Origin of the sequence: Paramicrobacterium fandaimingii, assembly GCF_011751745.2 — a bacterium.
GTDB lineage: Bacteria > Actinomycetota > Actinomycetes > Actinomycetales > Microbacteriaceae > Paramicrobacterium > Paramicrobacterium fandaimingii.
This window is the reverse complement of the sequence record NZ_CP061170.1, coordinates 3,247,407-3,473,991: the sequence shown is the minus strand read 5'-3', so window position 1 is coordinate 3,473,991 and position 226,585 is coordinate 3,247,407. Positions and strand designations below refer to the sequence as shown.

At 63.0% G+C, this 226,585-nt stretch carries 221 protein-coding genes (2 of these 221 only partly in view); 155 read left to right on the top strand and 66 right to left on the bottom strand.

Features of this window, described 5'->3' with window-relative positions:
• Together HCR84_RS16775 and HCR84_RS16770 are read right to left on the bottom strand one after the other, a co-directional pair.
• Nucleotides 1-2,186, bottom strand: partial view of a GH92 family glycosyl hydrolase gene (locus HCR84_RS16775; RefSeq protein ID WP_166979033.1) — the 5' portion only. It extends 946 nt beyond the left edge of the window; only the first 2,186 of its 3,132 coding nucleotides appear in the window; its start codon is at nt 2,184-2,186; the stop codon falls past the left edge of the window.
• A gap of 168 nt (nt 2,187-2,354) precedes the next feature.
• Nucleotides 2,355-2,588: an ATP-binding protein gene (locus HCR84_RS16770; RefSeq protein WP_244972524.1), complete on the bottom strand. Its 234-nt coding sequence runs from the start codon at nt 2,586-2,588 to the stop codon at nt 2,355-2,357.
• Between the two features lie 96 nt (nt 2,589-2,684).
• Between HCR84_RS16770 and HCR84_RS16765 the strand changes: the two genes are divergently transcribed.
• From HCR84_RS16765 to HCR84_RS16745, 5 genes are all read left to right on the top strand, one after another.
• The gene (locus HCR84_RS16765; protein WP_166981676.1) at nt 2,685-3,011 is read left to right on the top strand and encodes a DoxX family membrane protein; all 327 of its coding nucleotides are present in this window, start codon (nt 2,685-2,687) and stop codon (nt 3,009-3,011) included.
• Nucleotides 3,012-3,042: 31 nt separating this feature from the next.
• Nucleotides 3,043-3,447 (top strand): (deoxy)nucleoside triphosphate pyrophosphohydrolase, encoded by a 405-nt coding sequence (locus HCR84_RS16760; RefSeq protein WP_166979039.1) that lies wholly within the window; start codon nt 3,043-3,045, stop codon nt 3,445-3,447.
• Nucleotides 3,448-3,588: 141 nt separating this feature from the next.
• Complete coding sequence (locus HCR84_RS16755) at nt 3,589-4,368, top strand: head GIN domain-containing protein (protein WP_166979042.1); 780 nt, start codon at nt 3,589-3,591, stop codon at nt 4,366-4,368.
• A gap of 125 nt (nt 4,369-4,493) precedes the next feature.
• Nucleotides 4,494-4,847, top strand: a complete 354-nt coding sequence (locus HCR84_RS16750; protein WP_166979045.1) for a hypothetical protein — start codon at nt 4,494-4,496, stop codon at nt 4,845-4,847.
• Nucleotides 4,848-4,885: 38 nt separating this feature from the next.
• Entirely contained in the window at nt 4,886-6,007 is a 1,122-nt protein-coding gene (locus tag HCR84_RS16745; protein WP_166979047.1) for a baeRF2 domain-containing protein, read from the top strand.
• A gap of 64 nt (nt 6,008-6,071) precedes the next feature.
• On the opposite strand, the gene HCR84_RS16740 is transcribed toward HCR84_RS16745, so the two are convergent.
• Entirely contained in the window at nt 6,072-6,611 is a 540-nt protein-coding gene (locus HCR84_RS16740) for an NADPH-dependent F420 reductase (RefSeq protein WP_166979050.1), read from the bottom strand.
• The gene (locus HCR84_RS16735) at nt 6,608-7,462 is read right to left on the bottom strand and encodes a helix-turn-helix transcriptional regulator (protein ID WP_166979052.1); all 855 of its coding nucleotides are present in this window, start codon (nt 7,460-7,462) and stop codon (nt 6,608-6,610) included. Before HCR84_RS16735 ends, HCR84_RS16740 begins: the two co-directional genes overlap by 4 nt.
• A gap of 139 nt (nt 7,463-7,601) precedes the next feature.
• On the opposite strand from HCR84_RS16735, the gene HCR84_RS16730 reads away from it, so the two are divergent.
• Complete coding sequence (locus HCR84_RS16730; protein WP_166979056.1) at nt 7,602-8,288, top strand: SDR family NAD(P)-dependent oxidoreductase; 687 nt, start codon at nt 7,602-7,604, stop codon at nt 8,286-8,288.
• Between the two features lie 33 nt (nt 8,289-8,321).
• On the opposite strand, the gene HCR84_RS16725 is transcribed toward HCR84_RS16730, so the two are convergent.
• Entirely contained in the window at nt 8,322-9,053 is a 732-nt protein-coding gene (locus HCR84_RS16725; RefSeq protein ID WP_166979059.1) for a helix-turn-helix transcriptional regulator, read from the bottom strand.
• A gap of 216 nt (nt 9,054-9,269) precedes the next feature.
• Here HCR84_RS16725 and HCR84_RS16720 point away from each other — a divergent pair, with 216 nt between their 5' ends.
• From HCR84_RS16720 to HCR84_RS16705, 4 genes are all read left to right on the top strand, one after another.
• Entirely contained in the window at nt 9,270-10,610 is a 1,341-nt protein-coding gene (locus tag HCR84_RS16720; protein WP_235940753.1) for an MFS transporter, read from the top strand.
• 49 nt (nt 10,611-10,659) lie between these two features.
• Complete coding sequence (locus HCR84_RS16715; RefSeq protein WP_166979062.1) at nt 10,660-11,046, top strand: RidA family protein; 387 nt, start codon at nt 10,660-10,662, stop codon at nt 11,044-11,046.
• Between the two features lie 218 nt (nt 11,047-11,264).
• The gene (locus tag HCR84_RS16710) at nt 11,265-11,891 is read left to right on the top strand and encodes a TetR/AcrR family transcriptional regulator (protein ID WP_244972523.1); all 627 of its coding nucleotides are present in this window, start codon (nt 11,265-11,267) and stop codon (nt 11,889-11,891) included.
• Nucleotides 11,892-11,948: 57 nt separating this feature from the next.
• Nucleotides 11,949-13,619 carry an MDR family MFS transporter gene (locus tag HCR84_RS16705; protein WP_166979065.1) on the top strand — a complete coding sequence of 557 codons (1,671 nt, stop codon included), beginning with the start codon at nt 11,949-11,951 and terminating at the stop codon, nt 13,617-13,619.
• Between the two features lie 189 nt (nt 13,620-13,808).
• Here HCR84_RS16705 and HCR84_RS16700 read toward each other — a convergent pair whose 3' ends face one another.
• Entirely contained in the window at nt 13,809-14,663 is an 855-nt protein-coding gene (locus tag HCR84_RS16700) for an NmrA/HSCARG family protein (protein WP_166979068.1), read from the bottom strand.
• Nucleotides 14,664-14,744: 81 nt separating this feature from the next.
• Here HCR84_RS16700 and HCR84_RS16695 point away from each other — a divergent pair, with 81 nt between their 5' ends.
• Nucleotides 14,745-15,200, top strand: a complete 456-nt coding sequence (locus HCR84_RS16695; RefSeq protein WP_166979071.1) for a MarR family winged helix-turn-helix transcriptional regulator — start codon at nt 14,745-14,747, stop codon at nt 15,198-15,200.
• A 57-nt stretch (nt 15,201-15,257) separates the two neighbouring features.
• Nucleotides 15,258-17,792, top strand: a complete 2,535-nt coding sequence (locus HCR84_RS16690) for a LuxR C-terminal-related transcriptional regulator (protein WP_166979074.1) — start codon at nt 15,258-15,260, stop codon at nt 17,790-17,792.
• Here the strand turns inward: HCR84_RS16690 and HCR84_RS16685 are convergent.
• The 3 genes from HCR84_RS16685 to HCR84_RS16675 all read right to left on the bottom strand — a co-directional run bounded on the left by HCR84_RS16685 (nt 17,755) and on the right by HCR84_RS16675 (nt 20,661).
• Nucleotides 17,755-18,333: a signal peptidase I gene (locus HCR84_RS16685; RefSeq protein ID WP_166979077.1), complete on the bottom strand. Its 579-nt coding sequence runs from the start codon at nt 18,331-18,333 to the stop codon at nt 17,755-17,757. The two genes, HCR84_RS16690 and HCR84_RS16685, sit on opposite strands and share 38 nt — an antisense overlap.
• A complete protein-coding gene (locus HCR84_RS16680) occupies nt 18,330-19,991 on the bottom strand; it encodes a BspA family leucine-rich repeat surface protein (RefSeq protein ID WP_166979080.1) in 1,662 nt (553 codons plus the stop codon). Before HCR84_RS16680 ends, HCR84_RS16685 begins: the two co-directional genes overlap by 4 nt.
• A 100-nt stretch (nt 19,992-20,091) precedes the next feature.
• On the bottom strand, nt 20,092-20,661 hold the full coding sequence (locus HCR84_RS16675; RefSeq protein WP_166979083.1) for an alternate-type signal peptide domain-containing protein: 570 nt from the start codon (nt 20,659-20,661) through the stop codon (nt 20,092-20,094).
• Between the two features lie 302 nt (nt 20,662-20,963).
• Between HCR84_RS16675 and HCR84_RS16670 the strand changes: the two genes are divergently transcribed.
• Nucleotides 20,964-21,122 carry a hypothetical protein gene (locus HCR84_RS16670; RefSeq protein ID WP_166979086.1) on the top strand — a complete coding sequence of 53 codons (159 nt, stop codon included), beginning with the start codon at nt 20,964-20,966 and terminating at the stop codon, nt 21,120-21,122.
• Between the two features lie 42 nt (nt 21,123-21,164).
• Here HCR84_RS16670 and HCR84_RS16665 read toward each other — a convergent pair whose 3' ends face one another.
• Entirely contained in the window at nt 21,165-21,896 is a 732-nt protein-coding gene (locus HCR84_RS16665; RefSeq protein WP_434063544.1) for a GTP pyrophosphokinase, read from the bottom strand.
• A gap of 37 nt (nt 21,897-21,933) precedes the next feature.
• The gene (locus HCR84_RS16660) at nt 21,934-22,104 is read right to left on the bottom strand and encodes a type II toxin-antitoxin system HicA family toxin (protein ID WP_166981688.1); all 171 of its coding nucleotides are present in this window, start codon (nt 22,102-22,104) and stop codon (nt 21,934-21,936) included.
• Between the two features lie 141 nt (nt 22,105-22,245).
• Here HCR84_RS16660 and HCR84_RS16655 point away from each other — a divergent pair, with 141 nt between their 5' ends.
• Nucleotides 22,246-23,562: an enolase C-terminal domain-like protein gene (locus tag HCR84_RS16655; RefSeq protein WP_166979089.1), complete on the top strand. Its 1,317-nt coding sequence runs from the start codon at nt 22,246-22,248 to the stop codon at nt 23,560-23,562.
• On the opposite strand, the gene HCR84_RS16650 is transcribed toward HCR84_RS16655, so the two are convergent.
• Nucleotides 23,559-24,332 (bottom strand): FadR/GntR family transcriptional regulator, encoded by a 774-nt coding sequence (locus HCR84_RS16650; protein WP_244972521.1) that lies wholly within the window; start codon nt 24,330-24,332, stop codon nt 23,559-23,561. The genes HCR84_RS16655 and HCR84_RS16650 overlap by 4 nt on opposite strands.
• Before the next feature lie 412 nt (nt 24,333-24,744).
• On the opposite strand from HCR84_RS16650, the gene HCR84_RS16645 reads away from it, so the two are divergent.
• The 6 genes from HCR84_RS16645 to HCR84_RS16620 all read left to right on the top strand — a co-directional run bounded on the left by HCR84_RS16645 (nt 24,745) and on the right by HCR84_RS16620 (nt 34,951).
• Nucleotides 24,745-25,728: an ABC transporter permease gene (locus HCR84_RS16645; protein WP_166981692.1), complete on the top strand. Its 984-nt coding sequence runs from the start codon at nt 24,745-24,747 to the stop codon at nt 25,726-25,728.
• A gap of 50 nt (nt 25,729-25,778) precedes the next feature.
• Complete coding sequence (locus tag HCR84_RS16640) at nt 25,779-26,714, top strand: carbohydrate ABC transporter permease (protein WP_244972520.1); 936 nt, start codon at nt 25,779-25,781, stop codon at nt 26,712-26,714.
• Nucleotides 26,715-26,843: 129 nt separating this feature from the next.
• Nucleotides 26,844-28,475: a type 2 periplasmic-binding domain-containing protein gene (locus tag HCR84_RS16635; RefSeq protein WP_166979095.1), complete on the top strand. Its 1,632-nt coding sequence runs from the start codon at nt 26,844-26,846 to the stop codon at nt 28,473-28,475.
• Nucleotides 28,476-28,572: 97 nt separating this feature from the next.
• Nucleotides 28,573-30,969, top strand: a complete 2,397-nt coding sequence (locus HCR84_RS16630) for a glycosyl hydrolase family 95 catalytic domain-containing protein (protein ID WP_166979098.1) — start codon at nt 28,573-28,575, stop codon at nt 30,967-30,969.
• Entirely contained in the window at nt 30,966-32,855 is a 1,890-nt protein-coding gene (locus HCR84_RS16625; RefSeq protein ID WP_166979101.1) for a beta-L-arabinofuranosidase domain-containing protein, read from the top strand. Before HCR84_RS16630 ends, HCR84_RS16625 begins: the two co-directional genes overlap by 4 nt.
• Entirely contained in the window at nt 32,852-34,951 is a 2,100-nt protein-coding gene (locus HCR84_RS16620) for an alpha-galactosidase (protein WP_166979104.1), read from the top strand. Before HCR84_RS16625 ends, HCR84_RS16620 begins: the two co-directional genes overlap by 4 nt.
• Here the strand turns inward: HCR84_RS16620 and HCR84_RS16615 are convergent.
• Complete coding sequence (locus tag HCR84_RS16615) at nt 34,946-35,959, bottom strand: LacI family DNA-binding transcriptional regulator (protein WP_244972623.1); 1,014 nt, start codon at nt 35,957-35,959, stop codon at nt 34,946-34,948. The two genes, HCR84_RS16620 and HCR84_RS16615, sit on opposite strands and share 6 nt — an antisense overlap.
• A 179-nt stretch (nt 35,960-36,138) precedes the next feature.
• Here HCR84_RS16615 and HCR84_RS16610 point away from each other — a divergent pair, with 179 nt between their 5' ends.
• From HCR84_RS16610 to HCR84_RS16590, 5 genes are all read left to right on the top strand, one after another.
• Entirely contained in the window at nt 36,139-37,353 is a 1,215-nt protein-coding gene (locus HCR84_RS16610) for a sugar ABC transporter substrate-binding protein (protein ID WP_166979110.1), read from the top strand.
• 73 nt (nt 37,354-37,426) lie between these two features.
• Nucleotides 37,427-38,398, top strand: a complete 972-nt coding sequence (locus HCR84_RS16605; RefSeq protein ID WP_166979113.1) for a carbohydrate ABC transporter permease — start codon at nt 37,427-37,429, stop codon at nt 38,396-38,398.
• 11 nt (nt 38,399-38,409) lie between these two features.
• Nucleotides 38,410-39,270: a carbohydrate ABC transporter permease gene (locus tag HCR84_RS16600; RefSeq protein WP_166979116.1), complete on the top strand. Its 861-nt coding sequence runs from the start codon at nt 38,410-38,412 to the stop codon at nt 39,268-39,270.
• Between the two features lie 42 nt (nt 39,271-39,312).
• Entirely contained in the window at nt 39,313-40,101 is a 789-nt protein-coding gene (locus tag HCR84_RS16595) for a ThuA domain-containing protein (protein WP_166979120.1), read from the top strand.
• Nucleotides 40,098-41,210, top strand: coding sequence for a Gfo/Idh/MocA family protein (locus tag HCR84_RS16590; protein WP_235940747.1), 1,113 nt, complete (start codon nt 40,098-40,100; stop codon nt 41,208-41,210). Before HCR84_RS16595 ends, HCR84_RS16590 begins: the two co-directional genes overlap by 4 nt.
• Before the next feature lie 23 nt (nt 41,211-41,233).
• Here the strand turns inward: HCR84_RS16590 and HCR84_RS16585 are convergent, their stop codons facing one another.
• Nucleotides 41,234-42,253: a class I mannose-6-phosphate isomerase gene (locus tag HCR84_RS16585; protein WP_166979123.1), complete on the bottom strand. Its 1,020-nt coding sequence runs from the start codon at nt 42,251-42,253 to the stop codon at nt 41,234-41,236.
• On the bottom strand, nt 42,250-43,212 hold the full coding sequence (locus HCR84_RS16580; protein WP_166979126.1) for a LacI family DNA-binding transcriptional regulator: 963 nt from the start codon (nt 43,210-43,212) through the stop codon (nt 42,250-42,252). The genes HCR84_RS16585 and HCR84_RS16580 overlap by 4 nt, the downstream gene beginning before the upstream one ends.
• Before the next feature lie 169 nt (nt 43,213-43,381).
• On the opposite strand from HCR84_RS16580, the gene HCR84_RS16575 reads away from it, so the two are divergent.
• From HCR84_RS16575 to HCR84_RS16560, 4 genes are all read left to right on the top strand, one after another.
• Nucleotides 43,382-44,335, top strand: coding sequence for an ABC transporter substrate-binding protein (locus HCR84_RS16575; protein ID WP_166979129.1), 954 nt, complete (start codon nt 43,382-43,384; stop codon nt 44,333-44,335).
• A gap of 66 nt (nt 44,336-44,401) precedes the next feature.
• Nucleotides 44,402-45,940 carry a sugar ABC transporter ATP-binding protein gene (locus HCR84_RS16570; protein WP_166979132.1) on the top strand — a complete coding sequence of 513 codons (1,539 nt, stop codon included), beginning with the start codon at nt 44,402-44,404 and terminating at the stop codon, nt 45,938-45,940.
• The gene (locus HCR84_RS16565; protein WP_208322090.1) at nt 45,937-46,926 is read left to right on the top strand and encodes an ABC transporter permease subunit; all 990 of its coding nucleotides are present in this window, start codon (nt 45,937-45,939) and stop codon (nt 46,924-46,926) included. Before HCR84_RS16570 ends, HCR84_RS16565 begins: the two co-directional genes overlap by 4 nt.
• A 142-nt stretch (nt 46,927-47,068) precedes the next feature.
• Nucleotides 47,069-47,209 (top strand): hypothetical protein, encoded by a 141-nt coding sequence (locus HCR84_RS16560; protein ID WP_166979135.1) that lies wholly within the window; start codon nt 47,069-47,071, stop codon nt 47,207-47,209.
• 17 nt (nt 47,210-47,226) lie between these two features.
• Here the strand turns inward: HCR84_RS16560 and HCR84_RS16555 are convergent, their stop codons facing one another.
• The 3 genes from HCR84_RS16555 to HCR84_RS16545 all read right to left on the bottom strand — a co-directional run bounded on the left by HCR84_RS16555 (nt 47,227) and on the right by HCR84_RS16545 (nt 49,837).
• Nucleotides 47,227-47,520 (bottom strand): hypothetical protein, encoded by a 294-nt coding sequence (locus HCR84_RS16555; RefSeq protein WP_166979138.1) that lies wholly within the window; start codon nt 47,518-47,520, stop codon nt 47,227-47,229.
• Nucleotides 47,521-48,202: 682 nt separating this feature from the next.
• Nucleotides 48,203-49,039 (bottom strand): PfkB family carbohydrate kinase, encoded by an 837-nt coding sequence (locus HCR84_RS16550; RefSeq protein ID WP_166979141.1) that lies wholly within the window; start codon nt 49,037-49,039, stop codon nt 48,203-48,205.
• A 12-nt stretch (nt 49,040-49,051) separates the two neighbouring features.
• Nucleotides 49,052-49,837, bottom strand: coding sequence for a GntR family transcriptional regulator (locus HCR84_RS16545; RefSeq protein ID WP_166979144.1), 786 nt, complete (start codon nt 49,835-49,837; stop codon nt 49,052-49,054).
• A 161-nt stretch (nt 49,838-49,998) separates the two neighbouring features.
• Here HCR84_RS16545 and HCR84_RS16540 point away from each other — a divergent pair, with 161 nt between their 5' ends.
• The 3 genes from HCR84_RS16540 to HCR84_RS16530 all read left to right on the top strand — a co-directional run bounded on the left by HCR84_RS16540 (nt 49,999) and on the right by HCR84_RS16530 (nt 53,790).
• Nucleotides 49,999-51,426 carry an MFS transporter gene (locus tag HCR84_RS16540; RefSeq protein ID WP_166979147.1) on the top strand — a complete coding sequence of 476 codons (1,428 nt, stop codon included), beginning with the start codon at nt 49,999-50,001 and terminating at the stop codon, nt 51,424-51,426.
• Between the two features lie 72 nt (nt 51,427-51,498).
• A complete protein-coding gene (locus HCR84_RS16535) occupies nt 51,499-52,479 on the top strand; it encodes a nucleoside hydrolase (protein WP_166979150.1) in 981 nt (326 codons plus the stop codon).
• A 147-nt stretch (nt 52,480-52,626) separates the two neighbouring features.
• Nucleotides 52,627-53,790, top strand: a complete 1,164-nt coding sequence (locus HCR84_RS16530; RefSeq protein WP_166979153.1) for a Fic family protein — start codon at nt 52,627-52,629, stop codon at nt 53,788-53,790.
• Nucleotides 53,791-53,945: 155 nt separating this feature from the next.
• Here HCR84_RS16530 and HCR84_RS16525 read toward each other — a convergent pair whose 3' ends face one another.
• From HCR84_RS16525 to HCR84_RS16515, 3 genes are all read right to left on the bottom strand, one after another.
• Nucleotides 53,946-54,422 carry a PIN domain-containing protein gene (locus HCR84_RS16525; RefSeq protein WP_268921444.1) on the bottom strand — a complete coding sequence of 159 codons (477 nt, stop codon included), beginning with the start codon at nt 54,420-54,422 and terminating at the stop codon, nt 53,946-53,948.
• Nucleotides 54,422-54,640 (bottom strand): type II toxin-antitoxin system VapB family antitoxin, encoded by a 219-nt coding sequence (locus tag HCR84_RS16520; RefSeq protein WP_166979158.1) that lies wholly within the window; start codon nt 54,638-54,640, stop codon nt 54,422-54,424. Before HCR84_RS16520 ends, HCR84_RS16525 begins: the two co-directional genes overlap by 1 nt.
• A gap of 142 nt (nt 54,641-54,782) precedes the next feature.
• Complete coding sequence (locus HCR84_RS16515) at nt 54,783-55,760, bottom strand: helix-turn-helix transcriptional regulator (RefSeq protein WP_166979161.1); 978 nt, start codon at nt 55,758-55,760, stop codon at nt 54,783-54,785.
• Between the two features lie 109 nt (nt 55,761-55,869).
• Between HCR84_RS16515 and HCR84_RS16510 the strand changes: the two genes are divergently transcribed.
• Nucleotides 55,870-56,295 (top strand): VOC family protein, encoded by a 426-nt coding sequence (locus tag HCR84_RS16510; protein WP_166979164.1) that lies wholly within the window; start codon nt 55,870-55,872, stop codon nt 56,293-56,295.
• Nucleotides 56,296-56,298: 3 nt separating this feature from the next.
• On the opposite strand, the gene HCR84_RS17535 is transcribed toward HCR84_RS16510, so the two are convergent.
• Both HCR84_RS17535 and HCR84_RS16500 read right to left on the bottom strand, forming a co-directional pair.
• Nucleotides 56,299-56,544: a hypothetical protein gene (locus HCR84_RS17535; RefSeq protein WP_208322089.1), complete on the bottom strand. Its 246-nt coding sequence runs from the start codon at nt 56,542-56,544 to the stop codon at nt 56,299-56,301.
• A 312-nt stretch (nt 56,545-56,856) separates the two neighbouring features.
• Nucleotides 56,857-57,903, bottom strand: a complete 1,047-nt coding sequence (locus HCR84_RS16500) for a sugar-binding transcriptional regulator (RefSeq protein WP_166979167.1) — start codon at nt 57,901-57,903, stop codon at nt 56,857-56,859.
• A 154-nt stretch (nt 57,904-58,057) separates the two neighbouring features.
• On the opposite strand from HCR84_RS16500, the gene HCR84_RS16495 reads away from it, so the two are divergent.
• The 13 genes from HCR84_RS16495 to HCR84_RS16435 all read left to right on the top strand — a co-directional run bounded on the left by HCR84_RS16495 (nt 58,058) and on the right by HCR84_RS16435 (nt 71,641).
• The gene (locus HCR84_RS16495; protein WP_166979170.1) at nt 58,058-59,464 is read left to right on the top strand and encodes an MFS transporter; all 1,407 of its coding nucleotides are present in this window, start codon (nt 58,058-58,060) and stop codon (nt 59,462-59,464) included.
• 38 nt (nt 59,465-59,502) lie between these two features.
• Entirely contained in the window at nt 59,503-60,438 is a 936-nt protein-coding gene (locus HCR84_RS16490) for a phosphotriesterase family protein (protein WP_166979173.1), read from the top strand.
• Entirely contained in the window at nt 60,438-61,112 is a 675-nt protein-coding gene (locus tag HCR84_RS16485) for an orotidine 5'-phosphate decarboxylase / HUMPS family protein (protein ID WP_166979176.1), read from the top strand. The genes HCR84_RS16490 and HCR84_RS16485 overlap by 1 nt, the downstream gene beginning before the upstream one ends.
• The gene (locus HCR84_RS16480; RefSeq protein WP_166979179.1) at nt 61,094-62,053 is read left to right on the top strand and encodes a sugar kinase; all 960 of its coding nucleotides are present in this window, start codon (nt 61,094-61,096) and stop codon (nt 62,051-62,053) included. The genes HCR84_RS16485 and HCR84_RS16480 overlap by 19 nt, the downstream gene beginning before the upstream one ends.
• A 41-nt stretch (nt 62,054-62,094) precedes the next feature.
• Nucleotides 62,095-63,060, top strand: coding sequence for a transketolase (locus HCR84_RS16475; RefSeq protein ID WP_166979182.1), 966 nt, complete (start codon nt 62,095-62,097; stop codon nt 63,058-63,060).
• Nucleotides 63,057-64,052: a transketolase family protein gene (locus HCR84_RS16470; RefSeq protein WP_166979185.1), complete on the top strand. Its 996-nt coding sequence runs from the start codon at nt 63,057-63,059 to the stop codon at nt 64,050-64,052. Before HCR84_RS16475 ends, HCR84_RS16470 begins: the two co-directional genes overlap by 4 nt.
• Nucleotides 64,053-64,060: 8 nt before the next feature.
• The gene (locus HCR84_RS16465) at nt 64,061-64,723 is read left to right on the top strand and encodes an L-ribulose-5-phosphate 4-epimerase (protein ID WP_166979188.1); all 663 of its coding nucleotides are present in this window, start codon (nt 64,061-64,063) and stop codon (nt 64,721-64,723) included.
• Nucleotides 64,720-65,574 (top strand): L-ribulose-5-phosphate 3-epimerase, encoded by an 855-nt coding sequence (locus HCR84_RS16460; RefSeq protein ID WP_166979191.1) that lies wholly within the window; start codon nt 64,720-64,722, stop codon nt 65,572-65,574. The genes HCR84_RS16465 and HCR84_RS16460 overlap by 4 nt, the downstream gene beginning before the upstream one ends.
• A 78-nt stretch (nt 65,575-65,652) precedes the next feature.
• Nucleotides 65,653-66,375 carry a GntR family transcriptional regulator gene (locus HCR84_RS16455; protein ID WP_166979193.1) on the top strand — a complete coding sequence of 241 codons (723 nt, stop codon included), beginning with the start codon at nt 65,653-65,655 and terminating at the stop codon, nt 66,373-66,375.
• Nucleotides 66,372-67,403 carry an ADP-ribosylglycohydrolase family protein gene (locus HCR84_RS16450; RefSeq protein WP_166979196.1) on the top strand — a complete coding sequence of 344 codons (1,032 nt, stop codon included), beginning with the start codon at nt 66,372-66,374 and terminating at the stop codon, nt 67,401-67,403. The genes HCR84_RS16455 and HCR84_RS16450 overlap by 4 nt, the downstream gene beginning before the upstream one ends.
• A gap of 46 nt (nt 67,404-67,449) precedes the next feature.
• The gene (locus HCR84_RS16445) at nt 67,450-68,922 is read left to right on the top strand and encodes a purine-cytosine permease family protein (RefSeq protein WP_166979199.1); all 1,473 of its coding nucleotides are present in this window, start codon (nt 67,450-67,452) and stop codon (nt 68,920-68,922) included.
• Complete coding sequence (locus HCR84_RS16440; protein WP_235940746.1) at nt 68,915-69,877, top strand: PfkB family carbohydrate kinase; 963 nt, start codon at nt 68,915-68,917, stop codon at nt 69,875-69,877. The genes HCR84_RS16445 and HCR84_RS16440 overlap by 8 nt, the downstream gene beginning before the upstream one ends.
• Before the next feature lie 600 nt (nt 69,878-70,477).
• Complete coding sequence (locus tag HCR84_RS16435; RefSeq protein WP_166979202.1) at nt 70,478-71,641, top strand: SIR2 family protein; 1,164 nt, start codon at nt 70,478-70,480, stop codon at nt 71,639-71,641.
• Between the two features lie 33 nt (nt 71,642-71,674).
• Here the strand turns inward: HCR84_RS16435 and HCR84_RS16430 are convergent, their stop codons facing one another.
• The 3 genes from HCR84_RS16430 to HCR84_RS16420 are packed head-to-tail and all read right to left on the bottom strand — an operon-like array spanning nt 71,675 to nt 74,941.
• Nucleotides 71,675-72,295 carry an NADPH-dependent F420 reductase gene (locus tag HCR84_RS16430; RefSeq protein WP_166979205.1) on the bottom strand — a complete coding sequence of 207 codons (621 nt, stop codon included), beginning with the start codon at nt 72,293-72,295 and terminating at the stop codon, nt 71,675-71,677.
• The gene (locus tag HCR84_RS16425; protein WP_166979207.1) at nt 72,292-73,515 is read right to left on the bottom strand and encodes an FAD-dependent monooxygenase; all 1,224 of its coding nucleotides are present in this window, start codon (nt 73,513-73,515) and stop codon (nt 72,292-72,294) included. Before HCR84_RS16425 ends, HCR84_RS16430 begins: the two co-directional genes overlap by 4 nt.
• Before the next feature lie 46 nt (nt 73,516-73,561).
• Entirely contained in the window at nt 73,562-74,941 is a 1,380-nt protein-coding gene (locus HCR84_RS16420) for an MFS transporter (protein WP_166979210.1), read from the bottom strand.
• A 150-nt stretch (nt 74,942-75,091) separates the two neighbouring features.
• Here HCR84_RS16420 and HCR84_RS16415 point away from each other — a divergent pair, with 150 nt between their 5' ends.
• The gene (locus tag HCR84_RS16415; protein WP_166979213.1) at nt 75,092-76,060 is read left to right on the top strand and encodes a LysR substrate-binding domain-containing protein; all 969 of its coding nucleotides are present in this window, start codon (nt 75,092-75,094) and stop codon (nt 76,058-76,060) included.
• A 223-nt stretch (nt 76,061-76,283) separates the two neighbouring features.
• On the opposite strand, the gene HCR84_RS16410 is transcribed toward HCR84_RS16415, so the two are convergent.
• Entirely contained in the window at nt 76,284-76,763 is a 480-nt protein-coding gene (locus HCR84_RS16410; RefSeq protein ID WP_166979216.1) for an Lrp/AsnC family transcriptional regulator, read from the bottom strand.
• A gap of 136 nt (nt 76,764-76,899) precedes the next feature.
• Here HCR84_RS16410 and ald point away from each other — a divergent pair, with 136 nt between their 5' ends.
• From ald to HCR84_RS16375, 7 genes are all read left to right on the top strand, one after another.
• Nucleotides 76,900-78,006: an alanine dehydrogenase gene (gene ald / locus HCR84_RS16405; RefSeq protein ID WP_166981706.1), complete on the top strand. Its 1,107-nt coding sequence runs from the start codon at nt 76,900-76,902 to the stop codon at nt 78,004-78,006.
• A 94-nt stretch (nt 78,007-78,100) separates the two neighbouring features.
• Nucleotides 78,101-78,811 carry a GntR family transcriptional regulator gene (locus HCR84_RS16400; RefSeq protein WP_166979219.1) on the top strand — a complete coding sequence of 237 codons (711 nt, stop codon included), beginning with the start codon at nt 78,101-78,103 and terminating at the stop codon, nt 78,809-78,811.
• 110 nt (nt 78,812-78,921) lie between these two features.
• Nucleotides 78,922-79,833 carry an ABC transporter substrate-binding protein gene (locus tag HCR84_RS16395; protein ID WP_166979223.1) on the top strand — a complete coding sequence of 304 codons (912 nt, stop codon included), beginning with the start codon at nt 78,922-78,924 and terminating at the stop codon, nt 79,831-79,833.
• Nucleotide 79,834: 1 nt separating this feature from the next.
• Nucleotides 79,835-80,791 (top strand): amino acid ABC transporter permease, encoded by a 957-nt coding sequence (locus tag HCR84_RS16390; RefSeq protein WP_166979226.1) that lies wholly within the window; start codon nt 79,835-79,837, stop codon nt 80,789-80,791.
• Complete coding sequence (locus HCR84_RS16385; protein WP_166979229.1) at nt 80,788-81,570, top strand: amino acid ABC transporter ATP-binding protein; 783 nt, start codon at nt 80,788-80,790, stop codon at nt 81,568-81,570. The genes HCR84_RS16390 and HCR84_RS16385 overlap by 4 nt, the downstream gene beginning before the upstream one ends.
• A 21-nt stretch (nt 81,571-81,591) precedes the next feature.
• On the top strand, nt 81,592-82,734 hold the full coding sequence (locus tag HCR84_RS16380; protein WP_166979231.1) for an NAD(P)/FAD-dependent oxidoreductase: 1,143 nt from the start codon (nt 81,592-81,594) through the stop codon (nt 82,732-82,734).
• A gap of 62 nt (nt 82,735-82,796) precedes the next feature.
• Entirely contained in the window at nt 82,797-83,879 is a 1,083-nt protein-coding gene (locus HCR84_RS16375) for an NAD/NADP octopine/nopaline dehydrogenase family protein (protein ID WP_166979234.1), read from the top strand.
• Nucleotides 83,880-83,884: 5 nt separating this feature from the next.
• On the opposite strand, the gene HCR84_RS16370 is transcribed toward HCR84_RS16375, so the two are convergent.
• Complete coding sequence (locus HCR84_RS16370) at nt 83,885-84,607, bottom strand: sulfite exporter TauE/SafE family protein (protein WP_166979237.1); 723 nt, start codon at nt 84,605-84,607, stop codon at nt 83,885-83,887.
• Between the two features lie 17 nt (nt 84,608-84,624).
• Nucleotides 84,625-85,488, bottom strand: a complete 864-nt coding sequence (locus HCR84_RS16365) for an aldolase (RefSeq protein WP_166979240.1) — start codon at nt 85,486-85,488, stop codon at nt 84,625-84,627.
• Nucleotides 85,489-85,565: 77 nt separating this feature from the next.
• On the opposite strand from HCR84_RS16365, the gene HCR84_RS16360 reads away from it, so the two are divergent.
• The 12 genes from HCR84_RS16360 to HCR84_RS17845 all read left to right on the top strand — a co-directional run bounded on the left by HCR84_RS16360 (nt 85,566) and on the right by HCR84_RS17845 (nt 97,298).
• Nucleotides 85,566-86,354, top strand: coding sequence for a DeoR/GlpR family DNA-binding transcription regulator (locus HCR84_RS16360; protein WP_166979243.1), 789 nt, complete (start codon nt 85,566-85,568; stop codon nt 86,352-86,354).
• Nucleotides 86,355-86,467: 113 nt separating this feature from the next.
• Nucleotides 86,468-87,604 carry a mandelate racemase/muconate lactonizing enzyme family protein gene (locus HCR84_RS16355; protein ID WP_218043591.1) on the top strand — a complete coding sequence of 379 codons (1,137 nt, stop codon included), beginning with the start codon at nt 86,468-86,470 and terminating at the stop codon, nt 87,602-87,604.
• Nucleotides 87,601-89,052 (top strand): aldehyde dehydrogenase family protein, encoded by a 1,452-nt coding sequence (locus tag HCR84_RS16350; RefSeq protein WP_166979249.1) that lies wholly within the window; start codon nt 87,601-87,603, stop codon nt 89,050-89,052. Before HCR84_RS16355 ends, HCR84_RS16350 begins: the two co-directional genes overlap by 4 nt.
• Nucleotides 89,049-90,140 (top strand): 6-phosphofructokinase, encoded by a 1,092-nt coding sequence (locus HCR84_RS16345; protein ID WP_166979252.1) that lies wholly within the window; start codon nt 89,049-89,051, stop codon nt 90,138-90,140. Before HCR84_RS16350 ends, HCR84_RS16345 begins: the two co-directional genes overlap by 4 nt.
• 57 nt (nt 90,141-90,197) lie before the next feature.
• Entirely contained in the window at nt 90,198-91,496 is a 1,299-nt protein-coding gene (locus tag HCR84_RS16340) for an ABC transporter substrate-binding protein (RefSeq protein WP_166979255.1), read from the top strand.
• Nucleotides 91,497-91,501: 5 nt separating this feature from the next.
• Nucleotides 91,502-92,440 carry a carbohydrate ABC transporter permease gene (locus HCR84_RS16335; protein ID WP_166979258.1) on the top strand — a complete coding sequence of 313 codons (939 nt, stop codon included), beginning with the start codon at nt 91,502-91,504 and terminating at the stop codon, nt 92,438-92,440.
• On the top strand, nt 92,430-93,266 hold the full coding sequence (locus tag HCR84_RS16330) for a carbohydrate ABC transporter permease (protein ID WP_166979261.1): 837 nt from the start codon (nt 92,430-92,432) through the stop codon (nt 93,264-93,266). The genes HCR84_RS16335 and HCR84_RS16330 overlap by 11 nt, the downstream gene beginning before the upstream one ends.
• Entirely contained in the window at nt 93,263-94,264 is a 1,002-nt protein-coding gene (locus tag HCR84_RS16325; RefSeq protein WP_166979264.1) for an alcohol dehydrogenase catalytic domain-containing protein, read from the top strand. Before HCR84_RS16330 ends, HCR84_RS16325 begins: the two co-directional genes overlap by 4 nt.
• Entirely contained in the window at nt 94,264-95,148 is an 885-nt protein-coding gene (locus HCR84_RS16320; protein ID WP_166979267.1) for a 2-deoxy-5-keto-D-gluconate 6-phosphate aldolase domain-containing protein, read from the top strand. The genes HCR84_RS16325 and HCR84_RS16320 overlap by 1 nt, the downstream gene beginning before the upstream one ends.
• Nucleotides 95,149-95,166: 18 nt before the next feature.
• Nucleotides 95,167-95,817 carry a GntR family transcriptional regulator gene (locus HCR84_RS16315; protein ID WP_166979270.1) on the top strand — a complete coding sequence of 217 codons (651 nt, stop codon included), beginning with the start codon at nt 95,167-95,169 and terminating at the stop codon, nt 95,815-95,817.
• Nucleotides 95,814-96,851, top strand: coding sequence for an alcohol dehydrogenase catalytic domain-containing protein (locus HCR84_RS16310; RefSeq protein ID WP_166979273.1), 1,038 nt, complete (start codon nt 95,814-95,816; stop codon nt 96,849-96,851). The genes HCR84_RS16315 and HCR84_RS16310 overlap by 4 nt, the downstream gene beginning before the upstream one ends.
• Before the next feature lie 156 nt (nt 96,852-97,007).
• A complete protein-coding gene (locus HCR84_RS17845; protein WP_350339807.1) occupies nt 97,008-97,298 on the top strand; it encodes an FAD-dependent oxidoreductase in 291 nt (96 codons plus the stop codon).
• Nucleotides 97,299-97,468: 170 nt separating this feature from the next.
• Here the strand turns inward: HCR84_RS17845 and HCR84_RS16300 are convergent, their stop codons facing one another.
• The gene (locus tag HCR84_RS16300) at nt 97,469-98,230 is read right to left on the bottom strand and encodes an IclR family transcriptional regulator (protein WP_166979279.1); all 762 of its coding nucleotides are present in this window, start codon (nt 98,228-98,230) and stop codon (nt 97,469-97,471) included.
• Nucleotides 98,231-98,323: 93 nt separating this feature from the next.
• On the opposite strand from HCR84_RS16300, the gene HCR84_RS16295 reads away from it, so the two are divergent.
• Nucleotides 98,324-98,692: an NIPSNAP family protein gene (locus HCR84_RS16295; RefSeq protein ID WP_166979282.1), complete on the top strand. Its 369-nt coding sequence runs from the start codon at nt 98,324-98,326 to the stop codon at nt 98,690-98,692.
• A complete protein-coding gene (locus HCR84_RS16290; protein ID WP_166979285.1) occupies nt 98,680-99,408 on the top strand; it encodes an SDR family NAD(P)-dependent oxidoreductase in 729 nt (242 codons plus the stop codon). The genes HCR84_RS16295 and HCR84_RS16290 overlap by 13 nt, the downstream gene beginning before the upstream one ends.
• Nucleotide 99,409: 1 nt before the next feature.
• Here HCR84_RS16290 and HCR84_RS16285 read toward each other — a convergent pair whose 3' ends face one another.
• Genes HCR84_RS16285 through HCR84_RS16270 form a run of 4 tightly spaced genes read right to left on the bottom strand, consistent with a single transcriptional unit; the run spans nt 99,410 to nt 102,271 of the window.
• Complete coding sequence (locus HCR84_RS16285) at nt 99,410-100,201, bottom strand: NAD(P)-binding domain-containing protein (RefSeq protein WP_166979288.1); 792 nt, start codon at nt 100,199-100,201, stop codon at nt 99,410-99,412.
• Complete coding sequence (locus HCR84_RS16280) at nt 100,201-100,977, bottom strand: SDR family NAD(P)-dependent oxidoreductase (protein WP_166979291.1); 777 nt, start codon at nt 100,975-100,977, stop codon at nt 100,201-100,203. Before HCR84_RS16280 ends, HCR84_RS16285 begins: the two co-directional genes overlap by 1 nt.
• A 4-nt stretch (nt 100,978-100,981) precedes the next feature.
• Entirely contained in the window at nt 100,982-101,416 is a 435-nt protein-coding gene (locus HCR84_RS16275; RefSeq protein WP_166979294.1) for a cupin domain-containing protein, read from the bottom strand.
• Nucleotides 101,417-101,428: 12 nt separating this feature from the next.
• Entirely contained in the window at nt 101,429-102,271 is an 843-nt protein-coding gene (locus HCR84_RS16270) for a fumarylacetoacetate hydrolase family protein (RefSeq protein WP_166979297.1), read from the bottom strand.
• 214 nt (nt 102,272-102,485) lie between these two features.
• On the opposite strand from HCR84_RS16270, the gene HCR84_RS16265 reads away from it, so the two are divergent.
• The 9 genes from HCR84_RS16265 (at nt 102,486) to HCR84_RS16225 (ending at nt 110,610) form a co-directional block, all read left to right on the top strand.
• Nucleotides 102,486-103,844, top strand: a complete 1,359-nt coding sequence (locus HCR84_RS16265) for an MFS transporter (protein ID WP_166979300.1) — start codon at nt 102,486-102,488, stop codon at nt 103,842-103,844.
• A 7-nt stretch (nt 103,845-103,851) separates the two neighbouring features.
• Nucleotides 103,852-104,664, top strand: coding sequence for an IclR family transcriptional regulator (locus HCR84_RS16260; protein WP_166979303.1), 813 nt, complete (start codon nt 103,852-103,854; stop codon nt 104,662-104,664).
• Nucleotides 104,655-105,452 carry an SDR family NAD(P)-dependent oxidoreductase gene (locus HCR84_RS16255; RefSeq protein ID WP_166979306.1) on the top strand — a complete coding sequence of 266 codons (798 nt, stop codon included), beginning with the start codon at nt 104,655-104,657 and terminating at the stop codon, nt 105,450-105,452. The genes HCR84_RS16260 and HCR84_RS16255 overlap by 10 nt, the downstream gene beginning before the upstream one ends.
• Before the next feature lie 266 nt (nt 105,453-105,718).
• Nucleotides 105,719-106,450 (top strand): amino acid ABC transporter ATP-binding protein, encoded by a 732-nt coding sequence (locus HCR84_RS16250; RefSeq protein WP_195706664.1) that lies wholly within the window; start codon nt 105,719-105,721, stop codon nt 106,448-106,450.
• Nucleotides 106,451-106,461: 11 nt separating this feature from the next.
• Entirely contained in the window at nt 106,462-107,337 is an 876-nt protein-coding gene (locus tag HCR84_RS16245) for a transporter substrate-binding domain-containing protein (protein WP_195706663.1), read from the top strand.
• A 15-nt stretch (nt 107,338-107,352) separates the two neighbouring features.
• Nucleotides 107,353-108,105, top strand: a complete 753-nt coding sequence (locus HCR84_RS16240; RefSeq protein WP_166979310.1) for an amino acid ABC transporter permease — start codon at nt 107,353-107,355, stop codon at nt 108,103-108,105.
• The gene (locus HCR84_RS16235; RefSeq protein ID WP_166979312.1) at nt 108,102-108,749 is read left to right on the top strand and encodes an amino acid ABC transporter permease; all 648 of its coding nucleotides are present in this window, start codon (nt 108,102-108,104) and stop codon (nt 108,747-108,749) included. Before HCR84_RS16240 ends, HCR84_RS16235 begins: the two co-directional genes overlap by 4 nt.
• A 29-nt stretch (nt 108,750-108,778) precedes the next feature.
• Nucleotides 108,779-109,561 carry a FadR/GntR family transcriptional regulator gene (locus HCR84_RS16230; protein WP_166979314.1) on the top strand — a complete coding sequence of 261 codons (783 nt, stop codon included), beginning with the start codon at nt 108,779-108,781 and terminating at the stop codon, nt 109,559-109,561.
• Between the two features lie 50 nt (nt 109,562-109,611).
• Entirely contained in the window at nt 109,612-110,610 is a 999-nt protein-coding gene (locus HCR84_RS16225; RefSeq protein WP_166979316.1) for an arginase family protein, read from the top strand.
• A gap of 205 nt (nt 110,611-110,815) precedes the next feature.
• Here the strand turns inward: HCR84_RS16225 and HCR84_RS16220 are convergent, their stop codons facing one another.
• Entirely contained in the window at nt 110,816-111,712 is an 897-nt protein-coding gene (locus HCR84_RS16220) for an HNH endonuclease (RefSeq protein ID WP_166979318.1), read from the bottom strand.
• Between the two features lie 462 nt (nt 111,713-112,174).
• On the opposite strand from HCR84_RS16220, the gene HCR84_RS16215 reads away from it, so the two are divergent.
• From HCR84_RS16215 to HCR84_RS16195, 5 genes are all read left to right on the top strand, one after another.
• Nucleotides 112,175-113,026 (top strand): G5 domain-containing protein, encoded by an 852-nt coding sequence (locus tag HCR84_RS16215; RefSeq protein ID WP_338040109.1) that lies wholly within the window; start codon nt 112,175-112,177, stop codon nt 113,024-113,026.
• A gap of 373 nt (nt 113,027-113,399) precedes the next feature.
• The gene (locus HCR84_RS16210) at nt 113,400-114,677 is read left to right on the top strand and encodes an exonuclease domain-containing protein (protein WP_166979320.1); all 1,278 of its coding nucleotides are present in this window, start codon (nt 113,400-113,402) and stop codon (nt 114,675-114,677) included.
• A gap of 145 nt (nt 114,678-114,822) precedes the next feature.
• Entirely contained in the window at nt 114,823-115,125 is a 303-nt protein-coding gene (locus HCR84_RS16205) for a nucleotide pyrophosphohydrolase (protein WP_195706739.1), read from the top strand.
• Complete coding sequence (locus tag HCR84_RS16200) at nt 115,112-116,866, top strand: DUF2075 domain-containing protein (RefSeq protein ID WP_166979324.1); 1,755 nt, start codon at nt 115,112-115,114, stop codon at nt 116,864-116,866. The genes HCR84_RS16205 and HCR84_RS16200 overlap by 14 nt, the downstream gene beginning before the upstream one ends.
• Before the next feature lie 317 nt (nt 116,867-117,183).
• Nucleotides 117,184-117,378 (top strand): hypothetical protein, encoded by a 195-nt coding sequence (locus HCR84_RS16195; protein ID WP_166979326.1) that lies wholly within the window; start codon nt 117,184-117,186, stop codon nt 117,376-117,378.
• 809 nt (nt 117,379-118,187) lie between these two features.
• Here the strand turns inward: HCR84_RS16195 and HCR84_RS16190 are convergent.
• Together HCR84_RS16190 and HCR84_RS16185 are read right to left on the bottom strand one after the other, a co-directional pair.
• A complete protein-coding gene (locus HCR84_RS16190; protein ID WP_166979328.1) occupies nt 118,188-118,844 on the bottom strand; it encodes an HAD family hydrolase in 657 nt (218 codons plus the stop codon).
• Between the two features lie 197 nt (nt 118,845-119,041).
• Nucleotides 119,042-119,608 (bottom strand): TetR/AcrR family transcriptional regulator, encoded by a 567-nt coding sequence (locus tag HCR84_RS16185; protein WP_166979330.1) that lies wholly within the window; start codon nt 119,606-119,608, stop codon nt 119,042-119,044.
• A 95-nt stretch (nt 119,609-119,703) separates the two neighbouring features.
• Here HCR84_RS16185 and HCR84_RS16180 point away from each other — a divergent pair, with 95 nt between their 5' ends.
• Nucleotides 119,704-120,693: an NAD(P)-dependent alcohol dehydrogenase gene (locus HCR84_RS16180; RefSeq protein ID WP_244972519.1), complete on the top strand. Its 990-nt coding sequence runs from the start codon at nt 119,704-119,706 to the stop codon at nt 120,691-120,693.
• Here the strand turns inward: HCR84_RS16180 and HCR84_RS16175 are convergent.
• Genes HCR84_RS16175 through HCR84_RS16160 form a run of 4 tightly spaced genes read right to left on the bottom strand, consistent with a single transcriptional unit; the run spans nt 120,668 to nt 124,496 of the window.
• Nucleotides 120,668-121,360, bottom strand: a complete 693-nt coding sequence (locus HCR84_RS16175; RefSeq protein ID WP_166979332.1) for an N-acetylmannosamine-6-phosphate 2-epimerase — start codon at nt 121,358-121,360, stop codon at nt 120,668-120,670. The two genes, HCR84_RS16180 and HCR84_RS16175, sit on opposite strands and share 26 nt — an antisense overlap.
• Entirely contained in the window at nt 121,357-122,247 is an 891-nt protein-coding gene (locus HCR84_RS16170) for a carbohydrate ABC transporter permease (protein ID WP_166979334.1), read from the bottom strand. The genes HCR84_RS16175 and HCR84_RS16170 overlap by 4 nt, the downstream gene beginning before the upstream one ends.
• Nucleotides 122,234-123,199, bottom strand: a complete 966-nt coding sequence (locus HCR84_RS16165; RefSeq protein WP_244972518.1) for a carbohydrate ABC transporter permease — start codon at nt 123,197-123,199, stop codon at nt 122,234-122,236. Before HCR84_RS16165 ends, HCR84_RS16170 begins: the two co-directional genes overlap by 14 nt.
• 7 nt (nt 123,200-123,206) lie before the next feature.
• On the bottom strand, nt 123,207-124,496 hold the full coding sequence (locus HCR84_RS16160; protein WP_166979336.1) for an ABC transporter substrate-binding protein: 1,290 nt from the start codon (nt 124,494-124,496) through the stop codon (nt 123,207-123,209).
• Between the two features lie 132 nt (nt 124,497-124,628).
• Between HCR84_RS16160 and HCR84_RS16155 the strand changes: the two genes are divergently transcribed.
• The gene (locus HCR84_RS16155; protein ID WP_166979338.1) at nt 124,629-125,351 is read left to right on the top strand and encodes a GntR family transcriptional regulator; all 723 of its coding nucleotides are present in this window, start codon (nt 124,629-124,631) and stop codon (nt 125,349-125,351) included.
• A 14-nt stretch (nt 125,352-125,365) separates the two neighbouring features.
• Nucleotides 125,366-126,874, top strand: a complete 1,509-nt coding sequence (locus tag HCR84_RS16150) for a DUF4127 family protein (protein ID WP_166979340.1) — start codon at nt 125,366-125,368, stop codon at nt 126,872-126,874.
• A gap of 40 nt (nt 126,875-126,914) precedes the next feature.
• On the opposite strand, the gene HCR84_RS16145 is transcribed toward HCR84_RS16150, so the two are convergent.
• From HCR84_RS16145 to HCR84_RS16135, 3 genes are read right to left on the bottom strand one after another with little or no spacing between them, the layout of a single operon-like run.
• Nucleotides 126,915-127,466: a PIN domain-containing protein gene (locus tag HCR84_RS16145; RefSeq protein WP_166979342.1), complete on the bottom strand. Its 552-nt coding sequence runs from the start codon at nt 127,464-127,466 to the stop codon at nt 126,915-126,917.
• A gap of 1 nt (nt 127,467) precedes the next feature.
• Entirely contained in the window at nt 127,468-127,983 is a 516-nt protein-coding gene (locus HCR84_RS16140) for a helix-turn-helix domain-containing protein (protein WP_166979344.1), read from the bottom strand.
• A 44-nt stretch (nt 127,984-128,027) separates the two neighbouring features.
• Nucleotides 128,028-128,411: a MerR family transcriptional regulator gene (locus HCR84_RS16135; RefSeq protein ID WP_166979346.1), complete on the bottom strand. Its 384-nt coding sequence runs from the start codon at nt 128,409-128,411 to the stop codon at nt 128,028-128,030.
• Nucleotides 128,412-128,626: 215 nt separating this feature from the next.
• On the opposite strand from HCR84_RS16135, the gene HCR84_RS16130 reads away from it, so the two are divergent.
• The 3 genes from HCR84_RS16130 to HCR84_RS16120 all read left to right on the top strand — a co-directional run bounded on the left by HCR84_RS16130 (nt 128,627) and on the right by HCR84_RS16120 (nt 130,976).
• Entirely contained in the window at nt 128,627-129,064 is a 438-nt protein-coding gene (locus HCR84_RS16130) for an HIT family protein (protein ID WP_166979348.1), read from the top strand.
• Between the two features lie 115 nt (nt 129,065-129,179).
• Nucleotides 129,180-129,872 carry an SDR family oxidoreductase gene (locus HCR84_RS16125; RefSeq protein ID WP_218043589.1) on the top strand — a complete coding sequence of 231 codons (693 nt, stop codon included), beginning with the start codon at nt 129,180-129,182 and terminating at the stop codon, nt 129,870-129,872.
• 189 nt (nt 129,873-130,061) lie between these two features.
• Nucleotides 130,062-130,976, top strand: a complete 915-nt coding sequence (locus tag HCR84_RS16120) for a CPBP family intramembrane glutamic endopeptidase (RefSeq protein WP_244972517.1) — start codon at nt 130,062-130,064, stop codon at nt 130,974-130,976.
• A gap of 21 nt (nt 130,977-130,997) precedes the next feature.
• Here the strand turns inward: HCR84_RS16120 and HCR84_RS16115 are convergent, their stop codons facing one another.
• Nucleotides 130,998-131,774 carry an inositol monophosphatase family protein gene (locus HCR84_RS16115; protein ID WP_166979349.1) on the bottom strand — a complete coding sequence of 259 codons (777 nt, stop codon included), beginning with the start codon at nt 131,772-131,774 and terminating at the stop codon, nt 130,998-131,000.
• A gap of 107 nt (nt 131,775-131,881) precedes the next feature.
• Here HCR84_RS16115 and HCR84_RS16110 point away from each other — a divergent pair, with 107 nt between their 5' ends.
• On the top strand, nt 131,882-132,778 hold the full coding sequence (locus tag HCR84_RS16110; protein WP_166979351.1) for a TIM barrel protein: 897 nt from the start codon (nt 131,882-131,884) through the stop codon (nt 132,776-132,778).
• A gap of 52 nt (nt 132,779-132,830) precedes the next feature.
• Here HCR84_RS16110 and HCR84_RS16105 read toward each other — a convergent pair whose 3' ends face one another.
• The gene (locus tag HCR84_RS16105) at nt 132,831-133,652 is read right to left on the bottom strand and encodes a BtpA/SgcQ family protein (RefSeq protein WP_166979353.1); all 822 of its coding nucleotides are present in this window, start codon (nt 133,650-133,652) and stop codon (nt 132,831-132,833) included.
• 117 nt (nt 133,653-133,769) lie between these two features.
• Here HCR84_RS16105 and HCR84_RS16100 point away from each other — a divergent pair, with 117 nt between their 5' ends.
• From HCR84_RS16100 to HCR84_RS16065, 8 genes are all read left to right on the top strand, one after another.
• On the top strand, nt 133,770-134,549 hold the full coding sequence (locus tag HCR84_RS16100) for a DeoR/GlpR family DNA-binding transcription regulator (RefSeq protein WP_166979355.1): 780 nt from the start codon (nt 133,770-133,772) through the stop codon (nt 134,547-134,549).
• Between the two features lie 149 nt (nt 134,550-134,698).
• Nucleotides 134,699-135,736, top strand: coding sequence for an autoinducer 2 ABC transporter substrate-binding protein (locus tag HCR84_RS16095; RefSeq protein WP_166979357.1), 1,038 nt, complete (start codon nt 134,699-134,701; stop codon nt 135,734-135,736).
• A gap of 61 nt (nt 135,737-135,797) precedes the next feature.
• Entirely contained in the window at nt 135,798-137,300 is a 1,503-nt protein-coding gene (locus tag HCR84_RS16090) for a sugar ABC transporter ATP-binding protein (protein WP_166979359.1), read from the top strand.
• Entirely contained in the window at nt 137,297-138,328 is a 1,032-nt protein-coding gene (locus HCR84_RS16085) for an ABC transporter permease (protein ID WP_235940740.1), read from the top strand. Before HCR84_RS16090 ends, HCR84_RS16085 begins: the two co-directional genes overlap by 4 nt.
• A 3-nt stretch (nt 138,329-138,331) precedes the next feature.
• A complete protein-coding gene (locus HCR84_RS16080; RefSeq protein WP_244972516.1) occupies nt 138,332-139,465 on the top strand; it encodes an ABC transporter permease in 1,134 nt (377 codons plus the stop codon).
• Nucleotides 139,462-140,982 carry an FGGY-family carbohydrate kinase gene (locus HCR84_RS16075; RefSeq protein ID WP_166979361.1) on the top strand — a complete coding sequence of 507 codons (1,521 nt, stop codon included), beginning with the start codon at nt 139,462-139,464 and terminating at the stop codon, nt 140,980-140,982. The genes HCR84_RS16080 and HCR84_RS16075 overlap by 4 nt, the downstream gene beginning before the upstream one ends.
• Complete coding sequence (locus HCR84_RS16070; RefSeq protein WP_166979363.1) at nt 140,979-142,058, top strand: aminopeptidase; 1,080 nt, start codon at nt 140,979-140,981, stop codon at nt 142,056-142,058. The genes HCR84_RS16075 and HCR84_RS16070 overlap by 4 nt, the downstream gene beginning before the upstream one ends.
• 1 nt (nt 142,059) lies before the next feature.
• Nucleotides 142,060-143,745, top strand: coding sequence for a dihydroxyacetone kinase family protein (locus HCR84_RS16065; protein ID WP_166979365.1), 1,686 nt, complete (start codon nt 142,060-142,062; stop codon nt 143,743-143,745).
• A gap of 40 nt (nt 143,746-143,785) precedes the next feature.
• On the opposite strand, the gene HCR84_RS16060 is transcribed toward HCR84_RS16065, so the two are convergent.
• Nucleotides 143,786-144,397, bottom strand: coding sequence for a TetR/AcrR family transcriptional regulator (locus tag HCR84_RS16060; RefSeq protein WP_166979367.1), 612 nt, complete (start codon nt 144,395-144,397; stop codon nt 143,786-143,788).
• 143 nt (nt 144,398-144,540) lie between these two features.
• Here HCR84_RS16060 and HCR84_RS16055 point away from each other — a divergent pair, with 143 nt between their 5' ends.
• The 9 genes from HCR84_RS16055 (at nt 144,541) to HCR84_RS16015 (ending at nt 152,741) form a co-directional block, all read left to right on the top strand.
• Nucleotides 144,541-145,275 (top strand): SDR family NAD(P)-dependent oxidoreductase, encoded by a 735-nt coding sequence (locus HCR84_RS16055; RefSeq protein ID WP_166979369.1) that lies wholly within the window; start codon nt 144,541-144,543, stop codon nt 145,273-145,275.
• 33 nt (nt 145,276-145,308) lie between these two features.
• Nucleotides 145,309-145,932: an NADPH-dependent F420 reductase gene (locus HCR84_RS16050; protein WP_166979371.1), complete on the top strand. Its 624-nt coding sequence runs from the start codon at nt 145,309-145,311 to the stop codon at nt 145,930-145,932.
• Nucleotides 145,933-146,163: 231 nt separating this feature from the next.
• Complete coding sequence (locus HCR84_RS16045) at nt 146,164-147,081, top strand: ribokinase (RefSeq protein ID WP_166979373.1); 918 nt, start codon at nt 146,164-146,166, stop codon at nt 147,079-147,081.
• Nucleotides 147,078-148,082, top strand: a complete 1,005-nt coding sequence (locus tag HCR84_RS16040) for an ABC transporter permease (RefSeq protein WP_166979375.1) — start codon at nt 147,078-147,080, stop codon at nt 148,080-148,082. The genes HCR84_RS16045 and HCR84_RS16040 overlap by 4 nt, the downstream gene beginning before the upstream one ends.
• Before the next feature lie 72 nt (nt 148,083-148,154).
• On the top strand, nt 148,155-149,180 hold the full coding sequence (locus HCR84_RS16035) for a sugar ABC transporter substrate-binding protein (RefSeq protein WP_166979376.1): 1,026 nt from the start codon (nt 148,155-148,157) through the stop codon (nt 149,178-149,180).
• Nucleotides 149,180-150,712: a sugar ABC transporter ATP-binding protein gene (locus tag HCR84_RS16030; protein ID WP_166979377.1), complete on the top strand. Its 1,533-nt coding sequence runs from the start codon at nt 149,180-149,182 to the stop codon at nt 150,710-150,712. Before HCR84_RS16035 ends, HCR84_RS16030 begins: the two co-directional genes overlap by 1 nt.
• Entirely contained in the window at nt 150,709-151,164 is a 456-nt protein-coding gene (rbsD, locus tag HCR84_RS16025; RefSeq protein WP_166979379.1) for a D-ribose pyranase, read from the top strand. Before HCR84_RS16030 ends, rbsD begins: the two co-directional genes overlap by 4 nt.
• A gap of 25 nt (nt 151,165-151,189) precedes the next feature.
• Nucleotides 151,190-151,900, top strand: coding sequence for a deoxyribose-phosphate aldolase (deoC, locus tag HCR84_RS16020; RefSeq protein WP_166979380.1), 711 nt, complete (start codon nt 151,190-151,192; stop codon nt 151,898-151,900).
• Nucleotides 151,901-151,979: 79 nt separating this feature from the next.
• The gene (locus tag HCR84_RS16015) at nt 151,980-152,741 is read left to right on the top strand and encodes a GntR family transcriptional regulator (protein WP_244972515.1); all 762 of its coding nucleotides are present in this window, start codon (nt 151,980-151,982) and stop codon (nt 152,739-152,741) included.
• 6 nt (nt 152,742-152,747) lie between these two features.
• Here HCR84_RS16015 and HCR84_RS16010 read toward each other — a convergent pair whose 3' ends face one another.
• Both HCR84_RS16010 and HCR84_RS16005 read right to left on the bottom strand, forming a co-directional pair.
• Nucleotides 152,748-153,188: a VOC family protein gene (locus HCR84_RS16010; protein WP_166979382.1), complete on the bottom strand. Its 441-nt coding sequence runs from the start codon at nt 153,186-153,188 to the stop codon at nt 152,748-152,750.
• 147 nt (nt 153,189-153,335) lie between these two features.
• Nucleotides 153,336-154,349: a LacI family DNA-binding transcriptional regulator gene (locus tag HCR84_RS16005; protein WP_166979383.1), complete on the bottom strand. Its 1,014-nt coding sequence runs from the start codon at nt 154,347-154,349 to the stop codon at nt 153,336-153,338.
• Nucleotides 154,350-154,428: 79 nt separating this feature from the next.
• Between HCR84_RS16005 and HCR84_RS16000 the strand changes: the two genes are divergently transcribed.
• The 4 genes from HCR84_RS16000 to HCR84_RS15985 are packed head-to-tail and all read left to right on the top strand — an operon-like array spanning nt 154,429 to nt 159,776.
• Nucleotides 154,429-155,793, top strand: coding sequence for an ABC transporter substrate-binding protein (locus tag HCR84_RS16000; RefSeq protein WP_166979384.1), 1,365 nt, complete (start codon nt 154,429-154,431; stop codon nt 155,791-155,793).
• Nucleotides 155,794-155,806: 13 nt separating this feature from the next.
• Nucleotides 155,807-156,724 (top strand): carbohydrate ABC transporter permease, encoded by a 918-nt coding sequence (locus HCR84_RS15995; protein WP_166979386.1) that lies wholly within the window; start codon nt 155,807-155,809, stop codon nt 156,722-156,724.
• 2 nt (nt 156,725-156,726) lie between these two features.
• Nucleotides 156,727-157,656, top strand: coding sequence for a carbohydrate ABC transporter permease (locus HCR84_RS15990; protein WP_218043588.1), 930 nt, complete (start codon nt 156,727-156,729; stop codon nt 157,654-157,656).
• A gap of 2 nt (nt 157,657-157,658) precedes the next feature.
• Nucleotides 157,659-159,776, top strand: a complete 2,118-nt coding sequence (locus HCR84_RS15985) for a glycoside hydrolase family 2 protein (protein ID WP_166979387.1) — start codon at nt 157,659-157,661, stop codon at nt 159,774-159,776.
• A 32-nt stretch (nt 159,777-159,808) separates the two neighbouring features.
• Here HCR84_RS15985 and HCR84_RS15980 read toward each other — a convergent pair whose 3' ends face one another.
• On the bottom strand, nt 159,809-161,746 hold the full coding sequence (locus tag HCR84_RS15980) for an AfsR/SARP family transcriptional regulator (RefSeq protein ID WP_166979389.1): 1,938 nt from the start codon (nt 161,744-161,746) through the stop codon (nt 159,809-159,811).
• Nucleotides 161,747-161,851: 105 nt separating this feature from the next.
• Between HCR84_RS15980 and HCR84_RS15975 the strand changes: the two genes are divergently transcribed.
• Nucleotides 161,852-162,727 (top strand): alpha/beta fold hydrolase, encoded by an 876-nt coding sequence (locus HCR84_RS15975; protein WP_166979390.1) that lies wholly within the window; start codon nt 161,852-161,854, stop codon nt 162,725-162,727.
• Between the two features lie 17 nt (nt 162,728-162,744).
• On the opposite strand, the gene HCR84_RS15970 is transcribed toward HCR84_RS15975, so the two are convergent.
• Nucleotides 162,745-163,584, bottom strand: coding sequence for a helix-turn-helix transcriptional regulator (locus HCR84_RS15970; protein WP_166979392.1), 840 nt, complete (start codon nt 163,582-163,584; stop codon nt 162,745-162,747).
• Between the two features lie 101 nt (nt 163,585-163,685).
• On the opposite strand from HCR84_RS15970, the gene HCR84_RS15965 reads away from it, so the two are divergent.
• Both HCR84_RS15965 and HCR84_RS15960 read left to right on the top strand, forming a co-directional pair.
• Complete coding sequence (locus HCR84_RS15965) at nt 163,686-164,393, top strand: SDR family NAD(P)-dependent oxidoreductase (RefSeq protein ID WP_166979393.1); 708 nt, start codon at nt 163,686-163,688, stop codon at nt 164,391-164,393.
• Nucleotides 164,390-165,331, top strand: a complete 942-nt coding sequence (locus HCR84_RS15960) for an SDR family NAD(P)-dependent oxidoreductase (RefSeq protein ID WP_244972514.1) — start codon at nt 164,390-164,392, stop codon at nt 165,329-165,331. The genes HCR84_RS15965 and HCR84_RS15960 overlap by 4 nt, the downstream gene beginning before the upstream one ends.
• On the opposite strand, the gene fdxA is transcribed toward HCR84_RS15960, so the two are convergent.
• The 5 genes from fdxA to HCR84_RS15935 all read right to left on the bottom strand — a co-directional run bounded on the left by fdxA (nt 165,309) and on the right by HCR84_RS15935 (nt 169,660).
• Nucleotides 165,309-165,620, bottom strand: a complete 312-nt coding sequence (gene fdxA, locus HCR84_RS15955; protein WP_166979395.1) for a ferredoxin — start codon at nt 165,618-165,620, stop codon at nt 165,309-165,311. The genes HCR84_RS15960 and fdxA overlap by 23 nt on opposite strands.
• Before the next feature lie 111 nt (nt 165,621-165,731).
• The gene (locus HCR84_RS15950) at nt 165,732-166,910 is read right to left on the bottom strand and encodes a CaiB/BaiF CoA transferase family protein (protein ID WP_166979396.1); all 1,179 of its coding nucleotides are present in this window, start codon (nt 166,908-166,910) and stop codon (nt 165,732-165,734) included.
• 104 nt (nt 166,911-167,014) lie between these two features.
• A complete protein-coding gene (locus tag HCR84_RS15945) occupies nt 167,015-167,842 on the bottom strand; it encodes an ABC transporter permease (protein ID WP_166979398.1) in 828 nt (275 codons plus the stop codon).
• 6 nt (nt 167,843-167,848) lie between these two features.
• On the bottom strand, nt 167,849-168,613 hold the full coding sequence (locus HCR84_RS15940) for an ABC transporter ATP-binding protein (RefSeq protein WP_218043587.1): 765 nt from the start codon (nt 168,611-168,613) through the stop codon (nt 167,849-167,851).
• Nucleotides 168,614-168,646: 33 nt separating this feature from the next.
• Entirely contained in the window at nt 168,647-169,660 is a 1,014-nt protein-coding gene (locus tag HCR84_RS15935) for an ABC transporter substrate-binding protein (protein WP_166979400.1), read from the bottom strand.
• Between the two features lie 470 nt (nt 169,661-170,130).
• Here HCR84_RS15935 and HCR84_RS15930 point away from each other — a divergent pair, with 470 nt between their 5' ends.
• From HCR84_RS15930 to HCR84_RS15880, 11 genes are all read left to right on the top strand, one after another.
• The gene (locus tag HCR84_RS15930) at nt 170,131-170,895 is read left to right on the top strand and encodes a CPBP family intramembrane glutamic endopeptidase (RefSeq protein WP_166979402.1); all 765 of its coding nucleotides are present in this window, start codon (nt 170,131-170,133) and stop codon (nt 170,893-170,895) included.
• Nucleotides 170,896-170,897: 2 nt separating this feature from the next.
• Nucleotides 170,898-171,470, top strand: coding sequence for a TetR/AcrR family transcriptional regulator (locus HCR84_RS15925; protein WP_166979403.1), 573 nt, complete (start codon nt 170,898-170,900; stop codon nt 171,468-171,470).
• An 84-nt stretch (nt 171,471-171,554) separates the two neighbouring features.
• Nucleotides 171,555-172,163, top strand: coding sequence for a helix-turn-helix domain-containing protein (locus HCR84_RS15920; RefSeq protein ID WP_166979405.1), 609 nt, complete (start codon nt 171,555-171,557; stop codon nt 172,161-172,163).
• Nucleotides 172,164-172,281: 118 nt separating this feature from the next.
• Nucleotides 172,282-173,580 (top strand): MFS transporter, encoded by a 1,299-nt coding sequence (locus HCR84_RS15915; protein ID WP_166979407.1) that lies wholly within the window; start codon nt 172,282-172,284, stop codon nt 173,578-173,580.
• Nucleotides 173,581-173,588: 8 nt separating this feature from the next.
• A complete protein-coding gene (locus HCR84_RS15910; RefSeq protein WP_166979409.1) occupies nt 173,589-174,953 on the top strand; it encodes an FAD-dependent oxidoreductase in 1,365 nt (454 codons plus the stop codon).
• Nucleotides 174,950-176,182: a CaiB/BaiF CoA transferase family protein gene (locus HCR84_RS15905; RefSeq protein WP_166979411.1), complete on the top strand. Its 1,233-nt coding sequence runs from the start codon at nt 174,950-174,952 to the stop codon at nt 176,180-176,182. Before HCR84_RS15910 ends, HCR84_RS15905 begins: the two co-directional genes overlap by 4 nt.
• The gene (locus HCR84_RS15900) at nt 176,179-176,982 is read left to right on the top strand and encodes an enoyl-CoA hydratase-related protein (RefSeq protein WP_166979413.1); all 804 of its coding nucleotides are present in this window, start codon (nt 176,179-176,181) and stop codon (nt 176,980-176,982) included. Before HCR84_RS15905 ends, HCR84_RS15900 begins: the two co-directional genes overlap by 4 nt.
• A gap of 4 nt (nt 176,983-176,986) precedes the next feature.
• Nucleotides 176,987-177,904: a dihydrodipicolinate synthase family protein gene (locus tag HCR84_RS15895; protein ID WP_166979415.1), complete on the top strand. Its 918-nt coding sequence runs from the start codon at nt 176,987-176,989 to the stop codon at nt 177,902-177,904.
• Nucleotides 177,904-178,677: an SDR family oxidoreductase gene (locus HCR84_RS15890; protein WP_166979417.1), complete on the top strand. Its 774-nt coding sequence runs from the start codon at nt 177,904-177,906 to the stop codon at nt 178,675-178,677. Before HCR84_RS15895 ends, HCR84_RS15890 begins: the two co-directional genes overlap by 1 nt.
• Before the next feature lie 32 nt (nt 178,678-178,709).
• Complete coding sequence (locus HCR84_RS15885) at nt 178,710-180,146, top strand: aldehyde dehydrogenase family protein (protein WP_166979419.1); 1,437 nt, start codon at nt 178,710-178,712, stop codon at nt 180,144-180,146.
• A 17-nt stretch (nt 180,147-180,163) separates the two neighbouring features.
• The gene (locus tag HCR84_RS15880) at nt 180,164-180,574 is read left to right on the top strand and encodes a cytidine/deoxycytidylate deaminase family protein (RefSeq protein ID WP_166979421.1); all 411 of its coding nucleotides are present in this window, start codon (nt 180,164-180,166) and stop codon (nt 180,572-180,574) included.
• A gap of 15 nt (nt 180,575-180,589) precedes the next feature.
• Here HCR84_RS15880 and HCR84_RS15875 read toward each other — a convergent pair whose 3' ends face one another.
• Complete coding sequence (locus tag HCR84_RS15875; RefSeq protein ID WP_166979423.1) at nt 180,590-181,606, bottom strand: YdcF family protein; 1,017 nt, start codon at nt 181,604-181,606, stop codon at nt 180,590-180,592.
• Nucleotides 181,607-181,754: 148 nt separating this feature from the next.
• Here HCR84_RS15875 and HCR84_RS15870 point away from each other — a divergent pair, with 148 nt between their 5' ends.
• The 6 genes from HCR84_RS15870 (at nt 181,755) to HCR84_RS15845 (ending at nt 187,682) form a co-directional block, all read left to right on the top strand.
• A complete protein-coding gene (locus HCR84_RS15870) occupies nt 181,755-182,534 on the top strand; it encodes a DeoR/GlpR family DNA-binding transcription regulator (protein WP_166979425.1) in 780 nt (259 codons plus the stop codon).
• Complete coding sequence (locus HCR84_RS15865; RefSeq protein WP_166979427.1) at nt 182,531-183,481, top strand: 1-phosphofructokinase family hexose kinase; 951 nt, start codon at nt 182,531-182,533, stop codon at nt 183,479-183,481. Before HCR84_RS15870 ends, HCR84_RS15865 begins: the two co-directional genes overlap by 4 nt.
• A gap of 28 nt (nt 183,482-183,509) precedes the next feature.
• Complete coding sequence (locus HCR84_RS15860; RefSeq protein ID WP_166979429.1) at nt 183,510-185,558, top strand: PTS fructose transporter subunit IIABC; 2,049 nt, start codon at nt 183,510-183,512, stop codon at nt 185,556-185,558.
• A 36-nt stretch (nt 185,559-185,594) separates the two neighbouring features.
• Nucleotides 185,595-185,864: an HPr family phosphocarrier protein gene (locus HCR84_RS15855; RefSeq protein ID WP_166979431.1), complete on the top strand. Its 270-nt coding sequence runs from the start codon at nt 185,595-185,597 to the stop codon at nt 185,862-185,864.
• 254 nt (nt 185,865-186,118) lie between these two features.
• Nucleotides 186,119-186,298 carry a hypothetical protein gene (locus HCR84_RS15850; RefSeq protein ID WP_166979433.1) on the top strand — a complete coding sequence of 60 codons (180 nt, stop codon included), beginning with the start codon at nt 186,119-186,121 and terminating at the stop codon, nt 186,296-186,298.
• A gap of 142 nt (nt 186,299-186,440) precedes the next feature.
• Entirely contained in the window at nt 186,441-187,682 is a 1,242-nt protein-coding gene (locus tag HCR84_RS15845; RefSeq protein WP_166979435.1) for a multidrug effflux MFS transporter, read from the top strand.
• 209 nt (nt 187,683-187,891) lie between these two features.
• Here HCR84_RS15845 and HCR84_RS15840 read toward each other — a convergent pair whose 3' ends face one another.
• Together HCR84_RS15840 and HCR84_RS15835 are read right to left on the bottom strand one after the other, a co-directional pair.
• On the bottom strand, nt 187,892-188,266 hold the full coding sequence (locus tag HCR84_RS15840; protein ID WP_166979437.1) for a VOC family protein: 375 nt from the start codon (nt 188,264-188,266) through the stop codon (nt 187,892-187,894).
• Between the two features lie 88 nt (nt 188,267-188,354).
• Complete coding sequence (locus HCR84_RS15835) at nt 188,355-188,597, bottom strand: hypothetical protein (protein WP_166979438.1); 243 nt, start codon at nt 188,595-188,597, stop codon at nt 188,355-188,357.
• A 147-nt stretch (nt 188,598-188,744) separates the two neighbouring features.
• On the opposite strand from HCR84_RS15835, the gene HCR84_RS15830 reads away from it, so the two are divergent.
• The 6 genes from HCR84_RS15830 to HCR84_RS15805 all read left to right on the top strand — a co-directional run bounded on the left by HCR84_RS15830 (nt 188,745) and on the right by HCR84_RS15805 (nt 196,339).
• Complete coding sequence (locus tag HCR84_RS15830) at nt 188,745-189,863, top strand: LacI family DNA-binding transcriptional regulator (RefSeq protein WP_166979440.1); 1,119 nt, start codon at nt 188,745-188,747, stop codon at nt 189,861-189,863.
• Nucleotides 189,850-191,475, top strand: a complete 1,626-nt coding sequence (locus tag HCR84_RS15825; protein WP_218043586.1) for an FAD-dependent oxidoreductase — start codon at nt 189,850-189,852, stop codon at nt 191,473-191,475. The genes HCR84_RS15830 and HCR84_RS15825 overlap by 14 nt, the downstream gene beginning before the upstream one ends.
• Nucleotides 191,476-191,514: 39 nt before the next feature.
• The gene (locus tag HCR84_RS15820) at nt 191,515-192,822 is read left to right on the top strand and encodes an ABC transporter substrate-binding protein (RefSeq protein WP_166979442.1); all 1,308 of its coding nucleotides are present in this window, start codon (nt 191,515-191,517) and stop codon (nt 192,820-192,822) included.
• Nucleotides 192,823-192,828: 6 nt separating this feature from the next.
• A complete protein-coding gene (locus HCR84_RS15815) occupies nt 192,829-193,782 on the top strand; it encodes a carbohydrate ABC transporter permease (protein ID WP_166979444.1) in 954 nt (317 codons plus the stop codon).
• Complete coding sequence (locus HCR84_RS15810; protein WP_208322084.1) at nt 193,772-194,695, top strand: carbohydrate ABC transporter permease; 924 nt, start codon at nt 193,772-193,774, stop codon at nt 194,693-194,695. Before HCR84_RS15815 ends, HCR84_RS15810 begins: the two co-directional genes overlap by 11 nt.
• Nucleotides 194,696-194,863: 168 nt before the next feature.
• Nucleotides 194,864-196,339: an HNH endonuclease gene (locus HCR84_RS15805; RefSeq protein ID WP_166979446.1), complete on the top strand. Its 1,476-nt coding sequence runs from the start codon at nt 194,864-194,866 to the stop codon at nt 196,337-196,339.
• A 237-nt stretch (nt 196,340-196,576) separates the two neighbouring features.
• On the opposite strand, the gene HCR84_RS15800 is transcribed toward HCR84_RS15805, so the two are convergent.
• Entirely contained in the window at nt 196,577-198,259 is a 1,683-nt protein-coding gene (locus HCR84_RS15800; protein ID WP_166979448.1) for a beta-xylosidase family glycoside hydrolase, read from the bottom strand.
• Nucleotides 198,260-198,448: 189 nt separating this feature from the next.
• On the opposite strand from HCR84_RS15800, the gene HCR84_RS15795 reads away from it, so the two are divergent.
• Nucleotides 198,449-199,444, top strand: a complete 996-nt coding sequence (locus HCR84_RS15795; RefSeq protein ID WP_166979450.1) for a LacI family DNA-binding transcriptional regulator — start codon at nt 198,449-198,451, stop codon at nt 199,442-199,444.
• Nucleotides 199,445-199,532: 88 nt separating this feature from the next.
• On the top strand, nt 199,533-200,027 hold the full coding sequence (locus HCR84_RS15790) for a nucleotidyltransferase domain-containing protein (protein WP_166979452.1): 495 nt from the start codon (nt 199,533-199,535) through the stop codon (nt 200,025-200,027).
• A gap of 121 nt (nt 200,028-200,148) precedes the next feature.
• Here the strand turns inward: HCR84_RS15790 and HCR84_RS15785 are convergent, their stop codons facing one another.
• From HCR84_RS15785 to HCR84_RS15775, 3 genes are read right to left on the bottom strand one after another with little or no spacing between them, the layout of a single operon-like run.
• On the bottom strand, nt 200,149-201,072 hold the full coding sequence (locus HCR84_RS15785; RefSeq protein WP_166979454.1) for an ornithine cyclodeaminase family protein: 924 nt from the start codon (nt 201,070-201,072) through the stop codon (nt 200,149-200,151).
• A 26-nt stretch (nt 201,073-201,098) separates the two neighbouring features.
• Nucleotides 201,099-202,148 carry a proline racemase family protein gene (locus HCR84_RS15780; RefSeq protein WP_166979456.1) on the bottom strand — a complete coding sequence of 350 codons (1,050 nt, stop codon included), beginning with the start codon at nt 202,146-202,148 and terminating at the stop codon, nt 201,099-201,101.
• 40 nt (nt 202,149-202,188) lie between these two features.
• On the bottom strand, nt 202,189-203,664 hold the full coding sequence (locus HCR84_RS15775; protein WP_166979458.1) for an alanine/glycine:cation symporter family protein: 1,476 nt from the start codon (nt 203,662-203,664) through the stop codon (nt 202,189-202,191).
• A 229-nt stretch (nt 203,665-203,893) separates the two neighbouring features.
• Here HCR84_RS15775 and HCR84_RS15770 point away from each other — a divergent pair, with 229 nt between their 5' ends.
• Nucleotides 203,894-204,772 (top strand): SMP-30/gluconolactonase/LRE family protein, encoded by an 879-nt coding sequence (locus HCR84_RS15770; RefSeq protein ID WP_166979460.1) that lies wholly within the window; start codon nt 203,894-203,896, stop codon nt 204,770-204,772.
• A gap of 56 nt (nt 204,773-204,828) precedes the next feature.
• Here the strand turns inward: HCR84_RS15770 and HCR84_RS17685 are convergent, their stop codons facing one another.
• Entirely contained in the window at nt 204,829-207,135 is a 2,307-nt protein-coding gene (locus tag HCR84_RS17685; protein WP_166979462.1) for an LPXTG cell wall anchor domain-containing protein, read from the bottom strand.
• 455 nt (nt 207,136-207,590) lie between these two features.
• Here HCR84_RS17685 and HCR84_RS15760 point away from each other — a divergent pair, with 455 nt between their 5' ends.
• From HCR84_RS15760 to HCR84_RS15690, 15 genes are all read left to right on the top strand, one after another.
• Nucleotides 207,591-209,606, top strand: coding sequence for a glycoside hydrolase family 127 protein (locus HCR84_RS15760; RefSeq protein ID WP_166979464.1), 2,016 nt, complete (start codon nt 207,591-207,593; stop codon nt 209,604-209,606).
• Between the two features lie 57 nt (nt 209,607-209,663).
• Entirely contained in the window at nt 209,664-211,355 is a 1,692-nt protein-coding gene (locus HCR84_RS15755; RefSeq protein ID WP_166979466.1) for an ABC transporter substrate-binding protein, read from the top strand.
• A gap of 3 nt (nt 211,356-211,358) precedes the next feature.
• On the top strand, nt 211,359-212,324 hold the full coding sequence (locus HCR84_RS15750; RefSeq protein WP_166979468.1) for an ABC transporter permease: 966 nt from the start codon (nt 211,359-211,361) through the stop codon (nt 212,322-212,324).
• On the top strand, nt 212,324-213,319 hold the full coding sequence (locus HCR84_RS15745) for an ABC transporter permease (RefSeq protein WP_166979470.1): 996 nt from the start codon (nt 212,324-212,326) through the stop codon (nt 213,317-213,319). Before HCR84_RS15750 ends, HCR84_RS15745 begins: the two co-directional genes overlap by 1 nt.
• Entirely contained in the window at nt 213,316-214,227 is a 912-nt protein-coding gene (locus HCR84_RS15740; protein WP_166979472.1) for an ABC transporter ATP-binding protein, read from the top strand. Before HCR84_RS15745 ends, HCR84_RS15740 begins: the two co-directional genes overlap by 4 nt.
• Entirely contained in the window at nt 214,220-215,071 is an 852-nt protein-coding gene (locus HCR84_RS15735) for an ATP-binding cassette domain-containing protein (RefSeq protein ID WP_166979474.1), read from the top strand. Before HCR84_RS15740 ends, HCR84_RS15735 begins: the two co-directional genes overlap by 8 nt.
• Nucleotides 215,068-216,384, top strand: coding sequence for an alpha/beta fold hydrolase (locus tag HCR84_RS15730; RefSeq protein WP_166979476.1), 1,317 nt, complete (start codon nt 215,068-215,070; stop codon nt 216,382-216,384). The genes HCR84_RS15735 and HCR84_RS15730 overlap by 4 nt, the downstream gene beginning before the upstream one ends.
• A complete protein-coding gene (locus tag HCR84_RS15725) occupies nt 216,381-217,826 on the top strand; it encodes an aminopeptidase P family protein (RefSeq protein ID WP_166979478.1) in 1,446 nt (481 codons plus the stop codon). The genes HCR84_RS15730 and HCR84_RS15725 overlap by 4 nt, the downstream gene beginning before the upstream one ends.
• A 15-nt stretch (nt 217,827-217,841) precedes the next feature.
• Nucleotides 217,842-218,513, top strand: a complete 672-nt coding sequence (locus tag HCR84_RS15720; protein ID WP_166979480.1) for a GntR family transcriptional regulator — start codon at nt 217,842-217,844, stop codon at nt 218,511-218,513.
• Between the two features lie 200 nt (nt 218,514-218,713).
• On the top strand, nt 218,714-219,931 hold the full coding sequence (locus HCR84_RS15715; RefSeq protein ID WP_166979482.1) for an NAD(P)/FAD-dependent oxidoreductase: 1,218 nt from the start codon (nt 218,714-218,716) through the stop codon (nt 219,929-219,931).
• The gene (locus HCR84_RS15710) at nt 219,928-220,344 is read left to right on the top strand and encodes a (2Fe-2S)-binding protein (protein WP_166979484.1); all 417 of its coding nucleotides are present in this window, start codon (nt 219,928-219,930) and stop codon (nt 220,342-220,344) included. The genes HCR84_RS15715 and HCR84_RS15710 overlap by 4 nt, the downstream gene beginning before the upstream one ends.
• Nucleotides 220,341-221,768 (top strand): FAD-dependent oxidoreductase, encoded by a 1,428-nt coding sequence (locus HCR84_RS15705; RefSeq protein ID WP_166979486.1) that lies wholly within the window; start codon nt 220,341-220,343, stop codon nt 221,766-221,768. Before HCR84_RS15710 ends, HCR84_RS15705 begins: the two co-directional genes overlap by 4 nt.
• A 10-nt stretch (nt 221,769-221,778) precedes the next feature.
• The gene (locus tag HCR84_RS15700; RefSeq protein WP_166979488.1) at nt 221,779-222,693 is read left to right on the top strand and encodes a dihydrodipicolinate synthase family protein; all 915 of its coding nucleotides are present in this window, start codon (nt 221,779-221,781) and stop codon (nt 222,691-222,693) included.
• Between the two features lie 9 nt (nt 222,694-222,702).
• Nucleotides 222,703-223,704 (top strand): proline racemase family protein, encoded by a 1,002-nt coding sequence (locus HCR84_RS15695; protein WP_166979490.1) that lies wholly within the window; start codon nt 222,703-222,705, stop codon nt 223,702-223,704.
• A gap of 11 nt (nt 223,705-223,715) precedes the next feature.
• The gene (locus HCR84_RS15690) at nt 223,716-225,209 is read left to right on the top strand and encodes an aldehyde dehydrogenase (NADP(+)) (RefSeq protein ID WP_166979492.1); all 1,494 of its coding nucleotides are present in this window, start codon (nt 223,716-223,718) and stop codon (nt 225,207-225,209) included.
• A gap of 54 nt (nt 225,210-225,263) precedes the next feature.
• Here HCR84_RS15690 and HCR84_RS15685 read toward each other — a convergent pair whose 3' ends face one another.
• Together HCR84_RS15685 and HCR84_RS15680 are read right to left on the bottom strand one after the other, a co-directional pair.
• Nucleotides 225,264-225,482, bottom strand: a complete 219-nt coding sequence (locus HCR84_RS15685) for a PLDc N-terminal domain-containing protein (RefSeq protein ID WP_166979493.1) — start codon at nt 225,480-225,482, stop codon at nt 225,264-225,266.
• A gap of 24 nt (nt 225,483-225,506) precedes the next feature.
• A complete protein-coding gene (locus tag HCR84_RS15680; RefSeq protein ID WP_166979495.1) occupies nt 225,507-226,199 on the bottom strand; it encodes an SDR family NAD(P)-dependent oxidoreductase in 693 nt (230 codons plus the stop codon).
• Between the two features lie 102 nt (nt 226,200-226,301).
• Here HCR84_RS15680 and HCR84_RS15675 point away from each other — a divergent pair, with 102 nt between their 5' ends.
• On the top strand, nt 226,302-226,585 hold the 5' portion of the coding sequence (locus HCR84_RS15675; RefSeq protein ID WP_166979497.1) for a helix-turn-helix transcriptional regulator. It continues 586 nt past the right edge of the window; the window shows 284 of its 870 coding nt (coding positions 1-284); its start codon is at nt 226,302-226,304; its stop codon lies beyond the right edge, outside the window.

Below are 226,585 nucleotides of genomic sequence, written 5' to 3'. Positions count from 1 at the left end.
GCTGCGCCGTCCACGGCGAGGCCCGTCGTGTACTTCGCTCCGTCGCTCACGCCGGGCGCCGTGATCTCGATGGTGCGGTCGCTGCCGACGCTCGAGATCGTGATGGCGTCGAACATGGGCGCCGAGACGACGAGGTTCGCTGTGCCGTAGATCGCAGGCATGATGCCAAGGTTCGACCACACGTACCACGAGCTCAGCGACCCGAGATCGTCATTGCCCGGCAGGCCGTACGGTGTTGCGTCGTACATGACGTCATGGGCGCGATACAGGGTGTCTGTCGTCGACGCCGGGTCCTGCAGCCAGTTGTACGCCCAGGGCAGGCCGAAGCTCGGCTGATTGCTCAGGTAGGCGTAGTCACTAAATGCGCCGGCATCCAGCTCGGTGAGCACATCGTCAAGCGCTGCCTTCCCCGCGTCTACGCCGCCTCGGGCCTCAACGAGCGCAGACATGTTGAACGGAACGGACCAGCCGTACTGCTTGCCTGTGGACTGCTCAAACTGGTCTCCCTGTCTGGTGAGATCGGTGTTGGTGAAGCCGTGTCGATCGCGCGCGTCGATCGCCTGCGTCTGCGGGTTGACCAGGTTGCGCCAGCTCTGCGAGCGCACAGAGAACGCGTTGTACGCGTCGTCGTATCCGAGTCGCTGCGCTAACTGCGCGATGGCGAAGTCGTCGACAGCATACTCGAGCACGCGCGATGTCGCTGCACCGTTCTTCGAGCTCTCGATCCAGCCGAGGCTCGCGTACTGGTAGCCATCGCTGCGGTTCGACGTGCTCATTGGAAGAGACTGCGAGGCGATCATCGACTCGACGGCGGCCGTGCGATCGTAGTCGGTGCTTCCAAAGGCATCCGTTGCCGCAATCACCACCTGCAGTGAGTCGCCCGTCATCTTCGTCTGCGTCTGGTTGTAACTGGGCCAACTCGTCCACACGCCGGTCTGCTCGACCATGTCGACGATCGACTGATTGATGTCGCTCGCAACGTCGGGGTAGAGCAGCGCGATCAGCTGGGCCTGGCTGCGGTAGGTGTCCCAACTCGAGAAGTTGACGTAGAAGTGCCGGCCATCGTCGACCTGGTGCACGTCGCCGTCATACCCGGTGTATCTGCCATCGGCATCCTCGAACACATTCGGGTGCAGAAGCGAGTGGTAGAGCCCCGTGTAGAACTCGGTGCGATGCCCGTCTGTGCCGCCGGCGACGTCGATCGTGCCGAGTGCTTCTCGCCAGGTATCGGCGGCGCGCTCGCGCACCGTGTCGAAGTCGGCGTCGCCCACCTCGGTTTCGGCATTGTTCGCCGCGCCCTCCACACTGACAAAACTGAGACCAATGGATGCCGTCACGTCAGCGCCAGGCTCGAAGCTCACCCATGCGCCCGAGCCGTGCTTCGTTGTGGTGGAGGATGCTGCGGTTGTGCCCTCGTGCAGGCCGTCGCCGTCCCAGGTTCCGTAGTCGACGAAGTCGGCGTCGAAGTTCGCCGACATATGCGCGGTGTATGACGGGCCCTGCGCGCACACGATCTTCGCCGTGACGCTGGCGGTGACCGTGTTCGTCTCGGGGTCGATGCCGATGGCGGCATCTGATACATCGTTGTTGCTGCCGGCGGCGTCGATCAGCAGTGTTGACTGACCGTCGGGGAAGTCGAAGCTGCTGACGGCTGTGCGTGTTGTGGCTGTGAGCTCCACGCCGACGCCGTTGTCGAGCTCGACGGAGTACCAGCCGGGGTCGGAGTCTTCGTTCGCATGGTCGAACGGGAGGTAGTAGTCGGTGATGTCGTCGCGCGGCGACAGTGGTGGAGCTGTCGCGTTTGATGTGTCGCTCGAATACGGCATGATCGGAAAGTCGTAGCCGCCGAAGCGGCCGCGGCAACCCGTTCCCGAGAGGCGTGTCATGCCGAAGCCGCGAATCTCGTCTGCGCCGTACTCGTAGCCGCCGAAGTTCTCGCCAGACGCAGAGTCGTATGTCGTGGGGCTCGATTGCACCATGCCGAACGGTACGGTTCCGCCGGGAAACGTGTTGCCGTACGCGTCGTTTCCCTTGCCTCCGTCCGCCGTGTCGAAGCCGGTGCCGATGAACTGATCGACGGCCTCGAATGCCGAGATCTGCGTATCGGCAAATGCCGGTGCCGTGGGTGCGAGTAGGCCGATTCCAACGGCTGCCGCGATGCCAAGGGTCGTCGCTCTGCTGCGCAATTTTCTCCTTATGAATGCGTTCCGAACACCGCAAACACTCCCGGGCGCTCACGGTTGTGGAAACGTTACCAATACTGCAACCACGGGGGAAGAGCTCCGTCGATATCGCTCACTAACGTTCGTCGTTTGGTCGCGCTGCGTTCACGGAGGCTCGGGTCGCGGCTGCGGTCAGGGCGCCGTCATTGGCAGCACAAGGTCAACACGAAAACCGTCGTTGAGGGTGAGGGCACGCACGTCGCCACCGTGCGCTTCGGCAATGCCGCGAACGATGGCGAGGCCGAGCCCTGCTCCCGTCGTTCCCGGCACATGTACGTCTGCGCTGCGGGCCGCGCTGGCTCGCCACCCGACGTCGAACAGGTGGCCGAGGTCTTCGCTCGAGACGCCGCTGCCGTGATCAAGCACGCCGAGCACTGGCCCCGACTTGCATCTCTACCTGACGAACGGAACAGACGAGGATGCCGTCGCCTCTGGTGTCGAGCTGGGGCACCGTTGCGTTCGATGAAGTTCGCCGAGAGCGTGCTCGGCGGCTTTCCGGGCTTCTTCGGCGTTGTCGTTCCGTTTCTGGAGGTCGGCCTCGGCGTCGCGCTCGTCGTCGGTGTGCTCACGCTTCCCGCTGCGCTCGGGGGCGTTGGAACGCTCGTCATGTACTGGCTGTCAGACCAACTCATTGCTCAGTATCCGATCATGACCGCGCTCGCGGGCGTGCTTCTTGTCTGGCCGCTGGAGGCCAGACGGTATGGGCTGGTGACGCTGCTCGCCCACCACGTGCCTTTGAGCACCTCTGCGGCACGGGTTCTGCGCGGAAGACTGTCGCGGTGGACGTAACGGTGCGCCGGGAGCTGCTACTGTTCACGCCATGAGCAGCACCCGAGCCCATGTCGCCGTCGTCGGCGCTGTGATCGTGCGCGACGGTTTCGTGCTGGCGGCCAAGCGCGGCGAGCAGAAGGTGCAGGCCGGTCTGTGGGAGTTTCCCGGCGGCAAGATCGAGGCGGGCGAGACCCCCGACGCCGCGTTGCGACGCGAGATTCGAGAAGAGCTGCGGTGCGGAATCGTCGTCGGCGAGCGCATCGAGACGACAACGTACGCGTACGAGAACGTCACGGTCGCGCTCACGACGTATTTCTGCACGCTCGACGGGGGCGAGCCCGAGGCGACGGAGCACGCCGAGCTGCGCTGGGTCGCGGCATCCGGTCTCGACGAACTCGAGTGGGCGCCCGCCGACATCCCGACGGTGACGCAGCTCAGAGCGGCCATGGCCTGAGTCGGGCGGCATCTCATACCTGGGTATGTCTCCGCTCGACGAAGATCACCCGAGCGGACGTGTCGCGCGAGCATCCGCCGTGCTTACTCTGAGTAGCGTGCGGCACGACGGCCGCGCCCAGCAATGAAAGCGAGTCACGACATGCGGTTCCGCACACTCAGCGCGGCAGCATCCCTTCTGATCCTCGGCGGCGCACTCACCGGGTGCTCAGTTTTCAACCCCGGTGAGCCGACGAGTCACGAGCGAGAGATCAGCGAGGTGACGGCGGTCGATCTGGAGACAGCGGGCAACGTCGTCGTCACGAAGGGCGACGACGTCTCACTCACCATCACGGCGGGCGAGAACGTCATCGACTCGCTCACGTCTGAGGTGACCGATGGCGTTCTCGAGCTGGGCACGAGGAACGGCTCGTTCAGTTTCTTCACCAACCCGGGCCCCATCACGTATGAGCTCACGGTTCCCTCGCTCGACACGGCCACGGTGTCGGGATCAGGCGATCTCACGGCAGATTTTTCCGGAGCGGATGCTGTCGAACTCACGATCAGCGGATCGGGCGACATCGACGCGTCGGGCGTCGACGCTGACACTGTTGAGGCGGTTATCGAGGGCAGCGGCAATCTGCGGGTGAGTGACATCGACGCCGAGTCGGTGACGGCGCGCATCGAGGGGTCGGGCGACATCACGCTGGCCGGCACGGCGGCCGACCAGTCCCTCACCATCGAGGGCTCAGGCGATCTCGACGCGTCAGACGTGACGGCGACAGATGCTGTCGCACTCATCGAGGGCACGGGAAGCATCGCGGTTCACGCCACGGCGACGCTCGCGGCGACGATCGAAGGCAGCGGAACGATCCGGCACGCGGGCAGCGCCACCGTCGAGAAGAACATCTCGGGCACCGGCGACATCGTCAGGGCGGACTGAGCAGCTACAGCAAACGACTCCGTCGGCCTGGCCTCCGCCACGCTCGGCCGACGGCGAACGCGCCTGGCTGAGTGAACCCTGATCCGCCTCTTACATCGATCACCGCGGCGAGATATGGTGCCCATATGGGGGCGGCACAGAACGAAGACGACCGCCGTGAGTTTCGTGACGGCGAGGATCCGACGAGGATGGCGAACCAGCCAGCGTTGCGCACATCGTCAGGAGCGATCTGGCTCGTCGTCGGCGCCGTTTTTGTGGTGATCTGCCTCGTCGTGCTCATTCCGCTTGTGCCGCTTGGCAATCCGGCCCCGCTTGTCGGCGCCGTGCTCATCGTGCTGCTCTACGCGGCGATGATCGTCGTGCGGTTTGCCGTTCACAGCCGAATTGCGCGTCTGCGCGCACTCGCCGTGCTGCTCGGCCTCATCGCGGTCATCGGACTTCTCGCTGTGCTGATTCCCACATACGCGAGCACGCCGTAGTCATGTCGTAGTCAACCTGTATGAGAAAGAGAGTGATCATGCCCCTCGATAAAGAACTCATTGCCCAGTTGCTGCGCGACACCGCGCCGAAGTCGATGGTGTTCATCGACTCCACCGCGGGGACCAGCGATCCGGAGGGCATGGCGATTGCCCGGCGAACGCACGTCAGAGACGGCTTGAGCGCGGCGGGGGCTCCGGATGCCGACATCGAGGCGATCCTCGAGGCGATGGCCGACCCGACGGGCGTCGCTGACCCGTCAGTGCGCTTCGCGATCGCGCAAGACGGCGAACTGCGGTTTCACACGGTCATGGGTGGAAGCATGCAGAGCGACGAGTGCATCCGATACGGGTCCATTGTCGACGTGACGCCGCTGCGACTGCAGATTCCCGATGACGAGCTGTTCTTCACCGTGAGTGCGTGGCGCGGGGGTGGCGACATCAACGTCTTCGCGGAGGGTGACCGTGACCCGATCGTCACGAAGCATATCGAGTCGGACTCTCCGTATATCAACAAGGTCAGCGCGGGTCGCACGTCTGAGGCCAACCTGCAGCGCCACAGCGAAGAGACGTGGAAGCAGACTCAGAGTGACGTGGCCGAGCAGATCACCGCGTTGATCGCCGAGCACCACCCGCGAGTGATCTTTCTCTCGGGCGACGTGCGCGCGGTGCAGCTGCTGAGCGGTCAGCTGAGCGACCAGGCCACGCATCTGCTGCACGTGATTCCCGGTGAGGTCAACACCGAGGGAGCGTCGGAGGATCGCGTGCGCCACGCGCTCGAGGTGCAGCTTGATGCCGCACGGCGTCGGCGTAACCGCACGATCCTCGACGAGGCTGCGGCCGACAACGGCAGGCTGCAGGCGACGGGATTCGGCGACGTCGTGCACGCGCTCGCGCAAGGCCAGGCCGACTACGTGTTCATCGACCACCACGCGCTGCTTCAGCACTCGGCGCTCGCGCTTGAGGGCGAGCCGTGGGTGGCCACGGCGCCCGAGGATGCTCTGGGATCGCCGGTGCTCGAGGAGATCGTGGCGACTGCCGCCATTGTGCGGGCCGCTGTGCTCACCGATGCAAAGGTGCGCATCGTTGATCCCGATGAGATCGGCGAGGGAACGGGCGTCGTCGCCTCACTCCGGTGGCCGGCCGGCCCTGAGCGCCCCTGAATCGCGCTCGGCAAGACGTTCAAGAGACGTGCAGCAGCGGCGGAGTTTGTGAGCCCGCAGAAGTCTATTCATCCCATGCCGCGGATGCTGCGGCCAGACCGGCGATGAGCGTCTCTCGGTTCTGGCCGCCCCGGAGTGAACGGTTCCACGCGAGGGTGCCGGGCCCGACGCGCCAAGACTGGCTCACGGGACTGTTGTCGACGGTGTCGTAGCCGAGCCTGTCGTACAGCTCGGTGACGAGTTCGACGGCGTCGGGATGGTTGCTCGACGTGGCCAAGGCGAGGCGCTCCGGGGAACCGGCATGCCGTGCGAAACGCAGCAGCGTCGGCGCTTGGATGTGCGTGAAGGCCGATGCGACCTTCGAGGTGGGCAGCTGCTGCTGCCGCAGTTCGTGAATGGTCTTCTCTCCAGAGGCGACGACGGAAAAATGGCCGTCGCGCCACCGCATGTAGTTGTTCGTGTCGAGCACGATCTTTCCCGCGAGCTCGGCCAGGGTCTCCGGACCGCGCGAATTGGCGATGACGACGGTGTACCCGTTGGCGATCGCCGCACGGGCGAGCTGAGAACCCACGTCACCCGCGCCGATGATTCCCATGGTCGTCATGCGCGTCTCAGTTCTCCACGCACGTGCGACGACGGGGTTGATGACGACGCGAGCAGCGCCAGCTTCTCGGCGTCGTGCGAACCGGCATCCGGGTGAAAGACGACGAGCATGAGACCGTCTGGACCATCGATGCTCATGCGCTCGCGATTGAGCGTGAGGTCGCCGACCTCCGGGTGGTCGAACCGCATTTCGCCACCGGACTGGCGACGCACCTCGTGTCGCGCCCACAGCTCGCGAAACCGCGGACTCGCGAGAGTGAGCTCTCCCGTCAGCTCGATGAACCGTGGGTCGTCGACGTCATTCCCAACGGTGTGACGCAGGTTGGCGACGAGGCATTCGGTTGCGTTCTGCCACTCGGGATACAGCGACTGACCGCCTGAGTCGAGAAACAGATCTCTGAGCTGGTTGCGTCCGACCGTGAGCTGGGGGTCGACCGCGCGCATCAGGGGATTGGACGCCAGAACATCGAAGTAGCGGTTTTCGATGAACGCCGGCTGCACGATGGAATCGAGAAGCTTCAGTGCGCCGGTCGGCGGAGCCTGCGTGCGGGGCAGCGGGCGGCGCTGCCGCGGCGTCTCGGCGACAAGCGAGAGCAGGTGGGCGCGGTGGTCGTCATCGAGCTGAAGAACGCGGGCGATCGAGTCGAGCACCTGACGTGAGGGGTTGCGGTCGCGGCCGCGTTCCAGCCGCAGGTAATAGTCCGCGCTGATGCCGGCGAGCATCGCAACTTCTTCACGCCGCAGCCCGGGCACACGCCGCACCCCGCCATCGGGTATGCCGACGTGGCCTGGTGTCACCAGTTCACGTCGTGCGCGCAGAAACTCGCCAAGGGCGTTTGTCGACTCGTGCATGCAGCAACCTTAAACCTCGGGGGAGGGAACAGAGGAGGCCCTGTCAGGCCCCGGTCTCCCCGGGGCTCTGGGCGTGCGCGGCCGTCGCTCCTACCGTTATGAACGGCCTGTTTGGGCCGATAATTCCGGAAGGACACAGATGACCGTCACACTCATCACCGGGGCCAACAAAGGCATCGGTTACGAGACCGCAAGACAACTCACCATGCTGGGCCACACCGTCTACATCGGCGCGCGTGATCTCGAGCGAGGCGAGCGTGCCGCAGCCGAGCTCGGAGCGCGCGCCGTGCAGCTCGACGTGACTGACGACGATTCCGTCTCTACCGCGCTGGCCGCGATCGAGGAGGCCGAAGATCACCTTGACGTTGTCGTGCACAACGCCGGGGTTCTCGACCCGTCGCGCGATGGGCCCGCTGCCCTGCGGTCGTTCGACACAAACGCCGTCGGCATCGTTCGCGTCATGGAAGCGGCGCTTCCGCTGCTTCAGCGCTCATCGAACCCCAACGTCGTCACCATTTCGAGCAGCGCCGGATCGTTTGGGGCAGTGAACAACCCGGAGCGGCCGGAGTACGGGCTGACCGTCGCGCTGTACGCGTCGTCGAAGGCCGCGGCCAGCATGCTGACTGTGCAGTACGCGAAGCTGCACCCCGGCATCAAGTTCAACGCCATCGAGCCCGGAACGACGACCACAGATATGACCGAAGCCGTGGGAGTTACCGGGCGATCGGTCGAAGACACTGCTCGGTTCGTCGTGTCGTGGGCGACGCTCGGGGCGGACGGGCCGACGGGAACGTTCAACGACGATGCCGGGGTGCTTCCCTGGTGAGTGCCAGAGCGAGGCGCGTCCGGGCTGCAGGAATTACGCGGACTCGGACGTGCCCTGGTCGGCGCGCGCCTCATCGAGGTAGGAGTACGCGGTGACACGAGAGACGCCGAGGCGCGAGGCGATGTGCTCCATTCCCTTGCGCATCTGCAGCGCGCCTTGCTGGTCGAGCGTCCGCACAACGGCGACGCGGTCATTGCGCGACATCTGGGCGACGGGCTTGCCGATCGCCTGAATCGCGTCGGTCACCATGGCGTCCATGACAGAGACGAGGTCTTGGCCGAAGAACTCGCTCGGTGCATCGGGAGAATCGGATGCTGTCTGGGGAACGAGGCTGTCAAGAAGGGTGCGCGCCTGCTGCAGCGCGCTGACATCAACGTTGATGCACAGTGCCGCCATGATCTTGCCCGCGCGGTTGCGAAAGTAGATCGACGAGCATCGCAGCTGTCGACCATCGCTCGTGAAGCCGCGGTACCCGAATGCATCGTGGTCGGCGCCCTGGTTGTGAATGACGCTGGCACCGAGGCTCGTTGAGGGTCCGCCCACCGTGCGGCCGGTGACGTGGCCATTCTCGATCGCGATGATCGTGTGATCGAGATCTGGGTTGTCTGCGGAGAGGTCATGAAGCACGACCTCGCAGCCCGGTCCGGCTGCCGCGGCCATTGCGTGCATCGCGGGGCGATAGACGGCGCAGATCTCGTCGACGGTCTCGTAGATTCTCGCGTCTGCGGCGTCGGGCTCCAACGCGAGGACGGCGTCTGACGGCATCCGATTCTCCTTGCACTTGACGACTGCGTCACCTAACAAAAAGTCTAAGTGGTAGACATACTGTTTATATTGATGCTAACTTAACGTTTTGTCTACGTGACTACCTTACTCCACACCGGCTGATAGCCCCCTGGAGTCGCGGGTTCCCCACAGAGACGCCAGTTCTTCAGATGCGATAGATCCACGTCGATCTATACAAAGAGTAAGGAGGCTCTTATGGCCAACTCAGCGATGCAGCCCAAGACGGGGCTGCGGGCGATTCCGCGAAAGGATCGCCGCACGATCGCCGGCGGTGCTATCGGCACCATGATGGAGTACTACGACTACTACCTCTTCGGCCTGGCCGCGGCCGTCGTCTTCCCCCACGTGTTCTTCCCCGGCGACGACCCCGTCACCGGAATGCTCCAGTCGTTCGCCACCTTCGCCGTCGGCTTTCTGCTTCGCCCGCTCGGTGGCGTCGTCTTCGGCTTCGTCGGTGACCGCTTCGGGCGCAAGCAATCGCTCATGATCACCGTGATCGGCATGGGAATCTGTACGACTCTCATGGGGCTGATTCCCTCGACGGAATCGATCGGGCTTCTCGCGCCGATTCTTCTCGTGTTCCTGCGCATGTGCCAGGGGCTCTTCGTTGGTGGAGAGATGGGACCGGCCGCCACGATCGTCGTCGAGTACGCGCCTCCCGGCCGTCGCGGGCTCTTCGGCGCGCTGCTGATCACGGGCGCCGGTGTCGCGAACGTCTTCTCAGCCGGCCTGATGGCGATTCTCGGCGCGGGCGATGACACGTTCTTCTTGACCTGGGGCTGGCGCATTCCGTTCTTGTTCGCCGCCGTGCTCACCATCGTCGCCGTCATTCTGCGCAGCAAGCTCGAAGAGTCCGACGAGTTCAAGACCTACACGAAGACAATCGAGACCGGTGCGGTCAAGCGCAAGAACCCGCTCCTCGAGGCAATTCGTCACCCGAAGAACCTCATTCTCGGCATCTTCATTGGTCTGCCGCAGAGCATCGCGGGCTACATCGTGCTGACGTTCGGACTCGCCTACATGGTGAATCAGCAGGACGTCGATCCCCAGGTGGGCTTCATCGGCACAATGATCGTGGGACTCCTGCAGATCGTGATGGCGCCGTTCTGGGGCCACATTTCAGACAAGATCGGGCGTCGCCGGTTCTACATTCTTGCCTGCATCGGCTTCGCCGTGCTGATCTACCCCGCCTTCGCGCTCTTCAGCGGCGGAACGGCCGTCTTGATCTGGCTCGGCATGATCGTCGGTTTCGTGATCCCGGGCGTTGCCATGCAGGGAACTCTGCAGACGCTGCTCACCGAGATGTTCGACGTCGAGGCGCGCACCACGGGCGTCAACGTCGGCTACCAGTTCTCGAACACCCTCGGTGGCGGCTTCGCCCCGCTCATCTGCGCGGCGCTCTTCGCCTGGGCCGGACACATCTGGCCTGTGATCGTCTACGCGAGCGTGATTGCTCTCGCGGGTATCATCGCGACAGCGTATGCCAAGGTGCGGCCAGACGTCGAGGACGCCGGTCGTCTGCACGAGCTCGACTGAGCATCCTGAATCCACTGACAGACATATCGATACATCAAGGAGCATCCGTATGACAAAGAAGGCATTCCACACCACGAACGCACCGCAGCCGGCGGGGCCCTACAGCCAGGCGGTCGAAGCGAACGGGTTCGTGTACACGGCCGGGTTCGGGCCACAGGATGCCGCCAACGGCAACGCAGTTCCCGAGAGCGTCGGCGACCAGACGCGCCAGGTGCTGCGCAACGTACAGTCGGCGCTCGCCGAGCGGGGACTCACGCTGAACGACTGCGTGAAGACAACGGTGCACCTCGCCGACCTGGCGGACTTCGCCGAGTTCAACGAGGCCTACAAGGAGTTCTTCGCCGAGCCGTTCCCGGTGCGCACCACTGTGGGCTCGCAGCTGGCGAACATCCTCGTCGAGATCGACGCCGTCGCGGCGATCCCCGAGGGCAAGTAGTACTCGACGTTCACCGGTTCGGGTCGTCGCGCGCTGCGCGGCGGCCCGAATCGTGTTTCGCATCACCAATCGGGGACCAAGTTTTGATATTCGGTGCGCCGCGGCGATAGCAAAAGTTGGTCCCCGACTAACGCGGCATTGTGTTGTGCGCCGCTTGGCAGGCGAGAACAATATTCTCAGTGCACTCATAGGGTAAAAGTGCAAGAATGCACGTTGTGATGGAAAGTGCAACGAATCTGCGAGAGCGTCGCCGTCAGGAGTCTGCAGAGCGGCTCATTGAGCTCGCACGCGAGTGGACCGCCCGCGACGGCTTCACCGGCTACACGGTCGAAGAGCTGTGCGAGGCAGCCGGGGTGTCGAGGCGCACGTTCTTCAACTACTTCGCATCGAAGGAGGATGCTGTTCTCGGCATCCTCGCCCCGCACGGTGATGACGAGCTCACGCAGACGTTCCTCGACGGGGGCAGCCCGGCGGGGGATTCGATCTCAGACACGCTCGTCGACGACTTCGTTGCGCTGCACCTGGCCCGGTGGGAGATCGTGGCTCCTTCGGCATCCGATGTTCGGGCAATGAAAGCCGCAATTGAGCGCGAACCGCGGCTGCACACGCGCGTCTTCGAGATGATCCAGGCGAATGAGCAACGTGACATTGCGCTCATCGAGCAGCGTGAGCGCATGGATGCGGGCGACCTGCGAGCCTCGACCCTCGTGCACATCGTCGGCGCGTTCAGCCGGGCCGCCGCCCAGGAGTACTTCGCTGATCATGGCGATGCCCCGCCGAGCATCGAGCACTTCTCGCGCATTTTCGAGCGGCGGATCGCTGCTGCCCGAGACCTCCTCAACTGACAACCAGCATCTTTTCCGAGTCGCACAGGCTCACTTGATTTCGAGAGAACGGCAACAATGACCACAACGGAAACGGCGCCCTTTCTGCTGACAAAGCGGCGTATTTGGACGATTTTCGGAGCCCTCATCGCGGGGATGCTGCTCGCCAGCCTTGACCAGACCATCGTGTCGACAGCCATGCCGACGATCGTCGGCGAACTCGGCGGCGTTGAGCACCAGGTGTGGATCGTCACCGCGTACCTGCTCGCCACAACGATCGTGATGCCGATTTACGGCAAATTCGGCGACGTGCTCGGGCGGCGCAATCTGTTCTTGATCGCGATCGCGCTGTTCACGCTCGCCTCGGTCGGCTGTGCCTTTGCCGGGAGCTTCTGGGCGTTCGTCGTGTTCCGCGCCCTGCAGGGGCTCGGCGGCGGCGGGCTCATGATCCTGTCGCAGGCGATCATCGCCGACATCGTGCCCGCTCGTGAGCGCGGCAAATACATGGGTCCGCTTGGCGCCGTGTTCGGCCTTTCGGCTGTGGCCGGCCCACTGCTCGGCGGCTACTTCGTCGACCACCTCACCTGGCAGTGGGGCTTCTACATCAACATTCCCATCGGCATCGCCGCGTTCATCATCGCCCTAGTCACGCTGAAGCTGCCGAGTAAGCGAGCCGACAAGCCGATCGACATTCTGGGCGTCGTGTTTCTCTCGATCGCGACGACGTGTCTCATCTTCTTCACCGACTTCGGCGGCGACGCCAACTTCGGCTGGGGCTCGGTCGCGACCTGGGCGTGGGGCGCAGGCATGCTCGCCGCGGCGGCAGCGTTCATCATTACCGAGGCGCGCGCGGCCGACCCGATCATTCCGCTCAGCCTGTTCCGCAACCCCATCTTCATCAACGCGTCGGCCATCGGCATGGTGCTCGGAATCGGCATGTTCGCCGCAATCGGCTTCCTCCCGACATTCCTGCAGATGGCGTCGGGCACGTCTGCGGCAGCATCCGGTCTGCTCTTGATTCCCATGATGGTCGGCATGATCGGCACGTCGATCTGGTCGGGGCTTGCGATCACCAAGACCGGCAAATACAAGATGTACCCGATCATCGGCACCGTCGTGATGGGCGCGGCGATGCTCGCGTTCACAACCCTGGCGGCATCCACTCCGATCTGGCTCATCTGTGTGTTCCTGTTTGTGTTCGGCGTCGGGCTCGGCCTGATCATGCAGGTTGTCGTTCTGGTGGTGCAGAACGCCGTGCCGGCCGCTCAGATCGGCACCGCGACAAGTACGAACAACTATTTCAGGGAGGTGGGCGCATCGCTGGGAACCGCCGTGTTCGGCACCCTCTTCACGACGCGTCTGACTGAGAACCTTACGTCGGTGTTCACGGATGCTGGCGCCAGCGCCTCTGATGCGGCGAATGCGACAGCCACCATCGATCCGTCGGTGCTGAACGATCTGCCCGAGGCCGTGCGCGATGGCATCGTCGGTGCATACGCGGATGCTCTTGCGCCGGTGTTCTGGTACATCTTGCCGTTCATCGCTGTGGCGTTCCTGCTGGCGCTGCTGCTGAAGCAGATTCCACTGCAGACCGAATCGGGGCTCGTCGCCCGCGGTGAGGCGATTGGCGGCGAGGAGGCCGAGCGACTCGAGGCTGAGCAGCGTGCCGAGCAGCGTGCGGTCAAGAACGGCGATCGCGTCGGTGCCTCGAGCCCATCAGGTTCTTCGTCACCGAGGGACGCCGAGTAGCAGCATCCTGACGTCGGGCCGCTTCGCGCATCGCGAGGCGGCCCGACGTGTATGCGGATCGGATGCTGTCGTTCGCTGAACTCGACAGATCACCGATTGGTGCCGACGGCACCAATCGAGGACCAACTTTTGCTATGCCAAGACCCGTGGCGATAGCGAAAGTTGGTCCCCGATCTGCGCGGTCAGTGCCTACCAGCTTTGTTCGCGCGCCCAGCTCTCGACGGTGTGCCAGCCGATTTCGGGGTACGCGGCGTGCAGTGCCTCGATGTCGACCGTGTAGCCATGGCCCCGGAGGAATCGCATCATCGACGCGAGGTCCTCGTTGCCGCTGGCCTCGACCGCCTCGAGAGGGACCTCGCTGTACTCGATCTCCCGCCCGAGCACGCGGGTGAGCGCCGTGGCCACCCCGGCCCCCGTTTCGTCAGACGAGGCAAGCTCAATGCGCTGGCCGGTGAATCGCTGCGGGTCATCGAAGACGAGCGCCGTGAACTCGGCAAGGTCTGAGATCGCCACCTTCTGAACGCGGACGTCGGCAGGAACCGGGAACGCATAACGCCCAGCGGCAAGCGATTCTGCGTTGTTCGGGGCGAGGATGTTGTCGGTGAACATCGCGGGAGCAACCACCGTATTCGCAACGGCCAGCGTCTCGAGGTGCTGCTCGACGCGTGCCTTGCTCTCGAAATGCGGCACCTTCGAGTCGTCCAGCGCGCTCGCGACGGACGAGTAGACGATGAACTCCACGCCTGCCGCGACGGCGGCGTCGAGCAGAGCGTTCGCCTGGCGCTCTTCCGTCTCGGCATCCGATTCGTACGGAGTGCCCATCGCGTACACGGCATCAACACCGGATGCTGCCGCGCGCAGAGTTGCCGGGTCGTTGAAGTCGGCCGCCACGATCTCTGCTCCGAGAGCACTCAACGCACGCGCGGCGTCGCCGTCGGGTTTGCGTGTCATTGCCCGCACGCTGTGACCGTGTTCGAGCAGCACTCGGGCGACCGCGCCGCCCTGGGTTCCGGTTGCGCCGCTGACGAGAATTGTTGAGCTCATACTGCACACCTTTCATTTGTTTGACTGTGCAAGTGTTGCTAACGCAAAGATTGCGCGCGCAATTCCCGATATCCTGAACTCGTGAAAGATCGCGATCGAGACCTGGCGTGGGTAGACCTGCAGAAGGCTGCCGCGTTTCTCGATTCAGAATTGAGCATGCGGCTCACCGAGCGCGTCGGAATGTCGTCGTCTGAGTTTCAAGCGCTCTGGTACCTCGCGAACGCGATCGACCGCAGTCTCACGATGTCGGAGGCGGCAGCGCGCCTGTCCATGAGCCCGAGCGGCATGACGCGGCTGGCAGATCGCCTCGTGCGCCGCGGGTGGGTAGCACGCAGAGCGGATGCCGCGAATCGCCGCATTGCCATCATCGCGCTCACGGATGACGGCGTAGCGGCTACTCGTCAGGGGTATCACGTCGCACGGGAAGCTCGTCGTGAGCTCGTGGATGCGCGCCTGACCGAAGAAGAGGTCAACACGCTAGGCGAGATTGCGGGCAAGATTCTCGGGCGCATTGACATCACGGATGTGAGTCTTTAGCGCGCATCTCTGCCCGAACGTGCCATGCTGGAGGAGTTCCGGCTGGAGGGGGTCGGCATGGAGATGTTCACACACGCGCGCTTGCGTGAAAGAACGATGCTGCGCGTGCAGCGGGGGCAGCATGTTCTGCTTTCAGGTGATGTCGGCTCGGGCAAATCGACGGTGCTGCGTTCGCTGCGTGAGCCGCTGCGTGCTGCGGGTAGATCAGTCGTCGAACTCTCGGGGGTCGGCGATGCCGTTGCCCTCGGCGCGTTCTTGAAGCACACCGCGCTTGCGCCAGGCAGCACGTCGCGCTTTGGGCCGTCTGAAGCGACAGAGTCGCTTCTCGACCTGGTGGGCGGCAGCCGTGCCACGATTCTGATCGACGACGTGCATCGTCTCGACGCGGCATCGATGACGGTCATCGACACGGTGCTGCGACAGCATCCTGACCGCCTGAGCATCGTCGCCACTGTTCCCTACGCAGCAGGTTCAGATGACCGGTGGGCCAGTGTGCTGTGCGGCGCGGCGACGGATCAGATTCCGGCGCTGGGCGTCGCAGACGTGGTCGAATACATGGGCGAGCTGCTCGGCGGACAGGTCGAAGGAGGCCTTGCCGCGGCGATTGCTGGGCGATCAGGCGGCATTCCGCGTGTGGTGCAGAAGCTCACGTTCGCCGCTTTCGACAACCACGCGATCACGAACGTGCACGGGCGGTGGGCTCAAACGGGGGTGCTCGACAACGTGCCGACACGGTCGCTGATGGACGGTCTGATGGCCCAGCTCGACGACCAACTCCGAGAGGGCCTCGAGCTCATCGCCTGGTTCGGGCTGATGAACGTGACCCACGCCCGGCGCATTCTGGGAGACGACTGCATCACCGGGCTTGACCGCGCTGGGCGCCTTGCCGTGTTCGAGCGGCCGGCCGAGAACGCTATCGCTGTGAGCCCGCCCGTGCTGGCCAACTCGCTGAGACTGCACCTGTCGCCCACGAGGCGGGCGGTGTTTCGCGCGCGCTTGGATGAATCGCTTGGGGTGGGCGAGCTTCGAACGCCCGAGCGTACGTTGCCTGCCGCGGTCGAGCCGGTGGGCGGATACCCCGAAGACGCTCCAGCGCACCAGCAGGTGACCGTGCTCGCCGAGTCGGTGCGCACCAAGGCCTCCCTCTGGCAGAAGACGTGGGATGAGCGGCGCGACGTCGCAAGCGCGCTTCCGCTTCTGCGGCTCAGGCTGCTCGACGGACTCGACACCATTGACGTCGATCGTGTGTTCGCGGAGACCGCCGCCAGTACATCAGACCGAAGCGAGCACGTCGGTTCGTACGCTCTGCTGCGCGGCCAGTGGCAGGCATATTGCGGCGGCAGCTTCGTCGACGGATTGCGCTCCGATTCCGGCCCGTCGGGCACGCTCGTGGCACCAGAGATGGGGCAAGCATTTCTCCACCGTCTTGTTCAGCAGTTTGACCCGGAAGCGACCACGACGACTCTGAGCATGGCCGATGTCGACGACGCCCAGGATGTGCCGCCGGCGCTGCGCGGCATCGCAGCGATCGTGCGCGTGGAGGAGGCTCTCGAGGCGGGCGCTCCTGACCAGGCACTCGACGTGTTGGATCAGTGGCAGGGGGCGCGCATGCAGATGCCCATTGCTCACCAGCTGAATGCGCTGCGCGGCGACGCGCTTCTTATGGTGGGCCAGGTGGATGATTCGATTGCGTGGTCGCGACGGCGATTGAGCGACGCCTACGACGAGTTGAGCCCATTTTCCGTGCGGGTCGCCGCGCGCGGGCTTGCGACGGCCCTCTTCATCGCCGGGGAAAGCGACCGCGCGCTTCGGGCGCTGAGCGTTGTGCTGCGCATCGGCCGCTGTGGCCCGGTGCAGAGCCCCTTCGACGAACGGGTCTTCGCTCTCGCCGCGGTTCTGCACGCGCGCGACGGGCACCATGGTCTCGCGCAGACGCTTCTTGATGAGCTCGACGCAACGCCGCGCACGTCCGTGCCGCCACTGGATTTCGTGCGCCCGTGGGCTCATGCCGAGGTCGCCTCCGCTCTCACCGGGGCAGCAGATGCCGAGCCTCTGTGGCGTCACGGAGAAGAGCTGTGGGCGACGGGACGCCGGGCGTCCGCCGCGTTCAGCTGGGCGATGACGCCGACAACCCTGAGCGACGCCAGGCTCAATCGTCTCACCGCGGCCTTCGCGACGATGCGCATTCCGCTGCTTGCCCCCGTCGTGCGCCTGCACGAGACGATTGCGCACGGCACGACCACCGAGATCGCGGATGCTGCGCAATCGATGGTGATGGGTGGAGCGATTCGCACCGCCGCGGCTGAGGCCGCGCAGCAGCGGGCGACGGCCGACGGTGCTGCGTACTCCGATGCCGCGTACACGGAGATCGCGGGCAGAGACGTGCGGGCATCGGTTCCGCAGAAGACCTCGTCTGCCAACGTGACGGCACGCGAACAGGAGATCATCGATCTCGTGCGCGAAGGGCTCTCAAACCGCGAGATTGCGGGCAGGCTGTTTCTGTCGGTGCGCACAATCGAGAGTCACGTGTACCGCGCCATGCAGAAGCTGGCCGTCAACGATCGGAGTCAGCTGGCACGAGCCGGTTCCTGATTCGGGTGCGCGCCGCCTTGACCCACAGCACGATCGCCCAGAGAAAGAACGCCCCGGCGGCGGCATAGACAACCCAGCCGGTGTCGTCGCCGTTGACGGCCGAGTTCACATAGCCGAGACCGGGGATGGCGTACCAAACTTCTGCGCGCACCTGCTGCTCGCGAACCGGAGCATCGGCCGTGGCGTTCGCATCGCCGGTGAACGTGAACACGCGGGAGCCGTCGCCGTTGTGATTGATGGCGGTCACGCGGTGCGTGATCGCTGTGGGATCGTCGGGGTTCGGCAGATAGGTGACGATGTCGCCGACCCGCACGTCGTCGGGAGCAACGGGGCGCACAACGACGAGCGAGCCGACGGGCAGCGTTGGCTCCATTGATCCGGAGAGCACCGTCAACGGCACGCCGCCGACCAGCTTCGGCACCGCGATGACGAGAATTCCCAGCAGAAGGGTGAGCCCGAGGATTCCCCATGAGAGACCCATCAGGATGCCGCGGAGCACCGGGTTCTCGGGGCGAGTGCGGTCAGCGTGCGTGCGTGTCATGATGTGGCCTCAGCATCGTCGTTCGAGGCGGGAGGTGACGGATTGGTCGACTCCCCAGCATCCGGATCGATCGGCTCGTCTGCGTCGGGGTCGGTCGACTCCCCGGCATCCGGGTCACTGCCGTCATCGTCTTTCGGCGCCTCGATGGGGTCTGTCGTGGATTCTGCCGGAGGGACAGTCGGAGCCGGATCCGCCCGGGGCTGCGACCTGCGCGATCTGTCGCTTTCGGTTGCGTCGTTCCACACTGGGGTGTGCTCCGGGGCGAGCGCGGCCCCCGTGGCGAAGTCGACGTGGCTGGTGACCGCAGACACGTTCCAGCCGGAGAGGTCTGCGTTGAAGACGGCTGCACCGGTGAACATGCGGTCCATGTTGGTGACGGCCGAGACGTTCCACAACCCGATCGAGTTGCCCCACCAGTCACCGGTGAACGCGGTGGCACCGGCGAACATGCCCTCCATCGTCGTGACCCGCGACGTGTCCCAGCTGTAGAGAGGAGTCGAGTACGACGTGGCACCGGCGAACATGTACGACATGTCGGTGACATTCGCGGTCTTCCACGACCCGATATCCCAGGAGTTGAAGCTCGTGGCCCCGTCGAACATGTGCGCCATCGTCGTCACGTTCGCGGTGTCCCAGTTCTGAATCGCGAGAGCATAAGTGGCCTTGCTCCCCGCATTGTGAAATGCATAGGATGCGTCGGTGATGCCGCTGGGCATGCTGCTCACCGACACGAGGTGCGTGGCGTTCGCGAACGCGTACGCGGCTGATGTCGAGCCGATATCGTCGGTCCAGCCTTCGACGTGCGTGAGGGAGCCGATGAGGCTCTCGGTCTGCTCGGCAGACCCGAAGCCGTCGAACGCTCCGGTGATCTTCACATCGCGATTCGCTCCAGGTGACGCGCTGAAGTCCATCGAGTTGAGGCCGTCGACGGCCTTCGTCTCGAGCTCGGTGCCTGCCGTATTCCAAATGCCCCACGCGATTGTCGTTCCAGGGCGTGGGTTATCGAGGTAGAAGCCGACAATGTCGTCGTCTTCAACGGCGGGGTCGAACCGCAGAATAACTGTGCCGCCCGGCGCGAGAGGAGCGGTCGTGAGCGTGCCCGCGTTCAGCGCCGCCGTGTCGGTCCAGCTCGCCCCGTTGGTAAGGGTGACGGCGAGGTGGCTGAGGTCGATCGTTCCCGCTGCGTTCAGCCCATCGTCGGCGGTCAGCGTCACCGTGAGGTCGACGGATTGCGTGCCGCTGCTGTCTGCCGAGGCCCCCGCGATCGTTGTGGGGTCGGTGGTGATGGCGAGCGAAATGTGATCGCGAATGCCTTCGGGAACGACGGCGCCAGACGCATACTCGATGTGAGCCGAGAGGTTGTCTCCAACCGCGACAACCCCCACGTCGCTGACCGTATAGCTGAGCGCCTGGCCGGCGGTGAGGGTGTCGGAAGCTGAATCAAATGCGGCGCCGTCAGTGTCCGTCCACTCGCCGCCGGTGATGCTGTCGTCTGCAAAGCGCAGCTGGCCCGTGCTCGCCTGGCCCCCGAAGGGCGACGAGTCTTCCCAGCTGGCGTGAGCTGAGGCGGCCGGCGCCGAGAGAACGAAGGCGGCGGCCGCGGCGAGAACGAGAGGTGTTCCGGCGGCGATGCGTCGCACCAGCGTTCGTGTGTGCATGTCGCCTCCTCCTTCTCGACGGATGATCAGATGATGAGTGAAGCCTCGGACGGCGTGAGTAGGGGGCTCACCGCCGCCCGAGGCGGGGGTGCCGCGGAGCCTAGCCGGCCGTCGGGGCGATCTGTTGCAGGGTGACGTCGATGTCCTGCAGGTTGATGGGCGTGTTCATGCTGGTGTTGCCGCTGTCGACGGCGTACGACAGCGTGACCGTTACCGTGACGGTGCTGGTTCCCTCACTCAGCGTTGTCACAGTCTCACCGTCGGCGTTCGTGGCGGTGACCTGGGTGTCGAGCGAGACGCCCTCGGGGAGGCTTGCTCCGATGGGTGCGCCATCGGGCCCGGTCACTTCTGCGTTGACCGCGATGTTGTTGCCGACAGCATCCACGGTGATTATCGACGTGCCCTCGAGCACGTCACCGGGAACCAGGTGGAAGGTGTCAATCGCAACCGACTCCTTCTCGTGACCCGGCGTGAGGTCATTCCACGTGGGGTCGGCGAACGTGGCGGTGAGGTGGCCGGTGCTGGTGTTCTCTGAGCCAAGACCGCCCTGTGCATTCCACAGCGCGAACGAGCCGGCGCCTCCGAGTAGTACGACGACTCCTGCTGCCGCGGCGACGATTCCGGTGAGCGTGCCCTTTGTGCTCGTGCGGTCGGTGGTCTTGGTGGTCATTCCTGTCTCCCCTGTGTGGTTGATCAGAACCGGTGTGATTCCGATATGACCACAGTGGCCGACACCGAACTACGCACGCCCTCGCGCGGGCGCCTGCGTAAGTAGGGCGAAGTCTGAGATCCCCGACAACACGTGGAAGACGCGCCAGGGGCAGCCGCACAATGCAGTAGTCACGGCGTTGCAGACTCCACTACTGAGACGCGACTTCGCGCGACTCGCTCTCGCGTCACGAGGGTGGGTCTGGCATACCCGGGAACGCCAGGGTGTTCCCTCTCGACGGCAGGTGGCGGATGCTGGGGAGCATGACGAACGACGAACAGAATGAGCGCCCCGTTACGACGATCATCGTGGGTGCGGCTGCCGCAGTCGGGCCGGGTAAGAGGCACGAGCCGGATGCCGTCGCCGACGCACTGTGGTTGATGCACACGGTACGCAGCGGTCCGGTCGCCGTGCTCGAATAGCCGCACAGCTCACGGTGCGTGCGACGCACGACGCGCCTGAGATCAGCTTTCGCGCGAGGCCAGCTCCCACAGGCGGCGCAGAATGTCGTCGTCGACGCCCGGCGCATCGTCCGCCAGGTCGTCCCCGTGCACTTCAGCGTGCAGGCGTTCCATCTGGCGGTCGAGCTGCCCGGCAGCATCCGCCGCTTGCTTTAACTCGTCAACGAGCCGGTCGGGCACCTGGCCGCGGTACTTGTAGTTGATCTTGTGCTGGGTGCTCGCCCAAAAATCCATCGCGATCGTGCGAATCTGCACCTCGCAAATCACGGGAACGGCGCCGTTTGAGAGAAAAACGGGAATCTCGAGAATCGCGTGCAGGCTCTTGTACCCGCTGGGTTTGGGGTTTTTGATGTAGTCCTTGATCTGCAGCACGCGCACATCGTCTTGCGAGGTGAGCGTCTCAAGCACGCGATACGTGTCGGCAATGAAACTGCAGGAGATGCGGATGCCGGCGATGTCGGTGATCTGCTGGCGGATCTGCTCGATCTCGGGCGTGACGCCGCGCCGCGCCATTTTATTCAGCAGGCTCTGCGGCGACTTCACCCGGGAGCTGACGTGCTCAATGGGGTTGTAGCGGTGCAAGTGCAGAAACTCTTCGCGCAGGATCGACACCTTAGTGAGCATCTCGTCGACGGCGAAGCGGTATTGCATGAGAAAGCGGGGAAACTCAACGCGCATGCGGTGCGCGAAGGCCCGCATCTCTGCGTCGGAGATCTCGGATGCTGGGGAGCTCACGCATCCTCCTTTATTGCGCTCGTCGGGTACCGCGATTCTACGCGCGGGCAGTCGCACGCTTCTCGAGCTGACGCAGAACTCCTGCAGAAACCTGTCGGTGTCCGACTGGAATCGTTGCCTTCACAGACTCGTCGGGCAACCCCCATATCTCGTGACTACCTTTGTCGTTTCTCACGTAGATCCAGCCAAGGCCCTTGAGGTGCTTAATGACCTTTCGTGCGACAGCGGCATACGCGACGTTAACGTCAGATCTATCTTACGTAGCGCGCGATGTTCACTGCCATACTATGCGAATATGGTGTTATTGATCTAATGTATTCTCGCATTGGAGAAGAAAGAAGGCCGATTGATGGCGATCGTCACTCATGTTCGTGTCCACGACATCCGATTTCCCACCTCGCTGAGAGCAGACGGCTCAGACGCGATGAATAAAGACGGCGACTATTCCGCCGCGTACGTCGTGATCGAGACGGACTCGGGGCTCACGGGCTACGGCTTCACCTTCACGATCGGGCGGGGAAACGACCTGTGCGCCGAGGCTGCCAGGCAACGCGGCACGCCGCTTGTCGGCCGAGATGTCGACGAACTGCTCGATGATCTCGGCGGTACGTACCGCGAACTCGCGTCGGACTCGCAGCTCCGGTGGCTCGGGCCCGAGAAGGGGGTGGTGCACCTCGCGATGGCCGCGCTCATGAACGCGTTCTGGGACATGGCCGCTCGCCGCGCCGGCGTGCCGCTCTGGCAGCTGCTCGCCGAGATGAGCCCTGAAGAGCTTGTCGACGTCGCAGACCTCCGCTATCTCTCCGACGTTCTCCCCAGGGAAGAAGCGCTCGAAATGCTCCAGTCGCAAAGCGGATCAAAACAGGCGCGCATCGCCGACCTCGCCGAGCGCGGGGGCTACCCGTGCTATACGACGAGTGCGGGTTGGCTCGGCTACTCAGACGACAAGATTCGTCACCTTCTCGAAGAAGCCGTCGCCGAGGGCTACAGTCATCTCAAACTCAAGGTCGGTGCGGACGTCGAGGACGACGTACGACGACTCAGAATCGCACGCGACGTGGTGGGCTGGGACGTCGAGCTCATGATCGATGCAAACCAGATGTGGGATGTTCCGCAGGCAATCGACTGGGTTGGCCAGCTTGCTGAGTTCAAACCCCTGTGGGTCGAAGAGCCCACGAGCCCCGACGACATTCTGGGTCACGCCGCGATCCGTCGAGCCGTTGCGCCAATTGGCGTTGCGACCGGTGAACACGGAATGAATCGTGTGCTGTTCAAGCAGATGTTCCAGGCCGAGGCCATCGACTTCTGCCAGCTCGACTCTGCCCGTCTGGCGAGTGTCAACGAGATCATCGCCGTGTATCTCATGGCCCACAAGTTCAACGTGCCTGTGTGCGCTCACGCTGGCGGCGTTGGGCTCTGCGAGCTGGTGCAGCATCTGGCGATCTTCGACTATGTCGCCGTATCCGGTTCGTTGGAAGGGCGTGTCACGGAGTACGTCGACCACCTCCACGAGCATTTCGTTGACCCCTGCCTTGTGGAGAACGGGCACTACATTATGCCGAGCCAGCCCGGCTATAGCGCGGAGATCAAGCAGGAGACAATCGCGATGTACAGCCACCCGAACGGAACATACTGGGCGGAGCTGGCACTCGCGGCAGCGGTCTAGTCGTCGGTGCCCTCGGAGTCGCCGGTACCCTCAATACCGTCGGGCCCCGAGGGGTGGGCCGCGGCAAACTCTTCCACGCCGAGCAGGTGCGAGGCCATGCGAATTCGGGATCGTTCCGGGTCACGCGTGCGAAGCGCGTCGAGAATCGCGCGGTGCTCAGAGTGGGCGACTCCGAGCGAATCGCGTTCGGTGATTGCGCGCCACAGTCTGGCACGCAGCGTGCGCGTCATCAGGCTGCCGATCATTGCCGCGAGCGCTGGATTCGCGCTCGCATTCGCGATCCTGCGGTGAAACTCGGCATCCGCGTCGATGAAGGCCTCGGGGTCGACGTCGTCAGATTCCAACACCTGGTCAATGCCCGAGAGGATGCTCTCGAGGCTCTCGATCTCGATCTCGGTCATGCGCGTCGCCGCGAGGCTGGCCGATTCGCTTTCCAGAACGCGGCGAACCGCGAGCAGGTCCGTTGACTGGTCGCTGTTGCGAAGCTCTGCGTAGAAGCCCAAAGGGCTGAGCAGCGAGTCGGGGTCGAGTTGGGTGACGTAGGTGCCGTCGCCTTGACGCGTCTCAAGCACCCCGAGCGTGGCGAGCGCGCGAACGCCCTCGCGCAGTGAACCGCGAGAAACGCCCCAGCGAGCGGAAAGCTCCTTCTCAATGGGCAGGCGATCGCCAGCGCGAAGTTCCCCTGTCGCAATCATCTGCTTGACGTTGCTGATGACCAAGTCGGTACGCGACCCGCCCTCGGCTGGAATTCTTGCGCCGTCATCTACCACGAGGTCAAGCATACTGCGTTTGGGCAGTTGTTCGACAAATTAGAGAAATTCGTGAGCTGTCGTCGGCGACGTTTTGTGCGGGTGCATCAGTTGCGTGCTCGGGGTCCACAGCGTCTCTCGAGGGCGCGGAGGGAAAATATTTCGCATAAAATGGCCGATGTAGCGCGTTCACCGTGCTCAGCGGCGCGTGCCCTACTGCCGTCGCGGGAGTCGGTCTTCGGGGTGGAAAGTGAGTTTTGAACCGTTTTCGAAAGAAGCATTGACACGAAATGATCTGACGTTTATTGTCGTTTTCGTCCCGGTTCGACGACGATTGGATGGTCTCAACGATGATTCCCCGCTCTCTGCAGGTTGCGAATAGCGCCGCTGAGGCACGCGTTGTCGGTCTGAGCGAGCGTGGTCGCCCGTGGTGATGCCTGTGCAGGGCGCCGCAGGTCCGAGCGTCGACGGCGCCGCCCGGCAGGTGCGGCAGCCGTCGAATGCGAAGGGGTGGCGGTCCGCAAAGCGCAGCTTCCGGAGGCATTGGCAGCTCTACCTGCTGATCATTCCGCCTGTCGCCTACTTCATCATCTTCAAGTACATTCCGATGACCAACGCAGTCATTGCGTTCAAGGACTACAACGTTGTCGACGGCGTATGGGGAAGCCCGTGGGCAGGGTTCGAGCAGTTCGCGCGATTCTTCGACAATCCCATCTTCTGGACGTTGCTTCGCAACACGTTCATTCTTTCGACGTACGTGGTGCTCGTGAGTTTTCCGATGCCGATCATCCTTGCGCTCGCACTCAACGAGGTGCGCAGTCGCTTCTTCCAGCGCACCGTGCAGATGGTTACGTACGCGCCCTACTTCATCTCCACAGTTGTCGTCGTCTCGATGACAATCCTGTTTCTTTCGCCGAAGCTCGGCCTGGCGGGAGACGTCACGTCGTTCTTCGGAATGCACGCCATCGACTTTCTCGGCGATCCTGACTTCTTCCGCCATATCTACGTTGCGACAGACGTCTGGCAGACGACGGGGTATTCCGCTGTGATCTACCTCGCAGCGCTGTCAGCGATCGATGTGTCGCTGTACGAGGCGGCGAAAGTGGATGGCGCCAGCAGGTTCCAGAGAATCATGAACGTCGACCTTCCCGGCATCATGCCGACGGCAATGACCATCCTCATTCTGAGCGTTGGGAATGTGATGGCCATCGGCTTCGAGAAGGCTTTCCTCTTTCAGAACTCGCTGAACCTGTCTCAGTCGGAGATTATTCCAACGTATACGTACAAAGTCGGGCTTCTGAACGCCGACTTTAGCCAAGCAGCAGCGATCGGGCTCTTCAACGGCGTCATCAACCTGGTGCTGCTCCTCGGAGTCAACGCTGTATCGAAACGTGTGACGGGAACGGGATTGTGGTGATGACGAAGTTGGGTAAGACGGGGCCTGTGACGACTCGGAGTCTGATTGCTGTGACAGGCAAGAAGGGCATGCGCGCGGGAGGAAACCGTCTCGGTGATCACCAGACACAAATCAAGGATCCGCTTGTCGATCGCTTCTTCATGATCGGCGTGTACATCCTGCTGACGACCTTTTTGCTTGCCGTTCTCTTGCCACTGCTCTATATCGTGGCGAGCTCGTTCAGCTCGCCGCTAGCCGTGTCAGCTGGACGGGTCACGTTCTGGCCGGTTGATTTCACTCTTGAAGGGTACGAACGAGCTCTCGGCGACTCTCAGATCATGACGGGGTTCCTCAACTCGCTGATCTACACGACGGTGGGCACTCTGATCAGCCTGACTCTCACGGTTGCCATTGCATATCCGCTTTCGCGGAAAGATCTGTGGGGGCGCGGTGGACTGAGCCTCGGTGTCATCTTCACGATGCTCTTCGCGGGAGGCATCATCCCGACGTACATCGTTGTGCAGCAGCTTGGCCTTCTCGACACACGTTGGGCGTTGCTTCTTCCTCAGGCGGTCGGAGTGTGGCAGGTCATCATCGCTGTCGTTTTCTTTCGGTCGTCGATTCCGGATGAGCTGTACGAGGCGGCCCAGCTTGACGGAGCCAGTGACCTGCGCTTTCTGTGGACGATTGTGCTTCCGCTGTCGAAGCCGCTGCTGGCTGTGATCGCGCTCATGTACGCGATCTTCCAGTGGAACTCCTACTTCGACGCTCTGATGTACCTCAGGGATCCCAGCTTGTACCCGCTGCAAATCGTTCTGCGCAATGTGCTGATCCTCAATCAGGCTACCCCTGGAATGGACGCTGCGGCGCAGATCGAGCGCCAGCAGCTGGCCGACTTGCTGAAGTACTCGCTGATTGTCATCTCGACTGTTCCGGTGATGCTGATCTATCCCTTTGTGGCGCGGTACTTCAACAAAGGAATCATGCTCGGCTCTGTCAAGGGCTGAGAAGCGACGGACTGCGAAGCCACCCTTTGGTTTCGCACCTCAGAGCCCCGGGGCATCCGGGTTCAATAACCACGAGAGAAAGGTAAGACAGTGTTCTTACGATCACACCACGGCAAAGGAGCCGAACGCGTGAATCCGATCGCGGTCGGTGCTGTGCTCGCCATTTCGGGACTCGCACTTGCGGGTTGCACGGGGCAGAGCGCAGAAGAAGACCAAAAGGTCATCACCATCTTCGGTGAGCAAGGCGCACAGATCGATCTCAACACAAACTCCTTCACGAAGCTGATCGAAGAGAAGTTTGACGTCAACATCAAGTTTCAGACCACGGGATATGGGGCCTCAGAGGCAACGGAAGCGCGTCAGATCTCGCTTGCGGGCGGCGAACTACCCGAGGCATACATGCTTGTGCCCTGGGCATCGCAGTTCAGCCAGGCCGAATTGCAGAGATACGGCGACCAGGGAGTCATCCTCCCCCTGAACGACCTCATCGACGACTACGGCCCCAATATTGCGAAGGCACTCGATGCAGAGCCCGGCTTCAAAGAATTGACGGAGACCCCGGATGGCAAAATTTGGGGTCTCCCCCAATGGAACGACTGCTATCACTGCTCGTATCCGTACAAGTTCTGGATCAACACCCAATGGCTAGACAATCTCGGGATGGACATGCCGAGCACGCCAGACGAACTCTTCGATGTCATGACAGCGTTCAAGAACGAAGACCCGAATGGCAACGGCAGGGCTGACGAGATTCCGCTGACGGGAAGTACGCAGCAGTCACTCGTTCCGTTCATCATGAACGCCTTCATTTACAACGCGTTCAACACGGGGTCTGGGGCTACCGGACAACCCGTCTCGCTTGGGCTTGACGGCGACACTGTGCAGATGCAGACAGCACAGGACGGTTGGCGCGAAGGGTTGCAGTTTATGAGCAAGCTGTGGAAGGCAGGGCTCATTGATCCGTCGGCCTTCTCCCAAGGCGGAGATGCGATGACGGCCACCGGAAACTCGGCTGAAGGCGTGCTCGTCGGCGGCTTCACCGCCATGCACCCCGGGTTCGCCGTCACCTTCGGGCGGGAAGATCATCGTGTCAATCAGTACAATCCGATGCCCCCGCTGACCGGGGCAGCAGGTGACCTCGCGACCTATGTGCTGCCCAGCGTTCCGGGAGCAACCTTCGTCATCACAAAGGAAGCCGATGACGTTGAGCAGAAGGTGATCATGGAAATCATGAACTACATGTTCTCTGACGAAGGGCACATTCGAGGCGAGTTTGGCGAAGAGGGCATCGGCTGGCGCGCGCCGGAAGAGGGCGATATAGCGCTGGACACGGAGCTCGAGCCCAGTCTCGTCGATATTCCGATGGACGAGGAGAACGAAGCAGATTACAACGGCAACTGGGGGCCGATGGCACAGGTATTCGAAACGAACGACTTCCGCAACGCGCAGGTGCAGCCCATGGATATCTATACCGAAGAGGGCGCCGAACGCCGGTTCTACCAAGCGACAGAGCTCTACGAGGGGAAGGAGTCTGATGCGATGTTCCCCTACTGGAACGTCTGGGTTCCCGACGATGATTCAAACGAGCTGTCGACGTTGACGACGAACGTTGAGAACTATGTGGCGACAGCGACGGCGGAATTCATCACCGGCGTGCGCGATCCCAACAGCGACGCGGACTGGTCGGCATACGTCGACGGTTTGGCTGGGCTGGGAGCTGACCGCTATGTGGAGATCTGGCAGAACGCCTACGACAAGTGAGGACGTGAGCGGGGCCGGCGCTCAGGCGCCCGCCCCGCTCACGCCACTGTGCGGCTGATGCCGCGCACGTCACCGTGAGGAAAGGATGCTCGACGCCATGCATTCAACGCGTTCATCTGACGCGAGAACAAGAGCGGCTCGCTTCGAGAGCCGGACCGCCGCACTGAAATGGGAAGACGGGTTGATCGCGGGCAGCGGAACTGTTGGCGCGCTGCTCTTTGGTGAACCAGGCGAGCAAACGATATCGCTGTCTCACGAACAGTTCTTCCTCCCGGCGAACCCCACGCCCGAGGCGCCTGACCTCTCTGCGGCCGTCGCCAGCATCAGAGACGCGGTGAACCACGGCGACAGCGGGCTCGCGACGGAACTGATGATGGCGGCAGCGACGGAACCGTCCTATGGGAACGGCTTGGTGTGGACGAACCCTCTGGGCATATGTGCGACGCTGCTCGTACGGATCCCCGGGCGCGAAGACGAGCCGATGCGACGGTTCGTTGATCTCGAGCACGGAGAGGTGGCTGCACAGTGGCAGGATGCTGCTGCCGGGACTGTGCGGGTGAGTGTCATCGCCCCGCGTGGCGGTGAGACCGTGTGGGTGTCGATCGAGTCAGAGCGGCAGCTTTCGGCGCACGTCGACCTTGGCCTCTCGTTCGAAGCCGCGGCGAGTGCCGTCACCGGTGCCCCCAACTACTCCGAGCATGTGCGCAGCGAGCTGATTGCCGGACCCTCCGCTCGCATCGTCGCCTCGGCTGTGAACGGCGGGTCGGCGATCTCGGCGACCACGAGGGTTCACGCCCCCAACCCGTGGGCGTTCGACGACACGGGCACCCAACTCACGACGGTCGTTGATGTGCCCGAAAACGGGCGGGCGCTTCTTGCGGCGACCGTCGCGGTAGGTGACGACGCGGGGGCGCTTGCCGAATTGGTCGATGTTCGCGATTGGGCGTCGCTGCGGCAGGCGCAGTCAGAGACGCACGGTGAACTGGTGCGGCAATCAGTCCTCGACCTCGGTGGTGAATACCCTGCAGAACTGACCGAGCTGACGTGGCGCCGGGCGAGGGAGGGGGATGCTGCTGCACGGCGACGCGTCGTCGAGATCGCGTACCTCTCGGGGCGAGCGAACGTCATCGGTGCCACGGGACTTCTGCCACCAACTCTTCAGGGCGTGTGGCAGGGCACCTGGACGCCAGCCTGGTCTGCCGACTACACGATGAACGGCAACGTGCAGAATGGCGGCGCAGCCAGTCTGATCCCGACAGGGACTCCTGAGCTTGCGACCTCGCTTCTGAGACTGGTGCTTCCGCACTTGCAAGACTATCGAACGAATGCCCGTAAGATCTTCGGTGCGAACGGCATGCTGTTGCCCGCGAGAATGTCGGATACGGGGCGAGCCAACCACTTCGGGGCGGAGTTTCCGCACGTCTTCTGGGTGGGCGGCGGAGGCTGGATTTTGCGTTTCGCCGCCGACATTGTGTCGACGACAGGTGATCGTTCGATTGTCGACGATGATCTCTGGGCTCTCGTGACGGGCGTGCTCGAGTTCGCCGAGTCGGCGTCGATCGTCACGGATGGGGTACGTCACCTCGTGCCTGGCTATTCGCCCGAGAACACGCCCGGTTCGAGCGATTTTCCTCTCGCCGCCGATCCGACGATGGACATCGCGATTCTGCGAGATGCCGCACGCTGCGCGCGGGTACTCGCCGAGGCACGGGGCGACGATTCTCTCGACGAACGGTGGTCGCGCGTTGTCTCTGATCTGCCTGACTATCGCGTTGCGGCGGATGGCACCCTGGCCGAGTGGATCGACGACGCCTGGTCCGAGAACATCGCACACCGTCACACGTCACAGCTGTACCCGCTCTGGTACGAGCCAGACGAGGCATTCGTCGGCGACACCGAGTCGGCGCGAGCGCTGAGAAACGCGGCGGCCACGACGATCCGGCGAAAGATTGCGTGGCGCGCAGAAGACCAGGCGGCGCCTCCAGGGCGCATGGAGATGGCGTTCGGCCTTGTGCAGCTGAGCCTCGCCGCCGCGACGCTCGGCGATGCGGAGTCGGCGCTCACCTGCGTTGAGTGGCTTTCTCTCGAGCACTGGACGCCGGCGCTCACCACGACGCACGATGCCGGTCGGATCTTCAACCTCGATCCCAGCGGTGGACTGCCCGCGCTCGTCTCGGCGATGCTCGTCTCCTCTGATCGTGAATCGCTCAGGGTGTTCCCCGCTCTGCCCGACGAGTGGAGCGAGCAGGGTGTGATAACGGGGCTCACCGCACGCGGCGGCATCATCGTTGACCGCCTCGAGTGGAACGAAAGCGGGGCTCGCGTTCACGTGCGGCGGCGCACTGACGCGGAATGGCTTCGCCCAGATGGCTCGTTACGTCTGACGGCAGGGTCATCCTTCCTCTTTGCCGGATCAGGCACGAACGAGCTGCTCATCGCTGTTAGCGAGAACCCCGTCATCGTCGACCTCCACCGAGTACGGCACCGCGCATGATCACGAACCTTCCGCTGTCGGCCGTTGCCCTGCGTCCGGGTGAGTTCGAGCGACGTCGCCGCCTGAATCGCGAATATCTTCTCTCGCTGACCGACGACAACCTGCTTCAGAACCACTACATCGAAGCGGGGATATCGAATCGCCTCTGGCAGTTCAAACCGAGCTCTGAGGACCCCACCGACAGAGGCGTCGGTCGACACTGGGGGTGGGAATCGCCATCGGGAGAGCTGCGGGGTCATTTTCTCGGACACTGGATGTCGGCTGCGGCACGGGAGGTGGCCGCGACGGGAGATGCACTGCTGGCCGCGCGGGTGAGCTCCATCGTCGCGGAGCTCGAACGCTGCCAACGTGAGAACGGCGGTGAGTGGGTGTTCGGCATCCCTCAGTCGTTCATGCATCGGCTTGCACAAGGCCGCGCCGTGTGGGCCCCGCAGTACAACGTGCACAAGACGCTGATGGGCCTTGTCGACGTGGCGAGGGAATGCGGTGACTCTCGTGCGCTCGCCGTAGCCCATCGAGCTGCAACATGGTTTGATCGGTGGGCCGCGTCATTCGATGACGAGACATTCGACGAGATTCTCGACGTTGAGACCGGCGGAATGCTCGAAATCTGGGCTGACCTGCTCTCGCTCACAGGCGACGAGATGTATCGCCGGCTGCTGAACCGCTATGACCGGCGCCGCTTGTTCGACCCGCTGATCGCTGGCGCTGATGTGCTGACCAACAAGCACGCGAACACGACGATCCCCGAGGTGCTGGGCGCCGCTCGAGCCTACGAGGTGACGGGCGAACAGCGATGGGCAGATATCGTCACGTCGTACTGGGAGATGGCAGTGACAACGCGAGGCACCTACTGCACGGGAGGCCAGACAGCGGGTGAAATCTGGACGCCGCCGTTTGAGTTCGCTGCGCGACGAGGAGACAAGAACCAAGAGCTCTGCACTGTCTACAACATGATTCGTCTGGCCGATGTTCTGTTTCGCTGGACAGGAGAGCGCGACTACCTCGACTACATCGAACGGAATCTCTACAACGGCATACTCGCACAACAGAATAATGCGACAGGAATGGTGTCGTACTTCCTGCCGCTCGAGTCGGGCGCACGCAAGCTCTGGGGAACGCCGACCGAGGATTTCTGGTGCTGCCACGGAACACTGGTGCAGGCGCACACCCGGCACCAGGCATCCATCGCGTATCTCGACGAGGGAACGCTCATCGTCGCGCAGTACATTCCGTCGACCCTCACGCTTGAGCTCGACGGGAGGCACGTCGTTGTCCGCATCGAGCGGAGCGAGACTGCAGACAGAGTCGGCCCGGAAGCCAACGCGGGACGGTCGGGGTCTCGGCACCGCCCAGAATCATGGCAATTCGACATCACAATCGAATCGGATGCTGCAGCGGTAGTTCCTGTGCGTCTGCGCATTCCCGGCTGGGTGCAGGGGGAGCCGTCATTCGATGTCGACGGCGGTGAATCAGAAGTATGTATTGCCGACGGATTCGCCACATTAAGTCACCTGAGTGGGCGCACACGGGTTCGAGTGTCTCTCCCGTGCTCGCTTCAGAGTGAGCCGATACCGGATGAGCCCGAGACCGTTGCATTTGTGCATGGCCCGGTCGTGCTTGCTGGCCTGACGGATCGAGAGCTTCGCCTTCACGGCAATCCCAATGACCCGACGACGATTCTTGCACCAGACAATGAACGGCAGTGGGCACAGTGGCTGCCCGGCTTTCGCAGTATCGGGCAACAAGAGGCGATTCGGTTCGCGCCGCTGTACCTGGTGCGCGATGAGACGTACACCGTCTACTTTCCCGTCACGAATCGTGTTTCAGAAGACATCGACGCGCGCAATCGCGCTGCGCACAACGGCGAAGGGGAGCGCGCATGACCGGTCTCATCACCTGGAGGCCAGGGAGCCTTGAGGTTGTCATCGATTGCGAAGCGACGCCGCCGCGGGTGGCGTACATCGGTGCCCCGGGGGAGCCGGGATGGACTGCGGGTTCCGCCGGTCTTCCCCTCGCCGAAGTGCGCGTTGCGGGGGAGGGGAACGCCATCGCCTCCTCGGAGCGGCTGATGGGCAGCGCACTGAGCCGACGGATGCGCTACGTGTCGCACGACGAGATGACGGAGGGTGACAGCAGCACGCTCGAGGTGACCATGCGTGACCCCGGCAGCTCGCTCACCGTTGTGACGCGGCTTCGCAGCTGGCGCGACATCGCGGTGGCACGGTGGCAGACCGACGTGATCAACGACGGTGACGCCCCCGCCGACGTGCAGCTGCTCTCGTCGTTTGCGCTGGGAGGGCTCACCGCTCCTGGCAGTGCGTGGTGGAACGATCAGAGAGTCGCGTTCGCCGACAACAGCTGGTTTCGCGAGGCATCCTGGCAGCACAGCCCTCCCGGCGACCTGGGTCTCGACGATGTCGGCCTCGCCCAGTGGAGGTATGCGGGCTCGCGCGCGTCGTTCTCGCTGACGGGCCGAGGAAGCTGGTCGAGTGGCGGCCACCTTCCGCTCGGAATGCTGAGCGCTAACGACGGTTCTCGCTCGACGCTCTGGCAGATCGAGAACAACGGCGGCTGGCGGTGGGAGATCGGCGACTGGGAAGGCGCGCTCTACGTCGTGGGAACGGGGCCGACCGACCAGGCGCACGCGTGGACGCGTCGGCTTGCGCCGGGCGAGCGATGTCGCGGGGTTGCCGCTGCCGTCGCCGTCGCGCGCGGAGACGACGCGGCGTTTGCCGCCATGAACGCGTATCGGCGGCGCATTCGTCGGCCGCACCCGGACAATGAGCGGCTCCCGGTGATCTTCAACGACTTCATGAATGCGCTCATGGGCGACCCGACAACCGAGAAGCTGCGTCCGCTCATCGACGCGGCGGCGGCTGCGGGCGCCGAGTACTTCTGCATCGACGCGGGATGGCACGCCGATGATCGTGCCTGGTGGGACGCCGTGGGCGAATGGCGGGAGGCCCCATGGCGCTTCCCCGGAGGGCTCGCTGAGGTGACTGAGCGTATTCGCGCGGCGGGCATGATTGCCGGGCTCTGGCTCGAACCCGAATCGATCGGCGTGCGAAGCGCGGCGGCAGATGAGCTGCCACACGAGGCGTTCTTTCAGCGCGACGGAGTTCGCGTTATCGAGGCGGGTCGCTACCAACTCGACTTTCGCCACCCCGCCGTGATCGACCGGTTGAACGGGGTCGTCGAGCGACTCATCACCGATTACGGCGTCGGCTATCTGAAGTTTGATTACAACGTGGATGTGACGCAGGGCACCGATGTGTTGGGCAGCAGCCCGGGCGATGGTCAGCTCGAACATGGGCGCGCCTACCTTGAATGGGTCTCGAGTCTGTTCGATCGGCATCCGACCCTTGTGATTGAGAACTGCGCGAGCGGAGGGCAGCGCATGGACTACGCGTCGCTTGCGCTGCATCCGGTTCAGTCGACGAGCGACAACCAAGACCCGCTTCACTACGCGCCCATCGCCGCGTCGGCACCGACCGCCGTGACGCCAGAGCAAGGTGCCGTCTGGGCGTATCCAAACGCCGACTGGGGCAGCGAGCGACTCGCCTTCTCGATGGTCAACAGCCTGCTCGGGCGTGTGCACCTCGGAGGGCGCCTCGACCTGCTCGACCGGCAGCAGGCGGAGCAGGTGCGCGAGGCGATCGCGGTCTACACGGAAATACGCGCCGATCTTGCGGTCTCAGCACCGTTCTGGCCGCACGGTCTGCCCGGCTGGCACGACGACGTTCTGTCGCTTGGCCTCACGGCAGCCAACCGCACCTACCTCTCGGTGTGGAGGCGAAGCGGCCCGACGAGCGTCGAGATTCCGCTGCAAGAATTCACAGGATCGGCGATCAAGGTGTCGTGCCTGTACCCGACGGCGCTGCCAACGCAGACGGAGTGGAACGGTGCCTCGGGTGTGCTGACCGTCACGCTTCCCGACGAACCGGCCGCCCGACTGCTCATGCTTCGGCAGCTGTCATGACGAGCCGCGAACGCGCGCCACCGATCTGCCCGCGGTGAAGGTGCAGGGAATCAGCGACTGGGGCAGCGGGTTCTCTGGATTCTCGATGCGGTCGATCACGGCATCGACTCCCGAGCTGCCCAGTTCGACTGACGGCGACGTCATGAGCGTCAGCTGCGGGTCGGCCATTGATGCCATGTCAGCCGACGATCCGACGGAGATGATCGATACGTCGTCGGGAATGCGGGTACCGGAGTGCTTCATGCCGGCGACAAAACCCGGTGCGGCAAGCTCGTTCATCACGAGCACCGCCGTCGTGTCTGGATGCGTTTCAGAAAAGGATGCCGCGAGTTCGCGACCGGCGTCTGGATTCTCGTCGCACGTGAGCATCACGCCGCTCAGCCCGCGCTGTGTCGTCACGTCGCCGAACGTGGATCGCGAGCGTGCAACGGGGCCGTAGCCGCTCAGGGCGTCACTGCCGTAGCCGCCGTCGACGAGCGCCAAGTTTGTGTGGCCGAGCTTCATGAGGTGGTCGATTGCCGATTCGATCGTCGATTCGAAGTCGATGTCGACGAACGCGATGCCCGATGTGTCTTGTGTGCGGCCGATGAGCGCGAAGGGCGTCGTGCCTCGCTCCAACTCACCGACGCGGGAATCATCGAGCTGCACCTCCATGAGTAGCACGCCGTCGACGAGTCCCGTCGACGTGAGCTCGGTGACCTGCTCTGCCTCGTTGCTGATGGGCCAGAGCACGAGGTTGTAACCGCGTGCGCGTGCTTGCGCGGCGGCGCTCGTGAAGAAGCGCACCGCTGTTCTGCTGAAGCTGTGCTGCAGGGCGGGATAGAGCAGAGCGATGATGTATGTTCTGCCCCGTGCGAGAGCGCGGCCGACCGAGTTGCGGTGGTACCCGAGGTCTTTCATCGCCGTCTCGACGCGGGCGCGTGTTGCCGGGGCGACAGGCTTCGAATCGTTGACGACGAACGAAACGGTGGCAATTGAGACGCCCGCGCGCTGCGCAACATCGTGCATTGTGGCCACGGGCTCGCCCTTTCTTTGTGTGAACGCTTGCAGTCTTTCACGCGTGTCGATACGCCGAGCATAACAACCAGATAAACGCTTAACTATTTTCTTGACAGAGTCGATCTGTCGACTGATACTCGGTTACGGACGAAGAGTTAAGCGCTTTACTTTAGGCAAAGGAGCCAACAATGCGTCATCGCCGGTATCTCACCGTTCTGGCAGCCGCCGCGGTCGTGCCGATCGCGCTCAGCGGATGCAGCGGCGGATCGTCGGGCAGCTCGGGTGATCCAGACACCCTGACGATTCTCGATTACTACAACAACGAACCAGACAAGACCCTCGTGCAAGAGACGCTCGACACCTGCGCTGCCGACCTCGGGGTCACTATCGACCGCGAGTCGGTTCCGGGAAAGGACCTCATTCAGAAGGTTCTGCAGCGCTCATCGTCGAAGACGCTTCCCGACGTGCTCATGCTCGACAACCCCGATGTGCAAGAAATCGCCGCGACGGGCGGGCTCTCGCCTCTGAGTAACTACGACGTCGACACCGAGGGGTTCGCCGACGGAATCATCGAGGCTGCAACGTACGAGGGCGAGCTCTACGGGCTCGCTCCTGCCGTCAACACGCTCGGGCTGTTCTACAACGTCGACCTTCTCGAGGAGGCCGGCATCGATCCGCCCGAAACCTGGGCCGAGCTGAAGGATGCCGCGGCAGCACTGACCGACGGCGACCAGTACGGAATCGCGTTCTCGGCGATCGCCACATACGAGGGAGCCTGGCAGTTCCTGCCCTTTATGTGGACGAACGGCGGAGACGAGACAGACCTCGACACGCCTGAGGTGCAGGAGGCGCTGCAGCTGTGGGTCGACCTCGTCGACGACGGCTCGGCATCGAACAGCGTTCTCAACTGGTCGCAGGCCGATGTGAAAGACCAGTTCGCGGCGGGCAAGGCGGCGATGATGGTGAACGGCCCGTGGCAGATTCCCGCGCTGAACGAGACGGATATCAACTGGGATTCGGTGCAGGTTCCCGTGAACGAGGTCGGTCAGACTCCCGTTGCCCCGCTGGGTGGCGAAGTGTGGACGGTGCCTGAGACGGGCGATAGAGACAAGCAGGCAAAAGCCGCCGAGTTCGTCGAGTGCATCTCGAGCGACGACAACCAGCTGGCCCTCGCCGAGTCTCGCTACCTGGTGCCGACGCGCACGGCTCTCTCAGAGGAGTTCGTCGAGAAGATGCCCGAGATGAAGTCATTCACCGAACAGGTTGCCAACGCACGGTCGCGTACCGGGAAGCTCGGCGAAGACTGGCCCGAGGCGGCGACGGTGATCTACAACGCCATTCAGCTCGCCATCACAGGCAAGGCTCCGGTCGACGAAGCCTTCTCACAGGCATCCGAGGGCTAGCGCGATCCGCCCCCAGACATTCACCGAACGGATGCCCCGCCCACCGGGGCGGGGCATCTCGAAAGGGTCGATGATGACACCAGTGACACGCGAGTCGCGGCAGGCGGCACATGAGTCAGAGGCGGATGCCACGCGCGCGGCCCCGGTTGCCCCGCGCCGTCGCCGCAGGTTCACGAAAGACAACATCGTCAAGGCGATGTTCATCGTGCCCGCGGCGATCTACATCGTGCTCTTCTTCGGCTACCCCGTGGTGAAGAACCTCCTCATGAGCCTGCAGGAGTACACGACGAAGACCTTCTTCACGGGCGAGGCGCCGTTTGTCGGAATCGAGAACTACCTCACCGTCGTTGACAGCAATCTCTTCTGGCCGTCGATGACCAACACCGCACTGTTCACCATCGGGTCGATCGCCGGCCAGTTCACCATCGGCCTTGCGCTGGCCGTCTTCTTTAAGCGACGGTTTCCGCTCAGTGGGTTCTTGCGGGCAATGCTCCTGCTGCCGTGGCTGCTTCCGCTCATCGTCGCCAGCGCCACATGGCGCTCAATCATGGACAAAGACAGCGGCATCCTGAATCAATTTCTCACCGGCGTCGGGCTTGATGCCGTTCCTTGGCTGACAAGCCCGTCTGTCGCGCTGACCGCTGTGATCATCGTGAACATCTGGATCGGCATCCCGTTTAACCTCACGATTCTCTATGGCGGGCTGCAGGACATTCCCGGCGAGCTCTACGAAGCCGGAGCGCTGGACGGGGCGACGGGATGGAAGGCGTTCTGGCACATCACCGTGCCAAACCTGCGCCCAGTCGTGAGCGTCGTTCTGGTGCTCGGCGTCGTCTACACTCTCAAGGTTCTCGACATCATTCTCGGTATGACGAATGGCGGCCCGGCGAATGCAACGCAGACGCTGGCGATTCGTTCGTATCAGGAGTCGTTCGTGAACTTCGAGTTCGGGGTGGGTGCGGCCTTCAGCAACATCCTCATTGTGATCTCGCTCGTGTTCGCCGTGATCTACCTGCGGGCAAATCGCCGCGCGGTTGACGAGTAAGGGGCGCCGTCATGACAACAGTTCTTCTCACCGTCGATGCGGCGGCCGCCCGCCGTGCTCGCGCCCGTTCGACGCGTTCTGTCAGCTACACCGTGCTCGGTGTGGTGTTTCTCGCGATCATGCTGTTTCCCGTCTACTGGATGATCAACGCGTCGCTGCAGCCCTCGGGCAACACGCTCACGGCCGATTTCTTTCCCCTCAACCCCAGCTTCGCCGGCTACGAGAAGGCGATTGCCGACCAGGGCGGAAACCTTGTGACGAGCCTCATCGTCTCGCTCGGCACTGTCGTGCTGAGTCTGGCGATCGCCGCGCCGGCGGCGTATGCGCTTGCGCAGTTTCGCTACCGCTGGATCAATGTTGCGCTTCTCGCGATTCTCATTTCGCAGATGATTCCGGGAATTGTGATCGCCAATGCGCTCTACGCTGCGTACAACGATATTGGTCTGCTCAACTCGTATGCTGGCCTCATTCTTGCCGACGCCACGCAGGCAATTCCATTTGCCATTCTGATTCTTCGCGCGTTCATGCTGGGGGTGCCGCCCTCGATCGTCGAAGCAGCGCGCGTCGATGGCGCGGGCCAGGTGAGGGCGTTTGTGTCGATCGTGCTGCCGATCGCGAAGAATTCGCTCATCACGGCAGGGCTTTTCGCGTTTCTCTTCTCGTGGAGCGACTTCTTGTTCGCCCTCACGCTCACGACGACAGAAGACATCCGCCCGGTCACGCTCGGCATCTACCAATACCTCGGCACGCAGGTCTCCAACTGGAGCGCCGTCATGGCGACGGCCGTGCTGTCGTCGATCCCAGCGATTGTGCTGCTTGTGCTCGCGCAGAAGTTCATCGCGGCCGGGGCGACGGGCGGCGCCCTCAAGTAACCACGACCCACGAGAGACTGACTCACAAGAGAAAGGCCAGCCATGTCTGGAATCACCACGCCCGAATACCCGATCCGCGTTGTCGTCTGGGGTGAGAACCGCCACGAGCAGGTGCAGCAGAACGTGCGAGACATCTACCCCCACGGCATGCACACGACGATCAAGGAGGGAATCGACGAGCACCTCGGCGAGCGGGCGTCCGTCACGACGGCGACGCTCGATGACCCCGAGCATGGCCTCACCGAGGAGGTGCTTCAGAATACAGACGTGCTCGTGTGGTGGGGGCACGCGGCCCACGCCGAGGTTGCAGACGAGATCGTCGAACGCGTTCACCGTCACGTGCTCGCGGGCATGGGGCTGCTCGTGCTGCATTCGGGGCACTGGTCGAAGATCTTCGGCAAGCTCATGGGCACCTCGTGCACCCTGCGCTGGCGGTCAGAAGAAGATCGCGAGATCGTGTGGACGGTCAGCCCCTCGCACCCGATTGCTCGGGGCATCCCTCACCCGTTCATCATTCCGCAGCAAGAGATGTACGGCGAGTTCTTCGACGTTCCGGCGCCAGACGAGCTCGTGTTTCTCTCGACATTTTCGGGCGGCGAGGTGTTTCGCAGCGGCATGACGTATCGGCGCGGCTATGGCAAGATCTTCTTCTTCAGCCCGGGCGACCAGGACTTTCCGGTGTACCACCAGAAAGAGGTGCGTCAGGTGATCGCGAACGGCATCGAGTGGGCCAAGACCCTGAGGCCCGAGCGCACCGACCCTGTGCTGCTGCGATACGAGACCGAAGACTTCTACAACGGCCGGGGTTACCAGGGAGCGATGCACAGTTGAGCGAGTTCAGAACGATCACGGATGCTGCGCCGCTGCGCCTCGTGCAGGTCGGCGCGGGCGGCATGGGGCGGGCGTGGATTCGAACGATCACCGCGAACCCCGACGTCGAGCTTGTCGGTCTCGTCGATATCAACACGGATGCCGCACACGCCGCTCTTGAGCAGGCCGGACTGTCGGGCATCGTCGTGGGAACGAGCACCGCAGAGGTTGCCGCGCAGTCCGGAGCGCACGCTGTTGTGAACGTCACGGTTCCTGCAGCGCACCATCCGGTGAACGTCGAGGCGCTGTTTGTCGGTCTTCCCGTGCTGTGCGAGAAGCCCGCCGCGCCCACCGTCGCGCAAGCGCTCTCGCTTGCGGCAGCCGCATCCGTCAGCGGCGAGCTGCTCATGATCAGCCAGTCGCGCCGCTACTACCCCGAGCTTGCCCAGCTGCGCGCCATCGCCGGCGAGCTCGGCGAGATCGGCGCGGTCACAACCGAGTTCTTCAAGGCGCCGCACTTCGGCGGGTTCCGCGAGCAGATGCCCCACGTGCTGCTCGTCGATATGGCGATTCACGCCTTCGACGCCGCGCGCTACGTTCTCGACGCCGACCCGGTGGCGGTGTACTGCGAAGAGTGGAACCCCGGTTTCAGCTGGTTCGACGGTGCGGCGAATGCCACGGCGACGTTCGAGTTCGAGGGAGGCACGCGCTACGTGTATACGGGCAGCTGGTGCGCCGACGGCATCGAGACGTCGTGGAACGGCACCTGGCGCATCACGGGTGCGGGCGGATCCGCGACGTGGGATGGTGAGGGGATGCCGCGGCTGCAGCGCCTCGACGAGCCGACGGTGACAACACCGGATGCCGCCGATTCCGGCGCCGCGCGGGAGATCGCTGGCTCGCTCGCCGAGTTCGTCTCGGTGCTGCGCTCGGGGCAGACGCCCTCGGGGGAGATCCACTCAAACGTCTACAGTCTGGCGATGGTCGAAGCGGCGGTGCGGTCAGCAGAGACGGGCGCTCGGGTGCGGCTCGCCGCCGTGCTTGACGAGGCGCACCGAGAGGCGCTCGCCGCGGAGCGCCGTGACGACGTGCGTGCCGATCTCGAGAGGAGTTCGGTGCTCACGAGCTGACGGCTGCGCTGCCTGCGCCCCGGTCACCGGGGCGCGGGCGGCCTGCAGTGAAGAATCGTGGATGCTCCAGAAAGCGTGACGGCCCCGCATCCGTGGGGAATCACAACCGTGTCGCCGCGCGCAATGGGGGCGTGAAATCCGGTGGCTGTGGTGATCGTTCCGGCGCCCTCGAGAGAGATGAGAATGCCGAAGCCGGCATCCACACGCTGAGGTTGCTCAACGCGCAGGGTCTCCGCGCGAAAGTAGCTGTCCGCCGAGGCCGGGAGCGTGTTTCCGGCATCCGCTCGTGTGACGAGCTGGTTGATCTCGCCCATGGTGAACGCCTCTGCGGCGACGGCTTCCAGCGCACGATCGAACCCGAGCCCGAGATGCCCGTCCCGGGGCCCGTCGAGATCGTAACCGTCCCACTCCAGCAGAATCGACATGTCTGCGGGCTCCTGGACTTCGACGAGAAAGACACCCTTGCCGATCGCGTGCGGCACCCCGGCAGGAACGAAGATGAAATCGCCGACGTTCACCTGAACGCGGTGCATGGCATCGAGCATCGCCGCCACGTCTTGTCTGTCGACCCAGTCCCGAATCTCGTCGGGGCGAACGCTGCGGCGAAATCCCAGGTGAATCTCGCCCGCGTCGAGGATGTGCCAGGCCTCTGCTTTGCCATGCCGGGCGCCAAGGTGCGCCCGCGCGAACACCCCGCCGGGGTGGATGTGCACGGGAAGTCGCTCTCCGGCGTCGAGAAGCTTGACGAGCAGCATGGAGTCGGGACCGTAGCTGCGCACATGCTCGTCGCCCAACCATGCAACGGGGTTGGTGCTGATTGCGTCGCGCAGCAGCTGCCCGTTTGGCAGCACCGTGAGCCCGAGATCGTGCTCGCCGAAGAGCGATGTCGTCGATGCCACCCAGTCTTCCGGGGTGAATGGAGCTGACGCCTCCGTCGACCGAAACCGGGAGATCTTGGCGCCCCCGTCATAGAACCGCGCAGCAGGCTGATTCGCCCCGAGAAAGACGGGGGTGAATGTCGACGCATCGCCTTCGGCGGTCATGCCACTCCTCGCTTCTCTCGGTGGGTCGGCAGCACGATCGATTGCGGTTCGAACTGCTCGCCGTCGATTCGGCGAAAGAGCAGCTCGGCGCCCAAACGCCCGATCGAATGCTTGTCATAGCTCACGACGGAGAAATCACGGGGCATCAGGTCTGAGAGCTCGAAGTCGTCGAACGTGACAAGCGGCTCTGAGCGTCCGTTCGCCCACAGAGCGCGGAGCGCCCCGATGCCTGAGCGATTGTTTCCGCAGAAGAAGGCGGTGGGAGGGTCGTCTCGCTCGAGCATCGTCGAGGTGGCGGCGAACGCGGCATCCGGTGTTGCCAGATCCGTCGCGATGAGACCGTCATCGTGCTGCAGTCCGGCAGCGACGAAGGCGTCCTTGAGTCCGCGCAATCTCTCGTGCATCGTCGGCATGTTCAGAGTGTCGAAGAGGCCCGCGATTCGGGTGTGGCCGTCATTGATGAGGGCGAAGACCGCCTCACGTGCACCGTTCACGTTGTCGAGCACGACGCTGTCTGCCTCGATGCCTTCCGGGCGCCGATCGAGATAGACGACGGGAATATGGGGATCGATTTCCTGCGCCAGGGCGGATTGATCGCCGCTGGTGGGAACGATAAGCAGTCCATCGAGTCGACGGCGCACCAGATCTCGAACAACCACCCGTTCATCGGTGACATCCTCGCCAGACGGAGCTGTGATCAGCTGAGCTCCGTTCGCACGGGCGACGTCGGCGATCGCCGAGGCGATCGCCGCGTAGAAGTCATTGTTGAGGTCTTTGATGAGCAGTCCGATTGTGCGAGACGGCGCGCCCGTTCTCAGAGCGGATGCTGCGGGGTTGGCGCGGTACGAGAGCGCTGCCGCAGCGGCCCGAACGCGCTCGGCAAGCTCCGGATTCACGGTCGTCACCCCATTGACGACCCGCGAGACTGTCTTGATGCTCACGCCTGCGCGGGCAGCCACATCTCCGATGGTTGCGCGCCTGCGCGAATGTTTCGACTCCATAAACTTCCTCTAGACAACGATGTCTCACCGACTATAGTTTGTTCGAACGGCAACGTTCGGTGGTTTGGATTCTATCCAGACAACGTTGTCTCGCGAAGTGCCAGTTTTGCTTGACGAGGGAGTGAGCATGAAGACAACGAAGTCGCTGTTTCTTATCGGAGCAGTCTCAATCGCGGCGGTGTCCTTGACCGGCTGCACGAGCGACTTGGAAGCGGGAGGGGACACCGACGGCAAGGTCGAGTCTGTCGCGCTGATGGTGCAAGACCTCAGCAACCCGTTTTTCGCCTCGATGAACAATGGCGTGAAAGCCGCCGCAGAAGAGCTGGGAGCGACATACACAGCTCAAGACGGACGCCAGGATCTTGCAGCGCAAAACGACCAGATCGACGCGTTCATTCAGCAAGGTCTCGATGTCTTGCTTCTGAACGCCGTCGATTCCGAGGGCATCGGACCCGCTGTTGACCGCGCTATTGACGCGGGAATCACTGTCGTGGCTGTCGACGTTGGCGCGAAAGGCGCTCAGGCCACCGTGACGACAGACAACGTACAGGCCGGCGAGATCTCGTGCCAGGCACTCGTCGATGACATCGGCGGTGCGGGCAACATTCTGATCGTCGACGGAACGCCCATCACATCGATCCAAGATCGAATGGAAGGGTGCCAGAACGTTCTTGACGAGAACCCAGACGTGAAGGTCGTCGCGACGCAGAACGGGGACAACGGCAGAGAGAAAGCTCTGACGCTGACCACAGACATGCTGACGGCGCACCCAGACGTTGTGGGTATCTTCGGCGTGAACGACCCCACAGCTCTGGGAGCCGTACTCGCGGCTCAGCAGGCGGGGAAGACCGATATCGCGGTCACCGGCGTCGACGGATCCCCTGAGGCCGTCGCCGAGATGGGCAAAGACGACAGCCAGTTCATTGCAACGGCTGCTCAAGACCCGTACCTGTTGGGAACGACGGGGCTTGAGATGGCCGTGAAGCTACGAAAGGGCGAGACGCTCGATGACGACCTCGTGCTCGTTCCGAGTTCGATCGTCACACGCGAGAAGCTCGACGAGTACGACGGCTGGAAGTAGAGACGCAGTGGCCCCGGCCACGCGCCGGGGTCGTCACGCGGTCGGACTATGACAATGGAGCAGAACATGAGTCAACCGCTCTTGACGATGTCAGGCATATCCAAACGGTTTGGAGGTGCCGTCGCCCTCGATGACGTGCACCTTGACCTGCACGCTGGCGAAGTTCACGCGGTGATGGGAGAGAACGGCGCGGGTAAATCCACGTTGATGAAGATTCTGTCGGGTGTCTACACGCCTGACTCTGGGAGCATCAGCCTCAACGGGGACGCCGTGACCTTCCAGAATCCACGTGATGCGTTGACCAAAGGCATCGCGATAATTCACCAGGAGCTCAACACGGTCGGCGACATGACCGTTGCAGAGAATCTTGCGCTTGGTCAAGAGCCGAAAAAGTTCGGTGCGGTGCTCGATCGAAAGTCGCTGCGCAGTTCCGCTCGCGAGAAGCTGAACCGAATCGGTGTCGACATTTCGGTGGACCAGCCGTTGAATCGGCTGACCATCGGAATGCAGCAGATGGTCGAGATTGCGCGCGCCATTGCCGAAGACGCAAAGGTGCTCGTTCTCGACGAGCCGACGGCCGCGTTGTCGCAAAGCGAGGCCAAACGCCTGTTCGCCCTCGTTGACGAGATGCGTTCAGAGGGAATGGCGTTGGCATACATCAGCCATCGCATGGAGGAGGTCTGGCAGCTGTCCGATCGCATCACCGTTCTTCGCGATGGCAAGTGGGTGAGTTCCACGATGCGGGGCGAGATCACCCCAGAGCACGTCGTGCAGCGCATGGTCGGCAGGGATGTGGACAACCTCTACGTCCATGAGGATCGCGCGCCAGCTCAGGTGGTCTTGGACGTCGAGGGGCTTACGAACGGTGCGGGAATCGGCCCTGTCGACCTGAGTGTCCGCGCGGGCGAAGTCGTTGGGCTCGTCGGGCTGATTGGTGCGGGCAGAACCGAGTTGTGTCGCATGATCTTCGGAGCCGATCGCAGTTCCAGCGGCCGAATCTCGGTAAATGGGCACCGCGTCGTGATCCGCAAACCGAGTGATGCAATTCGACAGCGAATCGGGATGCTGCCAGAGAGCCGTAAGGAGCAGGCTCTCTTTCTCGATCTCTCCATCAGAGATAACACAGCGATGAGCAGTCTGAAGCTGTTCACCCTTGGTGGTGTGCTGAAGTTGCGAGCGTTACGCAAGGCCGCGCAGAACGAGGTGAAGACCTTGCGCATCCGCAGCACATCGATCAGTCAACTCGTCTCGGGGCTCTCGGGTGGAAACCAGCAGAAGGTCGCCCTGTCGCGGTGGCTTCTCGTGAAGCCCAAGGTGCTCATCCTCGATGAGCCGACGCGAGGCGTCGACATCGGCGCCAAGCAAGAGATCTACCGCATTATCAACGATCTCACGCACGAGGGCGTTGCCGTGCTGATGGTCTCGTCAGATCTCCCAGAGGCGCTGGGAATCAGCGATCGCGTGCTCGTCTTTCGAGCCGGAAAGATCGTCGACGAGATGTCACGCGAAGAAGCAACAGAAGAGGCAGTGATGATGGCTGCCACCGGACTTTCGGACAACGGTCCCAGTACGTTGTCCAGCAAACAGCTCGAGGGAGACGAATGATGTCGACACCCACTCAAATGGAGAAGACTGCGCAGCACGAGCCTCGCAGGTTCGACGTAGCACTGGCGTGGGAGCGTTTCGGCATTCTCGCTGTGCTCGTGATCCTCGTCATCTTGATGAGCGTGATCGCCCCCAACTTCCTCAGCCTGACGAATGGTCTGAACGTCGCGCGGGCCGTATCGATCAACGCGATCCTCGCCGCAGGTATGACCGTCGTCATCCTCACGGGAGGCATCGATCTCTCCGTTGGTTCGGCGATCGCGCTCACGGGAGTGAGCGCCGTGCTCTTGTGGACCGCGGGCGCACCGGCAATTGTCGCGGTGCTCGGCGGAATCATCGTCGGTGCACTCACGGGGCTCGTGAACGGCACGCTCATCGCGTATCTCGGGCTGCCAGCGTTCATCATCACGCTGGGTGCGTTGACGTACATTCGAGGAATCTCGTACTCGCTGACGAACGGGCGGCCGCTGATCGCCAGTGACCTCGGCTTCCGCGGCCTCGGCAACGGTGGAATTGCGGGGATCCCCACGCCTGTCGTGATCATGCTTCTTGTCTACATTGTGCTCTGGTTCGTGCTTGAACGCACCGCATTCGGCCGTCACGTCTATGCAATCGGAGGCAATGCAGAAGCTGCTCGCCTCGCCGGAATCAACGTGAAGTGGACGCTCGTTCGGGTGTATCTCATCATGGGTGCGTGTGCGGGTCTCGCCGGCGTTATCTTCGCTGCCCGCGTGGAGAGCGGGCAGCCGAAGGCAGGCGAAGGCTACGAGCTCGACGCCATCGCCGCCGTGGTGCTTGGCGGAACGAGTCTCATGGGCGGGCGCGGCAGAATCGTCGGAACGCTCATTGGTGCGCTCATCATCGGGGTGCTGAGCAATGGTTTGGTGCTCATGAATGTGCCATTTTTCTACCAGCTCATCGTCAAGGGCGCCGTGATCGTGCTTGCTGTCGGAATTGATGGCCTGAAGAACCTCAAACGCCTGTAGCGGTGCAGGGGGGGGTGACATCGCGCGACACTGTGCGCACACGCCTGCGTGAGGGAACGCCCTCGGCATTCCCGTTCTCGCTCAGGCAACGTCTGGCGTCGCCGACTACCTCGCGCGCGAACAGACTGCGGGTCGCATTGCAATGAATGCTGACGTCAACGTCCTCGCTCTCTCACTGGTGGGGACAGGGCATCTGCTGTTCGCGGGAGAGCTCGGAGCGACGCCCGATCGCAGCGCTGTCGACGAGATCGTCGAGTCGATCATGGTCGGCGCGCTCGCGTGAACGCGTGCTGAGGGAATCTAGATGAACGCCTTCAGCGCCTCACGTGCCATGGTGATGGTGCCTGCGCTCGCGGCATCGAGGAGCGGGCCGAGAATGTCGAGGATGCTGCCCAGAAGCACGTCGACAAGCTCGAGTGACTTCTTGAGCCTCCGAGTCCGCCGCTGTCGCGCCTGTGTCGGGGCATCTTCGCGCGCCGAGACTGCAGGTGCACGAGTGTCTTCTCGAAGCGTCTCGTCGTGAAAGGCTCGGATCGCACGGACTTCGCTGTGCAGAAGTTCGGCGAGTTTCTTGGTTCGAGTGTCAGCGCGCAATAGACGATGCGCCCGATTGATCGCCGCGGCGCCCGGGTCGCGGAGCGTCTCGAAAACCTCGCCCTGCGCAACGGTAGCGCCGACTACAACGAGCTCTCACGCGGTCGGCCGCTGCGCAACGCGATCGCCGACAATGCCGCTACTGCGCTGTGTACGAGGCAGATGTGCCGTAGGGGTGCTCTATGTGATCTCTTTACTGCTGTTCTTCACCACCCGGATTGACCTCCTTCTCGGAATAGTTGAGCTTGACCTGCGAGACCACGCGATCGTGGTCGTTTCAGTCAGTTTCTACGGCAGACTTTTGAGAAGCCGAGTTCGTTCTTCTGGGCTCAGCCCATAGTGCCGCCGAGGGGAAGGGCGCGGCGGAGGCAACGATTTTCGACTGCCGGATGCTGGCACCGCGGCGTGACAGGCTCCGGCATTCCGCAGCCTCCGTCAGCCGGACAGCCCGGACCGGAGGCGAACTCGTTCCACTGGTGCCAGATGAGCGTTCGCCCAACAAGCTGTGCGGCGGGGCGCAGTGACCCCGCGAGTCACGCTTGTGGCGTTGCCGGTATTAATTGGGGGCCAACTTTTGCTATGCAAAGCCCCCACGTGTATAGCAAAAGTTGGTTCTTGATTTGCGCGAGCAGTGAGGCCAGCTTGGGAGTTCAGCCAGGTCAGCCAGAGGATGCCGCGCTGACTACGTCGTGTAGTGCTCGAGGCGCTCGAGGTCGGGCTGCGACGCCGGGTCGACGACGGCCGCCGCCCCGACCGCGTTCGCGGTGCGCAGCGCAGCCTCATAAGGGAGGCCCGCGCGAAGGGCGATCGTGAGCGCCGCGCAGAATGCGTCGCCCGCACCGACGGTGTTGACGGGCCTCGTCTTGACAGCATCCGCGAACGCCACCTGCTGCCCACGCTCCAGCATCGCAGAGCCCTTCGCCCCGTAGGTGACGGCGACCAGCGCAGCATCCGCCAACTCGGGGATCAGCTCGTACTCCGTCTCGTTGACGATGATCAGGTCAGCGCGCTCGATGAGTTCGGCGGGCAGCGGCATAGCGGGCGCCGCGTTCAGCGCGACGTAGCCGCGGCAGCGTCGAGCCGCTTCAGTGACGGTGTCGAGCGAGATTTCCAATTGCGCCAGAACTGTGTCGGCTTCGGAAAACTCGACGCCGTCGATCGAGACGTGGGCATTCGCCCCCTCGCACACGGCGATCTGGTTCTCCCCGGCAGCATCAACAACGATCAGCGCCGTGCCCGTCTCGGTGTCGACCGTGGCCACGTGCGTGAGATCGACTCCCGCGGATTCGAGGGCCCGGCGCATTGCTGCTCCATCGGCATCCGACCCGACGGCTCCGACCATGCGCGTGCGTGCGCCAAGCCGCGCCGCCGCTGCCGCCTGGTTGGCACCCTTGCCGCCGGCCTCGCGTGCGAGGCGTCCGCCGCCGACGGTCTCGCCCGGGCCAGGCAGCCGCTCGGTGATCGCGGAGATGTCGGCGTTGATGCTGCCGACGACGGTGAGCTCGATGTCGAATTCCATGGGGTCCTCGGGTCAGTTTGACGGGGTTTGAATGACGGTCAGGTGCCCGACGCGCGACGAGACGATGCACTTGGCCAGGTAGACGGGCGTCGCGTTGTGCTCGACCACCTGCGTCAGGATGATGACAGGATCGGATGCCGCAAGCCCCAGCTGCTTGCCTCGGGAGGCACCGACGACGCTTGGCGTGATCTGGCACGAGCTTGCCGAGAAGATTGATCCGCAGGCTTCGAGCAACCCGGCGAACAACGTCGCATTCTGCTCGGCCGCCTGCTGGAACGACGCCGCGATTGCCGGACTGATGTCGCTGAGATACCGGCCGGCGGGAAGATGCTCCTGCACGATTGCTATCGGCTCGTCTGCGCGAGACAGCACGCTCTCGCGAAACCAGGTGTTCGCCTCGGGGTCGAGGCCCAGGTTGCTCGACACGAATTCGGTGTTCGGCTGCATCACGAAGGTGGTCGGTTTCACGGTGACGGGATGCTCGGCATTCGCGAGTGCCACTTCGAACGGGCGTAGGTCTTCGAGCCCGACTTTGGGAGCGGATGCTGCGACAAATCGGCCGACTCCGCGTCGGGTGGTGATGAGGCCGTCTTCCTCAAGCAGCATGAGCGCTTCGCGAATCACCGTGCGGCTCACTCCGAGTGACGTGCCGAGTTCGGTCTCGCGGGGGAGTGCGGAGCCGAGGGGAAAGACGCCGTCGCGGATTCCCTGCGTGATGCGCGTGTAGGCGGCGACCCGCAGCGGTTGACCCACGGTCGTCGTGAGTGGTTCCGCGAGGAACTCGTCAATGAGGGCCATCGTGCTCCTTGCATCCGGTCGCGCTTCTGCGTCGGCTCCATTCAATCAGAACAACATCCTCGCTTTGCACATGTTGTACCCGAGAGGTATAACATCGTACTAGTTGCACACGAGATCCTCCCCGGCATCCGCCCCCTACCCTCAGACAAAGGAGTCTTTTCATGTCATCAACTCGAGTCACTTCCTCGGGAGCGGCATCCATTGGCCCGAGCCCGAGCGGTGATGGAAAGCTCCACGGGCGCCGCGCGATCGGGCTCGTCGCGACGCTGATTCTCGCGGTCGTGGCGTTTCAGCTGAATGCCAGCATGATCACGCCTGCGCTGCCCGACATGGCGCGCACCCTCGGCGTCGACATCGACTCGGTGTCGCAGGTATCATCGCTGTTCTTCCTCGCCGGAGCCGTCGGTGGCGTGCTGCTCGCGCGGTGGAGCGACTTCATCGGTCGCAAGCGCGGACTGCTGATCGTGCTCGGCATCCTCTCGGTCGGCACTCTGCTGTGCCTGTTCGCGCCGAACCTGCAGATTCTGCTCGTCGGCCGCGTGCTACAGGGCGCCTCAAGCGCGGCGTTCCAGCTTTCCTACGTGATTCTCAACGAGTCGCTGACGAAGAAGATGTTCGGCACGATGCTCGGTGTGCTCACCGCGATCAATGGCGGTGTGGGCGGCATCGACGGCTGGGTCGGAGGGCTGCTGACCGACGCGTTCGGATTCCGCTCGCTCTTCGTCGTGATCTTCATCGTCGGCATCCTCGCTCTCGTGTGCGTGTGGTTGACCGCGCCGAAAGACACGGGCGCAGCATCCACAGGAAAGATGGACTGGTGGGGCGCCGCCGCTCTCTCGTTCGGGCTCATCGGCATCACCTACTTCGTGTCGATCGGTGGCGCGCAAGGCTGGTTCGCGCCGCTCAGCATCGCATTTCTGATCGGAACGATCCTCGCGTTCGCCGCGTTCGTCTTCATCGAGAAGCGTCGCACGACGCCGCTCATCGCTGTGGAACACCTGAAATCCCGCCAGGTATGGCCGGTCATCGCAACAACAGTTCTGACGCTCTCGAGCGTGTTCGCCGTGATCAACTTCACTGTCGTGATGCTGAGTCAGGATGTTGAGATCGGGTTCGGCATGAACGCGGCGACAAGCGCCCTGATGTTCCTCGCCCCGCCCGCGCTGATCGGGCTGGCGGCGGCTCCGTTCGCCGGGTGGCTTGCCGGGAAGGTCGGCTGGGTCAGCATCCTTCGAATCGGTCTGGTGATCTGCCTTGCCGCGCTCGTCGTGATCACGATGTTCCCGCAGAGCCAGTGGGTCGTCTTTGCCATGATCGCCATCCTCGGCGTCGCCTACAATGGATTGGTTCTCACCACGTCGAACGGGCTCGGCGTCATCCAGTCGCCGATCGAAGCGCCGTCTGCGCTGCCGAGCATGAACAGTGCCGCGTTCGGCATCGGTGCGAGCCTCGGCATCGCGATTGTCGCGCCGTTCGTCGGATCGGGTGGCATCGGCGGTTACACGACGGCGCTCGTGATCTCTGTCGTGATCACTGTGCTCGCGCTTGGTGCGAGCCTTGTGCTGAAAGCGGCTCCCGCCCGCGAGTGACCCCGCAGATTCTCCGCCGGCACCCGCCGCACTCATCACGACGATCTCCAACCCTCACCGTAAGGAACTTCTATGACCCGCCCCGTCTACTTCGACTGCGACACCGGCGTTGACGACTCCATGGCTCTCGCCTATCTGCTGGCCTCGCCCGAGATTGACCTCGTGGGCATTGGCGGTGTGCACGGCAACGTGAGCGCTGCGCAGGGTGTGACGAACACACTGCGGCTGCTGGCGCTCGCCGATCGCGGTGATGTGCCGGTGGCGGTTGGGCGTAACGATCCGCTCGTCGGGGAGTTCGCTGGCGGAGCTCCGCACGTGCACGGCGTGAACGGTATCGGCAACATTGAGATCCCCGCGACCAGCGCAATGCCGATCGGTGAGGATGCCGCAGACCTGCTGCTCCGGCTGTCACACGAGTACGACGGCAACCTTGAGGTTGTCGCCGTCGGGCCGCTCACGAACCTTGCCGTTGCGCTCCACCGCGATCCGTCGCTCGCTGAGCGTGTTGTGCGGGTGACGGCGATGGGGGGTGCCGCCCTGGTGCCCGGCAACATCACGCCGCTCGCCGAGGCGAACATCGCCCACGATCCGGAGGCGGCGCAGGCTGTGATGGCAGCATCCTGGCCTGTCACGCTCGTGCCGCTCGACACGACGCTCGCCAATGTGCTCGACGAGGATGATCGCGAACGCTTGTGCACAGCCGAGGCTCCGATCGTGCGTGCGGTGGGCGCTGCCCTCGATTACTACTTCGACTTCTATGTTGACGAGTACGGTCGGCGCTGCAGCGCTCTGCACGACCCTCTGGCCGCTGCGATCGCCGTGGGTGGGATGCTGCCGCGCGTCGCGCCGGCCGTGCCCGTCGAGGTGGATGTCACTGACGGTCCCGGCCGTGGCCAAACCGTCTGCGACCTGCGGGGGCAGCGCCTGGGGCCCGTCGATCACCCGGGCGCGAACGTGCGCTTGGTTCTCGAGACGGAAGGCCCTCTGGCGCCGCACATGGTGGAGCGGCTGCTTAGTCTGACAGCTCCGGTGGCGACAGTCGCCATCGCTTAACCAGCGTCGTTCGACTGTGGTCGTGGTGCCGTAGCCGACTGACCGTGCAGGATGGGAGCAGAGCGAACCACGGTGAAGTTATAAGAATGTTTACACTTTGCAGCAAAAGTTATTGAAGAATACGTTCTTATCTTATAACTTAGGGAAATGAAGGCAAACGACTTCAGCTCGAGCCGCTTCGGTGAAGTGACTCGGAACCCGATCAGTTCGTGGACCTACCCGTACTTTCTCCCCACGGAGATACCTCGCACGTTGGAATTCAGCTCAGTGACCGCGCAAGCGTTGTCACGAGCGGATATCGCTCTTGGACGGCTCGACGGTTTGGGGCAGCTTGTCGACGACCCCGATCTCCTCTTGGGCCCTTCGATGCTTCAAGAGGCGGTTTCAAGTTCGCGCATAGAGGGTACGCAAGCCTCGCTTAGCGATGTTCTCGCTGCCGAGAGCTCGGGTGAAGAGATTCATGATGATGACGTTCTTGAGGTTCTTAACTATTTGAATGCGGCGCGGCAGGGCGTAGAGCTGCTGCAAACCCTGCCTCTCACGCAACGCTTGTTCTGCGCGGTGCATGCGACGTTGATGACAGGAGTGCGTGGCGATGAGAAGCGCCCGGGCGAGTTGCGGGCGTCGCCGGTGTGGATCGGCGGCGCGGGCGCAGGCCCGCAAAACGCAGCATTCGTTCCTCCGATCCAGGAGCACATTGGCTCGCTGCTCACCGATTGGGAACGGTTCGCCAACGAGGAGCCCACAACGACGCCTGTTGCTCGAAGTGCACTTCTTCACTACCAGTTCGAGACCATCCACCCGTTCCTCGACGGTAACGGGCGGGTTGGGCGACTGCTTATCGGCTTTGGTCTCATTCACGACCGAGTTCTTGCATCACCAATTCTTCATATCGCCGGGTACTTCGAGCGTCACCGTGACGAGTACTATGCCCGGTTGATGGGCGTGAGACAGCGCGGTGAAATCGAGGAATGGGTGTCCTTCTTCGCTGAAGGGGTTGCGACTCAAGCGGATGAGAGTGCACAGCGGATCCGCACCCTTGTCACAGCGCGTGAGCGGTACCGCCGGCAAGCATATGGCGATCGATCCACGCTACCTGGTCTCATCGATGTCATATTCGTCAATCCGCTCGTTACAACTTCGGCTGTCATGCGTGCCCTTGAGGTAAGCCAGCCGACAGCTTCGGCGCTTCTGCGAAAGGCCGAGGAACGTGGTTGGGTCGAAAGCCTTGGCCGACGGGGCCGGGGCGGACGAGGCGAGTGGATCGCTCGTGAAATCTGGGACGCAGTCGCTAGTCCGCTTGATCGTTAGATCATCGCAGGCGTTCGGCGTTCGGCGTTCGGCGTTCGATGACGAACCGCGTGTAGTGAGTGTTTCGCGTAGGGGGCATTCTGGGGTTATTCCTCACGTGTGCGCGATTTCGCTCTTCTGTCCGTGTGAGGTGTCGGTTCTACATTGCCTCGCCGTTAGTTCGGCAGCGAACCGCGCTCGGCAATCCAGCGCTGTGAGAACGCGGGTTCGACGTGCTGAATCAGCTCGAAGTCATGATCGTAGTGAACAACTGTGCAGTCATGTTGGAGCGCGGTCATCGCGATCTGAATGTCGGTGTTGCCGACGGCGCGGACCATGCCGTGTGACCAGAGGTTCCCTTGTAAGCGGGAGCAGCCTCGAGCAAATCCCGGCTGGGGATCAACGGTCTGAAAGCGACCGAAGGTGGCCGCGATCCGCGCATGGTCGGCTCTGCTGCGTGCGCTCCAGAGAGCCTCGAGAAGCTGAGGGGCGCAGGTTACGACCTCATAGCCCGCGCGAAAAAGCTCCGTGAGGGCACCCCGAACGTCCTCCACATGAGCACGCTGCCAGACGCTATTGTCAACGATAGCTCGAGGTGGAACCGATCCCGTGAGCGTTGGTGTGGTGCCCAGGGCGATGCCTTGCGACCGCATCATGATTGCGGAGGTGACCCGTTGGCGGGTTCGTGCATGCGCGAAAGGATCTCTTGAAACTCGGGATCAGCGATTGCGTCCAGTGCGTCCAGTTGGCGCTGCATCATGACGGTGCGTTGGAGTGCCGCGGTGACGGCTTCCTTCTTCGTTCGTGATCCGGTGATGCGCTTGACCTCATCGAGAAGCTCATCATCAATGTCGATGCTCGTGATGGGCATAATGCCTCCCATATATAAATCCCCTCTAGTTTATATATGGCCAATGATGATGTCACGCGTCGGGTACGGCTCTCTCATTGAACGTGATCACGAACCGTGCGAAACCTGTTCGTGGCGCACATGTGGAGAACTCACGCAACCGTCAGCATGTGGACGGTGACTGTTTTCCCGAACGCGAGAAGCGGTCTGCAAGCGTGGCGAACGCCTGTGCGAGTTCCGCGGGTTGCGCTGACTCGATGCCGGCGTCGAAGCGGCCGATGGATGCTGCGAGCGCAATCCATGACCACGATCCCGCGGCGAGGCGGCAGCTGTCAGCGGCGAGAACTTCGACGGTGCCGTCCCCGACGAACGGCGCGATCTCGCGTGCGGGCACAGCCAGTTCGACTGTACCGATGCACGGCCACGCGTCTGCTCGCTCGGAGCCCTTCAGCCGGGCGGCCACGAACGTCGCAGCATCCCCACCGGGAATCGCACGGGGCGTGAACGGGAGGTGTGTGGCAAGCCGTGGCCGTATGCGATCGATGCGGAACAGTCGCCACGCGTCCCTGTCGAGATCCCAGGCCACGAGGTACCAGCGGCCGGCTTGCGTGACAATGCCGTGCGGCTCCACGCGTCGGGCCGGAGCATCCGGAGCATTCGTGTAGTCAAAGCGCAGCACCTCCGTGTTGTGCGTCGCGGAGCCGACGGCGGCGAGCACCTTCGGGTCGACCAGTGGTGCTGGCGCATCGCCCGATCGCGGAATCGAATCTGCAGCTGCCGCGTCAATGCGATGCCGCAGGCGCGACGGCAGAACCTGTCGCACCGTGGCGAGGGCACGCGCCGACGCGTCACCCATGCCCGAGCCTCCTGTAGCTGCGACCTGAAGCGCCGCGGCCAACGCCACAATCTGCTCGTCATCGAACAGCAGGGGCGGTAACTCCGAACCAGCATCCAGCCGATACCCGCCGTCTGGCCCCATGACTGTGCTGACGCGATAGCCCAGCTGCCGCAGATGGTCGACGTCTCGACGTAGTGTGCGATGGCTGATGCCGAGCCGTTCGACGAGGGCGGCGCCTGGCCACGTTCCGCCGGTCTGCATGATCGACAGCAGAGACAGTATTCGCGGTGTCGGTGACGGCATGACGACAATCTACGCGAAGTAGCGGACGTGATCTGACCGCTACTGATGACATGCTCTCCGGGTACTCGCGACCGCAGGGTCGCACGTCACTTCATCGTCAAGGAGCATCATGACTGTCAATGTCACCCCTCACCTGAACTTTCGCGGCCAGGCCCGCGCAGCACTCGAGTTCTATCAGTCCGTTTTCGGCGGCAGCCTCGCCGTCATCACCTATGCCGATGCGCAGAGCGTCACAGCAGTCGACGAAGCGAATCAGATCATGTGGGGCCAGGTCGAATCCGATGCTGGCTTCCGTGTCATGGCATATGACGTTCCCGGGCACACGCAGTATGAGCCGGGCACGATCCCCGTCTTCGTGTCGGTGCGTGGAACGGATGCTGACGAGATCACGCGCTACTGGAATGCTCTCGCCGAGGGCGCAACGGTCATTGCGCCGCTCGCCGCGTCGCAATGGGCACTGCTCTACGGCATGCTCACCGATACCTACGGCGTCACATGGGTGCTCGACGTGCAGGCCAAGTGGGATGCTGCGTAGCGGCTACGCCTTTTCGAGCTGGTAGACGCGCTGCTTGCTGATTCCGAGCACAGTGCCGACGTCCGCCGCGCTGTCGTTCTGGGTTCGTAATTCCCGCACTACTGCGCGGCGACGTTCGGCGGCTCGGGCTTGCGCGGCACGGGCTTCCAACTCGTCGTGCTCGGCAGCTGTCCACTCGGCTACCTCGTTCTCGGGACCCTTCACCGTCACAGCTACCGTGACGGTGAAGGGTGTGACGTTGAGCCACATGGCAGCGACGCCCCTGCGCTTCGAAATCAACCTCCGCAAGGCTGTGCGCCCGCCCGCCAGTACCGAGCTTGGCTATTTCGAACACCCCCTATTTGCCGTCGCGCTCCGGGATGACGTCGTACGTGTAGCCCCCAAATCTCATGGCTGCCTCGCCCGTCTCGCAGATAGATCCAGCCGAGGCTCTTGAAGCATCTGAAGTGAGATCGCCGACGTGACCGAATGAAGCTGGTGAAAACCGCACCAATCTCGAATTGGCACGTCGATTCACAACTTGTTCGCAGTGATGGCGCGTGTGACGTTCGTTCTCGCTAGTTACCGCTGCGGGGTTCGGGTCGGAGATTCTGGCAGGTGTGCGAGTTCCTGCGCTGCTGTGACGTCAACGAGAAGCACATCGATAAGCCCGGCACGCAGTGCTGCCGCAATCGCGGGAGCCTTCTCAGTTCCCGCGGCGACGGCGACGACGAAGGGGATGTTTCGCAGCGACTCGAGCGTCGTTCCGATGACCCTCCTATCAAGGTTCGTCGCGACGGGCCGGCCGCTCGAGTCAACGAATCGCCCCAGAATATGGCCGACAGCGCCATGCTTGTGCAACGTGCGCACCGTATCGCCCGTGAGTGTGCCGCTAAAGACGCTGGCCGGATGGCGAAATCCGGCCCCGATTCCGATGACCGCGACATCGACGCCCTCGGCCAGTTCGAGGGTTCGTGCCACGTCCGGTGATGCGGCGAGAGCCTGCGCAGCGTTCGCATCCCGCGCGAGAAGCGGTGCGCGAAGGCTGTGCGACGTTCCCCCCAATGCTTCTGCAGCGCGTCGGCACAGCTCATCGCCATCAAGAAGTCGAGTGCTGCGGGAGAGCCCTCCGACCATCTGCACCACTGTCACGCCGCGGCCTTTCATATGGTGCAACTCAGAGACCATCTGGTTGTGAATGCGCCCATTGGACAGCCCGAGAGACATCCCTGGTTGCAGTACCGATTCCAAAAGCGAAGCGCAAGACTTACCGACTTCGACAATGCCGTCGCTCACCGCCGAGCGCGGAGCCACGCGCACGTGTTGGATCCCGTAGCGCAACCGAATGGTCTGCTCAAGTGAGACGCTGCGTTCCAGGGGATGCATGATTTGAATGTTGACGATTCCGACCTCGCGCGCCTCTGCGAGCATGCGTCCAACGGTGGGGCGTGAGTAACCGGTCGCCTGGGCGATTTCGGCCTGCCCCATTCCGTACTCGTAGTACTGACGAGCGACGTCGAGAAGCAGCATCGCACGTTGGCGCTCGGGTTCTTCCGCCCAAAGACTTTGCACGAGCTGTGAGCGGATGCTCAACTTGCGATGTGATCTTGTCGCTTCGTTCGGCACCATTGCGCCAATCTAGCTAGTGGTCAGACATAGTACAAGAGCGGATGCTCATGCTGAGCTTATCGATACGGCGGCCACCTGCCTACAGTGGCTCAATCGTTCGGGCGAACTTCGCCCACAACATTCCTTATCCCACCTCACTCAAGGGAGAGCGAGCATGACACAACCGGGAACAGCTCCGACTGCGATTGCGGCAATCGAGCAGAGCCCACTTACTCGACGGCAGCGCCTGCTTGTCGGCGCGGCCGTGGTAAGCAACACTGTCGAGTTTTTTGACTTCTTCATTATCGGTTTCATCATCTCGATCATCGCCGGGCCCTGGCAGCTGACGTTCGGTGAGAGCGCCGCGATTCTTCTCGCCGGTGGCGTCGGCACGACCCTGGGCGCCCTGTTCTGGGGCCGCATCGCTGACAAGATCGGCCGCCGCCCCACGTTCCTGTGGACGGTTATCGTGTTCTCCGTCGGAACCGGCGTGTGTGCGGCTATCCCCGATGGCGCATGGATTCTTTTCGCACTTCTTCGCGTCGTCGTCGGATTCGGCGTCGGTGGTCTTCCAGTTGTCGACATTCCGCTGATCTCGGAGTTTGTTCCCTCGAAGCATCGTGGTCGCATTGCCGGACTCGCTGTCGTCTTCATTCCCGTCGGGCTGTTTCTCGGCGCCCAGGCGTCCGCCCTGTGGGGCGATACTCTTGGCTGGCGCGGGCTGCTCCTTCTCGGTCTGATCCCTGTCATTCTTGTCTTCCCCATCCGCGTCATCGTGAGAGAGTCGCCGCGTTGGCTGATTCAGCAGGGACGCATCGAAGAGGCGCGCACGAACGTCGCTTGGTACCGCCACATGGATCCAGCAGACGTCGTGCTTCCCCCGTCAGAAGCATTCACACAGTCGGCCGTGGGTTTCGGCGAGGTCTGGCGCAACCACCGCAAGCCGCTGATGATCGCGACGATCGGTTCGTTCTGCTTCATCACCGCTTCGGCGTCTGTTCAGGCGTGGGGTCCGACGCTTCTCACGCAGCTCATGAGCATCGATCCGGCGCAGGCCGCGGAGTTGTTTGTGCTGGTGAGCCTCGCCTCGCTCATCGGTCGGCTCTTCTCGTCGCGCATCGCCGATGTCATCGGCCGCCGGTCGACTATGTTCATCAGCGGCATCGTCGGTGCCGGTTTCGTCACAATGTCGGCTCTCTCGGGCGACGCCATGTGGTTTGGCATCTCTGTCTTCTACATCGGCGTTCTCGGCGCCTTCCTCTTCGGCGACGGCTCATTCGGCATCATCAACACGTTCACATCTGAGATGTTTCCGTCGAACGTTCGAGCGACAGGGCTCGGCATGGCCTATGGCCTCGGTGCACTCGGCAAGGTGTTCGGCCCCGCGCTGCTTGCGATCGTGTCTGGCAGTGGAAACCTCATTTCTCCAGAAGCGACTCAGGATGCTGTCGTGCCGGCGTTCCTCATCATGGCTGGACTCCTCGTCGTCGGCGGCATCCTCTATCTGTTCGCGACTGAGACAAAGGGCCGCAGCTTCGAAGACATCGACACCGCGAGTATGAACCGCATCAAGTTGAAATGACCCACACGTCCACCAGTATCGAGCAAAGGAAACAGACAATGACTGACACTTTTCGTACAGTCCTCGGCGACGTCGACTCGTCTGAGATGGGCTACACAATGCCCCACGAGCACATCTTCACCCACCCTCAGGGGCACGGGAGTAAGAACGAGCAGGATCACATGCTCGACGACTACGCCAAAGGCGTGCAGATGCTCTCCGAGTACAAGGGGATCGGCGGCGGCACGATCATCGAGGCAACGCCGAAGACCTGGGGCCGCGACCCGCAAGGAATGGTCGATGCCTCGAAGGAGGCCGGCGTTCACGTTATCGCGTGCACAGGCTACATCTGCCAAGAGCACGGCATGGAGCCCAACATCACCGACCGCGGCGTCGACAACATCGCTCAGGAGATGGTCGACGATATCGAAACCGGCATGGGTGGTACGACGGGCAAGGCTGGCTGGATCAAGGTCGGCACCGCGTACATGTACGTGACGCCAGGCGAAGACATGGTCATTCGCGCCGCCGTGCAGGCGGCAAAGCGCACGGGCGCGCCCATCAGCACGCACACAACGGGCGGCACGATGGGCATTGAGCAGCTGGAGATCGCCGCGTCTGAAGGGTTCGATCTCAGCCGCATGACCGTTGCGCACGTCGACCGCAACCCCGACCTCTGGTACCACCGCAAGATGCTCGAAACCGGCGCTTCGCTCATTTACGACGGCCCGGGCAAGGCAAAGTACTACCCGGACAGCGTGCGCATCGACCTGCTGCGCCAGCTCGTGAAGGACGGCTTCGGCGACCAGCTGATGCTCTGCAACGACATGGGTCGCCGCTCCCACCACACGGTGTACGGCTTCGGGCCCGGATGGCAGTGGATCAAGCAGCGCTTCATTCCGCGTCTTCTCGAAGAGGGCTTCTCTGAAGAGCAGATCCACAAGTTCATGTACGACAACCCCCGTCGTCAGTTCAGCCTGGCGAAGCCTGAATAATGTCTGCCGTTCAGGTTCAGCTCGCGCTTGACACGCTTACGACAGCGGAAGCGCTCGCCGCAGCCACAGCTGCCGCCGCGTCGGTCGATGTGATCGAAGCGGGCACGGTGCTCTGCCTCAGCGAGGGTCTTCACGCGGTTCGAGCACTTCGTGCTGAGTTCCCGCATGCTCCGATCGTCGCCGACATTCGAATCGCCCGTGCCGGCGGAAAGTTCGCTGACCTCGCGTTCTCTGCCGGCGCGAGCCGGGTGACTGTGGTCGGCGAATCCGGTATGACCGTCATCTCCGGTGCGCTGGCATCGGCCCAGTCGCATGGCGGCGAGGTCGAGGTTGAGTTGGGAGAGAATTGGACCGAAGACGAGGTGCAGCAGTGGGTTGACTCTGGAGTCAGCCACATCATCGCGCACCGCTCGGGCAGATTTCGAGCCGAAGACGACGGCGAGATTCGCACAACGCTGGAGCGGCTCGAGAGCGTGGACCGGGGAAATGCGCGAGTCACCCTCGCCGGGGGACTCGCGCTCGGTGACCTTGCCTACTTCCCGCGGGGCAACTTCGACGTTGTCGCCGTCGGCTCCACCATTGTGAAAGCTGACGATCCTCGAGCGGCGGCGCAATCGCTCCGCACCGAGCTTCAGCAGGCTGAGAGGAGCTCACAATGGCAACCTACGACGTAACGGCATTCGGCGAGGGCGGCATTCGCCTGAGCGTTCCCGTTGGTGACCGAATCGACAGGGTATCGAGCTTCGAGGTTGGCATTGCGGGTACCGAGGCAAACGTCCTCGCGGGATTGTCGTCGCTCGGTTGGTCGACCAGCTGGATCAGCTCCCTGCCCGACTCGGCTCTCGGCCGTCGGGTCGAGACGCAGCTGCGGTCATACGGGGTCGATCTTGGCGGCGTTCACCGTGTCCCCGGAGCACGCCTCGGCACCTACTACGTCGAATACTCCGGCGCTCCGCGTCCGACGCAGGTCACGTTTGATCGTGCCGACACCGCATTCACTCGAATGCAGAGCGCGGACGTCGATTGGGACCGCATGCTCGACACGCGTGTGCTGCATCTCACGGGACTGACTGCGGCGCTCTCGGACTCTGCCTTGGCGATCACGGCCGAGGCGTTCACACGGGCGAAAGCCGCTGGCGTCACCGTGTCGTTTGACGTCAACTATCGCAAGAACCTGTGGTCGTGCGCGGCCGCAGCGCAGGCACTTCGTCCATTCATCGAAGACGCCGACATTCTCTTCTGCCGCTATGACGATGCGCGCGACCTCTATGGTCTGCAGGGCGGGTCTGACTCGGTCGTCGCTCAGCTCAGCGAGATGTCGAACGCCGGCACCGTGCTCATGAGCAGATCGGGCACGGGTGCGTGGGCGTCTGTCGATGGAGTCGTCGGCCACACTCCGGCGTTTCCTGTCGACATCGTTGACAGGCTCGGCGCCGGTGACGGGTTCGCCGCCGGCTACCTGCACTCTTGGCTCGACGGAGACCGTGACAACGCCGTCGTGTCGGGGTGTGCCGTGGCTGCACTCGCGCTCTCGCAATACGGAGAGCAGGTCGTTACGACTCGCGACGAGCTTCGCAATCTCATCACAGACCCCGGCCGCAGCTTGTCTCGCTGACGGCCGCACACACAAATTCTCACCATTACACAAGGAGAGACATGTCTACAGTCACTCAATCTTCACCAGGCGGTTTGCCCGCCGCATGCGACGGCGGTGCCTGGCAGAAAGAAGCCGAGCGCGTCGCCCGGCGCATCCGGGCACGCGTGCTCGAACTCACCATTCTGAAAAATGGATGCTATTTGAGCCAAGCGCTGTCATCCGCCGAAGTTCTTGCAACGCTCTACACGAAGGTTCTCAAACTCGAGCACCTCGACGAGGCTCTGCCGTCGCCCCCGTTCACCGGCGTTCCGGGAAGCAAACAGCAGTCGCCCTCTGGTGGTCGGTTTCACGGTGAGCAGACTGAAAACTGCGATCGTTTTCTCATTTCCCCCGCTCACTATGCCGTTGCCATCTACGCAGCACTCGAGTCCGTCGGCCGTCTGGCCGAGGGAGAGCTCGAGAGCTTCAACACAGACGGCAGCACGCTCGAGATGATCGGCGCCGAGCACTCGCCTGGATTCGAACTGACGACGGGCTCATTCGGTCAAGCGCTCAGCCAGTCCGGTGGCATCGCATTCGCTCGACGTCTGCGTGGCGACACCGGCCGCACCGTCGTCTTCCTGTCTGATGGAGAGCTCGAAGAGGGCCAGACCTGGGAGGGTGTGCAGGCAGCGGCTTTCTTCGAGCTCGACAAGCTCATGCTCTTCGTCGACGTCAACGGTCAGCAGGTCGATGGTCTCACGAAAGACATTATGAACGTCGAGCCGATCAACTCGCGCTTCGAAGCCTTCGGTTGGGACGTCGCCGTCGTCGACGGTCACGATATCGCAGCCATCGACGCTGCCGTCGAGGCGAAAGAAGCTAACGGCAAGCCACTCGTTGTGCTCGCGTACACCGACACAGCGAAGGGCGTGCCGTACCTCAACGACCGCAAGCCCAACCTTCACTATGTGCGCCCGAAGTCGGAAGAAGACACGAAAGCGTTCGCGGCTGCACTCGCAGAGCTTCAGGAGGAAGACTCATGATCGAGACACAGGTTCACTCCCGAAACATCGTGACGTGGGCGAAAGACAAGCCGGAGGTGTTCGTGCTCTCTGGTGACCTCACGGGGTCGACCGAGATCGCGGCGTTCAAATCTGAGCTCCCCGAGCAGTTCTACAGTCTGGGAATGGCCGAGCAGAACATGCTCAGCTGGGCCGGTGGAATGGCGCGCGAGGGGCTCGTTCCCTACCTGCACACCTTCGCGGTATTCCTCGTTCGCAGGCCGTATGACCAGCTGGCGATGTCGATCTGCTACCCGAACCTGCCTGTCAAGCTCGTCGGCTTTCTTCCGGGCATCATGACGCCGGGCGGCGTTTCGCACCAGGCGATCGAAGACATCAGTCTGATGCGCGGGCTTCCCAACATGACGGTGCTCGAGGTTGGCGATGCCGCAGACATCGAGTCTGTTCTCGATGTGGCACACGCCGTGAACGGCCCGGTTTACATTCGGATGCTGCGCGGTGCCATTCCGCGTCTGTTCGATGAGCCGATGCAGCTCGACCGCATCCGCCATGTCTCAGAGGGCGAAGACGTCACGATTTTCTCGAGCGGCATCTGCACAGAAGAAGTGATTCGCGCTCGCCGCGTGCTCGAGGAGCACGGGGTGTCGATCACGCACAGGCACGTCACAACCCACAAGCCGTTCAACGACCCGGCGATCGCCGATTCGATCCGCGCAGCGAAGAAGGCCGTATTTACCGTCGAGAACCACACGGTGATTGGCGGTCTTGGGTCTGAAGTCGCCGAGACCATGGCGGAAATCGGTGCGGGGGTTCCCCTTGTGCGCATCGGCATTGACGACACGTTCGCCCATGGAGCATCCGCTCGCTATCTCATGGACGAGCACGGTCTCACGGCGCGCCGCATTGTCGAGAAGGTCGCTGACCACCTCGGCATCCATGTGCAGATTCCCGACGAGATCGACGACATCGACGTGACTGTCGACGTGGGCGAAGAACAACTTGAGGCGTTGTAGGAGGAATCATGCTCGAAGAACTCAAGCACTATGTCTGGAAGGCGAATCTCGACCTGCAGGCGAATGGTCTCGTCGTTGGAACATCCGGCAACGTCAGTGCGCGTGATGTGGATTCGGGGCTCGTCGTCATCAAACCGAGTGGCGTGAGCTTCAATGAACTCACCGCTGACGATATGAGTGTTGTCGACCTGCATGGTGCTGTGGTTGAGGGGCCGTACAAGCCCTCGGTCGATACGGCATCGCACGTGTATGTCTATCGCCACCGCGACGACATTCACGGGGTCGTGCACACGCACTCGCCGTATGCCACAACGTTCGCGATGCGTGGCGAGGAGATTCCTGTCTTCACAACGACGCACGCGGCGCTTTTCGGTGCTCCGATTCCGGTGTCCGACTACGCCGTGATCGGCGAGGAAGAGATCGGCAAGGAGATCGTTGCGCACGTGGGCGACAGCACTGCCGTGCTGATCAAGTCGCACGGCGTATTCACCATCGGATCCGACGCGCAGCGGGCGCTGCGGTCCGCGCAGTACACCGAAGAGTGCGCCGAGGTCGCGCACCTCGCAATGCTGCGCGGTGAGATCGAGCCGCTCGACGACGAGACGATCGCGGCCTCGCGTTCGTGGTACTTGAAGGACTACGGGCAGGTGCCTATCGGCTCAGGGTCATGACCTGGGGGGACTCTCGGTTGCCGGCGATACGTCGCGTATCGTCGGCGATCGGGGTGTACGAGAAGGCGCTGTCGGGCACCACGTGGTCTGAGCGATTTCGCCAGGCGACGAACGCGGGTTACGACTTCGTCGAGCTCTCCGTTGACAGCAGCCCGAGCAAGCTGGAGCGACTCTCGTGGTCAGAAGGCGAGCGCACCGAATTGCGTCAGTGTGCGGCGGACGCTGGCAGTCGTATAGGCACCATTGTGCTGAGTGCGCATCGCGATTTTCCATGGGGGAGCCCAGAAGCATCCATTCGCCGTCGTGCCGACGACATAGCGCGCGGTGCCCTCGGGCTCGCTCGCGATCTCGGCGCGGAGTGCGTGCAGATCGCCGGATACTTCGTGTTCGATGGGCCGCGAGACGACAATGTGCGCGGCCGATTTACTGATGGGATGCGTGCGGCGGCCTCGATCGCAGACGAACTGGGCATCACTCTCGCGATTGAGAACGTCGATGGGCAGGATGTTCTGTCGGCGGCTGACGGAATTGCTCTTCTGGCCGACATCGATAAGCCCGACGTGAAGCTCTACATCGACGTCGGCAATTACGCGGGGAACTCGCTCGACGTTGTTGAGGAGCTGACCGTGGCGCTGCCATATGCTTACGCGGTGCAATTCAAGGATGCTCGGCCCGGTGCCTTTCGGCGGGTTTCGTTTGGCGACGGCGTGGTGCCGTGGCGCGAGGTGCTGGCTGCTCTTGAAGCATGCGAGTTTCGTGGGTCTGTCTCCATCGAGATGTGGAACGACGACGAAGACCCAACGATGGCGGCAGACGCGCTGCGTTGGTTTGAGGGTGTGACTCTTCCGTAGTGACAGGTGCCGCAATTGGGACCTCGATAAATCTTGCACACTTGTGTGGACAGCAAGTAAACAGGTACAGTACATGTCATGACGGTGCATGAACCCCGGAGCCTCAAACAAGATCTGGTGTCGACGAAGATTCGGCAGGCGATCCACGAGGGACGCTACGGCCGCGGGTCGATGCTGCCCGGCGAAGTGGAGCTTGCCCAGCAGTTCGACGTGAGCCGCGGCACCGTGCGCAAGGCACTGCAAGAGCTGTCGAACCAGAACCTCATCGAGACACGCAGCGGCGTCGGCTCCTTCGTCATGTTCGACGACCACGAGTTCAGCGATTCGACGAGCTGGGGCCAGCCGCTGGTCGGCAGCGACGTGACCATCGAGTCGAAGGTGCTCCGCATGGAGCGCATCGTCGACCACGAGCTCGCCGCGACAGTCGGCCTCGCGAGCGTCGACTTTCTCGCCCTCGATCGCACACGCCACGTTGTCAACGGCAAGGCAGTTTCACTCGAGCGCAGCCGGGTTCCCGCCATCGGCGCGCTGGCCCACACTCCCGAAGATGGCCTCGTCGACGGCTCCCTCGCATCGACGATGGCGGCATCCGGCCTCGTTCCCGCCCGGATCGAGCAGTGGATCGGCATCGCACCGCTGAGCGCAGCCGACGCGGCCATTCTCAGCCGCGAGCCCGGCGACCTCTTTCTGCACCTCGTGCGCATTGCACGCGCAGCCGACGGCGCATTCGTCGAGCGCGTCGTCAGCCTGCTCGACCCCACACGATTCCGCGTGCACGTTGTATCTGGAGACCTGAAATGACCGCGACGGCCCCGCGTCAAGAGCAGCAGGCCGCGGCATCCCGACTCGACAGAGCCCACGGTGCATTGCTGGGCCTCGCACTTGGCGATGCTCTGGGCATGCCGACGCAGTCGATGTCGCCCGTCGAGATCGCCGAGGATTACGGTTCGATTGATTCTCTTGTGGACGCCGGTCCGCGCCAGCGCATCGCACACGGCATGCAGGCAGGAAGCATCACAGACGACACCGAGCAGGCTCTGCTTCTCGCCCGACTTCTCATTGAGGGTGACGGGCATGTTGACGAACGGGCATTCGCCTCGGCTCTCATCGATTGGGAGCAGGAGATGCAGGCAAAAGGCTCTCTCGATCTGCTCGGTCCGTCGACAAAGCAGGCCGTGCAGCGCATTCTCGAGGGCGTTCCCGCAAGCGAGTCAGGCCGCTTCGGCTCGACGAACGGCGCGGCCATGCGCGTGGCACCCATCGGCATCGCTGTATCGCCAGACAACCTCGACGCCTTCGTCGACGCCGTCGTCGAAGCCAGCGCTGTCACGCACAACACATCACTCGGCATCGCCAGCGCATCCGCCATCGGCGCCGCTGTGAGCGTCGGCGTTCACGGCGGCAGCATTCAGGATGCTGTTGACACAGCTCTTGCCGCAGCCCACATCGGCGAGCGGCGTGGCCACTGGGTGGCCGGCGGCTCGATCGCGTCACGCGGCGCGTGGGCGCGCGACCTTCTCGGTGCCACTCCGGTTTCCGAGCATCCCACCGTGTTGCGCGAGGTCATCGGCACGTCCGTGGCGTCGCAGGAGTCCGTCGTCGCGACGATCGCCCTCGTCTCTGTGTCGAGCGACCCCTGGCAGACGCTGTGCACCGCCGCAAGCCTCGGCGGTGACACCGACACGATCGCCGCGATGGCCGGTGCGGTTCTCGGTGCGTGTGGCGGCACCGAACTGTGGCCGCGCGACGCCGTCGAGCACGTGACCTCCATCAACTCTCTCGAACTCGAACCCATCGCACGGCAGCTTCTCGAGCTGCGCGTGCGCTGAGCAGCATCCCACCCTCTCTTTTTCACTACGACCGACAAGGACGTCCATGAGCGACAACATCCCTTCACGAATTGAACAGCGCGGCATCGAGCCCGTGCCCGACTCCGAGCGCAACGGAAACCCGCTGCAGCTCTTCTGGGTGTGGTTCGCCGCGAACATCTCCATTCTCGGCCTGCCGCTCGGGGCGTCGCTCGTGGCGTTCCAACTGCTCAATTTCTGGCAATCCGTGATCGTCGCCGTGATCGGCGCGGCGGGTGCGTTCGCGCTCGTTGGCGTCGTCTCGATCGCCGGCCGGCGCGGTGGAGCACCGAGCATGACGCTCTCCCGCGCCATCTTCGGCGTGCGCGGCAACATCGGGCCCACACTCGTCTCGCTGCTGTCGCGGCTCGGCTGGGAGACCGTGAACACGACGACCGGCGCATTCGTGCTGCTGTCTCTGTTCACGATCCTGTTCGGTGTGTCGGGCGACGCGAAGGCCGTTCCCCTGCTCGCGATCGTGGCCATCGTGATCTTCGAGGTATGCACGCTGCTCGTCTCCGGCCTCGGGCACGCGGCGATTCTGGTCATCCAGAAGTGGTCGACGTGGATCTTCGGTGCGCTCAACCTCGTCGTTGCGGCATTCATCGTCGCAACGGTCAACTGGGAGGCCGTCTTCGCCGCAGCGCCCGGCCCGGTCAGCGCAATGCTCGTCGGCATCAGCGTCATCGCCGCGGGCACCGGAATCGGGTGGGCGAACGCGGGAGCCGACATGTCGCGCTACCAGCGGAAGTCAGTGCGCGCCGGACACCTTGTGGCATCCGCGGCGGCGGGCGCCGGCATCCCTCTTATTGTGCTGATCGGAATCGGTTCGCTCGTGACCATCGGCGACCCGTCGCTGGCCGAAGCATCCGACCCGGTCGCGGCGATCCGCGAACTTCTGCCCTCGTGGATGGCTGTTCCCTACCTCATTGCTGCGTTTGGCGGGCTGCTGCTCTCGAACCACCTGTCCGTATACTCGGCGGGGCTCACAACGCTGACGCTCGGAATCAAGGTGAAGCGCATCTACGCCGTCACCCTCGATGTACTCGTGACATTCATCGGAGCGCTCTACTTCATGCTCGTCGCCGACAGCTTCTATGGCCCGTTCATCACGATCATCTCGGTGCTCGCCATCCCCATTACCGCCTGGCTTGCCGTGTTCCTCGTCGACATGATCAAGCGTCATAACTACGACCCGGATGCCCTGCTCAATCTGCGTTCCGACAGCGGGTACTGGTATCGCGGCGGCATCGAGTGGCGTGCTTTCGGGTCGTGGGCCATCGCAATCGTCGTGGGGCTCTTGTTCTCGAAGGTGGGTCCGGCGGATGCTCCGTGGTTCACGGGCGCGTTCTCGCACACCTGGGTCGCAACGAACGGCCTGGCCTGGATTGCCACGTTCGTCATCGCCGGTGGGCTCTACTTCGTGCTCGGCGGGGCGCGCGCTGGTGCGATTCCGCTAACGTCGGGCGACGCTCGCGAAACGGTGACCGACAGTGTCTGAGTCGAGCAAGTCGGATCAAGGCATGCCTGCCCGCGGCCGACTCGTTTACGTCGGCAATGTGATCGTCGATCTTGTCATGCAGATCGACGCGATTCCCGAGCCGGGTGGCGACACGCTCGCGCACTCATCGCTGCACACGGCGGGCGGCGGCTTCAACACGATGATCGCCGCCGCACGCGATGGTGCCGGAGTTGTCTTCACGGGGCAATACGGCACAGGCCCGTTCGGGTCGACGGTGCGTGCAGCCTTGGCCGACAGTGGATTCGACGTTGTGCAGACGGGCATTGCGGATGTCGACAGCGGATACTGCGTTGCCCTCGTCGACGCCACGACCGAGCGCACGTTCGTGACATCCGTCGGTGCCGAGGGGATGCTGACGGCAGACGATCTTGCGCGCGTCGCGCTGCACGAGAACGACATCATCTTCGTCTCCGGGTACAGCCTCGCTCACCCGAGAAATGCGGCGGTCATCCCCGGATGGCTCGAGAGTATTCCGGGCAACATACGGGTGGTGCTCGATCCGAGTCCACTCATCGGCGAACTCGATGCCGACGTGCGCGATCGTGTGCTGCGTCGCACCGACATCTTGACGTTGAATGCGCGAGAGGCGCAGATTCTGAGCGGTGGTCGTGAGAAATCCGCCGCCGCGGAACGACTGAGCAGCATGATTCGTGTCGGTGGCGCGGTCATTGTTCGTGACGGCGAGAACGGCGCTTTCCTCGCTCGAGCAGGAGCTGCCGCCGAGACGATCCCGGCGATTGAGGTGACTGCCGTCGACTCGAACGGCGCCGGTGATGCCCATGGCGGTGTGCTCACGGCAGCGCTGCTGCGTGGAATGCCGCTGCCCGAAGCAGTGCGCCGTGCCAATGTCGCGGCGGCTCTGGCGGTGACGAAGGCCGGCCCCTCTACGTCTCCCACCGCCGCGGAGATCGACGCCGCTCTCGCTAGCGCCTGACCGGTAGCGCGTTCTACTTGATCTGGTTGCCTTACGCTGAGGCGGGAGAGACGCTCGATAGACGTACCGCGAGTACCGCGCACGTGTCCGCGAGCACGCTGGTCGGTCGTATGGATCGGCACAAAGAAATGGCTCATGGATGTTGCAAGGGAAACTCATGACCACGACCCGGAGGTAAGCCGGTAGCGGCGTGGCCCGAGTTGTTCAAGCGTGCCGTCGCCATCGCTGAAGGAGCCGACGTGGTCCCGTCGCTCGCTTCATCGCGGTGCGCCCTCCTTTATGGCATGCGATCACCGATCGCTTCGGCGTCACGTGGGTGCTTGATGTGCAGGTCTATCGGGATGCCGCCCGTCGGCGGATGGTCGTGGCGGGCGGCCGCTGTAGATACTGTAGCGACCGCGCTGCGCACCGCCCTAACGGCGAAGAATGCGGTGAGGGGCTGGAATGAAGATTGACCAGGCCACGGCGACTACGAGTGCAGAGACCGGTTCAGCCCGCGCAGGCGCCTCATCCAGACATGCGGGTCAGCGTTGATCCAGAGGTCAACACCAGCGCTGATGTACTCCGGGCCAGACGAGACAGATCATAGACAATGAGTTCGTGACGAAAGTGATTCTACTCGGGGCAGGGTTCTCCCGAGCAATAAACCAGCAAATGCCTTTAATGGCGGATCTTGCGTCCGCTGTTCTCGAAAGATTGGGGTTGCCAGCATCGACACTTGCGCCATCTGGACAGGATTTGGAGGCCTGGCTTGCGCACCTTGCGTCTGACGAACCTTGGCTAATGGACAGCGATAATCTTCGAAATCACGCTTGCTTTCTAGAGGGCGTCCGGGCCATATATGACTCGATAGTGGAAGCGGAATCGAAGTCGACTGACCACTTTCCTAGTTGGCTCGACAGGTTGGCTTGGCAATGGTCGCACGAGGGTGCCACGATTCTAACCTTCAATTACGACACCCTACTTGAGATAGCTTTGGTTCAGACGCGATGGACACACAACCTTGTCCATTACTACTCTGTGCCGCTCGTGGAGCGCCAGCTCCCCGGCACGGGCGGTATTTTCGCGGAAACTCCTCCGACGCGTGCGCTTCCTACACTTCTGAAACTGCATGGATCAATCAACTGGATGCACGCAGGAGATAAAGCACCAAGCACCGAACAACTCGTCTATAGGCCGAGATTTCAGAAGGCTGAAAATGATTCCGCTCGTTACACAGACCTGGAACCCTTTCTCGTACCACCGACAAGTGCGAAAAATACCTATTACGGCAAAACGGCACTAACAGCGCAATGGCGTGAGGCAGCGACCGCGCTTCGTGCTGCAGACGAACTAGACGTAATTGGCTACTCGTTCCCTGCAAGCGACTTAGCTACGCGAACCTTCCTTGCAACCAACTTGTCGGCGACTGCCAATGTGACGGTCGTGGACCCCGGAGAAAGTGCACTGCAGTCTGCTTCGAGAGCATTGCCTGAACACACTCTCGATTCTCATATGCACAGCGTGGAAGCGTATGCGGACCTTCGTGCGGGCACAAGAATCAGCGCTTGGTATGACCGCTTGAATCCTGACTTACCGCTGAATTGGGAGATTGATGGGGTGGTATCAAGTGAACCGCTGAATGACAGTTACTCTTCTGACATAGTGGAGAGAATAGTCCGACAGCGTTATGGTTCGGCAAGGTACATTGTCGGTGGTGGACGCAGTCTAAACGAGGATCGCATTAGGACGATTGAGGCGTTCGCCCCGTATCCAGGGACCTAACCTGCTCATCGGAATTGTGCTATGGCCTTCAAATCACGGCAGCAAGGTGAACCCTGATTCATAGTGCGTTTTCCCGAGCGCCGCCATGATGATCTGAAGGAAGCCCATCGCTTCGAGCTCCCGCGCGCGGGTCAAAGGGCCGACGTCGACCGCCCGCATGCCCGCTGCTTCGATGAGCGCGGCGACGGTCATCTTCGCGTCTGCATAGTCTCCGGCATACAGCACGGTCGTGCGCGTTGTGCCGTTCGTGCCGCTGGTGAGCGTATCGCCGAGATTGACGTTAAACGCCTTCACGACGGCGGCTCCTTCGGGGAGCAGTTTGGTGAGCTCGGCGGCAGTCGAGGAGTCTGCGGGTGACGTCAACTCGTCGTACGTGGAAAAATCGATGGGGTTGCTGATATCGATGACCACCTTCTCGCTGAGCTGATCCCGGTAGTGCTCGAGGATGCTCGGGTACGCGCCATAAGGAACGGCGAGCACGACGAGATCGCCGGTGAGCTCGTCGCCCATGATCCCGTATTCAAGCCCCGGGTGAGCTTCAGTCGTGCTTGCCACACTGCGTTTGATGATCTGAATGGCGGCGCCCGCCCGCGTTGCGACCGTTGCGATCGCTCCGCTCATCTTGCCGCTGCCGATGATGCTGATCGTTGTCATGTGAACTGGACCACCTTCCTGAATCGATTGAGAGCGTGCTCGGCGACCTTCTGCGCGTCGTAGTCGAACACCGCGCTGCGACGAAAATCCCGGCCGACGCGAATGTCGGCGTCGCGCTTTGTCAGGTCGGCGAATTCGTACTGCGCATCGAACATGGCGCCGGCTCTGCGGGATCCGTTCTGCAGAATCGCTGTGCGCTGCATGCGCACAGCGGTGTACCGCCTGAATGCTTCGGGGATGTCGGTGACGTCGTCGGCCTCCGCGAGGAACGTGGCGAGGGCCATGCTGTCTTCGATCGCCTGGTTCACGCCCTGACCCTGATGGGGGAGCATCGTGTGCGCGGCATCACCGAGCAGCGTGATCGGTCCACGTGACCAGTTGGTGAGGGGTTCGTGGTCGAAGAGCCCCCACCAGAACGTCTTGTCGATGAGATCGATGAAGTGCTGCAACCGCGGGTCCCAATCCGGCCCAGCGAATTCTGCGGCAAGCTCGCTGACGTCTGCCGGGCCAGACCACGGTCCATTCAGGGGCCTGTCGCTCGGGATGCCGGCAACGAAGTTGAACAGCTTGCGCTGTTGCAGCGGATAGCACATGAAATGCCGCCTGTTGCCCATCCACACTTGGCTGATCATCGGCCAGTCAGCGGGCAGACGAGACGCGTCGACGACTCCACGGTAGACGATGTACCCCGAGTACACGGGTTCAGGATGCTGATCCACAGCGTTCCGCACCACTGAGTGAATGCCGTCTGCACCAATGACTGCGTCGAACACGTCGTCCACGCCGTTCGCGAACCTCACGCGAACGCCAGTGTCCACTGTCTCAACTGAGCTCAAGCGGTGGCCGAGGCGCACCGTATCGGGGTCGACGGCCTGAGCGAGGGCGCTGATGAGGTCGGGCCGGTACATTCCGATGTTCTGGTATTGCTTTGCTGAATCCTCCCATGCCGCGTCGGTGACCATGCCGCCCATGGCGTCGAGGTAAACACCATGTCCGTCGGGAACAGCCCCCAGCTGCTTGATCCGATCGAGCACACCGAGTCTGTCGAGAACGCGCGCGGCGTTCGGCGCGACCGTGACGCCGGCGCCGACCTCGCCCAATTGGTCGGCTTGCTCGAACACGGTGACCTGGACTCCGGCGATCTTCGTCAACGCGATCGCAGCGGTGAGCCCGCCCATCCCTCCGCCGATGACCGCGATTCTGGTGGTTGTATCTACCATTGCTTCTCCTTAACTGGTGAGCGGTGTACGCATCTCGTGCGCTTGCCTAGCGGTTTTCTGCCGGCTCGCGGGCAGCAGTGATCGGCGTGAACATCGTGGCTCCGGTCGCTTGCTCGGCCTCGTGGTCTGGCCCGAGCGGAATGCCCGGGCGGTCGCGCAGACACAGTGCTGCTCCTGCTCCAAGAAGTGTCGCGACGAGCAGGTACCCCGAGACCGCGACCGTTGTTCCCGTGGCCTCCAGCAGCGCTTGCGAGATCATGGGCGCGAACGCCCCACCGAGAACAGCTCCAATGGCGTAGGTGATCGACACACCCGTGAACCGAATGGATGCCGGGAAGATCTCTGCGTACCACGTGGCCAGTGGCCCGTACGTGAGGCCGAGCCCTGTCGAGATCAGCACCAATGCGGCGTAGAGCCCGAACAGCGTGCCCGTATCGATCAACCAGAAGATGGGGAAGACCACGACGGCCTGCAGGCCAAAGCCGATCAGGAAGGTGTTCCGCCGACCGATTGAATCGGACAGGTAGCCCGCGGCAAGGGTTGAGAAGAACCAGATTGCCGCCGCAACGACCGCCGCGATGAGCACCGATGTGGTGTCGATGTTCTGCACGTTGATGGCGTAGTTGTTGAGGAAACCGCCCGTGGTCATGTAACCGGGAACGCCGTTTCCGACGAACACGAGCGCCGCAAGAATGACGAGATACCAGTGGCGTTTGAACAGCGCGACGATCGGAACCTTTGTCTGCTTGCCGCGCTGGGCGATCTCGGTGAACACCGGGCTCTCTTCCACCGCACGACGGATCAGGAAACCCACGCCGATGAGAACGACGCTCACCAGAAACGGCACACGCCAGCCCCACTGAAGATATGCCTCACCCGGGGAGATGACGCCCGTCATGAGGGCAGTCATGCCCGAGGCGAGAAGAAAGCCGAGCGGGACGCCGAGCTGGGGCCAGGAGCCGGCGCGGCCTCGGCGATTCGCCGGCGCGTGCTCGACGGCCATCAGGACCGCTCCGCCCCATTCGCCGCCGGCCGAGAGGCCCTGAAGAATGCGCAGAACGAGGAGGGCGATCGGCGCGGCGACGCCGATTTGCGCGTAGGTGGGAAGCGTGCCGACGAGGGTCGTCGCTCCACCCATCAGCAGGAGCGTGATGACGAGCATCGCGCGCCGTCCGATCAGGTCACCGAAGTGCCCTGCGAGAACCGCGCCGAGCGGGCGAAACAGAAACGAGATGCCCACGGTGGCGAGGGAGAGTAGGAGCCCGATGTCCTCGCCCGCGGGTTTGAAGAACAGCTGTGCAAACACGAGTCCGGCACTCGTGGCATAGATGAAGAAGTCGTACCACTCAATGGTGGTGCCGATGATCGTCGCAAAGGCGATCCGTCGCTGAGAAGTGGGATTGCCGGCGGCAAGAGTAGAGCTCATCGTTGTCCCTCACGTCATTGTTGCCCCTCATGGGATGGGGCTCGGGATTGTGGTGCTCCCATAGTGCGACGTCGATCTCTACATGTAAATCACAGTAATATGAGGATATAGTTCGGGTTACCTTAAGTAGCAAGAACGAGAAGAGGCGACATGGCCGACGTGAGCATCCGGCAACTCGAACTGTTCTCGGCCCTGCCGAACTTCACAACACTGAGTGCGGCCGCTGCTCATCTGCACATTTCAGAGTCTGCGCTGTCGCAGGCCATCACCGGGCTCGAGACCGCGGTGGGCGAGCAATTGTGCGTTCGTCGAAAGGCGCGTGGCCTTACCCTGACGCCGGCAGGTCAGCAGTTTGCGAAACAGGCTCGCCAGATCGTCGCCGACACGCACGAGCTCGTTCTGGATGCTCGTCGAGGCGAGGAACTTCGAGGGCCCGTCAAGCTCGGCTGCTATTCGAGCTTCGCCACGAGCGTGCTTCCAGAGCTTCTCGAAGGGTTTCCGAAGCGGCATCCGGGAGTGCACATTGAGGTGATGGTGGGCACCTATGAGGAGCTGCTTGCGGCACTCGACGCCGGTCGGCTCGACGTGGTTCTCGTGTACAACGTGAACCTGCCTGTCGGATATCGCCGGCGCAACATTTACGCGACGCGGCTGGAGGCTCACTTGCACCCCAGCCATGCGCTCTCGTCGGCCGACACGGTCGACCTCGCGGATCTCGTCAGTGAACCTCTCGTACTGTTCCACGCGACACCGGGCACCATCAACGTCGCCGATGCGTTCACCGCGCGCGGCCTTGAGCCCCGCGTCGAAACCCGGGTCACCGAGACCAGCCTCGTTGAGGCTCTCGTCGGTCGCGGTGTGGGCTACGGACTTCTCATGTCACGACCCAACGCGCTCCCGATGAGCGTCGAGGGGCGTCCGGTCGTCATCCGCCCCCTTGACCCTCCTGCCACGGTCTCGCATGTAGTGGGGATCTGGCCCGATGACATGAATCTCACGCCGCGCGCTTCGGCCTTGCTCGATTTCGCGGCGGAACGATTTGGCGGCGATGGCCGCGCAGACGCCGTAGCGGTTCCGCCGGCGTCCGGTGGCGTCGCGGACCCCACTCACCCTCGGTAACGCTGATGACGGTGCCGATCGGCGACCGACGATCGACGATCGTCGCGAGTCGCTCGAGACGCGAAATGGATGTTGCGCGAAGCTCGTCATCGACGTTATCTGCTCCGAGCACGGACGCCCAGACGGCACGGTCGGCGAGGAAGACACTTGAGATAGTGGAGGCATTCACAGTGTTGTTGTTCACTTGTTGAGAAGCTGCGGCTTTGCGAGAGCACTCAGGACATCAGCCGAACGATGCCGTCGAGGTGTTTCGGTTGTACTCGATGATGATGCTTGTGCGCGTCGAGGCGACAGTCGGATTCCCCGATAGGTTCTCGACGACGAATGTCCGCAGAGCACTCGAGTCGCCAACCGCGACGTGGACGAGAAAGTCCTCGCTGCTCCCAAGAAAGAACATCTGCGTGACCTCGGGAAGTGCTCGCACCTTCGTCGAGAACCCGGTAATGCTCGCCTGTCGCGCGCCGGGACGAAGCGTCACCCCGATGATGGCCTGCAGGCCCGCACCGAGTTCGCGCTGGCGCACCACCGCCTCGTAGCCCGCGATAACTCCGCGTTCCTCGAGCCGCTGCACCCTCGCATGCGATGTCGACTCCGCGATTCCCGCAGCAATTGCGAGTTGTCGGTTCGTCGCGCGCGCGTTGGCCCTGAGCACTGAGAGCAGTGCCAGATCGACCTCATCGAGCTCGTCAGTTGCGTGAAACATCTGCGGTCCTTCCGCCCGTGAAGTGGGCCACGTCGAATATATCTTCCGATACCAAGATTCCGTCAAGCAGAGATTCGCTCACCAATACTGCGCCCCGAACATCTTTCAGGATGGTGGAACGAGAAGAGGAGGCATGATGAGAATCGGTATTCCTACCGAGATCAAGAACAACGAAGGCCGCGTGGCGATCACTCCCGCTGGCGTCGATACCCTCGTGCGCCACGGTCACGATGTATGGGTGCAGTCGAGCGCGGGTGAAGGTTCGGGCATCCGCGATGAAGATTTCGCCGCTGCCGGGGCGCACATCGCCGAGAACGCTGACGAAACATGGGCGCGCGGCGACCTGTTGCTGAAAGTCAAGGAGCCCATCGAACCGGAATACAGCAGGATGCGGTCGGGACAGGTTTTGTTCACATACCTGCACCTCGCTGCATCCCGGGCATGCACGAAAGCGCTCATCGATGCGGGAACCACCGCGATCGCGTATGAGACCGTCCAGCGAGACGACGGGTCGTTGCCCCTCCTCGCACCGATGAGCGAGGTGGCAGGGCGTCTTTCTGTCACCATGGGTTCGTACCAGCTCACCGCGCCGAGCGGTGGTCGGGGGATGCTGCTCGGCGGTATTCCGGGAACACCACGCGCGCATGTCGTCGTGATCGGCGGCGGAGTCGCCGGGGAGCACGCGGTGCGCAACGCTATAGGGCTCGGTGCGCGCGTGACGGTCATAGACCTCTCCCTTCCGCGCCTGCGGCAGCTCGAAGCTCAGTTTGGCTCTCAAATTCAGACGCGGCATTCTTCGCGATTGGCGATTGCCGAGCAAGTGTCTGATGCCGACCTGGTCATCGGTTCGGTGCTCGTCCCCGGCGCCGCGGCACCGAAGCTCGTCACAGAGGAGATGGTGGCGGGCATGCGCAAGGGTTCGGTGCTGGTCGATATTGCGATTGACCAAGGAGGATGCTTCGAGAGATCGCACCCCACGACGCACGAGGACCCGACTTTCTCTGTGCACAACTCGCTTTACTACTGCGTCGCGAACATTCCCGGGGCGGTACCGGCAACGTCGACCAGTGCACTTACAAATGTCACGCTCCCTTATATCGTCAACATCGCGGACAACGGATGGGAAGTAGCTGCGCAGAATGATCATTCGCTGGCTCGCGGTGTGAATGTGCGCGAAGGGCGACTGGTCAACCGCGACGTCGCGGAGACGTTGGAGATGGGCACCGAACTGATGGGAGCGTGAGTCCACGGAGCCGATGGCGCTGCACCCTGATAAAAACTCAAAAAGATCATCCAATACTATTGACCGGTCATTTATTTAATTGTACGGTCATTGCATGTCAATGCCGCTATACCAGAAGATCCGAACCGAAATTGAGGAACGGATTCAGTCGGGTGATCTCGTTCCCGGGTCGAAAGTTCCTACGGAAGCAGAGTTGCAGTCGGCGCATGGAGTGAGCAGGTCAGTTGCGCAACGAGCGCTGAATGATCTTGCCCAGGCCGGTCTGGTTGTGCGGCACAAACGACTCGGAACTCACGTGGCCGAGGGGGCCCGCCAGGTGAACCTGCTGCGTTCCGTCGGTCCAAAGGTGGGAAGCGCGGGAATTCCCGGTCGGCTCTCTGTTGTATCTGCCGAGGTCGTGCCAGCGCATGCAGCTGAGGTGGAACTTCCCGGCATCGACGAAGACGAACCAGTCATTCAATTGGTTCGCGTCAGACACGACCTTGATGAGACCCCGGCTGTCGTGGAGGTCGCCGCCGTACCGTTCCATCTCTCACCGCAGCTGCTGAGTGAGAATCTGGAGACCTTCGCCGTCCTCGAGCATTTCGCCGCTATTGGGGTCTCCGTCGCTCGATCCCGCATGTACTTCGACGCGTTGCTTCTCGAGAAAACACACGCCGAGCTTCTGGGGATCGAGCCGGGGGCTGCGATCTTGCGTCGGCGTCGGCACATGTGGCAGCCAAACGGACAGATCGCCGAATCAACCGCCTACTACCTACGTCCCGGTTTCATCGACCTCTATTTGGAGTACACAGACCAAGGCTGACAAACGTTCAGATACGACGAAAGATCACCGGTCGACACCACCGTGACCGAACCGCAGCACATTACCGCATCATCTCGATGCACCAACCACACAACACAGGAGGTATCGCAATGAAGCGATCATTGGCAATTGCCCTCTCTGCAGCGGCAGTCCTGATGGGGCTGACCGCATGCGCGAACCCCGAGCTCGACGATACGGAGCAGCAGTCTGGGAGCCAGGATGTCGTGACGACCGTCGAGAAAGACGACGAGATCGCGGCAATGCTGCCCGATTCGTACAAGGATGAGGGCTTTACCGCGGCCATCAACGCGAACATTCCACCGGTGAAGTTCGTCGACGACTCCGGCGACATCACGGGACTAAATCCGGAGTTGCTGCGCGCGGCGGCGCGTGTCCTCGGGATTGATGTCTCGTTCAAAGAGGTAACTTTCGACGCTCTTGTTCCTGGTCTGGAATCAAAGCGATATGACGTTATCGCCTCGGTGGGTGACTATGTCGAACGGCAGGCGCACATCGACTTCATCGACTATTTGCAGAACGGCACGGCGATCATCGCTCCGAAGGACTTCGAGAAAGATGAGGTTGAGCCCGCTGACCTGTGCGGACTGAGTATCGGCTATACCCGCGGGACGTCTCAGCAGGGGAACCTCGAGGCAGCGAACAAGGAGTGCTCGGCTGCGGGTGAGCCGCCCATCAAGATAAACGCATATCAGGATGGCGGTGCCGGAGTGTTGTCCGTCAAGAGCGGTGAGGCCGACGGGTTCTGGGGCGATCTTCCGCCCATGGCTTACAACGTGCGCACGGACTCTGACATGTTCAAGCTGATCTACACCGAGCAAGACAGCGTCGTCGGGATCGGCGTTCATAAAGACAACGCCGAGTTCCGGGATGCTCTGCGCGCAGCACTCCTGAAACTCGTTGACAACGGCGTGTACGACAAGCTCCTCGATCAGTGGGGTCTTTCCGACTTCGGCGTGCCGACGATGGACATCAACAGCAAGAACAGTATCGGCGAGGGCTAACATGTCACAGATTCGACGTAGAAAGCGCGAGATCAAGTCGACCACGGTACAGGATGCCGAGTACACGGCGAGCCTTCCAATCCGCGCCCGTGTGGGCGTCGGACAGTGGGTGACGTACGTGCTCGGCGCCTACCTACTACTCGTTCTAGTTCAATTTTTCGTATTCAACGAGAACTGGAAGTGGGAGACGATATTTTCCTACCTCTTCAGCAAGGTCATCATCGAAGGGCTGCTGAATACGATCAGCCTGACCGTTCTCACCACGGTCTTGGGGCTCATCATCGGTGTCTTCACGGCATGGTGCCGGCTCTCGCCGTATATCGTTCTCCGGACGGCTGCGGTGCTGTACATCTGGGTGATGCGAGCGATGCCCCCGTTGGTCATGCTCCTCGTCGTGTTCTTCTTCGGGGCGCTCGTCCCGACGCTGAACCTCGGCGTTCCCTTCCTTTTCAGCATCGCAGAGGTACCGACGAACCAGGTGATCAGTCGTTTCAGCGCCGCCGTCATCGGGCTGGCGATCTACCTTGGTGCATACGCGGCCGAGATCTTTCGCGGCGGCGTCCTGTCTCTCCCGGCTGGGCAGTTCGAGGCATGCAGGTCTCTGGGCATCGCACCGATCAGGGCCTACCAGAAGATTCTCGGTCCGCAGCTCATTCGGGTGATTACACCATCGCTCGCGAACGAGGTCATCACCATCTTCAAGAACACGTCGCTGGTTTCGGTCATCGGTTATGCAGAGCTCCTTACGACGGTACAGACGATCTACGCACGCAACTTCGAGACGATCCCGTTACTGATGGTGGCCGTCATCTGGTACCTCGTGCTGACGAGTATCGCGATGTTCGGGCAGTCGCGGCTTGAGAAGAGATTTGGCCGAGGTTTCGCACGACGCAAGGTCGCCCCCAAAACGGGAGAGGTCCCCACAGCATCCGGATCGTTGACGGGAGCAAGAAAATGACAACCGAAGCGATAACTTCTCTGCTGCGGCTCGTTAACGTGAGCAAGCACTTTGGCGATCTTCGAGCCGTCGATGAGGTCAGCCTCGAGATCAATCAGGGAACTGTGACGTGCATCGTCGGTCCATCGGGCTCGGGCAAGAGCACACTGCTGCGCACTGTGAACATGCTCGAGAGCATCGACGGTGGGGCGGTCTACTTCGACGGTGAGATGATCGGCCATCAGGTGCGCGACGGTCACCGCGTTCCGGTGTCGGCGTCGGTGGCTCGGCGTCAGACTCTGAATTTCGGGATGGTGTTTCAGCACTTCAACCTGTTTCCGAACTATACGGCACTCGAGAACGTCACGATCGCACCGATGCTGGTCAAGGGAGTTAAGCGAAAGGCTGCGGAGGCGACGGGTGCTCGTGTGCTTGCGCAGGTGGGTTTGCTCGATCGGAAGGACCACTACCCCAACGAGCTTTCTGGTGGTCAGCAGCAGCGCGTTGCTATAGCGCGCGCCCTGGCGATGGAGCCCAAACTGCTCCTGTTCGACGAACCCACGAGCGCGCTTGATCCGGAACTGGTGAATGAGGTGCTCGCCGTGATGCGCGGTCTCGCGGAGGAAGGCGCGACCATGCTCATCGTGACGCATGAGATGCGCTTTGCAGAAGAAGTCGCGGACGAAGTCATCATGATGGATGCTGGCCGCATCATCGAGCGTGGTGCCCCGCGTGACGTCATTCATAACCCCGCAGCGGCGCGAGCGCAGAAGTTCTTCGCATCCGTCGGGATTAGCTAGCTCGAGAAAGTGAATTCAATCGTGAATCAGAGAATCATTGTCGTCGGAGCCGGCGTCATCGGATGCAGCCTGGCCGACGAGCTGACTCGGCGAGGGGCATCGGTCACCGTGATCGACGCTGCGGCTCCAGGATCAGGAACGAGCTCAGCCACGTTCGCGTGGGTCAACGCGAACAGCAAGACGCCAGCAGAATACTACGAGCTCAACTACCTGGGGCTGCGTGCGCATGAGCGGGTGGACCGTTCTTTGCCGCGCAACGGAGCGCGCTGGTTCCATCAGACAGGGACCGTCCAGGTGGCCCACTCAGACGAGGGGATGAACGCGATCGAGGCTCAGGTCTCTAGGCTTTGTGCGGAAGGTTACCAGGCTCGCTTACTGAGCGGTTCGGACGTCGCGGATGTCGAGCCGAATCTCAACTCGGCGAAGGTCTGCGGCGGCGCGCTTTACGCTCAAGAGGGATGGATCGACGTGCAGACCATGTGCGTGAGTCTTCTCGACCGTGCTGTGGAGCGCGGCGCAGAGTTCTTCCCCTACCAGACTGTCACGCGGCTGAGGGAGCGCCACGTCACGACCACTTCGGCAGATGGGGGAACACACGAGCACGAAGCCGACGTCGTGATACTAGCCGCCGGAAATGGCACCCGGCGTATCCTCGCGAACGAGGGCATTGAGTTCCCGACGATTGACCCAGTCGGAGACGTCGGTCCGGGCGGAACCGGTCACCCGAAGGTGGGTATCATCAGCACGACGAGCATGGTCGATTCCGGCATCCGGCACCTGATTCGTTCCGAGGGGATCGCGCTCCGTCCAGCGCGAAACGGCGGGATCACGTTCGCTGACAACCCCACGGGTGGAAAATGGGAGATGTCCGACCCGGGGATCTGGACGGTTCCCGCGCTTCTTCTCGATCGTGCTCGCGAACTGTACCCTGCTCTCAACCAGACCACGACCGAGTCGGTGTTGCTCGGAACCCGAGTTCTGCCCGACGATGGCCTCACGATCGCCGACTGGGTAGATGAGAACCGCTCCGTGTACGCGGTTGCCACTCACAGCGGCGTCACGCTCTCTGCCCACCTGGCCGATGCGATCTCCGGCGAGGTGCTCGACGGAGATCGCCACGCCTCGCTCGAATCGTTCGGGTTGTCCCGGTTCATCGCGGCGTAGTAGCCGACGCGCGGAACTCTTGCGCTTCTGTCGTTCTCATCAATGTTGAAAGGAGCAGCACTGTGCTGTCTGTCATCGGGGGCCCACAAGCCCTCCCTGCCGCCGTCTACGCATCGGCGAACACCGGCGAAGAGGTCGGCGTCCTCTCGTCAGCATTGTCGCACGAGGATCTACCGGGAATGGGCGTCGATAACCTCGCCGAGCCCGTTCGGCTGCGCCACGGGCTTCTTCCCGGGACAACGCATTTCGTTGTCATCTCTGACAGCACGAAGCTCAAGGAGGTGCTCTATGCCCATCGTCAGCAGATTGCGGGTATGAACCTCTTGCTGGCCCCGGGTGGCTTCGCTGGGGTGTTGCGTGTGCGAGCCTGGTTCAACGAGTGGGGTCTGACGGCCCCCGATTCCGCCGAGGTGACGGCGTTCATCGCTGGCGGTCGACGAGACGCGGCAGGGAATAAGTTCCGCCTGGGAGCTGTCAAACGCGATCTTCCTCTCGCCTCTGTGACGCCGACTGCGACGCGCGCACTGCACGAGGCATTCGGGTGGTATTTCCCGAACCTAGCGTCGAGCGACCTCGTCACGACCACGCTCTCGAACGCCAACCATATGATCCACCCCGCGGTCGTACTGCTAAACGCGGCGCGGATCGACAACGGCGAGCCGTTCCTCTTCTATAGGGAGGGTCTGTCGCCAGCAGCGGCGCGGTACATGGAAGCGATCGATGGGGAACGACTGGAACTAGTCAGATCGCTGGGAGGTGACCCCTTCACTCTTCATGAATGGATGCTGCGGTACTACGCAGCGGAGGGAATGCGTGGGGATACTCTCCTTGAGAGCTTGCAGACGTTCTCTGGATTCGCTGGGTCCGCGGCACCGACAACCCTGAGGTACCGGTATTTGGAAGACGACGTGTGGTTTGGGCTCGCGCAGTATCTCGCACTCGCGAGGCAGCGTGGAACCAGGTTCGCGCATCTGCAGAGTGCGGTGACCGCGACAACAGTCTTGTGCCCGAGAACTGACTCTGCGGATGATGACGAGCCGTGGCAATTGCTCAGCGATTACTTGAGTGCACAAGAGCGTAATCGGCGTCTGAATTCGCCTCGATCTCCCGGTGCGCAGTCTGATGTCTGCAATACAAAGGAGTAGGGAACCTAGCCAAATAGGGCGAAGACACCACGGATCGTTGCGGCGAGGGAGCCGAGGAGTGCGAGCGTGAGGGCGAGCGTTTGGGCGCGGGTTGGCGTGATGACGCGCTGCAGGAACGAGCCCGCCACGAGGCCGAGCAGCACGCAACACACCGCGGCGAGCACGAGGGGGAGCGGCAGCGACATGTTCGGCTTTGCCGCCACCGACAGCGCATTCGTGAGCAGCGCCACGACCTGCATCGTCGGGACGAACGCCGCCATGGGCATCTTCGTCGCCGAACCGAACATCGCCAGTGCCGGGCCGCCCACGCCGGCGGTGACGTTGCTGAACCCCGAGAGCGAGCCGGCGAAGATCGCCCCGGGCGTGCCGCGAAAGACCGGCATGGGGCGCCTCGTCAGCGCGAGCACGACAGCGATTGTCGTGAGCGCGCCGACGAAGATGAGCAGCATGTCGGCATCCAGCGCATAGACAACAAGCGCTCCGAGCGGCACACCGACGACGATGCCGATCGACAGCTTTGCCGCCGTCTTCCACTGAGCGTGGCGAAACGTGGGGATAAGCACGATCGCGGCGATGAGAAACGACAGGATGTTGGCAAGAACGATGCCGTCGAACGGATTCAAAACCAGCACAAGCAGCGGGCCCGAGATGAGGGTGAACCCCAGCCCGGTCACGCGTTGCAGAGCTGCCCCGAGCGTGACCGCACACAGAGCGAGAAGCCAGGTCACGGTCGTAAGGCCTACTATCAGTTGCGGATGTTGTCGTCGACGATCGTCGCGAGTCGCTCGAGACGCGGAATGGATGTTGCGCGAAGCTCGTCATCGACGTTATCTGCTCCGAGCACGGATGCCCAGACGGCACGGCCGGCGAGGAAGCCGGAGGCTCCGGCGCGGCACGCGATCCCCACAGCATCGGGGAACCTGTCGGCGTCGACGCCGGACGAGAGCACGACCCACGGGCCGTTGATGGTGTCGGTCAGCTCGCGGCAGGCGTCGAAGACGCGCTCGTCGCTCTCGGTTGCCTTGAACGGAACCTCGGCCTTGTAGATGTCGGCGCCGAGATCGCCGAGTTCGCGTGCCGCAGCGAGAACGCCGGCCTCGACGTCGCTCGGGGCGCCATCCCAGCGTCCCCGCGCGACGGGTTCGATGACGGAGACGAGGTCGAGCTCGCGGCAGGCCGTGACGAACGCCGTGACCTCGTCGATGCGCTGCTGCGGGTCTTGGTCTTCGCGCCACAGCACGAGCAGCTTGAGCGCCGTTGCGCCCTGCTTTTTGATCGCCTCGTAGTCGAGGGTTGTGTCGAAGGATGCTTCGCGCACGAACTCGCCCGCACCGGCGACGAAATGGTCGGCGGCGGCAATACGTGCGCACGTCGGGGCGACAGCATCCTGATCGACGATGGCGTCCCACGCGAACTCGGGATCGATCAGCACGGCAGACGCAGAGGGGGTGAGGGCGCGCGCGGCGGCGACCTTGAACTCTGTCATGTCTGCGTCGCTGATCTGCACACCGCGGGCGCGCAGCATCATGTCGCGCAGCGCTTCGCGCTGGTCGACAGCGAGCATGGCGAATCCGCCGGACGGCCGGGCGAGGGTTGTCGGGTCAGACATGAGAATCCTTTGGCTCAAAATGTGAGAAATCGAACATTGTGTTCGCACTCTATCAGAGCCTTGCTAGCATGCAGAGTGTGAGCACACTGGGAGAATCACTGCGTCATGGCGGTGCGGAACGGCGCAGAATTCTCATTCTCGAATCGCTTTTTCGCGATGGCCACGTTGCCGTACACCCGTTGAGCGAAGAGTTTGCCGTTGCCGAGATGACGGTGCGGCGCGACCTCAAGCAGCTGGCAGACGAGGGTGAGCTGGAGCTTGTGCATGGCGGAGCGCGGCTACCCGCTGGGCGTCAATCGCCGGCCGGATTCTCGAGCCGAACGCAGAGCAACTCCCGCGCAAAGCTGCGCGTTGCCGACGCCGTGAAGTCCATCGTCCCGCGAGCGGGCGTGCTGGGCGTTGATGCGGGAACGACGACGCACGTCTGCGCGATGGAACTGGCGCCGGAGCTCACCGGATGCGTCATCTCGCACTCGGTTCCCGTGCTCGCGAGCATGCTGGAATGGCCGGATCTGCGCGTGATCGGCGTCGGCGGCGACCTGCTGCACGAAAATCAGGCGATGGTCGGCCCCGGAGCCGTCGCAGCGCTGAGAGATCTGCGCATCGATGTGCTGCTGCTCGGCGCAAGCGCCGTGAACGCCGATGGTCTGTATGTGCACAGTTCGGTGGAGCTGGCCACGAAGCGCGCCATGATCGACGCGGCAAGCGACGTGATTCTCGCCGTCGATGCCACAAAGGCGAATGCCAGCGGCGCCGTGCGCGTGTGTGGGCTCGACCGGGTATCGCGCATTGCAACGGACACGGAGTGGGAGCCCGAGATCGCCGCGAAGATCGCCGCGGCTGGCGTGGATTTCGTGCTTCCATAACTTTTCCCGATGCAGGGTTGACGGCGATGCAACCACGTGCAACACTGCATGCAATGTTAGAAAACGATCAACTCTGTGCGAATGCCTCACATGTGCCTGCCACGACGGTGACGATGTCGGGCAGTGCTGTGACGGGCGTCACCTGCCGCGTCTACCGTGCGCCGGTGACGACGGGCGTCGCCATGTCGTTCGGCGCCCTCGGATTCAGAGTGATGTTTCTCGTCGACGTCGCGTTTGACGACGGCACGGTCTCGACGGGCGAGACCTGGGTGAACTACCCCTCGTGGGGTTGGCGCGAGCGCATCGCGACAGTTGCGGAAGGCATCGCCCCGCTTCTGGTCGGACGCATCTTCACCGACACAGCCGACGTGAGAGAGCTGCTTCTGTCAGAACTCACCGGCGTTGCGCGCCAATGGGGAGCGATCGGCCCGGTTTACCAGGCGATCAGCGCCATCGATCAGGCGTTCTGGCTGCGTGCAGCCACCGAGCGCGGCGTCTCGCTCTCCGCACTTCTGAGCGGCAGCCCGCGTGCGGAGATTGCCGTGTACGGATCGAGCCTCGGCCCCAGCGGCGTCGTCGAATCGGCCGAGCGCTGCCTCGAGCTCGGGCTCACGGCGGCCAAGGTGAAGCTGGGCTTCGGGCGCGAACGCGACGACGAGAACCTTGCCAATGCTCGGCGGGTGCTGGGTGACGAGTTTCGCCTGTTCGGCGACGCAAATCAAGGCTGGTCGTCGAGCGAGGCCATCGAGCTGGCCCCCATGCTTCGCGAGTACGGAATCGAGTGGATCGAAGAGCCGCTTGCGGGCGACGAGCCTGACGCGCTCGGCCACGTCTACAGTGAAACCGGCATCCCCATCGCCACGGGTGAGAACCTCTATGGTGCCGACGCATTCGAGCCCTATCTCGCACTGCCCGGTGTCACGATCGTGCAGCCCGACGTGGGCAAGGTCGGCGGCGTCACGGAGTACCAGCGCGTCGTGGCTGCTGCCGCGGCATCCGGAACCCTCGTTGCGCCGCACCTCTACAACGGGGCGTACTCGACGGCCATCTCGATTCAGCTCGCAGCCGCGAACCCGACAACCCCGTGGCTCGAGTGGGACATCAGGCAGAACCCGGTGCGCGAGCCGGTCGACCATCTGCTGACCGCACACGGAACCGTCTCGGTGCCGCAGGCGGCCGGCATCGGCGTCGACATCGAGCTCAGTCACCTGTCAGCACATCTTGTACATCTCTCGGAGGAGGCACAGTGAATCAGTTGTCCGCAAGCGGAATTCGAATCGGCGGCGAGGTCGTCACCGACTCCACCGGGCGTCGTCGCGTTGACGCGATCAGCCCCATCGACGGAAATGCCTTTGGCGACGTGCTGCAGGGCACGGCAGACGACGCACTCCGCGCCGTCGATGTTGCGCAGAGTTCCTTTCGCCCCTGGGCCGCAACGAGCGTCGACGAGCGGGCGGCCGTTCTGCGTGCGATCGCGGCAGCGTTGCGCGACGAGGCAGCGGCGACAGACGAGAACAGTTGGGCCTGGCTGCTCAGCACCGAGACGGGCAAGCGGCTCGCTGAGGCGCAGGGCGAGATCACCTTCTCTGCCGTGTACTTCGAGGCCTTCGCCGATCTGCTCCTTGCCCAGCGCGACGAGCACTTCGCCGTGATCCCCGGCATCCAGCATCGCGTGCAGCCGCAGCCCATGGGCATCGTCGCTGTCGTCACCCCGTGGAACTTCCCGATCTCGATCCCCGCGCGCAAGATCGCTGCAGCGCTCGCCGCCGGGTGCACTGTCGTCTTTCGTGCCGCCGAGCTTGCAGCTCTCTCGTCACTGCGGCTCTCTGACCTGCTCGACCGATTCGTTCCGGCCGGAGTCGTCAACACGGTTCTCGGCTCCCCAAGCGACGTCGTCACCCCCTGGCTCGACCGGGTTGACTGCGTCTCGTTCACGGGTTCTACGCGCGTCGGCCGCATCATCAACGAGCAGATCGCTCCTCGGTTCACGCCCGCGGTGATGGAGTTGGGTGGCAACGCCTCGTTCGTCGTTCTCGACGACGCGAACGTGCAGCACGCCGTCGACACTCTGATGATCGGCAAGTTCCGCAACAACGGCCAGTCGTGCATCGGCGCGAACAACGTGCTCATTCCGCGGTCGCTCGAGGGCGACTTCCGTGATGCGCTCGTCGCTGCCGCGTCAACGCTCGTCGTCGGGGACCCGCGCAACGCGGCGACAGACCTCGGCCCGCTCGCCCCGGCGAACGACCCGGCGCGCGTTGCGTCCCTGGTCGACCAGGCCACCGCGGCGGGCGGCGAAGCGCTACTTCCGCAGGCCGAACTCCCCAGCGCAGGCCACTACGCCGCACCGCAGTTCGTCATGAACGCATCGCCGACGTCCGCGCTCGTCGCCGACGAAGTGTTCGGCCCCGCGGCCGGCGTCATCGTGTATGACGACCTCGACGAGGCGATGGCGCTGCAGCGCTCCAGCGGCTACGGCCTCGCCAGCTACGTCTGCACCGAAGACCTCGAGAAGGCGGATGCCGTTGCTGCCGAGTTCCGCGCCGGAATCATCGGCATCAACACGGCGACGCCCAACTACCCCGGTGCGCCCTTCGGCGGCATCGGCCTCTCGGGCGTCGGCTATGAGGGCGGCCGGCAGGGTCTCGAAGCCCACCAGCACTTCCGCACAATCGCAACGCGAACGGCAACACCGTGACCATAGCCATTGCGCAGACGGGCGCCCCGACGGCCGTCGTGAACCGCAGTCTTGCGGGGTTCATCCGTGCCGTCGGAGAGACGCCCGTGCTGTTCGCGCGCGGAGGCCCTAACGCTCTCGTCGATGGAACCCTCACGAACGAGGGACCCACGAATGCTGACATGCAGCGCACCGGGTCGTGGCTGCGGGGAGGACGCCGGGCCGTGACGAGCGACGACCTCGACGCGATCGTCGAGAACCTCGATCGGGCCGGGGTCACGGGGCTCGCGCTCATCGGCGGCAACGGCACGATGGCCTTTCTCGATGCGATCTCCACGCGGGCACGCAAGCGCGGCACGAGCTTGCGCGTTGTCGGCATCCCGAAAACGATCGACAACGACATCGTCGCTGTCGACCATACCCCGGGCTTCCCCTCCGCCGCACGGTACCTTGCGGCAACCGCCACCGATATGTCGCGCGATCACGAGGCGATGGCGGGAATCGAGAAGGTGCGCATCGTCGAGGTGATGGGGCGCGACACCGGGTGGCTCGCCCTCGCGGCGAGCTTTCACGATCACGACCCGGAGCACGCCGCCGATCTTGTGCTCACGCCCGAAGAGTCGTTCGACCTCGACCGGGCGCTCGCGCACATTGACAGCGCGCTCACCGCGAAGGGTCGCGCGTTCGTGATCGTCAGCGAGGGTGTCGCTCCCGAGCTGACGCAGCAGCCCGTGAAGGCGCAGAACCACACGCGGCTCATCCAGGGCGGAGTAGCGCGGGTGCTCGCGCAAGCGGCATCCGATTCACTCGGCGTCACGGCTCGCGGCGAAGTGCTGGGCACGGCACAGCGTTGCAACTCGGCACTCATCAGTCCCGTCGACGCGCGTGAGGCGCACCAGCTCGGCGAACTCGCAGGTAACTGGCTCGTCGACCCCGCGGGGCCGACCGGCGTCATGGCCGCCCTCGACCGAAACGGCGACGCCACCGCCATTCCCCTCACCGACGTGGGCGGTCGCGTGCGCCATGTTCCTGTCGCCTGGCGCGGCACCGACCCCCGCGACCTGCGCGCGTTTCACACCTGGCTTTCCCCCCTCGTCGCGCTTCCCTAGCGCGTCGCAACACACAACACACGCAATACACCAAGAGAAATCGATCAAGGAGGAACGATGTCCAAGATTGTTCGGAGGGTAGGCGCCATAGCGGCGGCTACCGTCATCGCCGCAACGGCGACAGCATGTGGATCCCCGGGAGAGGGCTCCTCAGACGGCGACGCCATCAACGTTGTCTTGTCGAACCACCCCTGGCAGAGAGGCCTCGAGCCGCTCATCAGCCAGTTCGAAGAAGAGAGCGGCATTAAGGTCAACGTTCAGACGTTTGCCGAGCAGCAGGCGCGCGACCGCATTCTGCTCAACCTGCAGTCGAAGAGCTCGTCGATGGATGTCTTCATGACGCTGCCGTCGCGCGAGGGCCCGCAGTTCTCGGACGCCGGGTACTACCAGCCGCTCGATGACTACATGGCGAAGGCGCCCGACTCGTACAAGGTCGACGACTTCTCGCCCTCGGCAATCGACGGCATGAAGGATGCCGACGGCAACGTCATCGCGGTTCCGATCAACATCGAGGGACCCGTGCTGTACTACCGCACAGACGTCTTCGAAGACCTGGGCATTGAGGTACCGACGACAATCGACGAGGTGAAGGCGGCAGCGCAGACCATCAAGGATGCCGGTGAGATCACGCCCATCACCTTGCGTGGTGCCGCGGCCGCAATCGCCTTCGACTTCGGCCCCTTCTTCCACGGTGAAGGCCTCGAGTGGACGAAAGAAGACGGTACTGCCAACTTCGATCAGCCCGGCGCTGTGACGGCCATCGACAATTACGCAACGCTCGCCAGGGACTTCGGCCCCAAGGGCGTCATCAACTACAGCTTCACGGAGTCATCGAACCTGTTTGCGCAGGGCAAGGTCGCCATGGAGCTGGAGTCGAGCAACGAGCTCAACTCGGTGTTCGATCCCGAGAACAGCACGGTGAGCGAGAACGTTGGTGTCGCGAAGATGCCCGCGGGCTCGGTTGAGGCCGCACCGACCGCTCTGTCGTGGGGCGTGACGATGTCGCCATTCTCAGAGAAGAAGGATGCCGCGTGGGAGTTCCTGCAGTGGGCCACGTCTCCCGAGATTCAGCTTGAGTTGACGAAGGCAGAGATCGCTCCGCCGCGTGACTCCGTCGCGACCGACCCGAGTTATGTCGAGAACTTCTCGGCGCCAACGCAGAAGCAGTGGCTCGAAGCCGTCGCCGACATTCAGGAGAACGGCAACACCGAGGTGGGCCCCGTCGGCACCAAGGCACCGAGCATGCGCGAGACCTTGGGCAATGCCATCGGCAAGGTGATCCTCGGCGACGCCACGGCAGAAGAAGCCGCGAAAGAGATCCAAACCACGCTGAACGAACAGTTGGATAAGAAATAACGCATATGTCTACGACGCGGACCATTCTCACCGAAGGGAACAAGCGCAGCCCGGCGGCACGGGGTCGAAAGAGTTTCGACCCCGTGTCCCACGGGACGTTCCCGTTCATCATCCCTGCGCTCATCGTGACGGTGGGGCTCGTTCTCATCCCGGTGCTCTACACCGTCTGGCTCTCCGTCACCGATCAAGACATCGCGGGGAACAACAGCGGGTTTGTCGGGTTCGATAACTTCATTGAGATGTTCCAGAACTCCGAGTTCTGGTATTCGCTCTTCGTCACACTGCAGCTGTTCATCGTGTGCCTTGTCGTCGAGACGGTTCTCGGTCTTGCTCTCGGTTACCTGCTCAGTCGCGATGTTCCCGGGCGCGCCATCTTTCAGGGGCTTCTGCTCATTCCAGCGATCACCGCTTCGGTGGCAGTCGCCCTCGTATGGATGCTCATCTACGATCCGACGCTGGGAGCGGCGAATCAGATTCTGCAGGCGATCGGCCTCGACCCCGTCGTGTGGCTGGGCAGCCGCGAAATGGCACCGTGGTCCATTGCGATCGTCGATATCTGGCAGTGGACGCCGTTCATGGCGCTCATTATCTCGGCCGGCATCCGGTCGCTGCCGAGCGAACCGTTTGAGGCGGCATCCATTGATGGCGCCGGGCCCATCAAGAAGGCGTTCTTCGTCGGCCTGCCGCTGCTGCGCTCGGTGCTGATTGTCGCCATGCTGCTGCGCACCGTCGACCTGATCCGCTTCTTCGACACCATCTACATCATGACCCAGGGTGGCCCTGTCAATGCGACGAACACCCTCAACGTGTACGGGTATCGCGCGGCGTTCATCGATCAGGAGCCCAGCTACGCTGCCGCTCTTCAGCTGAGCCTGTTCGTGCTGGTCATCCTGGTCGCCGCCATCTTCACCTACGTGCGAAAGAGGAGTACCGATGTCGAGTAGTACGAGAAATCGTCGGCGCACCTACGCGCTGACCTACGCCGCGTATATCGTCGCTGCGCTCATCTTCTTCGTGCCCGTGCTGTTCATGCTGTGGTCGGCGTTCCGCAGCAACGTCGACATCACCGGCAGCATCTTCAACATCGGCACGCCGCTCACTCTCGAAAATTTCACGAACCTGTTCGAGCGATTCGACTTCATCTATTACGTTCGCAACAGCTTCATCATCGCGGGCGGCTCCACCATCCTCGGGCTGCTGTTCGGTATTCCCGCCGCGTACGTCATCGCCCGGCGCACCATTCCGGGCATCGGGTTCAGCACGCTTCTGGCGCGCATGGCCCCCGGCGTGCTCTTCGTCGTTCCCTTCTTCATCATGTCGATGAAGATCGGCGCAACGTCGAACGATGTGCTCAATTTCGTCGTGTTGATCGCCGCACACCTCATCATCACGTTGCCGCTGTGCATCTGGCTGCTCATTCCCTTCTACGAAGAGATTCCGCGCAGCCTTGAAGAGGCAGCGCTGATCGACGGGTGCAGCCCGGGGCAACGGTTTATGCAGGTGGTGCTTCCGCTCGTGACGCCCGGCATTTCCGTCGCCATCACGCTGAGCTTCATCTTCTCGTGGAACTACTTTCTGTTTGCCCTCGCGCTCGCGAGCTCGAACACCATGCCGTTGCCGGTCATCGCGTTCAACTTCATCGGGCAGGGCTCGAGCGACTACGGCGGGCTCATGGCCGCGAGCACGCTCATCTCTCTTCCGGCAATCATTCTCACCATCGTCGCGCAGCGCTGGCTTGTGCGCGGTCTGACAGGAGGCGCGGTCAAATGACGGATGCCATCAGCAACACGAGTGCTCATTTCGAGGGCAACGGCGTCGTGTCGTTCTCGACGGAAACGCTGCGCGCGATTCGCCCCGGGCACGTGCGCATTCGCGTCGACGTGTGCGCGCTCTGCGGCTCAGACAAACGGCTGCTCGCAAGTGGCGCCGCCGTTGTTCCCGGGCACGAGGTGGTCGGCACGATCGTGGAGTCGGCACCGGATGCCCCGAGCGAGGGAACCCGGGTGGTCGTGTACATTCCCGTGAGCTGCGGGGAGTGCAAGGCGTGTCTCGAGCAGCAGAACAACCGCTGTTACAACCTCGAAGGCCTCATGGGGTGGCAGTTCGACGGCGGCTTCGCCGAGTACATGGATGTTCCTGTGCGGTGCGTCATCCCCGTGCCAGACGACATCCCGTCCGACGTCGCGGTTCTCGCACTCGACACGTTTGGCACCGCTGCCCACGCGCTTCGCCTCGGTGAGCGCACGCAGCCCGGCGGCATCCAGAATCTGCTGGTGATCGGCTGCGGCCCGCTCGGGCTCGGCGTGGTCGCGGTGGCGTTGGCCATGGGCATCCCCACCGTGCACGCGTGGGACCCGAACGAGGCCCGTCTCGGTCTTGCCGAGAAGCTTGGCGCAACGCGCGCCACCGACCTCGAGACGGTTAATCAGTACCAGGTGATCGCCGAGGCGAGCGGGGCCGACCCCGCCCGTGCGGCCGCGCAGAACGTGGTCGAGCCGGGCGGTGCGATTCTCGCCCTCGGCGAGTCGAACGAGCCGTACCTCATGCCCGCGACGCCTCGCTGGCGCCGCACCGACTGCTTCACCGTGCGGTCGTTCTACTTTCCCAAAACCGAGGTCGCCGACAACTGGGGTCTGCTTCGCTCGCACGGAGCAACGCTTCGCGACACGATCATGACGCCAACGAGGTTGGAAGATCTCGAAGAGACGTTCACGAAATTTCTTGACGGAGACTTCGTCAAGCCCTACATCACGCACGAGGAGAATTGATGACCCACGACAACCTGCTTATTCTTGCGGCCGACCAGCGCCCGTGGCTGACGAACGCTCTGTTCGGCCACACGGATGCCGCGACCGCGGAACAGCGTGCGGTCACAACCGAGGCGAAGCATCTCATCTTCGAGGGCCTGCTCAAGGCAACAGAATCGGATGCCGTGACCGGCGCCGCCATTCTCGTTGACCCCGAGCTAGGCCCCGGCGTTCCCGAGCGGGCCCTCGCTCATGGCGTCCCTCTCGCGCTGCCCATCGAACGCGCAGGTCAGCGCCTCTACGAAACCGAGCCCGAGAACCTGCGCGACTACCTGAAGGCGTTTGCGCCGCGCTACTCAAAGGTGCTCGTGCGCTACAACCCCGCAGATTCAGACGAGCGTGCGCTGCAGCGCGAGAGGCTGGCCGAAGCATCCGCCATCTCGCGTGATGAAGGCTGCGAGTTTCTGTTCGAACTTCTCGTGCCGCCGACCGATGAGCAGCTTGCCCAGGTTGACGGCGACGCCGAGCGCTACGCCTGGGAACTGCGGCCGGAGCTCACCCGCCAGGCCATGGCCGAGATCGCTGAGCAGGTGGGCGTGGACATTTGGAAGCTGGAGCACCAGGGCGACGTCGACTCGTCACGCACGACGGTAAAGCTCGCGCGAAGCCACGGGGCAGAGTGCATTCTTCTCGGGGCAGGCGGCGACACCGACACCGTCAACTCGTGGCTGCAGATCGCCGCACAGGCGGGTTTCGTCGGGTTCGCCATCGGCCGTAGTATCTGGTGGAAAGCGGTGCAGCAGCTCGCTGCCGCTCCGACGGACAGGGACGTTCGCGCACGCTCGCTCGAGACCATCGCAGCGACGTACTCCGGGTTCGTCACCGCGTTTACGCGGGCACAGTAGGCGAAGGCGGGAGTCGACGTGGAGTGGGAGCCTCCCGTGCGGGTGGGTACGAGCGTTCACGAGTTCTTGCGCGCAAAGATTCTCACGGGGGAGCTCCCACCGGGGTCGCGCCTTGCGGTTCCGTCGCTCGCGAAAGAGCTCGGCGTCAGCCGCAGCCCCGTGCGCGACGCCGTGCTGCAGCTCGTGCGCGAAGGCCTTGCGATTGAGGAGTTCAATCGCGGCGCCGTCGTCTACCTGCCGCCCACGTCGGCTCTCGTGAGCCTGTACCACGCACGTGAAGCGCTCGAGGGCATGGCCGCGCGACTCGCGGCGAGCACCATCAGCGACGCCACGCTGGCCGACCTCGACGCGGTGCTCGCAGAGCACGAGTCGATCGACCCCGACGACTTCCATCGGCACATCGAACTCGACTCGCGCTTCCATCGTCAGATTCGGGATGCCGCGGCAAGCCCGGTTCTCATCCGGATGTTGGAAGAGATCCAAGGTCAGGTGATCGTGGCGATGCGCTCCACGAACCTCAGCGGCGGCGTGTACAGCGCGACGGCCGACCATCGGGCGATCCTCGATGCGCTCACCCGGCACGACCCGGATGCCGCAGAGACCGCGGCGCGAAACCACATCTCCCGGCTGACGGGAATTCTTGAAGAAGGCGGCGAGGCAGCACAATGAACCGAACGGCACTCCGGCACAGCACAGCCGATGGTCTGCGCTTGGCAGAAGAACCGGTGCCCGAGCTTGCTCCGGGCGAAGCCTCGATCGACGTTCTCGCCGTGGGGCTCTGCGGCACAGACACGCACATCCTTGAAGGCACGTTCCCGTCCGCAGACAACGTGATCATGGGCCACGAGGTGTGCGGCGTCGTGCGCGAGCTCGCCGACGACTCCTCCGATCTCGCCGTCGGCGACCTGGTCACCGTCGAGCCGCACAAGTACTGCACCGAGTGCACATACTGCCGCTCGGGCGACGAGCACCTGTGCATTAACAAGAAGGGGTACGGGGTCAAGCTCGACGGCGGCATGACCACCACGATGGTCGCGCCGGCGCGCATCCTGTACCGGCTCGACCCGCAGACCGATCCGAAAATTGGTGCGATGGCGGAGCCTCTCGCGTGCTGCATCCACTCGATGGATCGCCTCAACCCGCAGTCGGGTACGTCGATCCTCATCGCTGGCTGCGGCCCGGCCGGCGCGATGCTCGTCGCGCTCTCGAAGGCACGCGGGCTGACGCCGATCGTGGTGTCCGAGCCGTCCGAATCCCGCCGAGAACTTGCGCTCGCGATGGGCGCCGATCTCGCGGTGCACCCCGACGATCTGGACTCGCCCGAGGCCTCTGCGCTGGCGGGTGAGCAGGGCTTCCATTCGGTGGTAGATGCTGTCGGGCGCGCCACGATCGCGCGCGACCTGCTGAACCGCATCCGCAAGGGCGGCACGTTCCTGGTCTTCGGCGTCGCCGCGCCCGACGACACCCTCGCGCTCACCCCGCGCGAGGTCTACGACAAGGAGCTCACGATCGTGGGCTCCATCATCAACCCATACACGCACGAGCGAGCGGTCGCGATGCTGCAGACCCTCCCGCTTGACGCGATCCCGACGCGCACCTTCCCGCTCTCTGAGTATGAGGCCGCCTTCGCCGCGCAGCGTGAGGGCCGCGAGAAGATCTACATCTCACCACTTCCAAAGCTCCTCCATGAGGAAATCCTGTAGGTCTTTGTTCAGCTAGAACCTTTTACTTGGATTCGACGACGTCATTGTTCCAAAGGCCTCTCCCGACACGATTGCGAAGGGCGGACATGTCATCGACATTCATGAGACGGACAGCAATGACAACGCGAATTTGTGACCCCCAAACAGCAGTAAAACATCCCATTTCGTGCACTTGTGCCGGTCGGCAGCGAGAATGTGGTGACTGCGGGGCGTTGCTTGAGCGCCGACGGCCCAGGGTTCGCATCAGTGCGCACGATGGCGACGTGCATCGCAATGGGGCAGGGCGCCGGTACCGCAGCGGCCCTGAACGCGCAGTACGGATACAGTATGTCGGAGATGAACTTCGGGGAACTGCGTTCGCGCCTGATCGCGCAGGAAGCCGTGGTCGACATAGACAACTGCGTCTCACCGATGTCTGGTGCGATGTTGACTGGGAGCGAGAAATGACCGCGACTACTATGCCGTCAAGGAGGAACTTGCCTAACTTTCCACGGATGATTTCAGCGCCGGTGTGCGGAAGAGACGAGCTTCGGGAAGGGTATGGATGCCAAACGAAGTATCCTACTTTTTCAAAGTGGCATTCACGGTTCGACTGACGAAATCGAATATCTCGTTGGTCAATACGCCAGGAGTTCTTCGATTTTTGCGGCGGAGGCTCGGAGATACTCAAGCAACCGCGCCTCATCGTCAGTGACATTCTCCTGGCGAGTCGGGTTTATTCGCGAGAGCGGCGCAGCAAGCGAAAGTGCGCAGACGGGGTTCCCTTCTGGTCGGCGGAGCGCGACCGCGATCGCGCACATATCAATCTCTGATTCGGCTCGGTTCGTGGCGAAACCAGATTCGGCGACGTGCTGTAGCTCCCTCCAGAGCACAGCACGGTCTTCGATTGTGTGCTCTGTCTTCCGAGCCAGGTTCGGTGCAGAATAGAGTTCCTCGAAGTGTGAACGGCTCAGGCTTGCGAGCAGCACCTTGCCCGCTGCGGTCGAGTGCGCTGGCGGCTTCTCGCCCACACGTGTCATGACGCGCACTGCTGCATTCGACTCGACGGCGCTGAGGAAGAAGGTCTCGGTGCCGCGCACAATCGACAGGTGCACCGTCTCTCCTGAGGCATCCCTCAGTCGCCGCATGACCGGAGCGGAAACCTCGGCGCAGTGCTCGATCGCAGAAGACGTGCCGAGCATCTCGCTACCCAGTTCGTACTTGCGGCCCAAGCTCTGACGCACGAATCCCTCGTTCACGAGGGTGGCGAGCAAGCGGTGCGCCGTTGATACGCCGACTCCAAGTTCGGACGCCAAATCGCTCACTCCCATCGATGGGTTGCGCCGCAGCAGTTTGAGTGCGCGCAGCGCGTGTGTGACCGATTGCAGCGTTTCTGCCATTCGTTACCTTTCCGCTAATAGGAATCTTACATTGAAGTTTTCCTGTGTACGAAACTATGCTCGGTGTTGATAAACAATACTGGGAGACAATCTATGTTCATTGAGCAGCGCACGTACATACTCCACACCGGCGTTAAGCTCGCCGATTTCCTCGATGCCTACGAGAACATCGGTTTGCCCGTTCAGCGTCGCATCCAACGAGGTTTTTTGGGCTACTTCGTCAGTGAAATAGGAACACTCAACCAAATGATGCATCTGTGGGCGTATGACAGCCTCGACGACCGTGACCGGCGGCGCGACGAGGTGGCTGCCGAACCTGAATGGCAACGGTGCCTCGAAATTATTAGACCGATGATCAAATCGATGGAGAACACCATCTATAAGCCGACCGGCTTCTCACCAATTCGTAGTCTCCCTGTTGAGTGCGATGACTTTGGCACGGCGTTCACATGGCAGCGATGAAACATGTCATCGTCACCGGGGCCGGAGGCGGCATTGGTTCCGCTCTTGTTGGTGATCTGCTTGAGGATGGATACGTCGTCACAGGAATCGATGCGTCCGTTGAGTCCAGCGAACGGCTGCAGGATCGCTTCCCGGGAGTGACCGCGTTTCAGGCCGATGTCACGCACAGCAGCGAAGTCGACCGAGCCGTCGAGCAGGCCATGGATGCGCACGGAGTTCCCCACGGACTAGTGAACCTCGCCGGGGATAACCGTCTCAAGCCCCTAGAAGACATCACCGACAGCGATTGGCGACACCTCGTCGACGCGAACCTCTCATCGGCCTTCTACCTGTGTCGAGCGGTGATGCCTCGGATGCGTGAGGCCGGCGGAGGGCGGGTCATCAATACCAGCTCGATTTTCGGCGTGCGAGGCGTGAATAACGACGCTGCGTACGCAGCCGCAAAGGCGGGAGTCGTTGGCTTGACTCGGGCACTAGCCACTGAGTTTGGCCCTGCACGAGTGACGGTAAATGCGATCGCGCCCGTCGTTGTTCTCACTGAACGAGTGAAGAAGATGCCCAAAGAGCATCTCGACAAGCAACTCTCGACGATTCCGCTCGGGCGATTCAGTACGGAGCGAGACGTCAATGCGACCATCCAGTTTCTGCTGAGCGATGGTGGCAGCTTTTACACGGGGCAGACGTTCTCACCCAACGGTGGAGATACGATGCCCTGATCTAGCGGCTTCCGAAAGCGGTAAGACGTGCGTGCTCGATGGTGGCTTCGTGTGCTGGACGATCACCAAGTGCGATTGTGGGTGTCTTCCCGATGTCGCCGATCAACAGCCCGGCGTCCTTGAACAGCATTGGGTAGTGGAAATTGTCGAAATTCGTGCTCATCCAACTCTGTCCGCTCGAGGCGTTCACAACGTCGAGGAACTGCTGCGCAGAGACATCATGCTCGACCGCCAGATCTAGCATCGCCGCTGTTGCCAGAGCGTTATATGCGCCAAGCGTATTGTTCAAGAGCTTGAGCAGCGATGGCTGTCCGTAGCGTGAAGTCCAAAAGAGCCGTTCGGCCATGTCATCAAACCGAGAGAGGTCGGTGTCCGACGGCTCGGGCCCTGCAAGCATGAGTGACATTGACCCGTCGCGTGCCCCCTGAGGCCCTCCAGAGAGTGGTGCTTCGAACACGCGCCATGATGTGGGTGTTGACGAGAGAATTCTGGCGGCATCGCTTGGAGCAAGTGTTGTGAGCACGACGATCGTTAGTCGTTCCATCGCGTGCTCCCGGAGCATCGTGAGTGCCTTCTCAAGCTGATCCGCCATACGCACAGCGATGTACACTGCATCGACTGTTCTCCATGGCACATCGTGGGGTTGGGATGCGACGGCCACTCCGGTCTCGTCGGCCAAAGCTTGCGCACGGTTGTTGTCAATCTCAAAGCCTGCCACGTCTCGGTGTCGCGCGAGCAATCGTTCGCCGACTGCGGCACCAATCGGGCCGAGGCCGATGATGAGCTCTGTCATCAGTATCCTTTCGATTGGCCGCCATCGACGGGGATGGCGGCTCCCATAATGTGACCCGCCTCAGGCGAGAGAAGGAAAGCGATAAGAGCAGCGACCTCGTCGGGATCGGTTGGTCGCTTCGTGGGCATCCCGGAACGCAGCTTCTCGTCGGCCTCGGCCACAGTGAGATGGTCACGCTCGCCGGTAGCTGCGACGAGCGAGTCCCAGCGACCTGTCTGCGTCGGCCCCGGCGCGACCGCGTTGACGGTGATTCCCTCCGGAGCCAGTTGAGTTGCCGCGGCTCGCGTCAGAGCGAGCATGGCGCTGTTTGCTGCGCCCGCTACAGCCATAGCTGCTCCGGGTTCTTTACCCGCCGTGCCCGCGACGTTCACGATGCGTCCCGCCGACGAGGCACGCAGGTGAGGCAACGCAGCTTGCATCACGCGCACAGCGCCGATGGCCTTCGAATCTATGGCGGAAGCCCACTCAGCGGTGCTGATCTGGTCAAAGGTGCCGGATGGCGCTGCCCCGACACAATTCACGACTGCGTCGAGCGCACCGTATCTGGCAATGACGTCAGCCACAGCGGAGGAAACAGATTCATCGTCTCGAGTGTCGAGTGAAACTGCTAATAGTGCTGAATCCGCCGATACCGCTTCGACTTCGGAGACGACGGAGCGGCCACGATCATGGTCTCTTCCTCCGATCGCGACCGCCCAGCCGTCTCGAACGAGCCGCTCAGCGGTCGCGCGCCCGATGCCGCTTGTGCCTCCAGCGATGAAGGCTATGCGTGGCATGTGCTCAGTCCCGGTAATCAATGGTGATATCGGCAATGTCCTCGTTCTCGAGATTCACGACGATATTTTCCGGCGTGCGCGTAGTGAGCCAGACGAGTTCCTGTGTCTTCGACGCGTTGCCCTCTATGTGTGGCACGAAAGGCGGCACGTACACGAAGTCACCTTCCTCCAGGTAGACGATAGTCTCGTAGCGTTCGCCGTATCGGATGAACCCTCGGCCCTTCAGCACGTGTCCGCCAGTTTCTGCTTCACCGTGGTGATGGGCCGCTGAGATCTCCCCAGGTCCCGTGTGAACGCGACCAAACCAGAGGTTCTCCACCTCGGAGTTCTCAACGCTCACCCCCGAAATGCGGATGGCCTTTGGTGTCTGGCCTGGTGCTTCGACAAGGTCCGCCTTGCGGTTCACCTTGAGAGTCTTGAGATTAGTCTGATCTGTCATTGTTCGCTCCTTTCACACAGCGATCTGGTCGTCGTCTTCGACGACGGGGTTCGATAAGGTGCCGATGCCATCGATCGACACTTCGATCCGATCTCCCGGAAACATCCATAGTTGAGGGTCGCGGGCAGCGCCAATGCCGCCCGGTGTGCCCGTGGCGATGACGTCACCCGGCCGAAGGGTTGTCCATGTAGAGATGCGGGCGATGAGTTCGGGAACGTCGAAGCAAAGCTGACCAAGATCGGATTGCTGCACCACGTCATCGTTGAGAGTTGTGGTGATGCGGTGACCCGCGAGCTCTCCAATCTCGTCTGGCGTGACGATAACGGGTCCGAACGCCCCGGACGCATCGAAGTTTTTACCGGGTGTGTACTGGTGTGTCTGTTTCTGGAAATCGCGAATCGACCCATCATTAAGGATGCTGTATCCGAGAATGTAGTCGTGCGCTCGTTCTGCGGCGATTCGCCTGCCCGTGCGCCCGATCACGACGGCGAGTTCGCCTTCAAAATCGAAACTGACGCTCTCGCGAGGCGCGATGAGTGACGCGTGGTTTCCCACAAGTGAATCAGCGAACCGGGCGAACACGACGGGGTGGGCCGGCGTCTCACGTCCCGTCTCGGCAATGTGGTCGAGGTAGTTGAGGCCGACGCAAAGAATCTTGTCGGCGTCAGGCACGGGTGTAAGGATTGTCACCGCCGTCGTTGGATAGGGCTCGACAGCCTGTCTCAGCACGTCGAGACCGTGTTCGCGAAGCGCCCGTTTGAGCGACGGCATCGACGCAGGCGCAGCCAGCACGCGATCACCGTCTACGACTCCCCAGCGCGGTGAGCCGTCAAGGGTGAATGAGACGATTCTCATGGAGGCTCCTTCAATGTGGCCAGAATGATGTGCCACCAGTCTGGTGTGAGGCGAACTGTCTGACGCTCGATTTCAGCTTGCCGTCCCGCGTAGCGGTACACAAGCTTTCCGGTTACCGGAAGCTCTTGCAGTATTTTCCCGCTGTCCGGTATTGTCGCATCGACTCAACGGCGAGTTTCTGAGCCTCGCCCCTTTATGCCTGTGGAGGCCAACTATGTCCAATCGAACTACGTCGCCCGAGACGGAAGAGCTGAAGGCGCTCAATGAGAGCCTGGTCTCGAAACGGCAAGAGCGACGCGCCGTCGCATCTGGTGCGCTCGGCTCGGCACTCGAATGGTTTGACTTCGCCATCTACGGCGCCTTGTCGGCCACGATCTTCCCCTCATTGTTCTTCTCCGGGCTCGGTGAAAGTGGTGCACTTCTAGCGTCGTTCGCTACGTTCTTCGTCGGCTTCCTTGCACGTCCTCTCGGAGCGGTGGTTTGCGGATTCTTGGGCGACCGCTTCGGCCGACGACCTGTGTTGCTCGGCTCATTCGTCGCTATGGGCATCGCATCGCTGCTCATTGGCCTGTTGCCGACAGGTCAGGGCATCTTCATTGCCACAGTGCTCGTTGTTCTGCGCTTCATCCAAGGATTCTCTCTCGGTGGTGAGGCAACGGGGGCGCAGCTCATGACCATGGAGCACGCGGTTGGATCGCGACGCGGCATCCTTGGCTCGTTCATGAATATCGGATCGCCCATTAGCCAGGTGCTGGCGAATGTTCTGCTCGCGGTGCTCTCCGCAACGCTCACGCAAGAGGCGTTCGAATCCTGGGGCTGGCGTCTTCCGTTCATTGCGGCAATCTTTCTCGCGCTGATTGGCCTCTACATTCGCATTCAGTTGGAAGAGACACGCGCGTTCAAGGTGCAGCAGGAGGCTGCTGCAACACAGAAGAAGGTCAACGGCCTGACCGTTCTGAAGACGCAGCCGTTCACGGTCATCCGCATGATTCTGCAGTGGGCGCCGTTCGCGCAGACGTTCTACATTATTGCCATCTACGGACTGTCGTTCATGACCAATCAAGGTGGATTCACCGAGGCAGACAGCTTTACCACGCTGATGATCGCCAACTTCGTGTCAATCTTCTGCGGTGTCTTCGGTGGCTGGACAAGCGACCGCATTGGACGTAAGCCGGTGATGTGGATTGGCTGTGCTGCCATGTTTGTCGGGTCACTCGGGTTCTTCCCCGCCGTGAACTCCGGTTCGCTTGTGCTGAGCATCATGGCGGCGACGATTGCACTTGGCGGTGTGCAGCTCGGATTCGGAGCACAGCCGGCACTCTTCGCCGAGCAGTTCCCAACCGCAACTCGCTTCACCGGCTCGGCACTGTCACTCAACTTTGCAACACTCATCTTTGCCGCGCCGGCTCCGTACATCGCCGCCTGGCTTGCTCAGCTGGGTGGCGAGCACTCGTATTGGCTGGTCATGGGCGTCAACCTGGGAGTCATCATCATGTCGGCCATTGTGACTATCTTCATCTCCGATAAGAACCGTCACCGTGACCTGGCCGCGTTCCTCTCACATCGCGATTGACTTTCCAATGGTCGTAGATTCACTGGGCGTCGAGACTAGCGATGATTACACCATCGCTAGTCTCGACGTCGGGTTGCGAGCGCTCGACTTCGTGCTCATCCGCGATCGCACGACAGTTGGAGAGCTTGCGGCCCACATGGGTATCGGTCGCTCGCGTGCGCACCGGATCCTGCGCACACTCGAATTGCGCGGATACGTCTCTCCGTCCTCGTCGGGTCGAGGCTTCGTTGCCGGGCCAGCGATTATGCGCATGGGAATGCCGGGCGCGACGTCCCCGAGCGAGCGATACGCGCATCGCCCAGTTCTTGAGTGCGTGCGAGAAAAAACTGGTGAAGACGTGCATGCCGCCGTTCTTACTGGTGATCGGGTGATGGTCACCGAGGGGCGCCGTTCGCCGCGCACGCCGAGCATTGGCCTCCGAATTGGCATGGTTGCACCAGCTCATGCGATGGCTGGGGGGAAGCTGCTGCTGTCGCTTCTCGACGACGGACAAGTGCTCAGCCTTCTACCGATGCGCCTGGCGAGACTTGGGCCGCGCACGATCGTCGATCGCACGGTTTTGCTTGATGAATTGTCGGTTACCCGTGAGCGCGGCTGGGCCATGGCGCTGCAGGAATCCGAGCGTGACGTCGACTCGATCGCGGTGCTGCTCGGCGGACGAACCTGGCGTGACCGTGTCGCGCTTGTGGTGTCGTGTCCTACGCACAGGGGAGGCGAGAAGCGCCTTCGCGAGCTGGCCGCCATCGCACTTCAGGCAGCCGGTGGGCCGTGTGAGGTACCGATTACGCAAACGAGCGAAGGAGAAGATGGATGCCTCTGAGGGAACCGCGAAGCGCGATCGTCACTGGTGGCGCCGGTGGCATTGGCACCGCGATTGGCCGTCGTCTTGCCACGTCCGGCTACATCGTGATCGTCGCCGACGCCGATGCGGCCGAAGCCGAACGCGCTGCGTCAGCTCTGCCTCTCGTCGTCTCTGGTCGGCATTGTGGAGTCGGCGGAGACCTCACAACGGGTGACGCCAATCGGGCCGTGGTCGATGCCGCGAGAGCGGCAGCTCCGATCGGTGCGATTGTGAATGCCGTGGGCATCTCGCCGAAAGACGATGGGCACAAACGGGCATTCTTCGACATCTCTGAGGGGGAGTGGGATGCGGTTCTGGCCGTGAACCTGAAGGCTCCGTTCCTGCTGGCGCAGCAAGCATATCCGCACCTTCCGGAGGACGGATCTGCGTCGATCGTGAACGTACTGTCGATCGTCGCGTGGATGGGCACTGGCGGTTCGGTTGATGCCTCGTTCCCACCGAACATCCCATCGTCGGCGGCGTACGCGGCTTCAAAGGGTGGTCTGCGTATTTTGACAGCATCCCTTGCCCGAGAGTTGGCCCCGAAGCGCGTCCGCGTCAATGGGGTTGCCCCCGGGTTCGTCGCGACGCCGATGATGGCCGCGGTTCCAGAACACAACGTCAGCGAGCTCGCGGCCCAAGTGCCCCTCCAACGCTTCGCGACGGCAGACGAGGTCGCCGACGCCGTTGACTTCCTCGTCGGCGATCGGGCGTCGTACATTACGGGGGAAAGCATTGCGGTGAACGGCGGGTGGCACACGCTTTGAGACTTCGAGCGAAGGCGCGACTCGGGTGTCATCGCCCCTTCTGTTGGGCGCGACGTAGCTTTACCTAGTCATTGAACGAGCGATTCATTAGTGTCCGACGAGTGACCAGGCTCGGCCCCATTTGTATCGCGAAAATGCATATGTCAAAAATGACATAGACAACATCTATTGACACCATCGTCAAACATTGCTCTAATCATTCACACATGATTTTAGTGCCATCCTGTGAGCGAACCGCTGGCGGTATGGCCCGAGGGCGGAGGTCGATGGTGATCCGTTTCGACGGCGTGAACAAGTGGTTTGGTGAGTATCAGGCACTACGAGACATCAACTTTGAGATTGACGAAGGCGAAGTCGTTGTCATCCTGGGGCCTTCGGGGTCTGGGAAAAGTACGTTGCTGCGCACTATTAACGGGCTCGACGGCATCAGTAGTGGATCTTTGACTGTCGACGGTGTCTCCGTGAACTCTCCGAAGTCGAACCTCAACGCGTTGCGGGCCGAAATCGGCTTCGTCTTTCAGCAATTCAACCTGTACCCACATATGTCGATCCTCGACAACGTCATGCTTGCTCCGGTGAAACTGCGACGCATGTCGAAAAGCGAGGCGACGGATCGGGCGAGGAAGCTCCTCCAGCGAGTCGGAATTCCTGAGCAGGCTGACAAATATCCCGCGCAGTTGTCCGGAGGGCAACAGCAACGTGTGGCGATCGCTCGTGGGCTCGTGATGAGTCCGAAGATGATGCTATTCGACGAGCCGACTAGCGCACTAGACCCGGAGATGATTAAAGAAGTCCTCGATGTCATGGCTGATCTGGCCGAGGGCGGAATGACCATGGCAGTAGTCACGCATGAAATGAACTTTGCGCGCAAGGTTGCGGATCGCGTTGTGTTTATGGATGCCGGGCAGATCATCGAAGTTCGAACACCCGACGAGTTCTTCGAGGACCCGCACCATGATCGCACAAAGGATTTCCTGTCGAAGGTGCTTGCGGTTTGATCACCCAGGACATGAGCCAGCAGAAGAGCCAACCGAAAATGAAGACAAAGAAGTCACGACGCTTCCACGCCTCACTGGGCGCAGGTGCAGCAATCCTCGCATTATTCACGGTCACCGCTTGCTCTAGCGGAGAGTCAACGGATCAGGATTCCTTGGAGGCAGCGCTCGCAGATGGGGTACTGACCGTTGGTGTGAAGTTTGATACGCGACCGTTCGGCTACATCCCAGAGGGGCAATCATCTGTGGCCGGGTTCGACGTTGACCTCGCGGCCGCCGTCGCAGATGAGCTCGGTGTGGAAGTCGAGTTTGTGCAGGTGAACTCGCAGAATCGAATCCTCAATTTGAATAGCGGCAAGGTCGATGTGCTGATGGCCTCTATGCTTCGGACACCTGAACGAGACGAGTCGATCGACTTCTCGATCGACTACTTCTCAGACGGGCAGTCACTACTCGTACCCGAGGGATCTGAGATCGAGAGCATTAACGACCTCGGGCCCGAAAGCACGGTTGCGGTTGTGCAGGGCACTCCGGAGGAGCAGACACTCCTTGAGAATGCTCCAGAGGGCACGTCCACGGTCACGTACCAATCCTGGCCAGACGCTCTGCAATCGCTCTATCGAGGCGAAGCCGAGGCCGTGACAACGACGGTTGGGATCCTATACGGGCTGAAAGTTTCGTCAGACGCAGCAGGGCAGCCTGTGGAGATAGTTGGGGAACCCTTTGCAGATGGGCCGATTGCGGCCGGGTTCCGTGATGGAGACGTCGAGTTCGTCGATGCGTTCAACGGCGCGCTTCTTGATCTTCAAGATGACGGCACTTATGAGGAAATTTATCTCAAATGGTGGAGTAAGGCGCTCCCGGACGTCTACAAGATCACAGAGTCATAGGACGGAGTAATACTCATGGGTAATTGGGACTCGGTACTAACCCAACCTGGACTAGGGATGCTCTGGGATGGCCTACTTGTCACGCTGCAGCTGGCGTTCTACGCAATCGTGCTCTCGACGATTCTGGGCATGCTCGTCGCACTCGGTCGAGTGACTCACGGCCGTAGATCAGCACCGCTTCGTTGGCTTCTTACCGCGTACGTAGAGTTCTTCCGAAATGTGCCGCTTGTGGTACAGCTCGTATTCTGGGGTTTTGCGATCTTTAGCGTCGCGATTGTTCGAGACTTCTTCGCGCCGTTGAACGCAATCTATTCCAATGCGTTCATCGCGGGGGTTCTTGGTCTGACGGTATATACGTCGACGTACATCGCTGAAGTGTTCCGGAGTGGATTGCAGTCGATTCCAAAAGGGCAGATGGAAGCTTCACGCGCGTCTGGCCTTGGCTACTGGAGATCGATGGTCAGCGTCATCATCCCTCAGGTATTGCGCAACACAGTCGGCGCGCTGGGAAACCAGTGGATTGGGGCGACAAAAAACACTTCAATCGTGCTCTTTCTTGGCGTCGCGGATCTCGTGTTCCAGGCGCAGGAAATTGAGGCAGCGACGTTCCGTGGCGTTCAAGCATTCACAGCGGTGGCAGTCATCTTTGCCGTCATTTGTTTGATGGAGGCACTACTGCTCAATCGTCTCGAGAAACGGCTCTCGAAGAAGACCGGAAAGCCGAAAGCTTTGCCCACAATGACTCAGACGATGAGGACGCAAGCATGAACTTCGACGTGATTTTCAACAACTGGTCATTCATGATCAGCGGGCTTGGGTACTCCCTCGGTCTGGCCGCGGTCTCTATCATTGGGAGCTTCATTCTAGGAGTTGTGTTTGCTGCGGGAAGAATCTCAAAGCGTCCCTATTTGAAGTACCCTTCCATCGCCTATATCGAGCTAGTGCGGAGCATCCCGCTCATCATTTTTATCCTCTACATCTTCTTTGGTCTTGCCGGAATTGGTGTGAATGTAGATCCGTTCTGGTCGGCAGCCTTAGCGCTGACGATTTTCGCGAGCGCATACGTGGCGGAAGTAATTAGGACCGGCATTCTGGGTGTCAAACCAGGGCAGATGGAAGCAGCTCGGGCAAGCGGCCTGAGCTACTTCCAAGCAATGCGACTCGTTATCTTGCCCCAAGCAATTCGGAGCATGACGCCCGCGCTCGTGTCTGAGTTCACCAAACTTGTAAAAGACAGCTCCTTGGCGGCGGTAGTCGGAGTCTTTGAGTTCTTCAACAGGGTGAATCTCGTCAACTCTCGAGAGCTGACGGAACCGTTCATGTTATTCGGATTCGCCGCAGTGGTCTATTTCGTGCTCAATTACAGCTTGAGCCTGGCCGCCAAGAGACTGGAACTACGCGCAGATGTATAAAAAGACCGGTGTGGTGGAAGGAAACGAGAATGAGCGACGTGTTGCGTGAACCTGATCGTGACGACCTGATTCGTACTCTCGGGCAGGCGAATAGACCAATGTCGATCGCTGATGTTGACGCCGCGCTAATTCAGCATGGTCTTGGGTATGCGTCCCAATCAACGTTGGCGCGCAGACTAAAAGACATTGAACGAGAAGGCCTGTGTTTCCAGTCGGGCCGAGAAGGGCGCATTCTGAGCCCGAGCGGTCTTGCGCTCTTCAAGAGCATTCTTGAAAGAGAGGAGCGAGCTGGACTACTCAAGACAGTGCAGTCGATCTCAACCTCGGAGGGTCTTGAGCAGATGTTCCGAATTCGGCGGGCTGTTGAGCCTGAGGCCGCCCGGGAATTCGCAGCTTCTGCTACGGAGGATGACATTGAGCGCCTCCGCGAAATGCAGGTGCACTATCGGGAGGCCGTTGCCCCGGGAGGCCCTCAACCGCGAGGTATCGCGTTGGACTTCCACCGTTACATAGCCCGCAAGTCCAAGAACCCATTCGTATTGCTTGTGCTCAATGAAGCGCTGCATGAGCGTACCGGGCGTGTCGAAGCGGCAATGGATGTCGTCCTTCAGCAAGAGCGAACGCACGAATCAAGCATCCATTACCACGATGACATTATCGATGCCATTCTCCGTCGTGACGCAGAGGGCGCCGAGGACTCTATGCGGGTTCACTTGGACAACTTGTTGGCAGAGATCGAAGCAATGAAGCCCGGTGGCTCGCTGGGACTTCTCGACAACATTCTGGAGTGGTCATTAGTCAATCTCGAGTAGTTCTCCCGCTCCATACTGTCCCGAAATGTGATTTCTAGAGAGGAAGCCTCATGAATATGAATGAGCGTAAACAAGTTGACCGATTGAACCTTCCCTTCGTGGGTATTCCGTCGTACATGCGGTCCCCGATTGTTCAGGACCTCAGCACCCTCGACGCCGATATAGCGGTTCTTGGCGTGCCCTCGGACGAAGGCTCTCCCTGGTACCCAGGTGCGCGTTTTGCACCGCGACAGATGCGCGAGATGTCAGTTCGATACGCAGGCTACGGAAAGATGCAGGGCCGAGCGGGATACTACGACATCGAAACGGATCGTCGTTTTCTTGAGTACGAGATGGGCAACGAGCGCATCGCTGACTGTGGTGATGTCGACATCATCTATACAAACCCAGAGGCCACGTATAAAAACATCAGCGATTCGGTCAGTCAGATCATCGAGGCTGACGCGATTCCTCTTGTCATGGGCGGTGATCACGCCGTCAGCTACGGTGTCGCGCGTGCCTATCAGGACCCGATCACGATAGTGCACTTTGACGCACACCTGGACTACCGCCCGTTTTTTCATGGAGCTGAATACGGGAACGGCAGCCCCATGCTGAAGATCGGCAAACTGCCGAACGTGACAAAGATGGTGCAAGTTGGGGCACGTGGCTTAAGAGCAAGCATCGACGACCTCAACCGCGCCCGAGAAAACGGGAATCAAGTAGTGACAATGGCGGACTACCGCCGGAATGGCGCGGAGAGCATCCTCAGTGCCCTGCCAGACAGCGGGCGTGTCTACATAAGCATCGACATCGACATTCTCGATCTTCCCCTGGTGCCGGGCTGCGCCTCGGCGGAGGCGGATGGGCTGACCTACAACGAGCTTCGACAGATCATTTTCTCGATTGTCGCAAAGCGGGAACTGGCCGGGCTCGACGTGGTCGAGATCAACCCGATGTTGGATGTGCCGTCCAACAACACATCACTCCTCGGAACCCAGCTCATGATTGAAACGGCAGGACGAGCGGTGCTGAACGAGGACTACTTGCGGAGAAAGGGACGCGCCTAGTACCGCATGGTCGCACGCTGACCTTCCTAGACACCCAATAAACGATTCGTTGGTCGGGCCCGACCCGACCAACGGGCCGCTTCCTATGAGCGATCGATTATGGGGCCCCGCTATTCGCTGGCTGAGCGATCCTGCCATGTATGACGGGCCAGATTTCAGCGTACAGGTTAGAGAAAATACCAGTGTGGCGCCAGAGAGGCTTTAGCTACCTGTCAAATGCCAGGAAGCGCTCGTCGAGCCGCTCCTTCGAAGGATAATCTGCACGTCGCTGCGGCAATTCGATTCGGCGCCCATGCATTTCCTGAAGCCCATGCTTGAGCATCGGGCCGTCAACCTCATGAAGGAGGCCATCGTTGATGTGCACGATGTAGTCAGCTGAGATGCCCATGAGGTTGCGATCGTACGCAGCATGATGCATTTTGCAGAGCGTGAGCCCATTTGGCACGGTGGCAATCCCGTTCGGGTCGGAATCGGCAACAATGTGGGCAGCGTCCAAGAGCTCAGGATGCTTCAGGTGGCACACCGTGCAGGTGTTCGCGTAGGCATGTATGACCCGCGCCCGGAACAACGGTTGGTGCAGGCGCTGGCGTGCCATGCGCTCGCCGTAGCGGCGCTCGTGGTCCGACATGTGAAGCGGGTCACCAAAGAAGCGCAGAGAATCGTCGAGCGCAATGAGGAACGTACGATTCGCCTCGTCATCGGCGATAACGTAAACCGGATACGTCGCAACGAAAACTCCCGGTCGGACGCCGTGAAAATACACGAGTGGAACGCCAAGCTCGTGTGCACGCTTGAGCTTGCGGTTGTCACCACCGTCCCGAGATTGATAGCGATAGTGGACGAACCCATCGTCGGTGACTGCATCGTCGTATGGACCTTGTGAACTTGTCATAATGCTCAGCGTCGCGTCGAATTCCCGAGGGTTCCGGATGCCGCGTGAGGTGTCCAGCAGCGGAATGCGTACCCCGTCATACGTGTAGCCGAGCAGTTCTTCGCGCGCGAATTCATACGTCCCGAACTCAAGTCGACGATCCAGCCAGCGAAACAAGTCCTCGCGGATTGCTTGCTGCTCAGCGGATGAGTACATTGCGTCGGGGCTCATGAGTGTTCATAGTAGCGATGACTCTGCAGATGCTGCATCAATCCTCTGCTTCCGCTACCAAGGGAGCGGCGGCGAGCTCGCGCACCTCCGATGTGGTCAACGATCTGACGTAAGCCAAATCCGCACCGGCGACAGGGATCCCTCCGGCTTGCCTCACAAGCAGCGACGTCATCGCGTTCTCAACCGAAGTCCTTTCAACCTCGTCTGATTTCTTCGATGTGGCGGGGCTCAAGCCCAAATATTCGCATCGCTTTTCGATAAGACTCGCGTATCTGCTCTTCAGCGGCTTCGCGTTCGCGCGCTGACGCTCGCGGAAGCAAGTAGCTATTCAGCACGCGTGAAGAGGGTGATCCTGCAACCGTGTGCGCTCCCTTCCCCCCCTGTTCTGGGGGAATGAAGTGCGGGCCAATATGCGCCAATCTTGAACCGCAAGACAGCGGACGTCAATCCCGAGTGTGACCCATGCGATCGCTGCAATGTTTCGTCATTTCTACGAGCAGCGAGGTGCATCTCTTGAGTCAGTGGCGAACAGTGCTGAGCCGTATGCGGGAATCTCGTCCGCGGCTAGTTGTAGCGGTGATTGGGTCTTTTCTGGTCATTGGCTTCCTAGTGGCTTATGCGCCTGCCTTGTTGATTCTCACAGGGATAGTGGGCGCTGCCGTGGGTGCCGTAGCGCTCGTTCGCGGGTCGAGGTCAGCGGGTAAGCTTCGCAGCGGCGGATCAGCGTGGATCGTGCTTTCTCTTAGCCTCGTTCTCCTGATCGTCGGGGGTGCTGCGCAAGGTTCGGAATGGGAGGCAAGCGATATCGAGGCAGTTGCGAGTACCTCCTCATCGCCGAGCGTCCCACCTGCGACATCTCGAGCAGCGACGCCGACCCCCACCGTTCGTGTCACCACTGTTGTTGAAACCGTGGCTATCCCTTTCGAGCGAGTTACTCGGGAAGATCCAGGACGCGATATAGGCACGACGGAGGTTACGACCATCGGCGTGGAAGGTGAAAAGACGGTCACTTACGAGGTCGTCTTTCGGCACGATGAAGAGGTATCACGCAAAGTAATCTCGGAAGTGGTTACGATATCGCCGATTGACGAGGTAGCTTCGGTCGGGACTCGACAGCCCCCTCCCGCGGAAGAGCCGCCTTCCAACAACGGTTGTCATACAAGTTACGCGGGCGTCTGCGTTCCGATCGCGAGCGACGTCGACTGCGCAGGGGGAAGCGGCAACGGTCCAGCGTATGTTTCCGGACCCCTTCGAGTAGTTGGTCCCGACGTATACGATCTGGACCGGGACGGTGACGGCATCGCCTGCGACTGAGGATTTCTGGGCTGTTGAGCGCGCTCCAATGATTCCAGCCCTCACCGCAACGGTAAGTCCGAGAAAAGGGCCAAACATTACGCGTCGCAATTGTCGTTGCCCGAATAAGGCCGGGTTTGTAGCGTCGAGACATAGAGTCACTGGCGATTACAGGCGGAACGGCCAGTCCTGTCTGTATGTTTGTTCCTGGTCATTCTGGCTCGACTGTGCATGGTCGTGCGCGGACGGCCGGACCTGGGGACGAGGCAACGCTCAAGACCGCTGTACCTGAAGGGACCTGCTCAGAGTGTTCAGCGTGCCCTCCGAATGGGGTGATGACAGCCTGCACATTCGTTGGAACTATGGATGAAGCGCTACGGAAGGCAGTGCAGGCATGGCATTCAACGGTTACTCCGTCATTGACTTTGAAACGACGGGCCTCTCACCCGAATATCATCACCGCGTCATCGAAGTGGCCGTTGTGCACGTTGATCCGAATGGCGCAATCGAGGGCACTTACGAGACCTTGCTCAATCCAAACCGTGACCTCGGTCCCGTGCATATTCACGGATTGCGCGGGCGAGATGTGATGAATGCGCCCGTGTTCGAGGAGATTGCTGGGGACTTCGTCCACCTTCTGAAGGATCGGGTACTGGTTGCTCACAATGCTTCGTTCGAAGCGCGTTTTCTACGCGCCGAGCTGCAGCATGCGCACGCATCCTCGCCCGTGGCTAACGACGAAGCGCTCTGCACGATGAACCTCGCGCGGCTGTTCCTGCCGGGTTCGCGGCGTGCTCTCGCTGACTGTTGTGCAGCCTTCGACATTTCTTTGAAGAACGCGCACGAGGCGCGGGCTGACGCGTATGCGACGGCGGAGCTGCTCGGCGCGTACCTTCAGCAAGACCCGAGGCACGCAGTGTGGAGGCGCTACCGTGGTTTCGCGGAGCGCTGGGCCTGGCCGACATTGGCGGCATCTGGAACTCCTTGGGTGTCGCGCACCCGTGAGCAGCCGGTAGGTCGCTCATTCCTGCACGACGCGATGGCGTTGCTGCCGGACCTCATTGTGAATAACGATATCGAGATTGAGCAACGTACCTACCTCGCGCAGCTTGATCAGGCGCTCGCGGATGGATTCATCACACTTGCTGAAGCTGATTCGCTGCATGATCTCGCTTCTGACCTGCATATCGAAGACCGGTCTCGGAACGCGCTGCACACTCAGTACTTCGACGATCTTGTGGCGGCGGCGTGGGTCGACGGCATCCTTAGCGATGAGGAGCTCGACGAGATTAACCGAGTGGGCGAGCTGCTCGGAATCGCCGAGGAGGTTCGTCGCGACGCGTTGGTGTTGCCAGAGGTGGAACAGGTTCATCTGGCAGCCGCGAACGTTGAGCTCGATGATCTCGCAGGGGCGCCTGACCCTTCAGTAGGCCTTGCCCTCGAGCCCGGGGCCCTTGTCGTACTCACCGGGGACATGGAGATGCCGCGTTCGTACTATGAATCAATGTTGACTGAACACGGCTTTATCCCCTGGTCTGGAGTCACGAAGAAGGTCTCGCTCGTTGTTGCGGCTGACCCGGACAGTTTGTCGGGCAAGGCACGCAAAGCGCGCGACTACGGGATCCCTATTGTCGGCGTAGGGACGCTTGAAGCGTTAGTGCGAGTGGCTTAGCTTTGGCTCCGGCAGCTCGCGCGCGCCCCGGACACTGGCTTAGAAAATGCCACAGGCAACGGGTCACCTTGACTTATAAGATGACGGATTGCGCCAGGCCTCTGAGCGAGCAATTAGGCTGAGGAACGTGACTAGTGAAACAGTGATGTCCGCGTTGCGCGCATTCATCGTCGAGCGAGAATGGGCGCAGTTTCATTCGCCAGAGAACCTCGCGAAGTCGATTGCCATTGAGTCGGGGGAGCTTCTAGAGGAGTTCCAATGGTCTCCAGAATTCGACACCGATCGAGTACGCCTTGAGCTCGCCGATGTCTTGACCTACTGCTACGAGCTCGCCGACCGATTGGGCGTGGATCCGGACGAAATAGTGCTCGAGAAGCTTGAGATCACTCGAGAGAAGTACCCCGTCGAGGCTGCTCGTGGGCGGAGTGCCAAGTATGACCAGCTTTGAGATCGAGAAGATCCCTTTCGACGCTGACAGCATCCGAGACTATCCCGACCCCACGGGGCGATTGACTAACTGGCCTGCGGTGTATGCAATCAACAACCACAAGGATGTATACGTAGGCGAAACCGGAAGTGCCCTTCTTCGAATGGCTCAGCACACACGAGATCCTAAAAAGAAGCACCTCGATGTCGCGCGGATTCTTCTCGACGACACCTTTCACCGGTCGGCCTGTTACGACCTAGAGTCGCTGCTCATTCAATGGTTTTACTCTGATGGCGAATACACGGTCATCAATGCGAATGATGGGCACCGCAACGAACAGTATGCCGGTCGTCAGGCTTTTCAGACGCGATTCCGTGAGATTTTTGAGGAGCTCCGCAGTCGAGGCCTCTTTCGGCAGTCGCTCGAGGCGATCGAGAACAGTGATTTCTTCAAGCTCTCGCCCTTCAAGTCGCTCGTCCCTGACCAGGAGCGCGCAGTTCACGACATTCTGGAAGCTCTATTCGACGATTTCGAAAAGAGTCAATCAACGACGATGGTCGTCTCAGGCAATCCCGGTACGGGCAAGACTGTCATTGGCATCTCGCTAGTGAAGACTCTTCGAGACATCGAAGCTGCGCGCGGTATTGACGACGCCGAGCAAGGGAGCTCAATTTCGGACTTCTTTGCAGGAGGCTATCCGGAGGCGCTCGTGGGACTTCGAGTGGGAATGGTCATTCCCCAGCAGTCGCTCCGATCGTCGATTGGCCGCGTGTTCGATCGCGCTCCCGGTCTTGACCGCTCGATGGTGCTCACTGCATTCGACGTGGGAAAGGCCTCCGAACCATACGACGTTCTCATTGTCGATGAGGCGCATCGTTTGAATCACCGCGCGAATCAGGCGTCGGGCATGCTCAATAAGAGTTTCGAGAAGATCAACGAGCGTCTCTTCGGCTCAGACTCACTGGAGATTACCCAACTGGACTGGATTCGCAAGCAAAGCAAACACAGCATCTTGTTGATGGATGCTGAACAAAGCGTTCGCCCCGCGGATCTTCCGCCGGAGGTGGTCGGCGAAGTCATCGGTGAAGCGAAGGCTAGTCATCACTTCTTCCCGCTGCAGACACAGATGCGGGTGAAGGCTGGCGAGGAATACGTGCGATTCGTGAGAGACGTGCTGGCAGGGGCTCCGGCTCCGTTACCGGACCTCGGGGAGTACGAATTCCTCCTGTTCGATGAAGTCAGTGTGATGGAGGCCGCGATTCGTAAGCGAAACCAGAGATTTGGGCTTGCAAGGTTGGTTGCTGGCTATGCGTGGGAATGGAAGTCTGATCCGAAGAAGAAGGGGATGAAACGTATCCCTCTTGCGAAAAGGCCCTACGATATCGAAATTGAAGACCGCTGCTGGCGTTGGAACTCCGCGGACACAGATTGGATCAACTCGCCAGCCGCTTTGGACGAGGTTGGTTCGATTCATACCGTGCAGGGGTACGACCTCAATTACGCAGGGGTCATCATTGGCCCGGACCTACGCTTCGATGCGAAAAGCGGCAAGATTTGGTTTGACCGAACTCACTACTTCGACAAGAAGGGCATCGAGAACAACCCGAAGCGTGGGATCTCGTATACGGACGCCGACATCGAGCGATACGTGAAGAACGTCTACGCTGTGCTGCTCACCCGTGGAATTCGGGGCACCTTCGTCTATGTCTGCGACGAGCCGCTTCGGGAGCACCTTCGCGGATTTATCCCGACTGTCCCGTAGTCAAATTGCTGTACGCGAAATGAGATGCTTCGAACCTGGTTACTGCACCATTGTCGCTCGCCAAGTGAGACCATCGTCCCGTCAATCCTCGACGCCATCGGCCAAATTTCCATGCTGGTACTCGCGATGTTTAGCTACCTCAGCGTTGTTGTTTTAGAGGATCTTCTCGATCACGTTACTAGAATCGAAGGGGCTCGCAACCCATATCTCGCTTCTCATCACGATGCCGTTCCCCTGTGGAATAGCAAACCTAATGCACCCAGAACTGGGTGCAGAACCGGCGAGCGTACCTAAACATGCTTCATTAGGCTCAGCGTATGCCTCTCATCAAGCAGCAGGACGTAATTAGCGTCGTCGGTTCAGGCCATGACCGCGCAATACTCGAACTCAAGAAGGTGCTCAAGGAGTACCCGCCTGTTAAAGTCGTCGCGATCTCAACTCAGGATGTGCTGAACCCTCTGGGACGCGGTGCACTCGCCGTGAGGTTGACCGCGGTTGTTGAGACTGTGTGATGAGTGGACGGCCTTATTCAGAGCGGCCGGCCGCCCGAGCTAGAACGGCAGCTCCAAAGCCTCAAGTAGCTAGCGCCCGAAGTCGAAGCACGCAGCTTTCTCAAACCGCGAAAGCATCTGGACGCGCAGGGTCCAGTGCTGCAGCGTCGACCAAGAAAGAGCCTAAAAAGAGGCGACCTTGGTTTTTGTTCTCCTCGTTCTTCTTTATCCCGTGTGTAATCGTATTGTCAGTGGGGCTCTACTGGTGGACGAATCAGGCAGTTTCGAGTGGGGCGGAAGATGACCCTGTCGAAAGTCCAACGCTGAGTTCGTGCGAGAGTTCGATCAAAGGCGCGGCAGATGCGTTCGAATTGAACGATGGTGGAGAGGATCTCCTGATTGAGTCGGCTAGTACATGTGAGTCTGTCGAAGAATGGGTATCGGCAGTGAAGACCTGGCCTGCATCAATGGGGTATGACGACGCGTCCATAGTTGACCCGCATTACGACTTGGCGGGAATATGCGGCCAGACTACGGGGCCCGTGTGTCAGGACGCTCGTGAAAGCGGCGTTCTTGATTGACAGCTGGTTATACGCGGACTGCGCCGAGCTAGCTGGACAAAAGACCGTCTTGAATGCAATTCACCCGGTGCTTTGCCTGAAAGTGCCCTGAGCTCGAGTGGATGCGGCGTCAGCAGCAATCTAATTGTTGGCATTGGAGTATCACCGGTGTCGCTAGGGCTTGCCTAGTGCGTCAGCCCTTAGGGATATCCGAGCGGGGCGGTGCTCAATAGCCGGCGGCGCGCAATGTCGCAAGCTGGAAATCGCCCTTCAGCGGGATAGCTCGTCGACGAGGGGCGGGAGGTCCGCCATCGACCGGAAGACCGTGATGTCTGGTCTGTCGAACCAGCCTGCGGGCGTCATGTCGGTCTCGTACGCGAGGACCGTCATGCCCGCTGCGCGTGCGGCTTGCACGCCGAACCGGCTGTCTTCGACGGCGATGCAGCGATCCGGTGCCACGCCGAGCGTCTCGGCGGCCCTGAGGTATACGTCGGGTGCAGGCTTGCCGTTCGGCACGTCTTCGGCGCTGCTGATGCGCCCGGCGAATCGGTCGAAGAGCCCGACGGTTGTCAGCGACGACCGGATTCGCTCGTGTCGGCTGTTGGACGCGACCGCCGTGGGGAGATCAATGCGATCGAGGGCGTGTGAGATTCCCCGGATTTCTCGAAGGTCTTCGGCGAATGCCTTCTCGTACCACGGCTCGTACGGGTCGGCCCAGTCGGCGGCGAGCGTGCGCCCGAGGTTTCTCTCGACTTCTGCGATGTAGTGCTCGTGGGAGCATCCCATGAACGACTCGACGAGCGTGGGGAGGTCGGCCTCCCAGCCCAGGTCGGCGAGGACCTTCTGCCCGATCTTCAGCGAGAGGACTTCGCTGTCGACGAGGACCCCATCGCAGTCGAAGACCACGGCATCAATGTCACTTCGCACGGGACATCCGTTCTCGGCCCTTCACGGCCGCCTAGATTCTCGATTGTGCACATCAACGTTGCAACGCACGAACCTCGTTCGCGCTCATCGCGAGCCATCTTACTGAGCGAATCTCTACTGGAGCCGGGTACGAGGCGAGACGCTCACGAAAGTGCTCGGCTTCGCTGCGTCGTGGGTGCTTCGCGCTCAGTCAGACGTCACGTCGACCGTTTGATGCCGTGCGCGAGGTGGTCGATGAACGTGCGCGTCCGAGAGAGCGCATGGCGCGGGTCGGCGCTGGTGATGCCGTTCAGCGCCGCGAGGATTAGCAACACGTCGGCGACCTCGAACTCAGGACGCACAATTCCGGCATTGCGCAGCCGCGCAACAAGAGTCGTGAGGTTTCGGACGGCTTTCAGTTGCAGCTCTTCGTACACCGGGATCGTGTGGCTCTGAGCGCGGATCGCGTCGGATAACCCGGGATTTTCGATCTCGAGCTGCACCACGGTTTCGAGTGCCGTCACGAACCCGCGCCAGGGATCAGCATCCGCGACCGCGTCGTCGAGCACGGCGATGCGGTGGCGCGCCTGGTCGCCGAGCATCGCAGTGAGCAGATCGTCGCGAGAGGGAAAGTGCCGGTAGAGCGTCGCCGTACCCACGCCCGCGATGCGCGCAATCGTGGTCACCGGAGCGGCCGGGCCGTATTCGCGAAAAGCGACGCGCGCAGCGTCGATGATCCGCACTCTGTTCTGCGCGGCATCCTTTCTGGCCGTGCGCGGCGACATGTGGCTCCTGTTCTGAGAGATCGGCAGGTGACTTCATCCCACTTTGCGAAAAGCAGGTGGTCATGCCCGTTTTGCAATCTAGCATCGACAACGACATGAGAAGAGAGCTCCCGATGAACCAGAGCATGCGCGTTGCCGTGCACGACCGATACGGTCCACCCGAAGTTCTACACGTCTCCACGGCGCCTCGGCCCGCGCCGGGCTCGGGGCAGCTGCTCGTGCGGGTGCGCGCATCAACGGTCAACGGCGGTGAGGTGATCGGGCGTCAAGGGCGCCTGAAGCTCATCACGGGGAGGCGATTCCCGCGACAGATCGGAATCGACCTCGCCGGCGAAATCGTCGCGCTCGGCACCGACGTTTCGGAGTTCGAGATCGGCGACGCGGTGTGGGGCGCCGTCGACGAGCGAGGTGATGCCGGCGCGGCCGCGGAGTACGTGGCTGTCGACGTGACGCAGCTCTCACACGCGCCAGCGCACCTCACCCCGATCGAAGCGTCGTCGCTTCTCGCCGGTGGAAACACCGCGCTGGTGGCGTTGCGAGACACCGTCTCACTCGCCTCGGGCGAGCGCGTGCTCATCCGCGGGGCCGCTGGCGGAGTCGGCAGCGTCGCCGTGCAGGTTGCGAAAATGCTTGGCGCCCACGTCACTGGGTTAGCGAGCCTCGCGACCGCCGACTTCGTGCGCAGTCTCGGCGCAGATGAGATCGTGGACTACCACACGCCGCCCGACGAGCTGGGTGAGTTCGACGTCGTGTTCGACACCCGAGGGACGAGGCTGCGAGACTTTCGTCGGCTCCTCGCTCGCGGGGGTCGGATGATCACGATCGCCTTCGACATTGACAGTCCACTGAGAAGCCTCGGGTACATCGCCGTCTCTGCCATCCATGCTTCCCGACGGGTCCGTTTGTTCCTCGGGCATCCCAATGGGGTGCTCTTCACGACGCTCGCTCAGGCCGCTGATGCAGGACGCCTGAAGCCGGTCGTCGATTCTGTGTTCCCGTTGGAAAGGATCGCCGAAGCCCACGCTCAGCTTGAGCGCGGCGGAGTTCGCGGCAAAGTCGTCATCGATGTTGGTGAGCCCCGCTAGCGGCGACCGCCTTCGCATACCGTGAGGACGTGACGAGGGGGTCGGTGAGGGCGCGGCCCACCACCGCGGCATAGGCTCCGAGTTCGAGCGCGTGCACGACATCGGCTGGCGTGCGCAGGCGGCCCTCCGCGATCACACGGATGCCGCGGGCGGCGAGCTGCTCGATGAGCGCGAAGTCGGGGGCGTCGGAATCGCCGCGGGTGTACGGGGTGTAGCCCGACAGCGTGGTGCCGACGACGTCGGCACCGGCATCCGATGCTCTGACTCCTTCGTCGAGGTTCGACACGTCGGCCATGACGGGCAACCCCGTCAGCTCGCGGACGGCACCGATGATGGACAGGTCGCCGCCGCGCAGCTCGCGCGAGGTGTCGAGGGCGATGATGTCGGCGCCGGCGTTCGCGAGCTCGATCGCGTGCTCGACAAGAGGGGTGATCACGTCACGGATGCCGTTATGCACCTTGTGCAGCCCGATGATCGGCAGGTCCGTGATCTCGCGGACTGCTCGGACGTCGGCAGCGCTGTTGATGCGCAACCCGTCGGCCCCACCGAGCACGGTTGCGTGGGCGAGGGCGGCGATCATGTTGCTGTCGCGCAGGGGACTGCCGTCGTCTGCCTGCACGGAGGCGATGAAACCGTGCTGCAGTCGGGCGATGGCGCCGCCCGTCACTTGATGGCTCCTGCGCTGATGCCGCCGATGAAGAACTTCTGGCCGATGAGGAAGATGATCAGCGCCGGGAGGGTGAACATGGTGCACGCAGCCATGAGCGGGCCCCAGGCGACGTCGTTCTCGCCGAAGAAGGCGTAGAGGCCGATAGACAAGGTGTACGTCGATTCGTCGTTGAGGTAGATGAGCGGGTTGAGAAAGTCGGTCCACGCCCACACGAACTGGAAGACCGCCGCGGTGACGATCGCCGGCCGGGCGATAGGCAGCACGATTGTGGCGTAGGTGCGCAGCTCGGATGCTCCGTCGAGACGTGCCGCCTCGAGGAGGTCGTCTGGAACATTCATGAGGAACTGCCGAATGAGGAAGATGAAGAACGGCGTTCCGAGAAATGCCGGAACGACGAGCGGCAGATACGTGTTCGTGGCGCCGAGGCCGTTCCAGATGAGGAACAGCGGAATGAGCGTCACCTGCGGGGGCAGCATCATCGTGGCGAGCACCATGATGAACAGCGGCTTCGCCCCGGCCCACTTCACTTTCGAGAGCGCGTAGGCGACGAGCGGACATGCCAGCACCGTGCCGAGAACGCTGAGCCCCGCGACGAGCATGGTGTTGCCGAGGTAGCGCCACACCGGAATCTGCTCGAACGCCTTCGTGAAGTTGTCGAACGTCCACTCGCTGGGAATGAGGCTCGGCGGCGAGCTGAAGACGTCTTGCGGCGCCTTGAGCGCCGTCGAGACCATGACGAGCAGGGGAAAGAGAAACACGAGGGCGAGCACGATGATGAGGCCGTGCTGGCGCAGTCTGCGCAGCATCTTCGGCGTGCGCTTGGCCACCGGCAGCTCGCGCGGCGAGCCGGCACCCGTCATGATCTGCGTGCTATTTAGAGCCATAGTGCACCCACCGTTTCGACGAGGCCAGCACGACAAGCGTGACGATGAGCGTGACGATGAACAGCACCCAGGCCATGGCGGAGGCGTAACCCATCTTGAGGTACACGAACGCGTTCTGGTAGAGGTACATGGCATACGTCAGCATCGACTGGTCGGGGCCGGAGCTGATGTTGTTGAGCCGCTCCTGCGCGAGCACGTAGGGCTCGGTGAAGATCTGCAAGTAGGCGATGAGGCACACGATCACCTGAAAGAGAGTGACGGGCGACACCGTCGGCCACGTGACGTTGAGAAATCGGCGCCACGGGCCGGCGCCATCAATGGATGCCGCCTCGTAGAGTTCGTGCGGAACATCCTTGAGCGCGGCGAGGTAGATGATCATGGTGCCGCCGACCGTCCAGAGCACGACCAGCACGATCGCGGGCTTCGTCCAGTCCGGCTCTTGCAGCCAGCTCGGACCCGTGATGCCGAACCACGAGAGGAAGTAGTTGACGAAGCCGTACTGCGTGTTGAGCAGCCACCGCCAGAGATAGCCACCGACGACGATGGGGATGATCGAGGGGAGGTAGATGACCGCTCGGTAGAGCGGCTGCCCCTTGATGGGAGTGTTGAGCAGGTGCGCCCCACCCAGCGCGATGGCGATGGTGAGGGGCACACCCAAGACGGCGAGCACGAGCGTGTTGGCGAGTGACTTCCAGAACACGTCGTCGTTCGCCATCTGCTCGTAGTTGTCGAGCCCGACCCAGTCCGGGGACTGGAAGAGGTTGAAGTCCGTGAAGCTGTAATAGCCCGACGCGAGGATGGGGTAGGCGAAGAGCCCCAGGAATCCGACGATGAACGGCGACGCGAACGCCACGCCGATCCAGAACGACCGGCGATTGCGCCGCGGATGCTTCGAGCCCTCCGTCCTTCGCGTCGAGCGGGCCTCAGGGCGTCGCCTCGTGAGCATCGACATCAGCGGGTCACTTCGTGTAGTTCTCGGTGCGCGTCGTGACGTACTCCAGCGCCTTCTCGGCATTCGAGTTGCCGCGCACGACGTCATCAAATGCATTGCCGAGATCTGTGGCGTATTCAGCGCTGTAGGGCGCGCTCGCCAGAGACTGGGCATTCGGGCTCGTGAGTGCGTCGGCCCAGACCTCGAAGTTTTCCAGATCGCTGTACGCATCACTGTCGAGAAGCGAGGTGCGGGCCGGCAAGTTGCCGAGTGTGAGGCTGAACTTCTCCATCACCTCGGGGGAGAGCAGGTAGGAGAGGAACTGCGCGGCTTCATCCTTGTGCTTGGAGTTGGTGGGGATGAACAGCGTGCTCGAGGTGACCTGCGTTGCGTTCTCGAGCTCAGGTGTTGCGGCCGGAATCGCGGTGACGCCCCAGTCAAGCTCGGGCGCGACCTCGCCAGCCGATGCTGAGCGCCACTCACCGTCGATGATCATGGCGGCCTTGCCGCTGAAGAACGAGTCCTCTGCCGAGAGGTACTGGCCCTCGCCGGCCTTGAAGTCGGCGAGATTGTCGGCGCCGACGAGGTCGACGACGTTCTTCTGCCACCAGTCGACGGCCTCGATGTTGCCGGCGTCGGTGGGTGTCGGGCCGTTCTTGTCGCTCCACGATCCACCAAACGCGAAGCCCATTGTGGTGAGCGTGGTCGTGGTGTTTGCGTCGCCGATGCCGATCTGGGTGATCTTGCCCGCGTCGTCGGTGACGGTGAGCTTCTCAACAGCATCCGCGAGCTCGTCCATCGTTGTGGGCGGCTCGACGCCTGCCTCGTCGAGGAGCGTCTTGTTGTAGAGCAACTGGAAACTGTGCACCGCGATGGGCAGGGCGTAGGTCTGGCCGTCGTGCTCCATCTGGTCGAGCGCGGCCGGCGCAAAGTCGTCGAGGTCGATGCCCTCCGACTCGATGTACTCGTCGAGCGGAGCGAGAACGCCCTTCGCCGCCCACGAGCCGACGTTCTCACCGAAGTTGTCTGAGATGTCGAACGAGCCGTTTGACGACGACATCGATGTGAGCTGCTTCTGCTGGTCGGGGCTCGAAACTCCCTTGACGACGATGTCGTCTTGACTCGCGTTGAAGTCGTCGATGATCGTCTCGAGAACCTTGGCCTCGGGTCCAGACCAGAGATACGAGAACTTGAGCGTCGTCGGGCCGTCGGATTCACCGCCTCCCGAGCATCCGGCCAGCGCGAGCGCTGCTGTCGTGGCGATCGCTATGGCGCCCAATCGGCGCGAGCGTGAGGTTGTGAAGAAGCTGTTCTTCATGGTGCCCTTTCCATCTTTGGCTATGGCAGAGAGTAAACTGGTATATACCAATTAAAGCGGATGTCGAGAATATTGACACAGAAGTACCTCGCACGTCAAGATTGGTCATAACCATTTTGCAAAGGAGCCGATGTGTCGGGGACAGCGCGTCAGACAAAGCACACACAGGTGCGTGAGTACCTCGTCGATCTCATTTCCGCTGGTCTGCAGCCCGACGAGCGCCTGCCAACCGAGCGCGACCTGGCAGAGGCGCTCGGCGTCACACGCGTCACCGTTCGCAAGGCACTCGATGATCTCGAGAAGGACCACCTCGTCTACCGCATCCAGGGTGCGGGCACCTTTGTGAGCGAGCCGCGCATCAGCAAGACCTTCGAGTTTCACTCGTTCTCTGAAGACATGCTCGCGCGTGACCTCACGCCGGGGTCGTCGGAGACGCAGATCACCCTCGAGGGTGCCGGAGGGCGCATCGGGTTCGCCCTCGGCCTCAGCCCCGCCGAGGAGGTCGTGCACATCATGCGCGTGCGCACGGCTGACGGTCGCCCCATGTGTCTCGAGCACTCCTATGTTCCCGCAGCCCTCGTCCCCGGCCTCGCCAACGGCATGACCGAAGACTCGCTTTACCGCGAACTGCGCGACCGCTACGGCATTCGCCCCGAGCGCGCCGACCAGACGATTCACGCCGTCGTTCTCGACGAGGCGACGGCAGAGCTGCTGCGGGTTCCGCCGTTCTCGCCCGCGTTCAACGTGCAGCGCACCGCGTTCGACCAGCGCGGCCGCGCCATCGAGTACGCCGAGTCGCTCTACCGGGGCGACCGCTACTCGTACGACCTCTCGATCAACCGACTTTCCACCTGACCAGACAGGATGCAATGAACTCCACCGACCGCCGAATCGCCCTGCTGCCCCTCGACGATCGCCCCGTCAACGTGCTGCTGCCCGGGGACGTCGCCAACGTCGCCGGCGTCGCCCTCGACGTGCCCGACACGGCAATGCTGCCCGCCTACCGGCAATCCGGCGACACGGATGCTCTCGCCGCCTGGCTGCGCGAGAGGGCGAGCGACCCGAACACGACGCACCTTGTCGTCTCGATCGACATGCTGCTCTACGGAGGGCTGATCGCGAGTCGAACGTCGCACGACTCGGTGCGCGACGTCGTTGCACGGCTCGATGTGCTGCGCGAGATCAAACGGTCGCGGCCCGAGCTCACCATCTTCGCCGTCAGCCTCGTGATGCGCGCGAGCAACTCGTACTCAAATGCCGAAGAGCCCGAGTACTGGAAGGACTACGGCAAAGACCTGCACACGCTGGGCGGCGCCCTGCACCAGCAGCTCGACAGCACGGTCACCGATCAGCTCGATTCGCTGATCGACGTGCCAGACGGCATCCTCTCTGACTACGCCTCGCGCCGCGCGCGCAATCACATGGTGAACATGAACGCGCTGCTGCTGCGCAACGAGGGCACCATCGACTTTCTCGCGATCACGGCAGACGACACAGCCACGTTCGCTGCCGGCTCGGCCGAGCAGGTGTGGCTGCGGCACTGGATGCGCTTTCTTCCCGGCGCGCGGGACGCGCTCATGTACCCCGGGGCAGACGAAGTGGGCGCCGCTCTCGTCGCCCGCGCCATCGCGTCGGTCGATCGCATTCACCCGTCATTCGCCGCGCGCACCGCGCAAGAGGGCGGGTTCGACCGGGTACCGCCGTTCGAAAACGGTCCTCTCGGTGAGTCTGTCGATCGGCAGATTCGCGCAGCCGGGGCGGAGCGCGCCGAGTCCGAGGCCGACATCGTGCTGGTGCTGCATGCGCCCGACCCCGAGCGGCACGACATGTTTCGCGGGTACCCCGAGACGCCAGACCTGGATGCCGCCGACGCCACCGTCGAGCTGGTGCGGCGCTCTCTCGATGAGGGCAGCCGTGTGGCGCTCGCCGACGTGCGGTTTCCCAACGGCGCAGACGCCGAGTTGCTCACGCGTCTCGCCGCCGCGGGGCTGCTCGAGCACCTCGAGGCGTTTGGCGCCTGGAACACCGCAGGTAACACGATCGGCAGCGTCATCGCACTGTGCGTTGCGGGCGAGGCGGGGCGTGCGTCGGGCAGCTTCGATGCCGATGCGTCGCGGCGGGCGCTGCTCACGCGTCTGCTCGACGACTACGCGTACCAGGCGGTGATCCGCAGCGAGAAGGGCGCGGATCTCTTCCCCGACCGCTTCCCGCTCGCCGACGACTCGCGCGTCGATCACGCCCGTTCGGTCATTCGTGACGACATGAACCGGATGCTGCGCGACACCCTCCCGGGTGGCGACTGGACGGTCACGTCACTGACGTTGCCGTGGCGCCGTAGCTTCGAGGTCGCGATCAGGCTCGACCGCGTAGAGGTGTGATGCATCTCGATCGGTGCTGAGGTATCGGTCGCGACTTTTGTCAGGAATCCAGATAGCGAAACGCTTCGGTCGCAAATTGTGGCACCCCTGATTTCACGAGAAAGGTGAGAAGCTCTGGTGCCGAGAGGTGCGGGTTCTGGCAGTCCCGGGACCAGGCTGCGAGTGCGCTTGTCACCTGTCCCGGGTATAGGTCAAGCTGATCAAGGAGAAACTGGTCTGGGTGTACCGCTTCAATGTCGAGACTGACTAACGATGCGGGCGGGAAGTCGTCGAGATTGAAGGTGACCAGTACTTGCGCGCCACCCCGAATAGCTGCGGCAAGAACATGTCTGTCTTTATCGTCGCAGGTCATCCCCGGGATAAGTGATTCATATCCCGCCACGAGGGCATCAGGGAAACTCTCTCGCATACTTGAGAGTCGATGTTCGACTGCCGCGGTTTCGAACCGAAGCAGAAGATTCTTGCTCAGCTCCCCAAGGATCGCCTCCGACCAGAGTGGCCGGTAGATTCGTCGCTCTGCGAGTCGGAGAAAAAAGTCGCAAAGATATCCGCCATACAAGACATTCGTGTCGAGTAGTGCGGGGAATGACATTTCAGTCGTCGAACTCGCTCATCCGCTTGAGGCTCGGAAGTTCTACGTCTGCGAGCAAAGGTTCCATCTGTTGTGTCGTTCGCGTGATTTCTGCCAGGGATGCTCGTGTTTGTGACTGCTGTCTCTCGCTGAACGCGAGGACATTCTTGAGCTCCACTCTGCGATGCCTGCCAACAAGCGAGAAGGGAATCTCTCCGCGCTCCAAATAGGTGACCAGCGTCGGGCGTGAGATCCCGAGAAAATCTGCTGCTTCTTGCGTCGTGAGTGTCATTTGGTTCGGGACGACAGTCACTCCGCTTCCCTGTGCGAGAGCGTTTGCAACCTGCACAAGTACCGCGAAGATCTCGTCTGGAACATCTCGTTTCTGACCATCGGGTCCGACGAGCTGCGCCGTACGCTGTTCTCCGGGGCTTGGCTCGCTCGTGCGGAGGATCCTGGCGAAGTCAATCACCTCGCGGCGTTGTTCAGTCGCGGGAGGTAAATAGGTACGCGGACGAGCTGTCGCTGATCCAGTCATACACTCAGTGTAATCGAAATAAACGAAAATGCGTAGCGTTGCGACTATGCGCCAATCGACTCGTGAGCCTCATTCTCTGGGGCGATGGTCCGCTGCGCCGAGTCGATGAGGTCGGTGAGGCGCTGCTCCATGCGCATCAGCTCGCCGGCGCGCTGCGCGATGTGTTCGCGCTGCGCCGTGAGCTTCGCGATGGTGTATGGCGTTGCGATGCGCGAGTTCACGCACGAAAGTTGGTCGCGAATGACCTCAGTCGTGAGGCCCGCGCGAATGAGGTGCTGAATGAACTCGACGCGTTCGATGGCCGACTCGGGGTACCGCCGCTGGCCCCCTGCGGTGCGTTCTGAGACCAGCAGCCCGCTCTGCTCGTAGTACCGAACAACGCGCGGGGTGACTCCTGCTGCGGTGGCGACTGCTCCGATGCTTAGCACTGCCCGATCCTCTCTGCGAGAGCGCCTCTCGTCGCGGATTGACGCTGACGTTAGCATCATGATCTACGGTGACTGTAACGTTCCGTCCGGAGCGCCGGAGTTCCGGCCACTCACCATCGCGTCAACGGTTTCAGTCGCCAAACTGTTCCCCGCACCACCGGCTTCGGTGCGTTCGAGTGAAAGCGCAGCTCGTGAAAACGAAAGGACATTGATCTATGACTACCTTGTTCTCGCGAATTATCGCCGGAGATCTCCCCGGGCGGTTCGTCTGGAACGATCCCGAGGTCACAGCGTTTCTCAGCACCTCGCCATTGAAGCCAGGTCACACGCTCGTCGTCCCGCGGCTCGAGGTCGACCAGTGGACGGATGCCGACGGCGACACTCTGCGCCGGTGCATGGAGGTGGCTCAGGCAATTGGCAAAGGAGTGCAGCGGGCGTGGCATGCTCCGCGAGCCGGAGTCGTCATCGCCGGCTTCGACGTGCCGCACCTGCACATCCACGTCGCCCCGGTCTGGAGCATGTCTGATTTTGATTTCACCAACGTCTCGCTTGAGAAAGACGAGTCGGTGCTGGATGCCGCAGCGGAGAAGCTCCGGGCAGCTCTGCTCGAGCTCGGGTACGAGCAGGCCGCGGGCACGGAAGCTGGGGTCTGACGGCCCACGATTGCTCAGGACTTGACTCTGACGTTAGCGTCACATTCTACGGTGAGTGTGTCGCCGCCGCACCAGATGCGGAACCGGCGAGATCACACCGAAAGGAACAAGGGAAATGGTGGCACTCAACGGTGCAGTAGCGATTGTGTCGGGAGCGAACCGGGGCCTGGGGCGCGAGTTCGCTCGACAGCTCGTGGCGCGCGGCGCGCGGGTGTTCGCGGGGGCGCGCGACCCGCGGAACATCGACATTGACGGCGTCGAGGCGTTGCCCCTCGACATCACGAATGCCGAGCAGACCGCCGAGGCGGCACGCGTCGCGTCGACAGCATCCATTCTCATCAACAACGCCGGAGTCTCGACCCTTTCGCGACTGAGCGACGGCACGCTCGACGACATTCGCCGGGAGATGGAGGTGAACTACTTCGGCACCCTCAACATGGTGCGCGCGTTCGCTCCGGTGCTCGCGAGAAACGGCGGCGGCGCGATGCTGAATGTGTCGTCTGTGATGGCATGGCTCGCGCTCGATCACTCAAACTCGTATGGCGCGTCGAAGGCGGCGGTATGGGCGATGACGAATGGGCTGCGCGCTGAGTTGGCGGGTGCCGGAACGCAGGTGAGTTCGATGTTCATGGCCAGCACAGACACCGACATGACGAGTTCCTTCGACATTCCGAAGCACCGCCCCGAAGACATTGTGCGCATTGCGCTCGATGAGTTCGAGGCGGGCACGCTCGAGATTCTGGCCGACGACACGTCGGTGGACCTCAAGGCAGCACTGTCGGATGACCGCGGCTCGAACGCCGCGTAAGCGGGGCCACGCTCACGTCGCTGCGGGGCTGTTCTCTACTTTCGCTCGAACTCATAGCGCCACGCATGGTAACAATCGGTGTACATAGGTTGCGCTACCGATGCTTGTGTTGTACGTTACACAAACAGGTCGGTGTACTTAGGAGTGACACGTCAGGTGTTCACGGCATCATCGGCCCTCTTGGGAGTGATGATGAATAACCTCGACAGCCCGGCGGTCACCCGCCCGCCGCAGCAGAAACACACCGAAGGACGACGCTGGGGAGTGGGCATGCGGCTGCTGTGGCAGCTGCTTGCCGTGCTCGCGGCCGTTGTCGTTGCCCGTCTGATCAGTGCGGCGGTTGGAGGGCACCCGTGGTTGACGTTCGGCATCGGCCTGGCGACGGGCGTCTTGGCGATCGCCGTCTATGCCTGGGTCGTCCGGCGCACTGAGCATCGTGCTCCGGTGGAGGTGGGCTTGAAGGCCGCTGCGCCTGCCCTTGGCTGGAGCGCTCCAGCGGGAATCGCGCTGTTTGGTGCCGTCATTGCGCTCATCGCGCTCGGCGGCTACTACACGATCAATGGCCTGGGAGACCCCGCGACCGCCCTCGGGCTGCTCGGCTTCATGGCAGGTGCCGCGGTGTCCGAAGAGCTGATCTTCCGCGGCATCCTCTTTAGGATCGTCGAAGAATGGACGGGCACGTGGATCGCTCTGGTGCTGGTCGGTCTGCTCTTTGGCCTTGTTCACCTGCTGAACGCAAACGCCACGCTCGTTGGGGCCCTCGCGATCGCGATCGAGGCCGGAGGAATGCTCACCGCCGCGTACATCGCGACCCGCAAGCTGTGGGTGCCGATTGGGCTGCACTTCGGCTGGAACCTCGCCGCGAGCGCCATCTTCAGCACCGAGCTCTCGGGAAGTGGTGCTCCGACGGGGCTGCTGGACGCAACGACGTCGGGCCCCGCACTGCTCACCGGAGGCGACTTCGGGCCGGAGGCAAGCATCTACGCCGTGGTATTCGGCGTGCTGGCTACCACCGCGTTCATGTGGGTGGCCTACCGGCGCGGTTACGTGGTTCCCGTCCGCGGTTCTGCCCGGAAGCGCATGATCGAAGCGCACCCCTGGTAACAGAGCATCGCGATTCTTCGCCTAGTCGGGAATCGTCAGCGGGATGTGATCCGGATACGCCCAGATGCCACCACGGTGTGCGTCTGGGCGTATCACTGTGAGCCCGGCCTCTTCGGCGATGAGAGCGCCTGCTGCCCAGTCGAACTCGTAGAGATCGGTCTCGACGAACGCGCTCGTGGAGCCGTCTGCCGCCATGCAGAGTCCGAGCGCTGCCGAGCCGACGCTTCGCACGTCTGTGAAGTTCTGCATATAGAGAGGGAGCTCGGCGAACTGGCGAGCACGCATGTCGCTGCTGTACGAGAACCCCGTGCCGAACAACACGGTTTTGGCGTCGGGGTCGGGCCCGGTGAGCTGCACCGTGCTTCCGCGTGACAGGAGCCACGCGCCGACGCCCTGCTGCGCGAAGTACTCCTGGCGCAGAACAGGGGCGTTGACAACCCCGGCGATCCAACGCCCCGTCGCGACGTCTTGCACCGCGACAGACGACCCGAAGTAGGGGATGCCCGTCACGAAGTTTGACGTGCCGTCGAGCGGGTCGATCGACCAGCGATAGCGGGAGGCATCGCCGCCCGTTGCCTCGTATTCTTCGCCGGTAATCGCGTCGTCTGGGCGGCGGGCGCTGAGGTAACTGCGAATGGTCTGCTCGGCACGACGGTCGACATCGGTGACGACGTCGCCCAGCTCGCTCTTCGCCGTGACGCTGATGTGCGCCCCCACTGAGTCGTCGAGAATCAAGGCACCGGCCTTGGCCGCACCACGAGCGATGGCGAGCAGGTCTTCGTCAATTGATGCGTGCACTGTGGCTCCGATCACAAACGTGCAAGAACCTCACACGGTAGCAAGGCTGTGCGAGAAAATCTCAGCTAGGGTGGACAAAACGGCGGGCGTCAGGGAGGACAGCGTCAGTGACACTTGGCATCAACACGTGCTTCGCGGTGAAACGATGGACGCGGCCCGATGACATTCTGTGCATCGTCGGCGAGGAGCTCGGCCTACAGGTGTGCCAGCTCAGCGTTGACAACGTGCCGCTCGCCGACCCTCGATCGGCGGAGTCGCGGGAGTATGTTCGTCGCTTTGCGGCGACATGCGACACGGCCGGTGTCGAGCTTGACTCGATCTTCACCGGTCTCGCTGCGTACTCGACGAGCCTTCTCTTGGACGACGACGAAGACGCACGTAATGCGGCCGAGGCGTGGTACGAGAGCCTGATCGTGCTGGGTGGAATCGCCGGGGTGCGATCCGTTGGCGGGCACATCGGGGCGCTCTCCGTGCCGACAGCGAGCGATCCCGCACGTCGTGAAAGGGCAATGGACGAGCTTCGCGATCGGATGCTGCGACTGTCGCAGCGCGCAGAAAACGAGGGCCTGGCAACGCTGCTGTTCGAGAACATGGCTGTCTCGCGTGAGCCGGGGTCGGTGCGCGAGAACGCGCTGGCGCTTGAGAGCTCGCTGGCGACAGCATCCGTTCCCTGGCAGCTCTGCTTCGACGTGGGGCATCCTGTCGCCATGGCCTCACGCGACGATGACGATGCGCTTGCCCCGTGGTTTGAGACGCGCTGGAAAACCAACCCAATGCTGCAGCTGCAGTACTCGCGTCCGGATGCCGATATGCACGCAGGTTTCGACGAGACCGACCCGGCCGTCGGAGTGAACCCGACGCGTGTCGCCGCGGCCCTGGCCGAGGGTGAATGGCCGAACAGCTCGCTGTTCATTGAAGTGATGCCCGCGCACGAGATGCGCGATGACGCCGTCGTGCCCATGCTGCGCCGCACTGTTGACGTATGGACGGAGGTGCTCGCCTGATGCCCACACACAGCGCGCTGACTCTGAGCACGACGGCGTCTGCGTTCCACTGCTACGCAGCGGCTTGCGTCCGGTACGACCGCGCGGCTGACATGAGCTGCTCGACGCGCGACTGGTCCGCAGAGTTTTCGAACCTTCCGTCTTTCTTGAAATACGTTCCCACGATGGCGCCGTCGGCGACCGACAGCTGGTCTGCAACGTTCTCGGCCTTCACGCCCGTGTTCACAAAAACCGGGACGTCGCCCGCCGCCTGCTTCACGATCGACACCGATTGTGTGTCGGTCGGCGCGCCTGCGGTGAGACCCGAGACGCAGAGGGCATCGGGGAGCGTTGCAAACACCGTCGAGCGCGCGACAGAAGAGAGGTCGCGCGACGCCAGGTACGCGGCGGACTCCGGAACGATGTTGAAGAACAGCTTGACGTTAGCGGCCCCGATGCGATGCCGATGACGAGCTACCTCGCCGACATTCGTGTTCCACAGACCGAAGTCGCTCGCATAGACGCCCGTGAAGATCTCACGGACGAACGCCGCGTCTGTGGCGACAGCAAGATCGATCGACGCTCGAGCATCCCACAGCACGTTGACACCGTAGGGAACCGCAAGGTCTCGGTTAAGCTCGCCGATGACCCGTGCCATTGTCACGGAGGTGATCCGTTCGGTGTCGGTCAGGTAGGGGAGGCTGAACTCGTTGGAGATCAGCACCCCGTCGACGCCGCCGCTCTGAAGCGCACCCAGCTCTCGCTTTGCGCGGTCGACGATGGCAGAGATACCGGCGTTGGAGTCGTAGCCTGGGTCACCGGGCAGTGCGGAAAGATGAAGCATCCCCACGACGGGTTTCGGTGATGCAAAGACGTCGGTAAGCCAATTGGTCATTGTTCCTCGTTTCAACTCTGATTCAGAGGCGATGGTATGAATTCACAAGAACCTAACCACAAGTGAACAATTAACACAAGATACGGTCTGCGTTTGAGGATCGGAAGGGAAAGAACGATGGCGATGGATGCTCAGGAGCGGCGTGCGCGTGTGGAGCAGCGAGTTCTGGCAGACGGAGAGGCCGAATTTCGCACGCTCGCACTGGAGTTCGATGTGTCTGAGATGACGATTCGACGCGACATTGAGCTGCTCGAGGAGAAGGGAAGCGTTCGACGCGTCGTCGGTGGCGCAATCGCCTCGCGCGGAAAAGCGGCGGAGCCAACATTCACCTCGCGCGCGCTGATGGGAGCACGCGAGAAGGCACATATCGCCGCCGCCGCCGTTGAGCTGCTGCAGCCGGGCGAGACCGTTGTTCTCGACAGTGGAAGCACGGTGCTCGCCGTGGCGCGCGCGATCAAGGGGCGCGGCCTTGGCCTCACCATCATCACGCCGAGCATCCTCGTTGCGCTCGAGCTTCACGATGAGCCAAACACGAAGATCGTGATGACGGGCGGGGTGGTGCGGCCAGGGGAGCTGAGCCTCATCGGCGCGCCGTCGGTTTCCTCGTTTGCGCAGTACAACTGCGACGTGTTCGTCATGGGGGTTGCCGGAGTCGATGGCAAGCGAGGACTCTCCGACTACAACGGCGAAGAGGGCGCTGTGAAGAAGGCGGCGATGAAGACCGCTGACCGCGTGATCGTTGTCGCTGACGCGTCAAAGCTCGGACGCGTTCAGCTGATGAACGTTGCGGCTCCTGGCGAGATCACTGCGCTTGTCACGGACGGTGACGCTGACGACCCGGCTCTCACGGGATTTCGCGCGGCTGGCGTCGAAGTCAGGTGCATCCCCGCTCGCTGACCTGACGCCACCGCGTTACCAGATTGTTGTTATTTCACACATTGCCGTTTGATTGACAAATTGCCACAGATGCATTTAGGTTCCAGAAGGGCTGTAATTTAATCCCGATACCCCACCAGGTTGAGGGAATATCACACAAAGGAGTGCACATGCATCGCAAATTCGCCTCGGGCCTCGCGCTCGGGGCCGTCGCCCTTCTCGCTCTCACCGGCTGCGGAACCGTTGGTGGCGGCGGAGGAGGAACAGACGACGGCGGAGACGTATCGCCCGAAGACATGACGATGGTGACCGTCGTCAAGATCACCGGCGTCGGCTGGTTCGACCGGATGGAAATCGGCGTCAATGAGTTCGCAGACGAGTCAGGAATCGATGCTCGTCAGGAGGGCGCAGACGATGCGAGCCCCGAGAAGCAGATTCAGATCATTCAGGACTTGATCCCTCAGGCGCCAACGGCGATCACCGTTGTTCCGAACTCGCCAAAGGCGCTCGAGACCGTTCTTGAGCAGGCGCGGGATCAGGGGATCATCGTCGTCACCCACGAGGCCGCGGGCATCGAGAACGCCGACATCGACATCGAAGCTTTCGACAACAAAGCCTACGGCGCGCAGATCATGGACAACCTCGCTCAGTGCATGGGCGAAGAGGGACAGTACGTCTCGTTCGTCGGCGGACTCACAGCGAAGACCCACATGGAGTGGGTTGGCGGGGCGCAGGAGAAGCAGGAGGCCGAGTACCCCGACATGGAACGCGTCGAGGACCCGATCGAGAGCAAGGAAGACGAGAACGTCGCCTACCAGCGCGCAAAGGAGCTGCTCGCAAAATACCCCGACCTCAAGGGCTTCCAAGGCTCAGCGGGAACTGACGCTGCCGGCATCGCCCGCGCCGTTCAGGAGGCCGGTCTTGAAGACAGCGTCTGCGTGATGGGCACCAGCATCCCGTCTGTCGCCAAAAAGTATCTCGAGGACGGATCAATCGACAAGGCGTTCTTCTGGGACCCTGCGCTCGCCGGAAAAGCGCAGCTGAAGATTGCCGAGCTGCTTGCCAGCGGAGAGCAGATTGAGGAAGGCACAGACCTTGGAATCGAGGGCTACGAGTCGCTGACGAAGCTTGAGGGCTTCGACAACGTGTACGTCGGTGATGCCGCGATCGAAGTCGACGCGGACAACGTCAACGACTTCGATTTCTGATCCTTTAATCCCAGGCATGGCGGTGGGGCTCCAAGGAAGCCCCACCGCCGAAAGGACAACAATGGCCGAACGCACTGACGCGCCCGTACTCGAGGTGCGCGACATCGTCAAAGTATTCGGCGGGGTGACGGCGCTCGACGGGGTGTCAATGTCACTTCTGCCCGGGCGCGTGCACTGCCTCGCCGGCGAGAACGGCAGCGGCAAGTCAACGCTCATCAAGATCATCAGCGGTGTTGAGGCTCCGGACGGTGGGGAAATCTTGATCGACGGCGAGTCGATCAACCGCATCACTCCCGCCCGCGCGTTGCGTGCGGGCATTCAGGTGATCTACCAAGATTTCTCGCTGTTTCCCAACCTCACCGTCGCAGAGAACATCGTTATTCCGGCAGCGATCGCGTCGCAGAAGAAGCTGTTCAATCGCGCCCGCAGCCGCCCCGATGCCCAGCGCATCGTCGATGAGCTGGGGCTCATTCTCAACTTGGACGCCGACGTTGAGACGCTCTCCGTTGCCGACCGCCAGCTCACAGCGATCTGCCGCGCTCTCGTGCAGGACGCTCGAATTCTCTTCATGGACGAGCCGACAACCGCGCTGACGCATTCTGAGGTGGAGCGGCTCTTCGCTCTCGTGCGCACGCTGCAGGAGCGTGGCGTCGCCATTGTGTTCGTCAGCCACAAGCTCGACGAGGTGCTCGAGGTGTCTCAGGACATCACCGTACTGCGCAACGGGCGCATGGTTGCGAGTGGAGATGCCCGCGAGTACAGCGTGCAGTCGCTGACGGTGGCCATGACGGGTCGAGATGTCGACACCACACGGCTGGTGAACCCTCTCGGCGAACCGGGCGCCCCTCTGCTCGACGTGTCGCGGCTCGATCTGCCCGGCGCATTCAACGACGTCTCGTTCGACCTTGCCCCGGGGGAGATTCTCGGCATCACGGGTCTTCTCGGATCGGGTCGCGGCGAGATCGTCGAAGCACTCTTCGGACTGTTGAAACCCGACTCGGGGACGGTGACGATCAACGGCCAGGCGCTGCGTCTTGGCAGCATCCGATCATCTATCTCGGCGGGGATCGGCTATGTGCCCGAAGACCGGCTGACGCAGGGGCTGTTTCTCGAGAAGTCCATTGCCGACAACATCATTGCGAGCTCGCTTGGCACCCATGCTCGGGGAAAGGTCGTTCTCAGCCAGAAGCGCATCGCCCAGACGATCTCGACGCTGTTCACGAGGTTGAAAATCAAGGCGCCCAGTGTCGCCGCTCCTGTTCGTTCGCTCTCCGGAGGCAACGCGCAACGCGTTGTGCTTGCCAAGTGGCTTGCAACGAAACCAAAGATCCTCATTCTCAACGGGCCCACCGTCGGCGTCGATGTCGGGTCGAAGAACGAGATTCTCGCGATCCTTCGTGAGGCCGCCCGCGACGGTATGGGAGTGATCATGATCTCTGACGACGTGCCCGAGCTTGTCTCGATCTGCAACCGCGTCATCATCGTTCGCCGGGGCTCGATCGTCGCCGAGTTCGACAGTGAACAGATCGACGCCCAGCGCATTCAGGAGGTGATGGCCGCGTGACACTCGGAAACCGCATGAAAACACTCGCGTCACGATTGAGCGGCGCGAACAACGAGGGCGTGCTCGCGATCATCATCGTTGTGCTCGTCATTGTGATGAGTCTCATGAGCCCGTCGTTCTTCACCGTGCACACGCTCTTCTCGATTATGCGTTCTGCGCTCGTGCCGGGCGTTCTCGCCATCGCGGTGCTGCTGGTGATCATCTCGGGAGGCATCGACGTCTCGTTCGCCGCGATCGCCATCTTCGCCGCGTACACGACTGTGCATTTTGCCCACCAGGGGCAGTTCGACCCGGGAATCATCGGCGTGCTGATCATCGCGTGCGTCATCGGTGCCATGCTCGGCCTCGTCAACGGCGCCGTCATCGCCCGGTTTCGATTGCCGACGCTGATCGTCACCCTGGCCACCCAGGGAATCTTCCGCGGCATCCTTCTCGTCTACGTCGGCTCACGCTACATTGCGCAGCTGCCCGACAGCATGGCAAGCCTCTCGACGGCGAACCTCATCGCCATCGAGAGCAGCCGCTCCTATCTTCCGCTTCTGATCGTGCCCGTCGCCGTGCTCGTGCTTCTTGTCGCATGGATGCTGCGCAGAACGATGTTCGGCCGCGGAATCTACGCCATCGGCGGCGACACCGAGGCAGCCCGTCGCGCCGGCTTTCCCGTCGTGCGATTCCAGATCGTCCTCTACATGCTCGTCGGCGCGATCGCGGCGATCGGCGGGCTGATCCACGTGATCTTGAACCGCAACGCCAACCCGCAAGACATCGTCGGCACCGAGCTCGATGTGATTGCCGCTGTCGTGCTGGGCGGAGCATCCATCTTCGGCGGCCGCGGCTCGGTTCTCGGAACCGTGCTCGGCGTTGTGCTTGTGCAGCTGATCAACAACAGTCTGCTTCTCATGGGCGTGCCCACCGCCTGGCAGCGCGCGGCCGTTGGCCTTCTGCTTGTCGTCGGTGTGGGAATTCAGGCGCTCTCGGCACGACGCGCGTCACGACGAACGTTCGTACTCGACACAGTGGAGGCGTAGACGATGCCTATTCGAACTCAGCAATCCACAGCGGCGCAACTCAACACGCGCGTCGACAACACGGTGCGCACGTGGATCTCGCACATCCACGTCGACCGCGGAATCGGCCGGATGCTCGTGCTGCTCGTCATCGCATTCGCGCTGTTCGCCATAATGAACCCGCGGGTGTTCATGAACCCGCTCAACCTGCAGAACATCATGGTGTCGGCGCCCGAGATCGGAATTCTCGCCATCGCCATGACGCTCGCGATGCTGACAGGGGGAATCGACCTCTCGCTCGTGTCGATTGCCAACCTCACGGCCATCACGATCAGCACGTTGTACACGGGGGTAGTCGCAAACGATCCGGCACTCGCCGAGTCGCTCGGCGGCCTGATCGTTCTCGTCGGCATCGCCGTCGGCGTTCTGGGCGGCCTCATCAATGCCTTTCTGATCAGCACCGTGGGAATCACGCCGATCCTTGCCACCCTTGCAACGATGCAGATCTTCAATGGCATCGCCATCGTGTGGACGGGAGGCAAGACTCTCTACGGCGCCCCGCAGGCGCTGTCCGGCGTTGGCAAGGCGACGGTCGCCGGCATCCCCGTGCTGTTTCTGCTATTCATCGTCGTCGCGATCGTCATCGGGCTTCTGGTGAACCGCACGCCGTTCGGGCGCAAGACGCAGCTGCAGGGAGCGAACCCCGCTGCGGCGCGCTTCTCAGGCATCCGCAGCGCCTCCGTGCTGTACGGCACCTACCTCACGACCGGGCTTCTCGGCGGGCTCGCCGGCGTGCTGTTCGTCACCCGCAATCCAACAGCGAGCGCGGACTACGGAACGTCGTACGTGCTGCTCGTCATCGTGATCGCGGTGCTCGGAGGAACCAACCCCATGGGCGGGTTCGCAACCGTGACGGGCGTTGTGCTTGCAACGCTCGTGCTGCAGGTCGTGCAGTCCGGGTTCAACGCGATTCGGCTGTCGTCATACGAGTACTCCATTGCCCAGGGCGTGATTCTGATCGGCGTCATGGTCTTCGACCAGCTCAGGTTCCGGCGACGAACGCGGTACGTCGCCTCGACCCAGACGCGCAACATCGCCTCGATGTCGAACGTGGGCGATGACGCAGACGAGAGCGCAGACAAGGTGGGGTCGCCGTGACGGCACTGCTGCTTGGCGTTGACATCGGCACGTACGAGACCAAAGGGGTGCTCGTCGACACAAACGGCGTCGTTCACGCGACAGCTCGCTCGCGTCACGGCATCAGCACGCCGCAGCCGGGCCACGTCGAGCACGATGCCATCGACATCTGGTGGAACGACTTCGCGAGTGTGTCGCGCGAGCTCGTCAGCACCATGAGCACGGGCGATGAGATTCTGGCTGTAGCGTGCAGCGCCATCGGACCCTGCGTGCTGCCGGTCGACGCCGAGCTCAACCCTCTGCGGCCCGCTATTCTCTACGGGGTCGACACGCGGGCGGACGAACAGATCGCCGACTTCGAGCGTCGCATCGGTCGCGACGAGATCTTTCGCCGCTCGGGCAACACCCTCACAAGCCAATCGGCCGGGCCGAAGGTCGCGTGGATCGTCGAGAACGAGCCCGCGATCGCCGAGGCAGCGCGGTGGTACATGACGAGTCAGAGTTTTCTCGTGGCCACACTCACCGGCGAGGTCGTGATCGATCATGCGACTGCCGGGTATTACCACCCGTTCTACGATCTGGCAGGCGGATGCTGGGACCTCACCGGCTTCGACGACATCGTGACCCCCGATCAGCTGCCCGCGATTCGCTGGTCGAGCGATGTGGCGGGAACGGTGACCGCGGCAAGCGCCGCCGAGACCGGCATCCCCGAGGGAACGCCGGTGCTGACGGGAACAACGGATGCCGTGGCCGAGGCCGTCGGAGCATCCGTCATGGACGACGGCGACCTCATGCTCATGTACGGGTCGAGCGGGTACATGATTCGAGTGGTGTCTGAGCCGGTCGCCGACGCCGTTCTGTGGTCGGCGCCATTCGCCTTCCCCGGCAGCTACGTTCTCGCCGCTGGAACGTCGACGGCGGGAACGGCAACGCGGTGGGCGGCCGACATGCTGGGGCTGGACACAGGGGAGGGCGACGACGCCCTGTTCTCGTCGCTCATGCAGCTTGTGCACGACGCGCGCCCGGGGGCTGGCGGCGTCGTGCACATTCCGCACTTCAGCGGCGAACGCACGCCGTTTCACGATCCCGATGCTCGCGGCGTGTTCACGGGTCTCTCTCTCACAACGGGGAGGGCCGAGCTGGCCCGCGCCGTCGTCGAGGGGGTTGCGCACTCCGTCGTCTCGGCGGTCGGCGCCTACGCCGAGATCGGCATGGAGCCGACGCGGGTCATGGCGATCGGTGGCGGCACGAAGAACGACGTACTCGTGCAGACCGTGAGCGACCTTCTCGGGTTCGAGCAGAACTGCGCTGCGACCATCGGTGCCGCCTACGGCGACGTCATTCTCGCCGCGCTCGGCCTTGCCGTCACGACAAAGGCCGAGGTTCGCGAAAACTGGGTGTCCATCGACTCCACGATCACGCCGCGGTCGAGTGGCGACCCGGCCGTCGAGACGCTGCGCCGAGCTCACGACGAATTTCTTTCGACCTACCGCGCGCTCAGCCGCGCTCGACTCACGACAGAGGAGAAGCCCGAATGAGCAGGTGGCCCGAACTGGCTGCGCATCTTGCCAACGTCAACGAGGTGACCGAGGGGAGTCGCGTCAGCATCTTCATCACGTCGCCCGCCGTCGTCGAGGCGGCAGACGCCTTCGTTCGCGAGGTATATCGCCGTGGTGGGCTCCCGCAGGTGCAGCTCACAGACGAGACGTACGACAGGTACGCTCTCGACTTCGCCTCAGACGCCGTGCTCGGAGCCCCGGGGCCCATGGAGCTCGCCTCGATGAACTGGGCGGACGTTCACGTCTCTTTTCGCGGCATGATCGCGCCGCCCGACACCATCGACGAGCGTCGCCTCAGCCTGCAGCGCGCGGGCAAGGGCACCGTGTCGACGGCACGCTGGCAGAACACCCGATGGACGCTCGTTCGAGTGCCCAGCCCGGAATGGGCCGAGCTCATCAACGTGAGCTACGCCGATCTCATGGCCGAATTCTTCGCATCGACGCTCGCGAAGTGGTCGGCGCACAAGCGTTCACTCGAGACGCTGTGCGCGCAGCTCGACGAGACATCGATTGTGCGAATTCAGGATGCCGACACCGACCTGACGCTCAACTGCACGGGTCGAACCTGGGTGCCCTTCGCTGGGGACGCCAATCTGCCTGACGGCGAGATCGCGACAGCGCCGCGCGAAGACGGTGTCGAGGGCAGCATCCGGTTTCCGGGAACGTTCTGGTTCGGCGGTGCTCGCATCACCGATCTCGACCTCACGTTTGAGCGCGGGGTCGTCACCGATGCACGTGCACGCGAGGGCGGTGAGTTCGTTTCGCGCATTCTGGAGACTCCGGGAGCGCGCACCGTTGGCGAACTGGGAATCGGAACCAACCCGGCAATGACGACGATGACGGGTGATCTGCTGCTTGACGAGAAGATTCTCGGCACCGTGCATATCGCTCTCGGCCGCTCGTACCCACAGTGCGGCGGACTCAACGAGTCGACAATTCACTGGGACATCGTCAAAGACCTGCGGGGCGGCGGTAGCCTGTTCGCCGACGACACTGCGCTCATCGACAACGGCGACGTGCAGCCCGTGCTGAAGCGCGACTACGACGGAGGGTGACATGCGAAAGATCATCAATACGGCAGACGGCTTCGTCGACGAGGTTCTCGACGGAATACTCCTCGCGCACGGCACCCAGCTGAGGTCTGCGACACGCGACAGGCGAGCTCTGGTTCGAGCGGATGCTCCCGCAGAGGGTCGGGTGGCAATCGTCACCGGCGGCGGCTCAGGGCACTTGCCGTTCTTCCTCGGGTACGTCGGTAAAGGGCTGTGCTCGGCCGTCGCCGTCGGCAATGTTTTCTCGTCGCCGTCGTCTGCGCAGATTCACGCAGCATCCGTCGCTGTCTCGTCGGGGGCCGGGCTGCTCTATCTCTACGGCAACTACGGCGGAGACGTGTACAACTTCGACATGGCGGCCGACCTCTGCCGATCCGAAGGCATCGACGTGCGCACGGTGCTGGGCACGGACGACATCGAGTCGGCGCCTGCGGGCAAAGAGCCCACGCGGCGCGGCGTCGCCGGGCTCGTGCTCGTCTACAAAGCGGCGGGTGCCGCGGCCGACCGCCTCTGGTCGCTCGACGATGTCGAGCGTGTCGCCAGCAAGGCGGCAGCGGCAACGCGCACGATGGGGGTCGGCCTGTCTCCGACGGTGCTGCCCGCCGCGGGCGAAGAGACGTTCTCGCTTGACGAGGGCGACATGGAGATCGGCGTCGGAATCCACGGGGAGAAGGGCACACACCGCGGCCCGCTCGAGGCCGCCGACCAGATCACCGACCGCTTTCTCGAGCGGCTTGGCACCGAGCTTGATCTCACAGACGGCACGTGCGTTGCCGTGCTGGTGAACGGCCTGGGGTCGACTCCGCTCGAGGAGCTCTACGTCGTGTACCGCCGGGTTCACCGAGTTCTCGCCGAGCGTGGCGTGACCATCGCCTACCGGCTGATCGGCGAGTATGTCACGAGCCTCGAGATGGCCGGGGCGTCTCTCTCCATCATGCAGCTCGACGGCGAGCTCAAAGAGCTGCTGGGCGACCCCGCCGCGTCGCCGTTCTTCAAGCAGGGAGAGGTCTCCGACATCGACGTTGCGCCAACGGAAAGCGACACGGATGCTGCGAGCTCAAGCGCTGTCGACGTCGGGCGCACCGGAACGCGAAGTGCGCTGCGTGACGCGCTGCTCGCCGCGTTGCCGAACATGGCGGCGCACACGGACGAGCTGCGCGACCTCGATGCGGCTCTGGGAGACGGCGACCTGGGAATCACCGTGTCGGCGGGAAGCGCCGCCGTCGTCGCTGCCCTTTCGGACCTGCCCGAAGACGCGGACGCTCGAAGCATCCTGACCACGACGGGGCTCGCGTTCTCCGCGGCGAACCCATCGACGTTCGCGGCGCTTGTCGGCAGCGGCTTGATCGGCGCTGCCGAGACGTTTGCTCCCGACGCGGATCTGACGAGCGACCGCGTGGCGCCGCTGCTGCGCGCTGTGGTCGATCGCATTGCCGAGCGCGGCGGAGCCGAGGTCGGAGACAAGACTCTCCTCGACGTGCTCGACGCCGTTGCGGGCGCCGTCGAAGCCCGCGTGCCGCTCAGCGAGGTCGCCGCCGTGGCGCGATCGACAGTGGAGTCGACCACGCGGCTTCAGTCGAAGCGGGGCCGTGCCGCGTGGCAGCAGGAGCGCTCAGTCGGTCAGGCAGACCCGGGAAGCGTCGCCGTTCAACGCTTTGTCGAAGAGATTGTGGGAGCGATCGCCCGTTGACACGCGGCACGACCGGCTAGGGCGTTGTCGTGATGCTCGGTCAGCGCGAGACGGTCTCCCGGTGCCCGTGGTCGCGTGACGCAGCGGCGATCGCGCTGTCGATGAGCGTGACGGCGATGGCCGCTGCAGTGGGGAAGGCGTTGGCGTTGAGAACTCGCGTGCGTGCCGCGGCGCCATCGAGCAGCAGTGCGAGTTGCTCGCCGAGCTGCTCAGGGTCTGCTGCGCCAGCTTCACGTGCGGCGTTCGCGAGCTTCGCGGCGACCGCCTTCTTGTACTCGCTGGCGTATTGCGACGCCGGGTGCTCGGGATCGTGCAGCTCGACAGCCGCCGAGATGTACGGGCACATCGGGTTGGTGGGACGCATGTCGAACACCGCGAGGAGCTTCTCGCGCGGGCTGAGGTCTGGGCTGTCAAAAATGCTCGACATCACTGTGGGGTCGACCTGCTGCAGGTACTCGGCGATCAGCTCGTCTTTGCCTGCGAAGTGCTGGTATGCCGTGCGCTTGGAGACCTGGGCCGCCGCACACAGCTGATCCATACCGGTCTGATTGATGCCCTGATCGCGGAAGAGCTGCTGGGACGCGCTGAGGATGCGCTCGCGGGCGCCCCGGCCGCGGCGGCGGCCCGTTGGGCCCTTCTCTAACTCCGTCATGGCACCATCATACCCCGAAAAGGTAACGTTCGGTGTACATAGTTGCGCGAGGGCAACGCGCCGTGTATGTTATCCACACAGATCGGTGTACTTAGCATCGGCATCCCCTGGTGCGCATCGCACCACAACCCGAAGGAGCAACGATGGGAAAGCTTGACGGCAAGGTAGTGGTCGTCACGGGCGGAACAACCGGCATGGGCCTGGCTGGCGCAAAGCTGTTCGTCGATGAGGGTGCATACGTCTTCATCACCGGCCGCCGCCAGGATGCGCTGGATGAGGCTGTGCAGCACATCGGCCGCAACGTCACGGGCGTGCAAGGCGACGCCGCGAACCTTGACGACCTTGACCGACTGTACGAGACCGTCAAGAGCGAGAAGGGCAGCATCGACGTGCTGTGGGCAAGCGCTGGCGTGGGTGAACCCGGCATGCTCGGCGAGGTGACAGAAGCCCAGTTCGACGCCGCCTTCGGGCTCAACGCCCGCGGCACCATGTTCACCGTTCAAAAGGCGCTTCCGCTCTTCAACGACGGCGGTTCCATTTTGATGACCGGGTCCAACGCCTCCCTCGGGGCATTCCCCGGTTGGAGTGTCTACGCCGGAAGCAAGGCCGTGCAGCAGGCCTGGGCACGCGTCTGGCTCAATGAGCTCAAGGACCGTCGCATTCGCGTCAACGTCCTAACCCCAGGCCAGGTCGCCACGGCCAAGCAGGAAGAGCTCTTCGACGAGGAGACAATGCGTCAGTTCGAGTCGCTCATTCCCCGAGGCCAGATGGGTCGCCCCGATGAGATGGCCACAACGGCCCTGTTCCTCGCCTCCGACGACTCCAGCTACATCAACGGGATGGAGCTCGTCGCCGACGGTGGCACCACCGCGATATAGACCACAATCCACACAACGAAAGCAGGAAACATCATGAGTAGCATCAGCATCATCGGTGCGGGAAACATGTCCCGTACGCTCGGCGCGCGGGCGCTCGCCGGCGGTAACACGGTTGAGATCCTCGCCCGCGACACGTCGAAGGCCGTTGCCCTCGCCGAGAGTCTCGGCGAGGGAGCAACGACCGGAGAGTGGGGGACAGCCCCGGTCGGCGACATCGTCATCCTGGCTCTGTTGGCCGACGGGGTCGTTCCGGCGGCCTCCCAGTTCGGAGAGTCTCTCGCGGGCAAGGCGATCGTCGACATCAGCAATCCCTTCAACGCGACATTCGACGGGCTCGATCACAGCGAAGAGACCTCGATCGCGCAGGAAGTCGCGAAGGTGGTGCCAGCCAGCGCCAGTGTGATGAAGGGCTTCAACACCATCTTCCGTCATGTTCTGGAGAAGGGGAGCCCTGCTGTCTTCATCGCGGGCGACGATGCGCAGGCCAAGGCGCGTGTTGAGACGTTCATCACGAGCCTCGGGCTGCAGCCGTTGGACGCCGGTGGCTTGAAGATGGCGCACTGGCTGGAGGGAGCAGGCCTGCTCTCGGTGGCACTCGCCAACAACGGGGTGGGAAATCTGGACTTCTCCCTCGGCGTCGACACGCTCTCCGCCTGAGCAGATTCGGGAAAGCGCCCAACGCGTCTGTTCGGAAGGGCCGACGCTGCGGGTGACACAGGGCCCGTGCCGCGTCATGCGGCACGGGCCCTGTGCTCTGTGCAGTAGGCCGCCGATCCTGCACGTCATCAGTGAGACTGTGGCCTGCCTTTCACCCAAAATTGACTTTCCCCCGCGGCCCTTGCATACTCTCATGTACATAGTTGTCCACATACAAATTGGTACAGATCGATGAAGATTGCAGTAATCGGAAGTTATGGCGTCGGCCTCACCATGCGAGTGCCGAGGATGCCGGGAGCGGGCGAGACTCTGACCGGTGACGCCTTCGAAGAAGGCCCGGGTGGCAAAGGTTCGAACCAGGCGATCGGCGCAGCACGGCTCGGTGCCGACGTGTCTTTGCTGACGGCAATCGGCACCGACGATTACGGCCGTGCCGCTCGTGAGCTGTGGGAAAAAGAGGGAGTCGATGCCTCGGGCATCCTGATCTCTGACGACGCCCCCACAATGGCGGGCTTCATCATGGTGGAGCCCTCGGGCGAGAACCGCATCGCCATCGCTCCCGGCGCGCTCGACCTTCTCGATGCGAGCCACGTCGAATCATTCCGCGGCGAGATCGCGGCGTCTGACATCGTTCTCGTCTCGATGGAGATTCCGCTGTCGGCCGTGGCGGCGGCGCTGCGCATCGGTCGGGAAGAGGGCATTCGCACGGTGCTCAACCCGGCGCCGGCTCGACCTCTGAACGCCGAACTTTTGGCCACCGTTGACATCATCACCCCCAACCAGACAGAGGCCCGCATCATCCTCGATCTCGATCGCGCGCCCGGCGACGACGAGGGACTCGCGCGGCTGATTGCCGAGCGGGTGGACGGCGCTGTCGTCTTGACGCGCGGATCGGACGGTGCGATCACCGTAGAGAACGGCGAGGTCGGGCACATCGACCCTATTCTCGCGACGCAGGTCGTCGACACGACCGGAGCGGGCGACTCATTCAATGCAGCACTCGTTGTGTCGCTCGCCGGCGGAAGCTCGCTTCGCGAAGCCGCCCAGTTTGCGGCAAAAGCGGGCGCCTACACGGTCGCCACGAGCGGTGTCGTTCCGGCCCTCCCTACACAACATGACTTGAATTCCACGATCGGAGTGTCTCAGTGACCTCAGCGACAGCCACAGCCCCACGGCGCGCATCATTTGACCCGAAGAAGCTGCTCCACGCTCGCGAAGCGGGAGTATTCGCGGCACTCGTGCTGCTCTTCATTCTCGGTGCGGTGCTCTCGCCGAGCTTCATGCAGGCGGGCAACCTGTTCTCGGTCGGCCAGCAGATCTCCCAGATCGGAATCATGGCGATCGGCGCGACATTCGTGATCGTCAACGGCGAAATCGACTTGTCTGTCGGGTCCGTTTACGCGCTGTCGGCCATCTCAACGGGACTCGCGATTGAGAGTGGAACCACCTGGCCGCTTGCCGTCGTGATCGGTCTTGCCGTCGGCGCCGTTGCCGGTCTGCTCAACGGTCTTGCCGTCGTTATGCTCGGCGTTCCAAGCTTCATCGTCACGCTGGGAACCCTGAGCGTGTTCCGCGGCGTCGCCCTTTTGATCTCTGACGGCGCTCCAATCTCGCTGAGCGCGAGCCAGGCAGGCGTGGCCGAATTCAACTTGATCGGGCAGGGGAACCTGTTCGGCGTGATCCCCATGCAGCTCGTCGTCTTCGCGGTCATTGCCGCACTCGGTGTGGTGCTGCTGTCGCGTTCGCGCCTCGGGTTCAACACGTACGCCGTCGGCGGCAACCCCGAAGCTGCCCGCCTCGTCGGCATCGAGGTGAAGGGCGTCAAGCTCACGGCATTCATCATCGCGGGGCTCACCGCTGCCGCCGCGGGAGTGCTCGGACTGTCGTTCCTCTCATACGTGCAGGGCGTGACCGGCACGGGCCTTGAGCTGACCGTCATCTCCGCCGTCATCATCGGTGGCGCCGCGCTCTTCGGAGGGTCGGGAACCATGTGGGGAACGATCATCGGTGTGGCGTTCATCGGTCTGCTGCAGAACATCCTCAACATCAACGGCATCTCATCGTTCTGGCAGACGGTCGTCACCGGCCTCGTCATCATCGCCGCTGTCGCCACCGATACCTGGCAACGCCGCCGCAAAACCAAGGCGTAACTCGCCGGTCTTAAAACAGCAGGCCCATTTGCATCACCACTATCCACGTTTTTTCGGACCAAAGGAGAACCGATGTCTGTGAAGAGTAAAGCCCGTCGTTTGCTGGCTGCAGGCGCAGTGGCGGCAGTAAGCGCGATGGTACTGGCCGGTTGCGGTGCCATCACACCGGCGAACTCCGGTGACGACGAGGGAGGCTTCGAACTTGCCGATTACATTCAGGAGCGCATCGATGACGGTGAGCCGATGCGGATCAAGCTGAGCTACCACGATCCCTCGCTCGCATTCGCCACCCCGATCAAGGCGGGAATGGAGAAGGCAGGAGAAGAGCTTGGCGTCGATGCGAGCCTCATCGGGCCGACCGGTGGAGACGCAGCAAAGCAGGTATCTGAACTCCAGACTCTGATTCAGCAGCAGGCCGTCGATGGTCTTGCCGTTTCGTCGGCATCGAGCGACGCTCTGAAGCCGGTGATCTCGCAGGCGTACAACGCAGGCATCCCCATCATTTCGTTCAACACGGACAATCCCGGTTCAGATCAGATGGGATTTGTCGGCCAGGACCTCAAGGCGTCGGGTGCCTCAGAAGCAGAGGAACTGCTGAAGACCCTTGGTGACGAGCCCTCGGGCAACGTCGTCGTGTTCTCGCTCGACACTGGCGCGGGGTGGTCGCACGACCGCTTCGGTGGATTCGAAGAGGCACTCGCAGACACCGACCTCGAGGTTGTCGGTCCGGTGAACGTGGGCAATGAGCCCAGCGAAGCGTACAACACCGTTGCATCGACAATGGCGGGGCAGAAGGATGTGGTGGCAATCGCCGGTCTTGACTGCTGCTCGACGACGGCGGCTGCCAAGTGGATCGCGCAGTCGGGTAAAGCCGGTGAGATCTCGATGGTTGGATTCGATCTGCTCTCGACGACTGCTGGCTATATCGAAGAAGGCGTTGTCACGTTCACGATCAGCCAGAACCCGACTGAGCAGGGCTACCAGGCCGTCAAGGTTCTCAACGACTTCCTGCAGAATGGCACCGCCATTGAAGGCGTAGACACAGGCGCGCAGATCATCACCAAAGACAATCTCGACGACGCCACGGTGGAGGACTAATGCCGTCCCCCACCCCACTCGTCGAGATGCGAGAGCTCTCGCGCAACTTCGGTCCGGTCAAAGCGCTCGACAGCGTCAGCTTCAACATCGTCGAGGGTGACGTCACGGGTCTGGTCGGCGAGAACGGCGCGGGAAAATCGACTCTGCTGAAGATCCTCGCCGGACTTCAGCCGCCGAGCTCGGGCGAGGTCATCGTCAAGGGGCAGAAGATCCAGAGCTTTGATCCGAACACCGTGCTGACGAAGCATTCGATCGCCATCGTGCCGCAAGAACTGTCGCTGCTGCAGGATCGCACTGTCGCAGAGAACATTCTCGCGGGGATCGAGCCGGGATCGCGGCTCTTTCCCTCACAGCGACAGATGGATGCTCAGGCCCGAGCTCTGCTGTCGGAGCTTGACCTCGACATCGACCCGGGTGCGAGCGTTCGCACGCTCGACCTTGCCATTCAGCAGCTCGTCGTCGTCGCGCGCTCCATCGCTCGCGGGTGCAACGTGCTCATTCTGGATGAGCCGACGGCAATGCTCACGCCGGCTGAAGCATCCAGGCTCTTCACCCTCATGAAGAAGCTCAAGGCGAACGGCACAACGATGGTTTACGTGTCTCACCGGATGCCGGAGATCTTTGAGCTCTGCGACCGACTCGAAGTCTTGCGCGATGGCAAGCATGTGGCCTCGTGGCGTCGTGACGAGGTGACGCCTGACGACGTTGTCTCTGCCATGGTCGGCCGGGAACTCGGCCACTTTGACGGGCGGACAGCGCCATCGACAGCGGGCAGCGCGCCCGCGCTCACCGTTACCGAGCTGAGCGGCAGACGTCACAACGACGTGTCGTTCGACGTACGCCCCGGCGAGATTCTCGGCATAGCCGGGCTGCCGGATTCTGGCCGCGTCGAACTGCTCGCGAACATCTTCGGTGCAGAGAAGTCTCGCTCAGGCAGCGTCTCGTTGGGCGGCACACCGTACGATGCACGCTCGCCCATTGCCAGTGTTGGGCACAAGCTGGGCTTCCTGCCGGGAGAGCGTCGTGCTCAGGGCCTTTTGACGACAATGACCGTTGGCGAGAACATCGGGGTGCTCAAAACCCGCACGCACTCGAAAGCTGGGCTGGTTCAGAAGGGCACTCTGTCTCGCGCTGCTCAGACGCTGGCCGAGCGGATGCGCGTGAAGACAGCGAGCCTCGACACCCCGATCACGAACCTCTCGGGAGGCAACCAGCAGAAGGCGCTCTTGGCCCGGTGGATGTCCATCGACCCGGAGGTGCTCCTGCTCGACGAGCCGACGCGCGGCGTCGATGTCGGGGCGAAGGTCGAGATCTACGAACAGCTCTTCGGACTGGCAGAGAAGGGCGTCGCCATCGTCTGCTCGTCGTCCGACCTGCCCGAACTGCTGACGGCGACCGACCGCATCCTCGTGATGCGCGAAGGCACGGTGGCTGGCGTCGTGGAATCACGCGAGGCGACCGAGGAATCAATCATGGCGCTCGCCACCAACGCGTCAGCAGGCGAGCCGACTCCGACGAAGGGAACGAAATGAAACGCAACGGCATACTCAATGTGGAACTGAGCGGCGCCTTGGCCACGCTGGGACACACCGATCTTCTGATGGTCGTTGACGCGGGATTCCCGATTCCGCGCACGACGCATCGAGTGGACCTGGCCATTGCCGAGAATCTGCCTGACCTCCGAACCGTGCTGAGCCTCATCTCTGACGAACTCATCGTCGAAGGGGTGGTGCGCGCAGAAGACGTCACGACCAACAGCCCACACCTCGAGGAGTGGCTTCAGCAGCAGTTCACGGATGCCGAGTTCACGACCCGCACGCATGCGGACATGCTCGGCGAGCTCGCCAAGCAGGCGAAAGTGATCGTGAGAACGGGTGCCTTTGAACCATGGGGAAACATCGGGCTCTACTGCGGAGTCGACGTTCCTCGCTGGTTTGGTGGCGAGGGAATCATCGTGCCTGACTACTACGCCTCGAAGCTTTAAGACCATTACGAAGAGAAAGAACGATATGACTGACACCACTGCGACGGGCACAGCTACCCTGTCGCCGGCAGAACTCGCGCCGTACATTCAACACACGAAGATTGAAACGGGCGTTACCCGAGACGAGATGATCGCGCACGCACGCGAGGCGATCGAGCACGGATTCAACGCGGCGATGGTTCCCGCGTCGTGGGTTCGAGAAGTCGCCGGAGAACTCTCCGGCACGGGTGTGCAGCTCGCGACAGCACTGGACTTTCCGACCGTCGGCGTGATGACGAGTGCGGGAAAGGCCGCAGAGGCGGAATCGATCGCCAAGCTGGGTGCAACGCAGTTGGACATCGGTGTGCAGGTGGGGTGGCTCAAGAGCGGAATGTATGACGCGTTTCGCGATGACATCGCCGGCGTCGTGCAGGCAAGCGGCATCCCCGTCAAGGTGATGTTGGAGCTTCCTCTGCTTACGGATGCCGAGAAGGAGACAGCGGTGGAGCTCGCGATGGAGGCCGGAGCTGCCTTCCTCAAGAACGCCTCGAGCGGTCAGATCGAAACGGCGAACCCCGCCAGCATCCGCTATCTCGCCGAGCGCGCACGCGATGGCGTCAAGGTGAAGGCATCTGGTTCGATTAAGGCGTACAAGCAGGCGCTGAGCCTCATCGACGCGGGCGCGGTTCTTCTCGGCACGAGCGCCGGCATGGAGATCATCAGCGACACGGGCGACGAGAACACAACAAGCTACTGACCCGCGAGTATCACCGCCTGCTTCGACTCTGCCGGGCAGGCGGTGATACTTGTTAGTAGCCGAAGAGTGAGGAGTAACCGTGGGGGAGAGCGCCGCCGCACGCGGGTCGGGGATCCAACGCGAACTGCCCGTGGCGATTCACTCGCAGATCTCAAATCGGTTTCGCACACGGATCGCGTCGGGGGAATGGCCGGCGAACTACCGCCTGAAGAGCGAACCGGAGCTTGCGTCAGAGCTCGGCGTGAGCCGCGGAACGCTTCGACGTGCGATGACCACGTTGATCGAGGAGGGCCTGCTGAAGCAGGTGCGTGGTCGCGGCACGTTCGTGACGTCGACGACGATCGAGCCGGCGATTGCCCAGAAGCTGAGCACGCTGACCGAGGACTTCGCCAAGCAGGGAATCGAGACGACGACCGAGGTGATCGAGGCAACGCTCATCGATCCGCCGCGCCCCATCGCAGCACTGCTCGACGTCGCACGAGGCGGCTCGGTACTGAAGCTCGTGCGACGCCGCAGCGCTGCGGAGGGTCCCGTGGCGTTGCTCTACAACTACGTCCGCGCAGACCTCGCCCCGGGAATCGTGGATGTGGACTTCTCGAAAGCCAGCCTTTTCGGCACGCTTGAGGGTCAGTTCGGTCTGAAGATCGCGTCGGCGCGGCGTACGTTCAGTGCGCGCGCCGCCGAGGGCAGCGTCGCCGAGTACCTTGACCTGCCCACGGGTTCGCCCGTTCAGTACCTCGAGCAGGTCACCTATCTTTCGGACGACCGCCCGATCGAGTACTCCGACGTCTGGATTCATTCGGGACGGCTGCGTGTGACCTCGCTGCTTTCTCGGCGATGATGCCGCTCAGTTGATGTCGAACTCGTTGCCCTCCGGGTCGAGCAGCGCGATGGCGTAGTGGTCGAGTCCCTCCGTCTCGAGCACGCGGGTGACCGTGGCGCCCAACGTGGACAGGCGCGCGGCCTCGGCATCGATGAGCTGCTTGCGCTCACGCAGCGGAGTGCTGCGCCCGCCGCTCGCCCGAACGTCGAGGTGCAGACGGTTCTTCAGCGACTTCTTCTCGGGCACGATCTGAAACCAGATGCGCGGCCCAACCCCGGCTGGATCGACGATGGAGTCGAAGCCAACCCCGAGCTCGTCTTCGGGCACGCCGACGCTGCGCCAGTAGTCGTTCCAGTCATCGAAGCTGGCGGGCGGCGGCTCAAGCCGATAGTGCAGCGCCTCGGCCCAGAAACGGGCGAGAAGCTCAGGGTCGGTGCAGTCGATGACGAGCTGAAAGCGGACCATGGCAATACTTTCGAATCGGTGAGCCTGCGGTGTGATCTCAGTGTGACACGCGGCACCGACACGGCAGCAGCTCGAATCAGTGCCCGAAAACGCACTCGTCGAACCGGACATGAACGCGACGAAAGAGTGCCTTCTCAAGCGCAGAATCTAGGGCGTCTGAGTGCTTTCACGCACGACGAGTCGGTGCGGAGCGATGACTTCTTCGGCCGCCGTGCTCGGGTCGTCGATGCGCGTCACGATGCGGCGCACCGCCTCACGGGCGATGAATGGGGTGTCGAGCGATACGGTGCTGAGCGTTGGACGGGTGAATCGGCCCTCGTCAACGTCGTCAATGCCGATCACGGCGATGTCTTCGGGAACGCGAAGGCCCGCATCGAAGATTGCGCGCATGGCACCGATGGCAAGAAGATCCGAGAAGCAGAAGATCGCGTCGGGTCGGGGCGAAAGCTCGAGCAGCGCCTGCGCGGCGGCATATCCGTCACCCCGGCTGTAGTGGGCGGCCGTCGTGGCGTACTCCGAGCGCGTCTCGATCCCTGCTTCGTCGAGGGCTGCGGTGTAGCCGGCGGAACGCTGCAGCGGCGTCGCGTACTCCTCAAGCGGCTGCGTTCCGATCGCCGCAATGCGAGTGCGCCCGATCTCAATCAGGTGACAGACGGCATCCTTCGCGGCCGCGATGTTGTCGATCGCTACATGGTCGTAGCTGCCATCGAATTCGTGCTCGCCCAACAGCACGAGAGGCATTTTCGTTGAGCCGTGCATCTCGAGCAGCTCCGACTTTGTGACGAGCGGGCTGAACAGCAGACCGTCGAACAGCATCGTGCGGTCATCGCCCGTGAGCAGCTGGCGCTCGCGTTCGTGATCGTGGCCCGTCTGATCGATCATCACGCGATACCCATATTCGGCTGCCGCGTTGATGACGTCACGCGCCAGTTCGCTGAAGTACGGAACGGTAATCTCGGGCACCACGAGACCGAGCATTCCCGTGCGCCCGGTGCGCAGCGTGCGGGCAACGGGATTGGCGCGATAGTCGAGTTCCTCGATCGCCGTGAGCACCTTTGCGCGCATGCGTGCGCTCACGTGCTCATAGCCGCTCACAACGTTTGAAACGGTGCGAACCGAGACAGCGGCTCGCTCTGCGACATCGCGAAGTGTTGCTGGCATGAGTTCATCCTATCGTTTGCAACGTGTGCAAACGTCCGCTACAGTTTGCATACGTTGGAAAATTCACAAGGGAGTGTCCATGTACCCCAACCCGACCCGGCGCCGCCCCCGCCTCGTCACCGTCAGCGCGATCGCCGTCGCAACGCTGGCGTTGACGGCCTGCGGCCCCGACATCACAGGCGGCGTCGACGAAACAGCATCCGATCGCCTGCAAGCTCCAAGCTCTGAGAACCCCGAAGGCGAGATCACGATCTGGGATCGCTCGGGCGATCTGTTTGAAGTCTTCGACGGCGTCATTGACGACTTCAACGAGAAGTATCCCGACATCACCGTCAATCACCAGGCCGTTGATATCGACGCCAAACTTCAGAACACGCTCATCACCGGAACCAATGTGCCCGATGGCGTGTTTCTCGACGATGCGATGGTCAGTGGCTACGCCGAGTACCTCTGGGACCTCAGCGACGTTCTCGGCCCCTACGTCGACGACATCGCCCCGCAGAAGGTCGACGTGAACACGATTGACGGCGATATCTATGGGGTTCCCTATGACCTCGACCCAGGACTGCTTTTCTATAACGCGGCAGCCCTCGATGAAGCGGGCGTGGACGTGAGCGCAATCGAGACCTACGACGATCTTCTCGACGCGGCACGCGCGTACCAGGAGGTGAATCCCGATTCGCATCCGATCCATCTCGAGCAGTCGGCGTTCCTCGGCCAACTGCAGCTCGAAATGTACGCGAGCCAGCTCGGCACATCGATTGCGAATGCTGACGGCGAGCTTCGTCTCGACAGCCCTGAGTACGAGAAGATCCTCACGTTCCTCGACACCGTTCGCTCCGAGGGGCTCGGCACGCGCGCCGAATACCTGACGCCGACCGACATTGCTGAACTCGAGAACGGAAACCAAGTCTTCTACCCATGGGCGATCTGGTTCAGCTTCGCGCCTCAGCAACTGCTGCCCGAGACGAGCGGAGACTGGAAGGCAATGCAGCTTCCCGCCTGGGAAGACGGCGGTGCTCGGAGCGGAGCGATGGGTGGATCATCATTCGTCCTGCCCAAGGATGGCGAGAACTCCGAACTCGCGTGGCTCTTCTACGAGTTCCTCATGTACGACGAAGCCGGATATTCAGCGGTGTGGGGTCCGAACGATGTTTACCCCAACGGTCTGAACACGTCGATTCCGGCGTATCTTCCGGCGGCGGACCCGGCCTCTCCTCTGTTCGAGCCCGTTGACGCACTCGGTGGGCAAGACCTCTGGGAAGTCGCGACGAAAGCGGGAGCTCAGATCCCCAGCGGCACCTCCATTCCGCCGTGGTGGAGCGGCGCAGCTGAGTATCTCGGAAACGATATTCAGCGGATGCTCGATGGCGATCTCACCCCAGAACAGGTAATCAGCCAATCGTCTGACGCCATTCAGAAGAACCTGATCGATCGACAGTGACATACGCAACGACATGACAACCACTGCTCTCCCCTCCGCGGACCGGCACACCAGCCGCCGACCGTCCGTCGCGAAAGTCAGACGCCGCGCCGCACCGTATGTGTTCGTCGCCCCGTTCGTCGCCATCTTTCTCGCGTTCAGCATCTACCCGCTGATCTTCACCGCGAGATTGAGCTTCACGAACTGGCGCGGGACCGGTGCCGCGGAGTGGGTGGGCTGGGGCAACTATACGTATTTGCTCACGAGTCCGGCGTTCTGGAACTCTCTCGCGAACTCCGGTGTCCTGTGGCTGTTGATCGTTCCCATCCAGGTCGTCATCGCCGTTGTCGTCGCTGTGCTTCTCAACTCGGCGAAGCTGCGTATGCGCGGAATGTACCGTGTGGCATTCATCGTGCCGTTCGTGACTCCGCTCGTCGCCGTCGCCCAGATCTGGGTCGTGCTGTTCGACCAGCGACACGGGGCAATCAACGCCGTGCTCGGCGTGTTTGGTGCTCCCGAGATCGGCTGGCTCACCACAAGCGCCTGGGCAAAACCCACACTCGCGCTTCTGTTCCTCTGGAAGACCACGGGGTTCATCATCATCATTGTGCTGTCTGGGCTGCAGTCGATCGACAACGCGCTCTACGAAGCCGCGGAGCTCGACGGCGCATCGCGACTGCGTCAGCTGTGGAGCATCACCGTTCCGCTACTTCGCCGCACGATCATGTTCGCCGTCGTTCTGCAGACGCTCGCTGTCTTCCAGATGTTCGCTGAACCGTTCGTCGTCACGCAAGGCGGACCATACAGCTCGACGACAACGGCTGGGTACTACCTCTACAACCACATCACGCGCGCCGACCTCGGAACGGGAGCGGCGAACTCCTTCCTGCTCGTCATTCTCGTGATGGTGCTCTCGCTGTTCTTCGTCCGGCTGCTGAGAGCGAAGGACTGACAGTGACAGATATCGATCGCACAACGACAACAATGACAGCTGATGAGCAGACGCAAACGCCTCGCTCCGATCGTCGGGCGCCCCGAGACCGGCCGAGCCTGCGCGTGGGAAGCCACATCTTTCTTCTGGTGCTGATGGTGGCGTTCCTGGCACCGGTTGCGTGGGCGCTGCTCTCGGCCTTCAAGCCGGCGAACGACATCATCACGGATCCGCTCGTCTTCGATCCGACCTCGTTTACTCTCGACAACTACATCGCGATGTTCCACGACGTTCCCATCGGAAACGGGTTCCTCAACACGGCGGTGGTGCTGGTCGTCAAGGGAACGATCACCCTCTTCTTCGCCCCGCTCGCCGCCTTCGCGTTCGCGAAGTACGAGTTCAGGGGAAAGAACCTGATCTTCGGAACCGTGCTCATCACCTTGATGCTGCCGGTGATCGTGCTAATCATTCCGCTTCTGCTCGAGATGAAGATGCTGGGCTGGGTGAACACGTACCAGGCGCTCATTCTGCCCGGCGCGATCGATGCCTTCGCGATCTTCTGGATGCGACAGGTAATCAGCGCCGTGCCCGACGAGCTGCTCGACGCAGCACGCGTTGACGGCTGCAGCGAATTCGGCATCTTCTGGCGCGTGGTCGTGCCGGTCATCCGCCCAGGGCTCGCCGGCCTGGCCGTCTTGACGATCATGAATATCTACAACGACTTCGTCTGGCCCGTCGTCGTGGCCAACTCCGACCAGATGGCGACATTGCAGGTGGTGCTCTCGACTCTCTCGCAGAACATCACGGGCAACCGCATCGGCGCGGACTACGCCACAGTGACGGGTGAACTCCTTGCCGCGAGCTCTATCGCGCTCATCCCTCTGCTGGTTCTCTTCATTGTTCTCCAGCGTCACTTCATCAACGGCATCCTCGCAGGAAGCGTGAAAGGCTGAATATGTCCCTCTCCTCGACCGACACCATCGATATCGATCCCGCCGTCGGAGCACCGATTCCGCGGCCCGAGTACCCGCGGCCCGATCGCGACCGTTCTGCGCGGTGGGTGTCGTTGAACGGCCGCTGGGATTTCAGCGCCGACGGTATCGTGGCGCCGATCACCGTGCCGTTTGCCTGGGAGACGGAGGCTTCCGGCATCCATCGGACTTGGCTTGAGAGTGGAACGTATCGCCGCGTTATCCAGGCGCCATCGGAGTGGGCTGGCTCACGCATCGTGCTGAGCTTTGGTGCCGTGCACCACCGCGCCGTCGTGCTGATCGACGGCGCGATCGTCGGAGAGCATGTCGGCGGATACGAATCATTCGAGATCGATCTCACGGATCATCTTTCCGTCGGAGCTGATGCAGAGCTCACCGTTGAGGTCGAGGCTCCGGCAGATAAGCGTGCGATTCCGCACGGCAAGCAGCGCTCGATTCCCCGTGACGACTACGACGGCGTCGCGTTCACCCCGACATCGGGAATCTGGCAGAGCGTGTGGCTCGAAGCGCGGGGGGCCACCTACGCCGAGACCGTCGAGGTGCGCGGCGACAGCCTCACGGGCATCGGCATCGCGGTGACGCTGAGAGGACAACAGGATGCCGCTGTGCGCGCGCGTCTTGTCGGAGCCGATGCGGGCATCGAGCTGGAAACCGACGGCTCAGGGCGCTTGCGCGGGCGCATCGAGATCGACGAACCGCAGCTGTGGTCACCCGAGAGCCCGCACCTGTATCGGGTCGAGGTCACCGTTGACGACGGAAGTGGCTTCCCCGACAGCGTTATCGTGACAACAGGGCTCCGCCGCATCGAGGTGCGCGGAGAGTGTCTGTACCTCAACGACACTCGCTTCTCGATGCGCGGCGTTCTCGACCAGGGCTACTGGCCCGACACCGGGCTGACGGCGCCGACAAATGAGGCGCTGCAGCGCGACATACATTTGGCGCGTGAGCTCGGCTACAACCTCGTGCGCAAACATCTGAAGTTTGAGGAGCCGCTCTGGCTGCATGAGGCCGATGTCACCGGAACCCTCGTGTGGGCAGAGCCAGCGTGTCCGAGCAGGTTCTCCGCTGAAGCTGCGGAGGCATTCGACGCTCAGCTTCCCGCGATGGTGGAGCGTGACGGCAACCACCCCAGCATCGTGATCTGGGGGCTGTACAACGAAGAGTGGGGTCTCGACTGGGACATTCCGGGTAGCACAGCGCGTGCCGAGGCGGCAGTGCGGGCATACGATCGGCTTCGCACGCTTGACGATACTCGCCCCATCATCGAGAACTCGGGCTGGTCGCATGTCAAGAGCGATATTGTCGACTGGCACTACTACGAACCCGACTTGGCGACGTGGAAGCACGCGATGGCGGAGATCGCCGAGGGCACGCGGGAGACCTTTCCTGTCAGGCTCGCCCCTGACTTCATCGTCGATAAGTCGCTCTATGGGACGTCGGAGTTTCCTCGACACGGTGTTCCGATCGTCAACGGCGAGTATGGCGAGGGGTTCACGAGCCTCGAGCGAGCTTGGCATCTGCGTTGGGAGACCCAGGAGATGCGGAGGCACGATCGTTTCGCTGGCTACATCTACACGGAGTTCGCCGACGTTGAGCACGAGGGCGCCGGGCTGCTAACGGAGGACCGGCGCCGCAAAGACTGGGGTGGCTGCGTTCCGGCAGCTGTGAATGCCGAGACCGTGCTGGTTCTCGACATGCTGCCGCTGCGTGCCGGTGCTGACATCGAGCCGCCCGCAGAGAAATTCACGCTCGATGTGCATGTTTCGCACCACGGCGCCAGCACGGTGAGTGGGTGCCTTCACGCGGCCTGGCTGAGCGCTGGAGCGCGAATTGCGGAGGTGCCGTATCGCCACGAAACCTCCTCAAGCACTGTTCACGTGGTTCCATTCGAGCTTTCGGATGCTGTCACCATGACGGTGCCTGCGCGGCACGAACCGGGGCGGCTGCTCATCTGGCTGGCCGACGGCTCGGGCACGGTGCTCGCCCGTTCATTCCTCGACGCTGCCGAGGTCGAGCCGCCGAACAGGCGTGGTGCGCGCGAGGGTGAGTTCGTCGAGGCGCCCGTTCCTGGCGAAGGGTGAGGTACGAAAATCCAGCTCGTCTTGCACCCTGATCACCGAGTGACGACCGGGCCAAAGGTGAGAAGGCCCGACTGCGCCCCCGCGAGCTCGCCACGTGCCGGTCGCAACGCGTCGCGGGCGCGCTGCAGCGATTCGTCGTCTGCCGCAGCCTCGGCCGCGCGGGCGACGAGGGTCCACAGCGCCTCGAGCAGGTGGTCGGCGGGAGGAACAGGGAGATCGCGCAGCGCTGCCCTCGCGGCATCCTTGGCGCCCGATTCGGCGAGCAGCAGCGGTTCGACCCAGCGAGCGTACGGGCCCCAATCCGTCGTGCCCGGCTCGGGCAGGGCGAGGTGGTGCTGCACGCGCACGCTGAGCAGCGCCAACTCGAGCAGACCACGCTGCATGCCCGGCATTCCGGAGCGATCGAGCAGCGGGGCGGCGGCGCGGTACGCGGCAGCGACCTCGGATGCCTCGGCTCCCGTGAGCGCGAGGCGCAGCGCGCGGTACCAGGTAGTGAACACGGTGATCAGCGGCGATTCGTAGCGCTCGGCGAGAGCGTCCGCGGCGGCGGCCTGCTCGTCAGCGCCCGCGATGTCGCCTCGTGCGCAGCTGGATTGCAGCCTGATGAGCCGACCGAGAAGCTCGAAGGCGGGGAGGTCGTTGCGGGCAGACAGGGTGATCAGCTCGGCTCCGATGGCGTCGCGCGTCGGGGAGAGCCCCGCGCGGTGAAAGCTCTGCATAAACACGCCGCCCAGCGCGAACGCGAGAAGCGCCGGGTCATTGAGACTGCGCGCGAGTGACTCGGCCTCGCTGGCCGCCTTCCGGCTGCGGGGCTTGCCGCCGCCGCGGGACTCGAGGGCGATTGTCGCGAGAAGCCGTGCCTTTGCGGCATCCTGACCCGTGACGGGAAGTGAAGCACGTGTGCGCTCGGCGGCGGCGACCACCTGCGCAGCGAGGTCTGGAAAGTCAGAGCGCGCCCAGATCGCCGGCACGTCGTACGAGCCGATCACCCGCGCGGTGAGCTGAGGGTCGCCAAGCTGTTCGGCCGCGGTGATCGTCGCGACGCGCTGCTGCTGGGCTGCCTTGAGACCATCGCCTCCCGCGATGGCGAGGCTGCGCAGCAGATCGACTGTCGAGCGCAGCCGCGCCCGAGCGCCGAGGGCGGCACCGCCGGAGGAGCTCGCCGCTGCCTTCGCCCACACCGTACTCGCAGCATCCGGTGGGCTCGTCGGCGATCCCAGCGTGTCGGAATGCGTGAGAATCTCGGTTTCCATGCGCACCAGCGCGTCGCCGGGATCAAGCCCCAGCTGGTCGGCGAGGCGCGCACGCGCTCGCCGCACAACATCGAGCGCGTCTTTCTGTCTTCCCGAGCGGTAGAGCGCCAGAGCGAGCAGCCGCCACGCCTCTTCGCGCCACGGATTGTCTGTGACGTGGGCGTCGAGATCGGGCACCACCTCGCCGGGGCAGCCGAGCCGGATGCGTGCGTCGGCAGACGCCTCGACGGCGTTCAGCCGCAGCTCCGTCAGGCGTGAGCGCTCGGCCGCGGCCCACCGTTCTTCCGAGAAATCGGCGTAGGCAGGGCCGCGCCACTCGGCAAGCGCGGCGTGCAGGGCCGCGGCGGCGTCGTTCGGGCCCAGCGTGCGCGCGTCGGCGACAGTGCGCTCGAAGCGCGTCGCATCGACGGCATCCTCTCCCAGCCTGAGCGCATAGCCCGTCGCCTCGGTCACGAGAAGCGCTGGCTGCGCTCGCGGCGGCCGATCGGGTTCGAGCGCCCGTCGCAGATCGCCGACGAAGGTGCGGATCGATCCGCGAGCCCGCGGGGGAGGAGCCTCATTCCAGAGGTCGTCGATGAGCACAGCGAGAGGCACGGTGCGGCCGCGGGCGATGGCGAGTCGCGCAAGCACCGCGCGGTGCTTCGGGCCGCGAAGCGAGATCGCCTCACCGGCGGAATTGCGCGCCAGCATCGGGCCGAGAACCTGCAGCGTGGCCATGAGGCGAGTCTACGGGCAGAGAATCGCACGCCCCCAGCTGCTGATCAGCTGCTGATCGCCCTTGGGCACCGTGGAAACTACACACCGACAACAGAAGGAACCACAGTGACCCTCGCCATTCCCGGATTCGACTACCACCGCATCCCCGCCGCAGACCGCACCCGTCTGAGTGTTGCCGTCGCCGGAAGCGGCAGCCCCATCGTGCTGCTGCACGGCTTTCCGCAGACTCACCTGATGTGGCGGCACGTCGCCACAGCACTCGCCGCCGACCACACGGTGATCGTTCCCGACCTGCGTGGGTACGGAGCGAGCGACAAACCGGTCGATGACGGGCAGACGTATTCCAAGCGCACGATGGGGGCGGATGCTGTCGCCGTTGCCGCCGCGCTCGGGCACAGCCGCTTCGCTCTCGTCGGTCACGACCGCGGGGCGCTTGTTGCGTTTCGCGCGGCGATGGACCACCCAGACGCCGTGACGCACGCCGCGTTTCTCGATGTGCTGCCGACACTCGACAGCTGGAACGCGCTGCAGGGCGTCTCGGCATCCGTCGGTTTTCATCTCTTTCTGATGGCGCAGCCTGTTGGGCTTCCCGAGACGATGATCGAGAACAGCGCCGAGGCGTTCTTTGGGTACTTCCTCGATGCGTGGACGAAGAACTCCGCGTCGATTCCGCAGGAGTATCGCCGTGCCTACCTCGACGCGAGCGCGGGAGCTGTGCCGTCGATCGTCGCCGACTACCGGGCGACGGCGAGCATCGACATCGTGCACGACCAGGCGGATGCCGACCTGGCAACCCAGCTGGCGATGCCCGTGAGCGTTGTGCAGCAGAACTGGGGTGCTGCGCTTGGCTATGACGCCGCGGCGCTGTGGAAACGGTGGGCGCCGAACCTCGCGCACGACACTACCGACGCGGGGCACTTCATGGCCGAGGAGTCGCCGGCCGAGATCGAAGCGGTGATTCGCGAGCTGCTGTCCCGGTAGCGCGAGTCGGATGGGCGTCACTCAACGAGCTGCTGCGTTCCGAGCACGATGGCGAGCGAGAGGCTCTCTGCGTCGTCGGTGCCCGGCTCTGCTGAATAGACCATGAGGCGCAGATCGTCCTCAGCGACAACGAGAGTGTCGCAGTCGAGCGCGATGCGGCCGACCGACGGATGGTCGATGACCTTGTGCCGGCCGGGGCGCGGTGCCGGAGCGTCCGCGCTCCAGAGCTCGACGAAACGCGGGCTCTGGGCGCTGAGCTCGCTGACCAGCTGGCGAGTGCGCCGGTCAGCGGGGTACCGCGCCGCAGTGAGGCGAAGATCGGCGACAAGCTGCGTTTCGAGGTCTGCCTTCTCGTCTGGCGTATGGACGGCGCGGTTGCCTGGGCCGACAAGGTTGCGCCAGACCGCGTTGCGCTCGATTCCTCTCCACGCCGTCGTCTCGCCCATCAGCGCGTTGTACGGTGCGTTCGCGGTGACGAGCGTCCACGCGGCATCGTAGACGGCGACCGGGGTGTTCGAGAGTCGATCGAGAATGCGCTGCACGCTCGGGGTGATGCGTGCCGAGACGACGTTGCTGCCCGGCGCGGGCTGGCCCGAGAGCTGAAAGAGCAGCTCGCGCTCGCCATCGCTGAGGCGAAGGCCGCGGGCAAGCGCCTCGACAACCTGGACTGACGGCGATGTCGCGCGCCCCTGTTCGAGCCGAGTCAGGTAGTCGACGGAGATGCCGACGAGGCCCGCGAGCTCTTCCCTGCGTAAGCCCGGAGCACGGCGCCGCCCTCCGGCCGGCAGCCCGACGGCATCCGGTGCGACTCGTTCGCGCCACCGCCGCACGGCTCCCGCGAAATCCCAATTCTCCACCCCTTAAGTGTGCATCTGTTCTCGCACGCTGCCCTGGCCCTGGCAGTCCTACGACACACAGACGACTGCCTGCGCGCGCGACGAAGAGTGACGCTGGGTGCATGACAACAACACTGATCACCGGGGCCAACAAGGGCCTCGGCAAAGAAACAGCAAAACAGCTCATCGCCGCAGGACACACCGTGTATCTCGGGGCTCGTGATGAGGCAAAGGGTCGGGCTGCCGCACAGGACGTCGGAGGTCGGTTCGTGCAGATCGATGTGACAGACGACGCGTCCGTCCGCGCTGCCGCCGCGACGATCGAGAGCGAGGGCGGACTCGACGTTCTCATCAACAACGCGGGAATGGAGCCCCGCCTCGCGGGCAACGCAATTCCAACGCCGGCGGACACCACGGTCGACGAGATGCGCGAGACATTCGAGACAAACGCGTTCAGCATGGTGAGAACGATCGGCGCTTTCCTGCCTCAGCTGCAGCATTCCACCGAGGCCGTCATCGTGAATCTCGCGAGTGGCCTTGCGACACTCTCGGGACTTAGCGACCCCGAGAGCTTCACCCACTTCTACCCTGCCGTCAGCTACCCGGCATCGAAGGCGACGGTGAACGTGATCACCATCCAATACGCGAAGGCGTTCCCCGGCATTCGCATCAACTCGGTAGAGCCGGGCTTTACGAACACCGATCTCAACGGTCGCACGGGAACGCAGACCGTCGAGGAGGGCGCTGCGATCATCGTGAAGATGGCGCAGGTGCGCCCGGACGGCCCAACCGGAACCTTCGTCTCGGCGCAGGGGGTGCTTCCCTGGTGAGCGCTGGCACGGTGCTCGTCACCGGCCCGACGGGCGGCCTGGGGCGTTCGGCGGTGATGGCGATGGCGCGCCGTCCTGCGCCCCAGCGGCCCGATCTGCTGCTTGTCGGGCGAGAGGGGCCGCGCCTCGACGCCGTTGCTGAGAACGCCCGAGCGGAAGGAGCGCACGTTGAGACGATTCCCGCGGACCTCGCGCAGCTCTCAGACGTGCGAGCGGCTGGCTTGAGAGTGAAAGAGCTCGTGGATGCCGCAGCAGTTGCACCTCTGCGGGCCCTGGTCGCGAACGCCGGAGCCTCGGTTGTCGATACGCGACGGGCATCGGCCGACGGCTACGAGCTCACGTTCGCTGTCAACTACCTTGCCCACGCCCAGCTGATCGGCGATCTGCTCGACTCGTTCGCTTCACCGTCGCGTGTCGTTCTGCTCGGCTCGAACACCTACCATCTGAACGCGGTTCGCCGTCTTCTGGGGGTGCCTCCTGCGCAGTGGCGAGATCCGCTCGAACTCGCGACCCCCTTAGCCGCCGGCGAGACGCCGACGACGCGCGCGGCCGGAGTGGCGTATTCGAACTCGAAGCTCGCGCTGCTCTACTACGCGCATGAACTGCAACGACGTGCGCCAGACGGCGTCGGCGTCGCGGTTTTTGAGCCCGGCTACATGCCGGGGACGGGCCTGTTTCGCGAGCAGGGCGCTGCGATGCTGCGCGTGGGGAGGATGCTTGAACGCATTCCCGGCATCTCGTCACCCGCGCGCTCGGGGCCGGCGCTCGCCTCGGTCACGCTCGACGAACGCTGGTCGCACCTACGCGACGGCGCCTTCGTTGTGAAGACACGCCAGCGCGATGTCGAACCGTTCGCCCTCGACAGGGCTCGCGAGGCCCGTCTCTGGGAGGCGACGGCCGAGCTGCTCGGTAGCGTCAGCGTCGGGGAAGAGCGGTAATCGTCGGGTGGTCCTCGACCGGGCCGTGCGCGTCTGCGCCACCGGGGGAGCCGACCTTCTCGAAGAGCTCGTACGCGATGTCGACGAACTTCTCGTCTTCGGGCTCGACGTCGTCGACGTAGGTGATTGCCTCGACCGGGCACACCGGTTCGCAGGCACCGCAGTCAACGCACTCCTCCGGCTGAATATAGAGGGTGCGCTCGCCGATGTAGATGCAGTCGACCGGGCACGCGTCAATGCACGCGAGGTCTTTCACATCGACACAGGCCGATCCGATCACGTAAACCATGTCGTCACTCCTTTTCGGGGGCGTTGTCTGGATACAGTGCATAGTTGCGGATATTGTGCTGGGGTGTGCCGGTGCACGTTGTCCGGAGGTATGCAGCGAAAAGCTGGGCCGCTATTGCACGGCGCCACTCGCGACGAGCTCGTCGATGCGGGCAGCGTCGTACCCGAGCCCCAGCAGCAGCTCGCGACTGTGCTCACCCAACCGCGGCGGCGTGTGCCGAATCTCGGATGCCACCTGCGACATCGCGATGGGCGACGCAATCGTCTTGACGATCTGCCCGCTGCCGCCGTCGAACTCGATGATCATGTTGTTGTGGGCGGTCTGCGGGTCGGCCAGCGCCTCGGCGAGGCTGCGCACCGGCCCGCAGAGCACGTCTTCCCTCTCGAGCGCGGCGAGCCAGCGTTCGCTCGTGCCTTCCCTCAGCCGGTCGGCGATGAGCTGCCGAATCTCGCGTCGATTCTCCTTCAGCCTCTCGAGCGTCGAGAAGCGCTCCTCGATCGACAGATCGGGCAGCTCAAGCGCAGCGCAGATGTCGCGCAGCGGATTCGGTTTGAACGCGCCGACGATGACGATCTCGGAGTCCGCCGTCGGGAAGCACCCGCTCAAGGGCATGAGCGCCCAATTGAGCTCCTGGTCGTACATGAGGCGCGTCGTCGCCTCTTGCATCTGCATAGCGAGCATCGAGTTGTAGAGACTCACCTCCACCTTCTGGCCATCGCCCGTCTTCTCGCGGTGAAGCAGAGCGAGAAGAATGCCCTGCACCAGATGCTGGCCCGCTGTGTAGTCGGCGATCGGCGTCGCATAGATCGACACCGGATGCTCTGGGTCGGCCAATCGCTTCATCACACCGGAGTACGCCTGCCCCAGAATGTCTTGACCGCCCTTGTGCGCGTAGGGGCCTGACGCGCCGAAGCCCGAGCCCGCCGCCCAGATGATGCGCGGGTTGATCGCCGATACGGCGTCGTAGTCAAGGCCGAGGCGCTCCATGACGCCGGGGCGAAAGTTGCTGACGACGACGTCGGCGTCACGCAGCAGATCGAGAATCACCGCGCGACCAGCATCCGTCGAGAGATCAACCGCGATGCCGCGCTTGTTGCGGTTGAGACTGAGAAAGACGGGATTGTCTTGCCCGGTGTGAGCAAGCACGCCGCTGCGTGACAGGTCGCCCGACCCCGGACGCTCGATCTTGATGACGTCGGCGCCGAAGTCTCCGAGCGCCTGCGTGCAGGAGGGCCCGAGCATCACCTGCGTGAAGTCGATGACGGTGACGCCATCCAATGGTCGAGACATCGCATCCTCCTGGGTACTCGGGTGGTCTGGGTGTTCGGGTGGTGAATTGAGGGCCGATGCGCGCCTCCCGGCGGACATCGACCCCCAAGCTGTGAGGCTCGTGATTACATCTTGGACTCAGCAGACCACGTCACGAACAGGCGTTCAAGCACCGAGACGATCGAGAAGAACACAACGGCGACAAGCGACGCCATGATCATGGTGGCGTACAGCAGCGGGGTGTCGAAGTTGTAGGTCGCCTGAATGATCATGTACCCGAGGCCACGCTGCGAGCCGATCCACTCGGCGACGATGGCGCCGATCACCGAGGTGGTGGCCGTGATGCGCAGCGACGAGAAGAGGAACGGCATCGAGGCGAAGACGCGCAGCTTCCAGAACGTCTCGGAGCGCGACGCCGAGAGCAGCCGGAACAGCTCGAGATGCTCCTTCTCTACGGCCTTGAGGCCCTTGACCATGTTGACGAGGGTGGGGAAGAACGAGATGAGCGCCGCGATGACGATCTTCGGTGCGTACCCGGTTCCGAGCATCAGAACGAGCACGGGAGCGATGGCGACGATCGGCACCGTCTGAATGAAGACGGCGACCGGCATGAGGGCGTCTTCCGCCGCCTTCCAGTGCACGAAGAGCACGGCGAGCAGAATCGCTATCGAGTTTCCGACGAGGAACCCTGCGCCCGCCTCGATCACCGTGGGAGCAGAGTGCTCAAGCAGCGTCGAGATGTTCGCGCCAAACGATTGGCCGACCTCGAGAGGCGACGGCACGATGTAGTACGGCACGTTGAAGACGACGCACACGGCCTGCCAGAGCACGACAAGCGCGACGACAGCCAACAGCGGAGCCCCGACCCGTTTGAACGCTGAGCGTCGAGGTTTTGGCTTGGTGCCGCGACGCGTGCCGCTCATCACGAGGGTTTCGGTGTTTGTTCCGACCATGTCAGATCACACCCCTTCCAGAAGATTGCGCAGATGCGTGACGTACCCGGAGAACTCGGGAAGTGCGCGCACCTCGCGGGTTCTCGCGTCGGGCAGGTCGATGTCGACGACATCACGGATGCGGCCGGGCTGCGCAGACATCACCACGACGCGCTGCGAGAGAAAGACAGACTCGGCGATGCTGTGCGTGACAAAGATGATCGTCGTGTTCGTCACCTGCCAAATGCGCAGAAGCTCCTCGTTGAGGCGGTCGCGCGTAATCTCGTCAAGCGCGCCGAACGGCTCGTCCATAAGCAGCACCTTGGGCTTGGTGATGAGCGCCCGGGCGATCGACACACGCTGCCGCTGCCCACCGGAGAGCTGCGACGGCAATGCGCCTTCGCGCCCGTCGAGGCCGACGAGCGCAAGCAGTTCGCGGCCGCGATTCTTGTCGTCCTCCGTGACTTTGCCATTGCCGATCTCGAGCGGAAGCGTCACGTTCTTCAGGGCATCGCGCCACGGAAGAAGCGCCGCATCCTGAAAGACGAAGCCGAGGTGGCGGCTCGTGCGAGCCGTCTCCGGGGATTCGCCGAGAACGCTTACCGAACCGGATGTCGGCTCGAGCAGGTCGGCGATGATGCGCAGCAGTGTTGACTTGCCGCACCCAGACGGGCCGAGCAGCGATGTGAAGCTCTGGCCGTCAAGTGACGTCGAGACGCCCTCGAGGGCGGTGACCTTACCGTCCGTCGTGTCGAACGTGATGCCGACGTCGTCGATGCTGATGGGCTGCATTGCGGTTTCCTCTTTTACCTGCATGCGCTGCCCTTAGCCGAGCTTCGGACGGGAGTCGGCCGTTGCGTCGAGAATGTCCCAAGTGGCGAGGTCATCGACGGTGGGAGGTGTGGAGTTGAACTGTCCGAGCTCATCCCACAGTTTGATCTGGCTCTCCCAAATTGACTTGTCCATCGTTCCCCAACCCTTTTCGGCCGTGGACTTTGTGAAGACGTACTTCATCATCGCCTCGCCGTCATCCTGAATGTCCTTGAGCTTCGACTCGGGCGACATCTCTACTGTGGCCTTCGCCGCATCGGCGACGTTGTCGTAGGCAAACTCCCAGCCGCGCGCCGTCGCCGAGGTGAACTCCTTGACGATGTCTGACTTCTTCTCGAGCACGTCGTCTGTTGAATAGTAGATGTACCCGTAGAGCGGAACACCGTTTTCAGAGAGCCGCATCGAGACGAAGTCGTCGCCGAGAGGGCGGCGCTGCGAGAGAGAGTTGAGCCAGGTTCCCCAGGCATCGATTTTTCCCGTCATCAGAGGCGCGACGGATTCTCCCGTTGCGACGAACTCGACCTCGTCTTCGCTGATCTTGTTCGCCGCGAGCAGCGCCTTGACGAGAATGTCGGATGTCGCCGGGCCGCCGACCGTCTTGCCGACGAGATCCTCGGGCTTCTCGATGGGGCTCTCGGGCTTGGAGAGCCACGCGTACGGGTGGTCTTGCACGCAGACGGCGAACGCCTTGACCGGGATTCCCTGCGACCGAGCGAGCATGTGCGAGGGGCTCGACGAGATCTGGCCGATCTGCGATTCACCGGCAGCGACGAGCGCGATACCGTCGATGCTGGGCCCGCCCGGGTTGATCGAGAAGCTGATGCCGGCGTCGTCGTACCAGCCCTTCGAGAGGGCGATCGCTTCGCCGAACTGACCGGAGTTGATCAGCCAGCCAAGCTGCAGTGCGAGTGGCGTGCCATCGCCGCCGCCTTTTCCAGCGGGCCCTCGACCCGGCTCGCTGCAGGCGGTGAGCAGCGACGTTCCGAGTGCGAAGGCGCCGACCGACAAACCGGCACCCGCCAGCAGATTCCGGCGTGAAAAACTGAGATGTGGACATGAGTGCTCTCCTCGTTGAGATGCTTCTGAGTTGTGTCATGTCCATCTGCACAGACATGACGATCTGAGGTATGCAGGGTGCCGGGCATAGCGGTGGCACCCCGCTGTCTCAGGGGACGGAAAGGGATGCTGCTCGAGCGGTGTCGCGCAGGGCGGTTCGCTCAGATTCTTCGATTGCGCGCGGTGCAAATACTTCCGTGCTGGGGTCTCCAAGCCCGCTCCTGCACATGCTGCGAGTGCGGGAACGGTGAAAGTAAATTTAGTATATTGAAGTTTTTTACTGAGTCAACCAAACGCAGAAAAGAAGTGAATGTTTATGGAACATTGAGCCGCCAGCGATGACGGAATCATCCTTTGACATCGGGCTGATACAGTCGTATTCTTTTGAGTGGAATACGACTGTATTCCGCGAAGGGATGAGAATGTCCAGCACGTACACGAGCATCGACAGTTCCGGGCCGGCAATGTGGCCCGTTCGCTATCGCTGGGTGGTGGCGATTGCGTTCGCGTTCGTCCCTGTCTTCTTCACCGCCGCAGCGTCTGCCGCGTCACAGGTGCTGCAGGCAGGCGACTCGACAGCAGCTCTGACGATTGCGGGCGGTGCCGCAATCAGCGCAGCCCTCGGCGTCATCGTCATGAAGGTTTCACCCGCCAGCCTTCGACAGTTTGGATTCCGCGCTCCTCGGGGTGGTCGAGCAGTCTTGTGGTTTCTGCCGCTGCTGATCACCATCGTGCTCGTGCTTGCCACGCAAGGCCTGAAAGTGGCGGGTATCGTTCTTGTCGCCTACGCCGTGTTGACGCTCTGTGTCGCCGTCAATGAGGAGATCTGGTTCCGCGGAATCATTATCGCTGTCTTGAGAGGCGCCGGAGTGCGAGTGGCAATCATTGGCAGCTCGGTGATGTTCGCCGTGCTGCACCTGGCGAACCTTGCCGGAGGGCAGACGATTCCGGAGGCAATTCTTCAGGTGGTCTTCGCCGCGCTCTTTGGGGTGGCGGCTGCGGAGCTGACGGTGTTGACGGGCAGCCTTTGGCCGGCGATCCTGTGGCACGCGGTGTGGGATTTCGCCAACTACATCGGCGGAAACACCACGTCCAGCGCTGCGCTGGTCGGCATCGGAATCGCCTGTGCGGTCATCCTTGCCTACGTGCTCGTGATGTGGCGCGCGGCGAATCACTTACCCTCGTAGATATGGAACTCACCCGGCGTCAGACGGAGCTCGCTGACGCCGCGCTGCGCATCATCGGTCGTCACGGAATGACGGCACTCTCATTTCGAGCTGTCGCCACAGAAGCACGCTGTTCTCTCGGTTCGGTGCAGAAGGCCTTCCCATCAAAGGAGCACATGCTCGCCGCGTCCTTCACGCGATTGCGCGAGAGTGCAGCCCCGTTGCCACCGGGCGAACCGGGCCGCCCCACACTTCACAGCTGGCTCGTCGCCTTGCTGCTCGGAATCCTTCCCCTCGATGCGGAACGCAGCACGGCACAGCGCCAGGGCGACGCATTTGCGCAGGTGGCTCTCTCGGATGCCGCGATGGCTGCGGCGATCGCCCAGAGCGACACGCAGGTGCGCCACCTGCTCGCTTCGCTCATTGCACGCGCCCGGTCCGAGGGAGAGGTGCCCCAGCATGTCGACGCCGATACCGTCGCATGGGCAGTGCTCGCACTGGCACAAGGCCTCGCTGCCCAGCTGCTCTACTTTCACGAAGACGAAGCCGATATACACAAAAGACTCGACAGTGTCATCGCCGCACTGCTTGATTGAGATCCGACTTTCAGCAAAATATTTGACCTAGTAAAAAACTTCAATATACTAAAATCTGTCACCATCGATCGAGGAGCTGCATTTATGGTCTTCACACCAAGCGAGACATCGCCGGGTCCGGCCGTTGATGCGATCCTCACGAGTGTCGGCACGCAGGTGCGCGCTCTCCGCAAGGAGAAGGGGCTCACGCTGCAAGAGCTGTCTGAGGTCACACACCTCAGCCCGGCGATCGTCAGCCAGATCGAGAGAGGACTTGCCAACCCGTCGTTCACGACAATGGCGCAGTTGGCACATGGTCTGGAGATCCCAGTGGGGAAGCTGTTCCCCAGCCATGAAGAAACACGGTCTCCCGTTGTGCGCAAAGCAGACAGGAGAGATCTCAAGGGGGTCGCCCCCGAAGCCGTCGGTGAAGCAGCATACGAACTGCTCACCCCCGACCTCAACGGCACCCTCGAAGCACTCTGGGTCGTCACTCCTCCTGGACACGACACCAGCGATATTCCGTTCACACACGGAGGCGAAGAGTTCGGGCTCATCATCTCCGGCAAGAAAGATGTGTACCTCAATGGCCAGAGGCACCAGCTCGAAGCCGGCGATTCGATCACCTTCGACTCCACGATTCCGCACTGGTACAAAAACGACTACGACGAAACGTGCGTAGCGATCTGGGTGATCACGCCGCCGACCTGGTAGGTCCGCAGAGCGCGGTGCCCACCGCATCCTATTCATCACCTCCAGCGCCGCCCACACGGGCGGGCGTCGATGGAGCCTTCCCTCAAGCTGCAATGACGGCGCTTGACTAAGGAGCAACATGATTGACACTGGCGTCACGAAGAAGGGCCGCAAACGCGAGCGTTTCACGCCCGAAGTTCGACGTGGCATTCTCGGACTCGGCCTCGGCAACACCCTCGAGTGGTACGACTGGATGATCTTCGGGCTGCTCTCGTCGTATATCGGCCCCCACTTCTTTCCGAGCGTCGACCCCGTGACCGCAACGCTCGATGCTCTCGCGATCTTCGCCGTCGGCTTCCTCTTCCGCCCGCTCGGCGGCGTGGTGCTCGGAACCTTCGCCGACCGCATCGGCAGGCGCAAGATCATGATGCTGTCGATCACGATGATGGCCATCAGCACATTGGTGATCGCCGTGTCGCCGACCTACGCAGAGATCGGCATCTGGGCGCCTATCATCCTGCTGCTTTGCCGCGTCGTGCAGGGAATCTCCACCGGTGTCGAGGCGCCGCTCTCGACAGCGCACGCCGTTGAGCTCGTGCCCGAAGGCCGCGAGGGCTTCGTCGCCGGCATCATCTCGTTCTTCGTGAACGTCGGAATTCTTCTCGCGCCGCTCGTGAGCTTCATCGTCTCGGCAAGCATCGGCGACGGGGCAATGAGCGAGTGGGGCTGGCGCATTCCGTTCGTCGTCGGCGCGGCATTCGGTTTCGTCATTCTCTACCTGCGCCGCACCCTTCCCGAGACCATGAAGAAGGATGAACTCGCGCAGGCCACCACCGGCTCGGTCTGGATGGGCGTGCGCAAGAGCTGGGTCAGCGTTCTCGCGATCATCTTCGTCGTCGGCGCCGTGCAGGCGTACAACTACGCCTGGAACGTTGGGCTCCCCAACTCGGCACGATCGACGATGCAGGAAGACCCGACGGCGGTGTTCGCCCTCACCACGGTGCTCGGGATCGTTCTCGTTGTCGGAAGCCTCGTCGTCGGCAGACTCGTTGATGGCCGGGCCATCTCGCAGTGGTTCATCGTCGCCCGCATCCTCGTCATTCCCTCGGTGTTCCTGATGCTGCTCTACGTGCAGCCCGGAATCGGCGGCTTCGCCGCCGTGCTGCTCGGCGGCTCGGTCGTGCTCGTGCTCAACATGACGCTCTACAACGTGGTGTCGGCATCCCTCATGCCCAAGAGCTACCGCGGCGCAGGCACATCGCTCGGCTACGGGCTCGGCGTCGCCATCTTCGGCGGCACCGCATCGTTCCTGCTCGTGTGGTTCCACTCCCTTGGGCTCGACTGGGCGTTCCCCGTCTACGTTGCCGTGCTCTCAGCACTCAGCGTCATCTTCTACCTCATCGCACGCCGTATCAACGGCATTCACGTTGGAAAGTGAGAAACACAATGACAACCCTCGATCTTCGCGTCACCAGTGATGACCTGAGAGCGCCGATTGCCTCTCGCTCAAATGTGCTCGTCGTGGGAGGCGGCCCCGCCGGAGTCGCCGCGGCCGTCACGGCAGCTCGCTCGGGAGCATCCGTCACTCTTCTTGAGCGTTACCCCTCGCTTGGCGGACTGGCCTCGGGCGGAATGGTGCTCGTGCTCGATGACATGATCAATGGGCAGGAGATCACCGTCACCGGTGTCGTCTCCGAGTACATTGAACGACTGCAGAAGCTCGACCTCGCCATCGTTCCGCCTGCGGAAGACCGCAAGGCATCGCGGGAGCTGTGGAACAAGTGGGGGCGCTTCGGCACCTTCGACTTTCACACCCACGTCAACCCGAAGCCCATCTGCTACGCCGCCGCCTTTGACCCGGACGGGTGGAAGCGCGTGTCGAATGACCTCGTTCGCGAGTCGGGAGTCAACCTGCTGCTGCACTCGTGGTTCTCGCGCCCCATCGTCGACGACGGCGTGATGAAGGGCGTCATCGCCGAGACGAAGGCCGGGCCGCAGGCGCACATGGCCGATGTCGTCATCGACACAACGGGTGACATCGACGTCGCCTCGCGAGCCGGAGCCGACTTCATTCACGGTAGCTACATCACAACTCTCGTGTTCCGCCTCGCCGGAGTCGACACGAAGCGCGCCGAGGAGTTCGAGCAGGCAGACCCGAAGGGCGCGCGCGCCATCAACCGCAAGGTGAAGCGCATTCTCGGCGGTGCGTGGGAGCTGTGGTGGCTCAAAACACCGTTGCCTGGGGTCGTCTGGTGCAACGCGCCCCACATGTCCGGCTACGACGGCGCCGACCCGGCATCGCTCACCGAGGCTGAATTCGCGGCACGCGAGCGCATCGCCGAGGCCGTCGAGTACGTCAGGGAGTTTCTCCCCGGGTTCGAGAACAGCTTCGTCATCGACACCGCGCCGCAGATGGGCGTGCGTCAGACGCGCCTGCTGCAGGGCGAGTACGTCATGACGAAAGACGACGTCACGCAGCGCCGCCACTTCCGCGACACCGTCGCCCGAGGCCGCGACTACTACTACCCGTACCGTTCGCTTCTGCCCACAAACGTCGACCAGCTGCTCGTCGCCGGACGCCACTACTCGGCGACCTCCGATGCGCAGAAGTCGTCGCGCGAGATTCCGCCGTGCATGGCCATGGGTCAGGCCGTCGCGTCTGCGGCGACGCTCGCCATCGAGCAGAACACGCTCGTGCGCAACGTCGACCCGAAAGAGATTCAGCAGCGCATGCGTCAGCACAACGCCGACCCCGGTGACATCCCCTCAGAGAATGCCACCATCGACGAAGAGGAGACGGTGGGAGTATGACCATGCAGACAGCGAACGAGCAGGCGGATGCCGCGGCCACTGCGCCGCGGGAGCTTCCGCTTGCCGGGCTCACCGTCGTCGACTTCACCCAAGTGTTCATGGGGCCGAGCTGCACGCAGCTCCTCGGCGACTTCGGCGCCGACGTGATCAAGGTGGAGCGGCCGGGTCGCGGTGACACATCGCGCAACTCCCTCCCAGACAAAGACGGGCAGGACAACCCGATCTTCCTCTCGATCAACCGCAACAAGCGCGGCATGGCGATCGACACGAAATCGGCAGACGGCCGCTCCGTGATGCGCGACATCATTGCGCGCGCCGACGTCGTGGTGAGCAACTTCCGCGCCGGCGTGATGGAGCGCATGGGCTTCGGGTACGAGGAGCTGAAAGAGCTCAACCCGCGGCTCATCTGGGCATCGGGAACGGGCTTCGGCAACACCGGGCCGTACTCGTCGCTCGGCGGGCAAGACGTCATCAACCAGGCATACTCGGGCGTGATGTGGCGGCGCAGCTCAGACGACGATCCGCTCACCGTCTACCCGACGACGCTCTGTGACTACACGACGGGCATGCACCTGTTTCAGGGCATTCTTCTCGCCCTGCGCTCGCGCGACGAGACGGGCGAGGGGCAGAAGGTCGAAGTCACCATGTACGACTCGATGCTTCACATGCAGATGCAAGAGGCTGCGATGCAGCTGAACCGCGGGTTCGAGGTGAACTGGGGGCGCATGCCGCTGACCGGTGTCTTCGCCACAACAGATTCAGCCGTCTGCCTCGTCGGTGGTTTCGCTGCCGACCCACTTCTGCACATCTCGCAGGCGCTCGACCTCGATGAGGATCTCACGCTGCGCCCCGAGTTCGCCGACATCGACGCCCAGCGCGAGCACCGGGCCGAGCTGCACAGCATCTTCGCTGCAGCGTTCGCGACAAACACAACAGCGCACTGGACGCAGCGTCTCGAAGATGAAGGCATTCTCAATGCGCCCGTTCGCACGCTCGCCGAGACACTCGACGACGCGCAGACGGCGGCAAACGGCATGATCATCGAGTCGCAGCATCCGACCGCTGGCACGTTCCGCACGCTGAACGCGCCGATTCACCTCTCGGATACGCCGGCGACGGCGCGTCGGGTTGCTCCGCGCCTCGGCGAGCACAACGATGAGATCCTCGCCGAGAACGGCTTCGACGACGACGCGATTCGTCGTCTGCATGAACTGGGGGTGTTGAAATGACCGACGAGACACAGATCGATGAGGTGAGGTTCGACGTCGACGATCGCGGTGTCGCCACGGTCGTGATCGACAGACCGCGTGTGCTCAACGCCGTCGATCGGGCAACGCACAAGAAGCTCAACGAGATCTGGGCGGCGATCGAAGCCGACGACCGCGTGCGCCTTGTCGTCATCACCGGTGGCGGAGAGAAGGCGTTCTGCGTTGGGGCCGACATGTCGGCGGATGCTGTCGACAAGACGGGCCTCGAATACTGGGCGGAGCTTGACCCCAACGGCTTCGGCGGGCTCAGCCTGCGCACGACGCTCGACGTTCCCGTGATCGCGAAGGTGAATGGCTACGCTCTCGGCGGCGGCATGGAGATCGTGCTGGGTGCCGACATCGTCGTTGCCGCCGATCGTGCGCAGTTCGGGCTCACCGAACCGCGGGTCGGCCGGCTCGCGTTGGACGGCGGCATCCATCAGCTTGTGCGTCGTGTTCCGTACACGCAGGCGATGAGCCTTCTCGTCACAGGCCGCAAGGCGCCCGCGGCCGAGCTGGCGCACATGGGCCTCGTCAATGAGGTTGTCGCGGCGGAGGAGCTCGATGCCGCCGTCGAGCGCTGGGTGGAGCAGGTTCTCGCCTGCGCACCCACATCGGTGAGAGCCGTCAAGCAGATGGTGTCGCGCACCGCCCATCTCACCGCGCACGAGGCACGAGCGATGCGTTTGCCCGCACTTGTTGACGCGCTCGACAGCGAAGACTCGGCCGAGGGCGTCGCCGCATTTCAACAGAAGCGCACGCCCGTCTGGCCGGGGAAGTGATCGTATGACAGAGAACACTGCAGCGCACCGCGTCGAGCCTCTTGCTCGCGGGGTGTGGGGAGTCGTCGCCACACCATTCACGGATGCCGGCGAGATCGACGACGCGAGCCTCGTGCGCCTCGTGCAGTTCTACGAATCGGTCGGAGCCGCCGGGCTCACCGTGCTGGGAGTGTTCGGCGAAGCCGCCGCGCTCACGGCGAGCGAGCGGATGCAGGTGCTCGGCGTCGTCGCCGAGAACAGCAGCTTGCCGATCGTCGCGGGAGTCACGTCGCTCGCAACCGCCCCCGCCATCGCAGAGATCGAGAACGCGCAGGCAACGGTCGGAGACCGGCTGCGGGCCGTCATGGTGCAGGCGAACTCCGGAAGCCCTGCTGTCGTCATCGACCACCTGCGACGCATCAACGAAGCGACGGGGGCTGACGTCGTGCTGCAGGATTACCCGAAGTCCAGCGGCATCTCGATCTCGACAGACAACCTCATCGCTGTCGTCGAGGCGAGCCCCTTCGTGTCGGCAGTCAAGGCGGAAGCGCCCCCGACGGCCGTTGCCATTGCGCGCATCACGGCGCGCGTCGGCGTCTCCGTCTTCGGAGGGCTCGGAGGGCAGGGGCTGCTCGACGAGCTTGCCGCTGGTTCTGCCGGCGCGATGACCGGGTTCTCGGTCCCCGAAGCTCTCGTCAGCTGCGTCACTGCGTGGTTGGCCGGGGATGCCGAGGCCGCTCGCGCCGAGCTTGTTCCCTACCTGCCGCTGATCAACTTCGAGCAGCAGCCGGGCATCGCCCTCGCGCTGCGCAAGGAGCTGTTCCGCCGCCGAGGCCTCTTCGCCTCGGCAGCCGTGCGCGCGCCCGCCGCGGGGTTTCCTGCGGAACTCGATGCCATTGCCGCCGACCACCTCGCGGAACTCGACGCGCAGGAGGTGCGCTGATGGACCTGCAGCTTCACGGCAAGACCGCGTTTGTTGCGGCATCCACCGCAGGGCTCGGGCGAGCGATCGCCGAGGCGCTCGCCGCCGAGGGCGCAAACGTCGTCGTCACCGGGCGCCGCGGCGATGTCGCCGTGCAGATTGCCACGGAGCTGCCGTCGGCGATCGGCGTCGAACTCGACGTCACCGACGCCGACTCGCGGGCCGCCGCGCTCGAGCGAGCGACAGCATCCTTCGGCCCCATCGACATTTTGGTGATCAACGGCCCAGGGCCCCGCCCAGGTACCGCCGCAGACGCGAGCGCAGACGATGTCGCCGACGCGTTCGATCGTCTCGTCGCTCCGGGCCAAGACCTCGTGGCACGCGTGCTTCCGGGCATGCGCGACCGTGGTTGGGGGCGCATTCTCGCCGTCGGATCCAGCGGCATCGTGTCGCCGATCGCGAACCTTGCTTCGTCGAACCTCGGGCGCGCGGCACTGGCCGGCTATCTCAAGACGCTTTCCGCCGAGGTTGCCGCAGACGGCGTCACCGTCAACCTGCTGCTGCCCGGGCGCATTGCCACCGACCGGGTCGCGCAGCTCGACGCGGCGCAGGCCGAGCGGCAGGGCATCGAGCCTGCCGAGGCACAGCGCCGTTCGCAGCAGACGATTCCCGCCGAACGCTACGGTGAGCCCGGCGAGTTCGGCGCTGCGGGAGCTTTCCTGTGCAGCGGACAAGCCGCGTACATCACCGGCGTCGCGCTGCGCGTCGACGGCGGTCTCGTTCGCACACTCTGACCTACCTCTTCAACTTCGTGAAAGGACACATCATGACCTCCCCCGCTGTTGCCCAGCACCTGATTGCCGGAGAGATCTTCGGCGATGCAGGCAAAGAACGCCGCAACCCCGCACGTCCAGGCGATGTCGCCGTGCTCGCGCCCGTCGGAGGAAAGACCGAGACGGATGCTGCCATCGCGGCCGCCGTCGACGCGCAGGGCGCCTGGGCCGCAACGCCCGCGCCCGTTCGCGGCGCCATTCTGCTGAAGGCGGCGCAGCTGCTCACCGAGCGCAAGCCGCAGATCGCCGAAGACCTCGTGCGCGAAGAGGGAAAGACGCGCGCTGAGGCCGAGGGCGAAGTGGGGCGCGCGATCGGCGTGTTTCAGTTCTTCGGATCGCTGGGTTGGTCGGCAAGCGGCTCGGTCTTCCCGAGCGGAATGCCGAACACAACGGTGACCACGCGCCGCGAAGCGCTTGGCGTCGTCGGGTTGATCACACCGTGGAACTTCCCCATCGCGATTCCGGCGTGGAAGACCGCCCCAGCGCTGGTCAGCGGCAATGCCGTGGTGCTGAAGCCGGCCGAGATCACCCCGATGTCGGCGACGCACTTAGGGCTGGCGCTGCGCGACGCGGGCCTGCCTGCCGGTGTCTTCAACGTCGTTCACGGGCGCGGCAGCGTCGTGGGCGAGGCACTCGCGAATGATCCGCGTGTTGCCGCGCTCTCGTTCACCGGGTCGACAAACGTCGGGCTGAAGCTGCAGCAGACACTCGGTGCGCGTCGCGCTCGCGCCCAGCTCGAAATGGGCGGCAAGAACGGCGTGCTCGTTCTCGATGATGCTGACGCGAAGAAGGCGGCGAAGGTCGTCGCGGCCGGCGCATTCAGCCTCACGGGCCAGGCCTGCACGGCAACCTCGCGTGTCTACGTGACGCCCGGAGTTCGCCAGGCATTCCTCGACGAGCTCACGGCTCTCGCCAGCACCTACGTTCCCGGCGACGGCCTCGATGCGGGCACGACGATGGGCCCGGTCGTGAGCGAGGCGCAGCTTAAGCAAGATGTCACGGCGGTTGAGGATGCTGTCGCGGGCGGTGCCCGTCTGGCATACGGTGACGCGAGTGCCGACGGACTTCACTTCGCGCCTGTCGTCGCCACCGATGTTGCGCACGACTCACCGATCGCCACAGACGAGATCTTCGGCCCGGTTGTCGCGGTGCTCGACGTCGACGACTACGAGTCGGGCCTCGCGGCGATCAACGATTCGCCATACGGGCTCACCGCGGGCATCTGCACTGACAGCCTTGCGTACTCGACAAACTTCGCCAGCCGCGTGCAGGCCGGCGTCGTGAAGGTGAACCGGCCGACGTCAGGGCTCGACCTGCACGTGCCGTTCGGGGGAGTGAAGGACTCATCGTCCAACACGTTCCGCGAGCAGGGGCACACGGCAACCGAGTTCTACACGTGGGAGAAGACTGTCTACACGGGGCTCGAGTAGGCCGGGGAGTGACGATCATGCAGAAGCTGACGAGTGCCGATGACGAGCTGTGCGAGGCGGCATCCGCTGTGCTCGTGCGTGCGCACGATTCCCGGCAGCATCGGGTAGCCGTCGCTGCGCGGGGAACGTCGGGTGCGATCTATACAGGGCTCAGCCTGAGTACGGCGCGCGTGAACGTGTGCGCAGAGCCGACGGCGATCGCCAATGCGCGCATGGCGGGGGAGGATGCTGTCGACACGATCGTCGCCGTCGGTCTCGACCCTGCTGACGTGCCGATCGTGATCAACCCCTGTGGCGTGTGTCGTGAGCTGGTGCCGAACTTCGGCGACAGCATCCGCGTCATCGTCTCTGACGGCGGCGAGGTCGGCGTGGTCTCGCCCACCGACCTGCTGCCGATTCCCTGGGTGAGGGCGCGCTCCTACGACTGAGGCGACGTAGGTGCGCTACCCGAGGGCAGCGGTGAGCGTTCCGACCAGGATCGCGACCATCAGCACCGCGAACGTGCCGACCGCGATCAGCGTCACGACACGGTTCTCGACGAGGAGGGCGACGAACTCGCGAATGAACGCGCTCGGCACGTAGTAGCGCGCTGTGCGAGACCCCACCACCTGGGCGTCGACGTTCATGCGCCGCGCCAGCGACGCGGTGCGCAGCACGTGGTAGTCGCTCGTGACGAGCATGATCGGGCCGCAACGATCAGCGGCATCGAGGAGTTCAACCGAGTAGGCGATGTTCTCGCGAGTGCTCGTCGACCGCGTTTCTGGGACGATGTCTGCCTCGGGCACGCCCTGCTCCTTGATGTACTCTGCCATCGCCTCGCCTTCGGGGCGCGGTTCGTCGTCACCCTGCCCACCCGACGGCACAAGTACAGGACGATTGCCGCGCGCGAGCTCGCTGCCGTACACCCGCAGTCCGCGGTCGAGCCTGCCTCGCAGCAGAGCGGTGACGCGCCCGCGAATGAGTCCCGACCCATGAATGACGATGGCTGACGGCGCAAACGTGTGTCGCATGCGCCCGTACACGATCGAGTAGACGGCGAACGATACGAACGCCACACTCGCATACGCCGAAGCGAGGCCAATGAGCGCCGCAATCCAGAACCCCGGCAGCCCGAACTGCATGACGAGAACCACCGCGACAATCGGAAGCACGAGCACGAGCACACCGACGATGAGCGAGAGCTGATGGCCAAGACTGCGGCCCTCGCGACGCAGCATCGTGACGCCGTTGGCGATCAGGCCGATGCCGAAGACGAGAATGCTGAGTGGAATCGCGAGCGCAATGATCCACAGCAGGATCGAGGCGACGATGTTGTATTCGGCGAGGATCGCGAGAATGCCGATGATGCCGAACGTGATCGCCGCAACAAGAAAAGGACCGTTGCGCAGTAGCCTCGGATCCCTCCGGCGTGAAATCAGATAGCACGCGCCGAAGACGATCCCGATGGGGAGAAGGAACATGCTCGTCAGGCTACCGACATGCAGGGCTCTGGCGAACTCGTCGTCATGAGTCCAGAAACCGCATCTGCAGACAATAGAAGATATTCAAAGAAAAACACTTGTAAAACAAGATACAAATGTTGTAATGTGTTTGAAACCTGGAGGTGCGATGTACGCAACGGAGCGATACGACGTCATAGAGCGGATGCTGCGCGATGACGCTCGCGTGACGGTTGTCGACCTCGCGAGCCGCTTAGACATCACGACCGAGACGGTCAGGCGAGACCTCGATCATCTTGAGAGCGCCGGCGTGCTCCGCCGCGTTCACGGCGGTGCCGTTCCCGCAGATACGGCGAGCACGAGCGAGCCGTCGCTCTCCGTCCGCACCCAGCGGCACAGCGCGGCGAAGGCAGCGATCGCCCGCCGTGCGAGCGGCCTGATCCCGCCTGATTTCCAGGGTTCCATCTTCTTCGACGCCGGCACCACAACCGCTGCCGTCATGCAGCAACTCATTCCGGTGCTTGCCGACGGGAATATCGAGGTGGTGACGCACTCGCTGGCCATCGCGTACCCGCTTTCGGAGGTTCCCTCCGTGGGACTTACGCTGATCGGCGGTCAGATTCGCGGCCTCACAGCAGCCGCGGTCGGCTCGGGCACCATGCGGTCGGTCGAGGGACTGCGACCCGATATCGCCTTCGTCGGCGTCAATGGACTTTCGGCCGCGTTCGGCCTCAGCACCCCCGATGCCGAGGAAGCTTCAGTCAAGCGCGAGATCATCCGCTCGGCGCGGCGAACCATTGTCGTCGCCGACGTCGAGAAGCTCGGGCGCGAAGCACTTGTGAGTTTTGCCACGCTGTCTCAGATCGATGTGCTCGTCACCGACGGCAAGCCGGACGCCAGCCTGCAAACAGCTCTTGACGAGGCGAATGTCGAGATGAAGATCGCATGATCACCACGCTCACGGCGAATCCCTCCCTCGATAAGACGGTGACACTCGGAGCACCCCTCGCACCTGGCCACGTTCAGATCGCCGTGTCAACGCGAGAAGACGCGGGCGGGAAGGGCATCAACGTCGCCCGCGTGGTCGCTGCAGCGGGAGGCGAGAGCGTCGCAGTTCTTCCGCTGGCCGACGGCGACCCGTACGCGGGAGCGCTCGACGCGGCACACGTCGACGTACGTCCAGTGCGCATCGATGGCGTAGCACGGTCGAACATCACTCTCGTCGATCCCGAGGGAGTAACCACAAAGGTCAATCTTCCCGGAGCATTCCTTTCTTCGACCGACGTCGATTCTCTGGTCTCGGCCGTTGTCGATGCCAGCGAGAGTTCAGGCTGGCTCGTTCTCGCCGGCTCGCTTCCCCCCGGGGCTCCCGCGAGCTTCTACGCCGACGTGATCACCGCCGTGCGCGAACACCACGGGGCCGAAGCGCCTCGCGTTGCCGTTGACGCATCGGGAGCAGCCCTGCGAAACGTCGTCGGCGTCGCCCGCCCCGATCTCATCAAGCCGAACCACGAAGAACTCGCTGAGCTCGTCGGCGCATCGCTTGCTCCCGACGACTCGGATCGCGCTGCAACGGCTCTCGCGCACGCGGCACGCTGCGTCCCCGACAAGGCGGCCGCCGCGCTCGTCACGCTCGGTTCGCAGGGTGCGCTGCTCGTCACTGCGGAAGGCGCCTGGGTCGGAACGGCACCGCGCGTCACTGTGGTGAGCACTGTCGGCGCTGGTGACAGCGCGCTGGCGGGATACCTGCTCGCGCAGGATGACGGTGCCGACGCCGAGGGCAGCCTCCGGCGATCCATCCAATACGGCTCCGCCGCGGCTTCGCTCCCCGGCACACAGGCGCCGCGCCCCGAAGATCTGCCCACAACGGGCATCGAGACCCACCGCGTGAACTGAGCGTTCACGCCCGACAGCGGAGGACACCATGTCCCAGACAATCACAGCCGAACTCGTCAGCCTCGATGCTGACCTCGGTGCAGACAAGAAAGCAGTCATCAGCGCTCTCGCCGCGCGCGTTGCCGCGCAGGGCCGCGCCACCGATGCCGACGCACTCGCTGCCGATGCGTGGGAGCGCGAGCAGAAAGATGAAACCGGTCTCCCCGGTGGCATCGCGATTCCGCACGCGAAGAGCCCGGCGGTGACGCAGGCGTCGCTCGCGTTCGCGAGGCTCGCGCCCGGCATCGACTTCGGCGCGCCCGACGGCGACGCGGACCTCGTCTTCCTCATCGCCGCACCCGATAACGCGGCCGAAGAGCACCTTGCCGTGCTCTCGAAGCTGGCGCGTCACTTGATGAAGGAAGACTTCACCGCTGCGCTTCGTTCCGCAGCATCCGCCGACGATGTCGTGGCGATCGTCAGCGAGGCCATTGACGAACAGGATGCTGCCGCTGTCGCACCGGCGACGGAAGTGACGCAACCCGATGGTCCGACCATCGACGGGCACCCCGCGCGCATCGTCGCCGTCACAGCGTGCGCGACGGGCATCGCCCACACATTCATGGCCGCCGATGCGCTGACTGCCGCGGCAGCGGAAGACGGTGTCGAGTTCTCGGTTGAGCCGCAGGGATCGAGCGGATACAAGGCGTTGCCCGACGATGTCGTCGACGCGGCAGACGCCGTGATCTTCGCCGTCGACGTCGACGTGCGTACCCCGCAGCGCTTCGCGGGAAAACCGGTGATCCGCGCGAGCGTCAAGCGCGGCATTGAGCAGCCGCACAAGCTGATTCAGGATGCTGTCGCGGCAGCGAGCGATCCGAACGCGGCGCGCGTGCCCGCAGCATCCGCCGAGTCCCGCGGCAGTTCTGGAAGTTCGCAGCCCGCTCAGTCTGTCGGGAAGCGGATTCAGCGGTGGCTGCTCACCGGCGTCAGCTACATGATCCCGTTCGTCGCCGGCGGCGGTCTGCTGATTGCACTCGGATTCCTTCTCGGTGGCTACCAGGTGACCGAGAACGCGAGCTCGGTTATTGTCGAGAACTCGCTGTGGCAGCTGCCGACCGAAGACATCACGTCGTCTCTGGGGCCGCTCGGGCAGTACCTGGGTTCGGTCGCCTTTATGATCGGGTCGACATCGATGGGGTTCATCGTCGCCGTCCTTGCCGGATTCATCGCGTTCGCGATCGCCGACCGTCCGGGGATCGCGCCCGGTTTCGTCGCCGGAGCAATTGCCGTGACCATGAACGCGGGGTTCATCGGCGGCATCATCGGAGGCTTCCTCGGCGGATTCATCGCCTGGTGGCTCGGGCGGTTCAACGCTCCGCGCTGGCTCAGCGGGCTCATGCCCGTGGTGATTATTCCGTTCCTCGGGTCAATCTTCGCCTCGGGACTCATGATCCTCTTCCTTGGGCGCCCCGTCGCCGCGCTCATGACCGCGCTTACCGATTGGCTCACAGGGCTGTCGCAGAGCGGAGCGGGAGCTGTGGTTCTCGGTGTCGTTCTCGGCCTCATGATGTGCTTCGACCTCGGCGGACCGGTCAACAAGGCGGCCTACGTCTTCGCCACAACCGGGCTCGCTGCGGCGTCGACATCGAACTTTGCGCCGTACCTGATCATGGGCGCGGTGATGGCGGCAGGAATCGTTCCTCCGCTGGCGATGGCACTGGCGTCAACCGTGCTCTCGCGAAAGTCGTTCTCGACCGTGGAGCGTGAGAACGGCACGGCGGCGTGGCTGCTCGGAGCGTCGTTCATCAGCGAGGGCGCGATTCCGTTCGCCGCAGCCGACCCGTTCCGTGTCATTCCCGCGTCAATGCTGGGCGGGGCCGTCACCGGAGGGCTCAGCATGGCCCTCGGTGTGCAGTCCCTCGCTCCGCACGGCGGCGTGTTCGTCTTCTTCGCCATCCATCCCTTCTGGGGATTCACCCTCGCGATTGTCGCCGGCACCGTCGTCGCGGCACTTGTGCTGATCGCGCTGAAGAAATGGGTGCGCAAATCGGCACCAGCCGAAGCGCCTCTCGATGCCGACGCAGCTCTTGCCTGACCCTGCTGCACCTCGCTGCAACGAATGGAGAAACACATGTCGGAACGACAGGCCACTGTCGCCAGCGCCTCGGGGCTTCACGCCCGCCCAGCGAAGCTCTTCGTGCAGGCCGTTCAGAAGACCGGCCTCCCGGTAACGATCTCGGTCGCAGACGGGGATGACCTCAACGCCGGCAGCGTCCTCTCGCTCATGGGGCTGGGCGCGCCGCGCGGCACCGTCGTCACACTGAAGGCCGAGGGCGACGGCGCAGACGCGGCGCTGGACGAGCTCGTTGCGCTCGTGGAGACAGACCTCGACGTGGAGTAGCTGGGCGAGCATGATCGCTGACGACAATCAGATTGAGGGACGCGTACGTCGATCGTCGCTCCCCGCCTCCTCGAGCGGCGGATAAGCAGTAAAGAGCGTCGCCCAGGCGACGAGGCTGTCCATGCGTCGCACGTCTGCGTCGCTATCCCATTTCGTCGAACTGTTCGTTTCTACTGCGCCTAAGTTATGCGGTGGGTCTCGTTTGGTTGCGGCGGTGAAAGCTCTGCAGGAACATCGCTCGGTACTGTGGCGGCATGGACATGACAGATCAGGCAACGTTGATGCTCATCGCGTCAGTGTGCGCGTACATCCTCGCGTTCATCATTTGGGTGTTCGTTATGTGGGCGATCATCCGCGCCGGCGTACTCTCGGCACTGCGAAAGCACCACAGGGAGGTGCAGGCGGAGCTCCGCAACCAGGGTCAGCGGCCGTAGACGAGAAATCGGTGCCGTTCTAGCGCGCGGAGGCCGCGGCGCTAGGCTGGGCGTGTTGTGCGCGGGGCGGCGGGAACCGGCATCCGGAATCTGGGGTCGCGCCGCGGCGCGATGACATTCGCCACCATCTCGCGAGGAGAGCATGAACGCGCGCCGCACAGGCAGCGAGGCTGCGGAGAGCCCCAAGCGGCAACGTGGGCTCATCGTGCTGCTCGGTGTGATGGCGGCGCTCGGCCCAATGACCGTCGACATGTACCTGCCGGCGCTGCCCGAGATCACGCGCGAGTTCGGTACAAACGAGGCGACGATTCAGCTCACGCTGACTGGGTCGTTGCTCGGCATGGGCGTCGGATCGCTTCTGTTTGGGCTGCTGTCGGATGCCCGAGGGCGACGCATGCCGCTGATCATCGGGCTGTCTGTGCACGTGCTCTTCTCTGTCGCGTCGGCCTTCGCCGGCAACGTGATTCTGCTCATCATCTTCCGTACCCTGCAGGGCGTGGGATCGGCAGCCGCGCCGAGCATCGCCATGGCGATCGTGCGCGACATCTCGCATGGCCGCGCAGCATCCGTTCGCTATTCGATGATCATGATGGTGTCGATGAGCGCGCCCATCGTCGCGCCCCTGATCGGCTCGCTCATTCTGCTTGGCACCGACTGGCACGGCATTTTCATTGCACAGGGTGTGATGTCGGCGGTGCTCGTGGTGCTCGGGCTGCTGTTTCTGCCCGAAACACGGCCGGAGCGCGTGCCGCTACGCGAGTCGCGCGTGTTCGCCGGTGCCGCCGCTCTCTTCTCTGACCGCATGTTCGTCGGCGCCGCCCTCTCGCAGATGGCGATGATGGCCGCGAGCTTCTGCTATATCTCGGGGCTGAGCTTCGTCGCTCAAGACTGGTACGGCGTCTCCGAGCAGGTGTACGGCGTGATTCTTGCGGTGGGCGCCGTCGTGATGCTGTTCATGAACCCGCTCAGCCCGCTGCTGCTGCGGCGCTTCATGCCGCACAAGGTGCAGATCATCGGGCTGGTGGGCGCGCTGACGTCGGCCACGCTGATCATGGTGAGCGCCGGATCGCTCGGGCTTGTCGGCGTCACCATCTTCGCGTGGCTCTGCATTGGATTTCAGCAGCTGGTCATTCCGAACAACCAGGCGATGGGGCTCTGGGACCATGCGCCTCGGGCGGGTCTCGCCGCAGCAATGATCGGCACGGCCGGCACCATCGGTGCTGCCGTGTCGGCGCCGCTCTTGGGGCTAGCGGGAACCGACAATGGCTTCAGCATGGGCTTCGGCATGTTCGCGTTCTACGCGGTCTCGCTCGCGGCATCCGTGTTCATCATCGGTTTCAAGAATGACGATCTGACGACGCGCCCGATTCCCGTCGTGCGGTAGCAGGATGCCGGCCGGCTCCAACGTGCCGAGAAGGTACGTCGCTCGGAGTTCGTCTCCTGCGCTGCTGCGCCCGGAAGCCGCTTTGCGGGGCCTGGGTCAGCGTCACAGCCTGCCGAGATAAGGACAGAGTGCCGAAGCAAGGACGAAATCGCCGAAAGCATCCTCTGCTCGGCGCTGCATCCTCGTTCCGGCACGGGCGATCTGCTCTGTCAGTGGGCTGGCGGTGTGAAGACGTTGACGAGGTTGCCGTCTGGGTCGCGGAAGAGCAGTGAGCGGTTGCCCCACGGCATTGTCGTCGGTTCATTCACGAACACGTCGACCACATCGCGCAACGTGAGGTAGCTCGCGTCGACATCGTCAACGCGAATGTCGAGAATCACCGAGCGGTTCGCTCCGGCTTCGGCCGAACCGTCGCCGAGAAACTGCACCGTGGCCGAGCTGGCAAACGCAAGGGTTCCCGAATCGGTGCGCAGCTCGGCAAACAACTCGTGGAGCCAGATTGCCCGAATGCCGGTGATGCGTTCGTAGAATTCGACGAGGCGCTGGACGTCGTCCGTGATGATGCGCGTTGCGGTTAATTCCATGCGTGCACTCCGTTCTGTGTCACGGCGACCTGCCGTGTCGCGTCAACGGTATGAGCGAAATGGGTCAGGAGCTGTCCGCTTTCGCGCGTCAGCCGCGCGTGCGCACGTAGCGGCGTATCTCGATGAGTTCCGCTCCGAGCAGCAGAGACGATTCAGCAGCACGGAGCGGACCGGCGATGTCAGCGCCCGTCACCGGGAGCTCGCTCGCGGCACCCGTGCTTGCGTCATCGTCGGCCGCGTGCCCGTGAGCATCCGTTGTGGCGAGGCGCGTGGGCTCGACTTCGCGCGGTGCCATTGCGGCGAGTGCTGCGGTTGGTGCTGATTCGAGCATGGCCTGCCGGGAAGGCCGGGCTCACCGTGGCTGGATGCCGCGGCGGCAGCATTCACTAATAATGCGCATTATCATCTTGACCTCGACGCGGACTTCCCGACATGATTCAGAGGCACTGACAGCCGAAGAACCGATCAAGGAGGATCGATGCCGCGCCACCGGTTCACCCAATCCGACGTCGCCGCAATGGCGGGGGTCAGCCAGTCGACGGTGAGTTTCGTACTCAACGACAATCTCCCGGCGGGCGTGCGCATCTCAGACGAGACGCGGAGCCGAGTTCTCGAGGCAATACGTATTACTGGGTATGCGGCAAACCCCATCGCGCAGCGTCTCGCCGGAGGGCGCAATCAGATTCTCGGCGTCTTCACGTATGAGACGACATTCCCGCGGGGCGGCCAGGACTTCTACGGAGCATTCCTCGTCGGCATCGAGCACGCGGCAGAAAAACTCGGTGTCGACATGCTGCTCTTCACTTCGGCGCGCGTCGTCGACGGCAGGCGGCGTCTGTCGCGCGACGGCTGGCAGCGCCTCGGAGCCGCAGACGGCTGCCTTCTGCTCGGTCAGCAGGAAGACCGTGGCGAGCTCGAGCACCTCCTCGACACCAGCTACCCGTTCGTCTTCATCGGCAAACGCGAGAGCGAAGGACGACGTCTTCCCTACGTTGGTGCCGACTACGTCGCGGCGACCATGCGTCAGGTTGAGCGGCTCGCCGAGCTTGGCCACACCCGCATCGGCTACGCAGGCCAGCAGAGCTCGGACCAGCCAACGCTCGATCGACTCGAGGGGTACCGCAGCGCCATGCGCTCGCGCGGCCTTCCCCTGCGGTATGTCGACGTGCACGATATCACGGCAGGCGCGGAAGAAATCGCCGAGCGGCGACTGACCGCCATGCTGATCGCTCCCGAGATCGATTCGGATGCTCTCGCCGACGCACTCGAAGCACGCGGTATGAGCGTGCCGCACACCATGTCGCTTCTGCTGCTCGGCCAGCCGAACCAGCTTCAGCACCGCAGTCGACGCGCCTGGTCGGGGTTCGTCGTTCCCCGAGAGGAGATGGGGGCGCGTGCCCTCGTGCTGCTCTCGCGCATCGTTGACCAGGAATCGTCAGAGACGCGATCGCCCGAAGGCAGAATGCCGAACCCTCCGGTTCTCGACGATGCCGACTTCCACCAGATGCTCGACTGCCCCGATCTCGACGGCGAGACGCTTGCCGCCGCCCCCGCGACCGCCAACACACCAGAAGGAACAATTCGTGACAACGCGTGACATCTCTACCGAAGTTCTCATCGTCGGCGCTGGGCTGGGCGGCGTAGCCGCCGCGCTCGCCGCTGCCGACCGAGGTGCGCGGGTGGTGCTGACCGAAGAGTTCCCGTGGATCGGAGGGCAACTCACATCCCAGGCCGTTCCACCAGACGAGCATCCGTGGGTTGAATCGTTCGGCGTCACCGCGCGCTACCGAGCGCTGCGCGACGGCATCCGAGATGTCTATCGTCGTCGTTACCCTCTGACCGACGGTGCCCGGGCCAAGGGCGAGCTGAATCCCGGCGCCGGGTGGGTGTCGAAGCTCTGCCACGAACCGAAGATCGCCGTCGGCGTGCTCGAAGAGATGCTCGCCCCGTATCGCTCGAACGGCAGCGTCCGACTGCTCGAGCGGATGCGCCCTGTCGGTGCGACGACTGACGGTGACGCCGTGACCTCCGTCACGCTCGACTCCGAGACTGGCGAGCCGAGCATCACAGTGCACGCCGATTACGTAATCGATGCGACCGAGACGGGGGAGCTGCTTCCGCTCACCGGAACGGCGTACGTCACGGGGTTCGAATCCCGCACTGACACAGGTGAGCCCAGTGCCCCCGAGCAGGCGCAGCCCGACAACGTACAAGCGCTCAGCGTTTGCTTTGCCGTTGAGCACGTCGACGGCGACAACACGATCGAGCGTCCCGAGAACTACGATTTCTGGCGCGAATACACGCCCGCGGCATGGCAGGGGAACCGGATGCTGTCGTGGACAGCGCCGAACCCGCGCACACTCGAGATCGACACGCGTGCGTTCGAGCCGAACCCGGGGGACGACGCGCTTGCCGTCGATGCCGATCAGTCGCGCAACGCCGGTGACAAGAACCTCTGGTATTTCCGTCGCATTGCCGCTCGTGACCTGTTCGAACCGGGGTTCTACGACAGTGACATCTGCCTGGTGAACTGGCCAAGCATCGACTACTTCCTCGCTCCTGTGCTCGACGCCTCGCGCGATGTGGAGCTCGAGCACTATGCCAAGGCGCGGCAGCTGAGCCTCTCGATGCTCTATTGGATGCAGACGGAGGCCCCGCGGGCTGACGGCGGAACGGGCTTCCCCGGGCTGCGGCTGCGCCCCGACGTCATGGGGTCGAGCGATGGCCTGGCACAGGCGCCGTACCACCGCGAGTCCCGACGCATCCGCGCACTGACGACGATCACAGAGAACGATGTGTCGTACGCGGTGCGCGGCGACGCCGGTGCCACCCGCTATGCCGATTCGGTGGGAGTCGGCATGTATCGCGTTGACCTGCACCCGTCGACGGGTGGTGACACGTACATCGACGTGGCATCCACCCCCTTTGAGATTCCCCTCGGCGCACTCATTCCTCAGCGCACGACGAACCTCCTCGCCGCGAACAAGAACATCGGCACCACTCACATCACGAACGGCTGCTATCGCCTGCACCCGGTGGAGTGGAACATTGGCGAGGCCGCGGGGCATCTTGCCGCGTACTGCCTCGATCAGAAGACCACACCGCACGTCGTGCACGCCGATGTGACGCGCCTGAGTGACTACCAGGCCGAACTTGACGCTGCCGGCGTCGAGCGGCACTGGCCCGAAGGCCGCACTTTCGCCTACTGAAGCCCCCATTTACGCAGCACACCAAGAGAAGGAGAGATCATGAGCAACCCGCGCTCGCGCCGACGGCGCGTTCCCCTCGCGGTCAGCGCTGGCATCGCCGCCACTGCGCTAGCCCTGTCGGGATGCAGTGGTTCTGGCACCGATGCTGAATCGGCAGATGGACCTGTCGATCTGCGCATGACGGTTTGGACAGCAGATGAAGCGCAGTTGGCGCTCTTCCAAGAGATCGCCGATGCCTACGTCGACGAGAACCCAGACCTCGTGTCGTCAGTGAAATTCGAACCGATCCCGTTTGAGGATTACACGACGACGCTCACCACACAGCTCGCGGGCGACAACGCCCCTGACCTGGCCTGGATTCTCGAATCGTATGCCCCGGAGTTTGTTGAAAGCGGCGCTCTCACCGACATCGCGCCAACGCTGAAAGACACGGACGGCTATAACTACGACGACCTGATGGACTCGTCTCTCGAACTGTGGCAAAAAGACGACGGGCTCTACGCGTACCCGTTCTCGAACAGTCCGTTCGCGATGTTCGTGAATACGGACCAGCTTGAGGCGGCGGGGCAGCCGAACCCGGCAGACCTCGTCGACTCCGGTGAGTGGACGTTCGACACGGCTCGCGACATGTCGGCTGCTGCGGCCGAAGAGTCGGGTAAGGAAGGCCTCGTCGTTCGTGACTTCGACTTCAAGGCCTGGGAGGTTCTCGCCTCCGTCTGGGGTGGCTGGCAGGCCACGCCGTGGAGCACAGACGGCACGACGTGCACGTTCACCGATCCGGCGATGGTCGACGTCATGACGTGGATTCACAACGCGATCTTCGAAGAAGGAGCAATGCCTGGGCCGGGAACGACAGCCGACTTCTTCGCGGGCGACGCTGCGATGACGATCACGCAGATCAGCCGTGCCTCGTCGCTTGACGACTCGTTCGGGTGGGATCTCGTGCCGCTGCCCGCTGGGCCCGAGGGCAAGCAGAACGTGATCGGCCAAGCCGGAATCGGCGTCTTCGCGAATGCCGCGCATCCAACGATCGCTGCGGACTTCCTCGCGTACTTCACGAACCCAGAGAACGCAGAGAAGCTCGCCACGTACTTCCCGCCGCCTCGCGAGTCGCTATTGAACGCTGAGACTCTCGGCGCGGCCAACCCGAAGCTCAGCGAAGAGCAGCTGCAGAACGTTGTCGTTGACGGCATCAAAGATGCAACGACGAAGCCGACGCACAAGAACTTCGCCAAGCTGCAAGATGCCGTGCGGCAACAGCTCGATGCTCTGTGGACGGCGGATGCCGATGTGGAGTCAGTTCTGAGCGATACCTGCTCGGCGATCACACCGCTGCTGGAGGGCTGACGCAGCATGGCCACAACCACCGCCGCACTGCTGGCGGGCGACACCGCGGAGCGACGAGGGCGTGTCTCACGCCCCCGTCGCTCCGCGGCAACGCACGGCGACTGGATCGTCGGCTACACGATGGTCGCACCCGTCGTTCTGGGGTCGCTTGTCTTCGTGATCATTCCGCTGATCACCATGTTCTGGTACTCCCTGCACGACTGGAACGTGCTCGCCAACACGTTCACCTTCGCCGGAGGTGAGAACTACGAGAGGATGCTGTCAGACGAGGGTCTGCACGATTCGCTGCTTGCCAGCCTGTGGTTCTCGATCGGGCTCGTCGTTCTGAACATCACGCTCGCCCTGTTTCTCGCCGTGATGCTCAATCAGAAACTGCCGGGCACCACGACTTTTCGCACATTTTTCTTCTCGCCTGTCGTCGTCTCCCTCGTCGCGTGGACGATTGTGTGGAGCTTCCTCCTGCAGGCAGACGGCGGCATCAACGGCTTCCTCTCTCTTCTCGGCATTCAGGGGCCAAATTGGCTGCGCGGCGATTTCACAGCGATGCTCGCCGTGATCGTCGTGCAGGTTTTCAAGAACGTCGGAATGAACATGATCTTGTTCTTGGCAGCACTCCAGGGGGTTCCCGAGGAACTCATGGAGGCTGCGCGCATTGATGGTGCGAAAGCGTGGCGTCGGTTTCGTTCGATCACCTTGCCGATGATCAGCCCCACGATCCTTCTCGTCTCGATCCTCACGATTGTGGGTTCGCTCGAAGTTTTCGCGCAGATCGATGTTCTCACCCAGGGCGGCCCGGGCAATTCGACCACGGTGCTCGTCTACTACCTGTACCAGCAGGCGTTCCGGTTCAATGACTTCGGCTATGCCAGCGCGGTTTCGGTGCTGCTGTTCATCATCGTGCTGATTCTGACGTTGCTTCAGTGGCAGACCCGAAAGAGGTGGGTCTTCAATGAAAACTGAGACCGAGATGACGCGTCAGGCTCCCAACGCCGGACGGCAGACGCCCAATGTGAAGCTCACGACATCCGCCGGTGCCGTGCAGAAGCGTCGATGGGGCAGGATCGCCCTTGTTGTGGTTCTGGCCGTCATCAGCATCCCGTTCATCTTTCCGACCCTGTGGATGGCGACATCGAGTCTGAAGCCGATGAGCGAGATTCTCGCCAAGGTTCCCACGTTGTGGCCGACGGATCCGAGTTTTGATGCATACGGGGAAGTATTCCGCCTGCAACCATTCGCGCAGCAGTATTGGAACAGCCTCTACATTGCGGCGATCGTCACGATCGGCACCATGCTCGTCGCGGCGATGGCAGGCTATGCGTTCGCGCGAATTCGCTTCCCTGGTGCCAACATCCTGTTTCTGATCGTGCTTGTGGGGTTGCTTGTGCCCTCTGAAGTGACGATTGTGCCGCTCTTCCGGTTCGTGAACGAACTTGGTCTGATCAACACGCACTGGCCTCTGATTGTGATTCCGATCTTCGGCGCACCGGCGGTCCTCGCCGTGTTCATCATGCGACAGTTCTTTTTGGGGCTGCCCGGTGAGCTTGAAGAGGCGGGCCGGATGGACGGTCTGGGGCGCTGGGGGATCTTCTGGCGCATCGCGTTTCCGCTCTCGCGGTCGGCGCTCGCCGCCGTGGCGATCTTCACATTCTTGAAGTCGTGGAATCTCTACCTCGAGCCGATCGTGTATCTGTCGAGCAAGAAGATGTTCACGTTGCCGCAGGCACTGACGCAGTATGTCGATGCGTATGGGGGACCGATGTGGAATGTGCAGCTCGCAGCGACGACGCTCACCGTTCTGCCCGTCTTGGCCGTGTTCCTTGTCGCGCAGAAGCAGTTTGTGCAGGGGCTCGCTCAATCTGGTTTGAAGGGCTGATTCAAGCCTGCCACGTGCGCGCCGCTTCCCGAACGGGCAGCGGCGCGCGCGTGTGCCGATTCTGTTTCTTCGTCCACAGGGGAAAAGTTTTGCGAGTTATCCACAATAGGGTTTCTGACCGGGGGTTTGTGTCGGTGGAATGTCAGTGGTCGGTGGCAGACTTCAGTCATGCAAAACGCAGCAACGGCATCAGCTTTCGAACCCCAGGGCGGTCCGGATGCTGTCGCTGTTGAGGCTGCGGAAGACCTGCTTTCTGCCGCAGCACGACTCGCGGCGATTAACCCGGCAGCTCTCTCTGCCAACACACTGCTGACATATACCGGTTTGTTAGGAAACACCACTCGCCTCATTGAAGGTCGCCAAGTCGCCAACGTCGCCGATATTGCACGCCGTTCGGACACGGATGCGGGGTTTGATGGTCTCGCTGCCCGTCACGGTGGGGCATCGGCGACGGCACTTTTTGAGAAGGTCACGGGGGTGAAGAACTCCACCGCCTACCGATACACGAAGCTCGCGAAACACACCACGCCACGAGTGTCCGACACCGGACTGCCGTTGGAGCCCGTGTTCGTTCAAACCGCTGAAGCACTCGCCCAGGGCACGATTGGTCTGGATGTTGCCGAGTCGATCACCAGCACGTTGGCACCGATTCTGCCCCGGGTGGCACCGGAGCGGGTGGATTGGGCTGAAGCGACACTGATCGGCAACGCCACCGGTGCATACGGTGAAGTGCCACTCACAGCAGATGCGGTACGTGGGCAGGCGCGTGTGTTCCGTGTTGCATTGGACCCCGATGGTGTCGAACCGACAGCAGAAGAACTGCACCAAGCACGCACACTGATCTTCAAGCACCAGGATGATGGGTCGATGAAGATCACCGGCACCCTGTCGCCGGAACAGGCAGCACAGGTGAAACCGGTGTTTGACGCAGTTATGTCGAAGCGAACCGGCCCGACGTTTATGAATGCTGAGGAGCTCGCCGAGAATAAGCAAGCACCCGAAGAACGCTCAAGGCCGCAGGAACGCGCAGACGCGTTCACCGCGATGATCGCCGGTGTCGGCAAACAAGACTCCACACCGAAACTCCACGGCCGCGGACCCACGGTGATGGTCACGACGACAGCCGAGAACCTCGATGCCGAGTCCGGTGCTGCCTGGTCTCCGGGAACACCCGCACCACTATCCATGAGCTTCGTGAAGCAGATGCAATGCGACGGCGACACGAGGAACGTCACCATTGATGAACACGGCGAAGTGCTGAACCTCGGGCACGCGCAACGACTGTTCACCCCGAAGCAACGTTTAGCGTTGATCGCCCGCGACGGGAACACGTGCGCCGCCACCGACTGCGACATTCCCGCCTGGTTGTGCGAGGCACACCACGTGCAAGGGTGGGAAAACGGCGGTAAGACCGACGTCACCAACGGCGTCATCCTCTGCTGGTGGCACCATCGACTTGTCGAACACGGCGAATGGGACCTCACCCGCGACAACAACGGGCATCCGAGGCTCGTTCCGCCCGCCTGGTATGTGAACAGACGGTATCTGGGGCGCCGTGAAAGGCCAGACAATGGCGACGGTAACGGAGACGACCCATCAGGCAACGGTCACGACCCCGGCCGAGATACCGGGCCGCGCACCTGAGTACGCGGCGGCCCCGGAACACCAAACGCACGAGTCAGAACCCTCGAAGCGCTACGAGGTGTGCCCGGGTGGCACCGATTAGCCGACAGGCCATGCAGAGCTGCCATGCAGAGCTGCCATGCAGAGCTGCCATGCAGAGCTGCCATGCAGAGCCACCGAGCTGTCGTACGGTGCGCCGTGCTCTTCGAGAGAGCACGGCGCACTATCGTCGACCGAAGCACGGTGTGCCGAATCAGGTTATGCTCCGGAACAGGCTGCCAACTCAGCATCCGTCGGTGTAAACCTCAGCCAGTCAAACGACGCAGTTGTATCAGGCGCATCAGTGGCACCGCGATATGCGGATGGACCGATCGCGGTTGCACCGAGGTCTTCCGCCGGGATCGGACGTCCGACCGTCGTGAATTTCTCGCCATCGGTAGACACCGCCGCGGTGATCCACTCACCGTCACTCGTTACGCGCAGCCACATGGTGTCGCCCATGTCTTCCGGTGGAAAGAGCGTGTCTTCCCACGCCCATCCGTCGAAGCGGTCTTTTCCATTGCTCTTCCACACAAAGTCGACCCGCTCCCCGCCCTTGGCGTAACCCCAGGTGAGCTTCGCGTTGTTGAGGTCATCGCTGTACAGCATGAGTCCCGCCTGCTGATACTTCTCTTCGGGGGCGTACGTCAGCTTCGTCGTGACTTCCCACGGGTCAGCGGAAACCGGCAGCTGGGGCAACGTCGCACCGTCGACCGATGTGGGTGATGACGACATATTCAAGAACCCGTCTGCAACTGAGTAACGGCTTGCGTCATCTCGCACGACATTCCACGCGTCACTCAACGCAGTACCGCTGAACTCGTCCGACCCGGCACCCGTGCACATCTCGTACATCGGATCTTCGGGTCGTGTATTCAGAGGATCACGGATGCCGTCAGGGTCCAACGTCGCATGCGCGATCGTCGTGCCGCTGCGGCCGCCGATCTCGAAGATCATGTGCGTTTTGTTGCGAACAGTGATGATCTGCGGTGAGCTTGCTCTGCCGTCTTCGGGCGGGGTGGCTCCAGGAACGTAGAGCGGAAGCGAGTCTCCGATCGCGTGCATTGATCTGTCGAGCTCTTTTGCGAAGATCGTCCCCGTGCTCGAACCGTAGAGAACGTAGTGCTTTCCCCTCCACTTCCAGATCTCAGGACCCGCAACGTTCGTGCCCTCAGCCACGCCTGGTTCGACAACCCAGCCTGGCTGAGGTTCCCAATTCACCATGTCGTGTGAGTAGGCCAGGCCGATGCGTCGCACGTTCGTCGTGTCGTTCACCATGAAGAACATGGCGTACTCCCACCCATTCTCGGGGAAGGGGTTCTCAAACACGCGGTTGTACGACGTCTCCGTCGCATCCTGTCCGAACTGCTCCGTCGTCATCACGACGCCGCCGTAGTCGAACGTCACACCATCGGTCGACGTCGCGTAGCGATCTGTGGTGTTCTCGCCGTGGAAGTAGAGAAAGAGCTCCCCCGTCTCGTCGTTCCAGACAGCATCCGGTGCCGAAACGTGCGATACATCGTAGTTATTGCCCCACGTCTTGCGAATGAGCGGGTTGCTCTCGTATTGAGTCCACGGTCCATCGAGTGAGTCGGAATACATCAGATTGATGCCGCCCGGTGCATCGTGGGGTGCGTAGTAGACGTACCACTCTGCGAGGGGCTCATCGAGGTACTCGCTCGCATGCAAGACCGAGGGGAAGATGAACTCGTGGCCCGGGTTCCAGGTGTCGACGTTGTCTTTGTCGATGATCGGCCCGTCTAGTGTGAAGACCGGTAGCGGGTTGCCGTCACGAGTTGCCGGTGCCGCTGATGCTGACGATGGGGCCGCCGTCGTCGCGAAACCAGTGACGACGAGAGCTGCTGCCGCTGCTATCGCGGCAGCACGTCTTCGAATACTCATATGTGCTCCTTCTCGCGCCGTCATTGGCGCCATGTGCAGTTGATGACATCAAGGGTTGCGGGTGATGATACGCATAATCATCGGAAATGTCGTTAGGATAATCAGCATCATTTCGACGGCGAGCACGATCGTGAGGCGCGCGATGCTGTTCTGGAGGCTGATGCTGTGACCCCCGCGAGTCCTCAACGCATGACGCAGCGTCGCATTGCCGAGCTCGCGGGAGTGAGTCAGGCCGCGGTCTCGCTCGTCTTGAGTGGGCGCACAGACACCACGACTCGCCTTTCCAACGGCACGCGCCAGCGCGTTCTTGACGTGATCCGCGATACGAAGTACGCCGCAGATCCGGTGGCGCGCAGCCTCGCGGGAAAATCGAACAACATCCTTGGAGTGTTCACCTACGAGTCGGCGTTTCCGATGGAAACATCAGACTTCTACGCCCCGCTTCTGACGGGAGTCGAGTCGGCGGCCGAAGAGCTCGGCGCCGATCTACTCATGTTCACCAGTTCTCACTCGGCCGAAGGGTCTCGTCGTCTGCTGAAGGAGGGGAGCCGACTCCGTGTGGCCGACGGGTGCGTATTGCTCGGGCGCCAGATGGATGCCGGGGAGCTCGCCCGCCTCGTCGAAATGGACTACCCGTTTGTCGCCGTCGGTCGTCGAGATGGCGACCCTCGGATTCCGTATGTGGGAGCCGACTACTCGACAGCGGTCGAACAGCTCGTCGACCTCGCTGTCACTCGCGGGCACACGGAGTCCTTCTACGTAAAACTGCCATTTGACGCCGAATCGACGCGAGATCGCTTGGCGGGGTACGCACGGGCGACGCATCGCCACGGAGTGAATTCTCGAGTCGTGACCCGTGGGCAGCGCGATCTTGAGTCGCTCGTGCGAGAGGTGGAAGCTGCCGGGGCGACAGTCATCTTTGCGGAAGATCCCTCCGAAGCGCAGCAGCTTGCGACGGTGATTCAGACGCGTGGTCGTGATGTGTCAGTCATCGCGCTTGGTGAGCACTCGCTGCACGGTTTTCACACGCACGACATCACGAGGCTCGTGGCTCCGCGCGCTCGGCTCGGCACCGAGGCTGTGCGCCTGCTCGCGCGCATCATGCGCGGTGATGTCGACGTCGAGACACGCGTGCTGCTGCCGTGCTCAATCGAGCTGAGCAGTACGCTCGCTGACCTGCGTTGACGCAGCCTCGCCCGAGAGAGGTCAGCATCATGTGCTCCCGCATGAAACTAATCTGTACTTAAATCTGTACAGATTATAGAATGCTCCTATGAGAGCTGTCGTTGACAATGAAGAAGTAGTCACCCTCTCGGAGTCCCGTGCGACTCTGACGCAGATCGTGCGTTCCTTTCGTGAGCACCCGGACTCGTCCACGCCGGTCATCATCGGGGCGCACCGCCGCCCGACTGCCGTCATTGTTCCCATTGAGCAATATCGGAACATGTCGGATGGTGTTCGGATAGAGCCCGGTGACGTGCGATCGCTTCTGCACGAGCGACGAGACCTCATTATGCGACTTGCTGCCATGCACAATCTTGATGATGTGAAGGTGTTCGGGTCAGTGGCGCGTGGCGAAGCAGACGAGCGCAGCGATGTTGATTTGCTCGTGGAAACGGGTGATGGAACGTCGTATTTCGACATCGCCGGCTTTGCCTCCGATGTTGAGGCGATCGTTCGGCGCCCCGTTGACATCCTCTCGGTTGGATCTCTCGATATCGCGAGCGAAGGTGACCGTCGCATACTTCGCGAGGCAAGATCGTTATGAGTGATCCCTCGGGTCGCGTCGGGCGGATTCTCGGCTTCTAAGTGTCGTCACCTGTCGACTCGTTGTGGGTGACTCGCGTTCCATCGTCGTCAACCTTCACTGCATCGTATGCCGCTACGTCTCAAACCATCTCGTCGAGAAGGGTAGCGATCGCCGTCGCGAGAGCGAGATCTTCCCACGACATTCCCGTCGTCTTGACGACGATGGGTGTGTCGCGGTGAAGCTCGTGCTCACCGCGAATCACCGCCCGCATCGGAATGAGATCGTCGCGCGTGATTGAGCCGTCGGCAGCGGCCATCACAATGTCTCCACCACTGCGAAACGCCGTGTCGACATCCTCCACGACAATCTGCGCACGCGCCATCAGCGCACTGGGCAGCTCGCGCTCCGCGGGGTCATGAGAGCCGAGTGCGATGACGACAGCATCCGGTCTCACCCACTCGTCATCGAGAACAGGGGTCTTGGCTGTGCTCGCGCAGACAATCAGAGTGGATGCCGCGATCGCAGCGCGCGCCTCGTCAGTGCCGGTCTCGGCCCATCGCTCGCACCAGTCAGGACGGGTGCGACTGACATACGTGATGCAAGACTCGCGAGTCTCGCCGAGCACCGCGCGCAGCGTTGCCTCGTGTGCAACGCCCTGGGCACCGGTTCCGACGATGACGACGTTCAACGGTTCAGCGCTCGCCGTCAGCAGCGGTGCGATCGGCGCGAACGAGACGGCCGGGGTGCGCAACGACGTGAGCGCAATGCCATCGAGCATCATGCGCGGCGACAGCGTCTCGGCGTCGAACAGCAAGTACTGCCCTTGAATGCGCGGCACCGTGCGTTTCGGGTCGTCTGGCCCGACAGTGAGCACCTTGATGCCCGTCGCCTGCTCTGTCGCCGAGGGCATGACGAGCAGCTCGCCGCCCGGAATCGGCAGCAGCTGGCGCGGGATGTCATCGGCCGGGTCGAAACCCTTCTGCAGCGTCTGGCGGATCGCCTCGACAGCGGCATCCTCTGTCAATGTCGCGCGAACGGTGTTGGCATCAACGTAGGTCATCATGGTGATCTGTTCTCTTTCTTCGGGGGTCAGCGCAGGACGAAGCCAGGGGTCAGAGGGTCTCGTGGGTCGACCGTGAATGTGCTCTCGCCTGTGCGGTAGGCCATGCCCGACACCTGCGGAATCACGGCGTCTCGCCCGTGCACGCGGGTACGCGAGAGGATGCTGCCTGCGAACGTCGAGCCGACGATCGAGCCGTGCTGCAGTGTGCCGTTCTCGGTGAGCGTTCCCTCTGCGGCGAGCGTTGCAATGCGGGCGGCCGTGCCCGACCCGCAGGGCGACCGATCGACCTGCCCGTCGGCGAAGACAGTGACGTTTCGCTGCGAGACGGTGGCGTTGTGCTGCGCGAGCGGACCTGCGGCGTCCGATGGTGCGGACGCGGGCGTCTGCTCAAACAGAATGGTGCCGTAGATGCCGCTCTGGCGCGGGTCATCCGGATGCTGCGCGACGGCCGCGTCGTTAAGCGCCCACTTGACCTCGCGGCCCAGCGCGATGAGGGCGTCGATGTTTCCGGGCTCAACACTCAGCCCAACGGATGCCGCATTGAGCTGCGCATAGATGGCGCCGCCGTACGACACGTCGACCAGCACGTCTCCCCGCGAGGTTCGCACTGAGACGCCGGTCGCCAGAACATAGCTCGCAATGTTGACGAAGTCGACGCTCGTGACCAGGCCGGCTTCGGTGTGCACCCGCGCGGTGACTCGCCCAGACGGCACATCGATCACGACCTCCGTGGTGCCGGTGTCGGGCGCTGCCACCACCCCGGTTTCGACAGCCCACACGCCGAGCGCGATCGTTCCGTGCCCGCAGGCCGTCGAGAACCCGTCTTTGTGCCAGAACAGAACGCCGAAGTGCGCACCGTCGTCATCGGGCGGCGTGATGAACCCGCCGTACATGTCTGCGTGACCGCGCGGCTCAAAGCAGAGAACCTTCCGCAGGTCGTCGAGCGCCGACCCCGGGGCCATCGCGTGCACGCGGCGCTCCGCCACGGTGTCGCCCTTGAGCGGCACGCCAGCGTCGTCGACGATGCGAAACGGCTCGCCTGCCGTGTGAAAGTCCACGGTGCTGACAGCATCCATGCTTCAGAGTCTCCCAGGTTGTGTTCGTGAATTTCGGCACTCAACGGTTGTCGTCGAGAAGGCCGTCGGCCTTCGCTCGGGCGATCGTGCCCGTGTGGTCCTGCATCCAGAAGTGAGCGCGCTTAATGCCGAGCGCTTCAGGGTTGAACGCGAGGTCTTTGCCCGCCTTGCGCTGCCTGTCGTAATCGCGCGTCACCGTGTAGACGACGGGGCTCAGCAGGAGGATGCAGATCATGTTGACCCAGCCGATCGAGCCGTAGCCGATGTCGCCGATTGCCCAGATGATCGTTGGCGACTCGACGCTGCCGTAGAACGTGATCGCGACCATGCCGATCTTGAGCACCCAATCGGCGACCACCGCAGCGCGCCCGCGGAACAGGTAGACGACGTTCGTCTTTGCGATGTAGTAGAACGCGATAAGTGTTGTGAAGGCGAAGAAGAACAGCGCGATGGCGACGAAGCCCGGGCCGATTCCCGGAGCGATCGTGTCGATGGCCGCCTGCGTGTACCCGGGGCCCGCTTCGATTCCGTTCGCACCGCTGAAGATCAGGTTGCCGTTCTCATCGGCGACGTCGTAAAGCCCTGAGATGAGAATCATGATGCCCGTCGCATTGCACACGACGACAGTGTCGATGAAGATCGAGAACGCCTGAACGAGGCCCTGCTTTGCGGGGTGGCGCACGGCGGCGGATGCTGCACCGAACGTTCCCTCGCCGACACCGGCGACATTGGAGAAGACGGCGCGGCGCACGCCCCAGGCGACGGCCGCGCCGAGGATTCCACCGAACACTTGGTTGACGCCGAACGCGCTTGAGAAGACCAGCTGCATCGTCGGCCAGATCTGCTCGACATTCGCAGCCAGCATGACGATCGTTGCGATGATGTAGCCGGCGGCCATGAACGGAACGAACACCTGGGCGACGGCGACGATGCGCTTGGTGCCGCCGACGATCACAACGGCAAGAAGCACGGTCACGAAAATGGCCGTTGCCCAGAGCGGAATGCTGAACGCTTCATTCACGCTCTGTGCGATGTTGTTCGACTGCACGCCGGGAAAGACGAAGCCGTACCCGACGAGGATCATCGTGGCGAGAATGACGGCGAGCCACTTCGCCTTGAGGCCCTTCTCCACGTAGTACGGAACCCCGCCTCGATGCTCACCGTCGATCTTCGTCTTGAACACCTGCGCCAGCGTCGACTCGGCGTAGGCGCTCGCCGAGCCGAGCAGGGCGCACAGCACCATCCAGAACATCGCTCCGGGGCCGCCCGCGTAGATGGCCGTGGCCACACCGGCGATGTTGCCGACGCCCACACGGCTGGCGAGCGTGAGCAGCACTGCCTGCAGGGGAGAGTTGCCGTCTGGCGTATCTTTCTTCGCCCCAAGTTCGCGGATCATGTCGGGGATGCGCCGGAACTGAATGCCGCGCGTGAGGATCGTGAAAAAGAGTCCGAGCCCGAGGGCCAGATAGGCCATCGGATTCCAGATCAGGTCATTGATCGTGGCGAGGACGTCCATGTCTTCCTTACTGTCGTCGTGTTAAGACGCCGCATTCGTCCGCGAATGGGAGCGACGAAAAGTTTAAAACATGTGACATGTTACATATCACTGTGGAGCGTGGGAAGAGAAAGGCGCAGAATCCCGTCATCGGGAAGCGTCGCGCCTTCTGTAGCCTGGAGGACGCAGGTGACCAGTGCGACGTGTCGGCGTCACGTGCTGCACAGAACACACACGTGATCAACGGAGAATGGCTGTGAAGGCAGAGGCTTTGGGCGCGCCGGTGGCGTGGCACGGCGAAGGACCCATGTGGGATGCCGCTGAGAAGCGCCTGCTGATCGTCGACATGATGGCGGGAGCCGTCGTCGATCTCGGCTCGCCGGAATACGGCTCTGAAGCACCGACGAGGCACGATGTCGGAAGCGCCGTCGCGGCAGCCCTTCGACCGCGAACCGCTGGTGGGTTCGCCGTCGCAACTGAGCACGGATTCTCGCTCTTCTCGCGAGCGTTCACGCTCGAGAGGCGTTTTGACGACATCATTGTCGACCCCGGAATCCGCATGAATGAAGGCGGCTGCGACCCGCAGGGACGCTTCTATTGCGGAACGATGGCCTACGACGCCGAGCCCGGGCGAGGCGAGCTGTTTCGATTGGATGCCGACGGCACAGCGCATCGCGTCTTCGGCGACGTGACAATCTCGAACGGGCTTCAGTGGAGCGACGACGGAACTCAGGCGTACTACAACGACACTCCGACCGGCCGCATTGACGTGTTTGACTTCGACGGAGAACGAGGTGCATTCGAGAATCGCGCGCCGTTTGTCACGATCGACGAGGAGATCGGGCGCCCGGACGGCCTTGCCGTCGACGCGGAGGGCGGCGTCTGGACGGCGCTCTGGGGAGGCGGCGCGGTTCGGCGCTATGACTCCAACGGTCGCTTGAGCGAGGTCGTCGATGTGCCGGGCGTGACGAACACCTCGGCCTGCTGCTTTGGGGGAGAGGGGCTGCGCACGCTCTTCATAACCACGTCACGTCAGGACGTTCCGCAAGGCGAGCAGCCTGCGGCCGGGGCGGTCTTCGCCGTCGAGCCCGGAGTGGCGGGACGCCTGCTGTCGTCATTCGCCGGCTGACCGGGGTGAAAGCGCAGGGTATCTCGACGATCACCCTGCGCTTTCACCAGCCGTCGCTACTGTTTGGTGCCCGCCGATCTGCGGCGTACAAGCATCAGCCCACCTCCGAGCAGAAGGGCGACGAGTGCCGCTGCGGCAGCGCCGATGATGTCAGCTCCCGTGCGCGGCAATTCGCCCGCGGCATCCGATGCCTCATCTGACGGGGCCTCGCCCGGGGAGCCACTGTCGTCCCCCGGGACTGCCGGCTCAGCCGGGTCTTCAGGCTCGCCTGGTTGCCCCGGCTGATCAGCCGCTTCCCACACGGCGTCGAGAGAGAGCGCTGTCGTGCCGTCTGGAATGCCCCAGTCAGTGGGCAGGATGCTGTCCCCGCCCGCGATGCTCCAGCCAGAGAACGTGTAGCCATCCCGCGACCAGTCGGCACCGAACACGTCGGCGATGTTTGGCAGCGAGAAGCCCTGCTGCGCGACGTTGATCGTCATGATCTCGTCATCCGCCGCAGCGGTTACCATCGATGTCTCTGCACCAAATGTCTGCATGCTGGGCTCGTCAGAGTTCTGGGCGCCGGACGTGATGGTTATCGTGACGGGAAGAACGTACGCTGCCGTGCCCTGAACCTCGGTGCGCGTCGTGTCCTCGAGCATCCAGCGCGTGCCAGATGCCGTGTCGGTGAGGGTCAGCGAGACGCCGGTGTTCGCGCGGTCGTCCAGCGCTAGTGCGCGACCGTTCGCCGCGTTCACAAGCTGGCCGTCATAGACAGCATCCGGTGTCGATGTGTCGGGAACGAAGCGCCACTTCTGGCTGTCATCGCTCGCGTCGGCGCCGATTCCGGCATACCGCACTTCGGTGTCGGAGGTGGCCGAGAGTACGCCGCTGCCGTCTGACGCGCTGATCGTGTAGAACCCGTTGTCGTAGTCGATCGACCAGACGCCGTCGCCCCAGGTGAACCACACGACGACGTCGCGATCGGGGTGCTCGGCATCGCCGGCAAACCTGTCGATCTGGAAGTCACCGCTGACGGTCTGCGTCGAGATGCGGAACTGGTCGCTGCCGAATGCCACGTCGGTTGCGGTGACGCGGGGCTCCTGCTCGGGAAGCTCGGTGTAATCACCGTGGTACTCGTCTGGAGCGGGTTCATCCCATGGTGCGGGCAACGTCAGATCGCTCGGGTAGATCTTCTCGAAGAATGCGTATGACGTCGGGTCGTACTCTTTGAGCTCGGCCCTGGTGTTGATGGGGCTGCGCACGCCGTCGGTCCAGTCGGGCTTTTCGGCCATGACATCGAACCAGATCGCCGACAGCGTCGCGAAGAACTCGTCGCTGTTGCCAATCGCATAGGTGTTGGGCCAGAGGCCCGTGAGATAAGCGTTCTCGTACGCGGCATAGAACTCGTCTGCCAGCGTTGTGTCAGTCATCGTCTCGATTCCGACGAGCTTCACAGCGTGGCCGAATTCGTGGATCAAAATGTTCTCGTTCGTGTAGCTCGTGTTGAGAAACGGGTCGGTGTTGCCGCGCGTGCGCAGCACATTGCGTTCCGAGATCGACGAGACGCAGTTGTTGTACGTGCTGCCGCCATACCCTTCGACGTCGTACATCTCGGGGTCGTAGCCACCGCGGTGTTCGGGAATGAGGTACGCATTCTCTCGTGACGCGTACACGGCGAGGGAGCATCCGAAATCGGCCATCTGCGCGGCGATGCCTGTCTCGGTCTTCGCCAGCTCGACATCGACCTGCGCGGCCGCGAGAGTCAGTGTGCTGGCATCAACACGTGAGTTCGCCTTCACGACGATGCCGGTGTCAGTCGTGACGGACTGCGTGTAATAGTCGAGTTTCGGGATGCCGGTATACACGGCGTCTTTCGCCTGCGCGCCCTCGCCGTCTACGATCGCCGAGCCGGTCACCGTCAGGGTGAGCGGCTCGCTCATGTCGATTGTTCCCGTGTAGGCGATGCTCGCGAGGTGGAGATCGTCTGGAAGCCGCTCCATGCTGTTGGCGTCGGTTGCCGCCATCTGCTCGTTCTTCTTGTCGAAGAAAATCGTGTCGGTGCGCCCTGTGGCGGGTTTCGCCGTGAGGTCGATTGTGCGGTCGCCGTTGGTGAGCACGATGTTCTCTGGGCTCACGGCTTCTTTCTCGTCGACGTAGCGATCCCAGTAGATCTCGAGAAACTTCTGTTCGTTGATGACGCGGATCTCGGTGATCTGCGGGCCGTCGAACGTTGGGTCCGTCGCAACGGTGCCGTCGGCAGCGACACTGATTGTGGCGTCGGTCTCGGCGGCAGCTGCCGGGCTGGCGCCGAGGAGCAATGCGGGCATGAGCAGCACGGCCGTTGCCAACGCACCTCCCGCTGTTTTTCGTGAATGTGTCATGGTTCTCCTATGAACTCATCTGCGGTTAACGTGAGCGAGCTCGCGCCGCCACCGTCGTGATGGGGCACAGCCGTGACGTGACAAGGCCGTGACATGTGACACATCACTGATACGCACAGGAGTGTTCTGGGCCCTCTGGGGGCGTCTGACTCGACAACTGTCGAATCTGCAGCGCTCGCGCCTGCGGTCGCTCGCCGCTGCATCGGTGGTCGAAGGAACTCTCCCGAGGACGGATGCGGTGAAGCGGCGGTGCTGTGTGCCTCGCCCTCGATTGACCGTGACTTTACACAACCGCTGTGTCTTTGGGTACCCCTTCGGAGCAGATCGGCTTCGAGAATGACCGAACGCGGCGACCTGGCGTTGTGAACGGTCACATTTTGATCACGGGATTGACGTACCCGCCGAAGTGCCGTGTAACATATCACCCACTACAGGTCACAGAGCAGTGAGGTCCCGTGTCTTCTCCGACATCAGCCACATCGACAGCGCGAACATCGCGGGTTCGCCCAGCCGTCTCATCGGCAGCATCCCGATTCGCCTCCCTCGGCGCAACAGAGGTGACCCTTGCGAGCAGCGGACTGCTCGGGCAGTGGCAGCGTCGCAATCGCGAGCAGACCCTCGTGCACAGCATCGAGCAGCTGACGCTCGCAGGCAACCTCGACAACTTTCGTGCCGTCATCGGCGGCGCGACCGAGCCATACCGCGGCCGCTACCCGTTTCTCGACACCGACGTCTACAAGACGCTCGAGGGCATTGCCTACGAACTCGCCCGGGCAGAGCCAGCAGAAACAACAGAGTCGGGTGCCGTCACCCTCGATGCCTCCATTCGCAACTTCTACGAGGAAGCCATCGACCTCATGCAGCGGGCCCAGCTCGCCGATGGCTACCTCAACACCTACTTTCAAGCCGACTCGATCGACAAAGAGCCGTGGAGCGACCTCGCGTGGGGCCACGAGCTGTATTCGCTTGGTCACCTGATTCAAGCAGCGGTCGCCGCCAACAGGCAGCTTGGTGACGCCCGACTTCTCGACATCGCCGTGCGCTTCGCACGATTGGTCTGGCAGAAGTTCGGCCCCGACACCACAGAGACGCTCGCCTTCTGCGGGCACCCCGAGGTGGAGATGGCTCTCGTCGAACTGTTCCGCGAAACGGGAAACCGCGACCATCTCGAGCTCGCCGACCTCATGGTGCGCCGTCGCGGCCACCAGAGCATCAGCTCGACGATCTTCACGAGCGAGTACTTTCAAGACCTCGTGCCGTTCGTCACCCTCGACTCCGTGACGGGGCACGCCGTTCGCATGATGTACCTCGCCTCAGGTGCCACCGACGTGGCAACCGAGACCGGCGCAGACGATCTCGAGAAGTCCGTGCTGCACCTCTGGGACGACATGGTCGCGAGCAAGCTGTACATCACGGGCGGCCTCGGCAGCCGGCACTCAGACGAAGCCATCGGCGATCGCTTCGAGCTGCCGAGCGAGCGCGCCTACAACGAGACCTGCGCGGCCATCGCCCTGATGCAGTGGGCATGGCGGATGCTGCTGAACACGGGCGAAGCTCGTTATGCCGACATTTTCGAAATCGTGCAGTACAACGCCTTCGCCGTCGGGCTCTCCGACGACGGCTGCGCGTTCTTCTACGACAACCCGCTGCAGCGCCGGGGCGATCACATGCAGCGCTCGGGCGCCGAGGCCGACGGGCCCCTGCTGCGCCGCGCCTGGTTCGGCTGCCCCTGCTGCCCGCCGAACATCATCCGCTGGGTGTCTGAGCTGCAAGACCACGTTGCATTCGCAGACGAACACACGCTGCACATCGCCAACCTCACCGCGGCAGAGATCAGCCACGACGGGCTCGAGCTCACCATCGCCTCTGAGTACCCCTGGGACGGCGACGTCATGATCGACGTGACGGCCGCTCCGAAATCTGACCGCGCGGTCGCCGTGCGCATTCCGTCTTGGGCCCACGGCGCGACGGTGGAGCGCGCAGGCAGCCGCGCGACGGCGACGCCCGGCGACTGGGCGCGCATCGACGACGTGACAGCGGGCGAGAGCATCCGCATCAGCCTGCCGATGACCGCACGCGCCCACGGGGCAGATCCCCGAGTGGATGCTGTTCGCGGCAGCCTCGCTGTGGCCCGCGGCCCCCTCGTCTACTGCGCCGAACAGCAAGACAACGAACGCGACATCGATTCCCTCGTCGTGTCGCCTCGCGCCGTGCGTGCGTTCGAACCCGAGTCGCGACAGGTCGTCGCTTCGGGGCCGAGCATCGTGCTGCGCGGGCTCGTCACGACGGTGTCGCTCGGTCAGACAGAGCTCTACCCGGAGCTTCGAGACGACGCGGATGCTGCTGACAGCACTGGCACCACAGACCCGGCTGCGAAGGATGCAGCCCGAACGCACCTCACACTCGTTCCCTACTTTCAGTGGGGAAACCGTGAGGCCAAGGCAATGCGCGTATGGCTGCGCACGGCCTAACCCCCTGAAACACCCACAGTGCGGGCAGAGACGCCCGCATCGACAGAGAGTGAACTGATGAAGAAACGCAATATGGTGCTGGGATTGGGCCTCGCTGCGGCCCTCGCCCTCACGGGATGCAGCGCCGGAGGCGACACCTCCGGTGACGGCGGAAGCAGCGGCGAGGCAGTCAAAGGCGGCACGCTCAACGTTCTTGCCACGACTGACTTCTCGCACCTCGACCCGGCGCAGGGCTGGGACGGTGGAGTCAACAATTTCTACCGTCTGATCTATCGCACGTTGACGACGTATGCGGGCGGTGATGCAAAAGACCCGACCGAGATGGTCCCTGACCTCGCGACGGATCTCGGAACACCCAACGAGGACAACACCGAGTGGACGTTCACACTGAAGGACGACATCTTCTTCCAGGACGGTTCGGAGATCACAAGCGAAGACGTGCGCTTCGGTGTCGAGCGCTCGCTTGACCCAGACATCGCCGTTGGCTCGCCGTACGCGAAGATTCTGCTCGACGGAGCCGATGACTATGAAGGCGTCTACAAGGACGGCCACCTCGACTCGATCGAGACGCCGGATGACAAGACGATCATCTTCCACCTCAACCAGCCGTTCGCCGACTTCGGCAGCGCCGTCGCCCAGCCGGTGTACACACCATTCCCTGCGGATGGCGATGTGACGACAACGAGCATCGACAAGCAGCCGATCTCGTCTGGGCCGTACGTCGTCACCGAATACACGCCCGGAAGCACGATTGTTCTTGAGCGCAACGAGTACTGGGAGCCTGACTCCGACGAGGTGCGTAAGGCGTACCCCGACAAGTTTGTGTGGACCCTCGGACTCGACAATTCAACGATCGACGAACGCATGATCGCGAACCAGGGTGACGACAAAAACGCCATTGCTGGAATCGTCTTGGCGTCGTCGCTTTCGCGGATCCAGGAGCCCTCGATTCAGGAGCGCACTCTTGAAGGGCTGAAGGGCTGCACCACATACCTCGCGCTCAACAACACGAAAGCACCGCTGGACGACATCAAGGTGCGTCAGGCGATTTCCTACGCGATCGACAAGAAGTCGGTGCAGACCGCGACCGGAGGCCCTGCGCTGACCGACATTGCCACGTCTATGCTGCCGCCGTCGGTTAAGGGGCAGCAAGACTTCGATCTCTACCCGAGCAAGGACAGCGAGGGTGATCCTGAGAAGGCGAAGGAGCTGCTCGCCGAGGCGGGCTACGCTGACGGGTTCGAAATGAGCCTCGACATGCGTGCCGTGCCCGTTACGCAGGCTCAGGCGGAGTCGCTTCAGGAGTCGCTCGGCAAGGTCGGCATCGACGTCAAGCTCAACGTCATCGACACGGCAAAGTACTGGCAGATCATCGGTACTCCGAGTCAGCAGACGGATGCCGCCATTGCGGGCTGGTGCCCCGACTGGCCGACGGGAGCCACCTTCCTTCCGCCGCTGTTCGAGGGAAGCCAGATCTTCGATCAGGGCAACTCCAACATCGCCCAGTTCGACAACGAAGCGGTAAACAAGCGCATGGCCGAGATTCGACTCATGACCGACGTTGAGAAGGCGAACAAGGCCTGGGGAGAACTCGACAAGCAGATCCTCGAGTCTGCGCCCGCGGTTCCGCTGACGTGGGAGAAGACGGTGACGGTGACCGGCAGCAACATTGCCAACGCCAACCTTCACCTCGCCTACTCCGGTGGCATCGACTTCGTGACTGTCGGTCTGAAGAGCGTGGACGAGTAATACATGTCTCAACCTGCGAGTGAAATCGCGGTCGGCACACGGAAGGGGGCGCTGGCGTCGCTTGACGGCGGCAGCGCCCCCAGCCCCGTGAAACGAGTCGTCGCCGCGCTGCGAAGCACCCCATCTGTTGTCGTCAGCTTCGCGTGGATTGTGTTCATCGTGCTGCTGGCGCTCGCGGCGCCGCTGCTCGAGCAGATCACGGGCGTTGGCCCCTACAGCTACGACGAGTCCGCCATCGATCCCGCACTCGGGGGCCTGCCCATCGGCTCCTGGGGCGGCATCAGCCCGGATCACTGGTTTGGCGTCGAGCCCGGGAGTGGCCGCGACGTCTTCATGCGTATCGCCTATGGTGCCCGGGTGTCTCTGACCATCGCGGTCAGCGCCACCATCGTCACGACAACACTCGGTGTTGTTTTCGGGATGCTCAGCGGTTTCTTCGGCGGCATCCTCGACCAGCTGATCTCGCGCCTGATGGACTTTCTCATGGCGTTCCCGGCGCTGATCTTTATGATCGCGCTGCTTTCTGCATTGCCGGCCGGAAACCGACCGCTTCTGCTGGTGATCGTCCTGAGCGTGTTCGCCTGGCCCTACACCGCGCGTATCGTGCGTGGTCAGACGATGTCGCTGCGCAACGGCGAGTTCGTCGAGTCGGCACGTGCCTCGGGCGCGAGCCCCGCGCGCATCGCCTTCAAAGAAATTCTTCCCAATCTTCGCGGAACCATTATCGTGCTCTCGACGCTGTCGGTTCCGCAGTACATCGGAACAGAAGCTGCGCTGTCATTTCTCGGCGTCGGCGTCATTCCGCCCATGCCCTCGTGGGGTCAGATGATCGCCGCATCCGTCTCGTGGTACGCGGTCGATCCCATGTACTTCATGATTCCCGGATTGTTCCTCTTCTTCACCGTGCTTTCGTTCACCGTCGTAGGGGACCACCTGCAGAAGCAACTCGACGCGGGGGATGCTGCCTGATGCTTTTCTACATTGTCAAACGAGTCCTTGCCGGTGCGGTCGTGCTGTTTCTCATCACGGTGTTCACCTACATGGTCTTTTTCGTGCTTTCGCCCGACCCCGCCTACATGATCTGCGGCAAGACCTGCACGCCCGATCGCATCGCCGATATCCACGAGCGGCTCGGGCTCGATCGGCCGTTCTGGGAACAGATCTGGATCTTTATCAGCGGGCTCTTCGTCGGTCGTGACTATGGCGAGGGCGTCAATGCCGTGCACTGTGCCGCGCCGTGCCTCGGCTACAGCTTCCAGACCAGCCAGTCGGTGTTCGAGATGATCGTCCAGCGTCTGCCTGTCAGTGTGACCTTGGCGATTGGCGCGGCGATCCTGTGGCTTCTCGCCGGTGTTGGCGGCGGACTTCTGAGCGCTGTCAAGCGCGGCACCTGGTGGGATCGCGGCGTCATGGTCGGGGCGTTGTCTGGAATCAGCCTGCCGAACTTCTTTGTTGCTCTGGGACTGCAATATATTCTCGTCGTCAAGCTGAAGTGGCTTCCGTTTCCGCAAGCTGTGCCGTTCAGCGATGACCCGCTTCAATGGTTTCAGGCGTACATCATGCCGTGGGCGGTGCTCGCGTTTATGTTCGCAGCAATGTATACGCGGCTTATTCGAGCGAACGTCATCGACACTCTCGGCCAAGGGTTCATACGCACAGCTCGCGCGAAGGGCCTCGCACCGAGCGTGGTCTTTGGGCGGCATGCGCTGCGGCCCGCGCTCACTCCCGCCGTGACGCTGTTCGGCATGGACTTCGCGGCACTGCTCGGCGGCGCGCTCATCACCGAGACCGTGTTCGGCCTCAACGGTGTGGGTAAGCTCACCGCCGACTCCATCACGCAGAACGACCAGCCCGTCATCATGGGCGTCACTCTTCTCGCGGCCGCCATTGTCGTCGTCGCGAACATCGGTGTCGACCTGCTCTATTCGGTGCTCGACCCGAGAGTGAGGGTGAAGACACAATGAGACGAAACGTCAAGAAGAACGCAGCGCCCAAGACGGGTTCGCTCAAGACCGTCTCGATTCCAATCAGCGGATCGTCACTGCTCGAGGTGGAGAACCTCACGGTGACCTTCCAGACCGTGCGCGGCCCCGTCGACGTTGTGAAGGACTCGTCGTTCCGCATCGAGCCGGGCAAAACGCTCGGCATCGTCGGGGAATCCGGCTCGGGCAAGTCGATGACCTCGCTCGCCATCATGGGGCTGCTGCCCGACGGCGGGGCGACGACCGGCCGCATCCGGTTCTTCGGTCATGATCTGCTGGACCGCTCCGATCACGAGATGCGCCGGGTGCGCGGCGAGAAGATCGCCATGATCTTTCAAGACCCGCTCTCGTCTCTCAATCCGTATTTCACGGTGGGGCTGCAGATCAGCGAGGCCTATCGTGCGCACCGCGGAGGGTCGAAGCGCGACGGCAGAAGGGTGGCGATCGATGCCATGCGGCGTGTGAAGATCGCCGACCCGGAGCACCGTGTCGACCATTACCCGCACCAGTTCTCTGGCGGCATGCGGCAGCGCATCATGATCGCCATGGCGCTGTGCCTCGAACCCGACCTCATCATCGCAGACGAGCCGACGACAGCACTCGACGTGACGGTGCAGGCGCAGATTCTCGAGCTGATGACCGAGCTTCAGAAAGAGACGGGAACGGGGATGCTGTTCATCACGCACGATCTCGCCGTTGTCAGCGAGGTTGCCGACGACGTGCTCGTGATGCAGAACGGCGAGACTCGCGAGCATGCTCCCGTTGCCGAGATCTTCTCGAACCCGCAGTCGTCGTACACGAAGGCGCTGCTCGACGCCGTGCCGCGCATCACCGACGTCGTCGGAGACATCAGAGCTGTTGACGAAAGCAAGGGAGTGAGCAATGAGTGACACTCGCACGCCGCTGCTGCAGGCCGACGGCCTCACGAAGACGTTCATCACACAGGGAAGCGGCGTCGTCTTCTCGGGGAAGAACGAATTCACCGCCGTCGACGACGTGAGTTTCGACGTGAACGCGCGCGAGACCCTCGCGATCGTCGGTGAGTCGGGGAGCGGCAAGTCGACGATGGCGCGCATCGCAGCCAAACTGCTTGAGCCGACGTCGGGGAGAGTCTTGCTCGACGGCGTCGACATGACAAAGGCGAAGGGGAAAGAGCTCGCGCACTTTCGTTCGAAGGTGCAGGTGGTGTTTCAAGACCCGTTCTCGTCTCTCAACCCCAAGCACACCGTCGAGCGCATCGTCATGGCCCCCCTCGACTACCAGGGAGTGAAGCCCAAGACAAAGCGCCGCGACTTCGTGCGCGACCTGATGGATCGAGTGGGGCTCAACCCTGACCACAGCCAGCGATACCCCGGGCAGTTCTCGGGCGGACAGGCGCAGCGCATCGGCATCGCCCGCGCGCTCGCCGTCGGGCCGAGCCTTGTCGTGTGTGATGAAGCCGTGTCTGCTCTCGACGTGTCTGTGCAGGCCGTTGTGATCAAGCTGCTGAAGGACCTGCAGCGTGAACGCGATCTGAGCTACATCTTCATTGCCCACGACCTCGCCGTGGTTCGGCACATCGCCGACCAGGTCGCCGTCGTGCACAAGGGGCAGATCGTTGAGCACGGCGCCCGCGACAGCATCTTCGACGCGCCGCAGCACGAATACACGCGGGAGCTGCTCAGTGCCGTTCCGCAGATCAATCCCGAATGGGAAGCCGCGCGCGTCGCGAACGCGCAGAGGGAGAACTCGTGATCATCGACAGCTACACGATGCCCGGAATCCACGTCGTCGACCACGAGGCTGTCGTTCCCCTCGACTGGTTCGACGAGAGCGACTCTCGGCAGATCACGGTCTTCGCGCGCGAGCTCGTCGCTGCAGACAAGCGACACGAGACGCTTCCGCTCATCGTCTACCTGCAGGGCGGGCCCGGCGGCAAGTCGCCGCGACCCACAGACGCCTCGGGCTGGATCGGCGAGCTGCTGAAGACCCACAGGGTGATTCTTCCCGACCAGCGCGGCACGGGGCGCAGCAGTCGCGTCGACGCGCGCGGCATCCAGGCACTCGACGGTGCGCAGAACCAGGCAGACTATCTCGCGTGCTTTCGCGCCGACTCGATCGTGCGTGACCTTGAGCACCTGCGTGTGCACGAGTTCGGCGGCGAGCGATGGGAGACCCTCGGGCAGAGCTACGGCGGGTTTCTCACGCTGAGCTATCTCTCGCACGCGCCAGAGGGACTCGCGGCGTGCTACGTCACAGGCGGGTTGGCGGGACTCGACCCCGCAGCCGCGGAGGTGTACCGCCGCACGTACCCGCGAACGGCTGCGAAGAACCGCGTCTTTCAGGCGCGCTACCCGAGTGACGTCGCCACGGTGTCGCGCATCGCCGACCGGCTGGCGCGGAACGACGTGCTGCTGCCAGACGGCGATGTGCTCACGGTACGTCGGCTGCAGAGCCTCGGCATCGACTTCGGCATGAAGCCCGGCTTCGAGCGTATGCACTGGCTGTTCGATGAGGCGTTCGCGGGCGGCACGGGCGACGAACTGAGCGACACGTTTCTCGCGCAGGTGCTCGCCCGCACGTCATACGCTGACAACCCACTGTTCGCCGTGATGCAGGAGTCCATCTATGGGCACAGCGGCGCGGGAGCGACGGCGTGGGCTGCGCAGCGAGAGCACGAGCGGCATCCGGAATTCTCTGACGACGCCCGCCCGTTGCTTTTCACCGGCGAGATGATCTACCCGTGGATGTTCGACGAGATCAGGCTGCTGAAGCCGTTTAGGGGTGCTGTCGAGCTGCTCGCCAGCCGTGATGACTGGAGCCCGCTCTATGACCACGACGCACTTCGAGACAACGAGGTTCCGGTTGCCGCCGCCGTCTACTACGACGACATGTACGTCGACGCGCACCTGCAGCTCGACACCGTGAGCCGCGTGGGCAATGCGCGCGGCTGGGTGACGAACGAGTTCGAGCACGACGGCATCGGGTCGGGCACCGTTGTGCCGCGCCTGCGCGAGATGGTCGCCGAGTTCGGCGGACCGATCAAAGACGAGAAGGGGTCACGATGAACGCACGGTCGATGCCAACAGGAAAAGACGCCCGGATGCCGCGGCTCGCTCAGATTGACGAGTTCACGCGCTTCATGGGGCAGGGGTGGGCGACGCCCGACCGATCGCCGAGCGTCGAACCGGGCGCTGCCGCGGCGTCTGCCCAGCATCGGGAGCGGCTGAGCGCGCAGTTCGCGGGCGAGAGCGTCGTTGTGTTCTCGGGCACGGCGCCGATTCGCGTAAACGACTGCGCCTTCGACTTTCGGCCGGACAGCGGGTTCTTCTGGCTCACCGGGTGCACGGCAGAAGACGCCGTTGTCGTGCTGAGCGCCCGAGCGGGCGGGCACGATGCCGTGCTCTACGTTCCCGAACCCGCGTACCCCGGCGACACCGACTTCTTCGGCAACGCGGCACACGGGGAGCTGTGGGTCGGGCCGGCGCCGTCGCTCGGCGAGTGGTCGCAGGCCCTGCAGATCGAGGTGCGCGGGCGCGGTCAGCTCGACGCCGACCTGCGCGGCATCCGTGATCTTCACGTTTCTGGGCGTCTGGACACCGCGACTCTGCCCGAGACGGTCGGGGGCGGCGCGGCATCCGCTCGTCTGGAACGTGAGCTCTCGGAGCTGCGCATGATCAAGGACGCGTGGGAGATCACGCAGCTTCGCCGCGCCGTCGACGACACAGTGAACGGGTTCGCCGCCGTCGCACGCGAGATTCCACGCGCTGTCGCGGGTGGGGGAGAGCGCTGGCTACAGGGAACGTTCGAGCGGCACTCGCGCACGCACGGCAACGGGCCTGGCTATTCGACGATCGTTGGCAGCGGCGACCACGCGCCGATTCTGCACTGGGTGCGCTGTGACGGCGATGTCGCTGACGGCGACGCGCTGCTGCTGGACATGGGCGTTGAGGCGCGAACCTTCTATACGGCAGACGTCACGCGCACTCTCCCCGTTTCGGGCACGTTCTCGCCCGCACAGCGTCAGGTGCACGACCTCGTCGAGAAGGCGCATCGCGCGGGGCTCGACGCCGTGCGCCCCGGTGCGCAGTTCAGCGACTTTCACGCGGTGATGATGGAGGTGATCGCCCGGGGGCTCGACGACTGGGGGCTGCTGCCGGTCTCGGTCGATGAGGCGCTGAGCGAGCGGGGGCAGCACCACCGCCGCTACATCGTCTGCGGTGTCGGGCACCACCTTGGGCTCGACGTTCACGACTGCGCACGGGCCGACTACTCCGCGTACCAGGGGGCGCCGCTCGCGGACGGCATGGTGCTCACGGTGGAGCCCGGACTGTACTTCCATGCCTTCGACGAGACAGTGCCCCCTGAGTTGAGGGGCATCGGTGTTCGACTTGAAGACGATATCTTGGTCACGGAAAGAGACGCGGAAGTGCTCTCTGACGCGCTCCCGATCAGTGCAGACGGAATCGAAGCGTGGACGGCTGAGCATGTTCAGGGTGCGAACTCCTGAGGGGATGGAAACGAGATGACCACGAGTGCGATTCAGCCCGTACCGCAGCAGTCGAGCTTGCGCGATTACGTGCAGCAGATGCTGTCGACGGGCATCATCTCGGGTGAGCTTGCTCCGGGTGAGCTGCTGACGGTGCCGACGCTCGCCGGCAAGTTCGGCGTCTCGGCCACGCCGGTGCGCGAAGCGATGCTCGGGCTCGCTCGCCGCGGGTTCGTCGAGCCGGTGCGCAACAAGGGCTTTCGCGTGACGAGCGTGAGCGAAGAGGAGCTGACGCAGATCGCACAGGTGCGCCTCTGGCTTGAGCCGCCGGCCATGTACGAGCTGGCCGCGACCTTTCCGTCCGAGAACGCGAGGGAGCTGCGGGCGCTCGCAGACGAGATCGTCGCGGGTGCCGCGGGGGGCGACCTGGCAACGTACCTGCAGTCGGATCACGCGTTCCACATGGCGCTGACGCGCCTGCTGGGCAACCCGCATCTCGCCGAAGTCGTCGCCGATCTGCGCTCGCGTACGCGTCTTGTCGGGCTCGCGTCGATGGTGAAGACCCAGAAGCTGCAGGACTCGGCAGCCGAGCACGTCGAGCTGCTCGATCTTCTGGCGGCGGGCGACCGTGAGGGGGCACGCGACCTCATGGCGAAACACATTCATCACACGCTCGGCTGGTGGTCGGGCAAGCCAGAGGATCGGTGACCGGGCTGCTTGCGCGCCAGAATCGGCGATGCGCGCCTGAAACGTCGAGCGCCGGGTGCAGAAAATGGCGCGGAATCTGTGCGGGCGCCGTGCGGACCCGGAGTCGAGGGTCGGCGTGAATCGTGCGGCACGACAACACTTCACTTTTTTAGCAATGTGTGACATATTACATATGACAGGCTCACAAGGAGGAGGGCGCAATGAGTTACGACGTTGCGATCATCGGTGCCGGCATCGTCGGCGCAGCGATCGCTCGTGCCCTCAGCCGTGATGGTGTGAGCGTTGTCGTTCTCGAGCGCGGTGCGGCCGCGGCGGGCACGAGCGGCCAGGGCGAAGGAAATCTCCTCGTCTCAGACAAAGCTCCGGGTCGCGAACTCGAACTTGCTCTGCACGCCAACCGCCGCTGGATCGAGCTTGCCGCCGACCTCGCCGACGAGCTCGGTCCCGACTTTCCAAACATCGAGTTCGAGCGCAAGGGCGGCCTCGTAGTTGCGACGACCGAAGCCGGCGCCGAGCCGCTTAAGAACTTTGCTCGCTCGCAGGCAGACGCGGGCGTCGATGCGCAGATCATCGACACCAGCGAGGCACTGCAGCTCGAACCACACATCAACCCCGGCATCACGGCGGCCGTCGCATACCCGCAGGACTCCCAGGTGCAGCCAGTCATCGCCACAGAAGCGCTGCTGGCGTCTGCGCGTCGGGCGGGAGCCGAGGTGCGCTGCGGCGTGGACGTGCTCAGCAGCATCCGCTCGGCCTCAGGCGAGCTCACGGGTGTGCAGACGACTACCGGTGCGGTGACTGCCCCCACGATCATCAATGCGGCGGGCCCCTGGGCTGCAGAAGTCGCGTCGAGAATGGGCGTTGCTCTTCCCGTTCGCCCGCGCCGAGGCGTCGTGCTCGTCACCACGCGAATGCCTCACCGCATCTTTCGCAAGGTGTACGACGGCGACTACTTCGGCGCGACGCAGTCCAACGACGTGGCGCTGCAGACGTCGAGCGTCATCGAATCGACGGCAGCCGGCACCGTGCTGATTGGATCGAGCCGTGAGCAGATCGGATTCGACTCGCGGCTGCGCGCCGAGGTGATCCGTGAGATCGCGGCGAAGAGCACCCGCGTCTTTCCATTTCTGCGCACCGCGAGCATTATGCGCGCCTACGGCGGATTTCGGCCGTTCATGCCCGACCACCTGCCGGTTATCGGCCCAGACCACCGCCTTCCCGGCCTCTGGCATGCGACCGGCCACGAGGGCGCCGGAATCGGCCTGTCGATCTCGACGGCCGACCTGGTGAGTGACCTCTACGCGGGTCGCACGCCAGAGCTGGATGCCGCAGCCTTCAGTATCGCCCGCCCGTCGCTCGCTGCGGCCCTGGCGGCAGATGACGGCGCGGAGCCGAGCACACGGGACGGTGCAGCATGACCGCGTATCGCCTTTCCCCTGAGCATGACCCGGCCGAGCGCATCGACGGCGACCGCGTAAGCATCACCGTCGACGGCGAGCGGCTCACGGGTCCCGTCGGGAGCACGATCGCCGGCGTGCTGCTCGAGAATGGACGAGACTCCTGGCGCATCACCAGCCGAGGCCGTCGGCCGCGCGGCATCTTCTGCGGCATCGGCATGTGCTACGACTGCATCCTCACGGTCGGCGACGAACGAGACGTGCGCGCCTGCCAGCGTCGCGCATGCGATGGCGACGTCGTCTCGCTGCAAAGCGAGGGGCGGCCGGATGCTGCCGGCGGCGCAGATTCGCACGACACTCAGCCAGCGGGCACCGCGCCCACGGCCCCGCCCGACGGTGAGTCGACGGAACGCGGCGAGGGGGCATCCTCATGAGCATTGTGATCATTGGAGCAGGCCCAGCTGGGCTCGCCGCAGCACGCTCGGCACTTCGCGCCGGGGCGGATGTCACCCTGCTCGACTCGTCCGACCAGCTCGGTGGCCAGTTCTGGCGGCACCTTCCCGACACCGCCCACGCCGCGAAGCAGCGTGTTCTGCACCACGGCTGGAGCACGTTCGAGGCTCTCGCGAGCGAGGTGACGCAGCATCCGTCGTGCACGCTGGTGCAGAATGCGCAGGTGTGGCTCATCGAGCAGCGAGATGACGGCGCTCCCCGAGTTCACGCGCACGTCGGCCCCGTCGATTCAACCGGTCGCGAGAGCATCATGCTTGAGCCCGACGCCCTCATTCTCGCCACAGGCGCGCACGACCGCACGATTCCGTTCCCCGGCTGGACGCTGCCCGGCGTATACACAGCGGGCGCCGCTCAAGCCATTGCGAAGTCAGAGCGCATCGCCCTCGGCTCGCGCGCCATCGTCGCCGGGGCGGGGCCGTTTCTTCTGCCCGTTGCGCAGTCGCTCGCGCTCACCGGAGCCCGAGTGCTCGGTGTGTACGAGGCGACGACAGCCGCGGCACTCGTGCGCGGCTGGGGTGCGAAGCCCTGGCAGCTCGGGGCAGCCGTGAGCAAGATGCCCGAACTCGCCGGGTATGTCGCGGGGCACCTGCGCCACGGCGTGCCGTATTACACAGGCCGCGCCGTCATCGAAGCGCACGGCACCGACCGCGTCGAGGCAGCGACGATTGCCCGCGTGGACGAGAACTGGTCACCCATCGCGGGAACCGAGACGGTGGTCGAGACGGATGCTGTCTGCGTCAGCCACGGTTTCACACCGCGCCTCGAACTCGCTATTGCGGCAGGATGCAGCATCAGCGCCGAGCGCTTCGTCGAGGTTGATGCGCGTCAGCAGACCAGCATTCGGGGTGTCTACGCCGCCGGTGAGCTCACCGGCATTGCCGGGGCCGACGCCGCGCTTGCCGAAGGTGCGATCGCCGGGCATTTTGCCGCACGCGGTCCGCGATCGGCGACGATCACCCGAGCCGCCCGCGCGCGCGACCGCTTCGTGTCGTTCGGCGAGCGGCTCGACGCCGTGCACGCCCCGCGCCCCGGCTGGACGCGCTGGCTGCGCGACGACACGACGGTGTGCCGCTGCGAAGAGGTGACGAGCGGCGAGCTCGCCAGCATCCAGTCGCAGACCGCCTCGTGCGGGCTCCGCTCTCTCAAACTCTCGACACGCGCCGGTCTCGGCATCTGCCAGGGCCGCATCTGCGGGCGCAGCGTTGAGGAGCTGCTCGGCGGCACGTTCGCCGACGGCGTCGCCACAGACCGCAGGCCCATCGTCTCCCCTGTGCGCATCGGCGATCTCGCCGACGCTGCCGTGGAACCTCCAACCGAAGACACTTCTCACCAGAAGAAACACTGAAAGGTACGCAATGAGTAAGAAGTTTGACCTCGGAGGCGTCGTCGTCGCGACGACCCTTCCGTTCAAGGACGACGCAAGCGCTCCCGCAGGGCTCGCCGTCGACTACGAGAAGTTCGCCGAGCACTGCAACTTTCTGATGGAGAATGGATGCCGCGGCGTCGGCCCCAACGGCTCGCTCGGCGAGTACTCGTCGCTGACAGATGAGGAGCGCCGCAAGGTGATTCAGGTGGCCGTCGAGGCCGTCGCCGGTCGCGGCATCGTCGTCGCCGGAGTGCACGGCGTCGGCTGGCACCAGGCTGTGCAGTGGGCCGAGTACGCGAAGGAAGACGGCGCGGACGCCGTGCTGTGCCTTCCGCCCACCATCTACCGCGCCAACCGCGACGAGGTCATCGAGCACTACAGCAAGGTGAACGAGGTCGGGCTGCCGATGATGCTCTACAACAACCCCCTCGACACCAAGGTCGACCTCACGCCCGACCTGATTGCCGAGCTGGCGACACTCGAGAACGTCGTGGCTGTCAAGGAGTTCTCCACAGACATCCGCCGCGTCATGGACATTCAGGATGCCTGCGACATCGACGTCGTCGCCGGTGCAGACGACCTGCTGTTCGAGTCGCTCGTCGCTGGCGCCGTCGGCTGGTTCGCCGGGTACCCCAACGTGTTCCCGAAGGAATCGGCCGAGATCTGCGAACTCGTGTACGCGGGAAAGATCGACGAAGCGCGTGACCTGTACCGCGAGCTGCGTCCGGTGTTCTACTGGGACTCCGAGACCGAGTTCGTTCAGGCGATCAAGCTGTCGCAGGATGTCGCGGGCAACACGTTCGGCGGCCGCACCCGTCCGCCGCGCGGTCCGCTGTCTGCGCAGCAGATCGAGGGCGTCACGCGCGACACCAAGCGCGCCCTCGACTACATCGCGAGCCGCTAGGGTTTTCACATGAGATCAAGCCGTGTGATCACCGCGGTCGATTCACACACCGAGGGGATGCCGACGCGCGTCGTGACGGGCGGCGTCGGCGTCATCCCCGGCGCGACCATGAACGACAAGCGGCTGCATGTCATCGAGCACCAGGACGATCTGCGGCAGTTTCTCATGAACGAGCCGCGCGGGCACGCCTCCATGAGCGGTGCGCTGCTGCAGCCTCCCACACGGGAGGACTGCGACTGGGGCATCGTGTACATCGAAGCATCCGGCTGCCTTCCCATGTGCGGCCACGGCACCATCGGCGCCGCAACCGTGCTTGTCGAGACGGGCATGGTCGAGGTGACAGAGCCGGTCACCACGATTCGCCTCGACACCCCGGCCGGCCTCGTGATCGCCCGCGTCGCCGTCAGTGAGGGGCACGCGGATGCCGTCACAATCGAGAATGTGCCCAGCTTTGTCGACAGGCTGGATGCCGTGATCGACGTGCCCGGGCTCGGCGAGATTCCGTACTCCCTTGCATTCGGCGGTAACTATTACGCCATGGTGAACCTCGACGACGTCGGGCTGCCCTTCGACCGCGCGCGTCAGCAGGAGATCCTCGACGCCGGGCTGGCGATCATGGCGGCGATCAACGAGCAGGATGCTCCGAAGCATCCGTCGATCGCAGGACTAGACCACTGCCACCACGTCGAGTTCATCGCGCCCGGCTCCAACGCGCAGCTTTCGCGCCACGCCATGGCGATTCATCCCGGCTGGTTCGACCGCTCGCCCTGCGGCACGGGAACGTCAGCGCGCATGGCCGAGCTGTGGGCGCGCGGGGAGCTTGCGCTCGACACCGACTTCATCAACGAGTCGTTCATCGGCAGCCGCTTCACGGGACGGATCATCGCCGAGACCGACGTCGACGGCATGCCCGCCGTCATTCCGACCATCACCGGGCGGGCCTGGGTGACGGGCATGGGGCAGTACATGCTTGACCCTGCCGACCCTTTCCCCACCGGATTCGTCTTCTAGGAGGCACACGTATGAGCACAGAACTTTCCGTTGAGCAGATTGCGCAGAACGCCGATCGCGCGTTCCGCGAGCTGGCGAGCATCATGCCCGCCGCGCGTGCGCGGGCGATTGTGGCCGCGGCCGACGCACTTGAGGCGAACGCTGACGCGCTCGTTCCGATCGGAATGGCCGAGACCGGGCTTGCCGAGGGGCGTCTGCGGGGCGAGCTGAAGCGCACTGCCGTTCAGCTGCGCGTTTTCGCCGACACCGTCGTCGACGGGTCGTACCTCGACGTGCGCATCGACGCCGCCGACCCGGAGTTTGTTCTGGGGCCGCGGCCGGATATTCGCCGCTATCTTCAGGCTGTCGGTCCGGTGCTCAACTTCGCGGCCAGCAACTTCCCGTTCGCGTTCTCCGTGGCCGGAGGCGACACTGCTGCCGCGCTGGCGTCGGGCTGCTCGCTTGTCGTGAAGACGCATTCGGGGCACCCCGAGCTTTCGGCCGAGACCGCTCGCGTCATCTCTGAGGCGCTCGTCGGTGCGGGGCTTCCCGAGCACGTCTTCCAGACGATCTCCGGTCAGCAGCGCGGCGTCGATCTTCTCAAGCATCCGCTCATCGCCGCCGGCTCGTTCACGGGGTCGACGAAGATCGGTCGGATGCTGGCCGACATCGCCGCAGCCAGGCCGAAGCCGATTCCGTTCTACGGCGAGCTTGGCAGCGTCAACCCGGTGTTCGTCACCGAGCAGGCGATCTCCGAGCGGGCTGGCGAGATCGCGTCAGGCCTCGTGACGAGCGTCGGCGGTTCTGCGGGCCAGCTCTGCACGAAGCCCGGGTTCGTGTTCGTTCCCGATGCGGCGCCGCTCGAGCAGGGCATCGCCGAGGCGGCGTCCGGGGCCGAGCCGCACCGCATGCTCAACCCGCGCATCGCCGACGGCTACGGGGAGCGCCGCGATGCGATTCTGTCCACCGATGGTGTGCGGGCGATCGCCGAGGGAAGCCTCGAGCGGGACGCTGATGGTCAGGGCTGGGCGACGCCGACGATCGTCGTCACCGACGCCGCGACGCTCGTGGCGCAGCGCGACCGACTGCTCGACGAGAGCTTCGGGCCGCTCAGCGTCGTTGTGCAGTACTCCGCAACCGACGATCTCACCGCGCTTGCGGAGAAGCTGTTCCCCGGCAACCTGACAGCGACCGTTCACCACGGCGGCGGTGAGGCGTCTGATGCGCTGCGCGAGCTTGTTGCCGTGCTGAGCGAAGGCGCTGGTCGTGTGCTGTTTAACGGCTGGCCGACGGGCGTCGCGGTGACACCGGCGATGCAGCACGGCGGCCCGTGGCCTGCGACGACGAACGACGCGAACACGTCGGTCGGAACGGCGGCGATCACGCGCTTCGTGCGCCCCGTCGCCTACCAGAACGCACCGCAGGCGCTGCTGCCTGAGCCGCTGCAGGACGCGAACCCGTGGAGCGTGCCGCAGCGTTTTGCACCGGCAGGCGAGTCGACAAGCTGGGGTGACGCCGCCCGCTGACGCACGTGTCGGCACTTCTTCCTTCTGCCCGCATCCTGTGTCGATGCAGCGCCGCTACAGGCGGCGGCCAGCCACGAAGTAGGTGAGCGGGCCGACGAAGTCGATCATCGCAATCAGTCGCCACGCGCGCTTTGTGGCACTGAGCTCACTCTCGTCGCGCTTCGCGATATCCGCGTAGGCGGCGACGGCGAGGCCGATCTGAGTCGCCGTGAGCGCCACGACGCCGACGCGCTTCCCCGTGCTGAGTTCATTCCACTGCTTCTTTTTCGCCATGCTTCGAATCTACGCCTGCTTGTTTTAGAACGGCATCGTGCCATCGCGGTCGATGAATGTTCCTGTCGGGCCCGAGCCGTTGCGCGTCGCCAGCTCGACGATCGCGTCAGTGCCTTCCGTCACCGTGAAATGGCCGTGTCCTTCGTTGAAGTCTGTCTGCGTGAATCCCGGGTCCGCAGCGTTCACCCGCATCTCGGGCAGTGCCTTGGCGTACTGCACGGTGAGCATTGTCACTGCGGACTTCGACGATTGGTAGAGGGGCATGATGAGTTGAGATTCGATGCGCTCGGGGTTCAGCACAGTGCCGAATGAGCCCATTCCACTCGATACGTTGACGATTGTCGGCGTGCGTGACGCTCGCAGAACTGGAACGAACGCGTTGATCATGCGCACAACGCTCACGACGTTTGTCTCGTATACCTCCGCAGCATCGGCTGCGGTCAGCTCATCAGCGTCAGTGATCGTGCCGTGAATGCCGGCGTTGTTGATGAGCACATCGAGCCCATCGGCATCCGTGATCGTCTGGGCAGCCTGCGCCACCGTTTCGTCATTTGTCACATCGAGCTGCACGAAGCGTCCGCCCAATTCGTCGGCGGCCTTCTTCCCGCGCTCGGCATCTCGCGCGCCCATCCACACCGTGTGCCCGGCCTCAATGAGGCGGCGGGCTGTTTCGTATCCGAGACCCTTGTTCGCCCCGGTAATCAATGTCGTTGTCATGGTTTTCAGTTTGCTCCGCCCACGTCGAGCTGTCGTGGTAGCTCTGTGCGGTGGGACTGAGAGTACTACCCAGGATGCTCGTCGCACTGCGACACTTGAATCATGGATGCTCCACATGGCGACCTTGGACCGATGCTCCGACTGTGGCGCGATCGGCTCTCGCCTGTGGACGTCGGGCTTCCCGTCGGCGAGGGGCGCCGGTCGCCCGGGTTGAGGCGCGAAGAACTCGCCGCGCTCGCCGGCGTGAGCGTCGACTACCTCGTGCGTCTCGAGCAGGGGCGATCGCTTCGACCCTCCGAGCAGGTGGCGGCGTCATTCGCCCGTGCCCTGCAGCTCACCGACGACGAGCGGGACCACCTGTATGTCGTCGCCGGGCTGCTCCCGCC

Excerpts from the sequence above, each read along its gene's own strand:
- HCR84_RS16765 (WP_166981676.1), top strand. The coding sequence starts at position 2,685 with ATGAAGTTCGCCGAGAGCGTGCTCGGCGGCTTTCCGGGCTTCTTCGGC.
- HCR84_RS16760 (WP_166979039.1), top strand. The coding sequence starts at position 3,043 with ATGAGCAGCACCCGAGCCCATGTCGCCGTCGTCGGCGCTGTGATCGTG.
- HCR84_RS16755 (WP_166979042.1), top strand. The coding sequence starts at position 3,589 with ATGCGGTTCCGCACACTCAGCGCGGCAGCATCCCTTCTGATCCTCGGC.
- HCR84_RS16750 (WP_166979045.1), top strand. The coding sequence starts at position 4,494 with ATGGGGGCGGCACAGAACGAAGACGACCGCCGTGAGTTTCGTGACGGC.
- HCR84_RS16745 (WP_166979047.1), top strand. The coding sequence starts at position 4,886 with ATGCCCCTCGATAAAGAACTCATTGCCCAGTTGCTGCGCGACACCGCG.
- HCR84_RS16740 (WP_166979050.1), bottom strand. The coding sequence starts at position 6,611 with ATGACGACCATGGGAATCATCGGCGCGGGTGACGTGGGTTCTCAGCTC.
- HCR84_RS16735 (WP_166979052.1), bottom strand. The coding sequence starts at position 7,462 with ATGCACGAGTCGACAAACGCCCTTGGCGAGTTTCTGCGCGCACGACGT.
- HCR84_RS16730 (WP_166979056.1), top strand. The coding sequence starts at position 7,602 with ATGACCGTCACACTCATCACCGGGGCCAACAAAGGCATCGGTTACGAG.
- HCR84_RS16725 (WP_166979059.1), bottom strand. The coding sequence starts at position 9,053 with ATGCCGTCAGACGCCGTCCTCGCGTTGGAGCCCGACGCCGCAGACGCG.
- HCR84_RS16720 (WP_235940753.1), top strand. The coding sequence starts at position 9,270 with ATGGCCAACTCAGCGATGCAGCCCAAGACGGGGCTGCGGGCGATTCCG.
- HCR84_RS16715 (WP_166979062.1), top strand. The coding sequence starts at position 10,660 with ATGACAAAGAAGGCATTCCACACCACGAACGCACCGCAGCCGGCGGGG.
- HCR84_RS16710 (WP_244972523.1), top strand. The coding sequence starts at position 11,265 with ATGGAAAGTGCAACGAATCTGCGAGAGCGTCGCCGTCAGGAGTCTGCA.
- HCR84_RS16705 (WP_166979065.1), top strand. The coding sequence starts at position 11,949 with ATGACCACAACGGAAACGGCGCCCTTTCTGCTGACAAAGCGGCGTATT.
- HCR84_RS16700 (WP_166979068.1), bottom strand. The coding sequence starts at position 14,663 with ATGAGCTCAACAATTCTCGTCAGCGGCGCAACCGGAACCCAGGGCGGC.
- HCR84_RS16690 (WP_166979074.1), top strand. The coding sequence starts at position 15,258 with ATGGAGATGTTCACACACGCGCGCTTGCGTGAAAGAACGATGCTGCGC.
- HCR84_RS16685 (WP_166979077.1), bottom strand. The coding sequence starts at position 18,333 with ATGACACGCACGCACGCTGACCGCACTCGCCCCGAGAACCCGGTGCTC.
- HCR84_RS16680 (WP_166979080.1), bottom strand. The coding sequence starts at position 19,991 with ATGCACACACGAACGCTGGTGCGACGCATCGCCGCCGGAACACCTCTC.
- HCR84_RS16675 (WP_166979083.1), bottom strand. The coding sequence starts at position 20,661 with ATGACCACCAAGACCACCGACCGCACGAGCACAAAGGGCACGCTCACC.
- HCR84_RS16670 (WP_166979086.1), top strand. The coding sequence starts at position 20,964 with ATGACGAACGACGAACAGAATGAGCGCCCCGTTACGACGATCATCGTG.
- HCR84_RS16655 (WP_166979089.1), top strand. The coding sequence starts at position 22,246 with ATGGCGATCGTCACTCATGTTCGTGTCCACGACATCCGATTTCCCACC.
- HCR84_RS16645 (WP_166981692.1), top strand. The coding sequence starts at position 24,745 with ATGCCTGTGCAGGGCGCCGCAGGTCCGAGCGTCGACGGCGCCGCCCGG.
- HCR84_RS16630 (WP_166979098.1), top strand. The coding sequence starts at position 28,573 with ATGCATTCAACGCGTTCATCTGACGCGAGAACAAGAGCGGCTCGCTTC.
- HCR84_RS16625 (WP_166979101.1), top strand. The coding sequence starts at position 30,966 with ATGATCACGAACCTTCCGCTGTCGGCCGTTGCCCTGCGTCCGGGTGAG.
- HCR84_RS16620 (WP_166979104.1), top strand. The coding sequence starts at position 32,852 with ATGACCGGTCTCATCACCTGGAGGCCAGGGAGCCTTGAGGTTGTCATC.
- HCR84_RS16615 (WP_244972623.1), bottom strand. The coding sequence starts at position 35,959 with ATGCACGATGTTGCGCAGCGCGCGGGCGTCTCAATTGCCACCGTTTCG.
- HCR84_RS16610 (WP_166979110.1), top strand. The coding sequence starts at position 36,139 with ATGCGTCATCGCCGGTATCTCACCGTTCTGGCAGCCGCCGCGGTCGTG.
- HCR84_RS16605 (WP_166979113.1), top strand. The coding sequence starts at position 37,427 with ATGACACCAGTGACACGCGAGTCGCGGCAGGCGGCACATGAGTCAGAG.
- HCR84_RS16600 (WP_166979116.1), top strand. The coding sequence starts at position 38,410 with ATGACAACAGTTCTTCTCACCGTCGATGCGGCGGCCGCCCGCCGTGCT.
- HCR84_RS16595 (WP_166979120.1), top strand. The coding sequence starts at position 39,313 with ATGTCTGGAATCACCACGCCCGAATACCCGATCCGCGTTGTCGTCTGG.
- HCR84_RS16585 (WP_166979123.1), bottom strand. The coding sequence starts at position 42,253 with ATGACCGCCGAAGGCGATGCGTCGACATTCACCCCCGTCTTTCTCGGG.
- HCR84_RS16575 (WP_166979129.1), top strand. The coding sequence starts at position 43,382 with ATGAAGACAACGAAGTCGCTGTTTCTTATCGGAGCAGTCTCAATCGCG.
- HCR84_RS16570 (WP_166979132.1), top strand. The coding sequence starts at position 44,402 with ATGAGTCAACCGCTCTTGACGATGTCAGGCATATCCAAACGGTTTGGA.
- HCR84_RS16565 (WP_208322090.1), top strand. The coding sequence starts at position 45,937 with ATGATGTCGACACCCACTCAAATGGAGAAGACTGCGCAGCACGAGCCT.
- HCR84_RS16560 (WP_166979135.1), top strand. The coding sequence starts at position 47,069 with ATGAATGCTGACGTCAACGTCCTCGCTCTCTCACTGGTGGGGACAGGG.
- HCR84_RS16550 (WP_166979141.1), bottom strand. The coding sequence starts at position 49,039 with ATGGAATTCGACATCGAGCTCACCGTCGTCGGCAGCATCAACGCCGAC.
- HCR84_RS16545 (WP_166979144.1), bottom strand. The coding sequence starts at position 49,837 with ATGGCCCTCATTGACGAGTTCCTCGCGGAACCACTCACGACGACCGTG.
- HCR84_RS16540 (WP_166979147.1), top strand. The coding sequence starts at position 49,999 with ATGTCATCAACTCGAGTCACTTCCTCGGGAGCGGCATCCATTGGCCCG.
- HCR84_RS16535 (WP_166979150.1), top strand. The coding sequence starts at position 51,499 with ATGACCCGCCCCGTCTACTTCGACTGCGACACCGGCGTTGACGACTCC.
- HCR84_RS16530 (WP_166979153.1), top strand. The coding sequence starts at position 52,627 with ATGAAGGCAAACGACTTCAGCTCGAGCCGCTTCGGTGAAGTGACTCGG.
- HCR84_RS16525 (WP_268921444.1), bottom strand. The coding sequence starts at position 54,422 with ATGCGGTCGCAAGGCATCGCCCTGGGCACCACACCAACGCTCACGGGA.
- HCR84_RS16520 (WP_166979158.1), bottom strand. The coding sequence starts at position 54,640 with ATGCCCATCACGAGCATCGACATTGATGATGAGCTTCTCGATGAGGTC.
- HCR84_RS16515 (WP_166979161.1), bottom strand. The coding sequence starts at position 55,760 with ATGCCGTCACCGACACCGCGAATACTGTCTCTGCTGTCGATCATGCAG.
- HCR84_RS16510 (WP_166979164.1), top strand. The coding sequence starts at position 55,870 with ATGACTGTCAATGTCACCCCTCACCTGAACTTTCGCGGCCAGGCCCGC.
- HCR84_RS17535 (WP_208322089.1), bottom strand. The coding sequence starts at position 56,544 with ATGTGGCTCAACGTCACACCCTTCACCGTCACGGTAGCTGTGACGGTG.
- HCR84_RS16500 (WP_166979167.1), bottom strand. The coding sequence starts at position 57,903 with ATGGTGCCGAACGAAGCGACAAGATCACATCGCAAGTTGAGCATCCGC.
- HCR84_RS16495 (WP_166979170.1), top strand. The coding sequence starts at position 58,058 with ATGACACAACCGGGAACAGCTCCGACTGCGATTGCGGCAATCGAGCAG.
- HCR84_RS16490 (WP_166979173.1), top strand. The coding sequence starts at position 59,503 with ATGACTGACACTTTTCGTACAGTCCTCGGCGACGTCGACTCGTCTGAG.
- HCR84_RS16485 (WP_166979176.1), top strand. The coding sequence starts at position 60,438 with ATGTCTGCCGTTCAGGTTCAGCTCGCGCTTGACACGCTTACGACAGCG.
- HCR84_RS16480 (WP_166979179.1), top strand. The coding sequence starts at position 61,094 with ATGGCAACCTACGACGTAACGGCATTCGGCGAGGGCGGCATTCGCCTG.
- HCR84_RS16475 (WP_166979182.1), top strand. The coding sequence starts at position 62,095 with ATGTCTACAGTCACTCAATCTTCACCAGGCGGTTTGCCCGCCGCATGC.
- HCR84_RS16470 (WP_166979185.1), top strand. The coding sequence starts at position 63,057 with ATGATCGAGACACAGGTTCACTCCCGAAACATCGTGACGTGGGCGAAA.
- HCR84_RS16465 (WP_166979188.1), top strand. The coding sequence starts at position 64,061 with ATGCTCGAAGAACTCAAGCACTATGTCTGGAAGGCGAATCTCGACCTG.
- HCR84_RS16460 (WP_166979191.1), top strand. The coding sequence starts at position 64,720 with ATGACCTGGGGGGACTCTCGGTTGCCGGCGATACGTCGCGTATCGTCG.
- HCR84_RS16455 (WP_166979193.1), top strand. The coding sequence starts at position 65,653 with ATGACGGTGCATGAACCCCGGAGCCTCAAACAAGATCTGGTGTCGACG.
- HCR84_RS16450 (WP_166979196.1), top strand. The coding sequence starts at position 66,372 with ATGACCGCGACGGCCCCGCGTCAAGAGCAGCAGGCCGCGGCATCCCGA.
- HCR84_RS16445 (WP_166979199.1), top strand. The coding sequence starts at position 67,450 with ATGAGCGACAACATCCCTTCACGAATTGAACAGCGCGGCATCGAGCCC.
- HCR84_RS16430 (WP_166979205.1), bottom strand. The coding sequence starts at position 72,295 with ATGACAACGATCAGCATCATCGGCAGCGGCAAGATGAGCGGAGCGATC.
- HCR84_RS16425 (WP_166979207.1), bottom strand. The coding sequence starts at position 73,515 with ATGGTAGATACAACCACCAGAATCGCGGTCATCGGCGGAGGGATGGGC.
- HCR84_RS16420 (WP_166979210.1), bottom strand. The coding sequence starts at position 74,941 with ATGAGCTCTACTCTTGCCGCCGGCAATCCCACTTCTCAGCGACGGATC.
- HCR84_RS16415 (WP_166979213.1), top strand. The coding sequence starts at position 75,092 with ATGGCCGACGTGAGCATCCGGCAACTCGAACTGTTCTCGGCCCTGCCG.
- HCR84_RS16410 (WP_166979216.1), bottom strand. The coding sequence starts at position 76,763 with ATGTTTCACGCAACTGACGAGCTCGATGAGGTCGATCTGGCACTGCTC.
- ald (WP_166981706.1), top strand. The coding sequence starts at position 76,900 with ATGAGAATCGGTATTCCTACCGAGATCAAGAACAACGAAGGCCGCGTG.
- HCR84_RS16400 (WP_166979219.1), top strand. The coding sequence starts at position 78,101 with ATGTCAATGCCGCTATACCAGAAGATCCGAACCGAAATTGAGGAACGG.
- HCR84_RS16395 (WP_166979223.1), top strand. The coding sequence starts at position 78,922 with ATGAAGCGATCATTGGCAATTGCCCTCTCTGCAGCGGCAGTCCTGATG.
- HCR84_RS16390 (WP_166979226.1), top strand. The coding sequence starts at position 79,835 with ATGTCACAGATTCGACGTAGAAAGCGCGAGATCAAGTCGACCACGGTA.
- HCR84_RS16385 (WP_166979229.1), top strand. The coding sequence starts at position 80,788 with ATGACAACCGAAGCGATAACTTCTCTGCTGCGGCTCGTTAACGTGAGC.
- HCR84_RS16365 (WP_166979240.1), bottom strand. The coding sequence starts at position 85,488 with ATGTCTGACCCGACAACCCTCGCCCGGCCGTCCGGCGGATTCGCCATG.
- HCR84_RS16355 (WP_218043591.1), top strand. The coding sequence starts at position 86,468 with ATGTCGGGCAGTGCTGTGACGGGCGTCACCTGCCGCGTCTACCGTGCG.
- HCR84_RS16340 (WP_166979255.1), top strand. The coding sequence starts at position 90,198 with ATGTCCAAGATTGTTCGGAGGGTAGGCGCCATAGCGGCGGCTACCGTC.
- HCR84_RS16335 (WP_166979258.1), top strand. The coding sequence starts at position 91,502 with ATGTCTACGACGCGGACCATTCTCACCGAAGGGAACAAGCGCAGCCCG.
- HCR84_RS16330 (WP_166979261.1), top strand. The coding sequence starts at position 92,430 with ATGTCGAGTAGTACGAGAAATCGTCGGCGCACCTACGCGCTGACCTAC.
- HCR84_RS16325 (WP_166979264.1), top strand. The coding sequence starts at position 93,263 with ATGACGGATGCCATCAGCAACACGAGTGCTCATTTCGAGGGCAACGGC.
- HCR84_RS16320 (WP_166979267.1), top strand. The coding sequence starts at position 94,264 with ATGACCCACGACAACCTGCTTATTCTTGCGGCCGACCAGCGCCCGTGG.
- HCR84_RS16310 (WP_166979273.1), top strand. The coding sequence starts at position 95,814 with ATGAACCGAACGGCACTCCGGCACAGCACAGCCGATGGTCTGCGCTTG.
- HCR84_RS16300 (WP_166979279.1), bottom strand. The coding sequence starts at position 98,230 with ATGGCAGAAACGCTGCAATCGGTCACACACGCGCTGCGCGCACTCAAA.
- HCR84_RS16295 (WP_166979282.1), top strand. The coding sequence starts at position 98,324 with ATGTTCATTGAGCAGCGCACGTACATACTCCACACCGGCGTTAAGCTC.
- HCR84_RS16290 (WP_166979285.1), top strand. The coding sequence starts at position 98,680 with ATGGCAGCGATGAAACATGTCATCGTCACCGGGGCCGGAGGCGGCATT.
- HCR84_RS16285 (WP_166979288.1), bottom strand. The coding sequence starts at position 100,201 with ATGACAGAGCTCATCATCGGCCTCGGCCCGATTGGTGCCGCAGTCGGC.
- HCR84_RS16280 (WP_166979291.1), bottom strand. The coding sequence starts at position 100,977 with ATGCCACGCATAGCCTTCATCGCTGGAGGCACAAGCGGCATCGGGCGC.
- HCR84_RS16275 (WP_166979294.1), bottom strand. The coding sequence starts at position 101,416 with ATGACAGATCAGACTAATCTCAAGACTCTCAAGGTGAACCGCAAGGCG.
- HCR84_RS16270 (WP_166979297.1), bottom strand. The coding sequence starts at position 102,271 with ATGAGAATCGTCTCATTCACCCTTGACGGCTCACCGCGCTGGGGAGTC.
- HCR84_RS16265 (WP_166979300.1), top strand. The coding sequence starts at position 102,486 with ATGTCCAATCGAACTACGTCGCCCGAGACGGAAGAGCTGAAGGCGCTC.
- HCR84_RS16260 (WP_166979303.1), top strand. The coding sequence starts at position 103,852 with ATGGTCGTAGATTCACTGGGCGTCGAGACTAGCGATGATTACACCATC.
- HCR84_RS16255 (WP_166979306.1), top strand. The coding sequence starts at position 104,655 with ATGCCTCTGAGGGAACCGCGAAGCGCGATCGTCACTGGTGGCGCCGGT.
- HCR84_RS16250 (WP_195706664.1), top strand. The coding sequence starts at position 105,719 with ATGGTGATCCGTTTCGACGGCGTGAACAAGTGGTTTGGTGAGTATCAG.
- HCR84_RS16245 (WP_195706663.1), top strand. The coding sequence starts at position 106,462 with ATGAGCCAGCAGAAGAGCCAACCGAAAATGAAGACAAAGAAGTCACGA.
- HCR84_RS16240 (WP_166979310.1), top strand. The coding sequence starts at position 107,353 with ATGGGTAATTGGGACTCGGTACTAACCCAACCTGGACTAGGGATGCTC.
- HCR84_RS16235 (WP_166979312.1), top strand. The coding sequence starts at position 108,102 with ATGAACTTCGACGTGATTTTCAACAACTGGTCATTCATGATCAGCGGG.
- HCR84_RS16230 (WP_166979314.1), top strand. The coding sequence starts at position 108,779 with ATGAGCGACGTGTTGCGTGAACCTGATCGTGACGACCTGATTCGTACT.
- HCR84_RS16225 (WP_166979316.1), top strand. The coding sequence starts at position 109,612 with ATGAATATGAATGAGCGTAAACAAGTTGACCGATTGAACCTTCCCTTC.
- HCR84_RS16220 (WP_166979318.1), bottom strand. The coding sequence starts at position 111,712 with ATGAGCCCCGACGCAATGTACTCATCCGCTGAGCAGCAAGCAATCCGC.
- HCR84_RS16215 (WP_338040109.1), top strand. The coding sequence starts at position 112,175 with ATGCGATCGCTGCAATGTTTCGTCATTTCTACGAGCAGCGAGGTGCAT.
- HCR84_RS16210 (WP_166979320.1), top strand. The coding sequence starts at position 113,400 with ATGGCATTCAACGGTTACTCCGTCATTGACTTTGAAACGACGGGCCTC.
- HCR84_RS16205 (WP_195706739.1), top strand. The coding sequence starts at position 114,823 with ATGTCCGCGTTGCGCGCATTCATCGTCGAGCGAGAATGGGCGCAGTTT.
- HCR84_RS16200 (WP_166979324.1), top strand. The coding sequence starts at position 115,112 with ATGACCAGCTTTGAGATCGAGAAGATCCCTTTCGACGCTGACAGCATC.
- HCR84_RS16195 (WP_166979326.1), top strand. The coding sequence starts at position 117,184 with ATGCCTCTCATCAAGCAGCAGGACGTAATTAGCGTCGTCGGTTCAGGC.
- HCR84_RS16185 (WP_166979330.1), bottom strand. The coding sequence starts at position 119,608 with ATGTCGCCGCGCACGGCCAGAAAGGATGCCGCGCAGAACAGAGTGCGG.
- HCR84_RS16180 (WP_244972519.1), top strand. The coding sequence starts at position 119,704 with ATGAGAAGAGAGCTCCCGATGAACCAGAGCATGCGCGTTGCCGTGCAC.
- HCR84_RS16170 (WP_166979334.1), bottom strand. The coding sequence starts at position 122,247 with ATGGCTCTAAATAGCACGCAGATCATGACGGGTGCCGGCTCGCCGCGC.
- HCR84_RS16165 (WP_244972518.1), bottom strand. The coding sequence starts at position 123,199 with ATGTCGATGCTCACGAGGCGACGCCCTGAGGCCCGCTCGACGCGAAGG.
- HCR84_RS16160 (WP_166979336.1), bottom strand. The coding sequence starts at position 124,496 with ATGAAGAACAGCTTCTTCACAACCTCACGCTCGCGCCGATTGGGCGCC.
- HCR84_RS16150 (WP_166979340.1), top strand. The coding sequence starts at position 125,366 with ATGAACTCCACCGACCGCCGAATCGCCCTGCTGCCCCTCGACGATCGC.
- HCR84_RS16145 (WP_166979342.1), bottom strand. The coding sequence starts at position 127,466 with ATGTCATTCCCCGCACTACTCGACACGAATGTCTTGTATGGCGGATAT.
- HCR84_RS16140 (WP_166979344.1), bottom strand. The coding sequence starts at position 127,983 with ATGACTGGATCAGCGACAGCTCGTCCGCGTACCTATTTACCTCCCGCG.
- HCR84_RS16130 (WP_166979348.1), top strand. The coding sequence starts at position 128,627 with ATGACTACCTTGTTCTCGCGAATTATCGCCGGAGATCTCCCCGGGCGG.
- HCR84_RS16125 (WP_218043589.1), top strand. The coding sequence starts at position 129,180 with ATGGTGGCACTCAACGGTGCAGTAGCGATTGTGTCGGGAGCGAACCGG.
- HCR84_RS16120 (WP_244972517.1), top strand. The coding sequence starts at position 130,062 with ATGATGAATAACCTCGACAGCCCGGCGGTCACCCGCCCGCCGCAGCAG.
- HCR84_RS16105 (WP_166979353.1), bottom strand. The coding sequence starts at position 133,652 with ATGACCAATTGGCTTACCGACGTCTTTGCATCACCGAAACCCGTCGTG.
- HCR84_RS16100 (WP_166979355.1), top strand. The coding sequence starts at position 133,770 with ATGGCGATGGATGCTCAGGAGCGGCGTGCGCGTGTGGAGCAGCGAGTT.
- HCR84_RS16095 (WP_166979357.1), top strand. The coding sequence starts at position 134,699 with ATGCATCGCAAATTCGCCTCGGGCCTCGCGCTCGGGGCCGTCGCCCTT.
- HCR84_RS16090 (WP_166979359.1), top strand. The coding sequence starts at position 135,798 with ATGGCCGAACGCACTGACGCGCCCGTACTCGAGGTGCGCGACATCGTC.
- HCR84_RS16080 (WP_244972516.1), top strand. The coding sequence starts at position 138,332 with ATGCCTATTCGAACTCAGCAATCCACAGCGGCGCAACTCAACACGCGC.
- HCR84_RS16070 (WP_166979363.1), top strand. The coding sequence starts at position 140,979 with ATGAGCAGGTGGCCCGAACTGGCTGCGCATCTTGCCAACGTCAACGAG.
- HCR84_RS16065 (WP_166979365.1), top strand. The coding sequence starts at position 142,060 with ATGCGAAAGATCATCAATACGGCAGACGGCTTCGTCGACGAGGTTCTC.
- HCR84_RS16060 (WP_166979367.1), bottom strand. The coding sequence starts at position 144,397 with ATGACGGAGTTAGAGAAGGGCCCAACGGGCCGCCGCCGCGGCCGGGGC.
- HCR84_RS16055 (WP_166979369.1), top strand. The coding sequence starts at position 144,541 with ATGGGAAAGCTTGACGGCAAGGTAGTGGTCGTCACGGGCGGAACAACC.
- HCR84_RS16050 (WP_166979371.1), top strand. The coding sequence starts at position 145,309 with ATGAGTAGCATCAGCATCATCGGTGCGGGAAACATGTCCCGTACGCTC.
- HCR84_RS16045 (WP_166979373.1), top strand. The coding sequence starts at position 146,164 with ATGAAGATTGCAGTAATCGGAAGTTATGGCGTCGGCCTCACCATGCGA.
- HCR84_RS16035 (WP_166979376.1), top strand. The coding sequence starts at position 148,155 with ATGTCTGTGAAGAGTAAAGCCCGTCGTTTGCTGGCTGCAGGCGCAGTG.
- HCR84_RS16030 (WP_166979377.1), top strand. The coding sequence starts at position 149,180 with ATGCCGTCCCCCACCCCACTCGTCGAGATGCGAGAGCTCTCGCGCAAC.
- rbsD (WP_166979379.1), top strand. The coding sequence starts at position 150,709 with ATGAAACGCAACGGCATACTCAATGTGGAACTGAGCGGCGCCTTGGCC.
- deoC (WP_166979380.1), top strand. The coding sequence starts at position 151,190 with ATGACTGACACCACTGCGACGGGCACAGCTACCCTGTCGCCGGCAGAA.
- HCR84_RS16010 (WP_166979382.1), bottom strand. The coding sequence starts at position 153,188 with ATGGTCCGCTTTCAGCTCGTCATCGACTGCACCGACCCTGAGCTTCTC.
- HCR84_RS16005 (WP_166979383.1), bottom strand. The coding sequence starts at position 154,349 with ATGCCAGCAACACTTCGCGATGTCGCAGAGCGAGCCGCTGTCTCGGTT.
- HCR84_RS16000 (WP_166979384.1), top strand. The coding sequence starts at position 154,429 with ATGTACCCCAACCCGACCCGGCGCCGCCCCCGCCTCGTCACCGTCAGC.
- HCR84_RS15995 (WP_166979386.1), top strand. The coding sequence starts at position 155,807 with ATGACAACCACTGCTCTCCCCTCCGCGGACCGGCACACCAGCCGCCGA.
- HCR84_RS15985 (WP_166979387.1), top strand. The coding sequence starts at position 157,659 with ATGTCCCTCTCCTCGACCGACACCATCGATATCGATCCCGCCGTCGGA.
- HCR84_RS15980 (WP_166979389.1), bottom strand. The coding sequence starts at position 161,746 with ATGGCCACGCTGCAGGTTCTCGGCCCGATGCTGGCGCGCAATTCCGCC.
- HCR84_RS15965 (WP_166979393.1), top strand. The coding sequence starts at position 163,686 with ATGACAACAACACTGATCACCGGGGCCAACAAGGGCCTCGGCAAAGAA.
- fdxA (WP_166979395.1), bottom strand. The coding sequence starts at position 165,620 with ATGGTTTACGTGATCGGATCGGCCTGTGTCGATGTGAAAGACCTCGCG.
- HCR84_RS15950 (WP_166979396.1), bottom strand. The coding sequence starts at position 166,910 with ATGTCTCGACCATTGGATGGCGTCACCGTCATCGACTTCACGCAGGTG.
- HCR84_RS15945 (WP_166979398.1), bottom strand. The coding sequence starts at position 167,842 with ATGGTCGGAACAAACACCGAAACCCTCGTGATGAGCGGCACGCGTCGC.
- HCR84_RS15940 (WP_218043587.1), bottom strand. The coding sequence starts at position 168,613 with ATGCAGCCCATCAGCATCGACGACGTCGGCATCACGTTCGACACGACG.
- HCR84_RS15930 (WP_166979402.1), top strand. The coding sequence starts at position 170,131 with ATGTCCAGCACGTACACGAGCATCGACAGTTCCGGGCCGGCAATGTGG.
- HCR84_RS15925 (WP_166979403.1), top strand. The coding sequence starts at position 170,898 with ATGGAACTCACCCGGCGTCAGACGGAGCTCGCTGACGCCGCGCTGCGC.
- HCR84_RS15920 (WP_166979405.1), top strand. The coding sequence starts at position 171,555 with ATGGTCTTCACACCAAGCGAGACATCGCCGGGTCCGGCCGTTGATGCG.
- HCR84_RS15915 (WP_166979407.1), top strand. The coding sequence starts at position 172,282 with ATGATTGACACTGGCGTCACGAAGAAGGGCCGCAAACGCGAGCGTTTC.
- HCR84_RS15910 (WP_166979409.1), top strand. The coding sequence starts at position 173,589 with ATGACAACCCTCGATCTTCGCGTCACCAGTGATGACCTGAGAGCGCCG.
- HCR84_RS15905 (WP_166979411.1), top strand. The coding sequence starts at position 174,950 with ATGACCATGCAGACAGCGAACGAGCAGGCGGATGCCGCGGCCACTGCG.
- HCR84_RS15900 (WP_166979413.1), top strand. The coding sequence starts at position 176,179 with ATGACCGACGAGACACAGATCGATGAGGTGAGGTTCGACGTCGACGAT.
- HCR84_RS15895 (WP_166979415.1), top strand. The coding sequence starts at position 176,987 with ATGACAGAGAACACTGCAGCGCACCGCGTCGAGCCTCTTGCTCGCGGG.
- HCR84_RS15890 (WP_166979417.1), top strand. The coding sequence starts at position 177,904 with ATGGACCTGCAGCTTCACGGCAAGACCGCGTTTGTTGCGGCATCCACC.
- HCR84_RS15885 (WP_166979419.1), top strand. The coding sequence starts at position 178,710 with ATGACCTCCCCCGCTGTTGCCCAGCACCTGATTGCCGGAGAGATCTTC.
- HCR84_RS15880 (WP_166979421.1), top strand. The coding sequence starts at position 180,164 with ATGCAGAAGCTGACGAGTGCCGATGACGAGCTGTGCGAGGCGGCATCC.
- HCR84_RS15875 (WP_166979423.1), bottom strand. The coding sequence starts at position 181,606 with ATGTTCCTTCTCCCCATCGGGATCGTCTTCGGCGCGTGCTATCTGATT.
- HCR84_RS15870 (WP_166979425.1), top strand. The coding sequence starts at position 181,755 with ATGTACGCAACGGAGCGATACGACGTCATAGAGCGGATGCTGCGCGAT.
- HCR84_RS15865 (WP_166979427.1), top strand. The coding sequence starts at position 182,531 with ATGATCACCACGCTCACGGCGAATCCCTCCCTCGATAAGACGGTGACA.
- HCR84_RS15860 (WP_166979429.1), top strand. The coding sequence starts at position 183,510 with ATGTCCCAGACAATCACAGCCGAACTCGTCAGCCTCGATGCTGACCTC.
- HCR84_RS15855 (WP_166979431.1), top strand. The coding sequence starts at position 185,595 with ATGTCGGAACGACAGGCCACTGTCGCCAGCGCCTCGGGGCTTCACGCC.
- HCR84_RS15850 (WP_166979433.1), top strand. The coding sequence starts at position 186,119 with ATGGACATGACAGATCAGGCAACGTTGATGCTCATCGCGTCAGTGTGC.
- HCR84_RS15845 (WP_166979435.1), top strand. The coding sequence starts at position 186,441 with ATGAACGCGCGCCGCACAGGCAGCGAGGCTGCGGAGAGCCCCAAGCGG.
- HCR84_RS15840 (WP_166979437.1), bottom strand. The coding sequence starts at position 188,266 with ATGGAATTAACCGCAACGCGCATCATCACGGACGACGTCCAGCGCCTC.
- HCR84_RS15835 (WP_166979438.1), bottom strand. The coding sequence starts at position 188,597 with ATGCTCGAATCAGCACCAACCGCAGCACTCGCCGCAATGGCACCGCGC.
- HCR84_RS15830 (WP_166979440.1), top strand. The coding sequence starts at position 188,745 with ATGCCGCGCCACCGGTTCACCCAATCCGACGTCGCCGCAATGGCGGGG.
- HCR84_RS15820 (WP_166979442.1), top strand. The coding sequence starts at position 191,515 with ATGAGCAACCCGCGCTCGCGCCGACGGCGCGTTCCCCTCGCGGTCAGC.
- HCR84_RS15815 (WP_166979444.1), top strand. The coding sequence starts at position 192,829 with ATGGCCACAACCACCGCCGCACTGCTGGCGGGCGACACCGCGGAGCGA.
- HCR84_RS15810 (WP_208322084.1), top strand. The coding sequence starts at position 193,772 with ATGAAAACTGAGACCGAGATGACGCGTCAGGCTCCCAACGCCGGACGG.
- HCR84_RS15805 (WP_166979446.1), top strand. The coding sequence starts at position 194,864 with ATGCAAAACGCAGCAACGGCATCAGCTTTCGAACCCCAGGGCGGTCCG.
- HCR84_RS15800 (WP_166979448.1), bottom strand. The coding sequence starts at position 198,259 with ATGAGTATTCGAAGACGTGCTGCCGCGATAGCAGCGGCAGCAGCTCTC.
- HCR84_RS15795 (WP_166979450.1), top strand. The coding sequence starts at position 198,449 with ATGACGCAGCGTCGCATTGCCGAGCTCGCGGGAGTGAGTCAGGCCGCG.
- HCR84_RS15790 (WP_166979452.1), top strand. The coding sequence starts at position 199,533 with ATGAGAGCTGTCGTTGACAATGAAGAAGTAGTCACCCTCTCGGAGTCC.
- HCR84_RS15785 (WP_166979454.1), bottom strand. The coding sequence starts at position 201,072 with ATGATGACCTACGTTGATGCCAACACCGTTCGCGCGACATTGACAGAG.
- HCR84_RS15780 (WP_166979456.1), bottom strand. The coding sequence starts at position 202,148 with ATGGATGCTGTCAGCACCGTGGACTTTCACACGGCAGGCGAGCCGTTT.
- HCR84_RS15775 (WP_166979458.1), bottom strand. The coding sequence starts at position 203,664 with ATGGACGTCCTCGCCACGATCAATGACCTGATCTGGAATCCGATGGCC.
- HCR84_RS15770 (WP_166979460.1), top strand. The coding sequence starts at position 203,894 with ATGGCTGTGAAGGCAGAGGCTTTGGGCGCGCCGGTGGCGTGGCACGGC.
- HCR84_RS17685 (WP_166979462.1), bottom strand. The coding sequence starts at position 207,135 with ATGACACATTCACGAAAAACAGCGGGAGGTGCGTTGGCAACGGCCGTG.
- HCR84_RS15755 (WP_166979466.1), top strand. The coding sequence starts at position 209,664 with ATGAAGAAACGCAATATGGTGCTGGGATTGGGCCTCGCTGCGGCCCTC.
- HCR84_RS15750 (WP_166979468.1), top strand. The coding sequence starts at position 211,359 with ATGTCTCAACCTGCGAGTGAAATCGCGGTCGGCACACGGAAGGGGGCG.
- HCR84_RS15745 (WP_166979470.1), top strand. The coding sequence starts at position 212,324 with ATGCTTTTCTACATTGTCAAACGAGTCCTTGCCGGTGCGGTCGTGCTG.
- HCR84_RS15740 (WP_166979472.1), top strand. The coding sequence starts at position 213,316 with ATGAGACGAAACGTCAAGAAGAACGCAGCGCCCAAGACGGGTTCGCTC.
- HCR84_RS15735 (WP_166979474.1), top strand. The coding sequence starts at position 214,220 with ATGAGTGACACTCGCACGCCGCTGCTGCAGGCCGACGGCCTCACGAAG.
- HCR84_RS15725 (WP_166979478.1), top strand. The coding sequence starts at position 216,381 with ATGAACGCACGGTCGATGCCAACAGGAAAAGACGCCCGGATGCCGCGG.
- HCR84_RS15720 (WP_166979480.1), top strand. The coding sequence starts at position 217,842 with ATGACCACGAGTGCGATTCAGCCCGTACCGCAGCAGTCGAGCTTGCGC.
- HCR84_RS15715 (WP_166979482.1), top strand. The coding sequence starts at position 218,714 with ATGAGTTACGACGTTGCGATCATCGGTGCCGGCATCGTCGGCGCAGCG.
- HCR84_RS15710 (WP_166979484.1), top strand. The coding sequence starts at position 219,928 with ATGACCGCGTATCGCCTTTCCCCTGAGCATGACCCGGCCGAGCGCATC.
- HCR84_RS15705 (WP_166979486.1), top strand. The coding sequence starts at position 220,341 with ATGAGCATTGTGATCATTGGAGCAGGCCCAGCTGGGCTCGCCGCAGCA.
- HCR84_RS15700 (WP_166979488.1), top strand. The coding sequence starts at position 221,779 with ATGAGTAAGAAGTTTGACCTCGGAGGCGTCGTCGTCGCGACGACCCTT.
- HCR84_RS15695 (WP_166979490.1), top strand. The coding sequence starts at position 222,703 with ATGAGATCAAGCCGTGTGATCACCGCGGTCGATTCACACACCGAGGGG.
- HCR84_RS15690 (WP_166979492.1), top strand. The coding sequence starts at position 223,716 with ATGAGCACAGAACTTTCCGTTGAGCAGATTGCGCAGAACGCCGATCGC.
- HCR84_RS15685 (WP_166979493.1), bottom strand. The coding sequence starts at position 225,482 with ATGGCGAAAAAGAAGCAGTGGAATGAACTCAGCACGGGGAAGCGCGTC.
- HCR84_RS15680 (WP_166979495.1), bottom strand. The coding sequence starts at position 226,199 with ATGACAACGACATTGATTACCGGGGCGAACAAGGGTCTCGGATACGAA.